The organism is Sorlinia euscelidii (genome assembly GCF_036452135.1).
GTDB lineage: Bacteria > Pseudomonadota > Alphaproteobacteria > Acetobacterales > Acetobacteraceae > Sorlinia > Sorlinia euscelidii.
The window spans coordinates 399,400-630,085 of sequence record NZ_JAWJZZ010000001.1 but is presented as its reverse complement, the minus strand read 5'-3'; the positions used below and the strand labels follow the sequence as shown (position 1 = coordinate 630,085).

The 230,686-nt window shown below is 55.7% G+C and carries 208 protein-coding genes, 2 tRNA genes, 1 other RNA gene, 1 pseudogene and 1 riboswitch (2 of these 213 running past the window's edge); of the genes and pseudogenes, 108 read left to right on the top strand and 104 right to left on the bottom strand.

Going from position 1 to position 230,686, the window contains the following annotated elements; translation table 11 throughout:
• Positions 1-125, top strand: the 3' end of a protein-coding gene (locus CGLAMM_RS02985) for a YihY/virulence factor BrkB family protein (protein ID WP_394819380.1). 931 nt of this gene lie to the left of the window's left edge; 125 of the gene's 1,056 nt are visible here — the last part of the coding sequence; its start codon lies beyond the left edge, outside the window; its stop codon occupies positions 123-125.
• A 55-nt stretch (positions 126-180) separates the two neighbouring features.
• Here CGLAMM_RS02985 and CGLAMM_RS02980 read toward each other — a convergent pair whose 3' ends face one another.
• The gene (locus CGLAMM_RS02980; protein ID WP_394819381.1) at positions 181-750 is read right to left on the bottom strand and encodes a septal ring lytic transglycosylase RlpA family protein; all 570 of its coding nucleotides are present in this window, start codon (positions 748-750) and stop codon (positions 181-183) included.
• A 297-nt stretch (positions 751-1,047) separates the two neighbouring features.
• On the opposite strand from CGLAMM_RS02980, the gene aroQ reads away from it, so the two are divergent.
• From aroQ to accC, 3 genes are read left to right on the top strand one after another with little or no spacing between them, the layout of a single operon-like run.
• Positions 1,048-1,515, top strand: coding sequence for a type II 3-dehydroquinate dehydratase (gene aroQ, locus CGLAMM_RS02975; RefSeq protein ID WP_394819382.1), 468 nt, complete (start codon positions 1,048-1,050; stop codon positions 1,513-1,515).
• Positions 1,515-1,967 carry an acetyl-CoA carboxylase biotin carboxyl carrier protein gene (accB, locus tag CGLAMM_RS02970; protein ID WP_394819383.1) on the top strand — a complete coding sequence of 151 codons (453 nt, stop codon included), beginning with the start codon at positions 1,515-1,517 and terminating at the stop codon, positions 1,965-1,967. Before aroQ ends, accB begins: the two co-directional genes overlap by 1 nt.
• Before the next feature lie 14 nt (positions 1,968-1,981).
• Complete coding sequence (gene accC, locus CGLAMM_RS02965; protein ID WP_394819384.1) at positions 1,982-3,328, top strand: acetyl-CoA carboxylase biotin carboxylase subunit; 1,347 nt, start codon at positions 1,982-1,984, stop codon at positions 3,326-3,328.
• Between the two features lie 57 nt (positions 3,329-3,385).
• Here the strand turns inward: accC and ccmB are convergent, their stop codons facing one another.
• Both ccmB and ccmA read right to left on the bottom strand, forming a co-directional pair.
• Entirely contained in the window at positions 3,386-4,057 is a 672-nt protein-coding gene (gene ccmB / locus CGLAMM_RS02960; protein WP_394819385.1) for a heme exporter protein CcmB, read from the bottom strand.
• A 4-nt stretch (positions 4,058-4,061) separates the two neighbouring features.
• Positions 4,062-4,682, bottom strand: coding sequence for a heme ABC exporter ATP-binding protein CcmA (gene ccmA, locus CGLAMM_RS02955; RefSeq protein ID WP_394819386.1), 621 nt, complete (start codon positions 4,680-4,682; stop codon positions 4,062-4,064).
• Between the two features lie 203 nt (positions 4,683-4,885).
• On the opposite strand from ccmA, the gene acnA reads away from it, so the two are divergent.
• Genes acnA through CGLAMM_RS02940 form a run of 3 tightly spaced genes read left to right on the top strand, consistent with a single transcriptional unit; the run spans position 4,886 to position 9,838 of the window.
• Entirely contained in the window at positions 4,886-7,570 is a 2,685-nt protein-coding gene (acnA, locus tag CGLAMM_RS02950; RefSeq protein WP_394819387.1) for an aconitate hydratase AcnA, read from the top strand.
• A gap of 10 nt (positions 7,571-7,580) precedes the next feature.
• Positions 7,581-8,333 (top strand): amino acid ABC transporter ATP-binding protein, encoded by a 753-nt coding sequence (locus CGLAMM_RS02945; RefSeq protein WP_394819727.1) that lies wholly within the window; start codon positions 7,581-7,583, stop codon positions 8,331-8,333.
• Positions 8,334-8,368: 35 nt separating this feature from the next.
• Complete coding sequence (locus CGLAMM_RS02940; protein ID WP_394819728.1) at positions 8,369-9,838, top strand: ABC transporter substrate-binding protein/permease; 1,470 nt, start codon at positions 8,369-8,371, stop codon at positions 9,836-9,838.
• 42 nt (positions 9,839-9,880) lie between these two features.
• Here CGLAMM_RS02940 and CGLAMM_RS02935 read toward each other — a convergent pair whose 3' ends face one another.
• The 3 genes from CGLAMM_RS02935 to CGLAMM_RS02925 all read right to left on the bottom strand — a co-directional run bounded on the left by CGLAMM_RS02935 (position 9,881) and on the right by CGLAMM_RS02925 (position 12,932).
• Complete coding sequence (locus CGLAMM_RS02935; protein ID WP_394819388.1) at positions 9,881-10,774, bottom strand: hypothetical protein; 894 nt, start codon at positions 10,772-10,774, stop codon at positions 9,881-9,883.
• 28 nt (positions 10,775-10,802) lie between these two features.
• A complete protein-coding gene (locus tag CGLAMM_RS02930) occupies positions 10,803-12,071 on the bottom strand; it encodes an AAA family ATPase (protein WP_394819389.1) in 1,269 nt (422 codons plus the stop codon).
• A 198-nt stretch (positions 12,072-12,269) separates the two neighbouring features.
• On the bottom strand, positions 12,270-12,932 hold the full coding sequence (locus CGLAMM_RS02925) for a hypothetical protein (RefSeq protein WP_418115317.1): 663 nt from the start codon (positions 12,930-12,932) through the stop codon (positions 12,270-12,272).
• A 214-nt stretch (positions 12,933-13,146) separates the two neighbouring features.
• Here CGLAMM_RS02925 and rimP point away from each other — a divergent pair, with 214 nt between their 5' ends.
• From rimP to CGLAMM_RS02880, 9 genes are all read left to right on the top strand, one after another.
• Positions 13,147-13,752 (top strand): ribosome maturation factor RimP, encoded by a 606-nt coding sequence (gene rimP / locus CGLAMM_RS02920; protein ID WP_394819391.1) that lies wholly within the window; start codon positions 13,147-13,149, stop codon positions 13,750-13,752.
• Between the two features lie 59 nt (positions 13,753-13,811).
• Complete coding sequence (gene nusA / locus CGLAMM_RS02915; protein ID WP_418115316.1) at positions 13,812-15,353, top strand: transcription termination factor NusA; 1,542 nt, start codon at positions 13,812-13,814, stop codon at positions 15,351-15,353.
• 3 nt (positions 15,354-15,356) lie between these two features.
• Positions 15,357-15,971, top strand: a complete 615-nt coding sequence (locus CGLAMM_RS02910; RefSeq protein WP_418115315.1) for an RNA-binding protein — start codon at positions 15,357-15,359, stop codon at positions 15,969-15,971.
• Positions 15,972-16,149: 178 nt separating this feature from the next.
• Positions 16,150-18,792, top strand: coding sequence for a translation initiation factor IF-2 (infB, locus tag CGLAMM_RS02905; protein ID WP_394819729.1), 2,643 nt, complete (start codon positions 16,150-16,152; stop codon positions 18,790-18,792).
• A complete protein-coding gene (gene rbfA, locus CGLAMM_RS02900) occupies positions 18,789-19,214 on the top strand; it encodes a 30S ribosome-binding factor RbfA (RefSeq protein ID WP_394819393.1) in 426 nt (141 codons plus the stop codon). Before infB ends, rbfA begins: the two co-directional genes overlap by 4 nt.
• Positions 19,215-19,231: 17 nt before the next feature.
• Positions 19,232-20,173: a tRNA pseudouridine(55) synthase TruB gene (gene truB, locus CGLAMM_RS02895; RefSeq protein ID WP_394819394.1), complete on the top strand. Its 942-nt coding sequence runs from the start codon at positions 19,232-19,234 to the stop codon at positions 20,171-20,173.
• Complete coding sequence (gene rpsO, locus CGLAMM_RS02890; RefSeq protein WP_319806250.1) at positions 20,157-20,426, top strand: 30S ribosomal protein S15; 270 nt, start codon at positions 20,157-20,159, stop codon at positions 20,424-20,426. Before truB ends, rpsO begins: the two co-directional genes overlap by 17 nt.
• A gap of 241 nt (positions 20,427-20,667) precedes the next feature.
• The gene (pnp, locus tag CGLAMM_RS02885) at positions 20,668-22,821 is read left to right on the top strand and encodes a polyribonucleotide nucleotidyltransferase (RefSeq protein ID WP_394819395.1); all 2,154 of its coding nucleotides are present in this window, start codon (positions 20,668-20,670) and stop codon (positions 22,819-22,821) included.
• 59 nt (positions 22,822-22,880) lie between these two features.
• Complete coding sequence (locus CGLAMM_RS02880; protein ID WP_394819396.1) at positions 22,881-24,311, top strand: NAD(P)H-dependent flavin oxidoreductase; 1,431 nt, start codon at positions 22,881-22,883, stop codon at positions 24,309-24,311.
• Positions 24,312-24,350: 39 nt separating this feature from the next.
• Here CGLAMM_RS02880 and CGLAMM_RS02875 read toward each other — a convergent pair whose 3' ends face one another.
• From CGLAMM_RS02875 to CGLAMM_RS02860, 4 genes are all read right to left on the bottom strand, one after another.
• Entirely contained in the window at positions 24,351-24,785 is a 435-nt protein-coding gene (locus CGLAMM_RS02875) for a DUF1489 family protein (RefSeq protein WP_418115314.1), read from the bottom strand.
• Positions 24,786-24,888: 103 nt separating this feature from the next.
• Entirely contained in the window at positions 24,889-26,112 is a 1,224-nt protein-coding gene (hemW, locus tag CGLAMM_RS02870) for a radical SAM family heme chaperone HemW (protein ID WP_394819398.1), read from the bottom strand.
• A gap of 5 nt (positions 26,113-26,117) precedes the next feature.
• The gene (locus tag CGLAMM_RS02865; RefSeq protein ID WP_394819399.1) at positions 26,118-28,118 is read right to left on the bottom strand and encodes a potassium transporter Kup; all 2,001 of its coding nucleotides are present in this window, start codon (positions 28,116-28,118) and stop codon (positions 26,118-26,120) included.
• Between the two features lie 168 nt (positions 28,119-28,286).
• Entirely contained in the window at positions 28,287-28,976 is a 690-nt protein-coding gene (locus CGLAMM_RS02860; RefSeq protein WP_394819400.1) for a YggS family pyridoxal phosphate-dependent enzyme, read from the bottom strand.
• Between the two features lie 94 nt (positions 28,977-29,070).
• Between CGLAMM_RS02860 and CGLAMM_RS02855 the strand changes: the two genes are divergently transcribed.
• From CGLAMM_RS02855 to CGLAMM_RS02840, 4 genes are all read left to right on the top strand, one after another.
• Entirely contained in the window at positions 29,071-30,414 is a 1,344-nt protein-coding gene (locus tag CGLAMM_RS02855) for an RsmB/NOP family class I SAM-dependent RNA methyltransferase (protein WP_394819401.1), read from the top strand.
• A gap of 146 nt (positions 30,415-30,560) precedes the next feature.
• Positions 30,561-31,244, top strand: a complete 684-nt coding sequence (gene rpe, locus CGLAMM_RS02850) for a ribulose-phosphate 3-epimerase (protein WP_394819402.1) — start codon at positions 30,561-30,563, stop codon at positions 31,242-31,244.
• A gap of 206 nt (positions 31,245-31,450) precedes the next feature.
• Positions 31,451-32,920 (top strand): heparinase II/III domain-containing protein, encoded by a 1,470-nt coding sequence (locus tag CGLAMM_RS02845; RefSeq protein ID WP_394819403.1) that lies wholly within the window; start codon positions 31,451-31,453, stop codon positions 32,918-32,920.
• A gap of 74 nt (positions 32,921-32,994) precedes the next feature.
• Positions 32,995-34,077 carry a glycosyltransferase family 4 protein gene (locus CGLAMM_RS02840; RefSeq protein ID WP_394819730.1) on the top strand — a complete coding sequence of 361 codons (1,083 nt, stop codon included), beginning with the start codon at positions 32,995-32,997 and terminating at the stop codon, positions 34,075-34,077.
• A 13-nt stretch (positions 34,078-34,090) separates the two neighbouring features.
• Here CGLAMM_RS02840 and tyrS read toward each other — a convergent pair whose 3' ends face one another.
• Both tyrS and CGLAMM_RS02830 read right to left on the bottom strand, forming a co-directional pair.
• Entirely contained in the window at positions 34,091-35,347 is a 1,257-nt protein-coding gene (gene tyrS, locus CGLAMM_RS02835) for a tyrosine--tRNA ligase (RefSeq protein WP_394819404.1), read from the bottom strand.
• A 105-nt stretch (positions 35,348-35,452) separates the two neighbouring features.
• The gene (locus tag CGLAMM_RS02830) at positions 35,453-36,118 is read right to left on the bottom strand and encodes an alpha/beta hydrolase (protein WP_394819405.1); all 666 of its coding nucleotides are present in this window, start codon (positions 36,116-36,118) and stop codon (positions 35,453-35,455) included.
• A gap of 371 nt (positions 36,119-36,489) precedes the next feature.
• Between CGLAMM_RS02830 and CGLAMM_RS02825 the strand changes: the two genes are divergently transcribed.
• The 7 genes from CGLAMM_RS02825 to CGLAMM_RS02795 all read left to right on the top strand — a co-directional run bounded on the left by CGLAMM_RS02825 (position 36,490) and on the right by CGLAMM_RS02795 (position 41,589).
• Positions 36,490-37,584 (top strand): cysteine desulfurase family protein, encoded by a 1,095-nt coding sequence (locus CGLAMM_RS02825; RefSeq protein ID WP_394819406.1) that lies wholly within the window; start codon positions 36,490-36,492, stop codon positions 37,582-37,584.
• A complete protein-coding gene (locus tag CGLAMM_RS02820) occupies positions 37,581-38,717 on the top strand; it encodes a cysteine desulfurase family protein (protein WP_394819407.1) in 1,137 nt (378 codons plus the stop codon). The genes CGLAMM_RS02825 and CGLAMM_RS02820 overlap by 4 nt, the downstream gene beginning before the upstream one ends.
• Positions 38,718-38,740: 23 nt before the next feature.
• Positions 38,741-39,055, top strand: a complete 315-nt coding sequence (locus CGLAMM_RS02815) for a ferredoxin family 2Fe-2S iron-sulfur cluster binding protein (protein ID WP_394819408.1) — start codon at positions 38,741-38,743, stop codon at positions 39,053-39,055.
• Between the two features lie 18 nt (positions 39,056-39,073).
• Positions 39,074-40,147, top strand: coding sequence for a tRNA 2-thiouridine(34) synthase MnmA (gene mnmA, locus CGLAMM_RS02810; RefSeq protein WP_394819409.1), 1,074 nt, complete (start codon positions 39,074-39,076; stop codon positions 40,145-40,147).
• On the top strand, positions 40,140-40,847 hold the full coding sequence (locus CGLAMM_RS02805; protein WP_394819410.1) for a glutathione S-transferase: 708 nt from the start codon (positions 40,140-40,142) through the stop codon (positions 40,845-40,847). Before mnmA ends, CGLAMM_RS02805 begins: the two co-directional genes overlap by 8 nt.
• Before the next feature lie 186 nt (positions 40,848-41,033).
• Positions 41,034-41,447 (top strand): RNA polymerase-binding protein DksA, encoded by a 414-nt coding sequence (gene dksA / locus CGLAMM_RS02800; protein ID WP_394819411.1) that lies wholly within the window; start codon positions 41,034-41,036, stop codon positions 41,445-41,447.
• 67 nt (positions 41,448-41,514) lie between these two features.
• Positions 41,515-41,589: transfer RNA gene (locus tag CGLAMM_RS02795), tRNA-Thr, on the top strand.
• Positions 41,590-41,915: 326 nt separating this feature from the next.
• On the opposite strand, the gene CGLAMM_RS02790 is transcribed toward CGLAMM_RS02795, so the two are convergent.
• The 10 genes from CGLAMM_RS02790 to CGLAMM_RS02745 all read right to left on the bottom strand — a co-directional run bounded on the left by CGLAMM_RS02790 (position 41,916) and on the right by CGLAMM_RS02745 (position 47,506).
• Positions 41,916-42,149 carry a hypothetical protein gene (locus tag CGLAMM_RS02790; RefSeq protein ID WP_394819412.1) on the bottom strand — a complete coding sequence of 78 codons (234 nt, stop codon included), beginning with the start codon at positions 42,147-42,149 and terminating at the stop codon, positions 41,916-41,918.
• Entirely contained in the window at positions 42,146-42,436 is a 291-nt protein-coding gene (locus CGLAMM_RS02785; protein WP_394819413.1) for a hypothetical protein, read from the bottom strand. Before CGLAMM_RS02785 ends, CGLAMM_RS02790 begins: the two co-directional genes overlap by 4 nt.
• 69 nt (positions 42,437-42,505) lie before the next feature.
• Positions 42,506-42,820 (bottom strand): hypothetical protein, encoded by a 315-nt coding sequence (locus tag CGLAMM_RS02780; protein ID WP_394819414.1) that lies wholly within the window; start codon positions 42,818-42,820, stop codon positions 42,506-42,508.
• A 58-nt stretch (positions 42,821-42,878) separates the two neighbouring features.
• Entirely contained in the window at positions 42,879-43,331 is a 453-nt protein-coding gene (locus CGLAMM_RS02775) for a lysozyme (RefSeq protein ID WP_394819415.1), read from the bottom strand.
• Positions 43,332-43,381: 50 nt separating this feature from the next.
• Positions 43,382-44,362, bottom strand: coding sequence for a hypothetical protein (locus tag CGLAMM_RS02770; protein WP_394819416.1), 981 nt, complete (start codon positions 44,360-44,362; stop codon positions 43,382-43,384).
• A 58-nt stretch (positions 44,363-44,420) separates the two neighbouring features.
• Complete coding sequence (locus CGLAMM_RS02765; RefSeq protein ID WP_394819417.1) at positions 44,421-44,981, bottom strand: phage fiber-tail adaptor protein; 561 nt, start codon at positions 44,979-44,981, stop codon at positions 44,421-44,423.
• Positions 44,982-45,050: 69 nt separating this feature from the next.
• Complete coding sequence (locus tag CGLAMM_RS02760; RefSeq protein WP_418115313.1) at positions 45,051-45,539, bottom strand: hypothetical protein; 489 nt, start codon at positions 45,537-45,539, stop codon at positions 45,051-45,053.
• Between the two features lie 403 nt (positions 45,540-45,942).
• Positions 45,943-46,185 (bottom strand): hypothetical protein, encoded by a 243-nt coding sequence (locus CGLAMM_RS02755; RefSeq protein ID WP_394819419.1) that lies wholly within the window; start codon positions 46,183-46,185, stop codon positions 45,943-45,945.
• Entirely contained in the window at positions 46,172-47,020 is an 849-nt protein-coding gene (locus CGLAMM_RS02750) for an ORF6N domain-containing protein (RefSeq protein ID WP_418115312.1), read from the bottom strand. Before CGLAMM_RS02750 ends, CGLAMM_RS02755 begins: the two co-directional genes overlap by 14 nt.
• A gap of 186 nt (positions 47,021-47,206) precedes the next feature.
• Positions 47,207-47,506, bottom strand: a complete 300-nt coding sequence (locus tag CGLAMM_RS02745; protein ID WP_394819421.1) for a hypothetical protein — start codon at positions 47,504-47,506, stop codon at positions 47,207-47,209.
• A 132-nt stretch (positions 47,507-47,638) separates the two neighbouring features.
• On the opposite strand from CGLAMM_RS02745, the gene CGLAMM_RS02740 reads away from it, so the two are divergent.
• Both CGLAMM_RS02740 and CGLAMM_RS02735 read left to right on the top strand, forming a co-directional pair.
• The gene (locus CGLAMM_RS02740; protein WP_394819422.1) at positions 47,639-47,797 is read left to right on the top strand and encodes a hypothetical protein; all 159 of its coding nucleotides are present in this window, start codon (positions 47,639-47,641) and stop codon (positions 47,795-47,797) included.
• A gap of 43 nt (positions 47,798-47,840) precedes the next feature.
• Entirely contained in the window at positions 47,841-48,812 is a 972-nt protein-coding gene (locus tag CGLAMM_RS02735) for a hypothetical protein (RefSeq protein ID WP_394819423.1), read from the top strand.
• Between the two features lie 65 nt (positions 48,813-48,877).
• Here the strand turns inward: CGLAMM_RS02735 and CGLAMM_RS02730 are convergent, their stop codons facing one another.
• The 9 genes from CGLAMM_RS02730 to CGLAMM_RS02690 form a co-directional block, all read right to left on the bottom strand.
• Positions 48,878-50,053: a hypothetical protein gene (locus CGLAMM_RS02730; RefSeq protein WP_418115311.1), complete on the bottom strand. Its 1,176-nt coding sequence runs from the start codon at positions 50,051-50,053 to the stop codon at positions 48,878-48,880.
• Between the two features lie 121 nt (positions 50,054-50,174).
• A complete protein-coding gene (locus CGLAMM_RS02725) occupies positions 50,175-50,528 on the bottom strand; it encodes a hypothetical protein (RefSeq protein ID WP_394819425.1) in 354 nt (117 codons plus the stop codon).
• Positions 50,529-50,593: 65 nt separating this feature from the next.
• Positions 50,594-51,082: a hypothetical protein gene (locus CGLAMM_RS02720; RefSeq protein ID WP_394819426.1), complete on the bottom strand. Its 489-nt coding sequence runs from the start codon at positions 51,080-51,082 to the stop codon at positions 50,594-50,596.
• Positions 51,083-51,239: 157 nt separating this feature from the next.
• Positions 51,240-51,572, bottom strand: a complete 333-nt coding sequence (locus tag CGLAMM_RS02715; RefSeq protein ID WP_394819427.1) for a hypothetical protein — start codon at positions 51,570-51,572, stop codon at positions 51,240-51,242.
• Positions 51,573-51,583: 11 nt separating this feature from the next.
• Positions 51,584-52,561, bottom strand: a complete 978-nt coding sequence (locus CGLAMM_RS02710) for a hypothetical protein (protein WP_418115310.1) — start codon at positions 52,559-52,561, stop codon at positions 51,584-51,586.
• On the bottom strand, positions 52,558-52,746 hold the full coding sequence (locus CGLAMM_RS02705; protein WP_418115309.1) for a hypothetical protein: 189 nt from the start codon (positions 52,744-52,746) through the stop codon (positions 52,558-52,560). The genes CGLAMM_RS02710 and CGLAMM_RS02705 overlap by 4 nt, the downstream gene beginning before the upstream one ends.
• Complete coding sequence (locus CGLAMM_RS02700; protein ID WP_394819429.1) at positions 52,743-53,336, bottom strand: baseplate wedge 1 family protein; 594 nt, start codon at positions 53,334-53,336, stop codon at positions 52,743-52,745. Before CGLAMM_RS02700 ends, CGLAMM_RS02705 begins: the two co-directional genes overlap by 4 nt.
• A 3-nt stretch (positions 53,337-53,339) precedes the next feature.
• Entirely contained in the window at positions 53,340-54,572 is a 1,233-nt protein-coding gene (locus CGLAMM_RS02695) for a baseplate J/gp47 family protein (RefSeq protein ID WP_394819430.1), read from the bottom strand.
• On the bottom strand, positions 54,559-54,912 hold the full coding sequence (locus CGLAMM_RS02690; protein ID WP_394819431.1) for a hypothetical protein: 354 nt from the start codon (positions 54,910-54,912) through the stop codon (positions 54,559-54,561). The genes CGLAMM_RS02695 and CGLAMM_RS02690 overlap by 14 nt, the downstream gene beginning before the upstream one ends.
• Positions 54,913-55,025: 113 nt before the next feature.
• Here CGLAMM_RS02690 and CGLAMM_RS02685 point away from each other — a divergent pair, with 113 nt between their 5' ends.
• Together CGLAMM_RS02685 and vapC are read left to right on the top strand one after the other, a co-directional pair.
• Positions 55,026-55,220: a type II toxin-antitoxin system VapB family antitoxin gene (locus CGLAMM_RS02685; RefSeq protein WP_394819432.1), complete on the top strand. Its 195-nt coding sequence runs from the start codon at positions 55,026-55,028 to the stop codon at positions 55,218-55,220.
• The gene (gene vapC, locus CGLAMM_RS02680) at positions 55,217-55,609 is read left to right on the top strand and encodes a type II toxin-antitoxin system VapC family toxin (protein ID WP_394819433.1); all 393 of its coding nucleotides are present in this window, start codon (positions 55,217-55,219) and stop codon (positions 55,607-55,609) included. Before CGLAMM_RS02685 ends, vapC begins: the two co-directional genes overlap by 4 nt.
• 24 nt (positions 55,610-55,633) lie before the next feature.
• Here the strand turns inward: vapC and CGLAMM_RS02675 are convergent, their stop codons facing one another.
• The 9 genes from CGLAMM_RS02675 to CGLAMM_RS02635 form a co-directional block, all read right to left on the bottom strand.
• Positions 55,634-56,263, bottom strand: a complete 630-nt coding sequence (locus CGLAMM_RS02675; protein ID WP_418115308.1) for a Gp138 family membrane-puncturing spike protein — start codon at positions 56,261-56,263, stop codon at positions 55,634-55,636.
• Positions 56,260-57,279 (bottom strand): hypothetical protein, encoded by a 1,020-nt coding sequence (locus CGLAMM_RS02670; protein ID WP_394819435.1) that lies wholly within the window; start codon positions 57,277-57,279, stop codon positions 56,260-56,262. Before CGLAMM_RS02670 ends, CGLAMM_RS02675 begins: the two co-directional genes overlap by 4 nt.
• Before the next feature lie 55 nt (positions 57,280-57,334).
• Complete coding sequence (locus CGLAMM_RS02665) at positions 57,335-57,628, bottom strand: phage baseplate plug family protein (RefSeq protein WP_394819436.1); 294 nt, start codon at positions 57,626-57,628, stop codon at positions 57,335-57,337.
• On the bottom strand, positions 57,625-58,407 hold the full coding sequence (locus CGLAMM_RS02660) for a phage baseplate protein (protein WP_394819437.1): 783 nt from the start codon (positions 58,405-58,407) through the stop codon (positions 57,625-57,627). Before CGLAMM_RS02660 ends, CGLAMM_RS02665 begins: the two co-directional genes overlap by 4 nt.
• Positions 58,407-60,245: a phage tail tip lysozyme gene (locus CGLAMM_RS02655; protein WP_418115307.1), complete on the bottom strand. Its 1,839-nt coding sequence runs from the start codon at positions 60,243-60,245 to the stop codon at positions 58,407-58,409. The genes CGLAMM_RS02660 and CGLAMM_RS02655 overlap by 1 nt, the downstream gene beginning before the upstream one ends.
• A 162-nt stretch (positions 60,246-60,407) precedes the next feature.
• On the bottom strand, positions 60,408-60,896 hold the full coding sequence (locus CGLAMM_RS02650; RefSeq protein ID WP_394819440.1) for a phage tail assembly chaperone: 489 nt from the start codon (positions 60,894-60,896) through the stop codon (positions 60,408-60,410).
• A gap of 11 nt (positions 60,897-60,907) precedes the next feature.
• Positions 60,908-61,345 (bottom strand): phage tail fiber protein, encoded by a 438-nt coding sequence (locus CGLAMM_RS02645; protein WP_394819441.1) that lies wholly within the window; start codon positions 61,343-61,345, stop codon positions 60,908-60,910.
• The gene (locus CGLAMM_RS02640; protein ID WP_394819442.1) at positions 61,346-62,515 is read right to left on the bottom strand and encodes a DUF3383 family protein; all 1,170 of its coding nucleotides are present in this window, start codon (positions 62,513-62,515) and stop codon (positions 61,346-61,348) included.
• A complete protein-coding gene (locus CGLAMM_RS02635) occupies positions 62,508-63,044 on the bottom strand; it encodes a phage neck terminator protein (protein WP_394819443.1) in 537 nt (178 codons plus the stop codon). Before CGLAMM_RS02635 ends, CGLAMM_RS02640 begins: the two co-directional genes overlap by 8 nt.
• On the opposite strand from CGLAMM_RS02635, the gene CGLAMM_RS02630 reads away from it, so the two are divergent.
• Positions 63,029-63,742: a type II toxin-antitoxin system RelE/ParE family toxin gene (locus tag CGLAMM_RS02630; protein WP_394819444.1), complete on the top strand. Its 714-nt coding sequence runs from the start codon at positions 63,029-63,031 to the stop codon at positions 63,740-63,742. The genes CGLAMM_RS02635 and CGLAMM_RS02630 overlap by 16 nt on opposite strands.
• A 12-nt stretch (positions 63,743-63,754) precedes the next feature.
• Entirely contained in the window at positions 63,755-64,039 is a 285-nt protein-coding gene (locus CGLAMM_RS02625) for a HigA family addiction module antitoxin (protein ID WP_394819445.1), read from the top strand.
• Between the two features lie 127 nt (positions 64,040-64,166).
• On the opposite strand, the gene CGLAMM_RS02620 is transcribed toward CGLAMM_RS02625, so the two are convergent.
• Together CGLAMM_RS02620 and CGLAMM_RS02615 are read right to left on the bottom strand one after the other, a co-directional pair.
• Positions 64,167-64,409 carry a hypothetical protein gene (locus CGLAMM_RS02620; RefSeq protein WP_394819446.1) on the bottom strand — a complete coding sequence of 81 codons (243 nt, stop codon included), beginning with the start codon at positions 64,407-64,409 and terminating at the stop codon, positions 64,167-64,169.
• Complete coding sequence (locus CGLAMM_RS02615) at positions 64,396-65,079, bottom strand: phage antirepressor KilAC domain-containing protein (RefSeq protein WP_418115306.1); 684 nt, start codon at positions 65,077-65,079, stop codon at positions 64,396-64,398. The genes CGLAMM_RS02620 and CGLAMM_RS02615 overlap by 14 nt, the downstream gene beginning before the upstream one ends.
• A 133-nt stretch (positions 65,080-65,212) precedes the next feature.
• Between CGLAMM_RS02615 and CGLAMM_RS02610 the strand changes: the two genes are divergently transcribed.
• Positions 65,213-65,422: a hypothetical protein gene (locus tag CGLAMM_RS02610; protein WP_394819448.1), complete on the top strand. Its 210-nt coding sequence runs from the start codon at positions 65,213-65,215 to the stop codon at positions 65,420-65,422.
• A 132-nt stretch (positions 65,423-65,554) separates the two neighbouring features.
• Here the strand turns inward: CGLAMM_RS02610 and CGLAMM_RS02605 are convergent, their stop codons facing one another.
• From CGLAMM_RS02605 to CGLAMM_RS02565, 9 genes are all read right to left on the bottom strand, one after another.
• Positions 65,555-66,136: a hypothetical protein gene (locus CGLAMM_RS02605; RefSeq protein ID WP_394819449.1), complete on the bottom strand. Its 582-nt coding sequence runs from the start codon at positions 66,134-66,136 to the stop codon at positions 65,555-65,557.
• Positions 66,137-66,139: 3 nt separating this feature from the next.
• Positions 66,140-66,577 carry a DUF4054 domain-containing protein gene (locus tag CGLAMM_RS02600; RefSeq protein WP_394819450.1) on the bottom strand — a complete coding sequence of 146 codons (438 nt, stop codon included), beginning with the start codon at positions 66,575-66,577 and terminating at the stop codon, positions 66,140-66,142.
• Positions 66,574-66,981: a hypothetical protein gene (locus CGLAMM_RS02595; RefSeq protein WP_394819451.1), complete on the bottom strand. Its 408-nt coding sequence runs from the start codon at positions 66,979-66,981 to the stop codon at positions 66,574-66,576. The genes CGLAMM_RS02600 and CGLAMM_RS02595 overlap by 4 nt, the downstream gene beginning before the upstream one ends.
• Before the next feature lie 2 nt (positions 66,982-66,983).
• The gene (locus CGLAMM_RS02590) at positions 66,984-68,039 is read right to left on the bottom strand and encodes a hypothetical protein (RefSeq protein WP_394819452.1); all 1,056 of its coding nucleotides are present in this window, start codon (positions 68,037-68,039) and stop codon (positions 66,984-66,986) included.
• 34 nt (positions 68,040-68,073) lie between these two features.
• Positions 68,074-68,568, bottom strand: a complete 495-nt coding sequence (locus CGLAMM_RS02585; protein WP_394819453.1) for a structural cement protein Gp24 — start codon at positions 68,566-68,568, stop codon at positions 68,074-68,076.
• Between the two features lie 11 nt (positions 68,569-68,579).
• Positions 68,580-69,731, bottom strand: a complete 1,152-nt coding sequence (locus tag CGLAMM_RS02580; protein WP_394819454.1) for a DUF2213 domain-containing protein — start codon at positions 69,729-69,731, stop codon at positions 68,580-68,582.
• A 13-nt stretch (positions 69,732-69,744) separates the two neighbouring features.
• Positions 69,745-70,581, bottom strand: coding sequence for a phage minor head protein (locus CGLAMM_RS02575; RefSeq protein ID WP_394819455.1), 837 nt, complete (start codon positions 70,579-70,581; stop codon positions 69,745-69,747).
• Positions 70,559-72,007, bottom strand: coding sequence for a phage portal protein (locus CGLAMM_RS02570; protein WP_418115305.1), 1,449 nt, complete (start codon positions 72,005-72,007; stop codon positions 70,559-70,561). The genes CGLAMM_RS02575 and CGLAMM_RS02570 overlap by 23 nt, the downstream gene beginning before the upstream one ends.
• A 212-nt stretch (positions 72,008-72,219) precedes the next feature.
• Positions 72,220-73,440: a PBSX family phage terminase large subunit gene (locus CGLAMM_RS02565; protein ID WP_394819457.1), complete on the bottom strand. Its 1,221-nt coding sequence runs from the start codon at positions 73,438-73,440 to the stop codon at positions 72,220-72,222.
• A 72-nt stretch (positions 73,441-73,512) separates the two neighbouring features.
• On the opposite strand from CGLAMM_RS02565, the gene CGLAMM_RS02560 reads away from it, so the two are divergent.
• Both CGLAMM_RS02560 and CGLAMM_RS02555 read left to right on the top strand, forming a co-directional pair.
• On the top strand, positions 73,513-73,809 hold the full coding sequence (locus CGLAMM_RS02560; RefSeq protein ID WP_394819458.1) for a type II toxin-antitoxin system RelE/ParE family toxin: 297 nt from the start codon (positions 73,513-73,515) through the stop codon (positions 73,807-73,809).
• Positions 73,806-74,129 (top strand): addiction module antidote protein, encoded by a 324-nt coding sequence (locus tag CGLAMM_RS02555; RefSeq protein ID WP_394819459.1) that lies wholly within the window; start codon positions 73,806-73,808, stop codon positions 74,127-74,129. The genes CGLAMM_RS02560 and CGLAMM_RS02555 overlap by 4 nt, the downstream gene beginning before the upstream one ends.
• Here the strand turns inward: CGLAMM_RS02555 and CGLAMM_RS02550 are convergent.
• The 6 genes from CGLAMM_RS02550 to CGLAMM_RS02525 all read right to left on the bottom strand — a co-directional run bounded on the left by CGLAMM_RS02550 (position 74,126) and on the right by CGLAMM_RS02525 (position 78,154).
• The gene (locus CGLAMM_RS02550; protein ID WP_394819460.1) at positions 74,126-74,449 is read right to left on the bottom strand and encodes a hypothetical protein; all 324 of its coding nucleotides are present in this window, start codon (positions 74,447-74,449) and stop codon (positions 74,126-74,128) included. The genes CGLAMM_RS02555 and CGLAMM_RS02550 overlap by 4 nt on opposite strands.
• A gap of 111 nt (positions 74,450-74,560) precedes the next feature.
• Complete coding sequence (locus CGLAMM_RS02545) at positions 74,561-75,172, bottom strand: hypothetical protein (protein ID WP_394819461.1); 612 nt, start codon at positions 75,170-75,172, stop codon at positions 74,561-74,563.
• Between the two features lie 42 nt (positions 75,173-75,214).
• Positions 75,215-76,189, bottom strand: coding sequence for a hypothetical protein (locus CGLAMM_RS02540; protein ID WP_418115304.1), 975 nt, complete (start codon positions 76,187-76,189; stop codon positions 75,215-75,217).
• Positions 76,186-76,464, bottom strand: coding sequence for a helix-turn-helix domain-containing protein (locus tag CGLAMM_RS02535; protein ID WP_394819463.1), 279 nt, complete (start codon positions 76,462-76,464; stop codon positions 76,186-76,188). The genes CGLAMM_RS02540 and CGLAMM_RS02535 overlap by 4 nt, the downstream gene beginning before the upstream one ends.
• Positions 76,461-77,963: a replicative DNA helicase gene (locus tag CGLAMM_RS02530; protein WP_394819464.1), complete on the bottom strand. Its 1,503-nt coding sequence runs from the start codon at positions 77,961-77,963 to the stop codon at positions 76,461-76,463. Before CGLAMM_RS02530 ends, CGLAMM_RS02535 begins: the two co-directional genes overlap by 4 nt.
• Entirely contained in the window at positions 77,960-78,154 is a 195-nt protein-coding gene (locus tag CGLAMM_RS02525) for a hypothetical protein (RefSeq protein ID WP_394819465.1), read from the bottom strand. The genes CGLAMM_RS02530 and CGLAMM_RS02525 overlap by 4 nt, the downstream gene beginning before the upstream one ends.
• A 42-nt stretch (positions 78,155-78,196) precedes the next feature.
• Between CGLAMM_RS02525 and CGLAMM_RS02520 the strand changes: the two genes are divergently transcribed.
• Entirely contained in the window at positions 78,197-78,328 is a 132-nt protein-coding gene (locus CGLAMM_RS02520) for a hypothetical protein (protein WP_394819466.1), read from the top strand.
• A gap of 125 nt (positions 78,329-78,453) precedes the next feature.
• On the opposite strand, the gene CGLAMM_RS02515 is transcribed toward CGLAMM_RS02520, so the two are convergent.
• From CGLAMM_RS02515 to CGLAMM_RS02505, 3 genes are all read right to left on the bottom strand, one after another.
• The gene (locus tag CGLAMM_RS02515) at positions 78,454-78,744 is read right to left on the bottom strand and encodes a DUF2312 domain-containing protein (RefSeq protein ID WP_394819467.1); all 291 of its coding nucleotides are present in this window, start codon (positions 78,742-78,744) and stop codon (positions 78,454-78,456) included.
• Between the two features lie 177 nt (positions 78,745-78,921).
• Positions 78,922-79,176, bottom strand: a complete 255-nt coding sequence (locus CGLAMM_RS02510; RefSeq protein ID WP_394819468.1) for a hypothetical protein — start codon at positions 79,174-79,176, stop codon at positions 78,922-78,924.
• 67 nt (positions 79,177-79,243) lie between these two features.
• Positions 79,244-79,618 (bottom strand): hypothetical protein, encoded by a 375-nt coding sequence (locus CGLAMM_RS02505; protein ID WP_418115303.1) that lies wholly within the window; start codon positions 79,616-79,618, stop codon positions 79,244-79,246.
• Positions 79,619-79,683: 65 nt separating this feature from the next.
• On the opposite strand from CGLAMM_RS02505, the gene CGLAMM_RS02500 reads away from it, so the two are divergent.
• Positions 79,684-79,923 (top strand): hypothetical protein, encoded by a 240-nt coding sequence (locus CGLAMM_RS02500; protein ID WP_394819470.1) that lies wholly within the window; start codon positions 79,684-79,686, stop codon positions 79,921-79,923.
• Between the two features lie 170 nt (positions 79,924-80,093).
• Here CGLAMM_RS02500 and CGLAMM_RS02495 read toward each other — a convergent pair whose 3' ends face one another.
• Complete coding sequence (locus CGLAMM_RS02495; RefSeq protein ID WP_394819471.1) at positions 80,094-80,528, bottom strand: hypothetical protein; 435 nt, start codon at positions 80,526-80,528, stop codon at positions 80,094-80,096.
• Between the two features lie 275 nt (positions 80,529-80,803).
• On the opposite strand from CGLAMM_RS02495, the gene CGLAMM_RS02490 reads away from it, so the two are divergent.
• The 9 genes from CGLAMM_RS02490 (at position 80,804) to CGLAMM_RS02450 (ending at position 86,457) form a co-directional block, all read left to right on the top strand.
• Positions 80,804-81,223: a hypothetical protein gene (locus CGLAMM_RS02490; protein ID WP_394819472.1), complete on the top strand. Its 420-nt coding sequence runs from the start codon at positions 80,804-80,806 to the stop codon at positions 81,221-81,223.
• 218 nt (positions 81,224-81,441) lie between these two features.
• The gene (locus tag CGLAMM_RS02485; RefSeq protein WP_394819473.1) at positions 81,442-81,876 is read left to right on the top strand and encodes a hypothetical protein; all 435 of its coding nucleotides are present in this window, start codon (positions 81,442-81,444) and stop codon (positions 81,874-81,876) included.
• Positions 81,873-82,388: a hypothetical protein gene (locus tag CGLAMM_RS02480; RefSeq protein WP_394819474.1), complete on the top strand. Its 516-nt coding sequence runs from the start codon at positions 81,873-81,875 to the stop codon at positions 82,386-82,388. The genes CGLAMM_RS02485 and CGLAMM_RS02480 overlap by 4 nt, the downstream gene beginning before the upstream one ends.
• Positions 82,388-83,032, top strand: a complete 645-nt coding sequence (locus CGLAMM_RS02475) for a hypothetical protein (protein WP_394819475.1) — start codon at positions 82,388-82,390, stop codon at positions 83,030-83,032. Before CGLAMM_RS02480 ends, CGLAMM_RS02475 begins: the two co-directional genes overlap by 1 nt.
• The gene (locus tag CGLAMM_RS02470) at positions 83,032-83,247 is read left to right on the top strand and encodes a hypothetical protein (protein WP_394819476.1); all 216 of its coding nucleotides are present in this window, start codon (positions 83,032-83,034) and stop codon (positions 83,245-83,247) included. The genes CGLAMM_RS02475 and CGLAMM_RS02470 overlap by 1 nt, the downstream gene beginning before the upstream one ends.
• A gap of 41 nt (positions 83,248-83,288) precedes the next feature.
• A complete protein-coding gene (locus CGLAMM_RS02465; RefSeq protein WP_394819477.1) occupies positions 83,289-84,251 on the top strand; it encodes a YqaJ viral recombinase family nuclease in 963 nt (320 codons plus the stop codon).
• Positions 84,248-85,060 (top strand): recombinase RecT, encoded by an 813-nt coding sequence (locus tag CGLAMM_RS02460; RefSeq protein ID WP_394819478.1) that lies wholly within the window; start codon positions 84,248-84,250, stop codon positions 85,058-85,060. The genes CGLAMM_RS02465 and CGLAMM_RS02460 overlap by 4 nt, the downstream gene beginning before the upstream one ends.
• The gene (locus tag CGLAMM_RS02455) at positions 85,057-85,221 is read left to right on the top strand and encodes a hypothetical protein (protein WP_394819479.1); all 165 of its coding nucleotides are present in this window, start codon (positions 85,057-85,059) and stop codon (positions 85,219-85,221) included. Before CGLAMM_RS02460 ends, CGLAMM_RS02455 begins: the two co-directional genes overlap by 4 nt.
• A 192-nt stretch (positions 85,222-85,413) precedes the next feature.
• Complete coding sequence (locus CGLAMM_RS02450) at positions 85,414-86,457, top strand: tyrosine-type recombinase/integrase (protein WP_394819480.1); 1,044 nt, start codon at positions 85,414-85,416, stop codon at positions 86,455-86,457.
• A 230-nt stretch (positions 86,458-86,687) separates the two neighbouring features.
• Here CGLAMM_RS02450 and CGLAMM_RS02445 read toward each other — a convergent pair whose 3' ends face one another.
• Positions 86,688-86,861, bottom strand: coding sequence for a hypothetical protein (locus CGLAMM_RS02445; protein ID WP_394819481.1), 174 nt, complete (start codon positions 86,859-86,861; stop codon positions 86,688-86,690).
• 273 nt (positions 86,862-87,134) lie between these two features.
• On the opposite strand from CGLAMM_RS02445, the gene CGLAMM_RS02440 reads away from it, so the two are divergent.
• Positions 87,135-87,326: a hypothetical protein gene (locus CGLAMM_RS02440; protein WP_394819482.1), complete on the top strand. Its 192-nt coding sequence runs from the start codon at positions 87,135-87,137 to the stop codon at positions 87,324-87,326.
• Between the two features lie 182 nt (positions 87,327-87,508).
• Here CGLAMM_RS02440 and CGLAMM_RS02435 read toward each other — a convergent pair whose 3' ends face one another.
• From CGLAMM_RS02435 to clpS, 4 genes are all read right to left on the bottom strand, one after another.
• Entirely contained in the window at positions 87,509-88,474 is a 966-nt protein-coding gene (locus tag CGLAMM_RS02435) for an alpha/beta hydrolase (protein WP_394819483.1), read from the bottom strand.
• A 193-nt stretch (positions 88,475-88,667) separates the two neighbouring features.
• The gene (locus CGLAMM_RS02430) at positions 88,668-90,671 is read right to left on the bottom strand and encodes a catalase (protein ID WP_418115302.1); all 2,004 of its coding nucleotides are present in this window, start codon (positions 90,669-90,671) and stop codon (positions 88,668-88,670) included.
• A gap of 326 nt (positions 90,672-90,997) precedes the next feature.
• Positions 90,998-93,358 (bottom strand): ATP-dependent Clp protease ATP-binding subunit ClpA, encoded by a 2,361-nt coding sequence (gene clpA, locus CGLAMM_RS02425; RefSeq protein WP_394819485.1) that lies wholly within the window; start codon positions 93,356-93,358, stop codon positions 90,998-91,000.
• A 163-nt stretch (positions 93,359-93,521) separates the two neighbouring features.
• Complete coding sequence (gene clpS / locus CGLAMM_RS02420; protein ID WP_394819731.1) at positions 93,522-93,863, bottom strand: ATP-dependent Clp protease adapter ClpS; 342 nt, start codon at positions 93,861-93,863, stop codon at positions 93,522-93,524.
• Between the two features lie 357 nt (positions 93,864-94,220).
• On the opposite strand from clpS, the gene CGLAMM_RS02415 reads away from it, so the two are divergent.
• The 9 genes from CGLAMM_RS02415 (at position 94,221) to CGLAMM_RS02375 (ending at position 104,364) form a co-directional block, all read left to right on the top strand.
• Positions 94,221-95,321 carry a D-alanyl-D-alanine carboxypeptidase family protein gene (locus CGLAMM_RS02415; protein WP_394819486.1) on the top strand — a complete coding sequence of 367 codons (1,101 nt, stop codon included), beginning with the start codon at positions 94,221-94,223 and terminating at the stop codon, positions 95,319-95,321.
• A 230-nt stretch (positions 95,322-95,551) separates the two neighbouring features.
• Positions 95,552-96,352, top strand: coding sequence for a type I methionyl aminopeptidase (gene map / locus CGLAMM_RS02410; protein WP_418115301.1), 801 nt, complete (start codon positions 95,552-95,554; stop codon positions 96,350-96,352).
• A gap of 19 nt (positions 96,353-96,371) precedes the next feature.
• Positions 96,372-98,186 (top strand): gamma-glutamyltransferase, encoded by a 1,815-nt coding sequence (ggt, locus tag CGLAMM_RS02405; protein WP_394819732.1) that lies wholly within the window; start codon positions 96,372-96,374, stop codon positions 98,184-98,186.
• A gap of 56 nt (positions 98,187-98,242) precedes the next feature.
• An RNA gene (gene ffs / locus CGLAMM_RS02400) (signal recognition particle sRNA small type) lies at positions 98,243-98,339 on the top strand.
• Between the two features lie 31 nt (positions 98,340-98,370).
• A complete protein-coding gene (locus CGLAMM_RS02395) occupies positions 98,371-100,590 on the top strand; it encodes a DNA polymerase III subunit gamma/tau (RefSeq protein ID WP_394819487.1) in 2,220 nt (739 codons plus the stop codon).
• A 12-nt stretch (positions 100,591-100,602) separates the two neighbouring features.
• A complete protein-coding gene (locus CGLAMM_RS02390) occupies positions 100,603-100,926 on the top strand; it encodes a YbaB/EbfC family nucleoid-associated protein (RefSeq protein ID WP_394819488.1) in 324 nt (107 codons plus the stop codon).
• Positions 100,895-101,551 carry a recombination mediator RecR gene (gene recR / locus CGLAMM_RS02385; RefSeq protein WP_418115361.1) on the top strand — a complete coding sequence of 219 codons (657 nt, stop codon included), beginning with the start codon at positions 100,895-100,897 and terminating at the stop codon, positions 101,549-101,551. Before CGLAMM_RS02390 ends, recR begins: the two co-directional genes overlap by 32 nt.
• A 115-nt stretch (positions 101,552-101,666) precedes the next feature.
• Complete coding sequence (locus CGLAMM_RS02380) at positions 101,667-102,416, top strand: SDR family oxidoreductase (protein ID WP_418115300.1); 750 nt, start codon at positions 101,667-101,669, stop codon at positions 102,414-102,416.
• 40 nt (positions 102,417-102,456) lie between these two features.
• Positions 102,457-104,364 (top strand): glycosyltransferase family 2 protein, encoded by a 1,908-nt coding sequence (locus tag CGLAMM_RS02375; RefSeq protein WP_394819490.1) that lies wholly within the window; start codon positions 102,457-102,459, stop codon positions 104,362-104,364.
• Between the two features lie 8 nt (positions 104,365-104,372).
• On the opposite strand, the gene CGLAMM_RS02370 is transcribed toward CGLAMM_RS02375, so the two are convergent.
• Together CGLAMM_RS02370 and CGLAMM_RS02365 are read right to left on the bottom strand one after the other, a co-directional pair.
• Positions 104,373-105,053 (bottom strand): hypothetical protein, encoded by a 681-nt coding sequence (locus CGLAMM_RS02370; RefSeq protein WP_418115299.1) that lies wholly within the window; start codon positions 105,051-105,053, stop codon positions 104,373-104,375.
• The gene (locus CGLAMM_RS02365) at positions 104,986-105,312 is read right to left on the bottom strand and encodes a TIGR02300 family protein (protein ID WP_394819492.1); all 327 of its coding nucleotides are present in this window, start codon (positions 105,310-105,312) and stop codon (positions 104,986-104,988) included. The genes CGLAMM_RS02370 and CGLAMM_RS02365 overlap by 68 nt, the downstream gene beginning before the upstream one ends.
• 268 nt (positions 105,313-105,580) lie before the next feature.
• Between CGLAMM_RS02365 and aroA the strand changes: the two genes are divergently transcribed.
• From aroA to CGLAMM_RS02335, 6 genes are all read left to right on the top strand, one after another.
• Entirely contained in the window at positions 105,581-106,939 is a 1,359-nt protein-coding gene (gene aroA / locus CGLAMM_RS02360) for a 3-phosphoshikimate 1-carboxyvinyltransferase (RefSeq protein ID WP_418115359.1), read from the top strand.
• Positions 106,936-107,583 carry a (d)CMP kinase gene (gene cmk, locus CGLAMM_RS02355; RefSeq protein ID WP_394819493.1) on the top strand — a complete coding sequence of 216 codons (648 nt, stop codon included), beginning with the start codon at positions 106,936-106,938 and terminating at the stop codon, positions 107,581-107,583. The genes aroA and cmk overlap by 4 nt, the downstream gene beginning before the upstream one ends.
• Before the next feature lie 180 nt (positions 107,584-107,763).
• Positions 107,764-109,491, top strand: coding sequence for a 30S ribosomal protein S1 (rpsA, locus tag CGLAMM_RS02350; RefSeq protein WP_394819494.1), 1,728 nt, complete (start codon positions 107,764-107,766; stop codon positions 109,489-109,491).
• 810 nt (positions 109,492-110,301) lie between these two features.
• Positions 110,302-113,667, top strand: coding sequence for a glycosyltransferase family protein (locus CGLAMM_RS02345; RefSeq protein WP_418115298.1), 3,366 nt, complete (start codon positions 110,302-110,304; stop codon positions 113,665-113,667).
• Positions 113,664-116,642: a glycosyltransferase gene (locus CGLAMM_RS02340; RefSeq protein ID WP_394819497.1), complete on the top strand. Its 2,979-nt coding sequence runs from the start codon at positions 113,664-113,666 to the stop codon at positions 116,640-116,642. The genes CGLAMM_RS02345 and CGLAMM_RS02340 overlap by 4 nt, the downstream gene beginning before the upstream one ends.
• 24 nt (positions 116,643-116,666) lie before the next feature.
• Positions 116,667-117,713 carry a CgeB family protein gene (locus tag CGLAMM_RS02335; RefSeq protein ID WP_394819498.1) on the top strand — a complete coding sequence of 349 codons (1,047 nt, stop codon included), beginning with the start codon at positions 116,667-116,669 and terminating at the stop codon, positions 117,711-117,713.
• Positions 117,714-117,809: 96 nt separating this feature from the next.
• Here CGLAMM_RS02335 and CGLAMM_RS02330 read toward each other — a convergent pair whose 3' ends face one another.
• From CGLAMM_RS02330 to carA, 4 genes are all read right to left on the bottom strand, one after another.
• Positions 117,810-119,009 carry a threonine ammonia-lyase gene (locus CGLAMM_RS02330; protein WP_418115297.1) on the bottom strand — a complete coding sequence of 400 codons (1,200 nt, stop codon included), beginning with the start codon at positions 119,007-119,009 and terminating at the stop codon, positions 117,810-117,812.
• Between the two features lie 32 nt (positions 119,010-119,041).
• Positions 119,042-119,515 carry a transcription elongation factor GreA gene (greA, locus tag CGLAMM_RS02325; protein ID WP_319806213.1) on the bottom strand — a complete coding sequence of 158 codons (474 nt, stop codon included), beginning with the start codon at positions 119,513-119,515 and terminating at the stop codon, positions 119,042-119,044.
• A gap of 192 nt (positions 119,516-119,707) precedes the next feature.
• Complete coding sequence (carB, locus tag CGLAMM_RS02320) at positions 119,708-122,962, bottom strand: carbamoyl-phosphate synthase large subunit (RefSeq protein ID WP_394819499.1); 3,255 nt, start codon at positions 122,960-122,962, stop codon at positions 119,708-119,710.
• Between the two features lie 2 nt (positions 122,963-122,964).
• On the bottom strand, positions 122,965-124,308 hold the full coding sequence (gene carA / locus CGLAMM_RS02315; protein ID WP_394819500.1) for a glutamine-hydrolyzing carbamoyl-phosphate synthase small subunit: 1,344 nt from the start codon (positions 124,306-124,308) through the stop codon (positions 122,965-122,967).
• 182 nt (positions 124,309-124,490) lie between these two features.
• Here carA and CGLAMM_RS02310 point away from each other — a divergent pair, with 182 nt between their 5' ends.
• The 9 genes from CGLAMM_RS02310 to CGLAMM_RS02270 all read left to right on the top strand — a co-directional run bounded on the left by CGLAMM_RS02310 (position 124,491) and on the right by CGLAMM_RS02270 (position 140,297).
• Entirely contained in the window at positions 124,491-124,943 is a 453-nt protein-coding gene (locus CGLAMM_RS02310) for a GatB/YqeY domain-containing protein (protein WP_394819501.1), read from the top strand.
• Between the two features lie 111 nt (positions 124,944-125,054).
• A complete protein-coding gene (gene dnaG, locus CGLAMM_RS02305; RefSeq protein WP_394819502.1) occupies positions 125,055-126,896 on the top strand; it encodes a DNA primase in 1,842 nt (613 codons plus the stop codon).
• A 271-nt stretch (positions 126,897-127,167) separates the two neighbouring features.
• Positions 127,168-129,135, top strand: a complete 1,968-nt coding sequence (gene rpoD / locus CGLAMM_RS02300) for an RNA polymerase sigma factor RpoD (RefSeq protein ID WP_394819503.1) — start codon at positions 127,168-127,170, stop codon at positions 129,133-129,135.
• A 1,138-nt stretch (positions 129,136-130,273) separates the two neighbouring features.
• Positions 130,274-131,683, top strand: coding sequence for a hypothetical protein (locus tag CGLAMM_RS02295; protein WP_418115296.1), 1,410 nt, complete (start codon positions 130,274-130,276; stop codon positions 131,681-131,683).
• Between the two features lie 59 nt (positions 131,684-131,742).
• Entirely contained in the window at positions 131,743-137,127 is a 5,385-nt protein-coding gene (locus CGLAMM_RS02290) for a Hint domain-containing protein (RefSeq protein WP_418115295.1), read from the top strand.
• Positions 137,128-137,370: 243 nt separating this feature from the next.
• Positions 137,371-137,838, top strand: a complete 468-nt coding sequence (gene rpsF, locus CGLAMM_RS02285) for a 30S ribosomal protein S6 (protein ID WP_394819505.1) — start codon at positions 137,371-137,373, stop codon at positions 137,836-137,838.
• Positions 137,839-137,843: 5 nt separating this feature from the next.
• Positions 137,844-138,122 carry a 30S ribosomal protein S18 gene (gene rpsR / locus CGLAMM_RS02280; RefSeq protein WP_319806205.1) on the top strand — a complete coding sequence of 93 codons (279 nt, stop codon included), beginning with the start codon at positions 137,844-137,846 and terminating at the stop codon, positions 138,120-138,122.
• 10 nt (positions 138,123-138,132) lie between these two features.
• A complete protein-coding gene (rplI, locus tag CGLAMM_RS02275; protein WP_394819506.1) occupies positions 138,133-138,729 on the top strand; it encodes a 50S ribosomal protein L9 in 597 nt (198 codons plus the stop codon).
• Between the two features lie 347 nt (positions 138,730-139,076).
• Positions 139,077-140,297, top strand: coding sequence for a class I SAM-dependent methyltransferase (locus tag CGLAMM_RS02270; protein WP_394819507.1), 1,221 nt, complete (start codon positions 139,077-139,079; stop codon positions 140,295-140,297).
• A 42-nt stretch (positions 140,298-140,339) separates the two neighbouring features.
• Here CGLAMM_RS02270 and rsmA read toward each other — a convergent pair whose 3' ends face one another.
• From rsmA to CGLAMM_RS02235, 7 genes are all read right to left on the bottom strand, one after another.
• The gene (gene rsmA, locus CGLAMM_RS02265) at positions 140,340-141,143 is read right to left on the bottom strand and encodes a 16S rRNA (adenine(1518)-N(6)/adenine(1519)-N(6))-dimethyltransferase RsmA (protein ID WP_394819733.1); all 804 of its coding nucleotides are present in this window, start codon (positions 141,141-141,143) and stop codon (positions 140,340-140,342) included.
• Between the two features lie 68 nt (positions 141,144-141,211).
• A complete protein-coding gene (locus CGLAMM_RS02260) occupies positions 141,212-142,564 on the bottom strand; it encodes a peptidylprolyl isomerase (protein WP_394819734.1) in 1,353 nt (450 codons plus the stop codon).
• 53 nt (positions 142,565-142,617) lie between these two features.
• The gene (locus CGLAMM_RS02255) at positions 142,618-144,933 is read right to left on the bottom strand and encodes an LPS-assembly protein LptD (protein ID WP_394819508.1); all 2,316 of its coding nucleotides are present in this window, start codon (positions 144,931-144,933) and stop codon (positions 142,618-142,620) included.
• A complete protein-coding gene (gene lptG / locus CGLAMM_RS02250) occupies positions 144,933-146,069 on the bottom strand; it encodes an LPS export ABC transporter permease LptG (RefSeq protein WP_394819509.1) in 1,137 nt (378 codons plus the stop codon). Before lptG ends, CGLAMM_RS02255 begins: the two co-directional genes overlap by 1 nt.
• A 1-nt stretch (position 146,070) precedes the next feature.
• Positions 146,071-147,216: an LPS export ABC transporter permease LptF gene (gene lptF / locus CGLAMM_RS02245; protein ID WP_418115294.1), complete on the bottom strand. Its 1,146-nt coding sequence runs from the start codon at positions 147,214-147,216 to the stop codon at positions 146,071-146,073.
• 232 nt (positions 147,217-147,448) lie between these two features.
• Positions 147,449-148,546 (bottom strand): glycerophosphodiester phosphodiesterase family protein, encoded by a 1,098-nt coding sequence (locus CGLAMM_RS02240; RefSeq protein ID WP_394819511.1) that lies wholly within the window; start codon positions 148,544-148,546, stop codon positions 147,449-147,451.
• An 11-nt stretch (positions 148,547-148,557) separates the two neighbouring features.
• Positions 148,558-150,963 carry a TonB-dependent receptor gene (locus CGLAMM_RS02235; RefSeq protein WP_394819512.1) on the bottom strand — a complete coding sequence of 802 codons (2,406 nt, stop codon included), beginning with the start codon at positions 150,961-150,963 and terminating at the stop codon, positions 148,558-148,560.
• Positions 150,964-151,435: 472 nt separating this feature from the next.
• On the opposite strand from CGLAMM_RS02235, the gene CGLAMM_RS02230 reads away from it, so the two are divergent.
• Complete coding sequence (locus tag CGLAMM_RS02230) at positions 151,436-153,115, top strand: glycosyltransferase family 61 protein (protein WP_394819513.1); 1,680 nt, start codon at positions 151,436-151,438, stop codon at positions 153,113-153,115.
• A gap of 170 nt (positions 153,116-153,285) precedes the next feature.
• On the opposite strand, the gene CGLAMM_RS02225 is transcribed toward CGLAMM_RS02230, so the two are convergent.
• Genes CGLAMM_RS02225 through CGLAMM_RS02190 form a run of 8 tightly spaced genes read right to left on the bottom strand, consistent with a single transcriptional unit; the run spans position 153,286 to position 159,002 of the window.
• Complete coding sequence (locus CGLAMM_RS02225; protein WP_394819514.1) at positions 153,286-153,651, bottom strand: hypothetical protein; 366 nt, start codon at positions 153,649-153,651, stop codon at positions 153,286-153,288.
• Positions 153,648-154,379, bottom strand: coding sequence for a c-type cytochrome biogenesis protein CcmI (gene ccmI, locus CGLAMM_RS02220; RefSeq protein ID WP_394819515.1), 732 nt, complete (start codon positions 154,377-154,379; stop codon positions 153,648-153,650). Before ccmI ends, CGLAMM_RS02225 begins: the two co-directional genes overlap by 4 nt.
• Complete coding sequence (locus CGLAMM_RS02215; protein WP_394819516.1) at positions 154,376-154,864, bottom strand: cytochrome c-type biogenesis protein; 489 nt, start codon at positions 154,862-154,864, stop codon at positions 154,376-154,378. The genes ccmI and CGLAMM_RS02215 overlap by 4 nt, the downstream gene beginning before the upstream one ends.
• Positions 154,861-155,421 carry a redoxin domain-containing protein gene (locus CGLAMM_RS02210; protein WP_418115293.1) on the bottom strand — a complete coding sequence of 187 codons (561 nt, stop codon included), beginning with the start codon at positions 155,419-155,421 and terminating at the stop codon, positions 154,861-154,863. The genes CGLAMM_RS02215 and CGLAMM_RS02210 overlap by 4 nt, the downstream gene beginning before the upstream one ends.
• Complete coding sequence (locus tag CGLAMM_RS02205) at positions 155,418-157,433, bottom strand: heme lyase CcmF/NrfE family subunit (protein WP_394819518.1); 2,016 nt, start codon at positions 157,431-157,433, stop codon at positions 155,418-155,420. Before CGLAMM_RS02205 ends, CGLAMM_RS02210 begins: the two co-directional genes overlap by 4 nt.
• A complete protein-coding gene (ccmE, locus tag CGLAMM_RS02200; RefSeq protein ID WP_394819519.1) occupies positions 157,420-158,010 on the bottom strand; it encodes a cytochrome c maturation protein CcmE in 591 nt (196 codons plus the stop codon). Before ccmE ends, CGLAMM_RS02205 begins: the two co-directional genes overlap by 14 nt.
• Before the next feature lie 15 nt (positions 158,011-158,025).
• A complete protein-coding gene (gene ccmD, locus CGLAMM_RS02195; protein WP_394819520.1) occupies positions 158,026-158,175 on the bottom strand; it encodes a heme exporter protein CcmD in 150 nt (49 codons plus the stop codon).
• Complete coding sequence (locus tag CGLAMM_RS02190; protein ID WP_394819521.1) at positions 158,172-159,002, bottom strand: heme ABC transporter permease; 831 nt, start codon at positions 159,000-159,002, stop codon at positions 158,172-158,174. Before CGLAMM_RS02190 ends, ccmD begins: the two co-directional genes overlap by 4 nt.
• 188 nt (positions 159,003-159,190) lie before the next feature.
• Here CGLAMM_RS02190 and CGLAMM_RS02185 point away from each other — a divergent pair, with 188 nt between their 5' ends.
• Positions 159,191-159,601, top strand: coding sequence for an EVE domain-containing protein (locus CGLAMM_RS02185; protein WP_394819735.1), 411 nt, complete (start codon positions 159,191-159,193; stop codon positions 159,599-159,601).
• A gap of 66 nt (positions 159,602-159,667) precedes the next feature.
• Here CGLAMM_RS02185 and CGLAMM_RS02180 read toward each other — a convergent pair whose 3' ends face one another.
• Positions 159,668-161,053: an NAD-dependent succinate-semialdehyde dehydrogenase gene (locus tag CGLAMM_RS02180; RefSeq protein ID WP_394819522.1), complete on the bottom strand. Its 1,386-nt coding sequence runs from the start codon at positions 161,051-161,053 to the stop codon at positions 159,668-159,670.
• A gap of 265 nt (positions 161,054-161,318) precedes the next feature.
• Between CGLAMM_RS02180 and CGLAMM_RS02175 the strand changes: the two genes are divergently transcribed.
• Positions 161,319-162,152 (top strand): EcsC family protein, encoded by an 834-nt coding sequence (locus CGLAMM_RS02175; protein ID WP_394819523.1) that lies wholly within the window; start codon positions 161,319-161,321, stop codon positions 162,150-162,152.
• Here CGLAMM_RS02175 and CGLAMM_RS02170 read toward each other — a convergent pair.
• On the bottom strand, positions 162,141-162,317 hold the full coding sequence (locus CGLAMM_RS02170; protein ID WP_394819524.1) for a hypothetical protein: 177 nt from the start codon (positions 162,315-162,317) through the stop codon (positions 162,141-162,143). The two genes, CGLAMM_RS02175 and CGLAMM_RS02170, sit on opposite strands and share 12 nt — an antisense overlap.
• 45 nt (positions 162,318-162,362) lie before the next feature.
• Here CGLAMM_RS02170 and aat point away from each other — a divergent pair, with 45 nt between their 5' ends.
• From aat to CGLAMM_RS02125, 9 genes and pseudogenes are all read left to right on the top strand, one after another.
• Positions 162,363-163,052: a leucyl/phenylalanyl-tRNA--protein transferase gene (aat, locus tag CGLAMM_RS02165; RefSeq protein WP_394819525.1), complete on the top strand. Its 690-nt coding sequence runs from the start codon at positions 162,363-162,365 to the stop codon at positions 163,050-163,052.
• 37 nt (positions 163,053-163,089) lie between these two features.
• Complete coding sequence (locus tag CGLAMM_RS02160; RefSeq protein ID WP_394819526.1) at positions 163,090-163,740, top strand: hypothetical protein; 651 nt, start codon at positions 163,090-163,092, stop codon at positions 163,738-163,740.
• 157 nt (positions 163,741-163,897) lie between these two features.
• Entirely contained in the window at positions 163,898-164,395 is a 498-nt protein-coding gene (locus CGLAMM_RS02155) for a hypothetical protein (protein ID WP_394819527.1), read from the top strand.
• A gap of 221 nt (positions 164,396-164,616) precedes the next feature.
• A complete protein-coding gene (gene bcp, locus CGLAMM_RS02150; RefSeq protein ID WP_394819528.1) occupies positions 164,617-165,078 on the top strand; it encodes a thioredoxin-dependent thiol peroxidase in 462 nt (153 codons plus the stop codon).
• Between the two features lies 1 nt (position 165,079).
• Complete coding sequence (locus tag CGLAMM_RS02145) at positions 165,080-168,370, top strand: hypothetical protein (protein ID WP_471821665.1); 3,291 nt, start codon at positions 165,080-165,082, stop codon at positions 168,368-168,370.
• 60 nt (positions 168,371-168,430) lie between these two features.
• Positions 168,431-169,785, top strand: a pseudogene (locus tag CGLAMM_RS02140) (replication-associated recombination protein A).
• A complete protein-coding gene (locus CGLAMM_RS02135; RefSeq protein WP_394819531.1) occupies positions 169,782-170,777 on the top strand; it encodes an RluA family pseudouridine synthase in 996 nt (331 codons plus the stop codon). Before CGLAMM_RS02140 ends, CGLAMM_RS02135 begins: the two are co-directional and overlap by 4 nt.
• Positions 170,774-173,299 (top strand): AsmA family protein, encoded by a 2,526-nt coding sequence (locus CGLAMM_RS02130; protein ID WP_394819532.1) that lies wholly within the window; start codon positions 170,774-170,776, stop codon positions 173,297-173,299. Before CGLAMM_RS02135 ends, CGLAMM_RS02130 begins: the two co-directional genes overlap by 4 nt.
• A complete protein-coding gene (locus CGLAMM_RS02125; RefSeq protein ID WP_394819533.1) occupies positions 173,296-174,015 on the top strand; it encodes an ATP12 family protein in 720 nt (239 codons plus the stop codon). The genes CGLAMM_RS02130 and CGLAMM_RS02125 overlap by 4 nt, the downstream gene beginning before the upstream one ends.
• 65 nt (positions 174,016-174,080) lie before the next feature.
• Here CGLAMM_RS02125 and ispF read toward each other — a convergent pair whose 3' ends face one another.
• The 4 genes from ispF to metZ all read right to left on the bottom strand — a co-directional run bounded on the left by ispF (position 174,081) and on the right by metZ (position 178,887).
• Positions 174,081-175,280 (bottom strand): 2-C-methyl-D-erythritol 2,4-cyclodiphosphate synthase, encoded by a 1,200-nt coding sequence (gene ispF / locus CGLAMM_RS02120; RefSeq protein ID WP_394819534.1) that lies wholly within the window; start codon positions 175,278-175,280, stop codon positions 174,081-174,083.
• Positions 175,281-175,434: 154 nt separating this feature from the next.
• Complete coding sequence (locus CGLAMM_RS02115; RefSeq protein WP_394819535.1) at positions 175,435-176,844, bottom strand: sugar porter family MFS transporter; 1,410 nt, start codon at positions 176,842-176,844, stop codon at positions 175,435-175,437.
• A gap of 338 nt (positions 176,845-177,182) precedes the next feature.
• The gene (gene apaG / locus CGLAMM_RS02110; RefSeq protein ID WP_394819536.1) at positions 177,183-177,656 is read right to left on the bottom strand and encodes a Co2+/Mg2+ efflux protein ApaG; all 474 of its coding nucleotides are present in this window, start codon (positions 177,654-177,656) and stop codon (positions 177,183-177,185) included.
• A 43-nt stretch (positions 177,657-177,699) separates the two neighbouring features.
• Positions 177,700-178,887 carry an O-succinylhomoserine sulfhydrylase gene (gene metZ, locus CGLAMM_RS02105; RefSeq protein WP_394819537.1) on the bottom strand — a complete coding sequence of 396 codons (1,188 nt, stop codon included), beginning with the start codon at positions 178,885-178,887 and terminating at the stop codon, positions 177,700-177,702.
• Between the two features lie 59 nt (positions 178,888-178,946).
• A riboswitch (SAM riboswitch) is annotated at positions 178,947-179,027 on the bottom strand.
• Positions 179,028-179,130: 103 nt separating this feature from the next.
• Here metZ and CGLAMM_RS02100 point away from each other — a divergent pair.
• Positions 179,131-179,204 (top strand) — tRNA-Gly (locus CGLAMM_RS02100).
• 165 nt (positions 179,205-179,369) lie between these two features.
• Here the strand turns inward: CGLAMM_RS02100 and CGLAMM_RS02095 are convergent.
• The 3 genes from CGLAMM_RS02095 to CGLAMM_RS02085 all read right to left on the bottom strand — a co-directional run bounded on the left by CGLAMM_RS02095 (position 179,370) and on the right by CGLAMM_RS02085 (position 181,452).
• Positions 179,370-179,585: a hypothetical protein gene (locus tag CGLAMM_RS02095; protein ID WP_394819538.1), complete on the bottom strand. Its 216-nt coding sequence runs from the start codon at positions 179,583-179,585 to the stop codon at positions 179,370-179,372.
• A 44-nt stretch (positions 179,586-179,629) separates the two neighbouring features.
• Positions 179,630-180,499, bottom strand: coding sequence for a hypothetical protein (locus CGLAMM_RS02090; protein WP_394819539.1), 870 nt, complete (start codon positions 180,497-180,499; stop codon positions 179,630-179,632).
• A gap of 431 nt (positions 180,500-180,930) precedes the next feature.
• Complete coding sequence (locus tag CGLAMM_RS02085; RefSeq protein WP_394819540.1) at positions 180,931-181,452, bottom strand: hypothetical protein; 522 nt, start codon at positions 181,450-181,452, stop codon at positions 180,931-180,933.
• A gap of 1,108 nt (positions 181,453-182,560) precedes the next feature.
• Here CGLAMM_RS02085 and CGLAMM_RS02080 point away from each other — a divergent pair.
• A complete protein-coding gene (locus CGLAMM_RS02080; protein WP_394819541.1) occupies positions 182,561-182,899 on the top strand; it encodes a helix-turn-helix domain-containing protein in 339 nt (112 codons plus the stop codon).
• Positions 182,900-182,954: 55 nt separating this feature from the next.
• Here CGLAMM_RS02080 and CGLAMM_RS02075 read toward each other — a convergent pair whose 3' ends face one another.
• From CGLAMM_RS02075 to CGLAMM_RS02060, 4 genes are all read right to left on the bottom strand, one after another.
• Complete coding sequence (locus CGLAMM_RS02075) at positions 182,955-183,647, bottom strand: hypothetical protein (protein WP_418115292.1); 693 nt, start codon at positions 183,645-183,647, stop codon at positions 182,955-182,957.
• A gap of 487 nt (positions 183,648-184,134) precedes the next feature.
• The gene (locus tag CGLAMM_RS02070; RefSeq protein WP_394819543.1) at positions 184,135-185,685 is read right to left on the bottom strand and encodes a hypothetical protein; all 1,551 of its coding nucleotides are present in this window, start codon (positions 185,683-185,685) and stop codon (positions 184,135-184,137) included.
• A gap of 898 nt (positions 185,686-186,583) precedes the next feature.
• Positions 186,584-187,399 (bottom strand): hypothetical protein, encoded by an 816-nt coding sequence (locus CGLAMM_RS02065; protein ID WP_394819544.1) that lies wholly within the window; start codon positions 187,397-187,399, stop codon positions 186,584-186,586.
• A gap of 159 nt (positions 187,400-187,558) precedes the next feature.
• Complete coding sequence (locus CGLAMM_RS02060) at positions 187,559-187,981, bottom strand: hypothetical protein (protein ID WP_418115291.1); 423 nt, start codon at positions 187,979-187,981, stop codon at positions 187,559-187,561.
• A gap of 383 nt (positions 187,982-188,364) precedes the next feature.
• On the opposite strand from CGLAMM_RS02060, the gene CGLAMM_RS02055 reads away from it, so the two are divergent.
• Positions 188,365-188,736: a BRO-N domain-containing protein gene (locus CGLAMM_RS02055; protein ID WP_394819546.1), complete on the top strand. Its 372-nt coding sequence runs from the start codon at positions 188,365-188,367 to the stop codon at positions 188,734-188,736.
• On the opposite strand, the gene CGLAMM_RS02050 is transcribed toward CGLAMM_RS02055, so the two are convergent.
• Positions 188,714-189,205: an Arc family DNA-binding protein gene (locus CGLAMM_RS02050; RefSeq protein WP_394819547.1), complete on the bottom strand. Its 492-nt coding sequence runs from the start codon at positions 189,203-189,205 to the stop codon at positions 188,714-188,716. The two genes, CGLAMM_RS02055 and CGLAMM_RS02050, sit on opposite strands and share 23 nt — an antisense overlap.
• A 171-nt stretch (positions 189,206-189,376) precedes the next feature.
• Between CGLAMM_RS02050 and CGLAMM_RS02045 the strand changes: the two genes are divergently transcribed.
• The 19 genes from CGLAMM_RS02045 (at position 189,377) to CGLAMM_RS01955 (ending at position 221,206) form a co-directional block, all read left to right on the top strand.
• Positions 189,377-190,147, top strand: a complete 771-nt coding sequence (locus CGLAMM_RS02045) for a BRO family protein (protein WP_418115356.1) — start codon at positions 189,377-189,379, stop codon at positions 190,145-190,147.
• Between the two features lie 67 nt (positions 190,148-190,214).
• Positions 190,215-190,508, top strand: coding sequence for a hypothetical protein (locus CGLAMM_RS02040; RefSeq protein ID WP_394819548.1), 294 nt, complete (start codon positions 190,215-190,217; stop codon positions 190,506-190,508).
• A complete protein-coding gene (locus CGLAMM_RS02035) occupies positions 190,486-191,667 on the top strand; it encodes a tyrosine-type recombinase/integrase (protein ID WP_394819549.1) in 1,182 nt (393 codons plus the stop codon). The genes CGLAMM_RS02040 and CGLAMM_RS02035 overlap by 23 nt, the downstream gene beginning before the upstream one ends.
• Positions 191,668-193,068: 1,401 nt before the next feature.
• Positions 193,069-197,538 (top strand): autotransporter domain-containing protein, encoded by a 4,470-nt coding sequence (locus CGLAMM_RS02030; protein ID WP_418115290.1) that lies wholly within the window; start codon positions 193,069-193,071, stop codon positions 197,536-197,538.
• A 765-nt stretch (positions 197,539-198,303) separates the two neighbouring features.
• The gene (locus tag CGLAMM_RS02025; protein WP_418115289.1) at positions 198,304-198,633 is read left to right on the top strand and encodes a hypothetical protein; all 330 of its coding nucleotides are present in this window, start codon (positions 198,304-198,306) and stop codon (positions 198,631-198,633) included.
• An 827-nt stretch (positions 198,634-199,460) separates the two neighbouring features.
• Positions 199,461-201,656, top strand: a complete 2,196-nt coding sequence (locus CGLAMM_RS02020) for a Hint domain-containing protein (RefSeq protein ID WP_394819552.1) — start codon at positions 199,461-199,463, stop codon at positions 201,654-201,656.
• A 475-nt stretch (positions 201,657-202,131) separates the two neighbouring features.
• Complete coding sequence (locus CGLAMM_RS02015; protein ID WP_418115288.1) at positions 202,132-202,662, top strand: beta/alpha barrel domain-containing protein; 531 nt, start codon at positions 202,132-202,134, stop codon at positions 202,660-202,662.
• Entirely contained in the window at positions 202,662-203,690 is a 1,029-nt protein-coding gene (locus tag CGLAMM_RS02010) for a PfaD family polyunsaturated fatty acid/polyketide biosynthesis protein (protein ID WP_418115287.1), read from the top strand. Before CGLAMM_RS02015 ends, CGLAMM_RS02010 begins: the two co-directional genes overlap by 1 nt.
• 38 nt (positions 203,691-203,728) lie before the next feature.
• Positions 203,729-204,124 (top strand): beta-ketoacyl synthase N-terminal-like domain-containing protein, encoded by a 396-nt coding sequence (locus tag CGLAMM_RS02005; protein WP_418115286.1) that lies wholly within the window; start codon positions 203,729-203,731, stop codon positions 204,122-204,124.
• A gap of 5 nt (positions 204,125-204,129) precedes the next feature.
• Positions 204,130-204,435, top strand: a complete 306-nt coding sequence (locus tag CGLAMM_RS02000) for a beta-ketoacyl synthase N-terminal-like domain-containing protein (protein ID WP_418115285.1) — start codon at positions 204,130-204,132, stop codon at positions 204,433-204,435.
• Between the two features lie 19 nt (positions 204,436-204,454).
• On the top strand, positions 204,455-209,860 hold the full coding sequence (locus CGLAMM_RS01995) for an SDR family NAD(P)-dependent oxidoreductase (RefSeq protein WP_418115284.1): 5,406 nt from the start codon (positions 204,455-204,457) through the stop codon (positions 209,858-209,860).
• Complete coding sequence (locus tag CGLAMM_RS01990; RefSeq protein WP_418115283.1) at positions 209,857-210,786, top strand: beta-ketoacyl [acyl carrier protein] synthase domain-containing protein; 930 nt, start codon at positions 209,857-209,859, stop codon at positions 210,784-210,786. The genes CGLAMM_RS01995 and CGLAMM_RS01990 overlap by 4 nt, the downstream gene beginning before the upstream one ends.
• A complete protein-coding gene (locus CGLAMM_RS01985; RefSeq protein ID WP_418115282.1) occupies positions 210,729-213,458 on the top strand; it encodes a beta-ketoacyl synthase N-terminal-like domain-containing protein in 2,730 nt (909 codons plus the stop codon). The genes CGLAMM_RS01990 and CGLAMM_RS01985 overlap by 58 nt, the downstream gene beginning before the upstream one ends.
• Positions 213,459-213,510: 52 nt before the next feature.
• Positions 213,511-215,970 (top strand): hotdog family protein, encoded by a 2,460-nt coding sequence (locus CGLAMM_RS01980; protein ID WP_394819558.1) that lies wholly within the window; start codon positions 213,511-213,513, stop codon positions 215,968-215,970.
• A gap of 45 nt (positions 215,971-216,015) precedes the next feature.
• Positions 216,016-216,531: an SDR family oxidoreductase gene (locus CGLAMM_RS01975; protein ID WP_394819559.1), complete on the top strand. Its 516-nt coding sequence runs from the start codon at positions 216,016-216,018 to the stop codon at positions 216,529-216,531.
• Entirely contained in the window at positions 216,432-217,073 is a 642-nt protein-coding gene (locus CGLAMM_RS01970; protein WP_394819560.1) for an SDR family oxidoreductase, read from the top strand. The genes CGLAMM_RS01975 and CGLAMM_RS01970 overlap by 100 nt, the downstream gene beginning before the upstream one ends.
• A 578-nt stretch (positions 217,074-217,651) precedes the next feature.
• Positions 217,652-218,389 (top strand): scabin-related ADP-ribosyltransferase, encoded by a 738-nt coding sequence (locus CGLAMM_RS01965; protein ID WP_394819561.1) that lies wholly within the window; start codon positions 217,652-217,654, stop codon positions 218,387-218,389.
• A 126-nt stretch (positions 218,390-218,515) separates the two neighbouring features.
• Positions 218,516-218,728 carry a hypothetical protein gene (locus CGLAMM_RS01960; protein ID WP_394819562.1) on the top strand — a complete coding sequence of 71 codons (213 nt, stop codon included), beginning with the start codon at positions 218,516-218,518 and terminating at the stop codon, positions 218,726-218,728.
• Between the two features lie 822 nt (positions 218,729-219,550).
• Positions 219,551-221,206, top strand: a complete 1,656-nt coding sequence (locus tag CGLAMM_RS01955) for a DUF2235 domain-containing protein (protein ID WP_418115281.1) — start codon at positions 219,551-219,553, stop codon at positions 221,204-221,206.
• A gap of 119 nt (positions 221,207-221,325) precedes the next feature.
• Here CGLAMM_RS01955 and CGLAMM_RS01950 read toward each other — a convergent pair whose 3' ends face one another.
• On the bottom strand, positions 221,326-221,883 hold the full coding sequence (locus CGLAMM_RS01950; protein WP_418115280.1) for a hypothetical protein: 558 nt from the start codon (positions 221,881-221,883) through the stop codon (positions 221,326-221,328).
• A 687-nt stretch (positions 221,884-222,570) separates the two neighbouring features.
• Between CGLAMM_RS01950 and CGLAMM_RS01945 the strand changes: the two genes are divergently transcribed.
• The gene (locus tag CGLAMM_RS01945) at positions 222,571-226,689 is read left to right on the top strand and encodes a Hint domain-containing protein (RefSeq protein ID WP_418115279.1); all 4,119 of its coding nucleotides are present in this window, start codon (positions 222,571-222,573) and stop codon (positions 226,687-226,689) included.
• Positions 226,690-226,963: 274 nt separating this feature from the next.
• On the top strand, positions 226,964-228,736 hold the full coding sequence (locus CGLAMM_RS01940; RefSeq protein ID WP_394819568.1) for a phospholipase effector Tle1 domain-containing protein: 1,773 nt from the start codon (positions 226,964-226,966) through the stop codon (positions 228,734-228,736).
• A gap of 171 nt (positions 228,737-228,907) precedes the next feature.
• On the opposite strand, the gene CGLAMM_RS01935 is transcribed toward CGLAMM_RS01940, so the two are convergent.
• Positions 228,908-230,065, bottom strand: a complete 1,158-nt coding sequence (locus CGLAMM_RS01935; RefSeq protein ID WP_394819569.1) for a Hint domain-containing protein — start codon at positions 230,063-230,065, stop codon at positions 228,908-228,910.
• A gap of 369 nt (positions 230,066-230,434) precedes the next feature.
• A protein-coding gene (locus CGLAMM_RS01930; RefSeq protein WP_394819570.1) for a hypothetical protein crosses the window boundary here: on the bottom strand, positions 230,435-230,686 show its 3' portion. Its footprint extends 222 nt past the window's final position; only the last 252 of its 474 coding nucleotides appear in the window; its start codon lies beyond the right edge, outside the window; it ends in the stop codon at positions 230,435-230,437.

Sequence of the window (230,686 nt, the reverse complement as noted above, 5' to 3'; positions counted from 1 at the left end):
TGGTGCTCTTCGGCGCACAACTGAATATCGGGTTGCAGGATCGTGATAAGGGGCGCGAGCCGGCTGTCCCCGGTGGGCCGCGTGAGGATGAGGTCCAGACGGCGAAGAACGCCGCAAAAGCTTGACGTTGCGGCGTTGATCGCCGCTCAGGAAGCAGCGTTATCTCAGGTCAGATCGAAATTACTCTGGTGCCTGTGCGACCTCGATTGGCGTGTCATCCTGGTCACCTGAAGGTGTCAGCAGAGCAATGCGCACATGGGCGAGGCCGCGATGCACAATGCCCAGGCGATTTGCGGCGCCGTGTGAGAGGTCGATAACCCGGTTATGGCTGTAAGGGCCACGATCATTGATCGTCACGATCACCGATCGATGGGTCTGCGTGTCCACGACCAGAACCTTGGACCCTAGAGGCAGGCGACGATGGGCTGCCGTCATGGCTTTCGGGTCAAAACGCGTGCCGCTGCTTGTGCGGCGCTTGGCGAAAGCCTCGCCATACCAGCTTGCGACCCCGCCGCGCACCCAGCGGCTGATGCGGTAGCGTTTCAGATCCGCGGCTGTAACACTCCCGACGGGGAAGCGCGTCGTTTTAGAGGAAGTCGGGACTGATTTCCGGTTCGATGTCGGTTTCGGCTTCAGCATCTGCGTGTGCGAATCAGCCGTCATAGGTGACGTGCCAAGTACAGCCCCAAGAAGCACGTAGAGTCCGGCGGCTTTCTGGCGCGATGACGGAACGGCCCGTCTCGATTTCACCTTTCTGCCGCGTATGGTTTTAGAGCGCGAAGGCTTCTTCCCCTCCATGTCCCATCCTCCCCGACGCTGTCGGTCGATCTGGCGCTGCGTGCCGCATAGATGCGGACGCTGGTCAAGCCATGTTGCTGACCTTCCTCCGCCCGGCGGTCGACGTCTGCGTGCGTAATTCCGCTTAACGGTATATCGTTGCGAAACCTCAATTGTTTCACAAAAAAAAGGCAGGAATAGGGCGAATGGAGGGCGTGCCTCTAAAAGGGATATTTCCCAAACTGCCGAGAAGTGCTAAATGCGGCCTTTATGACCTGCCTCAAGATTGCCGTTCTCAACGGCCCCAACCTCAACTTACTCGGCGTTCGGCAACCGGAAATTTACGGTCGTGAGAAGTTGGACGACGTTGAACTGCTTTGCCTGCGCACAGCGGAGGAACTCAGCGATGAGGGTCACATCGTTGAGATTGACTTCCGTCAGACAAATTATGAGGGTGAGCTCGTCTCCTGGATACATGAAATTCGGGCTGAGACGAACGGAATCATCCTTAATCCGGCCGCTCTTGGGCACTCGTCGGTTGCGTTGCTGGATGCGTTGCTGGCGGTTGACCTGCCTACCGTGGAAGTGCATATCACCAATATCCATCAGCGCGAGGCGTTCAGACATCAACTTTATACTGCACAGGCGGCGATCGGCGTCATATGCGGGTTTGGTGTGCGCGGGTATCAAATGGCGATCCGCGCTTTATATGACATGTTCCAGGATGAGGACGAATAATGAGCCGTATGCAAGTGGACGGAGATGCCATACGCGCATTGGCCGCTCTTCTCGATGAAACGGGCCTGAGCGAGATTGAAATCGCGGAGAAGGAGCATCGCATCCGTGTCGCGCGGGCGGCGGCGCCGGTGGCGCAAACCGTGCCCGCACCTGCGGCCGCCGTGAGTGGCGGCACCACCGTGGCGACGACAATGTCCCCGGCGTCGGCAGCGGACCATCCCGGCGCGGTGAAAAGCCCGATGGTGGGCGTTGTCTATCTGTCGCCGGACCCCTCCGCGCCGCCTTATGTACAAGTGGGGCAGTCCGTCACGGAGGGGCAGACCCTTCTTCTGATTGAAGCGATGAAGACTTTCAATCAGGTCAAGGCCCCGCGCGCCGGCAAAGTGACGCGCATCCTGGTTTCAAATGGTGACCCCGTTGAATTCGGTGAACCTCTGGCCATCATCGAATAAGGCGTTCCGCGCTCATGTTCTCAAAAATTCTCATCGCTAATCGAGGCGAGATTGCCCTTCGCATCCAGCGTGCCTGCCGCGAGATGGGGATCAAAACCGTTGCTGTCCATTCAACGGCCGATGCAGATGCCATGCATGTGCGCCTCGCGGATGAGGCTGTCTGCATCGGTCCGCCGACGGCGCGGGATTCCTACCTCAATGTCGCCGCGATCCTGTCTGCTGCGACAATCACGGGTGCGGAGGCCATTCATCCCGGCTATGGCTTCCTGTCTGAGAATGCTGAATTCGCGGAGACGGTCGAGGAGCATGGCATCGCCTTCATCGGCCCGACAGCACAGCATATCCGGACGATGGGTGACAAGATTTCAGCCAAAACGACCATGGCCGCGCTTGGCGTGCCGCTTGTGCCCGGCTCGGATGGTGGTCTGCCGGATATTGCGACGGCGCGTGCGGTGGCCGCCCGCGTTGGCTACCCGGTGCTGATCAAAGCTGCGGCGGGTGGCGGTGGTCGCGGCATGAAGGTCGCTGAGAGCGAAGAGGCACTTGAGGAAGCCTGGAATGTTGCCCGGACCGAGGCGCGGGCGGCTTTCGGCAATGATGAGGTATATCTCGAGAAATATCTCGACAAGCCGCGCCACATTGAATTGCAGGTCCTCGCGGATACGCATGGTCATGTCGTGCATTTCGGTGAGAGAGATTGTTCCCTCCAACGCCGCCATCAGAAGCTTCTGGAAGAGGCCGGTTCCCCGGCCCTGACGGCTGAGGAACGCAACGTGATCGGCCGAACGGTGACGGACGCCCTCAAGAAAATGGGCTATCGCGGCGTCGGCACCCTCGAATTTCTCTATCAGGACAAGCAATTCTGCTTCATCGAGATGAATACCCGCCTCCAGGTGGAGCATCCCGTGACGGAGCTGGTCTGTGATGTGGACCTCGTGCGTGAGCAGATCCGCATCGCGGCGGGGGAGAAGCTGGGCTACAAACAATCTGACATCACATTCCGAGGTCATGCGATTGAGTGCCGCATCAATGCGGAAGATCCGAAGACTTTCACGCCGGATCCCGGTCTCATCAAAGTGTTTCATCCGCCGGGCGGGCTGGGTGTCAGGACTGACAGCGCCCTTTATTCAGGTTACCGCGTGCCGCCTTACTATGACAGTATGATCGCAAAACTGATCGTCCATGCGCCGGATCGGGATGCCGCGATTGCGCGTATGCAGCGTGCTCTGGATGAATGCGTTGTGGAAGGCGTCAAAACCGTCATCCCCCTGCATCGTAAAATTCTGGCGGATCCGGAATTCCGCAAGGGCGATTACACGATCCACTGGCTCGAGGAATTCGTCGCCCGACAAGCGGGTTGAAGCCCGCTGATCAGCCCGATTGGCGGGGCCTGGAAAATTCCCGTCCCATTTCGTGATTCAATCCTGTGAAGCGGCGCGCAGCGCCGCGCCGGTCGCGAAAGCGCAGGCCGGGAGCGCCACCAGCAGAAAAGCGCCGAGCACATCCAGTTCCGGCTCGGATGGAAGGTGATATTGCGCGCGGTAAACGGCGCTTGCGCCGAAAATCAGGACAGGTGAGGCGAGAGGCAGGATAATCAGCGGCAGTAAGAGCCCGCCGCGCCTTGCGCCGAGCGCGATCGCGGCGGCCATGCCGCCAATAAGTGACAGCAGGGGCGTGCCCAGGGCGAGGCCCATCAGCAAGGCGGGCAGATCCGCCACGGTCATGCCCAGCATCAGCCCCATCGGCCCAGCTGCAATCAGGAGGGGCAAGCCGGTTGTCAGCCAATGAGAGAGGATTTTCCCAAGCCCGATATAAGGGGCGGGGAGGCCGGTGAGGCGCAGTGAGTCGAGGGACCCATCCTCAAAATCAGCGCTGAAAAGGCGCTCCAGCGGCAACATGGCGGCGAGGAGGGCGCAGACCCAGATGATGCCGGGGGCCACGCGATGCAGCAGATCGGGCGACGGCCCTAGCGCAAGCGGGAAAAGACAGCTGCACAGGATAAAAAACAGAAGCGCCGCAAGGGAGTCCGTGCCGTGGCGCCAGGCCAGGCGGACATCACGGCTGAGGATGGCGATGAAGGTTTTTATCACGATATCAACCCGCCACCCAGGAGGCGGGCCTTTCCGGCAAAGTGATAATGTGAGTGAAGGGAATGGGCAATTCCGCATGAGTGGTGATGATGGCAATGCCCCCTTCCCGGAGATGGTCCCGCGTGACGTCGCCCAGGCGCAGCAAAGCCGCCGCGTCCAGGCCCAGATGGGGTTCATCCAGCAGCCAGATCGGCGCATCTTTCATCATCAGGGCGGCCAGGGCAACGCGTCTCTTCTGGCCCGCGGATAATTGCCGCACCGGCACATCAGCACATGGCGGAAGGCCGAGGCGCGCCAGGGCCTCTGTCACATCGCAGCGCGCATGATGGCGGTGAATGGCAAGATTTTCCCGGACTGTCAGGTCAGGTTTCAGCCCGTCCCGATGGCCGAGATAAGCGACCCGAAGAGCATGCGCATGAAAGTCGAGAGCGATGTCCTCGCCCTGCCACGTCACCCGCCCCCCATCCGGCCGCTTCAGCCCGCTGATGACGCGGAGCAGGGTCGATTTACCCGCGCCATTCGGGCCGGAAACGCGCAGCGCACAGGCGGGCCCGGCAGAAAAACCGACACGGAGAAGCACCGGGAGCCCATCCCGTGTAACGGTTATTTGTTCGGCACATAACATGTGCCATAGATAACCCAAACCCTGAGCAACACCCTAAAACTTTTACATTGCCATCTCATCACGGCGACGCGGATCGAATAGAAGACGTTAATTGGACCGTACCCGCCCCTGTTTAAGCGCGTCCCCACCTTGTATAGAAACCCGGAATCGAGTCCGTGCGACCTGGAGGTGAGCGCTGACTCACGTACTTTCGGGAGGACAGTATGCGCATGACAGGGATTGACACACTCGATGTGACAAGCGAGTTGGTCGTTGACGGCAAAACCTACCGCTATTTCTCTCTGCCCGCTGCGGGGAAAAAAATCGGGGATATTTCACGCCTCCCCGTCTCTCTCAAAATCTTGCTTGAAAATGTTTTACGTTTTGAAAATGGCGGGAGCTGTCAGGTCAGGGACGCCGAGGCCTTCAGAAGCTGGGTGGCGTCCGGACATGACACGCATGAGATTCCATTTCGGCCAGCGCGGATATTGATGCAGGATTTCACCGGCGTCCCGGCGATTGTAGACCTCGCTTCCATGCGGGATGGCATCGTGGCGTTGGGTGGCGACCCGGCCAAGGTCAATCCGCTTGTCCCGGTCGACCTGGTGATTGATCATTCCGTGATCGTCGATGTGGCGGGTGATAAGGACGCGCTTGAAAAAAACATGGCGCTGGAGTTCAATCGCAATGCGGAGCGCTACGCTTTTCTGCGCTGGGGTCAAAACGCATTTGAGAATTTCCGCGTTGTGCCGCCCGGCCAGGGTATCTGCCATCAGGTCAATCTTGAATATCTCTCCCAGGTCGTCTGGACGCGTGATGAGGGCGACGGGACTTATGCCTTCCCCGACACAGTTTATGGCACGGACTCACATACAACGATGGTCAATGGCGTCGGTGTTCTCGGATGGGGCGTTGGCGGGATCGAGGCGGAAGCGGCCATGCTGGGGCAACCGATCTCCATGGTGCTGCCCGATGTGATCGGTGTGCGGCTGGAGGGCCGTTTATCCCCGATCGCGACGGCGACCGATCTGGTGCTGAAAATCACCCAGATGCTGCGTCAGGAAAATGTCGTCGGCAAGTTTGTCGAGTTTTACGGGCCGGCTCTGGATACGCTGCCCTTGGCGGACCGGGCGACAATTGCAAATATGGCGCCGGAATATGGGGCGACATGCGGGTTCTTCCCCGTTGATGACATCGCGCTAGCCTATCTGGAGCAGACAGGTCGTAACCCGCATCGCATTGCACTGACACGGGCGTACCTTAAAGCGCAGGGCATGTATCGCGATGCGGACGCGCCGGAACCGGTTTTCACAAAGTCGCTCAAGCTCGATCTGGCGGATGTGCAACCTGCTATTTCCGGGCCGAAACGGCCGCAGGATCTCGTGCCGCTATCGCAAGCCAGCGCAAATTTCAATGCGGTCCTACAAAAGGATTTCGGGGTCTCATCATCTGCGCGCGTCAAGCTTGAGGGGCGGGAATATGACCTCGGGAATGGCGATATCGTCATCGCCGCCATCACCTCCTGCACCAATACGTCCAACCCGGAGGTCATGTTCGCCGCCGGACTCCTGGCGCGCAAAGCGCATGAGCTGGGTTTGCGTCCCAAGCCATGGGTCAAGACATCTCTCGCGCCGGGGTCCCAGGTTGTGACGGATTATCTTGACCGGGCAGGTTTGACGCCGCATCTTGACGCGCTCGGCTTTGAAACAGTGGGTTACGGTTGCACGACATGTATCGGCAATTCCGGCCCGCTAGCGCCGGAAATCACCGCGGCGATTGAGGGGAACGGGTTGGTTGTCGCTTCCGTCCTGTCCGGCAATCGCAATTTTGAGGGTCGTATTTCACTCAGCGTCAAGGCAAATTACCTCGCCAGCCCGCCACTCGTCGTTGCTTACGCCCTCCTTGGCAGTATGTGTCAGGACATCACCCAGCTTGCGCTTGGGAAGGCGCAGGATGGGCGGGAAGTCTTCCTGCGGGATCTCTGGCCGAGCCGTGAGGAAATCGAGACCGTGCTCGGTAAGGCGATTTCACGCGAGGGCTATGCCTCCAGCTACAAAAATATTTTTGAGGGCACATCCCATTGGCAGAAGCTGGCGGTTGCGGCGAGCGGGCAACGTTTCGCCTGGGATGATTCGTCAACTTACATCCATCAGCCGCCCTATTTCGAAAATCTGAAACCCAGCCCGGGCGCCACAAGCGACATCAAGGACGCCCGTATCCTCGCCATATTGGGGGATAACATCACGACGGACCATATCTCACCCGCGGGGGCCATCAAGGCGTCGTCACCCGCCGGGCGTTTCCTGATGGAACGGGGCGTTGCGGAGGCGGACTTCAACTCCTACGGGTCCCGACGAGGCAATGATCTGGTAATGGTGCGGGGCGCGTTTGCCAATACGCGTATCCGTAACCGCATGATCCCGGGGGTTGAAGGGGGGATGACCCGCATCCTGCCGGATGGGGATATCGCGTCGATCTACGACGTCGCGCAGCAATATCGCGCCCAAAATATTCCTTTGATCGTGATGGGCGGTAAGGAATATGGTATGGGCTCATCGCGGGACTGGGCGGCCAAAGGCACGTTGCTCCTCGGGGTCAAAGCGGTTATTGCGGAGAGTTTCGAGCGTATCCATCGCTCGAACCTCGTCGGGATGGGGGTGCTGCCGCTGGTTTTCCCGAACAATGTCAACGTCCAGACGTTGCAGCTTGACGGTTCGGAGACGATCACGCTTTCAAACCTGACGGACATCAAACCGCGCATGACGGTCTGGGCGGATATCGTGCGCACTGACGGTCGCAGCTTGCGGGTTGAACTGATCTGCCGCATCGATACGGAAGATGAAGTGGAATATTACCGTCATGGGGGCATCCTGCCCTATGTTCTGCGGGGGATGACCAAAACTGACTGACACGGCAGAGATCGTACTCGATGCAAGCGGGGTTGCAAAAACCTATAGCGGGCAGGCTGTATTGCATGATGTCTCCCTCTCCGTCACGAAGGGGGAGCTCGTCAGCATTATCGGTCCTTCAGGGTGCGGTAAATCCACTTTTTTACGTTGCCTTAATCTTCTGGAAGTGCCGGATCGTGGCAGGATCCGCGTGCAGGGCGTTACGGTTGATCGCAACGCCGCATCCCGATGGACGCGTGAGGATGAGCGCCAGGCCCATTCTTTACGGGCGCATGTCGGGATGGTCTTTCAATCATTCAATTTATTTCCGCATCGCACGGTGCTCGATAATGTTATGCTCGCCCCGCGCGTCGTCAAGAAAATGTCTTTTCAGCATGCCAGATCCGTAGCGGAAGAACTGCTCGTTAAAGTCGGGCTTGGCCATGCTATGACACGTTATTCCTCCACTCTATCAGGTGGCCAGCAGCAGCGCGCGGCGATTGCCCGCGCCATGGCCATGAAGCCCGACGTCATCCTTTATGATGAGCCGACTTCCGCGCTTGACCCGGAACTTGCAGAGGAGGTGCTGCAAGTCATGCGCGCGCTTGATGATGAGGGGATGACCCAGATTGTGGTGACGCATGACATGCGTTTCGCGCGTGCGGCGTCGGATCGCGTCCTGTTTATGGATGGGGGACATATTATCGAGGCCGGTGACCCGGACATTATGTTCGCCCGGCCGGAAGACGCCCGCACGCGGCGCTTCCTTCGGACATTTCTGTGATGCGCTGGCTGATTACTCTCCTGACTTTCATTTTGATGATCACCCCCGCCACGGCGCGGGGCACTTTATTATGGGCTTCGGATGGGGAGGCGAATGTCCCCTATGTCTTTCATGACCCGGCTTCCCAGTCCAGAATGCAGGGATTTGAGTTCGACATTATGCGCGAGGTTGGGCATCGGCTGAATGTCACGCCCAAATTTGTGCAGAATGATTGGGATGGGCTTATCCCGGGTTTGCAACGCGGCCTCTATCGCCTCGTTGTGGACGGGATTGAGATCACGCCGGAGCATGAAGACGCCGTCCTGTTCTCCCGCCCGTATTATCAGACGGGAGAGCGCATTGTCGTGCGCAAGGGGCAGTCGGGGCTCGACAGTCTGGAAGCCCTGCGCGGCCATGTCGTGGGCACGATCCGCGGCACTTATGCGGAGCGGCTTCTTCGAGATTCCAGCGATATTGCCATTCGCACTTACATGGAGGAGACAAATGCGGTCTCCGATCTGCGGAACAAGCGGCTCGATGCGTTGCTCGTGGACGCGCCGATCGCCGTTTATTACGGTGCGCTCTCTGATGATCTGAAGCTTGTCGGCAAGCAGATCGGCACCGTCCATTACGGCATCGCCATGCGGAAAGGCGATTACGCCATGCGCGACCGGGTGGATCGCGCCCTCTCCGACATGATGGCGGACGGCACGCTGCAGCGCATTCTCAGCCGATGGAACTTATGGACGCCGCAGATGGCGGCTTTCACCGGTGATGAGACGGAGCAGAACATCGCCCCTGTTGAGTGGGACCGATACCGCCTGGCGATGGCGGATCGTGGAGGATGGATTGACCGGCTTGAGCTTTATGCCGGGTTCCTTCCTCTCATTCTGCATGGGGCGTGGCTGACGCTGGCAGTTTCCGCGGCGGCGATGCTGATTGCCGTGGCTCTGGGCGTCCTTCTGGCGCTGATGCGCCATTATGGCAGCAGCCCCCTCAAATTTTGCGCGGGTGTTTATATTGAAGTCGTGCGGGGCACGCCGCTCCTCATACAAATTCTTCTCATTTTCTACGGCTTACCGCGCTTTGGGGTCAATCTTTCACCCTTCCTGGCGGGTGTTGTGGCTTTGGGGCTCAATTACGCGGCCTATGAGGCGGAAAATTACCGTGCAGGGCTGATGTCCGTATCTCAGGGCCAGATGGAGGCGGCGATCGCGCTGAATATGACGCGGCTCGACGCTGTGCGCCTCGTTATTGTGCCACAGGCTTTCCGTACGGTTGTGCCTGTCATGACCAACGACTTCATCTCGCTGCTCAAGGACTCCTCGCTCGTCAGTGTGATCACCCTGACGGAATTGAGCCAGACCTACATTAGGCTCTCATCCACTTATTATGATTATTTCGGGATCGGTCTGCTGATCGGCGGGGCTTATCTTCTGCTGGGATTGCCCTTTGTGAGATTGGCCCGTTATGCGGAAAAGCGCCTTGGGCGTTTCATGCTGGCTAATCACAGCCATCACCACTGAAAAGGCGGCCCCCATCAACGTGACCATCAGCGACGATGGTTTTTACGCCGGATAGGCCGGATCCCTGTTCCCCTTGCGAATGGGCAGGGACGGGCCTGCCATCCCGTTTCGCATGGCGTTGCGCAGAATGGTGACCCAATTGTCGAACCAGGATTGCGTCCGCCCGATGAAGCTTCGTACCCTGCGGTCTGCCGCGAAATCCCGCACATTCCAGGATGAGAGAGGCGCGATAAGACGGAGTGATCCTGACTCATTCGGGGCGAGGAAGATCGACATCACCGTCGGGTACCACGTGCCCGTCGTACCGGGCGCTGCGTGAACCCATCGAGCCTGCACAAATAAAGCCGGGTACGGGATGCCGAGGCGATCCAGTTCATCACCGATGATGGCCGGGAAATCCTGAGGTCCTGCGCGGTGAGATGTTCTGGACGGTGCGAGGAACCAACATTCCTTCGTCCCGTCAGGAGACGTCACTTTTGACGATTGTGAAACGTAATTGCCGGTCCCGTCACAGAGATTAAACTCACTTTCAAGCGCTGGGCGGGTGAGAGGATGTGTGTCCGCACCCAGCATGATGACGCCTGTGACGATATTCTGATCAATCCGCACGAGGGAGAGAGCCTCCTGAGAGCCCTGAAGTCCTCCATTGGCCGCAACAAGCGGGTGCCATGTTCCGGCAGGAAGGGGGATGCGGTGCCCGGCGAAGGGGATACTGCCTGAAATACTGGCAAGCTCCTCCGGTGAAGCCGGCGCTGACCCCGATGGTGCCGTGGGGTGCTCTTGATGTCCCGATTTATCAGTGCCGGGTCCCCACGGGAAATCACGGTGCAGCCACGAAGCCGGGAAGATAATCGCGAGGGCAAGGCAGAAAACGAAAGCATAAATCGTCAGGCGCCATAAAAATGCGCGGCGCCAGAGGTCTTTCAGTTGTTTCACGACGTCGACCTCCGTGGGATCAGGATCTTCAATGTGAGAGGCGGCTGCGCGTGCTCTCGGACTCCGCCGTCACTTCAGCTTTGACGCCATCCTGGGAGGAGACGAGGCGCACAAGTGTGGCGCCCCCCTGGCGGGCAACAATCAGGGTTTCGCTGATCATGTCTTCAATGGAACGCACAAGGTCACGCGCCGACGCGCCGGAGCCGATTTTATGTTGCCGCTGCATGATCTGAAACAAAAGAGCAGGATCGATCCCGCCGGGCTCGACGCGCAAACCGTAACCATCAATCATGATTTCAATTTCAAGCGCTGCGACCCGGGCAAGGTTAAGCCCTTCAAGCCGCCTGAAGACAAAAATCCGGTCGAGCCGGTTCAGAATTTCCGGCGCAAAACCTGCCTTGCGCAGCGTCTCAGTCGACTCAGCGCGCATCCGGTCGGGGTCACCTTCAAAATTCTGGGCGATTTCGGTCAGTTCCTCCGTCGCGATATTCGACGTCAGGATAAAAATGGCGCGTGTCGTGGAGACTTGCTCTCCGGTGGAAGCCTCCGTCACATGGCCATCATTCCAGGCTGTGAGAAATTTTTTGAAGACATCGGGATGCGCCTTCTCAATTTCATCCAGCAAAACGACGCTATCGGGAAACTCCTTTAATCCGCCCGTCAACTTGCCGAAGGAGTCGGAGCCGACATAACCTTTAGGCGATCCGAAAAGTTGGGTCGCAGCGAAGGCGTTGGACATTTGCGTCATGTCGAAATGCAGTAATTTCCGCCCCAATTGGCGTGCCACCTGTTTGGCGAGATAGGTTTTGCCCGTCCCCGGTGGCCCGGCCAGCAGAAAAATCCCGACCGGCTTGCCGCGAATATGCAGGGCAAGGCGGCGGCGCAGTTGCTGTGCGATATCTTCACAGACAGCATCCTGGCCAATCACTCGGGCACGGAGGCCGGCGGCGAGTTCATCCGCATCGATCAGCGCCTCTTTCTGCTCCTGCGCGAGCATTTCCTCCAGCGCTTTGCGATTAGTGAGGCGGGCGAGAACATCCATGAAAAATCCCCTCTTCCGTCGCAGGCCCTTTCTGGCGCGCTTTGTGGCGTGACGGTCGAAAAAAAAGCCACTCAGGGCCGTGATGCCAAGAAGCAGCGCGATCGGGCCATAAAATGCCCGTGCACGTCCCAGGAAATGAATGATGCCGTCCAGCGAGATGTGCAATGACATTAACGCCTGAAGCGTCAGAAGGATGATCAGAATCGGCATCATCACCGGCATCAGCCGGTTGAGAAGAGGCAGGAGATTTTTCATCTTTGCGGGCGTGGCAACATGACGAATTCTGACCCTCTGTCACTTTTAAGTGACGCTTTGAATATCCCCAATTTCATCCGAAAAGCCGCCAGTTGCAAGCATTAATCTTTTTTTACCAATAGGTAAGGCGTGATGGCACGAATGTCTCACGCTGCGCTTCTCTTCCTGAGGTAAAATTTTGCATTGGGCCGCCACTTTCTATTGCACGATCACATTTAACAACGCCGTGTCACCCCGCGTAAAAAGGGGCGCAATGGGTGAAACGCCGTAGATCGTGCCAACACCTAACGTCAGCCCCGTCGGGCCCTCATCCTGCAGAAGACTGATTTTGACCTCGCCATATCGGTCAATGGGTAAAATGATCTGCCGCGCTGCCGTGCCGAGTAAAATGTTCTGGGTAAATCCGGCGCTGGAAATTGTGAGGAATGCGCCGGGTTGGCCGGCCAATATGCCCAAAGGCATGATCACGAGGCGTTTGTCATCCCTCTTCAGCGCGACACGGAGCCTGTCTTTTTCAGACAGTGAAAGGGAAATCTGCGTAAGTGCGGCGGGCACATCCCGTTCCGCGATCGCGCTGAGGGGAAGGGTCGGAACAGCGTGGTCAGACTGCGCTGCACGCTTCTGAGCGTCCGGGATAAAATTCTGAGACGGGACGGGACCTTGTCCATTATCGTGAAAATGATGCGCGCCAAACCCGATCACGATAAGGGCTCCGATCAGGCTGAAAGGGACCCATCCCCGAAAATTGAAGCCCCCCCGAGGGGCCGGGTCGCCGAACCTTTGCCGAAGTTCCTGCGGCTGCGGTTGAGGATCGCATGGTTCCGTATCATCGCGCCGATGGAATGAAGCACGTTCCACCATAATATGTCCCCGTATAAATTTCAGCCGGTGCGGGTTCCGGAGGTGTCGGGCTGAGGTCGCATCATGTGACGCAATTATCAGGGATTGATCAAGCCGGGCCGATATTTATCCGGCTTGCATTCATGACATAAATGACATAAGTAAGCGCTTATTCACACTATCATCTTCCGCTCAACGTCTCGGGGGGTGGCCTTCGCGGGCCGCCTTTTTTGTTTTGGCAAATAACATTTATATGCATAACGCCCTTGAAAGCCGCATTGCCGGGCAGATTACGCCAGCACTTGAGGAACTGGGTTTTGACCTTGTTCGTGTCGCGGTTCTGGGGCGTGAGACGCCGACGATCCAGATCATGGCGGATCGCCACGATGGCGCTCTGATTGCTGTCGATGATTGTGAGCAGATCAGTCACATTGTCGGCGCCATTCTGGATGTGGATGACCCCATCCCCGGCGCCTGGACGCTTGAAGTCTCCTCAGCGGGGATTGACCGCCCCCTGACACGGGCAAAAGACTGGACGCGTTTTGCAGGCCATATGGTTCGCGCTGAGTTGGATACGCCGATTGACGGGCGGAAACGCTTTGCCGGTGTGATTATCGGCGTTAAAGATGATGCGGCCATTATTCGGCTGGAGGGCGACCAGGATGCGGCCCTGCCGCTGACGGAGATCCGCAAAGCGCGTCTCGTCCTGACCGATGCGTTGATCGAAGCGACAGCCGCGCCGGAAGGTGACGGGGATGAGGCGACCGCCCCGCGACGTGTTCCAAAACTAAATCCGGTCAAACCGGGTAAAGGTTCCAAGCCAGGCCGTAAGGTGCAATAACCCTCACGCCTATGTGTTTTTCACCGGCGCAGCAGCGCCCTGTTTGAGGATCAGCTTTGATGGACACCTCCGTCTTACGCCCTGAGCTGCTTTTAGTCGCGGACGCTGTATCGCGCGAAAAGAACATCGACCGAGAAGAAGTCCTCGAAGCGATGGAACAGGCCATTCAAAAGGCCGGTCGCGCTAAATATGGCCATGAAAAGGACATCCGCGCGACAATCGACCGTAAAACCGGTGAGGTGCGCCTGTCCCGCTGGACCGAAGTTGTCGAGACGGTTGAAAATGAAGACACGCAGATTGCGCATCATATCGCCGTAAAATTCCGTCCCGAAATCAAATTGGGTGAGCATATTGTGGATCCGCTCCCCCCGATCGATTTCGGCCGTATTGCCGCGCAGACGGCCAAGCAGGTTATCGTACAGCGTGTGCGTGAGTATGAGCGTAAACGCCAATATGATGAGTTCAAGGACCGCGTGGGTGAAATCGTCAATGGCACCGTCAAGCGGACGGAATATGGCAATCTCATGGTTGAGATCGGCCATGCGGAAGCCCTGTTGCGCCGCGATGAACTGATCGCGCGTGAGGCTTTCCGCAATTCTGACCGGGTGCGCGCCTATATTTACGATGTGCGTGATGAGCCACGTGGGCCGCAGATCTTCCTCAGCCGGACGCATCCGGCCTTTCTGGCAAAACTTTTTGCGCAGGAAGTGCCTGAAATTTATGACGGCATCATTGAGATCAAAGCCGTCGCGCGCGACCCGGGGTCCCGTGCGAAAATGGCTGTCATTTCCAAAGATGCCTCCATTGATCCGGTCGGGGCCTGTGTCGGTATGCGGGGCTCCCGCGTTCAGGCGGTTGTCGCTGAATTACAGGGTGAGAAAATCGACATTATCCCCTGGAGCCCCCAGGCCGCGACATTTGTCGTCAATGCCCTGGCCCCGGCGGAAGTCTCAAAAGTCGTGATCGATGAGGAAGCCGGGCGTGTTGAAGTCGTCGTACCGGACGAGCAGCTTTCCCTTGCGATCGGCCGCCGCGGGCAGAATGTGCGGCTGGCAAGCCAATTGACGCGCTGGGATATTGATATCCTGACGGAGGCGGAAGAATCCGAGCGACGTCAGGAAGAGTTCCGCAAGCGCACGCAGCTTTTTGTGGATGCGCTTGATGTGGATGACGTGATTGCGGGGCTGCTTGTCACGGAGGGCTACCACTCCATTGAGGAACTGGCTTACACGGACCCTGAGGAACTCAATAACATTGAGGGCTTCGATGAGAGTGTCGCTGAGGAATTGATGCGCCGCGCTGAAGAGCATCTTTCACAGCGTGAGCAGGCACTGGAAGAGCAGCGCCGTGCCCTCGGTGTCGAGGATGCGATCGTGGCGTTGGATGTCTTCACCAACCCGATGCTGATTACGCTGGGTGAGAAAGGCGTCAAAACCCTCGATGACCTGGCGGACCTCGCCGGAGATGAGCTTATCGAAATTCTCGGCGCCGACTCCTTCAGCCTTGAAGACGCGAATGCGATTATCATGTCAGCACGCGCCCATTGGTTTGAGGATGGTACGGAAGCCGCACCTTCCGATAAAGCCGGGGATGATGCCTGATACGTGACGCACGAGTCGAAACAGGACGCGGCAAATGGTTCCACGCCGGAGGACAAGCACCTCCGACGCTGTATCGTCACGCGACACTCCCAAAAACGGGAGAAAATGTTGAGATTCGTCGTTTCGGATGCTGGCGTGGTGACGCCGGATCTGGCAGGTCGCCTGCCAGGACGGGGAATTTGGTTGAGTGCACGGCGAGATGTGCTAGAAACCGCCCGAGCGCGGCATCTTTTTTCAAAGGCTGCGCAACGGAGCGTCACCATCCCTGACGATTTGTATGAGCGAATCGTTATCGGGCTGGAAATGCGGGTCGTGCAGGTGCTTGGCCTTGCGCGGCGGGCGGGCCAGGCGCGGACCGGGTTTGTAAAATGCCGCGAGTGGATCAGCTCTGGCCATGTCGGGCTTGTCATCCATGATGAGGATGCAAGTCCTGACGAATTGAGACGTTTACTCTCGGGGGCCGCAGCGCTCCCTTGTGTAAAACTGCCGTCTGGAACGCTTGCAAAGGCCTTCGGACGGGAACACGCAGTTTATGCCGTTGTCAGTCGAGGCGCTTTGGCGCAGAAACTGGCCGACGCGCATGAGAGATTGACAGGACTGGCAGGTAAGCCGGAGTGAGAGCCGTAAAGTGGCGGTTCGGACGGGGACAGGCGGGTAGATGAGCGAAACCAACGATCGGAAGCAGGGCAAACAGGCAAAGGGCGCGCCGGAAGAAAGCAGCGCAGCCCCGGAGCAAGGCGCTCAGGCTCAAAACGAGACCGCAAAGGGGCGGCTTTCACTTCGCCCCTCTGGGCGCATGGAGCTTGGACGTACGGTTGATGCCGGTTCCATCCGTCAGAGCTTCAGCCGCGGGCGCTCAAAAGTTGTGCAGGTGGAAGTGCGCAAAAAACGCACAGGTGCGCCGGAAGGGCGTGCCGGTGGGGGTGCTGCGCGAGGTGGCCGCGGCGTTGGTTCAGGTGGCCGCGCCCTGACAGCCTCGGAGCTTGCCACGCGTCAACGCGTGCTGGAAGAGCAGCGCCAGGAGGCAACGCGTCAGGAAGAAGAGAAAATTCGCGTTCTCTCCGCAGCTGAGGAGGCGCGCCGCAAGGCCGAGGCCTCCGCCGAGGCGGAAGCCCGCAATGCGGAAGAGGCCCAGGCCCGCGCGGAGGAAGAGCTTCAACAGGCTCAGCAGGCTGAAAAAGATGCGCAGGATGAGGCCGCACGCCAGGCGCGTGAATCCCGCCGTGCGGAGGAAGAATCCCGCCGTAAGGCGCCCCTTGACCCCACATCAAGGCGTGGGACGGGCGGCGTTGAACTGGCACCGCCGGTTGAGCGTCTGCGGCCATTGGCGGAACGCGCTGTCATGGCGGCCCGCCCGACGGTTGCGCGCAAGCCTGATGGTGCGCCGACCGTACCCGGCGAGGCTGCACCGGCGCGCCATGAGACACTCCACCTCAAGCGCAATGTCTCCGATGATGATGATCGTCGGGGCGGTGGGCGTAAAGCCGGTATGGCCGCGCGGCGTACCACCACGCCCGCGCCGAAAAAAGGCGGGGACTCGCGTCGTTCCGGGCGTATTGATGTCCGTGCGGCCATTGAGGGAGATGATGACAAGACGCGGTCCCTCGCGTCGGTGCGTCGCCAGCGCGATCGTGAGCGGCGTCAGGCTGAGTTGGAGCGCCTCCGCTCAGATCAGGTGCGCGTTGTCCGCGACGTCACCTTGCCGGAATCGATCACCGTCGCCGAACTCGCCAATCGTATGGCCGCGCGTCAGGCGGAAGTTGTCAAAACCCTTATGAAAATGGGTGTCATGGCGACAGCGACTCAACTTATTGATGCGGATACGGCTGAACTGGTGATTGGTGAATTTGGTCACCGTGTCCGGCGTGTGGCGGATAGCGACGTTGAGTTGGGCATTGAGGGCGTCGAGGATCGCGACGAGGATCTGAAGCCGCGTGCCCCTGTTGTGACGGTCATGGGACATGTTGACCATGGTAAGACGTCGCTTCTGGATGCATTGCGTACGACGGATGTGGCCTCAAGCGAAGCCGGGGGAATCACCCAGCATATCGGCGCGTATCAGATCACCCTGGCATCCGGGCAGAAAATCACCTTCATCGACACGCCGGGCCATGAGGCCTTCACCTCCATGCGGGCACGAGGGGCGTCGGTTACGGATGTCGTCATACTTGTCGTCGCGGCAGATGATGGCGTCATGCCGCAGACGATTGAGGCGATCAAACACGCCAAGGCCGCGGATGCACCAATCATTGTTGCGATCAATAAAATCGACAAGCCGGGTGCCAATCCCGACCGCGTCCGGCAGGAACTGCTCAGTCGTGAAATCGTCGTCGAATCCATGGGAGGCGATGTTCAGGATGTCGAAGTTTCCGCGAAGCAACGCCAGGGGCTGGACCGGCTTCAGGAGGCCATTCTCCTTCAGGCTGAGTTGCTGGAGCTGAAAGCGAATCCTGATCGCCTCGCGGAAGGTTCCGTGGTGGAGAGCCGCCTTGATCGGGGACGTGGCCCTGTCGCGACGCTCCTCATCCAGAAGGGCACGCTCAAGCGCAGTGATATTGTTGTCGCCGGCGCTGAGTGGGGGCGTGTGCGCGCCATGCTTGATGAACGCGGTCGCCCTTTGAAGGAAGCCGGACCTTCCATGCCGGTTGAATTACTCGGTATCACAGGCGTGCCAGGTGCGGGCGAACCGTTCTTCGTGGTTGAAAACGAAAACAGGGCGCGGGAAATCTGCGCTTTCCGCCAGCGCCAGTTGCAGGACAAGGTGGCGGCGGGTCGTGCCGCAGCACGTGGCACGCTTGACCAGATGCTGGCCCGCATTCAGGCAGGTAAGCAGAAGGAAGTCGCGCTCGTCATCAAAGCGGATGTGCAGGGTTCCGCTGAGGCGCTTCAGGCTTCTGTGCAGAAACTCTCCCAGGAGGAAGTCGGCGTCCGCGTTCTGAATGCGGCTGTCGGGCAGATTACCGAGAGCGATATTCAACTGGCTAAAGCCTCACAGGCCGTTGTCATCGCCTTTAACGTGCGTGCGACAGCGCAGGCGCGTGACCTGGCCCACCGGGAAGGCGTGGATATCCGGTATTATTCGATCATCTATCAGGTGACGGATGATGTTGAGCAGCTCATTAAAGGCCAGCTCTCTCCGAAACATCGTGAGAAATTCCTCGGATATGCGGAAATCCGTCAGGTGTTCAACATCACGCGCGTCGGCAAGGTGGCGGGTTGTTACGTCACGGAAGGCGTTGTCAAACGTGGCTGTGGCGTCCGCCTGCTCCGCGATAATATCGTCATTCATGAAGGTGATCTCAGCCAGCTGAAGCGCTTCAAGGATGACGTCAAGGAAGTGGCGCGCAATTATGAGTGCGGTCTCTCCTTCGCCGGTTTCAATGACTTGCGTGAAGGCGATGTCGTTGAGTGCTATGAGATGGAAGTCGTCCCTGTATGAGTGAAGGACGTCGCCGGGCCTCCGGGCCTGGCCTTGGGCCGACCCACCCCCAGGGGCCGTCTCAGCGCCAGTTGCGCGTGGGTGAGGAAGTACGACGCCTCCTCGCTGACCAACTGACACGCACGGAGTTTCGTAACCCTGAACTTGTCGGCGTGCAAGTGACGGTTACGGAGGTGCGTGTCTCCCCCGATCTGCGTCATGCGACAGCGTTCGTCTGCCGCCTGGGACGTCAGGATGTTGAGGAAATTTTACCTGCTTTGCAGAAAGTCGCACCCCATTTCCGTACGGCCTTATCCCGGGCCATGCGCACGCGGATTGTGCCGGAAATTCATTTTCAGGCAGATACGGCTTTTGAACGGGCTATGGATGTTGAGGCCATCTTCAATTCCCCTGAGGTCAGGCGTGATCTGGGCAAAGACTAAGCTGGGCCATAACTGTTATGGGCCGTAAAAAGGGCCGGCAGGTCAATGGCTGGCTCGTGATCGACAAGCCGCTTCATATTGGCTCGACGGACGTCGTCAATAAAATGCGCCGTCTTTTCAACGCGCGTAAAGCAGGCCATGCCGGGACGCTTGACCCGCTCGCATCCGGCATTCTGCCCATCGCTTTTGGCCAGGCCACCCGCACCATTCCCTACATCATGGAAGCGACGAAACGCTATCAGTTCACGCTGGAATTCGGCGCGTCCCGCACGACGGATGACAAGGAGGGGGAGGTGCTTGAAACGTCTGACCATCGGCCCGATGACGTGGCAATCCGCGCGGTTCTTCCTCGTTTTATTGGCGAGATCATGCAAGTTCCGCCGATTTACTCGGCTCTCAAGCTGGGAGGGGCCCGCGCCTATGAGCTGGCCCGAAAGGGAGAGATACCTGAGATGCAGTCGCGCCCGGCCCGGATCGACAATATCACCCTGACGCAAAGGCTGGATGCTGATCACGCTGTTTTTAACGTCCAGTCAGGTAAAGGCGTCTATATGCGGGCTTTGGCACGGGATATTGCGCGTGCCTGCGGGACAGTCGGGCATATTGCGTCACTCAGGCGAGAAAAATGTGGCCCGTTTGATGTTTCAAACGCGATAACACTGGACAAACTGTTGCAAAATAGCGAGAAAGCTTCAACTCTGGATGGATTTCTCCTTCCGTTAGCGACCGCGCTGGACGACATCCCGGCTCTGGCCGTGACAGAAGAAGAGGCCCAGGCACTCAGATGGGGGCAGACGCTTCCGGCTCTGCATGGAAATGCGGAAACCGAGGCGGGTCTCCTCCGTGCGGAATTCCAGGGTGACGTCATTGGTTTGTGCCGCGTCTCGGAAGGGCGCCTCAGGCCGGTGAGGATTTTTGACCTGACAAACCATGGAGTTGACGATGTCGATTACAGCTGAGCGCCGCACGGCGCTGATTGATGAATATAAAACCGCCCCGAATGACACCGGGTCACCCGAAGTGCAGGTGGCGCTGCTCAGTGAGCGCATCAGCAATCTGACGGAACATTTGCAAACGCATAAAAAAGATTTTCATTCGCGCCGCGGGCTGCTTATGCTCGTTGGGCAGCGTCGTGGACTTCTTGACTATCTGAAGCGGAAAAGCACCGCACGTTATCAGACGCTGATCGGGCGTTTGGGTCTGCGCCGCTAAACAAGGCGTATTGTGACAATAGGGGCAGGGTTGCCTGCCCTTAGCGTCGCATATCACTCAACAACAAACAGGACTTGCTTATTGAAGAGATTTTCCTGGTCAAAAGGGATATTCCAGCGTTTCAGGCCACATGGTGACATGCAGCGATTGCATCTGTGCCATGCCGTCCGAAGCGCTGCTTCAGAGTTCAACTCTGCCCTGGCCCGGGCCTTTTCGGAGAAGTCCGCTATAAGGATTTTTCATGTTTAACCACCACAAAAAAACCATTGAATGGGCCGGAAGCGAGCTGACCCTCGAAACCGGCAAGATCGCCCGACAGGCGGATGGCGCGGTTCTCGTCACCTACGGTGAGACTTCCGTCCTCTGCACAGCTGTAGGGGCCAAAACGGTCAAGCCCGGGCAGGATTTCTTCCCTCTGACAGTCAATTATCAGGAGAAGAGCTACGCAGCCGGTAAAATCCCCGGCGGTTTCTTCAAGCGTGAAGGGCGGCCTTCCGAAATTGAAACCCTGACTTCCAGATTGATCGACCGCCCCATTCGTCCGCTCTTTCCTGCGAATTTCCTCAATGAGGTGCAGGTGACGGCGACAGTGCTGAGCCACGATCGCAGACATGACTCGGGCATTATCGCGTTGATCGGCTGCTCGGCTGCGCTGACATTGTCCGGCATACCTTTCCAGGGGCCGGTGGGCGCGGCCCGCGTCGGGCGCATTGATGGCGAACTGGTCATCAACCCCACCGTGGACAGGATGCCGGAGAGCACGCTTGACCTCGTCGTCGCCGGCACGAAAGACGGCGTGCTTATGGTTGAGTCAGAAGCGCAGGAACTCTCCGAGGATGAGATGCTCGCGGCGGTCATGAAAGGGCATGAGGCTTTCCAGCCGGTGCTCGACCTGATTTGCGACCTCGCTGAACTGGCTGCGCGTGAGCCCTGGAAGCTGCCGGAACCGTCCAAAGAGGCGCTGAAACTCCGTGAACGCGTTGGTAAACTCGCGACAAAGCCCATCACGGACGCCTATAAGGAAAAGCAAAAGCAGAAACGTCAGGAGAAGATTGCCGACGTCAAGGAACGCGTCATGGCGGCCCTTGAGAAAGACGGGTTGGACCTTGAAGCCGCCAAGCCGATGCTCAAGGAGGTTGAAGCGCAGGTTGTGCGCGGGTCCATCCTCAAAACCGGGCTGCGTATTGACGGGCGGGATCTCAAAACGGTCCGGCCGATCGTCTCGGAAGTCAACGCGCTGCGTCAGGTGCATGGCTCCGCCTTGTTCACACGGGGTGAAACGCAGGCACTCGTCATTGCCACCCTCGGCGGACCGCAGGATGGTCAGGTGATTGATGCGATTGAAGGTGAGCATCGCTCCAACTTCATGCTGCATTACAACTTCCCACCTTATTCAGTCGGTGAGTGCGGTCGTATGGGGAGCCCGGGCCGGCGTGAAATCGGCCATGGTAAACTGGCATGGCGCGCCATTCATCCGCTTCTGCCCAGCAAGACGGAATTCAACTTTACCATCCGTGTCGTCTCCGAAATCACGGAAAGTAATGGTTCATCCTCCATGGCGACCGTCTGCGGCACCTCTCTTGCCCTGATGGATGCGGGTGTCCCCCTGCGTAAACCTGTTGCCGGTATCGCCATGGGCCTTATTAAAGAGGATCGCGCCATGGCGGTGCTGACAGACATCCTTGGTGATGAGGATCATCTTGGCGACATGGACTTCAAGGTCGCCGGGACAAGAGACGGCGTGACCGCCTTACAGATGGATATCAAGATTACATCCATCACGAAGGATATCATGAAGACCGCTCTGGAGCAGGCGCGTGACGGGCGACTGCATATTCTGGGGGAGATGGCCAAAGCGCTTGAGTCAGGTCGTCCAACGGTTTCGGATAATGCCCCAAAAGTCACAACCCTGACGGTGCCGAAGGAGAAAATCCGGGATGTTATCGGGTCAGGTGGCAAAGTCATTCGTGATATTTCCGAAACATCCGGCGCACGTGTCGATATTGCAGATGACGGCACCGTCACCATCACAGCCCAGAATAATGATCAGGCCAAAATGGCAATCTCCCGCATCGAGGCCATTACGGCTGAGCCGGAAGTCGGTCGTATCTATGATGGCAAAGTCGTCAAGACGGCTGATTTCGGGGCGTTCGTCAATTTCCTTGGCCCGCGTGATGGCCTCGTCCATATTTCGGAATTGGCCAATAGCCGGGTTTCCCGCACGACGGACATTGTCAAGCAGGGTGACCAGGTCAAAGTCAAGGTGATTGGTTTTGATGATCGCGGCAAAGTAAAACTGTCGATGCGGGTTGTCGATCAGGAATCGGGTGCCGATATAAGCGACACAGTCGGTGATAAGCCGTCCCGCGCGCCACGCCAGCGCGACGGCGAATGATGTGAAGAAGCAGGGTGGCCGCAAAGGCGCGGCCACTCGAGTGGAGTTCTGCATAAGACATGAAGTTACTCGACACGGTCAGAATGGCTGGACGCGAGGTGCTTCCGCTCGTAGAGGGTGGTAAGGGCGTCTCTGTGTCGACTGGTATTTCGGCCGGGCACTGGGCGCTGCAAGGCGGCGTCGGCACCGTTTCCGCAGTCAATGCCGATAGTTACGATGTGGATGGTCGGCCCATTCCGCAGATTTATCATGCCAGGACGCGTCGTGAGCGCCAGGAAGAGCTCATTCGTTACGCTATTGATGGCGGTGTGACCCAGGTGAAAGCGGCGCGTGACATTGCGGGCGGCCAGGGGATGATCAACGTCAATTTCCTCTGGGAGATGGGCGCGGCGGAGCGGGTGATTGAGGGCATTCTCGACCGTATCCCGGGGATGGTCGATGGGCTGACCTGCGGTGCCGGCATGCCCTATCGCCTCGCCGATATTGCGGTGCGCCACAATGTCTGGTTTTACCCGATCGTTTCATCGGCTCGTGCTTTCAATGCCTTATGGAAGCGCTCCTACCATAAAGCGGCGGAGCGCCTGGCCGCCGTCGTATACGAGGACCCTTGGCGCGCAGGCGGCCATAATGGCCTCTCCAACAGTGAAGACCCCAATGTCCCGCAGGACCCCTATCCCCGCGTCAAAGCTTTGCGGGACACGATGCGCCAATATGGGTTGGGGGAGCTCCCCATTATCATGGCGGGCGGCGTGTGGCGTCTCGATGAGTGGCAGGATTGGATCGGCAATCCGGAACTTGGCCCCATTGTGTTTCAATTCGGCACGCGGCCTTTACTCACGATTGAAAGCCCGATCCCGGAGGCGTGGAAACGGCGCCTGCGCACCGTCAAAAAAGGCGATGTTTATCTCAACCGTTTTTCTCCCACCGGTTTTTACTCTTCCGCCGTCAATAACAGCTTCATGCAGGACCTCCGGGCACGTAGCGCGCGGCAGATCGCTTTCAGCACGGAGGCGGTTGGCCATCATGACACCATGCTCAGTATCGGGGTGCGTCGCCGTGAAGTCTTTGTTAGTCAGGAGGATTTTGAACTCGCCGAAGCCTGGCGTCAGGTTGGCTATACTGAGGCGCTGCGCACGCCGGACGCCACGCTGATTTTCGTGACGCCTGAAAATGCGCGCCAGATCCTTGCGGATCAGGCAGCATGCATGGGTTGCCTCTCCGAATGCCGATTTTCAAATTGGAGCCAGTCGCGGCCCGGCTTCACGACGGGCGTCAAGGCCGACCCGAGATCTTTCTGCATCCAGAAAAGCCTGCAGAATATTGCGCACATCCCCGATCAAATCTCTGAAATTGAGGCGGATGAAATCGCCGATCATAACCTCATGTTCGGCGGCACAAATGCCTGGCGCTTCGCGCAAGACCCTTTCTACTCCAATGGCTTCGTGCCTACCGTGAAGGAACTCGTCGAACGCATCAGATCGGGCCAGTAACGCGGCCTTGACTGCCCGTCGCTTTATTCTGATGCGTTTCTAAAGCAGGCATAACTCAGTGAGTGCTTTGCGCAGGTGGGTCGGCATAGCGTGTAGCAAATTCTCATCCCGCGCGGTGAGGTCAGGCGGTGCGTCCTCGGGCTTATAATAGCGCCATCCCTGAAAGGGCCGCATCGGTCGTGGCTGCACCGAAATAACTTCCGGCGCGACGAGTATCATCGTGCCCTCCTGCCCATCATGGCGCGTGTGTGGCTTAAAGCGGATGATGGATTGTCGGGCGGCGACGAAGCCCGCGATGACGCGATAAATCGAGCCTTTCCCGGCAATTTCATCGGCGCGTTTCGGTTGGGTGCGGGTGTAAATCACGTGCAAGCCGTCATGCCGATCGCCTTCACGCACACGTTGCGCGAGTTCCTCAACGTTCGCACAACCGGGGGTAAGTTTAATCAGGTGCAGCACAGCGGTTAATATCACTTGTTACGAGAAATGCCGGTTCAGCTTTCAAGATGAGCGTGCGGTGCATTCCGGTCAAGCGAAGTTTCGACAGTTAAGCCTGTCCCATCACGCTCGCAATCCCTTACAGCACAAGCGCAGCGAGAAGCGCTTCAAGACGGATGCGACCTGAGTCGGTTGCGGCAATATGTCCATTCTCGTAAGTGAGATAACCCTCATCCCGGGCCGCTTCCAAAATGGCGGCGTCGAGGCAATCCTGCAGGTTCTGCCCTGTTTTGCGCACAAAGCTTTCCGACGACAGGCCCTCTTGCAGGCGCAGACCCATCAGCAGGGCCTCACGCGCGCGCGCCTCGGCCCCCAGAGACGTTTCCGCCTTTGTGCCATGACCCTCCTGATTGACGTGCTCGAGCCAGAGGGAAGGGGCGCGATGCCGCCTTGCCGCCCATTTCTGCACGCCGCCAGCAGGGTCTACGCACGTTAAACGACTATGCGCCCCCGGGCCGATGCCAAGATAATCGTCATAGCGCCAATAAGCGAGATTATGGCGACTCTCCGCGCCGGGCCGCGCGTAATTGGAGACTTCATAGGCTCTGAGCCCGTGAAGCGCCGCGATTTCGCCCGTCACCTCGTAGAACCTTGCGGCTTCATCACCATCGGGCAGGATCAGCCGCCCCTGCCGGGCTTCAGCCTCAAACTTCGTCCCGGGCTCGATCGTCAATTGGTAAAGGGATAAATGATCGGATGCGAGGGTAAGCGCCTGATGAAGCTCGCCCCGCCATGCTGAAATCGTCTGGTCGGGGCGTGCATAAATCAAGTCAAATGAGACACGGTCAAAAAGATGGCGGGCCATCTCCAGCGCGCGGATGGCCTCACCCGCGTCATGCTGTCGTCCCAGCCGTTTCAAGGCCGCATCGTCAAGACTTTGCACACCGAGTGAGACGCGATTCACCCCGGCTTCCCGGATCGCGGCGAGGCGGGCTTGCTCCGTGCTCGTGGGATTAGCTTCCAACGTGACTTCCAAACAGTCGACAGGTTGGAAAAGCCGCGTCGCCTCGGTAATCAGCCGGGCAACATCTTCAGGGCGCATGAGGGACGGTGTCCCGCCACCGAAAAAGATCGATGTCAGGCGGCGCTTGCCCAGCCGCGTTGCCTCATGGGCCAATTCCCGTTGCAGCGCCTCGACATAAATTGCGTGCGGAATTTCGGGGAAAACATGGCTGTTAAAGTCGCAATAAGGGCACTTACTGAGGCAGAAGGGCCAATGAATATAAAGCGCCAGCCTGTCCTGCGGGGCGAGGCGCGCTGTCGCCCCGCCCGCGGCACCGGAAGAAATTACGTCATGCTGCATCGGACTTAAATCGAGATTCTCACCCCGAATTCAACCACTCGGTCCGGCGGGATGCGGAAGAATTCCGTTACTGAAACGGCATTACGCGCGAGGAAGAGGAAAAGCCACATACGCCAAATAGGGAGTTTGGGCAGGGAAGAGCGCACGACAATCTCGCGTGACACGAAATAAGAAGCCTGGATGGGGTCAAACTCAATCCCGGCACTGCGGAGATCCTCCAGCGCGCGGGTGACATTGGGCAGCTCCATGAAGCCATAGCGCACAATGACGCGGTGAATATGCGGCGCCAGCTCCTGCACCGTGGCGCGATGTCCCCGCTCTGCCTCTGGCTGATTAAGGTTCTGCACCGTGACGAAAAAGATATTCTGATGCAGCACCTTATTATGGCGCAGATTATGCAGCAGGCAATTGGGCACGATGTTCGGGTCTGCCGTCAGAAACACCGCCGTGCCCGGCACGCGCGGTGTGCGTGAATGGGGAAGCCGCGCGAGAAACGTGGCCATCGGAAGATTATCCGCCCGCTGGCGCTGCCGCACGAGGTTCCGCCCCCGCTGCCATGTCGTCATCATAATGGTCGCGCACAGGCCGATCGCCAGCGGCACCCATCCGCCTTCCGGGATTTTCAGCACGTTTGAGGTAAAGAATGAGGCATCGCTGAGGAAGAAAAATCCAAAAACAAGAGCGGTGAGCCATTTGCTCCATTTAAACACGCGATGAAACACAACGAGCGCCAGCAAGGTCGTGCAGACGAATGTGCCGGTCACGGCAATACCATAAGCGGCTGCGAGCGCGGAGGATGACCGGAACGCCAACACCAGCATCACCGCGCCAATCGCGAGCAACCAATTGAAGAAGGGCAGGTAGATCTGCGCCTCCTCATAAGGGTTGGTATGCTTGACGCGCATGCGCGGCAGATAACCCAGCAGCATCAGTTGCCGGAAAAGGGAGAACCCACCGGAAATACCCGCCTGACTGGCGATGACAGTGGCGAAGGTCGCCAGGATCAAAATGGGGATCTGCGCCCAATGCGGGGCCAGATGGAAAAAAGGGTTCTGCAAGGCGTCGGGAGAGCGGATCAACAAAGCGCCCTGACCGAGATAATTCAGTGCAAGGGACGGTAAAACCAGGACGCACCAGGCATATCGAATGGGCTGGCGGCCAAAATGCCCCATATCCGCATAAAGCGCTTCCGCCCCGGTGACAGAAAGCACAACGGACCCGAGTGCGATGAAGGAGAGGAAGCGGTGGTAGACGACAAATTGCGCAGCGTAATAGGGCGAGAGCGACAGGAGAATATGCGGGTTCTGCGCAATCGAGATCGCGCCCAGCGTGCCGATGACGATGAACCATATCAGCATGATCGGCCCGAAGGCGCGGCCGATTTTCCCCGTGCCGAGGGCCTGTGCGCTGAAAAGAGCGATGAGGATGATGATGGCGACGGGCACGACGACATGGGCGGCTGACGGTATGGAAACCTCAATCCCCTCAATGGCTGAAAGCACCGAGATGGCGGGCGTGATGATCCCATCGCCGAAAAAGAGGCACGCCCCGGCAATGCCAACCACACCGAGGAGCCATCGATATTGCGGTGTGTGGCAGACGCGCTGGGCAAGAGACATCAGCGCGACAATGCCCCCTTCACCATTATGGTCGGCCCGCATGATCAGCAGGACATATTTAAGCGTGACGACGATCATCAAAGCCCAGAAAGTCAGGCTCTCAAGCCCCATGATCTCCCAAGTGTGGATCGGGCGTTGGCCGCCGCCGATGATTTCGACAGAGGTCTGAAAAGCGTAAAGGGGGCTTGTGCCAATGTCACCGAAAACGACGCCGAGCACGCCCAGCAGGCCGGCGACACCGACCGGGGCGGATTTATGCCCGCCATCCCGCCCGAACTCCCGGATAAGTCCGGCTGTCACCTCATGAGGATGGGTTTCGGTTAGATGATGCCCCCCTTCATGATGGCCCTTATGGCCATGTTGAGAGCGGTCATGCGTTGAGGTCATGCAAATCGGCCTAAAATGAAAGGGCAGTATTCCAGCTGCGACCCCCAGGGACCCTTCATGCGGAACATGCGATTCTCTTCTGATACAGTGATCTCAGTCAAGCTGACAACCAGACAGCATCAACATCAAAGTCCGGGGTCCAAACCGGGTTGCATCACAAATCCGGTGTCAGGTGGCGGGAGGTTGGGACGCGCGCTGCCCGAAAATGGCAGTCCCCACGCGGATGAGCGTCGCCCCGCAATCGATCGCCGCTTCAAAGTCATTTGACATGCCCATTGAGATTTCCGGCAGATCGTGACGCGCGGCGAGAGAGGCGAGATAAGTGAAATGCGGTATCGGGTCATCTTTCTCAGGCGGGATACCCATCACCCCGACAAGCTGCGCGCCGAAGCGTTGACGGCACGATTCGATAAATGCATCCGCCGCATCACGGCCAATCCCGGATTTTTGTGGCTCACCCCCTGTATTGACCTGCACAAGCAGGCGTGGAAGGCGACCCTCCTGATCCGCCGCGCGGGCGATGGCATCGGCAAGGGCAGGGCGATCCAGCGTTTCAATGACATCGGCCATGCGGCAGGCATCCCGCGCTTTATTTGTCTGGAGCGTGCCGATCATGTGGAGTTGCAGGTCGGGAAAGCGCGACCGTAACGGGGGGAATTTCGCTCTGGCCTCCTGCACGCGGTTTTCTCCGAAGACATATTGCCCCGCCCCAAGCGCCGCCAATACTGCGTCCTGCGGATGGAATTTGCTGACCGCGACAAGCCTGACAGCGCCCTCCGGCCGCGCAGCGCGCGTACAGGCGACGCGCATCCTTTCGCGTATGGCGTTGAGACTTTCAGCAATAGCGAGGCCCGTCATTGTGGCAACTCCTTCTTCAATCCAGGGTCGTGCGCGCACCCTCCATATCGCGTCAGGGGTGGCCTCGCGGCGCGTGACATGCGATAGGCTAAGCATGCGTCAAGACAAGTCTCTTATATCCCGTTCCGATCCCACCCGCGACCTTGCTTTCGATATCCTGACCGGCATCTTCGAGCATCGACGCATGTTGGAAACGACGATGGATCGGAGCAGCATCAAAGCAGGGCGGGATCGCGCCAGCGCCCACCGCCTTGCCGCGACAGTCTTGCGGCATTATGGCAGCATGACCGAGCTTCTGCGTCCTTTGCTTAAAAAAGAGCCCCCTGTACCCGTGCTATGCGGGCTCCTTATGGGCGTGGCGCAGCTTCGTTATCTGGAGACGCCGCCACATGCCGCGGTCAGCACGGTCGTCGCTCTGCTGCGTCGACGACGCCTGACGCCTTTCGCGGGGCTGGCCAATGCGGTTCTGCGTCGCGTTGCAAGAGAGGGTGCGGAACTTGAAGCGGGACTGGATCATGAGCGCCTCGACATTCCGCCCTGGCTGTGGAGCGCCTGGGGAGACCGGGCGCGCGCCATTGCCGCTGGCCTTTATCAGGAAGCGCCCCTTGATATCCGCCTTAAGCCCGGCATCGCGCCGCCTATGGCGCTGCCGGCAGGGCGCGACATGTCGCCTGAGACAGGCGACGATACGGAGGATTCCACGCGGGATGATCTGCCCCGTATTGCACCGCGCCTGTTACCGAATGGTTCGGCGCGCTACCCTGCGGGAACGCGCGTCACCCTTCTTGACGGGTTTGAGGAAGGGCAGTTCTGGGTGCAGGATGCGGCGGCTGCAATGCCTGTGCTTCTGATGGGCGCGGTTGCGGGTAAAAATGTGATTGATCTCTGCGCGGCACCCGGGGGAAAGACAGCGCAGCTTGCCAGCCAGGGTGCGCATGTGACCGCTGTGGAGCGGGATGCGACGCGTATGCGCTTCCTCAAGGAAAATATGAAGCGTTTGGACCTTGAAGTTACCTGTGTTCAGGCGGATGCCATGACGTGGCGGCCGAAAGATAAGGCCGATATGGTGCTGTTGGATGCGCCTTGTTCCGCCACCGGGACATTTCGCCGTCATCCTGATGTTCTTTGGGTCAAGCGCCCGCGCGACATTCTTTCCCTCACGCAGCAGCAGGACAGGTTGATTGACGCGGCCCACGAAATGTTACCGCCGGGCGGCACGATGATCTATGCTGTATGTTCCCTTCAGGATGAGGAAGGGCCGGATCGCGTGCAAGCTGCCTGCGCGCGCGGATGGGCGTTGCATCCATTTACCGAAAAGGAAGCAGGCGCCATGTCCTTCGCCGTGACGGCGTCAGGCTGTTTCCGCACGCATCCGGGGATGTGGCCGGAGGAAGGCGGGCTCGACGGGTTTTTCGTGGCGCGGTTGAAGCGTATATAAAATTGTCGCGTTCTGAAATGTCGGGTTTGTTCTTCCATCATCTCATCAGGATCAATCGTCGCTTAACACGCCGGTATTGCGCGCGTCGCCCCAATATGGGAAGTCACGGCGTCCTGATGGGAAAATATTTAGGTCAGGTTAGTTGGATGCCGCAACGTAAGATACCTCTCATCGCCCCCTCCATTCTCTCCGCTGACTTCATGAGACTGGGGGAGGAAGTCACCGCGATTGATCGGGATGGCGCGGATTGGATACATGTCGATGTCATGGATGGGCATTTCGTGCCGAATATGACGTTCGGCCCCAGCATGGTCGCGGCCCTGCGCCGCCAGACGGACAAGCCTCTCGATGTCCATCTCATGATCGCCCCGGCGGACCCTTATCTCGAAAGCTTCGCCCAGGCGGGCGCCAATCACATTTATGTTCATTGTGAAGGCAACCCGCATGTGCATCGCAGCTTGCAGACCATTCGTAAATCAGGGGCCATCCCGGGCATCGCCATCTGCCCGGGCACGCCGCCTGAGGCACTGACCTATCTCATGGAGGAATTGGATCTCATCCTCGTTATGACGGTCAATCCCGGTTTCGGTGGACAGAAATTCATCGACGCGCAGATCGGCAAAATCGAGATTCTCCGCGCCATGGCAGACGCGACCGGGCGTGATATCCGCATCGGTGTTGACGGCGGAATTGATCCGACGACCGCTCCGCGTGTTGTAAAAGCAGGAGCTGACATGTTGGTCGCAGGCACGGCGGTTTATGGCCAGCCTGATTACCGAAAGGCGATCAGCGATCTGCGTGATGCCGGGATGCGCGGCCTGCAGCCCTGACACGCTGTCGAGGCGCCCCGGCACCGGCGTGGCAGGACGCTGAAACCGGGATGGTGCGGAGATGAGGAGGATGAGCGATTAAACCTGCGTTAGTCAGGCTGCAACATGCCCTGTCTGGCCTCAAAAGAGCGCCGTCAGAACCCTCTGCCGTTTTACGCGATATCTGGACAGGCAACGCTGACCGCGCGGCGAAACTTCTGGCGGGATTGATTTATGTTGAGGGGCGTGAATATCCTTTTCTCCTCAATAATATCGAGCGCCAAACCCTACCGCCACTCGTGCAGGAGGAAATCGGCAAGTTCCTCTGGCTGCGTGACCTCGCGGCCCTGGGCACGGAGGAGGCGCGTCTCCTCGCGCGTTCCAGCATTGCAGGCTGGATCCGGCAGCCGCTTCCGCAGGATAACTCTGTCCTGACCGCTGCGCGTCTCTGCGCCATAATCGGACATTTCGAATTTTACGCACGCACGGCGGATGAGCGTTTCCGTCGCAGACTCATGCGGCACCTCATTCTTGTCGGACGCCTCCTCGCAATTGCACCACCGGAACTGGAGGGGCGCTGGCAATCTCTCGTCGTCACGCGTGGCCTGATGGTTGTCGCATTTTTCCTCCCCGGATTTAAATATTTGCGGGAGCGCGCCCTGCGCCGCCTCGAAACAACGATTTTGCAGCAGATCTACCCGGATGGGACAGTGCGGCAGCGCAGTCCTGACACGCAATTTCAGGTCGTGCGGGAATTGACGGAAATGAGCGCCATTTTACGCATGGCGCAGCAGCCCGTTTCCGACATCATCATGACATCTCTGACACGCCTCTGTCCTGTCCTGCGCGCCCTGCGCCATGGGGATGGCGGCGTTTCCCTGTTTCATGGCGGCTGGGCGCATGATGGCGCTTTTGTCGAGCGTGTCATCCAATATGCAGGACGGCAGAAGATCGTCGCGCCCACCATGCCTGATGGACGTTTCATCCGCCTGACGGGCAGGAAGGCCCTCCTCCTCGCGGATGGCGGCGCGCCGCCGGAAGCGGGCTTTGACCAGACGGCACATAATGCGCCCTTCGCATTTGAATTCTCCTATGGGCGTCAACGCCTTCTCGTCAATTGCGGCAGTTCCCGCCTGCCATCATGGCAGGAAGCGTTGCGCCATCCCTCGGCGCATAACAGCCTTGTCACGGAAGGTCTTCTTCCACCTGCGCGGGGAGGGCATGCAGATGCGTCGGCCATTGAACGTCGCATCTCAACCGACTTCGTGGAAAATGATGCCGGGCTCGTCCTTGAACTTAAAATGGAGGTGGCTTCCGGCGCGGGTGCCTATGAATGGGAAAGGCGCCTGTCTCTCTCCGATGATGGTCGCGTTTTGAGGGGGGCGGAGAGCGTCAAGGCCGACGCGGATCGGAATCTCGTCTACCGCTTTCATCTCGCGCCGGATGTCCGTATTTCTGATTTCACAGAGGGGGCATTCTGCGAGCTTGAGTGTGACGGCATGATCTGGCAGTTCACCCAGCAGGGCGCGACCCTGAGCCTTGAGGAAAGCGTGTATTTCGGAAATGGTTTTTACCAGAAGACAAACCAGATTGTGCTGACGGCCAATGATCCCACCGAACGTCCGGGTGAACTCCCCTTTGACCAGTTGGGAGACGGACGTCATCGCGTGGTGCTGTGGACGTTGGAAAGGCTGTGACGTTATCCCGCCGTCCAACTGCCCGTCCGAATGGCCCGTTACGGGTTCTGGAAGTGGCCAATATTGATTTCGCGATGCGGCAATTCATCCTTCCCATCATGCAGGGCCTGCGGGATGCTGGCTGCGAGGTGACGGGCGCCTGTGCTGAAGGGCCGCACCTTGCCGCCGTGCGCAAAGCGGGTTTTGAAGTCGATGCCGTGCCAATGGTGCGCTCCCTTTCTCCCTTTGCACAGTGGCATGCGCTGAAAGCGCTTATTCGGCTTATAAGGAAGACGAAGCCAGATGTGGTGCACGCGCATATGCCGATCAGCGGCTTTATCGCGCGGGTCGCAGCGCTTTATTGCCGTGTGCCGTGCATCGCCTACACGTGTCATGGCTTCCTCTTTAATCAGCCCGGTCCGGTCTGGCGTAAGCTTCTTTCCTTCATATTGGAATGGATGGCGGGGCAATGGACCGATCTTTTCATGACAGTCTCGGAAGAAGAGGCGCAGGATGCGCGGCGGTGGCGCATCAACCGTCACGCGGTCGCCAATCTTAACGGACGTGACCCGCAGCGCTTCCGGCCTGACCCGGCGGCACGACAGGCCATACGCGCCGAACTGGGCGTTGATGACGATATGGTCGTCATCCTGGCTGTGTCACGCCTGGTGCGCCATAAAGGATATCCTGAGCTTCTTCGCGCGATGGAGGATGTCCCAAACGCGCATCTATGGATTGTCGGGGCCCGCCTGCCGACAGATCACGGCGATATGATGACGGCTGAATTTGAGCGCGGGAAGGAAAGACTTGGCGCGCGCCTGCAGATGCTGGGTTATCGGGATGATGTCCCTGCCATTATGGCGGCATCCGACATTTTTACGCTGCCCAGCCATTTTGAAGGCCTGCCCATGGCGATTGTGGAAGCCATGTTGACCGGCCTCCCCGTGGTGGCGACGAATATTCGCGGCGCGCGTGAGCAGATTCTTGATCAGGAAACGGGTTTGATCGTCCCGGTCGGTCAGGTCGACGCGCTGGCCCGGGCTTTGAACAGTCTTGTCGATGACCGCGATGTGCGCCGCGCCTATGGTGCTGCGGGGCTGGCGCGCGCATGTCGCCTCTATGTGGAAAGTGACAGTGTGGCGCGGAGCGTCCGGCTTTTGACCGCACCCACGAGCTAGTTGTGGCGCCTGGTCATTCCGGCTTGATAATGACGTGATGTTTCTTCCCTGACGATACGCGCAGGACGTCCTCTGAAAGATCGTTCAGCGTAATCATCTGATTTTCATCCGCGACCACGACGTCATTGAGTCGCGCCCCGCCGCCACGGATAAGGCGGCGCGCTTCTCCGCCGGATTTGACGAGGCCGGTTTCAACAAAAATCCGATATGCGGGCAGACCCTCTGCAAGCACCTGACGCGCGAGCGATATTGTCGGAAGGCTGGTGGAGAGGCGGCCCTGCTCAAACGTCGCCATTGCGGTTTGCGCGGCTTCCTCCGCTGCGGCGCGGCCGTGACAAATGGCGGTGGCCTCCGTCGCAAGGATTTTCTTTGCCTCATTGATTTCCGCGCCTTCAAGGGCGCCAAGACGCTCACATTCCGCTACGGGTAGATCGGTGAACATTTTGAGAAAGCGCCCGACATCGGCATCTTCCGTATTGCGCCAGAACTGCCAATATTCAAAGACGGGTAGCTTTTCTGCCAGAACCCATCGCGCCCCCTGCGCGGACTTCCCCATTTTTGCGCCGGAAGCGGTGGTGATAAGCGGCAAAGTCAGGCCAAAGACCTGTTTGCCCTCCGTACGCCTTACCAGCTCGACACCGGCAACAATATTGCCCCATTGATCGGATCCGCCAATCTGCAGCGTCACGCCCTCGGCGCGGTTGAGGGCGCGGAAATCGTAGGATTGCAATATAGAGTAATTGAATTCAAGAAACGTCAGGCCCTGTTCCCGCTCCAGTCTCTGGCGAACACTGTCGAAAGAAAGCATTCGATTGACTGAAAAATGCACGCCCACATCGCGCAGCAGGTCAAGATAGGTCAGGCGGTTCAGCCAGGCCGCATTATGCAACATGCGGGCTGACGACCCGGCATTGTCGAAATCGAGAAACTGCCGCAGACTGCGCGCGACGCCCGCACTATTTTGCGCGATGGTCTCCACCGTCATGAGGGCGCGTGCTTCTTCCCGGAAAGACGGGTCACCGATCTGGGCGGTTCCGTCGCCCACAAGCGCAATCGGCCGATGACCGTGGCGCTGCATGAGTCGGAGAACCATCAGGCAGAGCGCATGGCCGACATGCAATGAGTCCGCCGTGGGGTCAAACCCGATATAGGCACTGACTGGCCCTTCAAGAAAAGCTTGGTCGAGCGCTTCAGGATGGGTCGATTGATAGATATATCCGCGCGCCTGTGCTTCTTGCAGGAAAGGGCTCTTGTAGGTCGTGTTTTCCATGGGGCCTCCGCGCGGGGTCGATTCGGGCCCCTTTCATACGCTTCCCGGCCTCATAAAAAAAGCGCCCGTTTGATGGCGCGCTTTTTCTCCCTGCCTGTTTCGCCTTTAATCCATGGTCAGGGCAAGGGGACGCTCCGCGCGACGGGCGGAAACATGTTCCTCCAATGCTTCAGAGACGAGGTCGGCTTCATGGGCGAAAATATGGTTCGCATTATCGAAAACGCGGTAGTCAACATCGACATTTTTTTGCGTGTTCAGCTTTTCGACAAGCTTTCTGATGCCGGGCTCAGGCGCCATATCGTCTTTTCCGCCCGCAATCATCAGGCCGCCACAAGGGCAGGGGGCGAGAAATCCGAAATCATAATCATTAGCGGGCGGTGCCACACTGATCCAACCGCTGATTTCCGGCCGTCGCATAAGGAGTTGCATCCCGATAAACGCGCCAAAAGAATAACCGGCAATCCATAATTCGGAAGAATTCGGGTTGATTGACTGCATCCAGTCCAAAGCCGCGGCCGCATCGGAAATCTCGCCAATCCCACCATCATAACGCCCCTGGGAGCGCCCCACGCCGCGTGAATTGTAACGCATGACCGAGAACCCCATTTTCTCGAAACTGCGATACATGGAATATGTGATGCGGTTATTCATCGTGCCGCCATGATGCGGATGGGGATGCAATACGAGAGCCAGGGGCGCGTCTGCTTCTTCAGAATGGTGGTATCGACCTTCCAGTCGGCCGTCAGGCCCGGCAAACATGACTTCAGGCATTAAGGTGCTTCCGTTGATTTGAGTGATAGAGGGGCGCGCAGCGTCATTTAACTAACGGCGCGCCGCGGCTTCAGAACATAAAAGGAGAAGGACGTGCGTGCCGTGCAGCGATCCGGGGAAACGGGGTGCGGTTGACGATTGCAGATTAGGCATGCTCCCGAGCATTCTCCTTCCAGATTACGACAGCAGGCCCAGGCCAATGCGGGTCTCGGCTTACGGAATCAGGTACATTTTTAAGCGTGACGCTTTTTCTCGTCGACGTGTATACCGGGGCTTCAAGGCAAAATTCTACTTAAATCGTCACGTCATTTTAAAATCGTTTATCCGATACATGGCGGAATCATGCGCGACGTTGCGAAATCACGGGGGTGATGATGAACTTGTATTTCGACGCCAATGCGACGGAGAAGCCGCGGCCGCAGGCGCGTGAGGCCATGCTGGAAGCGGCCATGTCCATCGGTAACCCCGCCTCCATCCATAAGGCCGGTCGGGAAGCGCGCCGCCTGCTTGAGCGCTCAAGGACGTTGCTTGCGGAAAGCTTCGACATTATTGAGGACCAGCTCATCTTCACTTCCGGTGGTACGGAGGCCAATGCGCTGGCCCTCCATGCCTTCTCCCATGATCGCCGGATCCTGATCACCGCGACAGAGCACGATTCGGTGCGGAAGGCCGCCAGAGCGGCCAGCGTGATACCTGTGATGCCGTCAGGTGAGGTTTCGCTGGAAGATCTCGAAACCATGCTGCGGAAAGGTGGGCCCGCCCTTGTCTGCGCCATGGCCGCCAATAATGAAACCGGCGTGATTAATCCGCTTCCGGACATTGCCGCGCTTTGCCAGACATATGGCGCTTACCTGCATGTCGATGCCGTTCAATATGCCGCGCGACACGTCATGACAATGCGAGGCCTGACCAGTGTTGCGATATCCGGCCATAAAGCGGGCGGCCTCAAGGGGGCCGGTGCGCTTCTGCTGAGTGGCGACATACCGGTTAAGGCAATGATGTCCGGGGGCGGGCAGGAGAGAGGGCGGCGCGGCGGGACGCCCGCATTGCCGGGCATTGCCAGTATGGCCGCGGCAATGCGCGCCGGGCAGAAACAAGACTGGTCGCAGATTGCCGCCTGGCGGGATGAGATTGAGCGCGTGGCGCAGTCCTGCGGCGCGCTTGTGGTCGGCAAAGAGGCCACTGCCCGCCTCGCCAACACCAGCTGTCTGATATTGCCTGAGATGAGTGGACAGGCGCAGCTCATCGCCCTTGATCTGGCGGGGTGCTGCGTCTCAACCGGCTCCGCCTGTTCCTCCGGTAAAGTGACGCGCTCACACGTGCTTGAAGCCATGGGTATGGGGCAGCTTGCCGGCCACGCCATCCGCATTTCCCTGCCATGGGATGTCACGGAAGAGGATGTCGCGCAATTTTGCATGGCTTACGGGCAAATGGCGTCAACCCGTAAAAAGGGCGTCACGGCGTGATCTATCTGGATTACCTCGCCTCAACGCCTTGTGATCCCGACGTTATTGCGGAGATGCAGAGATGTTTTTCCGACCTCCATGGTAACCCGAACAGCGCGCATCACGCGCCGGGCCGCGCTGCCGCGCTGAAAATCGAGGCGGCACGCGCCGCCGTCGCCCGGTTGATCGATGCGTCGCCGCAGGAGGTGATTTTTACATCAGGCGGGACGGAGTCCAATAATCTGGCCATCAAGGGCGCTGCACATTTTTTGAAAAAACACGGTGATCCGCGGCGGCGGATCATCACGGCGGCGACGGAGCATAAATGTGTCCTCGAAGCCGTGCATGATCTGGAGCAGGAAGGGTTTGAGCCGGTTATCCTGCCCGTCCTGTCAAACGGGGCTGTCTCGCCTGACGCGTTGGCGGAAGCGTTGGCCGTGCCGACCCTGCTCGTCTCCATCATGGGCGCAAATAACGAGACCGGCGTCATGAATGATTTGCCAACACTGAGCGCGCTCGCGCGTGGAAAAGGGGCGCTCTTTCATTGCGATGCCAGCCAGATGATCGGGAAAGTGCCCTTTTCCTGCGCCGATGTGGATCTTGCCTCATTTTCAAGCCATAAAATTTACGGCCCGCAGGGCGTCGGCGCGCTTTACGTGCAGAGGCGGCCGCGCATCCGCCTTGCCCCTTTATTTTCGGGCGGCGGGCAGGAGCGTGGCCTGCGGTCCGGCACGCTGCCCGTGGCGCTCATTGCCGGGTTCGGGCTTGCCTGTGCCCTATGCCAGACCCATATGGCGTCGGAAGCCCCGCGGCTGGCGGCGCTGCGTGATGCGCTTTTCAACGGCTTAAAGGCGCTCTGGCCGCGCAGCGTCATGAATGGCCGGGGTGCTGCGAGACTGCCCGGTGCTTTGAATATCTGCCTCAAAAATGGCCCCGAAGCACAGGGTTTAATGGTATTAACGCCGGAATTAGCTTATTCAAGCGCATCCGCATGTATGTCCGGTGATGTGGCGCCATCTTACGTCTTACGCGCGATGGGGCTTTCTGAAGCAGATGCGGGACGAAGCTTGCGTCTCTCCGTCGGACGTTTTACCTCGTCATCCGATATTTCGCGGGCGCTGGATATTTTTGGCAGGGCGTTGCAGGCGAACTGAGTTGAAGAAATGGAATTTTGAGTATGCCACGTATGGTTTTCGTCGCGCAGGACGGCACACGCAGTGAGGTTGAAGCGCCGATTGGCCTCTCCGTTCTCGAAATAGCGCATAAGCATGATATTGACCTGGAGGGGGCGTGTGAAGGCTCTCTCGCCTGCGCGACATGCCACGTCGTCGTCGACTCGGCCTGGGCTGACCGCCTGGCGACACCGACGGAAGATGAGGAGGATATGCTCGACCTCGCTTTCGGCCTCCAGAAAACCTCGCGCCTTGGTTGTCAGATCGTCATCACGGAAGCGCTTGACGGACTTGTCGTGCATCTGCCGAAGACGGCCTGATTCGAGGGTGGCGTTTCCATGCGTGTAATGGTCGCAATGTCGGGCGGGGTGGATAGCTCCGTGGTGGCGGCACTCCTCAAGGCTGAGGGCCATGAGGTAATCGGGGGCACCTTGCAGCTTTATGATCATGGTCAGGTCAGCCGCAAAGGGGCTTGCTGCGCCGGGCGCGACATCATGGATGCACGCGCGGTGGCGGATCATCTGGATTTTCCCCATTACGTCATCAATGCGGAAGAACGCTTTCGTAACAGTGTGATCGATGATTTCGCCGCCAGTTATGCGCGTGGCGAGACTCCCGTGCCATGCGTTGCCTGTAATCAGGGCGTCAAATTTACGGACCTCCTGACCCTCGCGCGGGATCTGGGATGTGACGCGATGGCGACGGGCCATTATGTGCGGCGTGTTGAAGGCGCGGCCGGGCCGGAGCTGCATCGCCCCGTTGATGAAACGCGTGACCAGTCATGGTTTTTATTCGCGACGACGCGGGATCAGCTTGATTATCTGAGATTTCCGCTCGGTGCCTATGGCTCGAAGGCGGAAGTGCGTCGGAAAGCTGAATCATTCGGGCTGAAAATCGCTGATAAAGCGGATAGTCAGGATATCTGTTTCGTCACGGATGGCTCCTACGCCAAAATGGTGGAGGCGCTGAGGCCGGAGGTCAGAGGCCCCGGTGACATCACGGATGAGGCCGGGAAGGTCCTCGGCCAGCATGATGGTATCGCGCGTTACACGGTGGGGCAGAGTAAGAAGCTCGGCGACGTCCATACAAAAGATGGGACGCGTCAGATGGTGACGCGCATTGACGCCGCGCACCGGCGCATCATTGTGGGGCCGCGCGCCGGGGCCGGGCGACGCAGCTTCCGGCTGCGGGATGTGAATTGGCTGGTCGATCCGCCGCCGGAGGGGCTTGCCTGCACAGTCCAGCTCCGCGCCCGGGAAAAAACCCGGGAAGCCCGCATTTTTGCGGAAGAGGGCGCTGTAGCCCGCGTCGAGCTAGAAGAAGCGGCCATGCCCGCCCCGGGCCAGGCATGCGTCTTCTATCGTCAGTCCCATGTTTTGGGGGGCGGCTTCATCCAGGCACTTCATGACTGACGCGTCCGACCTCCTTCTCATGGGGACACGGCGCTATTCCTCATGGTCGTTACGGGCGTGGCTCGCTGTGAATCTTGCCGGGCTTGAAGTGCGTGAAGAGGTCATCCCGCTCAGAGGGGGTGGGCAGACGGAGGAGATCCATCAACGCAGTCCCAATCGATGCGTCCCCTACCTGCGATATCATGGGGCGGAAATCTGGGAGAGCCTGGCGATCTGCCAGTTCTGCGCGGGTTTCAATGCACAATTATGGCCGCAATCGCCTGAAGCTTATGGGCGGGCGCTGAGCCTCGCTGCGCAGATGCATGCGGGTTTCGGACCGCTTAGACGCGCCTGGCCGATGAATTGCGGGCGCGTCTTCCCCCGCGCTGACGTTGTTGACCCGGATGTCGCCCGTGATCTCGCCGATATCGAGACATTATTGACCGCGACGCGGGCACGTTTCGGGAAGGGCGGGGCCTATTTGTTCGGCGCGGCTTTCGGCATTGCGGATGCCATGTTTGCGCCGGTCATGTCGCGCTTTGCGACCTATCAGGTGCCCGTCTCAACGGTGCTGGCGGATTACCGCGATGCCGTGCTTGCCCACCCCCTCATGCGGGAATGGTATAGCCGCGTCATGGAAGAGCCATCATCCTGGCAACTTGATCGATTTGAATTTCCGAATGGATCTGACCCGGCTCACGAAAATTTCAACCCGGGCTGAACGCTCCGAACTTCAAGCTCGGCCTCAAAAAACCGGCTTTTCCCGTGGAAGGGCTTGGCGTTTGCCGGGAGGGGACTTATAAACCGGTCGCAACGGCAGCTCCCGACAATCGTTCAGGCATGAAACGTCAGGAAGAGGAGAGCCTGTTATGAGAGAATCTGGTCGTCTTCACGGGAACATTTGCCAATGATTACGCTGCCGCCTGATTACCAACCTTCGGAAGACGAAGAGTTCATGAACCCGCAGCAGGTCTCATTTTTTCGGGAGAAATTGATTCGTTGGCGCACGGACCTTTTGAAAGAAGCCAACCTCACTCTCGCCAGCCTGTCGGAAGGCGGCATTCTGGAACCGGATATTTCTGACCGCGCCAGCGTCGAGACCGACAGGGCGCTGGAATTGCGGACCCGCGATCGCGCGCGTAAGCTGATTGTCAAAATCAATCTTGCCCTGCAACGTATTGAAAACGGGACTTACGGGTTTTGTGAGGAAACGGGAGAACCGATCGGCCTTAAACGCCTTCAGGCGCGCCCAATTGCGACCCTTTCCATCGAGGCGCAGGAACGTCACGAGCGTATGGAAAAAGTGCATCGCGATGATTGAAAATCGCCTTGTACGTCGTGGCGAGGGCTTGCGGAATCCCCGTTTAAAAGCTAGTTAGCTGCGGCAGGCTGCTGTAGCTCAGTGGTAGAGCACTCCCTTGGTAAGGGAGAGGCCGCGAGTTCAATCCTCGCCAGCAGCACCAGAAAATGCTCGGTTTTCTGGGGTTTTCCTCTCATATCGTTAAAAGCTTATTGCCATAAAATATCGTAATTAGCCGTAGTTCTCCGTTCAAAAGTGTGCCATATGCGTGCCATCATTACCTCGCAATGCACGCATCCAAGACTTGCCGCTGCGCAGCATATAGCCGGATACTCTCCCTCGTTGCTGTTAATTCTGGATGCGCCGCGAGCTCGTCATGAGCTCGCATCTGCACGGCGGCAGGCCATTCGACTTTGGTCGCGCAAATCGGCATGTATCGTGGAGTAGCACAGCTACTTAGGGTGAGCAGGATAACGGGCAGGAGACGCCTCATGCTTCACCTCGCTTCAGAGCGTTCATCAGATCATCGTCAGAGATGTAACGGCTGGCCGCCTCTCCCATTGCCTTGAACACACGCGCACCGTCAGTGGCTGCATCCGTTTTGGCTTTTGCTGAGGAGACCTGCGCAGCGTTCCGCCCCGCCCGGTTCGCATACCAGACGAGTGCCCCCAAGCCGCCCGCGATGATCGCGAGCGTGCCCATGGCGGTGATGCCGCTGTTCATGCGGCTGCCTGGTCGGGGTTATCGTGAGACGGATGGGTCTTTGCCGCGGTTACGACGTGCGCAACGCCGTTAAGCGTGGCCGTTGCCCCGGCCAAAACGTTTTTAAGATCAAATGAGACCCGTGTCTCAAGGCTGGGAACCAGCCCGTCAACAATGTGCGTGATGCCGTCAGCGATTTTCTGTTGATTTGCAGACATTTCCGCGCCGGTGATGGACTTATAAAGGGCTTCTCCAGCAGCAACGAGATCGGTGGCTGCCGCCTGCGAGGTTACGAGTTCGTTCGTCATTTTCAGTTTCTTTCCTGTTAAAAATTCAGTGCTGAAGAAACGCCAGGCAATGCTGGCGAGGATGTTCAGTCACGTTGGGGGCTTGGCCTTGTTCAGGACCGATATGCCGTTCTGGCTTAAAACCTGAACGGCCCGATCAACATCTTCTCTCTTGACCATGAGGCCCGTGCGCTCACATTGAAGGCGATTAGCGGCGTGGCCGAGATTAAGGGCACCCCATGTCACGACGAGATAATAGATTTTCCGAAGAGCATAATTTTTCGAACCCCATGTCGGGGGCTTGAGGCCGATCGCAAGAATATTGCAAAGCCCTGATAACGTTAGAAAAACGAGGGGAGCGTAAACGCCCCAGCGGCCAGGGAGAGCCTGCGCGAGTTGATCCATGATGCTGCTGTCCAAGAAAAAACTCCAAAAAAAACCACCTGAAAAGGTGGTGTTTGCCTTACGCGCTGAGAAATAGCGCGCGCTCTTTTTCTCGTCGCTTGATCAAACCGCCGAGAATTTTCCCCTCTGCATGGACCCATCGAGGAAGTTCATCTGCGGCGCCTCCGTAATCGCCCGCATTCAGCTTCCTCAAGAGGGTCGAATTCTCGAAGGCTGTTGCGCCGATGTTATAAACAAAGGATGTCAGTGCGGCGGCTTGATCCTCGGTGAGGGGCACCTTTACCAGGCGTGATAGAGTATCCTCAACATTCATGATCTCTCGTGTCAGCATGATGTCCGCCTTCTCCCGCGTAATCGGCGGCGTGTCGCTTGTGACAGCAGAACCATCCGGTAGGCGCGTATTGCCCCAGCCAATTGTCCATTTCCCTGCCGCACAGAGATAAGGCGTGAGGGAGAGGCCTTCAAACCCGGCGATGAGCTTAAAGGATCTCGTTTTTGTGTCTTGGGTCATGTTTTTCTTTCTGAAATGTGCAAATGAGACCGTGAGAACCGTCCGAGGCATCAGTGCGTGACCTCTTCACCGCTCAATCCCGTCCATGCCGATCCATTCCACATGACAGCGACGAAGCGGTGTCCGTTGATCATGCAGTCAGAGCAAATGTGGATAGACCCCGTCGTCGGACTTTTCGTCAAAGCATCGAACGTGTAGGCAACAGGCCGTATGCCGCCGCCTCCGGCGATGCCTGTGTTGATGAGCAAGTCACCGGACGCATCAGAGGAGAAATAAGCGGCCACGGCGTTCGCGGACGTTGTCAGGATGAGATTTCCACTCGTGCCAATGCGCACATCACCTTTATCCAGCCCCAGCCCGTTTCTCGACGTTAGGCTTGCTGCTGTGACGCTGCCCCCGAATTCACCGCCAGATTTCGGCATGAGAAGCCCCTCAGCCGTCTTCGCCCGATCCGTTTCATTTGAGAGTGACGTGCCGAGCCCATCTATGAGATCGCCGAGAGCACCCTCATCACTGCCATCTGCCGAGAATAAATGCACCGCATATTGAATGCCACCCGGGAGATCGAGCATCTTTTCAAATGTCGTCGACCCCGTGACCGTGCCGCCCGCCAGGGGGAGGAGCTTTGCATCCCGCTCTTTTGATTCTTTTTCGACCGTCTCCGCGTAATCGTAAAGATCGTCAATTTGCGTGTTGGTGAATCCGTAAAAACTTCTGAACTGTCCGTAAAATTCGCGCAGCGTCATCGGATCGAAATGTATCGGCGCGGTCGTGTCAGTGTCCGTCATGAGCGTGGACATGGTGATGCCCGCACTGAACGCAGGCATTTTGTCAAAACTAACCGTGCTTTTGAAAAGAGACGCACCGCTAACAGTTAAGTCGTCGCTCAGAATATCGGTCGACGTCTTACTCAGGGTCATCATGTCGCCCGATGAATCCGAGATCCGAAGCACTGAGTCCGCGGTCTTGATCGCGTCCGTCTGGATGGATTTTGCGATAAAGGGACGTGCCTCGACGTCCGGCACAGACATAAAAAAAGCGGCCCATGCCGCGCATAAGAAATAGAAACGTAACATCATTTTACCCCACTCAGTCTGCCTCAACGATGAAAATACCGCCCGCATTGTTCCACAGCTCGCCTACGGCAGGTGGAGATGTCGGGAGCGTCTTGATGAGTGCCTTAAAGGAGTCTGCGTCCACCGGCACAGACGGAACCTCAAAGCTTCGTGGCGGCGTCGCCGGGGTATTGTCGTTAATCTGAAGCGTCAGTGGTACAGCGTAAACGAGGCCCATGCGTGTTGTTATCTCCGCCGTGAAAGTGTAGCGCTGCTTCGGCACGCCACTCGTCAGAATCAGCGTGACGGCTTGTGAACCTGAAAAGCTGGCGGCCAACGTAAGAGGCGTATCGCCGGTCTGCCCCTCCAGGCCTTTGACAGAGAAGGAAATGATGGCGTCTCCCGTGCCGTCGAACCAATCCCCTACCCGGATCGTGTAATCCAGCATGTCTGAACTCGACTTTGCTGGCAGGCATAAAGGAAGCGGGCTTGGATTAACGTCGCCGGGAGGGTAGCGAGAGGGTGGCGTCGCTGCACATGGAGATGAGACGGGCACGCTCACCGTGCGGCCGGGATTAGGGATGAATACCTGCATTTTTTCTTTCCACAAAAAAACCGCCCCGAAGGACGGCTTGGTCAGACGCGTATAAACATTAAGTGAAGGTTAAGTCGCCTTGGGTTTTCCGGCAGGAACTTCTTTCTGACGTTTGAAGTAGCCTGTGAAAAAGTCGATGATCTTTTGCGCAGCCACACTCCCCCCCATAGCGGTAATGAAAAATACTATTGGGACGACGGGACTTTTTAGTATCGTGGCGAGATAAACTGATCCAACTGTCCCAAAAATACCAAGAGTGACTTGGAAAATCTGTCCGTATCGCACAATTTTAAAATTGTATCTCACGGTCGCGTCGAGACGGTCGTGCTCACGGTTCTCTAATTTATGACGGTGTTGTTGTTCTCTATCAACGCTCTCGATAAGTTTTGCAACAATTTCTTCAAAGCCTGCGTCTCTATAGGCTTTGAGCATTTCCGGAGATGAATAGGGTGACGTCGATTGTTGAACTTGAGACATCATCCCCAAGCGAAGGTTGCTCGAAAGAGAAGTCGATGCATCTGGAGTGTGAAGAACCGTTTTTCCTGGTGTGCTCGCCACGTTACCGCGAACACGCCTCTTTTCCCTATCCGCCATTCAGGTGCTTCTCAACCTGCGAAAGGGAGAAAAGAGCTTCGACTCGTTTACGATCATTGTTTACGGCTTCGAGGTCGGTTGTCATATCGCTATGGGCGGATGACACGAACGGATCAATAGCGCTGCAAGTGTGGTCGTTGAAAACCGAAGCAGCCCCCTCAAAAAACATGGAGGCGATCCATATAAACTTCATATGCACAGAGTTGGCCCCTCCCTACGTTTTCCGAAGCTTGCTCCGAGTGCGTAGCTTAGTAATTTACGAAGCCAAAGAGAAGACAAAAATGGTTTTGTGAAAAGTCTCTCTCTTTACGTTTCACAAAAAAAACCGCCCCGAAGGACGGCTTTTCTCTTTTACGGGTTTCTGGCCTCAGAAATCGACCATGTCGGTGTCTGCCTTCTCTCGACGCGGCCGCACAGCATCGTCGCAACGGCTTTCGAAATCGAGGTGATCAAGGCGGGTGCATAGCTGCTCGACGATTTCTGCGAGACGGTCATTGATGATCGGACTCACCCCGGTCTCTGCCTGGACCGTGAGTTTCAGTATTTCGCTGACAAAAGTCAGATCGTGCAGAACCTCACCGATGCTGTCCGTTTTCTCACACTGTGGCATGTGCTGCCTCCTGGTGAGCTCCGCGCTCTAACTGAGGGACAGGACGCAATTGAGAGCCGAGGATGTCGATGATCTGGGGATACCAGCGCAGGACCGTTACGGCCCCGTCAGTATGGGCGCGAGCTGTGTCCTCGAGACGGCCATAGTGCTTGCCCAACTCCGTCAGGTGATAGACACGCTGACCCTTTCCGCCGATCGTGAACGACTGAAAGCCGAGCTTCAGCAGCTCTTGATTGACGCGCCGCGCGGAGATGTCGCCAAGCTCCTGACCGATCTGGCTTGGGGTCAGTGTGTGTTCATCACGAGGGGCGGCAAGAGACTTGACCCCCATCAGCTCAAGCGGGTTCTCACCGCATTTGGCTTTGCAATATTGCGCGGCGTGGAAGGCCAACTGTCCGCTCTCGAGACCGATGCGCTCGCCAATCTTCATCGCCGTGTTGAAGGTATGCAGGACAGAGGGGCGGCGGGAAGATTTCAGCGAGCTTGCACGAAAGTAGCAGTTTACGAGTTGTCTTTGGACCTGCCAGGCAAGATCGTCGTTAAAGGATTTGACAAGCATTAGGTAACCGCTTTCGGTGAGGAGTACCAAACCATTGGGGGCTACAAACCCCATCTCAGCAGCTTCGTCCGTATTTCGGACGAAGAAATCCTCCCCCAAAATGAAACGGGCTTTGTGGTCGTTGAAGCGTTTTCGGGCTGTTCCATCACAACGATTGTGAAGCTGATCGATCATATTGAATGTAACGACCCGCAATCTTTGATGCTCTAGGATTGAGACAGGTTTTCCTCCAATCTCGGTTACTTTGGTGCTATGTTTTTGGGATACTTTAGTCATGAGGCACTCCTCGTGAGTAAGGTTAGACCGAGTGGGAAGCCTCAATCTTTCCATTCGGTCGCTTGCACTTTCCATGCACATGCATTACGTTTGCATAGCACCTCACGTTTTGCAAGGGCAATGCAATTGCATGGCAAAAAAAAGTTTCACAACGCGATTAGATGAAGATGTCTTGGCTATCGCAGATCAGATTGCGAAGTTAGAGCGACGCTCAGTCACTGCCGTGCTGGAAATTTCCGTTTTGGAGTACGCGCGGTCGAAAGGGCTGGACATCGAAAAATAGGCTGCTTCTGGGCGACGCGCCACGGTGGCGCATCGCCCCATTTGCCTCAAATCAGCCACATATCTCTTGATAAGTTTGCGAATATCTCTCGGTCGATCAAATCCCAGCCGCGCTGCGAGGTCGGTATCCAAAATTCGCAACTCGCCGTCATGTATGGAGGGAGATATGAAACCTGTGATAGTATCGATCTCAGCCGTGGCCATGAGATAACTCCTCTGGTTGTGGTTAGAGTAGCTAAGGAGCGTCATCTCTTTAGCTACTCGCTTAATATGAGCATATTGCTCAGTCGACGTCAAGCCATTGCTAAAAGTGAGCTCGTTGAGTATGTTGCTTTTATGAGTGACGAATTGAAATCCGAGCGTGTTCAGCTCATGATGACGCCCTCAGAAGTGAAGGCGATTGATGACTGGTCATTTGAGAACAGGGTTCGCGGTCGCGCCGAAGCCATCCGTCGCCTGATTGAGGCCGGTCTGAGAGCTTTGTCGGAGGAGTAATCACAGCCGCGCTCATCACGGGCATCGAACAGAAGGCAGAAAAATGAAAAAGATTTTCCCTATTGCCGCTTTGGTTCTGGCAGGATGCAGCGCCGAAGGAAATCCATTCATGGACTTGGCTTGGGTAGATTACGCCAATCTTTTCAACAGTAAGGGCGGCGTTGGAAGGTCCGATGAATGGTGGAGTTCAGGTGTCAATACGACTGTTGCTGCTAAATGGAGTCGGTCTGGATTTGCCGTTGAAGGTTATAAAGAATGTAAACAGATCGGAATAAAGAGACCAGAAATTTTGGAGATTTTGAAAACTATATTTCGGTATGATGGTATCGTTGCGTATTGTCCGAAAGAAGTTATTGATATATCTAATGGGATTGACAATCAATTATTTAGTGAAGATGACCTTAGAACTTTTATATACTATTTAGATCAATATAGAGAGAATAAAAAAGAAAGAGAATTTTTGATCGATTACTTTGATCCAAAAGAATCTGATAGACTGTTATCTGATGTGAGCAAACTCCATAACGGCGCCTCGATCGATCAAATATTTGAAGAGGCTGTCAGTGCTTTCAAGCGCAACGAAGCTAAACAGCGTAAAGCTCAGGAAGATGCTCAACGGACATTCCAAAATAGAATTAAAAACGCGATCGGATCAGAGGGTGTCTCTCTTTGCGGTGGCATTGATACCAAGCGATGGCCTGAATTCGGATATTATTTGAATCCTTACGCACCAGTTGGAAAGTGTTATTTGACGACCATCAGATATTTTATGAATGGCGTGCAGTGGCTAAGTCGAGAGAAACTTCTTGTTATTCAACCGCTTCCACCTGGATTGGGGTATCAACAGCCTATTCTCTTCAAGGGATCTGAGCCAATTCGCGTTGGCGTTGAAGCCACTGTCTATGGTGAAGAACCAGAGACCTATGAGTCAGCTTTAGGTGCCGTCGTCAATCCAACGACCTATCGCGTGCTTGGTTATTTACCTTTACCTATTGAGGAATTTAACCGCCGTTAATTCTTGCAGGTCACGTATAAAAATGCAGTTCGCGGGGATCGGCCTATCGGTCGCCCCGTGCTTTTCTATTTATCTGACCTGCTCACCGGCCTTGGAACGTGAGCCTTGCGCATCCAGCCTGGATCAATAGGTGTCTGCCTGTAAACGTTGACGGGAGCTTGAGAGATGACGCGCTTGTAAGTCTCTTCTGATCTTCCGTCGATGATGCCGTCCAACAACTTGTCAAACATTGCGATATCGCTGAAATAATTCGGGAATGCGCGCTTGATGTTGTCGAGTTTCTTGGCTTCGATGAGCACAACGTTCTGCTGGCTGAGCTTGTTTTTGAGTAAATCCATCTCCAGCTCTCGATATTGCGTGGAGGCGGGCAGGAAACCCCGGAAAGGTCTCAGATCAAACTCCTTTCTGCCGATGTCGAAAATAAGCAGGTAGGCTTCAACATCGCGCTTCTGCTCTGGCGGGACCGTTATGCCGTCCGCCATCCTCTTAATACCGTTAAGCGTCACTCCAGCGTTCAATTCTCTATAAAGCTGTCTGATGCGTTCAATCCGGTTAGCGCGTTCAAATCCGTCCTTCACGGGAGGTTTCCCCTCCATGAGAGCCATTTCACTTGAGATGAGGCGGAGAAATTCCAGCCACTCACCATCACCTTGACTTGATTTGAGGCTCTCTGAACGATAAAGCCCAATGGCCTCAACAGCGGTGGACCATGCGTGCTGGATACGTGTCCTCAGCTGAACTTCGACCCGGTAGTCATTATACTGGGGCTGATCATCTCTGGCGAACCTGAAGATCATGTGGTGCGACCGATAGCCGGTCGCCTTCTTCGGCCTTTTAATATAATCATTTTCGCGATCAATGAGACAAGAATACTCGTTTTTAAGGTGCGCTCTCACACGGTCGAGATCGTCAGAATGCTCAAAGATGAACCGACAGCCCACGAGGTCCTGAAGGTCGTAGAGAGAAATGCCAACACGCGGGAGCTTCTCATAAATCGTCGGCATACGTTTGACGCGTGCGCCGCTGACGGCTTTTACACCCAGCTTTGAACAGACTGAGGATACAGAACCGTGAACGGACCTCATGGGAAAGATATGAGCGTCGCGCCATGAATAGGCGACGTTGAATGCTGACCGTATCAACGCGTCATTATCTTCAGTCCAGCTCGGCCGACTTGCAAGAACATCTCCTGCACCGTTTATTTCCTCTGAACTGAATTCGCATTTGGTATAGTCAGCCATGGCAAAAGACCGCTCCGACTCAAGGTGGCAACGGTCATCAGAAGACATCTGCAGGGAAGGGATATCAAGTAGCATTTTGAATTCTTTCCCTTATGCGAAATTTAGTTCTTAAAAGCCGGGCTTAGAGCTTCAAATAATCGAAACGATTGAGCATTGCCCTTATGTAGGCTCGACCTGCATCTGACCCGAGATATTTGGGATCTATGCGTCCAGTCTTTGGATCGCTAGGAGGCGTCAGTGTTACAGTTGAGTAATCCGGAGGTGGAAGAATTCCAAAGATGCGTCCCAATCCTTGGGAAAGGCTCTGGAAGAAATTTGGTCGATTAATTTTCTCGTAATAATTCATTGTCGATTGTCCTGTCCTGAGGGAGAACGCAGTCATAAGCGTTTTAAGTCGATTGGGTTTTTTTTCAAAATCGCAATGGTGGTCGGGCTCATTACAGGTTTGGGCGGCATTTTGATCCAAAAGTTCCACACGGCCTATTCCTTCAAAGTTTGACCCAATTCGCGATGGACAGCGACAGGCGAGGTCTTCAAAAATCACCGCGCAAATGAGATCGCGGCAAAGAGAACAACTGGGAAGAGCATGATCGCCAACCATGCCAGGCGTAAAGCAATCTGCAATCGGCGATGTGATTTGAGATTCTCGGCTACTGTATTTTCGATCTCGTAGGACAAACATGTTTTGAGATGTGCCTTTGAGGAAACGCCGTACTTATACACTATATCTTCAATATCAGTGGAGGAGAACCAATATGGCTTCATACCCACGGGTCTCAGGACCAAAATCGCAAGGAATGAAATAACGAAACACCAGGAGACGATTGAGAGTATCAAAGGAATATTCTCGGGGTGAGTCGCCCCAAAACCAGCCGCTGCCATCTCGATCGCGAGCATCCACCCGAAAATTGCTGATCCCCGCTCTTTGGTTTTTGCAAGGGCTTCTCGCCGTTCGGCAGCCATCATCTCTGACTGGCGTAGCATTTCATCGGCTTTAGCAATCTCGAAACTGTCATTTGCTGCTGACATGACTTCACCTTTTTATCTCACTCTCTTGCCGGAGCGCGACGAGAGTCTATCGTGACTGATAGAGCCACGCAAATCCGTTGACCCGCGGTTCGGAATAGGGCATCCGTCCTGACATTTCGCTTTATCGAAACGCCTTTCCTGAGCATTGTCCGCGGGCTTAAGCCGGATGCGATTCGTAAAATTCTCCATCAACATACTTAGCGCTCAGATGAAGCATAATCCCGTGATCATCTTGCATATAATGATAATCCCACTGCTCAATCGTCATAGGAATCATCTTATCTGCTGGCGGGATGTTTTCCACTGATGAGATTCTCCATGCGTCCACCCATCCTCTCACCTGACCTTTTATGCCTTCCCAACCAGGATCGCCGGGCGCGAAAAGCCATGCGTAATATCGTTTAGGATATTCAGGTCTCGGTATTGGGGAGGGGCCTGCTTCCTCAATTGAGGCGTAGGTGCCCTCTGATGATTTTGGCCATGATGACATTGATTTTCTCCTTAAGCAGGTCCGATGGCCTGCACGCAAATTGTTGTGCCTACTGTCTCTGGTTCAAGAACTGTACCATTCCACCGATGTAGAGACAGTCTAAACCCTGATGAAGTTAAGTCACGGAAGCCGACTGTGTGAAATGATCCGCCGTCCTGCACTGTCAAATTTAATACTATAGTGCTGCCTTTAAACGGATTTCCAAAACTGACGTATTGTTCGTCTGAGAAATTTCCGTTAAACGCCTGAACCTTCCTTCCATTCGGATTGTGCCCATCAATCTCGAAAAGGTCATTGCCACGCGGCGTTTTTACGACCCCCGTGCTGCGGAAATCCCATTCCCTGGTGATTGGCGGGTCACTGAAATCATTGACCTGAATTCTGTAGGCGTTCTGGCCGAAGCCGTAATGGTCGAAATACCCGATAAAAACATTCCCTTTGACGTCGGTGGGGGTTCCGTAGAACGGCAGATAGCGCATGCCCCACCGGAAACGATTCTCGCCTTGTTTTGGCTTATAATTTGAGAAAAAAGTCACATTACTCGTATCGTTTTGCCCGCTGATGATGACTGGCCCGGTCATCGTGCCGCCTGTCAACGGCAGGTAGTTTTTGAGCAGATAAGCCTGTATCCACGCGTCTGTCGGCACTTTATAGCCTGTGCCATCCGCGTCGTTGACCTGCACGTAGGCGCCTGTCGTATCGCCGCCTGCATTGACGTTCATGGTGACGATTTTATGATCCGACGTCAGTTTGGCGTACGTTTTTATGACGTCGGCCAGGACGGACTGCCATTGGGTGGCGTTGGCTCCGGGCGTCGAGGTGTTGTCATCGGCCATTGAGACCCAAAGCCTGTCCGGACCGCCATAACTCACGACGGCGCCTTTCGGGTATCCGCCGATCGCGTTTGCAAAATCCAGCGTCCACGGCGTGACATAACCCGCCTCACTACGCTGACAGGAGACGGAGAGCATCTTGAGAATGCCGTTCATGTCCGTGCCGTCCGGGGGTTTCCCACCCGCTGCCAGGGGGTCATGTTGGTTTTCGAGAAGCCCTTACTCAGGCTTGCGCGCCCATCGTCACTGACAGTGCTCGGGATGGGGTAAGTGAGCGTCCCGGCGTCGGGCGTATCGGCGAAGGGCGTCGGGAAAAGTGGGCTGAGATCATTGGATTTCATGAAGTTTTCCGTCGATATCGAATGGATACCCCCGTCGGGCGCGGCAGCACGCCGGATGTTTCAAGAATGGTCGCGTCAACGAGGGAAATGTCGAAGTCAAAGATTATGGTTAGCGTTCGGGTTGATGTGTCTTCCTCAACCCAGATGTGCTGCGTGTCAGAGCCGAACAGTGTCATGAGGATGGAATTGAGTGCGGTTATGGAACCGTTCGTGATATTGGCGGCGGCCTTCGCCAGGATAAGTTTACGGAAAGCATCGTCGGACAGGACGTAATTGCTCGTGAGGCCGTCGCTTGAGGAGACATTAAAGAAAGGTGCTTCGTCAAAAGGCGTGATTGTGTTGGTCGCGTCCGAGGCCCCGTTGAAGCCGAACCAGCGCCCGGATGCGACTTCAATGACTCTTGAAACACCGACGATCCGGCCCCAGACATCGAGCCCCCATCCAGTCGCCGTCTCAAGGTCAAGGACATTGAAGAAAAATGTCTCGATGAGGCTACGCGGATCAAGTGACTGATCCATGCTGCTGATGATTGTGCGGATGCGCGGGCTGTTGGCAAATTGCGCGTAAATGGTCTCAGAAACGTTCAGCACGGTTCAGCCCTCAATCGTGACGGTGATTTTTGAGGCGTCAGGCGCGAGAACCTGATTGATCGGCAGGGTGAGACTGGATTTGCCGACATCGGCATCGGTCCCAAGACTAAGATCCAGCACTTCCGCCCAATCCCCGAGTGCATTGACGACGGTTGCCAGGCGCGAGGCGTAAATTGTGGCGCCGATGCGTGGCCGGGTTTCAGAGTTCGTGAGATGGTTCATCAGCGCTTTAATCGCACGCTCGGGGGCGTCCTGCGGCACGAGTATTGAGGGGCGTGCGAGCTTGACCGAGATGTAAAGCGGAACAGCTTGAACACGGTCAAAATTCACAGTGTAGACCGGATTATTGCCATGATAGGCGGTGTTCTCATCCTTGACCTGCACGGAAATGCCGCCCTGCATGGCACATCCTGGCGACTTATGCGCAATGATGGCCCGCGCGATATTCGCGTCGACTCCGCCTTGAACGACGACGTAGAGACTATAAGGCGCAAGCGTCACGCCCTTGACTTCGCTTTCATGCCCCGCCGGATTATCCACGACGAAAGCATCATCCACGTCGCTCTGTGACAGGATCGCGCCAAGGATGGCGGCGTTCTGGCCAATTGAATTTGCCGAGACGCTTTGCTCCCGGCGCGTTTCGAACTCAGCGCGGCTTTCAGCTTCGAGACCCGTCAGCCCGACTTCGTTATTCGTGAGGCTGGTGATACCCAACCCTGCCTGATACAGCGTCAGGGCGCCGACCGGACAGATTATCGCGCCCAAGGTCTGACAGGTGAGCGAGATGTTGACCTGACCCGGCGCGCTGGGAAGCACGATGTCTGAAGATGGTGCGTAGATATTCCCATTGCGGTCAATGGCTACCGACGTCCCTGCCGCGATGGTCTGGCCGCCGCCTGTCGTCGTGAGTTGCGCGTCCACGATTGTCGCGGTCGCGGGGCGGCGCGTCAGGAAATAAATGCGCCCAATCGCCTCCTGCATCCGTCCTGAATTTGCCGCAGGGTCCATCCCGTTAAACACACCGAGTATCGAAGCATACACATCGCCGAGAATGGCTGTCAAACTGACGGCGAGCTGCCCCTGCGGCGTGTTGAGCGCGAGATTTGCTTGACCACCTAGAGCCGCATTCATGTCGGCAAGGGCTCCGGAAAGAATATCTTGCTCCGACGGCGCGACGAAACCCGCCTCCGTCAGCTCCGGGCGCGGGATCGAGGAGTCGTAATTAGAACTGGACATCAGACGTCGTTCCATCATTGAGTTGGATACGGATGACCCCTGTGAGGCGACGTTTCTGGCCAGGTCGGGTCAAGGTGCATTGCGCGGCCGTGACGCCTGCCACCTCACTGGCAATCCGCTCAACCTCGCGGGCGAGCACGACAGCGTTGCTGGCGTTTGTAAAAATGTCCGTGTCGTAGCCGATGCCAAGTCTGACATCGTAAAGCACTTCGCCGAGCCAAATCCGCACGGCAGTCGCGACATCCTGCAACACGGCATAGGGCGCGGTGCACACGGCGAGATTGCGATTGGCGTCAACCACCAGATCCCAGGTGCCATTGTCGAGAAGGAGAGATTGCACGGTTTTTCGCCCCTGAAATAAAAAAGGCGGAGCACGTAGCCCCGCCTGTTTTTAAGGTAATTGCTTGATCCGGGTGTTGTTGATGTGTATATTTCATTTAGGAGATACACATCATGCGAACCAACATCATTATTGATGATACCCTTATGACAGATGCGCTAAAGGCGTCTGGTGTCAAAACCAAGAAAGAAGCCGTCGAACTCGGGTTGCGGACGCTGATCAGGCTGAAGCAGCAGCGGGAACTGCGTTCCATGAAGGGCCGACTGGCGTGGCGGGGTGATCTCGACGCCATGCGTTCCGACGCGTGATCCTGGTCGATTCATCGGTCTGGATCGATTTTTTTCGGGGCACCGCCACGCCGCAAGTCGATATTCTGGACCGGCTATTAGGAGAAGAACTCATCTCCATCGGTGATTTAATGATGACCGAAGTTCTTCAGGGATTTGCCAGCGAGCGGGATTTCAACAAGGCACGGAGATTGCTTAGCGCTCTGGATTTAGTCGAGATCGCGGGGCGTGATGTCATGATCGAAGCGGCACGATATTTTCGTGACCTGCGCGCCGAAGGCATCACCATCAGGAAGACTATTGATACCCTGATTGCCACACGGTGCATTGTGAGCGGGTATCGACTCCTTTACAGTGACCGGGACTTTGATCCGTTTGTGATTCATCTGGGGTTGGAAAGGGTTTCCTGATTTCTGCCATTAAATTTATCCCTCTTACTGCGCCTTACCCGTCGTGCTGCCACCCGTCTGGACGCCGCCATGGACATGGTTTGTCAGGCTGATATTCCCAGATGTCACGTCACCATCGACCTTGAGCGCGCCGGTGATGTGGACGTTATCCGCTTCAATCTCGACGGGGCCCGACGCGACAATCCTGATGCCGCTCTCTGTGAACTGGATGAACTGCGTTGGCGCCGGGTTGAGGAAGCCGCCGATGAAGACGGAGTCTGACATATCGAATTGACGGAATGAGCCTGGAGGTGACTCTTTGCCTGTCGCGACAACGCCAGAATGATCGCGACCGCTTACGAGGAGAAAGCCGATATCACCGGGCTGAGGGTCCAGGATGATCGCCGATGTGCCTGCCTGGAGACGCATGTAAGGAATATCCAAGATGACGCCATGCGGGTAGACACGCCCCGCTGCGTCCTGCTGATGCACCATCGGGTGCACGTCGACGCGCCCGGGACCGCCGTTCTGACCGGGGTAAAAAGCGACCACTTCTGCAAACATGGGCGGCCCGATAAGGGAAAGATGCTGCCGGATGAGATATTCAATTGCTCCTCTATTGGAAGCAAAATCCTGCGGAAGAGTTGACGTTGGGAAAGGTATGCGTGCCATCATCTCACCACAGGAAAACGTTGCGCGAACGCTGAAACCATGCATTCAAGTTCGGTAATCCATGGCCCCCCAGGCACTTCGCACGATAGGTCGTGATTGACGGCGACAACAAGCCAATAGCCATCCCAAGGTGATTTCTGCGCATTTTCATCTTTGATCACGAATTGCCGCATCTGATTAAAGCCATTTTCGTCTAATGACGCAAACGCAGCCGGAAGATAACGGCTTTCAAGTTTGACCAAACTGTAAAACGTCAGTTCTGGTCTAAAAATCGTGATGATCTGGCATCCGACTGGAGAGTAACGGGGGTAACCAATCATCCCGTTTTCGGCTGAGATAACAGGGATTGTGTCGGGAGTTACGCCTTCACCACGCGTTGCGAAGCGGCCCCAAGCATGAAGGACAGGAATGCCCGTCGAGATTTTCCCGTTAAAATCGATTCCGCCTGCTGGCTCAAGCGTCACTTCTCCCTTAACGGGATGCACGATGCGCTTAAGCTGTGTAAGCAGGTCACCGTTAAGGTAATTGACCTTTATACGGTCATTGCTTCCCCAGCCGCCATGGTCAAAAAACTTCAGTCCGTTACGCACGCAGAGATCAGAGAGAATGGCGGCTGGCGGCATAGCCTCGCGATATCCCACCTGATCATTGACCGTTTTTGAAAACCTATTGAGATCCTGCGCTCGCACTCGGAATGTCACGTCAGGTGCAGCGCTGTAATCAACGTAGGCCTCACTGATATTGCCATCAAAAATGGTCGCCAGCGCCTCGTCGAGGACACCTGCAAAGACGCGGACTGAAGAGCGAGAAATCCCGATGATTTTTGAGCCGTCATCTGCCGCATAGCCCGCGATAAAAGAGAGTCGGTTCATAATGTCGAGAGGCAAACCTTCAATGGCAAGGTTGACTTCTCGCCCAACCGAAAGGCCAGCGTTGGAAATCGTCGCGCGGATGCGGTAACTGCCATTAATATTTATCGTCTCCTGCGTGCCATCACGTCTTTCGATATGAAAGGTCAAGACGATCTTTCGACGTTTAAAGCCGATTGGATTCAGCGTGTCGGTGACAGCCACGTCAGACCTCGTAAATGAACTGAAAGCGGTTCTTCAGCCCCGTGTAATCCGGGTCTTTCCTGCCCTGCATGTCGCGGAAATAAAGCAATCCGGTCAGAGCAGGGATGCGGCCGCGCAGGAGGTCAACACGGTCCACACAAAGGCAACCGGCCATCACAAGCGCACCATTGACGGTGAGATCGATGTAGAGACCCGTGGCAAGCTGGCGCAGCCAGAATTGAACCTGTTGTCCGTCAAGAACAACCTGGCTCTGTTGTGATGGGATGGCCGACAGGGGAATGATGAGCTTCGTCATGACGCCACCGGGATGGGCGTGGTCACCCCATTATCGACCTTCGCCGCGCCATTCGGCTTTTTTGTGGCCTTCCGGGTCTCAACGTTCGCCGAACGCACCTCCACAAACCGGACATCGACGAAGAGCATGGTGTGTGGCTGCTCGACGGAGCGTGAGATGTGATAGCCGATAATATTGACGCGGTCCCATGTCTTCTCCGGCGTGACGAGCTGATAGAGCTTCGTGTTCGATGCCATGTCCGCGAGGGTGTTGAGGAACGTTTCTTTTATGGCCTTGGGTTTGACATTTGCGTCCCAAATTGCCCGTGATTGCCCTAAAGCTTCGACGAGGAGAGAAGCCCCCGTCTGAAACCCGTCGCAAATGAGGCGCACCGCACCCGTCGTCGGCAGCTTGACCTTGTTGTAAGACGTGAAGGCACCGTCTTCCTGCGGCGCGGTGCTGATCGCGTAACTCTCCTGGAGCTCAATGCTATGCACGCTTGCTGAGGTGAGGACGGGGTTGGTTGAATTAACAACAGTCGGTTTAAGCACGTCACCGAGAGGAATTGTCCCGCTAAGTTCACCCTTTGCATATGCTGGTGGAATGGTTTCTGAAATGACTTCGAAGAATCCCCACTTCTTTTTCTCATCCTGAAGCAGCCACGCGTCGTATACCGAGGCGAGTGACGTTGAAATCACCGCCGTGATTTGGGGCGGCACGACGCGCCCGAGCACATCAGGGACACCGGCAATGTCCGGCAGGGTGAAGGCAAGAGGCAGAGGAATGACAGGAAAGGGCATCAGTAGATACCCCCTGCATTCTGTTGCACGATCGCTTTTCTGAATTCATCGAGCGTTGCCTTGAGATGGCCCGATGTCGAGGCATTCACCTCATTGGCAACGTGCGCCGGGTTGGCCGCATGACTTGTCACGTTGATATCGCCTAAAGTCACGTTGAAATGGTTGGTCTGGGCGTTGTTATTAGCCGCCGCCGACGCGTTCAGGTTCGCGCTGATCTGCTCAGCCAAGTCCGCGCGACTTTCTGCTTCACCTAATTTGTCGCGAGGGCGAACATAAAGGAGGCTCGCTTCGGCTCCCGCTTCTGCGGCTGATCTTGCGCGCTGTAGCACTTTAAACGCCGCTTTTTCTGTGTGGTGAAGTTCATGGGCAATGAATTCTGCCTGCTCTTCAAGCGTGGATTGACGAATATCATGTCCAAAGACGCGCTTGAACTCTTTTTGCCTATCGGGATGCCACTGAAGAAGACCATAAGCGTGTTCGCCATTCGGTGGCGTCAGATGCGGGTTGAACTGGCTTTCGTGCTGAATGTTCGCGAGAATACCGATGATGCTCGGAAGAGAAAGCCCCCTTTTACGCAGGATACTTGCGACGGTGTAAGCTTCTTTGCCCCAATGAAATCCTGCTTTCGCGCCTTTGACAATGCCTTCCCGGTGTTTATAGGCCTCCCACCCCACATCAACGCCGAGCGCTGTCCAGCCGATCGGGCCGCTGATCGCTTCACCTATGAGCGCGCCCCGAAGAGCGGTCCGGCCAATTCCGCGACCGATCACGCCCTTGACGCCCTCCTCATAGAACCAGGCTCCGCTCTTATCAAAAAGCCATTCCAACGGCTTGACGACAAGTTTCGATGCTTGCTTGGCCCCCCATTTCAGTCCCACGCCTTTCGCCACGCCTGAAGCTAAACCTGTCGCCGATTTTCCGACCTTCAGAAGCTGTGAGCCAAGTGCGGCCGTCCCAAGCACGACTATGGCGCCCGCCAGAACTTCCAACCCCGTTGCAATTTCTCGCGGATTTGAGCGCTCGATCGCGGTGAGGCCCTTCACAATCCAGTCGGCAACAGGCTGGATGTCGGAGTAAACTCGATTGAAGATTTTAGAACTCTCGGCCTGGAACTTAATCCAGTCCTCAAGGAGCTGTTTCGACTGCTGCACCTGCTCATCTGTTGGCGCGAGACCTTGAAATTCGGGGCTATTGACGATCGCTTTATAGCGCGGGGAATCGATCAGATTGAGTAGGTCGCTGTCACCGCCTATTTTCGAAAGTAAAAGCTGCTGATTGCCTCGATCGCGATCTCGGAAAGCTTTTGATTTGTTCAGTTGATCGAGAATGTCACTCCGCACTGAGTTATCATCATTGAGCAGTTTTACGCCAAGCTGAGGTGCATAGAGTTGAAGGTCTTGAAACCCTTTAGGGGTTCTTGCCATTGCCTGAATCGTGGCAAGCATTTTCTCATACCCACCCCCATCACTTCCAACCGCTTCCAACGCATAACGGTATTGCAGCAGGTTTTGACGTGAGATACCGAGCTGACGGCTGAGATTATCAAGAGAGACGCCGGCTTTGGTGGTGTCCCGTATAAATGAGGTCAGGCCCCGGCCACCTGTGATGATCGCGAAATAGCTCAGCGCTTCCCTGCGGACTGCGGCAAAAGCATCCGCGCCTTCTTTTCCGAACTGATTGGTCTGTGCCGCGAGTTGCTTGAAGCGACCTTGTGTTTTGCCTGTGTTTTTCTCAAGCTTATCCAGATCTTTGTTGATCGCATCAGTCGATTTGACAAGCTCGACGCCATCCATCTTCAGCTTGATTATGAGCTGGTGAAGGATTTCGTCGTAGTTCATGGCTCTATCTTCGTTTATTGAAAATCTTCAAGCATCAAGACTCATTATACCGCGCCACGGCGAGCGCTTCCCACATGATCATGACATCATGCCAATTGTAGACGGTCTTAAGCTCGTGCAGTGTGACGATGCGTGCAGCGATGAGGTCAGCGAGTGGACGCGTCAGGTTTCCGCTTTTGGCGAGCGGTCGAGGCTGAGAATTCCCCCCAGAAACATTGTCGTGGCGGCGAGCTGGGAAAGTTGGCTCACCGCTGCCTTGATAAAATTTACGTTTAAATCAAAGGCTTCTTCCCTTACGCGTTGGAGCGTGAAGGGATCGTCGAAATCCAGCTCAATCACATCTGTGGGGAGAGGTGCACCCCCACGTTTGATCTTCACACATTTCATCAATTCATCGAAAAGCTCTTCACGGATATTTTCTTCGATATGACCGAAGATAGCAATTGTGATGTCCGAAAAAGCACCTGGACCTTGAGAAATAACAGCTTCCGGAATGCGCCCTGCACTGCGTCCACAGGCAGCGCCGAGCTTTCTCGCCCAACGGTCGCCCGTATAAGCACTCATCATATTGATAACAAAGCGCTTGCCCTTGTCCGGGCCGTCCTCGATGACAATTTCTCGTTCCCTCTCGGGCGTGACGCGATCTTTCATGATGGCTCTCCTCAAATTCCAGCCGGGATGATACGGCGCCATCTCAAGTTGTAGGTCCGCGCCTCCAGCATAGACGCGCCGCCCGGCAGCGGTGTCATGCCGATGACATGCCCGTCATCGAATGTGTATTTGCGGTGGAGGCCTGGCAAACGGAGTTCCCCGCCAAGTATAACGACGGTTGTCATGGCTTTTTGATATTCCTCAATCGCCTCGAAAACCGCGTTTGATGGGCTATTTGCTTCCAACGTGAGTGACATTTCAACGGGGCGATGCTGAAAACCCTTATTGAGGTACCCGTCAATTGACATGCGGCTATCGGTCGCCGCGTATGAGCTGACTTCCCAGGCGCGGTCGGTTCCCCAGTTTTCGAGGGTGATCGGGGCAGAAAAAAGTGGCTGTATCGTCAAAGTGAAGATGGCATCAGCCGAGGTGATAAAACTCTGAGCCATTTATTGGACCTCCATGCTGGCGACAAGGAAGGATTGAACACTCTGGCCGTCCGTGTACCAGAATTTCGAAGAGGGGGAGCGCCGCGCGACGCGGACCGTGGCCGGAGCTGAAGACGCGTTTGGCTGGAAATACCAGCCTGAATACTGAATGGTATCCGCGATATCAGCCCCTGCGGCTTCTTTAATCTCAAGCTTTTGAGCTGCCGTCAGCGTCACGCCTGCGCGGATGGCCCCGAAGCTGATGGCTTGATCAATCACGTCCTTGACAGCCGCGCTGACAAGCCCGTCGCCTTGTGTGGTGTAGGGGATTTGGCCTGCCGTATTCAGCAGGTTCATGAGGGCTGACTGCATGGAGGCGTTCATCCAGATCTGATTGATATAGGAATCAGCCCAGAGAAATTGGCCCGAGACCGCGCCGTCGCGGAGAAATTCAAAGCGCCCCAATCCATTGGCGTAGGCGCCGTAGAATGAGTAGCCATTGCCCTGAAGTGCCGCCGCAGTCGTCGCATCAGTTACAGACGGCGTGACGAGGCCATTGCGCCGCTGCGCAAGCACCGTGCGTCCGTTGGCTGCGTCAAAGTTGAGGGAAGCCATCCAACCGAGGCAGAGTGCCGCGGCATTCGGGTCTTTATAAATCGCCGTCGTGCCGTCAATGTTTTGCGTTTGAAGCCATGTTCCAAACGATGTGCTGCCGGACGAGACGATTGCCTGGTCATCCGTGTCCCAGGCGACATACCAGAACCTCAAGTTCTGTGAGCCTGTCCACGTCGCAAAGGCCTGCTTCTCAGAAAGGGTTGGTTCCCATGCTGTCGTGAAGCCGCTGAAATCCTGCGTCTGGTTGACGACCGCATTCATCAAATCAGTCGGGGAGGATGCGGTCGAGCTTTCTCCAGCCGAAGCGCCGTAGAAATACAGCTTCGTCGGCAGCTTGATCGCCCCCTCATAGCCTGAGAAGTAGACCGCAGCCATTTTCGCTTCGACAGAGGTCGCCGTGAAGTCTTTCTGAACGTCAGCGGACGACGTGTAGACCTTGAGCGCACCGGAAGGAATGACAGCGCTCTGCGTCAGGATCAGCGCATTGATGAAGGTTACCCCGACACCGACACCCAGGGCCGACGGGACGACCTTGACAATCGTATCGATAGGGATTGAGCCGAGCGTATCAGCCATGAGAGTTGTCCTTGTTTACGTGAAGGAGATCGGCGGGGATGACCGCCGTGTGAAGGTCCAGAGCAGACGGTGAGGAGATCGTCGTCGAGATGCGCGCATCGATTGTCAGGTCGAGATTCCACCCATCGACATATTGGGCTGAGGCATTAATCCAGACATTCTGACGCGGGTCCGTGGTCTTGACGGCGGTGATCTCCGGTAGATGCTCGCTGAAATACGTCGTGGCGTGCCCGTCGCGCCAAAGGGTTGAGATGAGTGAGGCAATGTCACCTGCGCCCTCACGAAACACGGAGAGCTGAATCGTCATCAGCACGGGCTGCGTGACAGTGGCTGTCTGATCGGCATTCTGAACGTGGCTATTCGTCGCGTAACGGCGACGCGTCACGATGAGCATCTGGACGAAGGGCCCAGGGGGTGGCGGCGCGCGGTTGGTCTGGGCTTCGACAACCCGGACATTATCGGGAAGGATCGTCCTGAGCCATCCTTCGAGCGCGTCGTAAATCTGCGCTTCAGATGGAAAAACGTTCAAGCCGGATCGTTTTGGAGCGTCACAACGACTTTTCGCCATTCTCCATTCCCCCACTCCTCGATGAGCTGTGTGATGAGCCATTGACGGTTGTTGAAGACGAGGACGTCACCGCCGAGCTGAAGAGCTTCGCTCAGTGGGCTGATCCGGCCACGGATGTAGACAGCGCGCATTTCCGATGTCTGATTCAGGTTGTCGAGATGCTGAAGGTCACTGCCGCTCAGAGACTGAACCTCGATCTCAACCGGCACATCACGATATTTTGGCTTCTGTCGGCGCGAGCCGTCTTCCGCGTCATAAACGCGCAGCGTTGCCTGCGTGAACGGGTTGATGACCTCTGTGAGGCCACCCGCAATGCCGTAGAGATCGATCATGGTGATTTTCCGATTGTGTATTGTGGCTACACGATATACGATGCCTACATGATCTTGAGTTTCAAGCACAAGGGACTGGAGTTGTTCTGGCTCCGAGGCGTTCGTAAGGGTATCAATCCGGCGCATTCCGGAAAACTTCAGCGCCTACTGGACAGTCTCAACGTTGCTTCGTCTCCCGACGATCTTATTTATCCTGGGTCCGGCATGCATCGCTTGACTGGAATGCTGGACGGTTACTGGTCTTTAAAGGTGAACGGCAACTGGCGCGTCATCTTTCGATTTGTCGGTCACGATGTCGAATTGGTTGACTATCTGGATTATCATTAAGGAGGGCGTGTCATGACACCGCACACACATACGCATCCCGGCGAGATATTGCGGGAGGATGTTTTCCCGGAGCTGGGGCTGTCAGTTACGGAGGCGGCAACGCATTTGCGCATGACGCGCACGGCTTTGTCGCGTGTTTTAAATGGACATGCCGGTATAAGCCCCGCCTTAGCGCTCCGCCTGGAGAAGGCTGGGATCAGCAATGCTGATTTCTGGGTGCGTTTTCAGGCGAGTTATGACCTTTGGCAGGCGCGGCGTCGACCCCAGCCGGACATCCAACGGTTTGCTGCTGCTTGACCAAACGCGCCAAGGTTTGAGGTCATCGGTGCATGCGAGAGGAGACTGCATCGCGCCGCTTCATTCCACCACCTCCACAAAAAAACCGCCCCGAAGGACGGCTTTTCTCCTTTACGGGTTTTAAGCTTCAGAAATTGACCATGTCGGTGTCTTCTTTCTCACGACGCGGCCTCATCGCCTCGTCGCAACGGCTTTCGAAATCGAGGTGATCAAGGCGAATGCATAACTGCTCGACGATCTCTGCGAGACGGTCACTTATGATCGGACTCACCGAAGTCTCTGCCTGCCCCGTGAGTTTCAGTATTTCGCTGACAAAAGTCAGATCGTGCAGAACCTCACCGATGCTATCCGTTTTCTCACACTGTGGCATGTGCTGCCTCCTGTTTGTCGAAAGCAGGCGCGGGGATACCGAGCTTGAGGCACAGCTTCGTGACGCCCTGAGCCGTCACACGCGCCTGCGTTGTGATCTTCTCGGTCCCGTCATCACGTTGAACTGTCGTGTATTTGTGCTCTAGATCACCATTATCGAGGTGCTCGGCATAGCCAATCCAGGCGGGCGATCCGACGCGCCGGTATATCCAATGCTCAGCATTCAGGTAACGGATAAAAGCCTGTGGCTTCATCTGGCACATCTTGGCTGCATCCGTCAGACACACACTCCCCTGCGCTTTCGCAAGGCGGTTATATGCCGCGACGACGGGCTTCATCACCTCAATCTGCTCCGCTTGGTCCGCGGCAAGGCGGAGCGCTTCGGAAAGATTTCTCGGAACAGTGAAGGCGGATCTCTGTCCCGCACCTTCAAGCTCAATCCAGCGGTCGATGATTTTTTTCCGCAGTCTGACATTGTAGCCAGATATCAAAGTCAGGGTGAGGTCTTTGGGAAGTAGAAACTCTTCATAATTCTGGCCATTTTGCGGGTCTGTCCAGATTTGGGCATACCCCGTTTCCGACATTTCCAAATCATTGAACATCTTACTGATGTCGCGCCGCACGTGTCGGTGTTCCTTCTGCGTAAGCTCTGCAATTTCACGGCTCGACATAGTAAGGTTTGAACGTTTTGTGATATCGATATCTTTAGCGGTAGGCATAGGATCATGCTCCTTGCTTGCGGTTAGACTGGTCCCGGAACGCCTTTCCGGGACCAGTCGTTATCAGTGATAGCACTTATATATATTGCAAGTCAATATTGATATCGTGTATATGCTCGATATGGCTGTTGACACTTCCAAAATGACGCGCAAATTGATCTCTCTGCCAAACGACATGCTTGAAACCATCTCTGATTTCAGGTTTCGGGAGCGCATCGGGAGCGAGGCCGAAGCCATCCGCCGTCTTATCGAAGCTGGTCTCAAGGCATTGCAGAACGACAACTCTGGGCGATAGGCCCGGGTAGTTTTACGACTTTCTCGTAAAACTCCGTTTTCAAACAGCCGTTCTGTCGTCAAATCGATGAATTTAATCAACGAGATTCAGGTTGCAGAAGATAATTCACCATCGGGCTATCGCAAGGTTTGATCAAATTTTCACCTTGAAGGTGACGTTATTGATCATTCGGTTTGTGTCCTCGAGCGGGTTATTCCGCTTTTTCTTACGGATGGTCGAGGGTGCGTTGGGCGGCTCGGTCCAGCCACGGATGGTCGCCTGAATATCATTGACGATTTGCTCGCCTAAAGTCGTCAGGGACGTTTTCGAATCAAGGCTTGAATCTCGCAGGATTTTCGCAAAATCCGCATACCATTTCATCTGGTTTTCCGAGATCGTCGTCCTCATGAAGGGGCGGGCGGGTATGATGATTGTGTGGGCTGGCACGACGTGGTCGGTCGCGACGTTCGCCACGCGTTTTTTCACAAAGCGGCCTTGACGATTGTAGGTGACACCATCAGGGCGGAGCGAACGGTAGACGGTTGTCGTTCTCTCCGGCACATTAATGGCCGCACCGAATTCGTTTAGCGCTGCCACAGACGCGATCGGTGGGCCATTCTCATAACTCTTGCCAGCAAAGAAGCCGACATCCAGCTCAGCCTTACGCGCGCCTTTTTGGGCAATCGCCTTCAGCTTGCGCCGCAATTCAGCCATGCCGTGGATGTTTTCCGCCATGGTTCAGGGCCAGATAAAGGCTGGATGCGAACGCCCGGGGATCATGCGCATCTGGCGGTATTTAAGGGTCGCCTGCCAGAAGGTCAGGCCCCATTGGGTTTGCGCAAACCATCCCGCGCCTGCGCCCACATCAGGGGCTTCGGCGGAAACGGAGACAGAACCGCGCGTGGCTGAGGAAATCCTCCCGACAAGGCCACCGCCGGATGATCCTGAGCCGCCTGAAGGGGACGTGCTGATCTGAGCAATGTGCGCCGTCAGCATATAGAGCAGATTGCGCCGCGCATTTACGTCTCGCTCCGGTGAGCGCGGCGAGTTGTTGAAGATGAGGCAGGCCTGATCAAAAAAGAACTGACCCGCCTCCGCCGACACGTTTTGAGCAAGACCGCTATAAATTTGACGCCAGAGGTCGTAATCAAACGTGACGACGCCGGTTTCTGTCATTTGTCACTGGCTTTCTTGACGCCTGGGACTTTATTCTGATCGAGCGGTTCCATCCCTGTTGGGGTTTTCCCTTCGGAATCCAAGCGATCCAAGGCACGCTTTTCATTGACTTCGGCAAAGATGATGTTTTTCTTCACGAGATCACTGGAGGCGTTCTGCTTCAGCCATGCTTCCCAGAACTCCTTGTCAACCTGCGTTCGCCCTCCGTAACCAAGATGGACGTTTGCCTCTTTGACAAAACGCGGATCGCCCTTGATGCCGTTCAAAGTGACTGACTTCATAGGTTTGGGAGCAGTGTTACTTTGGTTTGGGCTGAGATTTCTCGCTTTCAGAACTTCCATGTCATGGACGTCAAGCCTGATGCCCGACGGTAAACGACAGATAACGGTGATTGTCTCGGCCATGTTTAGATCCCCACCATCGTCACGCAGGCCAAAGGATAGCGCCAGATCGTGCCCCAAGTGCCCTGAGATTTCTTTTGACGAGTATAAGAGGTGAAATTCTCAACCCGATGCGCGCGCAGCTTTTCTGTGAATGCCGTCGTCACCGTTTCCTGCCCTTCGACCTGTTTGACGAAAAGCTGTGCCTGAGTGACTTTTGATTGCCCCCCGGACAAACTTACTCCCGCCTCTGGGAGAGAGACAATTTCAAGATTGGGTAGATTTTCTTTTAGTAGCTCCTTAACGGTCGTTTTATACTGGTTAGCATAGAGCAAGCAAGTCTGATGGGTCGTCGGAATAACAAGCTTCATCGGCGTCTCTAATGTGAGATTACCTGCCATTTGCGTGAGGGCTGTCGTATACATTGACAGGATATCAGAATAGACCTGCAGGGGATCGCTTGTATCGAACCAGGTATTGCCTGACGCTGCACCTCCTGATGCGTTCGTTTTCGGCGTCGGCTGAATTGCGGGGGGCAGGTCAGCATCGTTGAGCGCGCCACGAAGCTGGAGGCCCGAGATGCCGTAAAGGTTAATTGCGTTCTGAGCCTTATTCAACACGGCAATCGACGCAAGGTTTTTCCGACTGATCCAATCGAGCTGCGCCGCTCCCATGAGCTCACCTTCCCGCTCGCCCCACTCAGTATAGGTCTGATAATGAAACGACTGTCTGACTTCCCAATTCACGTTGGCGCCCGTCATGCCGTCTCGACTGTAATCCTCATAGGCGGCTACGTCGCCCGAATATTCAACCATAGGAAATTGCGCAAAGCTGGTGATCCAATCGCCCTTTTTCGCAGAGCCGTAAACTTCCTCCGACTTCGTCGGCGTGACAATCGTTTCAATGATCGTCGGGTCCACCCATGTTGTAAAAAGGGAGGGGATACCGATATTTGCCTGAGTAATCGGACCGGATGCTGCGTCCATGGCAAGTTGGGCATCATGTGCAAAACGTGAGACGTGCCGCAGATCGCCGGTCACGCCCCAGTCGCGCTCGAGGGCGACGAGATCTGGGTGTCTCATGATATTTCCTTAATATATGGGGGGGGAGTGCAGCTTAACGCTGTAAAGTATGAGCGGGGCCGTTGACGATGATCAGATCCCCGGCTTTGCCGCCACGGGCGACGGTCCAGCCTGTTTCGACGGTATTGGCCGGCGCTGTGCCTTTGGCCGCCGTCGATATTGATCCATCTGCCGTCGACGCATAAACAGCCTGTCCGACCGACGATTCCGTAGAGGATTTAACCCAGAAATCGCCGCCTTCTGCGAGTGTCACGGGAAATCCGGCATTAATGGTATTCGTGTACGACTTGGTCACATCGGTGATGAAGGCCTGCTGATTTCGATAGACGAACCCCGTCGGAATTGTTGAGCCCGCGTTAGAGACGAAACCCTGATCGTCGGCCCAGGCAAAACGTCCCACGATCACGCCACTCGTTCCCGCTTTGAAACCAAGCGTCGTTGAAGGAACCGTTTTGTGGGGATTGGCGCTTGCGAAATCGCCTTCGAACCCGATCGGCCACGTGTAATTGGCATGTGTCTGAAATGACATGGCGGTGCTCCTCAATATTTACGCGGCGCAGGAACGCCGAACTTGTTGGTCGTCGCCGCATCCATCGCAACGCTCGGAGATGGCGGCCGTTTTGCGTCTAAACGCGACTTCACGATTGCGCGGAGACCAGCGAGGTTGACGCCAGCCGTATCAATGCCCTCTTCCTTCAAGGCGTAGCGATACACCGACTCGGCGCTGTCCATGGCGATCACAATCTCGCCGACGAGGGGTCTAACCTCGCGCAGTGCTGCATCCATCGCTGCACGCTTGGCGTCATGTGCCCGGAGTTTGTCCTCGACCATGCGATCGACATCCTCTTTGGAGAATCGCTTCTCTGGCTCTTCATCACGAGCAGGATCAGTTTTGGGATCGGGCGTGGAAGGATCGACGATTTTCGCAGCCTCGGCCGCGGGGTCTTCCTCCTCATCCTCGCCCTGACTTCCATCGCGATTAATCTCGCGCATGATGCGGTCGATGTCGCTGTCGGTCTTCTCGTGCTTCTCGAGCAGAGCCTTAAGCTCATCCTCGAGACTGTCCTTGGCGACATCGTCTTTCCGGTCGTCGTCTTTTGTTCCATTTTCTGCCATTTCTGGCTCCTCGTCGTTGGTTATAAGGGTAGCTGAATCGGCGACCATCACGTCAGGCCCGGCGCGGCCCTTCTCAACGAGCGCGACGTGATTTCCGCGGATGTCCTTCATGCGCCCGTCATAGGGCTCGCCATCGATCTCGCCGGGCGTCATGTCCACATCGTAGGCGTAGGCGGATGAGATTTCCCGCTGCGTTCCTGTTTTGATCCTTTCGATCATGTCGCCGTCCCAGACCACCATGCTGTTCATGAGGTAGGGTGCCTCGAACCGGGCGTTTTCCCCCGTTGAACCGATGACAAGCTCTCGACGCGGATCTGCGGCCGTGACGGATCGATGCTCCTGAAGCACCGGCACACGGTTGAAGCTGTCTGCGGCTTTCTTCAGCTCAGTGGGATCGCGATAAAGCCGGTAGCGCCGGTTGGCGTCGAGCCCCAATTCTTCACCACGAGGGATTTCACGCCCGAGATATTCGCAGATGTTAGCCTTTGAAATCGGCGTCATTTCGATGTGCAGGCGTCCGTCCTTGTCAAATGTCCGGACGCTGCCCATCCGGTCATAGGCGAGGCGAAGAGTCATCGTTTTGTTCTCGTTAGGCGGCTAGTTTTTGCAGAATAAAGGGATCAATATGCTCGAGCGACGGGATGATCGTGCTTGATGAGCAGTGGCAATTGATCTCCTCACCGGGCTGCACCCATTTTCTTTCGAGATAGGCGCCCTTTCGGATGTCGAAAATCAGACCTTTCAAACCGGCAGCAAGATGATCCGGGCGGGGCTCATGCACGCCCGCGCTGTGGTGCCACCGGGCAAAAAAGAGACCACTCTCGGCGCGACGTTCATTCGTGACCAGGGCCGTGATTTTAGCGTTCTGGTCCCGCGCGATGAGGGCGGCCCGAGATTTCGCCACGCCGAAGCGTTCACGCAGGTTTTTCGCCAGGGTGGCCGCGTCGCCACCCTTGAGGGCGGCTTGCGTGACGAGGTTCGCGACTTGATCGAGATACTGCGTTCCGATCGATTTGATGAGCGACGTGTTGTACTGCGCCGCGAAGCCAATTTTACTCGAGAGTTCGGGTGTGGGACGAAAATCGATCGCGAACCCGGCACGTTTTAACGATGCGCTGAACTGGCGATCAGCATGAGCGCTCATGCCGGTGACGGCGTTGGCCGCTATGTCCGGCGCGCGTTGAAACCAGGCGTCGATCCATTTTTTATTTAGGCGATCGAAGGTGCGTGCAATTTGCTCAAATGACAACGCGTCCATTGCGATGGAAGGCGCTTCATTTTCCGGAGAGGCAAGAGACGTGATCAGATCACGTGACATTTCCCGTAAGAGCCGGTTCAACTCACCCTGATAGCCATCTCGTTGGGCTGCGCTTGGCTTATAAGGCGGAAGAATAAGCGGGCGGCTACTCGGCGCGCGGATCGCCATTCTGAGCACTCCCGCCGATAAAATCCTGCGGCCTGAATCCGTCGGCGTTCTGATCAAGATAGGATTGAGAGGGCGCCTCGCCGTTCAGATCGACCTTCGCGTAAATCGACGTGTCACTGTGCTTTTCGCGCTCTCGCGCTTCTTCAGGAGAGATTTTCCCAGCCTGAATATTCACGAGGTCAATATCGGCGCGCATCTTCTCAACGGCGGTGAGCTTCTCCTCATCAAGCTGCCAGAGCGGATTAAATTCGAAGCTGAGGTTTTTATCGATTTCGCCCCAGAGATGAAGCTGGACGAGCCGAAACATTTTTTCGAGGACAGGCCGCACATGTGCTTCCTGAAACGCGGAGATTTCATCGTAGAAGACGCGGATTTCGCCCTCGGATGAGGCATTAAGTCCAGAGGGCTGCAATCCGAAAAGCTTGACGAGTGGGATGCCGGGGATCGACGCCATGGCCTCCATGGCGCTCGCCTGCAGATCGTTCAGGCCGCCGAGAGGAGTTGAGACGACGCGCACATCCTCGGCGTTCTTATCCGCGATGATGGTGTCCTGCCCCTCTGATACAGCTTGCATGAGGTTGGCGCGGCCTACCACGCTGTCACGCTCAACGTCGCTGAACGGCATGCCTGGATAGGAATCTCCCGACCCCACAGCGCTCTGCATGTTGCCTGCCATATCGGTCAGCAGCACGAGCTTTGAAAAATTGGAGGTAATGTTGCTGACGCTGTTCCGCGTGCGGAGGAAATTATGCACGTAGGCGCGGATTTGTTGCGTCAGGGACAGCCCGCCAAAGTTGAAGGCGGGCTTCAGCAGGTCAGAGACCTCATAGGGCACCATATCGATCAGCCGATCGGTGTGGACCTGGCGCCCGATGATGTACCACGTCTGCGGCTTGAAGAAATCGTCTCTCAGCGGATCAACGGCGTTATAAACGGACGGCGTCGCCCAGAGCGGCTCAATCGTTCGGAAACCACGCAGGCTGCCTTGTTTGACGCCCTGAGCCGTCACACGCAGTGGGAGCGATGTATCTGTGTCGCCATGCTGCGCCGCCACATCGATGAAGACGTGACCGATGCCGTAGAGAAGTGCCTGCTTGATTTGCTCGCCAACGATCCGCCGTATGTTCAGGCGCTCGAATTCCTTCTCAATGGCCGTGACTCTCTCATCGGCCGCATTGGTGCCGTCAATCTCCTCTCTAAGCCGCTCATCCTGAGAGTAACTGTCTGTATTATATCGGAACTTAATCCACTCGCGCGTGGCCTCACGTGTGATAACGATACAAGGCTTGCGGAATTCAGCGCGCTGTGCCATCTCGGCGAGGTAGGGATATCCTAGAAAAGCGAGCCCATCAGAGAGCCAGCTCCTCGCATAACCGCCTGCGCCAAGTGTGAACGGTGAAATAGCCGCCTGTGCCGCGTCAATCATCGCGTCATAGGCTTTGCGATCCCCCTCGGGGATGACGGAAACGGGCGCTCTGTAAGGCCTGAAGACCTCAGTCAGATCAGGCTCGTCGTTCTGTCCAGTGTTGCGCGCATAATTTTTAAAATTCGGCCAGGCGCGCTTACCTGCATAAGACTTCGGTTCCTGCTTTGGCCTATCAGGCTGAGCAGGAGCGGGCTTACGGCGAAAAAACAATGTCAGAGTCCGTGATGATGGGCTGGGGCTGCGTAGCGCGCGAATGACGGCATCCGGCGCTTATTCGTAATGATCCCGTCGAGCGCGTAGCGGATAGCGTCGATATAATGGTTGTAGCGATCATCGATCTTCGGAAGGATGTCGTTCGTCATTTTATCGACTTTATAAGCGTAGAGCCTGAATTCCCGTGCCGTCTCGACGCAGCGTTCATGCACGATGATGCGGGTAAATGCTTTCAGCCGCTCTACGCCGTCCTCGACGCTACCGGGCCATTTCTGTGCGGCGCTGATGCGAAACCCATGCCGGTTTGCAAGGTAACTGATTGTCTCGGGCCGAGCAGAGTCACCCTTAATCGGCCACGCGCGTGCACCCGGGATGCGCTCAAAAAGCTCTGGCAAACGATCAAGCTCAATGCCGACGCCGCCAGCCTCGTGATCAATGTAAAGGCAGTCATCCTGCACGAAGCAGCGAACGAGGGCTGTGGGGTCTTGCGAAAAACCCCAGTCGGCGCCGAAGTAATAACGCGCATCTGAAGGCGACTCAAAGGCTTCCACAGTGACGCGATGCCGGAAAATGACCGCTTCGGAAATCGTGCGGCACGCGCCTTCCCAGACATGCTCATAGGCTTCAGGATCATGCTTAAGGAGCCGTTTGCGCTCTCCTTCAAGCTCGGGTGGAAACCAGGGATTATCACGCCAGTTGATGCGGCTTACCCATGCGTCAGGGTCATCCTGAAGCATGGATGTCAGTTTATAAACGGGATCATCACTGTGCTCGGGATTATACGTGATCCAGATTTCTGAACCCGTTTTACGGATGGTGGGCACAAGGATGTCGAGAGAGGTCTGGCTAATCGTCTGACCCTCCTCGACCCAGCAGATATCGATCCCTTCCGTTGACTTGATGCCCTGTATGTTGCGCGCCAGACCCTTGAACAAGAACTCCGAACCGAAGCTTGATGTGATCGTGTGCTCTTGGATTTTGAACCATGGCGTCAATTCCATGGCGTCGATCTGGTCGGTGAGCAGCTTCTTGACTGAGTCATTTATGCTGTTCTGATATTCGCGGCAGCAAAGGATACGCAGTTTTCGCGACGCGGCCATCGCCACGAGGACACGCGCGACCGTCCATGATTTGGAAGAACCACGTCCGCCATACCAGATGCGGTAGCGATAGGGGCGAGAGAAATCTCCGAACTTATGCGAATAGGCGAGGTCAACCATATTAAGACGCTTTAATGGCACTGAGTGCAAACTAAAGTTGACATTTTAGGGTATGTAAACTATAGTTTCCTTATGGTCGATCTTCTCAAAACAGATGAGTTTGACAAATGGATGCTCGGTCTCCGGGACCGTCAGGCAAAAGCCCGCATCGCTGTCCGTCTCGATCGCATGGCTGGAGGCAACTTCGGTGACGCAAAATCGGTGGGCAAAGGTCTGATGGAGCTGCGCATCACGTACGGTCCGGGTTACCGAATCTATTATGTTTGGTCTGGAGTGGTTTGTGTAATTCTTTTGTGCGGGGGCGATAAGGGGTCTCAGGCTCGCGATATCGTAAGGGCGCAAGAGTTAAAGAAGGAGTTAGGGTTATGAATCAAAAGCTCAAAAGACTTAGCCGCTATGATTCGGCGGATTATCTCGATGGTGAAGACGATATCGCTGCCTATCTCAATGCGGCAGCCGACAGCGACGACGGGGATGGCGCGACTATTATTTCGGCTCTTGCCGCTATTGCCCGGGCGCGTGGCACGTCTGCTTTGGCGCGGGAAGTTGGGATAACGCGGCAGGGCCTTTCAAAAGCTCTGTCGCAAGGTGGCAATCCAACTCTGGCGACTGTGACGAAGATTGCGAAAGCTCTTAATGTGCGCCTTGGTGTGCGATCAGATGCCGCGCTACCATCGTCACCCGATTAATCCTCTGGCGCTTGCTTCGGATCGGGCAGCGGCCTCATATTAATTGTGACAGGCATGAGAGCAGCACCGTCCGCCCCTGTCAGCTCGTGATGCGCCGTCGCCTTGCCCAAGCCGCGATCCAGAAGCTCTTTGATCGCCGCGATCCGAGCTGAGTCTGTGTCGCTGTCACGGATCATCTCGACGAGAGTCTCAATCGCCTCTTCCGCATGCATGCGCGCCATCTCACGAATCTGCGCTGTCGTCTTGTTGGTCGAGCCTTTTTTCCGCCCGGCTCCTGGGGGACGCGGAGCGCCTTTCTGGAATTTTGTCGATTTTGCCATAAACTACCGATAACTGCCGTTATCTTTCCGTTATTTTTACGGTTTTTGAGGGAAAAGGCTGAGAGTGTTTTTACGTCCTAAACGCACTTTTCCGAGCCTGACAATTTCTTACTAAAAATCGGTACCGTTGTCAACGCCTTTGTTTTCAACGGATTCGCGGCCCGCATAATAGCCCGCGAGTTGCTCGAGCACGATCGCAGCCTGACCCCGGACAAGTCGCTTGCCCTGTTCGAAATGCTTGCAAGGATATTTCAACTTCGCGATCGCTGTAAACGACAGGCCGTCGGCCAAGAGCATCACGAGCAGCTCATGCGCTGGTTCGGTCAGCCGCGCCCTGATGCGTGAAATGCGGGCACCTGCCTGTCCGCGCTGAAATGCAAAAGTGTGCACGTCTCCTTGGAGGTATCCATCAGGCGCCAGATCGCGCAGCCAGTCGCCGTAGCCTTCTCGCGCAAACACGAAATCACTGAGCCACCACGAGGCTGCCGTGACAGCGTCTCCCGATATCTCACGCGCACTGTGCAGGCTCTGAACCGTACGCGCCCTGGCGAACAGCCCGTGATGATCCTTCTCGAAATCCGGCTTGGCGACGCGTTCAGGCGTCGGCGACATGGTTTCGATGGGCCAAAAAGCATGACGCCCTACACTACCCCTTTTTTTTGCCTGTGGTGGCGTTTTTTGTCGTTTCCGCATGACTGATACCAGAGATTGTTTAGAAGGCATTCTACGACGATCCTGTAGGCTCTGAAGAGCATGTTTATTTCGTTAATGAACGGCGATGTTGTCTCGTCGCGTCGACTGAGCATGCTTGGCAAGGAAATCCTCGAGAACCGGCATCTTCATCCCCGACTGGGTCACGCCCATGCTGATTTTCGCGATGTAGGCATCTCGAGCACGATTGAACGCTGCTACGGCTTCCCGTTGCTCGGGCGTCTCATCCGTTACCTTCAGCACGTGCCTGACGGATTCATCCAGCCAGCGCTCGTTGTTGAGCCAGGTCGCGGGGTGTGGCCGGAAATCTCCCCGATCAGAAAGCTTTTCCGCGAACGGCCAGGCAAGGACGCACCGAATGAGGAGACGCTGGCTGATCTTCCGCCGGGCTTTCTCGAAAGCTTTCCGCGCTGAGCCTTTCCCCTCCTTGCGAGGATAGGCTGCCCAAAATTCATCGAAGTCCTGCTCAGGGATGCGTTCGAGCTTCGGCTTGGACGGCGTTGCTTTTGGCTGACACGAAGGTTGCTCAGCAATGGGATCGGTGAACAGGTCTGAGGGTTTGGCTTTCTCTGTTTTCGACCCATGATCGATTTCCCCTTGGGGGGATAATAGGGGGGTATTGATAGAATAATTGTTATAATTGATATGTCCCTGCAAAGTTTGCCGGGGTCTCCTTGCAAAGTTTGCCGGGGTTACGTGCAAAGTTTGCCGGGGTCTCCTTGCAAAGTTTGCCGGGGTATTTGATTCGTTAGACAACGGCATTTGTGCGTCGAAACAGACGCGATACGTCGTCGCAACGCCGGAAGAAAATTCTCTCTCGATGAGCCCCAAGCTTTCGAGATCGGCAAACGCTTTGCGAATAGAGCGAGCCTTATAGGGCCAGTCTTTCTCAATTTTCGCGATGGAAAGTGTGCATCGCCCCGTATTCAAATCAATGTAGCTGATCAGAGCCGTTAGAATGACTTTAGGAGCCCTCTTCAACGGAAGAGACTTCGCCCAATTCATGGCGGAAAATGAGTTCGTGATCATTGGCGAGCGTCTCCCTTTTTTGAAGGCGCATTGATCTCATACCGGGTTGCGCTGCCGCTTTTAGGTGTCGCGAAAATGATCTTATTGTTGACTAAATTTTTTAACGCTCGTTGCGCTGACCTTTCGCTTATCGAGCTTCCGGAGGCAATCTCCCGAACCGTGGGGATGTGGCCTTTCTTGCTGGATTTATTTAAAGTTATCAGGATTACAAGGACCAATTTTTCGATGCGTGGCAGGTCTAGTTTTTGAACCCAAGTGAATAAATGCTTTGTCATAATTTCTCTCCCCACGCATTACTGGATGCGCGTTCAGTTTCATCACGGAACCACGTGGTGGCGGCTTCAAAACGAAGCCTGACCAAGCCTTCCGGCCCGTGTCGGTTTTTCGCAATGTGCAGCTGCCCTTGTCCCTCGCAGTCGCCTATGCGTAGGAGAAGCTCATCTGCGCGAACTTTCCATTTCTCGTCTGTCTCGTCCTTGCGACGCCCCTCTTGAAGCTCTTTGCGAAGGTAATATTCAGCGCGGTAGAGCAGTCCGATGACATCGGCATCCTGTTCAAGACCGCCGCTGTCGCGTAGGTCAGACATCATCGGCTTTTTGTCAGGACGCTCCTCGACCTTCCTGTTGAGCTGAGCAAGCGCGATGACAGGCACGTCGAGCTCTTTGGCGAGTGACTTCAGATCCTTCGAAATTTCAGTCAGAGCCGCGTAAAGACCTCCGCGCGTAGCATGAGAGCTCGCGGACATGAGGCCGACATAATCGAGAATAATGGCATCGAGACCCGTCTTCGAGCGTTTCATACGGCGCGCTCTTGATCGTAACTGCACGACGCTGATCGCGCCGCGCGTATCGAACTCAATGGGGAATTTCGTCGCCTCGTCACAGGCGGCCATAAAATGACTCCATTGCGCCTTGGAAAGTGAGCGACGACCTTCACCGTCATCCCAGTCACGCCCTGACAGAATCGAACGTAGGTTGAGCCCCGTTTTACCTGACGCCGCACGGGCACCGAGCTGCTTTGCCGTCATCTCGCCGGACCAGAAAAGAACCCTCTTCCCTGAACATGCGATGCGCATTCCCATGCCGAGCGCGATACTCGTCTTACCCATTCCTGGACGCGCACCGATGAGATATAGGTTTCCGCCAACCAAACCATTCGTGAGCACGTCAAACGACCGATAGCCCGAACTTATCCCTGCCAGCGCATCTCCTCGTCTGACAGCTTCCTGAGCATCCTCATACGCCTTGGCGATAGCCTGGAAGACCGGGACATTTTTCTCCGTGTCCAGCGCCGGGTCTGCCAAATCAAGAAGGCGAGCTTCAAGCTGATCTGATATTTCCTGAGCGGACTCTGTACCGGGCATAAGGCATAATTCGGTCGTCTCCTTACACGCGAGATACAGGGTCCGGCGGCGCCAGGAATCTCGTATCGTGAGCGCATATTCGCGGTTGATCTCATTCAGCCCGACCATCGCAGAAACGATTTTAGCGACGAATTCGCTGGGCTTTATCTGACCGGATGACGGATGTTTATCTAGAAATCGACGTATGCTGAAGGGGTCGGGTAAATGACCGTCCACGTAAAGTCTCAAGATCTCGGCGTAGATATCGCCATAAACGCTGCTCGAGAAATAAGAAGGTAAAAGAATATCCTCCACCATCGGGACAATTTTCTGAGGATTAATGATGAGCGCGCCCAGGAGAGCAATTTCTTCGTTAACAGAGACGATATCGATAATACCCGGTTCATCACCGACGCCCGAAGATAGGCTCATTTTCCTACCCCCCGATCGGCCACGATATTGACGGCCGCAGCGAAAAGCGCCTCTTTATCTTCACAGGCGCGCCATGCTTCACGCAAGGCGATCACGCGGTCGCTCTTTTCTTTCAATCGTAAGGCTTGTAAGATAAGTGCGTATGGCGACTTGACCTGAGCTGCAGGTGACTCTATTCTCTCGTAGAGCATAGCTCTCTTCCTTGTGATCAATATGACGACGTTCGAGGCGGGATGGTGGAAACGCTATCCCGCTTCGTGTTTCTGCGCCGCGCGTGCTGCTGCCTCTCGCTCAAGGTCATCGAAGACGGACATGTCGATGACGAGGCCATACGCTGCGTTATCCCCATCATCTGTGCGGATTAAAAAGTCTACAGAAGGGATATCAGCTGTGACGCGAAACCGATCCGTGCCGTCACAATCCATCCGTTCGACCTCATCCACGGCACGACTTGCTACCGAGCAGCGCTGTGTTCCTCGAAGCATCGTTTTCACATGCCCAGTGCGTGAGCATAGATGTCGAAGAGTGATCGTTGCTCTTCAACCTCGGACGGCGCCTGCTTGCGTGCGCGGAGAATTTCCTTGAGAACAGGCACGTCGAAACCCGCTGATTTTGCCTCAAAGAAAATATCCTTGATGTCGCTCGCGAGGGCCTTCTTCTCTTCTTCAAGGCGCTCGATCCGATCAATGATCGATTGAAGCCGTTTTGCCGATACTTCACCTTCTGAAGCGACTGGGCGCGGTTCATATGCCCCGCTATGCCCGTTTATCTGGACCTGCATTATTTTTTATCCTTTACTCTGAACATGCCTGCCGCGTGAAGAATGTCCGCGGGGATGTCATTATATTTTCCTGTCAGCGCGAAGCTGATGCGCCTGGGATGGATCTTGTGACGCCGGGCAAAGCGTGCCTGCGCTCCATACGCATCACCGACACGGCGCCGCAGCTCCTGAAGGGTCTCATCGCGGGTCATCGGCCAATGCCCGATCGATCTCGTTGTCTATCAAGCTGCTCTTCACCATCGACAGTGATGACACGATCACGCACATCGGGGCGATTACCGCAGCGATGAAAATGTGAGCAAATCCGCAAATCAAAAGCATGATAAGACTTGAAAAAAGCGAGACCCATGCCAGTCCTGCAAAAAATGAACGGCGCTTTCTCATTTTTGCAATGATGAATTTCTTTGCGCCATTCTGACTAATTGCGTTCATCTCTTCCTCCGCGCCAATTTCGACTCAACCTGATCACCCTTCCTCATGAGACGATATCCCTTCTCCATTAATCGCCTGGCGCGCCTCCTAAGGAGGAACAGGCGATAGGTGAGGAGCTGTCTGACCATGTTGCATCCCATTTTTCTGAAAGTTGACGGCACACTTGCGCATCATGATCGGCCCGCTCACGCATGGACTGGAGATGCCGCTCATAAGCCGCGTTAAAATTGTGATAGATGTGGGCAGGTATGACCCGCCACTCGCCGTAATAAAGGCGTTTTACCTGACTTGCCGTCAGCTCCATTTTGCGCGCAATACGCGGGAAGACGGATTTCAAGCAGTCACGCGACGGGTAGGCCTCGACGAGCTCCCGCATTTGCAACTGCATCATCTCAGCAATCGCGTCAGGCGTCATATCGCGCCTCTGAAATTCTGCGCTCACGGAACATTTTTCCGTCACGGCGGAATCCTCCTGTTTTAAGTTGCGTCCTGGGAAGGTCGACAACTGTGAAACGAGAGGAAGAAGAATTGCACGCATATGACAGGCCACTGCTGGAAGACGATCGGCGTTGGGAGGTGCACAACATGGGCACGCCCGTGCTCGTCATCGACATGATGCGGGCAGCCGAGCTTTGGGCGATCCTGCATCCGAAAGCCGGACAGGAGGAGCGCCGCATGATCGTCTCTCTGATCGCCGGTGCAGTGGGGGCCGAATGCGACATTTGCTTACCGCGGCCCAGCGGCTAAGGTGTCGTGGCACGGAGGAGTCGCAACCTCCCCCGTGCTTGCTTCACCATCTTGACCAGAGGATGAATTCTGATGGAGCCATTTCAAAGAAACGCCGAGGCCTTGCAACGCCTCTCTTGCGCAATTCAGATTGCAACAAACAACTTGCTTTCCGACCAGTCCGAACAGACTCATACGACGCTTCTCGACGCAATTTCTTTCGTAGACGACTTCGTCGACGAGAAAGGCCAGTTTGCGGAGCGCCAGGTGGACCCGAAGAAAATGCCAGATTTTACCCGTTTCGCTAAGCTCGACCCTCGCCCCTCTGACGTCCGATAGAGGGCCATGAGGATAGAAGCAATTTCCTCTTGGATGCACAGTTCCTTCTGAGAAAACATGATTTTTTCACATAAAGGATAACTTGCTTCTAAAAGCGGAATTGCTTCTATCAAAGGAACCTCGGAGAGGCTGATAGCGCGATTGAAAAATAGTAGAACGCCCTCGATCGTTTCGGAAATACTGGTCGGATCTATTCCGTCCATACCGGCTTTTATCAAATGAATGGCTAAAGCCCGTTTTCTGGTTACGGCCTCTTCGTGCGTGAGGCATGGACGAATGATGGTCATGGCTGATTCACCGGATGAGCACGCATATAGGCATCAGCTTTCTCGATCGACCGAAGGCTACTCATGCCCGCTTTGAGTCGTCGGATAAATTTCGGATTCCCCACGGCGAGAATCCCAAAAACGCGTGGAGATAAAGGTACTGCAGCGCAGTAGTCTTCAATCTCTTTTAAAATTCTTTCCCGATAAAGCATGAGAGAAAAATGTCTTATGTCGGCTTACGAATCAAGTGATTTTTCTCTCATGCAAAGATTATTTTTATAGGCCATAATTATCTCATGGATGATGAACCTAAAGACGATTTGCTTAAGACTCTGGATAAGCTCTGCGCAGAGAGGGGCGTTTCGCGTCGTCATCTAAGCTTAGCGTCAGGCATGAGTGACGGGGCAATTAAAAACATCGCGACCGGCGTGACGAGAAGCCCCAGATTAGACAGTTTAGCGCGCCTGGCTGCTGCTGCCTCTAAGAGCTTCACTGTTTTTATAGGTGACTATGCTCTTCGAGCCAAAATCGGCAGACCACACTCTTCGAACAATACACTGGGCTCTGCCCCAGTGACTTTCTCTGATTATAATGCGGAATTAGTCGAAGACGCAGATGAACTCGAGTGGCTTCAAGAGTGGCGTGATATGGAGAAATCTCAACGAAGGCGAGCCCTAAATCTCATCAAGGCTTTTCTGCAATCCGACGGGATTTAAATGAATTCTTCACCTACCATCAATTTGAAATTTAAGGGATAGTAGACCCACTTTGGGTGCGCTCGAAGCAAAACCTCGCCCAATTTTTCCCAAAAAGATTTTGGATCTGGTGACGATAGAGTACGAGCGCGCCGAAAAACTCACGCCAGTGAGATAAAAATAGCTTGACCAAATATTTTACCTGAGACATAAATAGCTCATCCTAAAGGAGATGAGCCATGCAACAGGAACCAGATTATCTCTCCGACTATGAGGCGTTTCTCAAGGGAGAGATTGAATATGATCGGATGTGCCTTCAGAAAGTGCACGCTTTTCTGATCGATATGGACTCAGGGTGCTGCGAGGGTATCAACGCTGATTTGGCGCTGCTCGGAGCCGGGAAGCTTCTCTCAACAATTAAAGATGATGGTTTTGCCGATCGTTACGACGGGTGGCAGGCCTTCTCCCGTGCGCGTCGGGCCATCATGGACGAGGAATTTGACCTCGTAAAGGTGTTCCAGGATCTGGACGCCGCGGAGGAAGCGCTGGCCGACAATGAGAATTTTCTTCTGGAGGGTGGCTTTTCCCCATCTCGCCTGAAAGCCGATGCAGAAACCGATTATCGGATGGGATTGCTGGTCGCAGACTCTTTCAGTCACGGAGTTCTGCCATGATCACGATCAGTAATGACGCGGCTGCGGCTGTTCTGAACGCTCTCGACCGCGTTGAGCGCATTCGGAATAACCTGGATAACACGCCTGAAATCAGACGCTATGCGGATCGCTGGGCAGGCCTGGACATGGAATCTGTCCGGAGCAAGCTTATGCAGGAGGCAAGGCCGAAGACATCTTGGGTGCGTCCGTCGCCTCACCAGAGAGACGGTCGTCTCAGCGTCGATCTGCTTATTCAATATGAAGATGGCGCGTTTGACATCATTCAGTCAGGTTTTCAGGTCGAATATGCACGCATCAGAGGTTACACGCTTGTGCCACGTCCTCATGATAAAAGGTGGAAGTCCACCCTCCGAGGTTTACGGCCGCGTCTGAACCATCAGTGCCTCGTCGATACGCCTCATGGCGTCGTCATTGACACATGGCGCGGCGATCATTTCGAACATAACCGCTACACATTCCCGCACCCTGATCGCTGGATTGATCTGATCGAGCTGACGAGGGAGGGCGTGTGATGAATAAGAAATATGAGTTCGTCAAGGGCGACACGCTGACACTCACGGACGGCACAGTGCTGCACCGCATCCGCGCAGTGCGGGATATTCCGCGGCGCTGGGTGAAGGCAGGCGATCTGGGCGGTTACATCAAAAAGAGAAGTAATCTATCGGAAGAAAGCGATGCCTGGGTCTCCGGCGATGCCTGGGTCTCCGGCGATGCCCAGGTCTTCGGCGATGCCTGGGTCTCCGGCGATGCCTGGGTCTCCGGCGATGCCTGGGTCTACGGCAATGCCTGGGTCTACGGCAATGCCTGGGTCTACGGCAATGCCTGGGTCTACGGCAATGCCCGGGTCTCCGGCGATGCCCTGGTCTACGGCGATGCCTGGGTCTTCGGCGATGCCTGGGTCTCCGGCGATGCCCAGATTAAAGAATGCTCTGAGGCGGGATACTTCAGTAATGTGGGCTCTCAAAAAGGAACTCTGACGTATTACAGGACAAAAAAGAGCATTGGCGTCACACGCGGCTGCTTCTCGGGCACGCTTGAAGAATTCGAAGCGGCCGTCGAAAAAACACACGGTGATAACCAGTACGGACAGGAATATCGGATACTTATCAAGTTCATAAAAAAACGCGCCTCCTCCTGGAAGAAGGAGGGCGTGTGATGGTCCCGAATGTCGAATTCACGCCGGAACTCGCGCAAATCAACATGGCGATCGATGAAGCCACGCGAGCACATGATTGGCTGAAGCGTCAGCCTCGTGACATGATTGAAGATGAGTTGAAGAGGTCGCTCATGGGCGGGTTGATTGAAAAGCATAAGAAGCTTTGCGAAGAAAAGAAGCGAATATGCTTTAGCTTGAATACTGGTTTCTACTGAAGAAACTGAAAATCCAGACTGAAATCTGAAAGGTTTTTAAAATGACTGAAGTCGTTGACGCCCAAGCTGCGTCTGAAATCAGCCTGTATAAGGGCGATGAATGGCATGAGGTGCGCGCGAAGCACATCGGTGGGTCCGAGATCGCCTCTCTATTCAATGTCCAGCCCGAATACGCGGTCGGAGCGCATGGGCTGTGGCTCATCAAAGCCGGGCGCGTGCCCGCGCCGGAGGTCGATAACCAGCGTGCACGGTGGGGCCTACAGCTTGAAGAGGCGATAGCTCAAGGCTGTGCTGAGCAGGAAGGATGGAAAATCCGAAAGGGAGGCTACTTCTCAGATCCTCACTGTCGTGGACTGGGGGCAACTCTCGATTACGTCATTGAGGAGGGTGAAGAAGGGCGGACGACCCCTGGCATTCTCGAGATCAAGAACGTCGATTATGGCGTTCATAAGAGGAGTTGGGCCGATGGCGAGCCGCCTCTTCACATCCTTCTCCAGCTGCAACATCAGCTGGCGTGCACGGGCTTTACGTGGGGCGCCATCGGAGAGCTGATTGGCGGCAACGATCTCAGGGTTTATCGGTTTGAGGCGCGCCCCAAGATCATCGCGCAGATCCGTGCGAAGGTCGCGGCCTTTTGGCAATCAATTGACGATGATATCCCGCCACCCGTCGATGATTCAAGCCAGACGGGTGCAGTCCTGCGGGCGCTGAACACGCCCATCGTCGATGAGATTGCCGATTTCAAGTTGGACAATGAGTTGCCCGACATCTGTGCTGGCCTTCTCTCATCAGCTTCGCGTCGCAAGGCGATTGAGAAGGAAGAGCAAGGCTATAAGAACCGGCTCATTGCCAAGCTCGGCACAGCGCAGAAGGCGCGATGCGCAGGCTTTTTCATCAACACAATCGTGGTGCCTGAGAAAGCCCCGAGAGCTGCGCTGCCTGGCGAAATCATCTCGGGAAGGAAAGAGGCGCGGCGATATGACGTAAAGGAGATCAGCTTATGAGCGATGACATACCAAAAACGCCTGCATACCTTCGCAAGCAGATCAATACAATGGCGGGAGAATTTAGGAACGTGCTTCCATCTCACATCGCGCCGGAGAAATTCCAGCGCGTCGTGATGACGGTTGTGCAGCAAAATCCCGATTTGCTGGGTGCCGACCGACAGACCCTTCTTGCCTCCTGCCTCAAATGCGCGGCCGATGGGCTGATCCCCGACGGACGCGAGGCTGCCCTCGTGATTTTCAGCAATAAAGTGCAGTATATGCCCATGTTCGCGGGCCTTCAAAAGCGCGTTCGGAACAGTGGCGAGATCGCTTCCGTGCAAGCCCACATCATTTATGAGAACGACCACTTCGTATGGCGTCAAGGTCTCGATGGGCATATCGAACATACGCCCCTTTTCCCTGGGCACCGGGGTAAGGCCATCGGGGCTTACGCAATCGCGAAGTTCAAGGACGGTTCAGATCCTCAATTCGAGGTGATGGACGTCGAAGCAATTGAACGCGTCCGGTCCGTTAGCCGTGGCAAGAATGGGGGGCCATGGGCTCAATGGTGGGACGAGATGGCGCGCAAAACCGTCTTCAAGCGCTTGTCAAAATGGCTCCCGATGGATGCTGAGGTCGATGAGCTTCTCAGGCGCGACGATGAAATCGAAGCTGTGCCCTACGGAAAGGAAGCAGGCCCCGATCCGGTTGTGACAGCAGTGCCTTCAAAACTCGATGCTCTGGAACATGTCGATGACGGGGTTGATCGTTTTGAGGACGAAGTGCCCGGTCCGTTATCGCCAGAGGCCAAGGAGGATTACGCATGATCTCTCCCCGGCAAGACACATCTCAAGTCATCGCACTTGAGACACTCCTCTCCCGCATTCCACGCGACCGCCCATGGTTGCGCGACCTTGATCAGGACGAAGCCGTCATGCGCCGCGTTACAGGCCGGTTCTGGATGGAGGAGACGTGTGATGAAAGGTGATCAATCGCTCTTCCAAATGCTTACTTTTGAGGAAGTGGTGAATAGCTTGCACGGCCGTATCGGCAAGACAAAGCTACGCGAGCACTTGAAGTCGTTGCCTTTATTCAAGGGGCGGCCGACCCATCGACGTATAGGCAAAAAACTTCTTTTCAGTCCTGAAGACCTCAAAGTTCTACTCGAAAGCCTTGAAAATTGCTCCGCATCATCAAACGACCAGGCCGGGAAACGTTTTACATCCGCGGCACCGTCCGCGGCCAGCGCATCTATGAGAGCTCTGGAACTTCTGACCGGGCACAAGCGGAAGAGTTCCGCGCTAAACGAGAGGCAGAGCTCTGGGCGGAAAGTCTTTACGGCAGGAAAGCAACAGTCACATTCGCGCACGCATTAACCGCGTACTTGGAGGCAGAAGAAAGAAGCGCGCCGACCAAAGCTTTTCTTCTCAAGCTTTTGAAACATTTCGGCACAACGAAAATCCGCGAGATTGATCAAGAAGCTTTGGACAAGGCGTATATTGCTGTGTTGCGAGATGGGACCGCAGCACAGCCTGCCACAAAGCTACGCAATGTTTTGACGCCTTTGCGTGCGGTGCTGGAATTTGCGGCGATCCGGGGTTGGTGCGATAGGCCTGCATTTGATCGACCGCGTGTGAAAAACAAGAGAACAAGGTTTCTGACGCCTGATGAGGCAACGAAACTTATTGAATCTGCCGCTCCACATCTGAAATCGCTATTAATTTTCCTCATTGCGACTGGCGCGCGCTTATCAGAAGCCCTTGAGCTATCTTGGGAAAACGTCGATTTGTTGAACGGTCGGGCAAGTCTTTGGCAAAAGCAAGGCAATGAGCGTTTCGCCAAGCTTCCTCCAGTAGCCATTCAGGCCCTTGTAGAGCTCAATCATCGTAGCGGACCGGTATTTCGCCCCCCACCGCGTAAAACACGCCTGACAGTAGGATACCGATACAATGGGCGCATTGGTGGAGGGCAGATCAAGCGAGCTTGGTCTACCGCGTGTAAAAAAGCCAAAATCGAAGGCGCAACGCCGCATACGCTTCGGCACACGTATGCGACATGGCACTATTGCATGCACCGAGACCTGCTTCTCCTTAAAGAGGATGGAGGATGGCAGAATGTAACGATGGTGGCGCGCTATGCAAAAATGTATCCAGGGGGCCAAGCTGACGAGATTAAAGCATGGCTTTTACACGGCGGCATTTCGGATGAAAAAAGTGCCAAATGAGTGCCAATATAAACGTTGATTATGTAAGGACATGAAATATAAGGCATATTTTCTTATGTTGACTCCCTTGGTAAGGGAGAGGCCGCGAGTTCAATCCTCGCCAGCAGCACCATTAAAGACCCGGCACTTCAACGTTATGTCGCGCGGTCCGGGTTTCATATCATCATCGAACCTTCTCTCAGCGGCTTAGTCGGTGAATTCCGCCTTGCTCACGATGTCCCGCGCGCGCGTCACCAATGCCCGAACATGAGTTTGCCCACACACAGGCAGCCGATAATATTAAGCAGGGCACAGCTGGTGATGAGAATAACCTCCAAAGCTGATGGATATTCCCGCAGGACGAGCCATTGCCCGGCCCTGAACATCGCCCCGACCCAAATGGCGAGGCTTGCGAGAAAGAGCAAGCGTAAAAGCCAGGTGAAAATGAATATTGTCGCATCTTCACTCCTTCATCCTCCACCAATAACAATGTCGTCACGATCGATGGATGCATCGTCAGCCACAGCACTTTTTGTCAGTCAGGCAATACGCCTTTCCAATCCGTGCCTGCCACAGTTCTGAGTTGCGTCATTGACTCGCGTGCATGAGCGCCTCGACACGATAACGTGACGATCGGTAAGAATGTTCACATGTCTCAGTCCCTTTTAAGAAACGCAACTGAGTAGGGAGCGTGCATAATGGCGTCGCCCGTGTCGACAAGATTATTGACGCGGGGAAGCGCTTTTACAGTATGGATCGGGGTCAAGGTCGCTATGGATCTGCGCGATGATCTGCCAGGACTGTCTGAGAATTCAATTGAGGGGCGTGAAAATTTCCCAATGGACCGGCACTTCAACGTACGCAGTTCGACCATCCTCCAACGTCGATAAAAACTTTCCATCGGAAGATAGGATGGCAAAGCGCTCCGCAATGGCGTGAAGGGTAAAGGGAACGCGTGTTAATCCGGTGGCTGACATGGAGTAAAGCGTCCCATTCATGACCACGATAAGTTCGCCGCGGCGCACACGATGCCGATCCGTCTGATGAAAAAGCTTTTCGACAGGGTCATAAGTCAGAAATTCGCCGGTCCAGTGAGAAGCTTCGAAAATATAGGTACCGCAATATCCGGGTTGTGCAGCATCTTGAGCAGGGTAAAGGCCTTTTCGCAATGGCCGAGATCAATCAACCTCGCCGCTGCTCGCCCCGGCTCTCTGTAGGACGTCAGAAATCGCTCGCGAGCGCCGGTTTCACACGCGCGACGACTATTTAACGCCTTGACGAGAAGGGTCGGTTTTTTTCCGTGACAGGCAACTAACATGTAGAGAATGTTTTCAGCGCTTCGGCTGCGGATCTTGCGGATAACCGGGGTTGAATCGCCATTCGCGAGGACAGTCTCCAACATTGCTGCAAAGTTGCGTGACCCTTTGAGGGAGAAGCCGACCATGTGGGTCGCATAAGGCACAGCTACGCATCTCACATTATGGATATTGTCGCGGATGACCTCCGCCTCGATCTTATCTTCAGCGTTGTGCGGGTCATAAAGGATGTAGCAGGGCGCAGTGACCTCGTCATTTTTTGGCGCCATGCCCTTCATGTAAGGCTGGTAGAAGCCAGAGCAGAAATTAAGCCTGCCTGTTTCCTCAAAATCGATACTATATATCGGTGCGAGGGAGATGACAGCGTCGAACTCAAGAGCGCGCGCATATTTTATGGCGGCGTAACCACCCATCGAAACGCCATATCCAACGATTCTGACATGATGTTGACATGCTGCCCGGATAGGAGCGATCAGTCTACGAACTTCAGCAATCGCCTCATTAATACCGTTTTCAAGATACCAGCTTTCAGACCGCGCAACGATACCGATAAAAGGGATGTTAAGCGCTTTAGCGACCTGCTGTCCAAAAAACGTACCGTCATAACGCTCATTCGCCCTCACACCGGTGAAACTGACGACAATAACGTCAGAAGTCTGGGCCGGAATAAAGCTTCTGACGAAGTAACCGTCATTTGCGAATTCTGTCGATATCTCTGTCATATTTGACGTGATAGATTAAAAATTGTTAAAGTCAATAATTCTCCCAAGGCCAAGAGGACGAAATTTTTCATTTTTATGATGTTAGCCTCGATATTGTCGTTTAGCCGTATCTTAGCGCGATGAGATAGGGAATGAAACAAAAAAGCCGCACATGCATCGCATGTACGGCTCTATTTGATTGTAGGGCGTGCTTTTAAATAATGTGGGTTTTCGCTTCCCGCGGCCAGAAGCGAAGGGCCCGGCATTTTTCGATAAACTGCTGCATGTCGCCGGCGGATTCGAGATGAATCAGCCCTTCATCCTCATCGCTTTCAGTGATCCCGCCTTTGCGCAGTAAAGGGACGCAATTATGGCAATATCCGATGAACTTCGCATGTGCCCAGGCATCCGCAACGAAGTCGCGCGCGGTTGCCTCATTGAGAAGCTGCTCAGCACCTTCCGCCGAAGCCAGCAGGATGATCGCATCATAAAGGACGGAAGGGCCACCATTGAGTTTCTGCTGAGCAGGCCGCTTCTTGCCGTCCGACGTTGTGACGCCCCCCACAACCGGGGCGACGAGTTCAACCAGCGCGTTCTCTTTCTTCGCGGCTTTCATCAGGGCGTCAAGGAGGCTGGCATCGGTCCCTTCCGTGATCAACACCCCGATCTTACGCCCCTCAAAGGAGGTGGGGCCGTTTTTGAGGATGCTTAATTTGTCTGACGCCGGAAGATCCATCTTCGGCGTGCGCGCTGGCGGGGCGGCGTCCGGCATTGACTCCAGTCCGATACCCTTGGCGACATTCTCTGCGAGGGTCTTATCAACATTGAGGAGTTGAGAGACGACCCGCGCGCGAATATCTTCGCGTTCAACCTTACTCAGTTCAAAAACGAACGCATCTTTGATGTGGGTCTGCTCCGTATCGGTCTGGCTGATATAGAACTGCCGCGCCTGACTGTAGTGATCGGCAAATCGCTCACCACGCTCAAAGGTTTTGACGCCTTCCACGGCTGAAGGGTAATGCCGGTAACCGCGATCCCGGTTCTCAACCGGTCCTTCCCCCCAGGAGTTCGGCTCATAATTGACGCGGCCTTTAGGGTTCTCCATCGCCATATGTCCGTCTTGCTGCAATGTATGGAACGGGCATTTCGGTGCATTAATGGGCAGATGCGTGAAGTTCGTGCTTCCAAGACGTTTAACCTGCGTATCAAGATAAGAGAAGTTGCGACCTTGCAGGAGCGGGTCATCCGTGAAGCTGATGCCGGGCACGACATTATGCGTCATGAATGCGACCTGCTCCGTCTCCGCAAAGAAATTATCAACGACGCGGTCGAGCACCATGCGTCCGATAGGTTGGACGGGGATCAGTTCCTCAGGGATCAGTTTGGTCGCGTCAAGGATGTCGAAATCAAATTTATCCGCGAAATCATCGTCGAAGAGCTGAACGCCCAATTCCCATTCCGGGAAGTTCCCGGAAGTGATGGCCTCCCACAGATCGCGTCGATGATAATCCGGGTCCGCGCCATTGATCTTGACGGCTTCATTCCAGACGACGGATTGAAGGCCGAGCTTCGGTTTCCAGTGAAATTTAACATAAGTGGATTTGCCGTCCGCATTGACGAGGCGGAAGCTATGGACGCCGAAACCCTCCATGAAACGGAAGGAGCGTGGAATGGCCCGGTCGGACATAATCCACATCAGCATATGCACGGTTTCTGGAGATAAGGACGCAAAATCCCAGAAATTATCGTGGGCGGACTGCGCCTGCGGAAAGCCGCGATCCGGCTCTTCCTTGACGGAATGCACGAGGTCCGGGAAGCGGATGGCGTCCTGAATGAAGAAGACCGGAATATTATTTCCGACAATATCCCAATTGCCTTCCTCAGTATAAAATTTGACGGCAAATCCACGCACGTCGCGTGCCAGGTCGAACGAGCCCTTCGCGCCCGCCACGGTCGAGAAACGAACGAAAACCGGTGTGCGCTGCCCTTTCCGGGTCAGGATTTTGGCTGTCGTGTAATTTGTTAACGGTGTGTCCAGCTCAAAATACCCATGGGCCCCGTATCCACGCGCATGCACAATGCGCTCCGGGATGCGCTCATGGTCGAAATGAAAGATTTTTTCCCGGAAGTGGAAGTCTTGCATCAGGGCGGGGCCGCGTTGGCCGGCCTTGAGGGTATTCTGATCATCTGCGACGGGCGTGCCCTGCTTTGTCGTCATACCGGGCTGGCTTCCGTCACCCAGGTAATGCGTCTGTCCTTGAGGACCGATCTCAACCTTTACGTCACCGATTTTTTTTGTTCTCGTTTGTAATTGTCGTTTTTCATAGGTGCCTCCGAAATAATTGCTTAAAGCTCAACGTGAGCCTGTCAGACGGGTTTCGGCTTGCGCCGCCAGGGCGCAAGAGGCGCTATAGCATTTTTACGGGTAAAGAGGGGAGGGGATTCTGTTTTGAGTGCCCGATTATTTCTTGATACTTATCTTGACAATGTGAGCACTTGGTATTTGTTAATAAAAGGTGAAACGGGTTGTCCCGCTTTTTTGGTTTAGACTTTGACGCCGTCAGGCGCCCGCCCGCTCACGCCGGCGACGGGATGGGGGCGGGCTCTTTTCCGGGGGCGGGCTTCATCCGGTTTCTCTGATGAGAAGTCGAAGGCGAGCGCATCATTTTTGAGATGGATGCTGACGAGGCCGCCGCGATTAAGCTTACCGAATAAAAGCTCTTCAGCGAGGCGTTTTTTAATCTGGTCCTGAATCAGGCGTGCCAGCGGGCGGGCACCGTAAAGCCGGTCATAACCGCGTTGCGCAAGCCAGTCACGTGCGGCCGGACTGACCTCAATCGTGACGTCCCGATCCGCAAGCTGCGCCTCAAGCTGGAAGACGAATTTATCAACCACCCGCGCAACCGCATCGGTTGAAAGCGGCTGGAAGGCAATGACCGCGTCCAGGCGGTTCCGGAATTCCGGGGAGAAGAGGCGTTTGATGGCCTCCTCATCATCACCGGTACGCTCTATGCGCCCGAACCCAATGGCTTCCTTGCTGAGATCCGCCGCGCCCGCATTCGTTGTCATGATCAATATGACATTGCGGAAATCCACAAGCTTGCCCGAGTGGTCGGTCAGTGTGCCGTGATCCATGACCTGAAGAAGAATGTTGAAAAGGTCCGGGTGGGCTTTTTCAATTTCGTCGAGCAGGAGGACACAATGCGGGTATTGATTGACGCTGTCTGTCAACAGGCCACCCTGGTCAAATCCGACATAGCCCGGCGGGGCTCCGATCAGGCGGGAAACAGAATGGCGCTCCATATATTCCGACATATCAAAACGCAGGAGTTTGATCCCGAGGAAGGAAGCAAGCTGCCGCGCCACTTCTGTTTTGCCGACACCCGTCGGGCCGGAGAACAGGTAATTGCCGATGGGCTTTCCGTGGTCGCGCAAACCGGCACGGGCGAGTTTGATGGCGGAGGTCAGGGCGTCAATCGCGTCATCCTGCGCGTAGACCATGCTTTTGAGGTCACGGCTGAGAGTGCGTAGCGTCGCTTTATCATCCGCTGAGACAGCTTTAGCGGGGACGCGCGCGATTTTGGCCACGGTGTCCTCAATATCGCGGAGCGTCACATTTTTGCGGCGCTTATTCTCTGGCAATAACATGCGCGAGGCGCCAGCCTCATCAATGACATCAATCGCCTTGTCGGGCAATTTGCGGTCATTAATGTAGCGTGCGGATAACTCGACGGCGGCGCGGATGGCTTCATCCAGATATTTGACCTTGTGATGGTCCTCATATTGTGGCTTCAGGCCACGCAATATTTTGATCGTGTCGTCGATATTCGGTTCCATCACGTCAATTTTTTGGAAGCGACGACTGAAAGCGTGGTCTTTTTCAAAAAATTGGCGGTATTCCTTGAAAGTCGTGGACCCGATGCAACGCAAACTGCCCGCCGCCAAAGCCGGTTTTAAAAGGTTTGACGCGTCCATGGCGCTGCCGGAGGTTGATCCGGCACCAATCACCGTGTGGATCTCGTCGATAAAAAGGACCGCCTTTTCATCCTGCGCCAATTCCGTCATGACGGCTTTGAGGCGCTCCTCAAAGTCACCGCGATAGCGCGTGCCGGCCAGGAGGGCGCCCATATCCAATGCGTAGATCGTGCTCTTATTCAAAACGTCCGGCACGGAGCGCTCCGCGATCCGCTTGGCCAGACCCTCCGCAATCGCTGTCTTGCCCACGCCTGGATCACCCACGAGGAGGGGGTTGTTCTTCGTGCGGCGACATAATATCTGGATCGTTCGGTCAACCTCTCGTTCTCGTCCTATCAAAGGGTCGATCTTGCCCGCGCGCGCGCGTTCATTGAGGTTCGTACAATAAGTATTGAGGGCTTCGGCGCTCTTGCCTGATCGCGAAGCTTTCTCTTCCTTCTCCGCTTCGGAATTTTCGTAAATCGGGGCGACATCCTCTGTGCGGGCGGCGCGCGCTGGTGTTTTCGCGATGCCGTGAGACAGAAAATTGACAGCGTCGAGGCGCGTCATGTCCTGCATCTGGAGGAAATAAATGGCGTGGCTTTCCCGCTCGGCAAAAAGTGCGACAAGCACGTTGGCGCCGCTGACTTCCTCTCGGCCTGTGGACTGCACATGGATGGCCGCACGCTGGATGACGCGCTGGAAGGCCGCTGTCGGTTTCGGCTCCTTCGTCTGTTCCGAGACGAGTCCGGCGAGGTCCTTATCCAGAAATTCTGACAGATCCTGACGCAATTTGCCGATATTGATTCCGCAGGCGCGGAGGACGGCGATCGCGTCCTCATCTTCCGTCAAGGCAAGGAGGAGGTGCTCAAGCGTCGCATATTCATGCCTGCGCTCAGCCGCAAAGGTGAGCGCGCGGTGCAGCGACTGCTCAAGAATACGAGATAACATGATTGACTGCTCCTCTCGCGCCCCTCGTCCGATTGGTCGGGTTCGGTCCTTTAAAAAGGGGCGGTCCAACATGCATCCCGCGACCCATAACTAAACAAACGAGAAAAAAAGAAAAAGTTTTCAGTGGGCTGGCTTCATTTTTTTAACGATATTTTCAACGTTGTCAGGCTCTCTCCACTGCGCATTGAAGGGGATGCTGGTGACTGCGGGCAAGTTCCGTCACCTGCGTTACTTTCGTTTCAGCAACTTCGAATGTGAAAATACCTGCCACGCCGATGCCCTGACGGTGGATTGTGAGCATGATATTGGTGGCCTCGTCCTGGGACTTGTTAAAAAAGGTTTCCAGAATATGCACCACAAAATCCATCGGCGTATAATCATCGTTAAGGAGCAGGACTTTGTACATGGAGGGCCGCCGCGTTGCCGTGCGCGATTGCACAGCAAAACCGAGATCCTCCCGCGCAGCGGAAATCACGGGGCCGGGCGATCCCTCTTCCCGCCGCATGACGATGACGTCATCATTCAAATGCGCTTCAAGTCCCATCAGGCTGCCTGTCTCTCCTTACAAGGTGAATAAACCGCATTAAGGGCAAAAATCATAGTCTTAATTCCCGCCTTTTCGTCGGGCCATCATCATGATATCGCAAAAAAATAATGTATCTTTTTGATATTTAAAGTGAGTCCCGACCCACCGCGTGAATTATGATGTTTACGTTAACCCAGGCTGGGTCTCAGCGTTATAAGCGCGTCAAGATATTACGAAATTATTGCGATCTGTTGAAACTTGCGCGAATCATTGTCGTAAAGATCAGCGTCTGATAGATTCACAGACAAATTTTGCGATTGAGTCGGGGAGGCGCGTTTGCGTCGAAGTTTAGTTAATGGACTGCTTTCAGCGCTGGCGTTTGCGTTGACGTTCTGCCTTCCCCATTCCGCGCGCGCGCAATATGCGGGCCATGTCAGCAGCTTCATTATCGATGCAAAAACCGGTTCCGTCCTTCTGGAAAGCGATCCGAACCTCCAGCGTTACCCGGCATCCCTTACCAAGCTGATGACATTATATCTGACGTTCAAGGCGCTGGACGCCGGCCATATCTCCTTTGACTCACTTGTGCCGGTCTCCATTCACGCCGCATCGATGGAGCCATCCAAGCTCGGCTTGCGGCCCGGGATGCGTCTCACCGTGCGGGAAGCCGTGCTCGGGCTCGTCACGAAATCGGCAAATGATGCGGCCGCCGCCTTGGGGGAACTCCTCGGCAGGGGGGATGAGGTTTACTTCGCCAATATCATGACGCGTGAGGCCCGGGCCCTTGGCATGCGTGACACGACTTTTCAGAATGCTTCCGGCCTCCCCGATCCGGAGCAGGTGACGACGGCCCATGATATTGCGTTGCTCAGTGCAAGGCTGATGCATGATTTTCCGAATTATTACCCGTTATTTTCGACAAAAAGCTTTGTTTTCCACGGTCGGGTGATCCCCAATCATAATCCCATGCTTAAGGGTTATGTCGGGGCGGATGGTCTTAAAACCGGATATACGGCGCTCGCCGGGCATAATCTTGCCGCTTCAGCGCGGCGCGGCGCGGTGCAGCTGATCGGTGTTGTGTTGGGTGCCCGCAGCAACTTGCAACGTAATCGCATAATGACCTCATTGCTTGATAAGGGCTTTGAGATGGAAGGGGTTGCGCCGGTGCCCGCCGCCTCTGAAGCGCCAATCGTGATGGCGCGCGCCGCCTCGCGCCACCGCCGGGTGCGGAGAAATCGCGCCGGGACCTATCGTAGTACGACCGTTGAAGTGGCCGAGGCCCCTTCCGGCCCGCGCCGTTACCGCCTCGTAACGCATCGCGCTACGAAAAGGCGGGTCGCGCGCAAGCCCGTCTCCGTCCGCGCCGCCAGCTCAGTGCGGCACCATACGGCGAAAATCAGCAAGACAAAGCGCCATCATACCCGCCATCAGGGCTGAGATCTTTAACAGGTCCGCGGCCGTTATCACAGCCAGAATAACCCTTCCCAGAGAGCGCCAGATCCTGTCGAACCGCGCGTCGCGGCTTTGATGTATCGCGGCTGTGGTTGGACTGGCCTTGGCTTCAGCAGTCACCGCGTGGTAAGTCTACCGCCGATCTTGATGAAGGGTTGGAATTGACTGATCTTCGTCTCGCGTTATTAATTTTTCTGAGTTGAGGCGGAGAGTAAATGGCTTCAGGTGATTCGGCCCGGCATATCGTGCGATATACGGAGGAAGACTTCGCCGGTCTGCGCGCAGCGGGTCGACTCGCGGCTGAAACTTTGGACATGATCACGCCCTACGTCGTACCTGGCGCTCTGACGGCGGATCTCGATGCGTTGATCCATCAGTTCACGCTCGACCATCAAGCTGTTCCAGCGCCTTTGAATTATCGTGGCTTCCCGAAATCCTGCTGTATTTCCGTCAATCACGTCGTCTGCCATGGCATCCCGGGGGATCGGCGGCTTAATGAGGGTGACATCGTCAATATCGATGTTACTTCCATTCTGGGAGGTTGGTATGGCGACACGTCCCGTATGTTTTACGTCGGCAAAGTGCCACGTAAAGCCGTTAACCTCGTTGAAAAAACCTATGAAGCGATGATGCGCGGCATCGAAGTCGTGCGGCCTGGCGCGACCTTGGGCGATATTGGTCACGCGATCCAGAGTTACGCGGAGGGGCATCGGCTTTCCGTCGTGCGGGACTTCTGCGGACACGGGATCGGGCGGGTCTTTCATGATGCGCCGAATGTCCTGCATTATGGTAAGCCCGGCACGGGTATGGCGCTTGATGCCGGCATGGTTTTCACGATTGAACCGATGTTGAATATCGGGAGATATGACGTCAAAATACTCGAAGATGGCTGGACAGCTGTTACGCGTGACAGGTCTCTCTCTGCACAATTCGAGCATATGATCGGCGTCAACCATAATGGTTGCGAAATATTTACCCGGTCACCCGCAGGTTTCAATCTGCCCCCTTACGCTTGAATTGTTACAGGAAATAAAAATGACGACGTCCAGAAAAACCTGTTTTCACCTGATATGCTCAGCTTCGCTTTCACTCTTTGCCGCCCTGCCTGCGACATGTCAGGCCGCCGCGGCCGACCCGCTTGGCTATCAGGCAACGCATCGCGGCGATAATCGCCATCCAGCCGCCGCCGCACCCCATGCGATGGTTGTGTCCGCACAGCATCTGGCGACGGATGCCGGGGTGGAAATCCTGAGAGCGGGCGGTAATGCGGTTGATGCGGCTGTCGCTGTTGGTTACGCCCTTGCTGTCGTTTACCCGGCGGCCGGCAATATCGGGGGCGGGGGGTTCGCGACGATCCGCCTGCCGGATGGGCAGACGCATTTCATCGATTTCCGGGAGCACGCGCCGCTGGCCGCAACGTCCACGATGTATCAGGACAAAGATGGCAATGTCGATAAAGCGGCAAGCGTTGAGGGCTGGCGCGCCGTCGGTGTTCCGGGCACGGTTGCAGGGCTGGATGCGCTGGAGCGTAAATGGGGCCGCCTCGGCCTGACCCGCGTCATGGCCCCCGCCATCCGCCTGGCAGAGGAAGGATTCCATCTGCAGGTCGATGATGTTGATCTGCTGAATTCCGCCAAAGACCGCCTTGCGCGGGACAGTTACGCTAAAAAGATCTTCCTTAATCCGAATGGTAGCGCGCTGGAGGTCGGCGATACGCTTGTGCAGAAGGACCTCGCCAATACCCTGCGACGGATTGCGCAGCTTGGTGATAAAGGTTTTTACGAGGGTGAGACAGCGCAGGAAATTGTTGCCGCCAGTCGGCGTGGGGGCGGTATCCTGTCCCTCAAGGATTTCACATCCTATAAGATCCGCGCGCTGGAACCTTTGCACTGCAATTATAAAGGTTATCGTATCGATACGGCCCCACCGCCGAGCGGGGGTGGCGTGGCTATTTGTGAAATCCTCAATATCCTCTCCGCCTATGACCTGAAAAAGATTGGCCTGCGAAGCGTTGCCGGGGTGCAGCTCCAGACGGAAGCCATGCGTCACGCTTATTCTGACCGTCGGGATCTTGGAGATCCTGCTTTCGTGAAAAATCCAGTCGCCCATTTGATCGATCCGTCTTACGCGGCGGCGATCAGAGCGGGTTTCCGGCAGGATCACGCGATCGATTCAGCTTCGCTTCGGCCTGGGGAGGCCCTGCCGCAGGGCGATGCCCCTGTCACGGAGCCCGCGCATGAAAAACATGAAACGACGCAATTCTGCGCAGCGGATCGGTCCGGGATTGCGGTCTCCGTCACCTACACATTAAATGGTTGGTACGGTGCGCATGTTGTGGGTGGCCGGACGGGCATCGTCATGAATGATGAGATGGATGATTTCTCCGTCAAGCCGGGTGTGCCAAATATGTATGGGATCGTCGGGTCACGCGCCAACGAGATCGCGCCGGGCAAGACGCCGCTTTCCTCCATGTCGCCGACGATTATTTCCAAGGATGGCAAGCTTGTCATGGCGATTGGCAGCCCGGGTGGGTCCCGCATCCCCACAATTATCCTCAATGTCGTGCTCGGCGTCATTGACGGGGGGATGGATATTCAGCAGGCCATCAACCAACCGCGTATTCATGAGCAATGGATGCCCCGCGCGCTTGAGGTGGAACCGGGTGCGCTGACCTCCCATGTCAGCACTGTCCTGCGGGGACGTGGATATCAGATCACGGAGCAGCCGCAATATTGGGGGCTCGCCCAAGGGATCCTCTTTGGCCGCCCACGTCTCGACGCACCGGTGACGGGTTTCGTTTATGGCGGCTCAGACCAGCGTCATGCCGGAGGGCTGGCACGCGGATTGTAATTTCAGGCATGATTCCCCTTGCCAGGGGGGAGGGGAATCATGCTAATCCTGCGCCGGGAGGTCGGCCGTGGACGGGCGGCTTGCAAACCCGGTCAGGTCCGGAAGGAAGCAGCCGTAGTGAGTTTTGCACGGGTCGTGTGTTCGGCCTCCCACCTTCCCGATATTTTGGTCTATAAGTGATTGCATGAGTGATCACGAATCGCATCCCGACGACGACGCCCTGCCCCTCCCTCCTGCGGCGGGGGATCACCTTTTCGGCGCGCCAGATGCCGCGCCGCAGAATATTCAGGCCGCGCCTTATCGCGTTCTGGCGCGCAAATACCGCCCCCAATCCTTTGCTGACCTGATTGGTCAGGAAAGCACCATCCGCATCCTGCGGCGGGCTTTCGCCCTTAAACGCGTCGCACATGCGTTCATGCTGACAGGGGTCCGAGGTGTCGGCAAAACGACGACAGCGCGCATCATCGCCCGCGCCCTGAACTGTATTGGGCCTGATGGCAAAGGGGAGGCAACGGCTGAGCCCTGCGGCGTCTGCGCCAATTGTACCGCTATCCTGGCGGATCGGCATCCTGACGTGCTGGAGATGGATGCGGCTTCCCGCACCGGGGTTGATGACGTCCGGGAAATCATTGAGCAGACGCGTTTTCGACCGATTCAAGGGCGCATGAAGGTCTTCATCATAGATGAGGTCCACATGCTGTCCCGCAATGCATTCAATGCTTTGCTCAAAACGCTTGAAGAACCGCCGGAGCGCGTCACTTTTATTTTCGCCACCACGGAGTTGCGGAAAGTCCCCGTTACGGTGCTCTCCCGTTGTCAGCGTTTTGACCTGAGACGCGTGCCCAATCAGATGCTGGTGGCGCATTTCGATTCGATTGCGCAGAAGGAGGGGGTCGCGTTCTCGCCGGAGGCGCTTGGTCTCATTGCGCGGGCGAGTGACGGCTCGGTACGTGATGGGCTATCACTTCTTGACCAGGCGATTGCGCGTGGATCGGAGGAGGATGCGAAGCGTATTGAGGAAAATGTCGTCAGCGCCATGCTCGGATTATCCGATCGGGAGACGGTCTATGACCTCTTTGACGCGCTTATCAAAGGTGACGTGGCGCGCGTCCTCAGCGTGACAGACAATGCCTATGCGCTGGGGGTGGAATTAGGCGGTTTACTTGGTGAACTGCTTGAACTCGTGCATTTTATTTCCCGCCTCAAAGCGGTGCCGTCCCTCGGGAAACGCCCCGATTTGACAGAGGTTGAGCGCAGCCGTGGCGTCACCTTCGCGCAGGATCTTTCCATGGCCGTTCTGGGGCGCGCCTGGCAGATCCTGGTCAACGGTTTGAAAGAGCTTGAAATCGCGCCAGACCGCCGCGGCGCGGTGGAAATGATCCTCCTGCGACTCTGTTACGCCAATTCCCTTCCCACACCGGATGATCTGATTCGACAGGCACGGGGGACGATATCGCCGCGCGATGGCGGACCGACATCTCCCGTGAAAGACCATTGTGAGACGGACGCGACGCCGACCGCCTCCATTGCCGGGCCTGCGGACGCTTCTGTCACTGCGGGTCATGACAGAATGCGCCCCGTCGCGCATCGGGACCTCCACCTCGTCGCGGATAATACGCGCCCCGCGTCGGCCGCCTCGTCGGCGCCGCACATCGAGCCGGCATCCGCCGCACATGCTGCGCGCCCACCGCGTCCGATTGATGAGGACTCCGCCAGGGAGAACGCCGCCCCGTCCGAAGGGCCGCCCGAGGCGGTCATGACGGGCACGGATGGCGCCCTGCAACATCCCGTCCAAGTGACGCGCCCGGAAATAACATCGTCCCTGCCACATGTCGCCGCGTCCGAGATCGCAGAATCTGCCTCGGACGCGTCGGTGGCGGCGCAGCCGGACGTCGCCGCCGTGCCGCCAATCCGCTCCTGGCGTGAGATGGTCGCTTACGTTAAGTGGGCGTCCAAGCCGCTTCTGCACGGTTTGCTGCGCCATGCCGCGCATTGCGTGCGGTTCGCGCCGCCGGAAATCGCGATCCGTTTGCAGAGCGGCGTCGATCCCCGCAGTCTCGCGCGACTTCAGGCTGTGCTGAATCTGCATTATCCGGATCGCTTCATGATCATGGCTTCTCATGAGGAGGGCGCGCCGACTTTGGATGAACAAGGCGCGCAGGTGACGGAATCTCACCGGCAATCCATGCAGGAAGATCCTCTCATCCAGGCGATCATCACGCATTTCCCCGGCGCGCATCTCGGCCTGCCGCGCGACCTCTCCCTAGATGATTACGGCCTGCCGCCTGAAAATCTGGATGAGGTGCTGCCATCCGCTTTCTCCGAGGCGGGGCCCGATGCTGAAGGGTTGGAGACGGATTTGCCGGAAGACGATATAAGTCAGCCCGGCTATCGATATCACTAAGGACTTGAAGACATGAAAAATCTCGCCGGCCTGATGAAACAGGCTTCCCAGATGCAAGCCAAAATGGAGGAATTGCAGGCGCGGCTCGACGCTTTGATGATTGAGGGTGAAGCGGGTGCGGGTCTCGTCAAAATCACCCTGAATGGCAAAGGCGATATGCAAAAGCTGGTCATTGACCCGAAATTACTGACGCCGACCGATGCTGAGATGGTGCAGGATCTCATCCTGGCGGCTTTCAGCAATGCGCGCAGCAAAGTTGAAGCGGCCAGCTCAGAGGAAATGCGGCGTCTGACCGGTGGGATCGATCTGCCCGCCGGCTTCAAGCTGCCCTTCTGACTTGGCCTGGCACCGCACAGGCGGGATTGAGCTTGAACGGCTCATCCAGCTTCTCTCCCGGTTACCGGGGCTGGGGCCGCGCTCTGCCCGGCGTGCGGCGCTGTCCTTACTGGCGGAGCCTGAGCGACGCCTTGTCCCCCTTGCCCAGGCCATGCAGGAGGCCGCCGCCCGCATCCAGAGTTGTGAGGTTTGCGGCACGCTGGATGTCACAAATCCGTGTATGATCTGCTCAGATCCGGATCGGGATCACAGCGTGATCTGTGTGGTCGAGCATGTCAGTGACCTTTGGGCGCTTGAACGTGCCATGGTTCATCGTGGCGTTTATCAGGTTCTCGGCGGGACGTTGTCGGCGTTACTGGGTAGAGGCCCGGAAGAGCTGAATACGCAATCCCTGTTTCGTCGCGTCGGGTCAGATGGTGTGTCGGAGGTTATTCTTGCTTTAGGCGCCACGGTCGATGGAGCCGCGACCTCACACTGGCTGGAAGACCGCCTTGCCCGATATGATGTCACTGTGACGCGCGTCGGGCGTGGTGTGCCGATGGGCGGGACGCTTGACGGGTTGGATGACGGCACATTGGTCGCGGCGCTGATGGCGCGGCGTCCCGTCGCGCGGGATGATGGCTGAGCGAAAAAATGCGAGAGCGTGATGAAGGATCGAAGTCGCAGCCATACTGATCGGGATCGCACGCCGAAAAAAAATGAAAATCCATAAACGACACGGCATTTAGCAGAGGCTGATCATGCAATTAACTATTCCGGATTCCATCCCGCGCGTTGCGCTTGTCACGGGCGGCGCGAAACGCATCGGACGCGCACTGGTCATGGCCCTTGCAGCGGAGGGGTTCAAAATCGCGATTCACCGCCATCAAAGCACCGCCGAGGCGGAGGAGCTTCTGGGGGAAATCCATCACCAGGGCTGCATCCTGACGGCCGACCTCGCTGACGAGGCGGCGGTCTCCGGGTTGGTGAATGCTGCATCGGCGCAATTAGGTCCCGTCGGCATCCTCGTCAATAATGCCTCAATTTTTGAGCGCGATGCGTGGGACACTGTCACGGATGAAAGCTGGCAGCGTCATCAGGATATTAATCTTCGCGCGCCGTTCGTACTTTCCCAATCCTTTGCGCGGGCGCTCCCGTCGTCGGCGGAGGGGGTCATTCTTAATTTATTGGATGAGCGGGTCTGGAAATTGACGCCGCATTACACCAGTTATACGGTTTCGAAGTCCGCATTATGGACCTTGACGCAGACTTTGGCCTTAGCTTTGGCGCCGCGCATCCGCGTGAATGCCATCGGGCCGGGTCCGGTTCTGCCAGCGCAAGGTCAGAGTGACGCGGAGTTTCTGCGGATGTGTCACGCCACGCCGCTTCAGCACGGTGCAACGCCGGAGGAAGTCGCCCAGACGGCGATGGCTCTGGCCGCCATGCGCGCCGTGACAGGCCAGATGGTGGCCACGGATGGCGGGCAGCATCTCGCCTGGCAAACATGTTGAGACCGGTTCACTTAGCGGGATAGAGAAGACGAGACGGCGGATGACTTCAGATCAGGAAAACGGTTTCATGCCGCCGCCACATATCGGCCTGCGCTCCTTAAAAACGGAGGTTGGCACTTACATTTTCATTTGTCCTGAGACCGATGAATTAGGGCATGTCGACCCGTCAGAACCACAATATCGCGCAACCGCCTTGATGACCTTTCCCGAGATGGAAGGGTTCGGCATCTTATCCCGTGTCAAGCTTCTGCGACGCCCGCCCGGGCGATCGGTGCTGCGCAATACGTTGCAGCATAATTTTTTACCGGTCCGGTTAGAGGCGGCCGGTTCTGAGGATCAGCTTTTCCTTAAACATGCACCCTCAGGTGATTTTTTCATCCCGATCCTTGATGGCCAGACTGAGCTTCTCACGCGTCGGCGTCAGAAGGGCGAGGCGCCCACGCCGCTTCGGTCGGTAGATTTTAAGGGTGCCGTGCCGGTAGATTTCCAGGATATGGTGACGCGATGGCGTGATCTCGCTTCAGCGCGTCACGATGCGGTGGCATTTCTGGATGTTCTGGCGGGCTTCCCGCAGGATTTCACGCATGACTGCCTCGATATCGCGCTTCTGATGATTGCTGATGATGCGCGGGCCGCATTCCTCTCATTTTTCCTGTTCAATGAGTCGGATATATTGTCCCCGCAGCAGGCGACGTGCCTGGCGTTGCTTGAACGCCTTCCTTCCGCGGAGTGGCTGAAACAGGCAATTTCACGCCTTGCGCAATGGCAGGCGGATCGTGATCTGCCCATGCCGCGGCGCTCGGACGCTACCTACGATTTTATGGGACGTGAGACGAGTTGGCGCGAAAATGCGCGCGACACGGCGGGTGTCGCCCTCCTCTCCGCATTGCGGGAGAATGTCACGCCGCGCCATAAACTGGCGGCCCTGACCAGCGCCCGGGATGAAGGCGTGTATCTTCTGGAATGGATTGCATTTCATCGCACAATTGGCGTCGAGAAGATCTTCATTTACACCAATAATCTGACGGATGGCGCAGACGTGCTGCTGCAACGCCTGCATGATGCCGGGATCGTTCATTGGGTCGATAATACGGGGGAAGGGTGCGCGGGCGTCGATAATCAGTTGAAAGCCTTCGCCCATGCCTACACATTGATGCCAGCTTTGCTGGATTATGAATGGTGTCTGACGGTCGATCTCGATGAGTGGTTCGTACCCTCAGAGGCGTTTGACCATAAATTACCGCCTCTTTTAGCGCAGGAAGCGCTCCAGGATGCCGATGCTGTCGTGGCGACATGGCGTGTCAACGGGCCTGACCACCAGCTTCACTGGTCAGAGCCATTGAGCTGTGAGCGTTTCGTCGCGCTTGAACCGCATCCTCTGGTCAAATCAGTCCATCGTCCGCGGCGCTTTCAACGGTGCTCGCATCATGTGCCGGTTTCGCCGGAGAAACGGTGTTTCAAAACGGTTGATGGCGCGCCGCACGCCATCAACACGCATTCAGTTTATGAAACCAGTTTCTACCATCAGCCGACAGTGAAGGCGGAGGTTCATCATTTCATTCTGCGCTCCTTCGAGGAATTTGTCTGGCGTTATGCGCGGGGTGAAAATGATGGCAATGCTGTCCTGCCGGTCAAACGCTTCCGCTATAATAATCACGGTATTTTTGAGCTTTTCCTCACAAGATTTCGCTTGAAGGGACCGCAACTCTCACCGGTTATCGCGGCGCGGTGTCATGAGGAGATCGCCAGATTAATGTCGATCCCCGGCGTGCGCGACGCCTATCAGGATGTGGTGCGTCATTTCGGCCAGACAGTCTCCCTCTATGTGGAACAAAGTCTCGAAGCCGTGCGTCTGGATACGAATGTCAGTGCGGAAGTACGGGAGGAGTGGGCGCAACTCGTCGAATCCTGGCAGAAGACCGACGCCCCAGTCGCGTGCGTTCATTAAGGCGCGTTTTATCGGGTCTTATAGGTACGGGTCACTTCTGAAGGGCGCTGATTATTCTCGGTGTAATTTTCCAGCACGAATGCGAAGGGCATGTGATCGCGTCCCCTCAATAACAAGGCGCGCTGCTGCAGGATCATGCCGGGGGGCGGAGTCGGCGCGAATCCATGTTCAACCCGACGCGTGAAAGCGAGACTCTTCACCGCGAGCCCGAAAGGGGTTTCAGTCGTGTCGAGCAGCTTATTCATCTCGGCGGAGAGGCGGGATGGCACATACCAGTTCCAGGCATTGGAAAGTTCAATTTCGCCACATTTTATGCTGACATGGCGCAATTTGAGGGCGTCCAGACGCGTCACTTTGAGGCGTCGCCTGATATCCAGGATCTGAGGTGGGGAGGCGGTGTCAAGGGCGACACTGCGTAATGACTGGCCAGGGGCCAGGCGCGCGCATTTTGCGTTAAGGATAATGGATGCGCTTCGACCGCTCGCGAGTTGAACGGCGAGATCGGAAGCCGGGGAGGGCTGCGCTGCAACCGGTCTCAGAATAAATAGCCCGGTAAGGAGGGTTACAACCGGTCCATGGCGGCGGTCATGCCGCCAGGAGCCCGCCCGTCCCCTTACAGGCTTAATTTTCGTGGTCGTCAGAATCCGTGTTGACCTCGATTTCCGCGCCGAGATCGTCATCATCATCATCCAGATCGGCAGCATCCTCAATGACGTCATCATCATCGTCATCCGTGTCGAGATCAACGTCGATATCCTCGCTACGATCATCTTCCGCAACGCGTTTGACCTGGTCCACCGGGGCTTCATCGACGCGCTTAGGACGCGGCATGTCTGTCGGCTGCTCCACACCACATTTGGGGCAGACCGCAGGACTGCGTGTCAGATCGTAAAATTTTGCACCGCAGGAAACGCAAACGCGTTTCAGACCCAATTCCGGTTTCGCCATGGTTACGCCTATTGATCCTGATCTCGGGATATGGACATGCGACAGACGCCGCTTCAAACGCGGCCATGCCAGCTTATGCGGGATCTGTCAAATGCGTTTGCCCCGTCACCATGCGGTTCTTAGTCCCAAAATCCCGCCTGATAAAGGGTGGCCAAGCCCTGCAGCTTAATGGAGGAATATTCCCTGCCGCAGGACGCTAATGGCGATTGCGGCGAGTGATGCGCCATTTCAAGTTGACATCACCGCAGCGGAGCGGGATGAAGCGGGAATGTCTGACCGAGCGGAGAATAATTCCATGTCTGCCCAAGTGGCTCCTCTGCGTGTTCAGCGCGCCCCCGCCCCTCTACGCGGCGACGTGGTGGTGCCGGGAGACAAATCCATCAGTCACCGCGCCTTGATGCTTGCCGCCATGGCTCAAGGCCGGTCGGAGATTTCAGGTTTGCTGGAGGGGGAGGATGTTTTGCGCACGGCGTCCGCCATGCGCGCCCTCGGCGCGGAGATCCGACAGGACGGCGCGCGTTGGGTCGTGTATGGCCATGGCGCGCAGGGTTTGCGGGAGCCTGACGATGTGCTCGATATGGGCAATTCCGGCACGGCAGCCCGTTTGATGGCGGGCATTCTCTCGACGCAGCCTTTCAACAGTTTCATGACGGGTGATGCGAGCCTTCGCGCCCGCCCGATGAAGCGCGTCACCGACCCGCTTCAGAAAAACGGTGCGTGCTTCGTGACGCGGCAAGGGGGGCGCCTCCCCATGGTGGTGGTTGGCACGGCACAGGGGACGCCCATCCATTACCGGCTGCCTGTGGCGTCCGCCCAGGTTAAATCCGCCATCCTCCTCGCCGGACTCAATGCGCAGGGTGAAACGCTGGTTGATGAGCCAACGCCGACGCGTGATCATACCGAAAATATGCTGCGCTATTTCGGGGTCGATGTTGCCGTCAATGAAACGGACTCCGGCGGTCGGCTTATTCGTTTGACGGGACCCGCGCATCTCAACGCGCAAAATGTGATTGTCCCGGGTGATCCCTCATCCGCGGCTTTTCCGATTGTTGCGGCCTTATTGATTCCGGGTTCAGATCTTATAATCCGGAATGTCGGGCTGAACCCTCTGCGGACGGGCCTTCTGACGAGTTTGCAGGAAATGGGCGCGCAAATCACAATTGAGGATATCCGCCGGGAAGGGGGTGAACGCGTTGGTGATTTGCGGGTCAAGGCCTCCACTCTCAGGGCGGTCGACGTGCCTGAAAAGCGGGCGCCCTCCATGATTGATGAATATCCCATTCTTTCCGTCGCCTGTGCTTTTGCCGAAGGCACGTCCCGCCTGCGAGGACTGGGTGAATTGCGCGTCAAGGAAAGTGATCGCCTCAATGCCACGCTCGCTCTGCTGAAGGCGAACCATGTCACCGCGCGCATTGATGGCGATGACCTCGTCATTGAGGGGCGCCCCGATGGTGACGGCCTTGGCGGCGGGCGGGTGGAGACATTGATGGATCATCGTCTCGCGATGAGTGCCATCATTTTCGGCCTCGCCGCGTCAAACCCGATTGACGTCGATGATACCGGCTTCATTAATACGAGCTTTCCCGGCTTCATTGATCTCATGAATAAAATGGGTGCCGGGCTTTGAAAGCCATCATCATCGCCATTGATGGGCCGGCAGCCGCGGGGAAAGGCACGCTGGCCGTCGCGCTGGCGCAGCATCTTGGTCTGCCGCATCTCGATACCGGGCTTCTTTATCGTGCGGTCGGGCGTCTGATGCTGGATGAAGGGCGGGATTGTGCGGGTGACGATGCCAGCGATATCGCGGCCCGGCTTGCGCCGTCAGACCTTAAGCGCACCGATCTACGCCTGCCGGAGGTGGATCGTGCAGCGAGCCTCGTGGCGGCGCAACCTGCCGTGCGCGCAGCCTTGCTGCAACGCCAAAGGGACTTCGCCGCCACCCATGGGGCTGTCATGGATGGGCGGGATATCGGCACGGCTGTTTTCCCCCATGCGGATATAAAATTATTCGTGACCGCTTCAGCGCGTGCTCGCGCCGTGCGTCGATATCAGCAATATCATGATCGTGACCCAAGCCCGGCCGCGTTAAGCCAGCTGGAGGCGGAAATTGAGGCGCGTGACCATATCGACTCCGCGCGTCATGTTTCACCTTTACAGCGGGCTGAGGATGCGATCCTGATTGAAACGGATGATTTGACGCCGGATCAGGTTCTGGCGCGCGCTTTGGATATTGTGGCCCGTCACCCCAAATTCTTAGCGGGAAACCCCTGAATTCGCCTTTTATGTTGACATGGAAGGGTCAGAGGGGCCAGAACACCCAACGGCATGCGCCGCGCCCGACTGCGGGTTTTTCATTATTGGCTTATTTCAAAAATAAGCATGTCGTGGGTCACAGGATCTGCGCAAACAACGTCCTGGCAATAAATTTCCGGGGCAGGAAATTAATACCACATGGCTTCAGCCACTACTCTTGAATCGGGCAAAAACAAAGCCCAGACCCAAGGCAATGAGGATTTCGCCGCTCTCCTTGAAGAAACTCTCGGCTCGGATAGCGGGTTCGAAGGGTCCGTCGTCACGGGGCAGGTCATTCGCCTGAATGACGAGTTCGCCATTGTTGATGTCGGTCTGAAAAGTGAAGGGCGCGTCGCGCTTAAGGAATTCGCCCCCCCAGGTGTGGCAGCGGATGTCAAGCCCGGCGATGTGATCGAACTTTATGTCGAGCGCTACGAGGATCGAGACGGATTAATCGTTCTCTCCCGTGAGAAAGCCCGCCGTGAAGAGGCATGGACCTCACTTGAGCGCGCCTTCGCCAATAATCAGCGCGTCAATGGCACGATTTACGGGCGCGTCAAAGGCGGCTTCACTGTGGATCTCGGTGGGGCGATGGCCTTCCTGCCGGGCAGCCAGGTTGATATCCGCCCCGTGCGGGATGTCGGCCCCCTGATGGGTCAGCCTCAGCCTTTCCAGATTCTGAAAATGGATCGTGCACGCGGTAATATCGTTGTTTCCCGCCGCGCCGTGCTGGAGGAAACCCGTGCCGAGCAGCGTTCCGAACTGATTCAGGGCCTGAAGGAAGGCATGATCCTTGATGGTGTTGTCAAAAACATCACGGATTACGGCGCCTTCGTTGATCTCGGCGGCGTCGATGGGCTACTGCATGTCACGGATATTGCATGGAAGCGTATTAATCACCCCGCTGAAGCTCTGCAGATCGGCCAGCCCGTGCGTGTGCAGGTCATTCGTTTCAACTCGGAGACGCAGCGTATCTCCCTGGGGATGAAGCAGCTCGAAGCTGATCCTTGGGAAAATATTGCGATCAAATACCCGCAGGGCGCGCGTTATACAGGACGTGTCACCAACATCACGGATTACGGCTCGTTTGTTGAGTTGGAAGCCGGCGTTGAAGGGCTCGTCCACGTTTCCGAAATGTCCTGGACCAAGAAAAACGTCCATCCGGGCAAACTCGTCGCCACGTCTCAGGAAGTCGATGTGGTCGTGCTTGATGTGGATAGCAGCAAGCGTCGGATCTCTCTCGGTCTGAAGCAGGTGCAGCGCAATCCGTGGGAGCATTTTGCTGAAGAGCATAAGGTCGGTTCCGTCATTGAGGGTGAAATCCGCAATATTACGGAGTTCGGTCTCTTCGTCGGGCTTTCCGCGGATATTGACGGCATGGTGCATATGTCCGACCTCTCTTGGGATGAGGCCGGTGAGGTCGCCATGGCGAAATATGAGAAAGGCCAGGTCGTTCAGGCCAAGGTACTGGATGTTGATGCGGAGAAAGAGCGTATCTCCCTCGGTATCAAGCAACTGCATGACGACCCTGCCGCGGACACACTGTCCCGCGTGCATAAAGGCGATGTCGTGACGTGCGTCGTCACCGCCATTCAAAGCAACGGGATTGAAGTCAAGGTTGATGATGTCCTTAGCGGCTTCATCCGCCGGGCGGAGCTCGCGCGCGACAAGGCTGAGCAACGGCCGGAGCGCTTCGCTGTTGGTGAGAAGGTCGATGCGAAGGTCGTCTCTGTCGACAAGGCGGCACGCAAGCTGGCGCTGACCATTCGCGGCCGTGAGGTCGAGGAGGACAAGCAGGCGATTAATGAATATGGCTCATCCGATAGTGGTGCCTCCTTGGGAGACATTCTCGGTGCGGCCATTCGTCGCCGGAGCACAGAGGCCTAACTGTCTCAAAATTCAAAGAAAGGCCATCCTTCGGGGTGGCCTTTTTTTTACACCTGTCGATAGGTCGCAGCCCCCCGATTTCGCGCGCGGCGACCATTATCCGTCAGTCATGTTCATGACGGAATGCGACGCGAGGATTTATCTCGATTATCCGCCTTGACGATTTTTATTTGAAGCGGATATGGCCTTGCGTCTCAGGCGAGAGGCTTCCCATGAAGATGAATACTTTTGGACATGGCTTCTTGACCTCAGAATCTGCCTGATCATCAGAGGTCGCGATGCGTCGGCATGCGAATCACTTTTCCGATCTGGAACACAATCTCGCGAACGCCGTCTTAAGGCTTATGTGAATTGAAAAAAAACTTATTTAATAATTGGGAAAAGAAAAGACGTTACAATGACTTCGTAAGAAAATTTAATAGCTGAAATATCCGTAAGATGCGCCAGTAACGAAAATCGGACGTCTTACTCGTGCCTTGCGATTCCTGGAGTAAATTTGGATGGCAGAGCGTAATGCTGAGGAATTTTTTTTTCACATCCGGCACATGCCGATTTACTTCGATGAAGGAAAATTGGCGCCTATTCTGGGATATAGGATGGTTAATCTCTCGCGACGCCGGGCGCACACCCAATAGGGGGCGGGAAAGGGGCGGAGACCGACTTAAAAAACGTATTTTTAGAGTTGGATTTTTCCCCGATGTGGTTAATAAACTCTTTTTGAAAATTGATGGACGAGTTTCACTGCGTCGAGCGGCTCGCGCGACTTTGTCAGGAAGTTCGGATATTGCAGTATGCGGTTGTGAGGCATGAATGACGGTAATCTACAACACGAATTTTACGCATAATCCCAATTCCTACTTGACGCTTTGCGTCGAGCGCGCCGCTCAGGCGGTCTTTGGGCATGACAATGTGGTTGTGGCGGAAAATATGTCGCTCGCGGAGATTGCGGCTTCAGGGGAGCATGATACGCTCATCTGCCTTGACGCGCAAAGGCTCAACCTACCATTGATCCGTCGGGTCCGCACTTCGTTCAAAACGCTCATTCTCTGGACGTTCGAAGATCCGTTCATGCTCGACTTCAATGTCAATAATGCAGCGATTTTTGATTACGTTTTTACAAATGATCCGTCATGCGCGGCACATTACCAGAAGAGAGGGCATTACCTTCCTTTAGCCGCGAGCGCCTCAATCCATAAACGTCCCATCAAATCGGTCAAAGACCTTGATTATGACATTTGTTTCGCGGGGACGATGTGGCCTAACCGGGTCAAGACGTTGCAAATGATCGTGGCCGCTTTCCCGGAAGCGCGCATGAAGCTGATCTGTCCGGGCAACCCCTACCTGCCACCATTGCCCGCCGACCTCGCAGCTTTGGCTATTCAACGCCCGGTAAGTCATGAGTCCTTCATTGACTTCGCCAATGCCAGTGCCGTGACCCTGACAATGTTCCGTGACTATGCCAGCCATGGTGATGTCAGCCAGGCCACAGCGCCGGGGCCGCGTTTCTATGAGCTCGGCCTCGCCGGCACCGCGCAGGTGATTGAGGCGCCGGATGCCATGGACATGCAATATTTCTCGGACGTTGAAGGTATTTCCGTCGTGCGGGATGCGCATGGTATGGTGAACGCCGTTCATGACCTGCTCGAAAATGAGACACGTCGCCAGCGTGCTGCCCGGGCAGCGCAGGAGAGCGTCCTGTCAGCCCATCTTTATGAGCATCGCTTGAAAGAAATCGCTGACCTCACAGGAGCAAACTTCAAACGTCATGTGACGCCGACGGAAATTGCCCCGAGGCGTGGCAAAATGCGGGTGCTGATGTGCACCCATTCCACTATTTTTGAGAAGGATTGGGGTGGGGTCGAGGTTTATCAGCAAACCTTGTGTGCCTCCCTCGGGCGTGAGATTGAATTTTTTTACTGGCTGCGACGCGGCACTGTGTGTCGTCTCACAACCGCGAATGGCCGGGAAATTGAGCAGCATGATGTTGAGGAAATCAACTGGACCGACGCTCTGTGTGATGCTGCGGAGGAACGCGCTTTCTCCCAGGTGATCGGGCGTCACAATATTGATATCGTGCATATCCAGCATCTGGGCCATCATGCGCTCTCCCTTCCCATCATCGCGAAGGCCTGTGGCACGGGCGTTGTCTTCTCCGCGCATGATTTCTGGCTGATTTCCTCCCGCTATAATCTCCTGAACCAGGATCTCCGCTTTGATGAGGGTCAGGTTCGGTCCGTCCTGGCCTCTGACATCATCCACAAAATCACGGATAATGTCGCCTATGGGGGTGACCAGACGCGACGCGCCTTCGTCAGTATGATGTTGCGCAGTGTGGACGCTATACTCTTCGGCACTGAGTATTCGCGCAATCTCACCCATGAGATTTATCCGGTCCTGGATGACAAGCGCAGCTGCGTTTACGGCGTGCCTTCCCCGGAAACGACCTTCCCCGTCACGCCGAAATCATATGCGCCGCTTGAGGGGAGACCTCTCGGCGTGGCGATCATCGGTAATTTCCTCCGCACCAAGGGCGCGGACGCCATCATCAACTTGCTGGAAATCGCGCATCCAGAGCATTTTGAGTTTCATATTTTCGGCTATATCCACCCCGATTATGAAGCGGTCGTTCGTGGTTTGAATCGTGACAACGTCAAATTCTACGGACGTTATAATGCGGGTGATATCAGTGCGCTGACGGTTGCGGATGTCGCGCTCAACCTCTCCATATGGCCGGAGACCTATTGCATCTCACTGTCTGAAGCATGGCAGAGCGGGCTTATCCCGGTTGTGACAGATGTTGGCGCGCTGGGTGACCGTGTCGAGGATGGCGTTAATGGCTTCAAAGTACCGATCGGTCGTCCGGATGTCGTGCTTGAACGCCTCGAACTGCTCCGCTCCTCCGAATATATGCGGAAGGACATCATGCAGAACATTACCCCGGCATTGTGGGTGACGGCTTCTGACTATGCGGAGAAGATGCGCACGCTTTATCATGACATTGCGCCCCTGAGGCCCCTCGGCACGGCGGAGCTACAGGTTGATGCGGGGCAGTTGCATATCCTGCCGCACAAATCATGGCGTCATCAGGCGCCCCCGCGGCATATTTTTGACCCACCGACCCAGCATGATTTGATGATTGAACTGCCCGAACCTGTGATGGATTGGGTCGGTATCCAGGGTGCGGAATATTATGTTGACGATGTCTGTCACCGCGTGTTGTCGCGTTCAGGACTGGAGACATTCCAGCCTGCGGATGAATTCCATATTCGCGGATGGTATGTCCTCCCGGATTGTAACTCATCGGGCGCAATTTACACGGCATTGATCAGTCAGGATGATGACACGGTTATTTTCGTTTCCTGCTCGCGGGAAGCGCGTGGGGATGTGACGGCCTTCCTGCCGAATGCACCTTTACGTTCCGGTTTTTCGGGCAAGGCCGCCCTGCGTGGCAAATGGTGTGAGGGGGCATTCCGGATCGGTCTCGTCAATATCGTCAATGGTGCGGCATCTTTCCTCCTGACGCCGATTATTATTGAAGTTAAGGGCGCGAAAGTGATCAGTCTGCGCAATCAAATCCCTGAAAATGAGGTCGTGCTCAACAGCTTCGACCGCGTTGCGGGGCGAGACGGTGTTCTGCGTGGAATCAAGCTTGATCGTCTGATGCAGCGTAAATGGTATTTTGAGTCGGCCGAATTCCTCTTCTTTATCGACGCGTTTGCGGACTTGCTCGGGCAGGAAGGGGATGCGACAGATAATCTGCCGAGTGCCCAGTTCTTCACCCGTGGGTGGGGCTTCATGCGGCGTTTCGATCGCGCGGGAGATATGTTCCTCGCCTTGGTATCGCGTGACGGTGCGCAGGTGATTTTCTTCGGGTTACAGCGCGCGCCGCGCCTTGATGTGCAAAATGAGTTTAATGAAGCGCCTTTAAGTGTCGGCTTCCAAGGACATATTGATCTTGAAGCGGGGTATTACTCTGATCTCACAGGTCTTTATGACGTTTGCCTCGTCAATACGATCGGCACATCTTACGGCCTCAAAGCGATCAGTATCGAGCTTGAGCTGAAGGAAAACAAGTTGGTGCAGTCGCGATATAGAAGCCTGACGCCTGAGGATGAAGCGCGTTTTGAGGGCGCTATCCGCCAGCGGATCGAGAAACAGGATGGCCTGACTTGGTGAGCTACTACGCCGCTTTCGGAGATCGCCTCCCCCTGTGGGCGGAGATTGATGAAGCCTGGTATTTTGAGCAGAAACCCGACTTGCGCGAGGAGATCCTTGCGCAAGGCTTTACGGATTTAAGTCTTTATCACGAGGCGGTCGGCGCCGCTGCCGGCCTGTCTCCCAACCCTTACTTCGATGAGGTCTGGTATCGCGCAAAATATCCCGAGGTGCGGGAGGCCATCAAAGAGGGCGTTTTCTCCAGCGGGTTTGAGCATTATTGTCAGGAAGGGTTCCGCGTTCGCTCTCCCCACTGGCTCTTTTCTGAAGAGCAATATCGTTGGAGCTACGCGGGTTATGACGATGCATGGCTTGAGGCGCATGGTTATCCCAATGGATATGCGCATTTCCTGAATAATAAAATCTCGCTTACGCTGACCGGCAGTCCGTTTTTTGATCCTTTCGTCACGCGTGCCTGGTTTCAGGCGCAGTCCTCCGATGATCAGGCGGGGCGGCATCCCTATCTCAACGCGCTCAATCCGTCGATGAGCCTTGAGGGTGAACCGCGTCTGTCCTGGTTTTTCGATCCTGACTGGTATCTCGCCAGATATCCTGAGGTGGCGCAGGCTGTTGCAGAAAAGCGCTTTCAATCAGCGCTTCATCATTACCTGACAAATAATACTCCTGAACATTTTGATCCCCTCCCATATTTCAGTGAGTCAGCTTATCGGCAGGCCTACCCGGATGTCGTGCCTGCTTTAGGGGGCGGCATTTTCCGAAGCGCCTATGAGCATTTTCTGCGTCATGGCGCCTATGAGGGGCGTCGTCCCGATGCGGAAATTGATCTCGGCCCCTGGATAGAGCGCTTCCGGCAACTGGGCCCGATGGCGGATCGGGAGGCGGATCACCCTTTCCGACAATGGATGCGCGCGCAATTCGCCCCGGTAGGAGAGACGCATGCCGCGGTCGAGCTTGATGAGCGTGAAACGCGCCCCCTTTTTCTGGAGGAGGCCAGGCAATGTGCTGACATTGCCTTGAGGGGACGCCTCGATTTCACCTGCCATGGAGAGCCCGACATCTCGGTCATTCTCGTCATGCGCAACCAGTTTGCGTTGACGATGCAGGCTCTGGCATCATTACGCGCAAATTACGATGGCCCGATGGAGGTCATCATCGTGGATTCCGGGTCGAGCGATCTGTCAGGGCAGATTGAGAACCACGTTGACGGTCTGCACGTCATGCGGTTTCCCTATAATATCGGTTTCCTTCTCGGCGCCAATGAGGCATTGCCGCGGGTTCGGTCCCCTTTTTGTCTTTACCTCAATAATGACATCAAGCTTTTCCCCAATGCCGTCGCCAATGCGCTTCAGAGACTGAAATCTTCCGATGATATCGGCGCTGTCGGCGCGAAAATCATCCGGTCACACATGCGTCTTCAGGAGGCCGGATCGATCATCTGGCGGGACGGGGCGAGTTACGGTTATCGCCGTCAGGATGACCCGAATATTGGAGAGGCGAATTTCGTCCGCGATGTCGATTATTGTTCTGCCGCATTTTTGATGGTGCGCACTGAAGATGCGCGACATCTGGGCGGGTTTGATCCGAAATTCGCGCCAGCCTATTTTGAGGATACGGATTTCTGTCTGCGCATGCTTAAATCAGGCAAGCGGATCGTCTATGACCCGTCCGTCGCCGTCGAGCACATGGAGAGTGGAAGCTTCGGCCTGACGGATTCCCATGATTGGATCCAGATCAATCATCGCGTCTTCTTCAACCGTCATCGGCAGCTTTTACTTGCCAAACCGCCGCCACATGTCCGTAACGCGGTGCTGGGCCGTGAGCAAAAAAGGGGGCGGGAGACTGTCCTTGTGATTGAGGATCGCCTGCCCGTGCGGCGGCTCGGCTCCGGCTATGTGCGCTCCAATGAGGTCGTTCGGGCGATGAGTGCGCTTGGCTATCAGGTCAGCGTATTTCCCATGATGGACAAGGCGAATGACCCGGCGGATCTCGTCCATGATTTTCCCGATGATGTGGAGCTGCTGACAGACTGGCACCTTGACCGGTTTACGTCATTTATTGAGGAGCGCGCGGGTTATTACGATATCCTCTGGATATGCCGCACGCATAATCTCTCTCGACTTCTTCCCATCGTGACGGAGCACGGGCGATATCTCCCCATGAAGCGCGTCATTCTTGATACGGAGGTGATCGACACGCCGCGGCGTTTCGAAAAAGCGCGCATTCTCGGTGCGCCGAAAATCAAAGAATCTATGGCGGAATTGATCGGCGAGGAACTGGCGAGTTCCCATTTCTGCCAGCAGATCGTCGCGGTTTCCGCAGATGAGGCCAAAATGGTGCGAGAGGCGGGATATGAGCATGTCTCAATCCTCGGCCATGCGCTGGAACCTGACCCGACTCAACGGCCCTACCAGGAGCGGCATCATTTCCTTTTTGTCGGGGCGCTCTACGCGGAAGACACACCGAATTACGACAGTCTCAAATGGCTCATTGAAGAGGTGTTTCCCCATCTTCACGCCATGATTGATGACCCGCCTCTCCTGACAATCGCAGGATATATCGATCCGGATCTCGACATCAAGTCATGGCGGGAATTGCCGCACGTGCGCTGTGTCGGTCCTGTCAGGGATCTTAAGGCGCTTTATGACAGTCATCGCGTTTTCGTGGCGCCGACGCGCTATGCCGGGGGACTCCCTTATAAAGTGCATGAGGCGGCGTCATTCGGCATCCCGATTGTCGCGACGGACCTCTTGGCGCGGCAGGTCAACTGGAAGAACGATGTCGCGCTCCTCTGCGCAACGGCGGGTGACCCGCGCGCTTTCGCGCGGCAGATGGTTTCTCTTTATTATGACGCGGAAATCTGGCATCGCGTGCGTCTTGAAGCACTCGCTGCCGTGACAAATGATTGTGACCCGAATGATTTCAAGGCGCGTGTTGCAGAAATTCTGACGCGAAGCCTTGCGATTTCTCAAATATAGCTTTGATAGAGGTTAGGCAGGTTGATGGCTGTTAAGACAAACGCGAAGCCCAAAGCGCGAAAGAGCAAGGAAGTGGAAAAGAGCCTTAATGCAGGCGCGGCCGTGCAGCACCGGGTATTGGTCTGTAGCGGCGGCCGCTTTGAATCTCAGGCAAATGCGCAGGTCCGTGAATCCGTCATGGATGGCTGGGCCGAATGTCTGGGAGAGGAAAATGTGGCTTCCGTGCATATCAGCGGTGCCGCCGCATCCATACAATATCTGAAACCGACGATCGTTTTTGCTATCGGGTCCTATCTGCCGGAAAGCACCTATTTTGGTGAGGTCTGCCGTGAAGCCCGCAAAATCGGGGCGGTGACCGTTTTCTGGGCGACGGAAGATCCCTATGAGCAGGATGCGCATTACCGGATCTCAAACGATTTCGACGTGGTGTTCTCCTGCGATCATTGGGGCCATAATTTTTACCAGCGTGAGCGGGTTTACCACCTCCCGCTCGCCGCCAGCCGGAAACTGCATTATGTCCCGCTGACGGAGGAGGGTGAACGCCCGATTGACGTGCTTTTCTGCGGTGTCGCTTTTACGAGCCGTAAAGATGTCGTGGCATCCCTCATGCCGGTCCTCTCCCAGCTGAATATCAAGATTATCGGCCCGGGCTGGGGCGAATTCGGGACAGGTTTCTCGGATGCCCGCATCGAGAAAGACCAGTTGATTGAGCTGTATCGGCGGTCAAAAATGGTTCTCAATCTCGGGCGCTCCCTCCATTTTGAAAATAATCGTTACGTCATTACGCCCTCAACACCAGGCCCCCGCACGTTTGAGGCTGCGGCTGCCGGTGCGTTTCAGGTGTTCCATGAGGACACGTATGAAATGCGGCGCTATTTTACGACGGAGGAAATCCCGCCTTTCTCAAATCTGGTTGATTTTGAACGCGTCGTTGCGACCTATATCAAGGATGATGCGGCCCGTTACCGCGCCTCACGCCTTGCGCAGGAGCGCACGCTGGCTGAGCATACTTATGGTAATCGCATCCGTACAGTGATTGAGAAGCTCCAATCAGAGGGTTTGCTCGCCTGAGCCCGCTTCAGTGGCGTCGCGAAGCGGCCGACAGGCGCGCAGGCTGACGCCACGCTTCGGGCGCTCTCACTGTGCGGCATGTTGTCGCCATCGTGATTAACGGCGCGTGAGTTTATATTCCTGCGCCAGGGAATGTTGGATGATCTCGGCATGGGCACCATCGCGCGCCTCAATCATCACCTCCAATTCCGCTGACTGCACGGAGGGCTCGGCGAAGAGCCGCTGATGCGACACTTCAATGATATTCCCGCCTGCTTCGCTGATGCGTCGGGCGATATCGGCCAGCAGGCCGGGACGGTCAGGGATTTGCATATTGAGGAAAAGAATCCGTCCGTCGCGGCGTAAAGCCCTCAGGAGCGTATTTGCAAAAACACGCGTGCTGATATTGCCGCCTGTCACAGGCAACCCGACGCGTTTCCCCTTAAAGATTTCAGCATATTTCACGACGGCCGCCAACGCGGCGGCGCCCGCACCTTCAGAAACGACACGTGCCTGTTCGGCGAGGGTCGCCACGGCGGCTTCAACCTCCAGCTCTGAAACAATCAGCACACGGTCAAGTAGGGGCTGCACCGTTTCCAGACACCGCGCACCCAGCTTCAGGACGGCCATGCCTTCAGCAATCGTTGAGCCGCCCATTGCCGGCGTTTCTTCGGGGAAGCTGGCGAGGGAGGCATAACTTTCCACCTGCACGCCGATGATCCGCGTTTGAGGACTCATGGCCTTCGTCACAATGGCGGAACCACTCAGCAGCCCGCCTCCGCCAATCGGCAGGACAATGTAATCGAGGGGTGGGGCGTCCTCCAGCAATTCAATGGCGAACGTTCCCTGACCCGCCATCACCGCCAGGTCATTAAAGGGATGGACAAGCACACGTCCCTCCCGTTCAAGAATCTTTTCGGCAATCAGGGAGGCTTCAGCGAAATCCTCCCCTTCCGCGACGATCTTCGCCCCCCATTTCCGGGTGCGTTCAATTTTCGCCGAGGGTGTGTGACGGGGCATGACAATGGTGGCGTCAATGCCGAGGAGATGCGCATGGCGAGCGACACCTTGCGCATGATTGCCCGCGGAAACGGCAATAACCCCCCGCGCGCGTTCAGCTTCCGACAGGAGCGCCAATTTGTTGGCGGCTCCACGTTCCTTGAAAGATGAGATGGCCTGCAGATTCTCAAGCTTCAGCCAGATTTCCGTGCCGAGCCGTTTCGAAAGTGCCTCACACGGCACTGTCGGTGAGCGCAGAATACGACGCTGGATGCGCTCATGGGCCGCGCGAACGTCATCAAACGTCAGATTCGTCATGTAACTTTCTCAGGTCCGATCAGCGGATCGTCTTATTTATAAGTGACGGAAAGAACCTCATAAGTGCGGTCACCACCCGGCGCGGGGACGCTGACGCTGTCACCGACGGATTTGCCGATCAATGCCTTGGCAAGCGGGGAGGAAATTGAAATACGCGCCTGTTTGATATCCGCCTCATGCGCGCCGACAATCTGATACAGGCTTTCTTTTTCAGTCTCTTCATCGACAAGCTGGACGTGCGCACCGAATTTTACGGTGTCACCGGAGAGGGAGGCCGGGTCAATGACCTCTGCGGAGGAAATAAGGTCCTCCAGTTCCAGGATGCGGCCTTCGATGAAAGATTGACGTTCCCGCGCAGCGTGATATTCCGCGTTTTCGGAAAGGTCACCATGCGAGCGTGCTTCAGCAATCGCACGGATGACGGCGGGTCGATCTTCACTTTTAAGGCGGCGAAGCTCATCTTCAAGACGTGTCAGCCCGCCGGCCGTCATCGGAATTTTCTGCACGTTGTTTCCCCAAGTCTTTCCTGCGCACAAGATGCCGTGCGTGCGCCTCGTCTAAAAACGCGAAGTTTAAACCCCTTTTATCACCTCTGCAATCATGTCGCCAGAGATAGGGGACAAGCGGGGATTGCCGGATGAAGAGGGCCGGGCCTCACGGACCCGGCCCCAAATGGCGGCATCCCCTCAAAATTTCGTTCAAAAGGATCGCCGGAAATAAGATTGCAGCGGCGATACTTCCAGCGCGCCATCCCGCATGGCGGAGATGGCGTAAATCGCGGCGCGCGCTCCGGCGAGGGTGGTGAAATGCGGCACACCGCCCAGCAGGGAGGAGCGGCGAATGTCGAAACTATCCCGCACAGCCTGTGCACCCGTCACCGTATTGATCACCATCTGGACCTCACCGGAGCGAATCGCGTCGACGCAATGAGGGCGGCCTTCAAGCACCTTGTTAACGCGCCGGACCGTGATACCGGATTCCTCAAGCCGATCCGCCGTGCCCCGCGTCGCCATGATCTGAAAGCCCATATCAATCAATTTGCGACCCAAAGCTTGAATCTGAGGTTTGTGACCGTCCCGCACGGAAAGAAACACCGTGCCTTCCTTCGGGAGGACAACCCCCGCCGCAAGCTGGGCTTTGGCAAAGGCGCGCTCAAAGCTGCTATCCAGCCCGATGACCTCACCGGTGGAACGCATTTCCGGCCCCAGGATCGTGTCCGTATCGGCAAAACGATGGAAGGGAAACACCGCCTCCTTAACCGCCACATGTGGTGCGATGGCGTCACCATCCAGCTTGAATTCGGAAAGCTTCCGGCCAGCCATGACCAGCGCACCAATTTTCGCAATCGGCACACCTGTCGCTTTGGCGACGAAGGGGGCCGTCCGGGAGGCGCGGGGATTCACCTCCAGAACGAAAACTTCATTATCCTTGATGGCATATTGCACGTTCATCAGGCCAATAATGCCCAATTCACGCGCCATGGCCTCCGTCTGGCTGCGCAATTCCGTCACGATGGAGGGGGGCAGGGTGTAAGGGGGGATTGAACAAGCGGAGTCACCTGAATGGATTCCTGCCTCCTCAATATGTTCCATCACCCCGGCAACATAAACGTCATGACCGTCTGAGATGCAGTCTACATCCGCTTCAATCGCGTCATTGAGGTAATGATCCAGCAGGATCGGCCCGGAGGAGACTTCCCGGCCGGCAAGCATGAGCGTGCTGAGGAGGTAACGTTGCAGGCCATTCGGGTCATGCACGATTTCCATGGCGCGCCCGCCCAGAACATAGGAAGGGCGCACGACGACGGGATAACCGACTTTCTCAGCGATAGCCTCCGCCTCACCCGGGTTGCGGGCAATGCCGTTTTCCGGCTGGCGCAGACCCAGTTTGCGTAGAAGCGCCTGGAAGCGCTCACGATCCTCCGCGCGGTCAATGGCATCGGCCGGTGTGCCGAGGAGGGGAATGCCCGCTTTTTCCAACGCGGCGGAAAGTTTGAGCGGAGTCTGGCCACCATATTGGACGATACAGCCCAGAACCTCGCCCTTTTCCTGCTCACGGCGGATCAGGGCGATGACGTCTTCATCGGTCAGAGGCTCAAAATAAAGGCGATCTGACGTGTCATAATCCGTGGAGACCGTCTCCGGGTTACAATTGACCATGATGGTCTCAAACCCGGCCTCACGCAACGCATAGGCGGCATGGACGCAGCAATAATCAAATTCGATGCCTTGGCCGATCCGGTTCGGTCCGCCGCCCAATATGACGATTTTCCGACTCTCTGTCGGCGCGCTTTCACAGATTGGCGTGCCGAACCCACCTTCATAACTGCTGTAAAGATAGGGGGTGGAGGAGGCGAATTCTCCCGCGCATGTATCGATGCGGCGATAAGCAGGTTGCACATCCAGCCGCGCCCGCAGATCGGCGACGGCTTCGGGCGTCATATCGCTCAGCTGGGCGAGCTGCCGATCCGAAAACCCCATCGCTTTAATCTGACGCAGGGCAAGGGGGGAACGGGGCAGGCCAGTTTCACGAATATGCTGCTCGGCCTCGATAATGGTTTGCAATTGCTCCAGAAACCACGGCTCAAACCGACAGGCATGATGGATGTCGCTGATGGACAGGCCCGCACGCAAAGCCTGCGCGGCCATGAGGATGCGTTCCGGTCGCGGTTCGGAAAGGGCCGCGCGATAGGCATCGTGGGAGCCATCGCCGGGCGGCTCAATCGGGTCGAGACCGGTCAGCCCGGTTTCCATCGACCGCAGACCTTTCTGCAGGGCCTCGGTAAAGCAGCGCCCGACGGACATGGCCTCCCCCACTGACTTCATGGAGGTGGAAAGCAGGGCCGGGGCGCCGGGGAATTTTTCAAAAGTGAAACGCGGGATTTTGACAACGACGTAATCAATCGTCGGCTCGAAACTTGCCGGGGTCGTGCCGGTAATGTCGTTCCTTAATTCGTCGAGCGTGTAGCCGATCGCGAGTTTAGCGGCGATTTTCGCAATCGGGAAACCGGTCGCTTTGGAGGCGAGAGCGGAAGAACGTGAGACGCGTGGGTTCATCTCAATGACGACCATGCGCCCATCCACCGGGTTGACGCCGAACTGCACGTTGGACCCGCCCGTTTCCACGCCAATTTTGCGCAGACAGGCGATGGAAGCATCCCGCATTCGCTGGAATTCTTTGTCCGTCAGCGTCAAAGCGGGGGCGACGGTGATGGAGTCGCCTGTATGGACACCCATCGGGTCGATATTTTCGATGGAACAGACGATGATGCAGTTATCCGCTTTGTCGCGGACCACCTCCATCTCAAATTCCTTCCAGCCAAGGACGGACTCTTCAATCAGGACTTCCGTCGTGGGGGAGGCATCCAGCCCGCCCGAGACAATATGGTCAAATTCCTCACGATTATAGGCAATCCCACCGCCTGCGCCGCCCATGGTGAAAGAGGGGCGGATGATCGCGGGCAGGCCGACAATATCCAGCGCCGAGCGTGCTTCCTCCAGCGTGTGCGCGATGGCGCTGCGCGGGCTCTCCACGCCGATTTCATTCATGGCCTCACGGAATTTCTGGCGGTCTTCCGCGCGGTCAATGACATCCGCATCCGCGCCGATCAAAGCGACGCCGTGTTTTTTCAGAAAACCTGACCGGTCGAGGGCCATGGCGACATTCAGCGCCGTTTGCCCACCCATGGTCGGCAGAAGCGCATCGGGTTTTTCCTTGAGAATGATGCGCTCGACAAATTCCGGTGTGATCGGCTCCACATAGGTCGCATTGGCGAGGCCCGGATCGGTCATGATCGTCGCGGGGTTGGAGTTGATCAGAATGACGCGATAACCCTCCTCACGCAGCGCCTTACAAGCCTGCGTGCCGGAATAATCGAACTCACAGGCCTGCCCGATCACAATAGGGCCGGCGCCGATGATGAGGATGGACGCGATATCAGTTCTTTTCGGCATAATCAGGCGGCCTTCTTATTCATCAGCGCAACAAAGCGTTCAAAAAGGTAGAAGCTATCAGAGGGGCCGGGGCTGGCCTCAGGGTGATACTGGACGGAAAAAGCAGGGTAGGTCCGGCTTTCAATCCCTTCATTCGAGCCGTCAAAGAGGCTCGTATGCGTCACGATGACATCCTCCGGCAGGCTTTGCTCATCAACCGCAAAACCGTGATTCTGGCTCGTAATTTCGACTTTACCTGTGGTCAGCTCCTTGACAGGCTGGTTGGCGCCGCGATGGCCCTGCTCCAGCTTATAAGTCCGCGCACCGAGGGCCTGGGCCAGAAGCTGATGCCCCAGGCAGATCCCGAAGATCGGCACGGCTGATTTAAGGAGCGCCTTGATGACCGGCACCGCATACGTCCCGGTGGCCGCCGGGTCCCCCGGACCATTGGACAGGAAAATACCTTCTGGATTATACATCATGATCTCTTCGGCTGAGCTGGTCGCCGGCACAACCGTGACCTCACAACCTGCCGAGACGAGGCAGCGCAGAATATTCAGCTTGGCCCCATAATCAATCGCGACGACCCTTTTCAGCGGGCCGGAGGGCGGCGCGCCCCCCCAGACGGGCTCCGTCCACTTATGAGCCTGCGCGCAGGTCACCGCTTTGGCAAGGTCCATCCCTTCGAGGCCCGGCCATGAGCGCACCTCCGCCAAAAGCGACTCTATCGGAAATATGCCATCCTGAGGGTAGAAGATACCAGCAGATTGCGGGCCTTTCTCGCGCAGAAGGTGCGTGATGAAGCGTGTATCGATTCCGGAAAGCCCGGTCAGGCCCTGGGCCTGCATCCAATCCGCAAGGGGGGCGGTCGCGCGCCAGTTGGCCGGGCTGGTAATGTCCTGCTTGACGATGACACCGCGTGCAGCCACGCGCCGTGCTTCGTCATCCTCTGCATTCGTCCCGACATTGCCGATATGCGGGAAGGTGAAGGTGACGAGTTGGCCCGCATAAGACGGGTCCGTCAATGTCTCCTGATAGCCGGACATGCCGGTGCAGAAGCAGATTTCCCCGATGGCCGCCTGCGTCGTGTGGGCGCCAAAGCCCCGACCCCACAGGATCGTGCCGTCGGCAAGCAGAAGCACAGCCGTTGCGCCATGGGGGCGGCCTGTTTCATCGAGAGATGCTGAGGGACTGGCATCGGTGAGATCTTCCATGGAAATACCGGGAAGTTGCAGAAGTGCAGGCCAGTGCTTGGCTGGAATGGTGCGGGATTGACGCCATTTACGCACCGCTTCCGGCCCGACATTCGTCAACTCGGCCAATTGATCTGCCCCGCCAAGTTTTTTGATCAGGAGGTCGACATCCATGGCGCATTCCCTTTTTACATCTGCATCCGCACCCCTTTATATAATGAGGTGGAACGGGATTGGGAAGTTTTTTCCCATCCGGTGCGGGCTGCAAAAACATGGGAAATTTATTCCCTCGACGATGCTTCTGGGTTATGCCCATGGAGAATATGTAAAAGAATGGCTGGATGGGAGGCCGAAATATGTCGCTACGAGACCGGATTAATGAGGACCTTAAAACCGCCATGAAGGCGCGAGACATGACGCGGGTTGCGCAGCTTCGTGCCATAACCAGCCGGTTCAAGGATCTCGATATCGAATTGCGGGCCAAAGACGCGGAATTGGATGAGGGGACGATGCTGTCGGCGCTGCGCTCCATGATCAAATCCCGGCGTGAATCGGCTGCGCTTTATCGGCAGGGTGACCGGCCCGAACTGGCGGAGAAGGAAGAGGCGGAGATTACGGCAATTGAGCATTATCTGCCGCCGCCGCTGAGCGATGCTGAACTTGACGTTATTGTGCAGAAAGCGCTGGCGGAGACGGGCGCAGATTCCGTTAGGGACCTTAAAAACGTCATGAGCTGGTTGCGGTCACATTACGGTGCACAGCTCGATATGGGGAAAATGAGCGGCATAGTGAAGGCGAAGCTGGGGTGAGCGCGTTATGCCATGAGGCAAATTGAGTCAGCGTGATGCCGCGTTACCTCGCAGGAAGGTATGCACGGCGTGACGTTGCGGGGGAAAATTCATGTCAGGCTCTGAGACATAATGGCGCTCGTTTTCGAGCCTAAATTTCTTGATGATATCAGGGACGCCATCCCGTTGCGCAGCGTCATCGGGCGTCGCACGAAACTGGAGCGCTCCGGCAATCAATGGAAAGCGTGCTGCCCTTTCCATGGGGAAAAGACACCTTCCTTCCATATTTATGATGATCACTTCCATTGTTATGGCTGTGGCGTGCATGGTGATGTTTTCAGTTTCGTCATGCAGAGTGAGGGGCTTTCCTTCCCCGAAGCGGTCGCAGCCCTGGCGGCGGAGGCTGGGCTCGACATGCCGAAACCAGATGCGGGTGCGATTGAAAGATCAGAGGAATCCACCCGCCTAAGGGATATTCTGTCCGAGGCCGCGCAATTTTACCGCAAGGCTTTGACGGGCCATTCAGCGCATCATGCGCGGGCCTATCTGCAGGCGCGCAGTTTAACGCCGGCCACGATCGATTATTTTGGGTTGGGCTGGGCGGATGCGGATCATGGCGCACTCATCCGTCATCTCAAGAAAGCGGGTCATACCGAAAAGGACATTTTCAAAGCCGGGCTTTTAAGGACGGAGAAGGGCGGGGCCGCTTTTTTCTCCCGCATCATCTTCCCGATCCATGACCGGCGCGGCGCGGTGATTTCGTTCGGCGGCCGCGCGATGGGGGAGGCGCAGCCGAAATATGTGAATGGGGCGGAAACGCCACTTTTCTCCAAAAAACGCACTTTATATAATCTTCATAATGCGCGTCAGGCGGTCCTGAAGGACAAGAAGGACCTTCTGGTCGTCGAAGGCTATATGGATGTGATCGCCCTGTCCCAGGCTGGTTTCACGGCGGGCGTCGCGCCGCTGGGGACGGCTGTGACCGCCGAGCAGATTGAACTGATGTGGCGGGAGTCGTCGTCGCCGATCATCTGTCTGGATGGCGATGCGGCGGGCAGCCGGGCTTCCCTGCGCGTGGCTGAACTCGCCCTTCCCATGCTGCGCGCCGACAGGACGCTTCGTTTCTGCCGATTGCCTCAGGGGGAGGATCCGGACAGTCTGATCAAAAATCACGGGCCGGACGCGATGCGGGAAGTGCTTGCCCGGTCTCATTCCCTTCACGATGAGATTTTCATGCTGCTGCGACAGGGATGTGATGGCCGGGTGCCGGAGCAACGGGCTGCGCTGCGACAGCGTCTCGATGCCGCGGCGGAGAAGATTTCTGATAAGACGCTGGGTTATGAATATCGTCGGTCATGGCGTGATAAGGTTTTCGAAAGTTTTCGCAGGGCGCCGACTTCAGGCCACGCCCGGACAAAAAATCTCGCCGCCAGGACGATTGATCTGCCGGTCAATTTTGCTGTGCGGCAAGGTAATGCGGCGCGTCTCGATATTTTGACGGAGATACTCCTTCGTCACCCCGCATTGCTGGACGATGTTGAGCAGGCTTACAGCGCATTGGATTTGCCGCCGGACCTTGCCCTCCTGAGGGAAGGGCTCCTCGAGTTCCATGCTGAGCGGCGTCATCTGACGGGCGAAGCATCGACCTCCCCGATTGCCTGGTTTGAAGCTGAGAGCGAAACGCATGAGGCGATGGCTCGATGTGCCCGGCTTGGACATGCATTACTGGATAAATATGATGCCCGTGCCCTCTCACGCCATGAAAATGACGACTCCCTGCTTACCATCAACGCGCCGGAGCGATGGTGGCACTTTTATGGGCTTGTCAATTTCCCCGCTTTCAGTCAGGAAGTGTCACGGGATGTGGCGGCAGCCCTGAACGACACAACGCTGGAAACCTTTCCCGATGCGCTCAAAGCGCGGCTTTCCGTGCTAGAGCGTCTCAAAGCGGGGGAGCCCCCGGATGATGTCTGACCGCCAATGTCAAACCAACTCTCTTTGATCATCAAAGAGGTTTCGCCGCGTTTTATTTAAACTTATAATGCGGAACATTCCTCGTAGCCCTTGACTTCAAGGCTCGGATAGCCCACCTGCACGCTGCCAAGGTTGCGGGTGAATCGCATATCACGGAGAAAAGACTGGACCTGCCGCACGTGTCGCATTGCGCTGTGCGGCGGGCGTAGCGCTTTTTCTAAGGTTTGGGGACCGCGGATCTGATGGCGAAGGCGGGATATGGGAGTATCGAATGGCGACGAAAACAGCCAGCACGGCCGAGAGAGTTCAGGATCAGGACAACGATAATAACGTTCTTGATACTCTGCCTGCGTCTGTCAAGAGGCTGATCGCCAAAGGGCGCGAGCGTGGGCACATCACGTTTGATGAACTCAACACCGTCCTCCCGCAAGAGCAGATGTCGTCCGAGCAGATTGAGGACGTCATGGCCAACCTGTCGGAAATGGGCATTCAGGTCGTCGATAATGAAGAAAGCGACGATTCTGAGGAAGCCGAAACCCAGGTTGAAGAGCAGGACGAGTCTGAGGAAGCTGAAGAAGCACAGACGGGCAATGTCAGTGAAAGTGCGGGCCGCACGGATGACCCGGTGCGGATGTATCTGCGCGAGATGGGGGCGGTGGAGCTCCTCTCCCGCGAGGGGGAGATCGCCATTGCCAAACGTATTGAGGCGGGTCGGGATGAAATGATTGGCGGGCTGTGTGAAAGCCCCCTGACATTCCGCGCTATCATCTCATGGCATGACCGCCTCAAAGCGGGCGAAATGCTTCTCCGTGAAATTGTTGATCTGGAAGCAAGCCAGACGGATGACGGACCAACAGAGGAAACGGGCGCCGAAGATAAAGAGAGCGGCGCTGACGATGAGGACGATACGGAAGAGGCGCTCGATGAAAATGGCGGCGGCGAGGAAACGGGCGAGGGGGACGGCGCTGGCCTGTCCCTTTCCGCCCTTGAGGAAAAGCTGAAGCCGGAGATCCTCGCGACATTTGAGGCGATTGAGCCGCTTTATCATCATCTGCGCAGCCTCCAGGTTGACCGCATTGAGAACATGACCCGGGGTGAGGCGATTTCCTCCAAGCAGGAAAAAGAATATGAGGAAGTCCGCCACAGGCTCGTGTCAATGGTTGAGCAGATCAGACTTCATAATAATGGCATTGAGGAACTGGTGACGCATCTGAAGTCGCAATTCCAGCGCCTCAATAGCCTTGAGGGGCAGATGCTGCGCCTTGCGGAAAGCTGTCGCGTGACGCGCGACGATTTCCTCGCCAAATATCGCGGGCGGGAGCTTGACCCGAACTGGCTTGACACCGTCTCCGCCCTCTCCTCGAAAGCTTGGAAAAACCTGACCACGCGCCATTATGCACGCATTGCCGAACTGCGCGCGCAGGTGGCGGAGCTGTCGCATCATACCGGCCTGCCCGTCAGTGAGTTCCGCCGGGTTTACGCTGTTGTTTCACGCGGGGAGCGCGACACGACGCGCGCCAAGAAAGAAATGATCGAGGCTAATTTGCGCCTCGTCATTTCAATCGCGAAGAAATACACCAATCGCGGGCTGCAATTTCTGGATCTTATCCAGGAAGGCAATATCGGCCTGATGAAGGCCGTCGATAAATTTGAATATCGCCGCGGCTATAAATTTTCCACCTACGCGACCTGGTGGATCCGTCAGGCCATCACGCGTTCGATCGCGGACCAGGCGCGGACGATCCGCATCCCGGTCCATATGATTGAAACAATCAATAAGCTCGTCCGCACGTCACGCCAGATGCTGCATGAAATCGGGCGTGAGCCAGCCCCGGAGGAACTTGCCGAAAAACTGGGTATGCCGCTTGAGAAGGTGCGGAAAGTCCTTAAAATCGCGAAAGAGCCGATTTCCCTCGAAACGCCTATTGGTGATGAGGAGGACAGCCATCTCGGCGATTTCATTGAGGATAAGACAGCGGTCATCCCGCTGGATGCGGCCATCCAGACCAACCTGCGCGAGGCGACCACGCGCGTGCTCGCATCTCTTACCCCGCGTGAGGAGCGTGTCCTGCGGATGCGCTTCGGTATCGGGATGAATACGGACCACACGCTTGAAGAAGTGGGGCAGCAATTTAACGTGACACGTGAGCGCATTCGACAGATTGAGGCGAAAGCGTTGCGCAAATTGAAGCATCCCAGCCGCAGCCGAAAGTTGCGGTCTTTCCTCGAAGATAATTGACTTCACGGTTAGGCAGAAAGCGCGACATTCCATTCATGGAAGTCGCGTTTTTTTTTGTCTTTTTGTGACAATGTGGCGGGCATTCTTCCGCCGGTCGGTCGAGAGTGCCGCAATTGTGATTGAGCTATCGCGACAATCAACGCCGATCATGGCGGCATCGTTGGATGCTGGTCCGTTCACGATGCGTCGAAACCCTCAAATTTAATGAAACTTTAAAAGCTTTAACGGCTTCAAGTTTTATTAACGATGGGTCTCTGCAGGCAGGGCCTCGTCAGCCGTCGAAGCTGCGTTTCCGATGACAATGACGAACGTGCGCCGAGGTGACGCGTGCTCCTTTTCTGAGAGGGGGGCAAACATTGTTCGGACGGGCTCTGATGAAATGAAGATTAAGCTTCACAGGGGGATCTCGGCAATCTCGGGCAGAGCTGAGATGCTAAGCGCGCCCGCCGCACCGCCTGCCGTCAAAATGCGCCCCTCCTTACCGCGATGGGCGACCTCTTCAAGTCGCTTACCGAAGCGCGTCTCCCCAAGTGGAGGGGGCGGGGCGTCTCAAGTAAAGCCAGGGAGACTAAAATAGAATTCAATAAAAAAAATATTAATAACCTCGGTAATAGGAGGTCGTGAATTGTGGGTTTACTGGCAGAGCAACCGTGTAAACCTTATTTTAAATAATTTGTCTCTCACATTAACCTAACGGGATAGTAGAATAACGCAGAATATCGGTGATGCGACACTAATGTGGAGCGGGCGATGGCGGCAAGGTCGCTTCGTTCCCGCTATTTCAGATGACAATGAAATTGATCTGAATATCTACACCCACAAATGGTGGCGCTTTGGTTCTGAAGGATCTTAAAGTGGCGCAGAAAGATACAGGGAAGTCGAAAAAAACGGTTGGTGCGCGCGCGCAGGACGCGTCAGCGTTCCCGCCTGGCCGTACGCCGGATAAGACGACTTCTGATAGCGCGCCCTCCTCAGTGGATCGATCCATGGATGACGGCACGAAATTGCCGCAGATCCCCCGGGCGCCGCGCCGAACGACGTGGCCGCGTCGTCAGGGGAACAGACACAGCGCACTGATGATGGAATTTCAGAAAATCGCGATGCAGAGCCGGACCATGTTAAGGAGGTCGATGACGCGTTGACGGTTTCTCGTCGGCTCAATGCGGTCAATATGTCTTTGACAGCGCGGAATGCCGATCCGCTGCCCGCCGGCAAAATGACGTGGGACGGCGTGAAAAAGTGGTATTCCAATACGGGCGTGCTGACGGTTGGTTTGAGCGGGCGCATTGATCAGGCTTGTCTCGATTCTGACTCCGGGATCAATAAAATGACCTGGTCGTTTTGGCCATTCACATTTTCGGCGAAAGCGCAGGCGTGGAAGTGGATCAATAAAGCGCTGGGCTCGGACGTTCCTGAAGACACGAATTTTACTTTTATCCCCGCTATTGTCGACACCAAAGCTGAGTTTAAAAGCGACACTATAGTATCTGTCCCGGTATTACTCGCCAATAAGGCTGGCAAGGATGATCCCAGGGTCGATATTCTCACCGGCGATCAAGGCTCGGTTGAACTCAGCGGACAGATCATTTTCGGAAGTGGCTTCCTCAACGTTTATATTACGTCCGGCACGCTGACGATTGATCGTGCTTTTGTCATCACGGGTGATTTCTATATCCAGCCAAAAGGCTCCTATAATTTCAAAGGGCAGGAACCTGACACGACGGCTTCAGCTGCGGGGCGAAGCGTTAAGGAAGCTGACGTTCATTACGATAATGGCAATGCGGACGGGCACAAGCTTTGGGCGCAGGTGCTGAATGGTTCCACCGTTTATCTTGAGGGTGGTTCAGCCACAACGAGTGATACGGGCGTCGTTGTGCTCAATTCCGGTGCGCGTCTCAAAATTGACGTCGAGAGCGTCATGTCCGGCAATTATATTATCGGGTGGGATAATAATTCGGTTGATGCCAATGCCCGGTTTGTCCTGTCGAGCGGCGCCAAGGTTGTGGCCTCCACCAATGTTGACCTTGGAAAATTCGGTTACTCGGGCGATGGAAATCTGGTCATCACCGGTAATTATTGGAATGGCTCGTCGTGGCAGACATCCGCCGTTAAATTCTCAGACGGCGCCACCATTGGCAATCTGACGATTGGCTATAATCCCTTTTTCGACCAGGGTATCGGCAGCGCGCAGACGGTTTTGGGTGATGCGTCTCTCAAAAACCTCCATGCACGTTACGGTGCCACGGCGGCGCTTTCCGGAACCGTCAAGCTCAGCGGTAGCTTTTTGATTGGTGGCGGTGACAAGTCAACCGGCGAAGTTGATCTGGCAAAAGACGCGACGATCTCGAGGCCCGACAAAAATGAAAAGGGGAATGTCGAGATCGTTAACAGTCTCGGCGTCCTGAAGCTCGAAGACTCGGTCAAGATGAACGTCCCGTTGAAAATGGATGACGGGACCGTCACATGTGGCGACAGCGACTATTTCAGCGATGTTGATATGCTCGGGGGCACTTTACCTGCGGCAAAAATGACAGTTTCGGCTCCCTGACCATTTCCGGCGGTACATTTGACGGAACACCGAGCGCCGCCGCCGATAACATCCTTACCGTGGATAAGCTCAGTCTGACAGGTGGGCTGCTCAAAGCCGGATACGCTCATTTTACGGGCAAAACCGCCATCAGTGGCGGCACATTATCGGCGACGTCCCTGAAGTGCGACAGCGCATTGGATGTGTCGGGCAAAGGCGCCGTCAAGCTTTCAGGTGGCACGCTGGCTGGCGTTACTATCAATAGTAGCGGCGATAACACCATCGGGGCCAGCTTCACCTCGCTGCAACTTTCTTCCGACAATTCCGGCACGACGACCCTTACCGGCACAAAACTCCCGACCGTCACCGTCGCTGGCGGGACGCTGAAATTCTCGGCGCAGGATGTTGCCGTCACAACGCTGACAGTTTCAGGGGGGCATGTCGCCAGTGACCATAATGTGACTGTCGATAAGCTCGCCGTCACGAACGGTGATGTCAAATGCGCCACCCTGAAAGTGAGTCAGAGCTTTAGCATCAGCAGCGGTACTGTCACGGCTGACACAATCAATTACACGGCGGACACGCTCGCGATCACGGGTTCCGGCGCGGTTAATCTTTCAGGTGGCGTCCTTAAAGCGGTGACGGTCAACAGCTCCGCTGACAGCACGCTCGGCGCGGATATTACCAACCTCACGCTGCAAACTGGAGATACGGGCACAGTCACGCTGACGGGCGGAATGATTTCGACAATCACGCAGCAGGATGGCAATTTAAACGTGACTAAAACGGTCACGGTCAGGACGCTCGATCTCTCCGGCGGTAAAACGACGATTTCCGGCACGCTCGCCCTGAGTGAGTCCACCGTGACGATTGGGAAGGACGCGAATGTCACGTTGGATGGCGGCACGCTGACCTTCAGTCATGCCGGCACATATGACATGGATGGCGCGTTCAACGTGTCCAAAAATGGCGGCAAGATTGATCTGGGCGGGTCACTTGCCGAGTTCAACATCAAGAATGGCTTTGATGTCAAAGGCGCCCTCGATATCGAGGGCAGCGGTGTCGTCAGCTTATATGGCAATGTCACCGGTTCTGATGATGCGGATATCATTACCGTTCATGCTGGCACGACATTGAAGATCATGAAGGATGCGGTCATCACGCCGAAAATCCATCTGGAAGCTGGCGGCCACGTTTCAGTTGAAGATACCGCCAGCGCAACGGCGACAGTGGTCTGCAGTGACGATGCGTCGCAGAAGGGCGGCGTCCTTCACTTTGCGGATGACGGTTCGTCGGGTCTGATCAAACACATCAATGTCACGATTGAAAATTTCAAGGACGGTGTGCAGCTGGATTTCGACGCGCTGCATGAAAATGGCGCTACTTTCGAGAGAGCTTATTTCCTCGATGGCAAAATTCACGTTCTCTACAAAGAAAAAAATCAGACGACGAGCGAAGTCGAGGAGCATGAGATCATCCTCGAGCATGTCTCAGGGAAAAATCTTTACAATAATGAAGCTTTGAATGCGAGCGTGCTCCCCGATGGGACAATGACGTGGGATAACGCGCGTAAATGGTATATCCATTGGAGCGCTCTCACGATCAAATTGAGTGGACGTATCGATCAAAAGTGCCTTGACTCCGACCAAAATGGAGATAGTGGCGGCATCAATAAAATGTATTGGAGCACGTTTGGCTGGCATGCCTACGCAAAGATTCAGGCGTGGGAAGAGGTCAATAAGGTGCTTGGGACATCTTACGATACATCGACCAATTTCGATTTCCTGCCCATCGTCAGGCAAATTGACGTTAGTTATTCCAATCAGATGAGCACGGATATGATCGTGCCCATCCTGGTGGCGTCAGGATCAGCCTCAGTTAACCCGATTATTAATATCGACGTTTCCAGCGCATATTCAGTTACGTTGAGCGGGCAGATTATTTACGGCGCAGGCTTCCTGAATGTTTACATCACCTCGGGCACGCTTTCCATCAGTCATGCTTTTTCCATCAAAGGTGATTTTTATATCAAAAAGGACGGCGTCTACCATTTTTCCGGCGGCAAGCCCGACACGTCATTCTCGGCTGCCGGGTGCTCTGTCAAAGAGGCAGACGTCCAATATTACAATGATAATGCCGGTGAGAACAAACTCTGGGCGCAGGTCCTCGACGGTTCAACCGTTTACATGCAAGGTGGACGCGCTGAGACGGGTGAATCCGGCGTTATTGTTCTCAATTCGCAGGCCCGTCTGGAAATTGATGTTGAGAGCACGTTATCCGGCAATTATGTGATCGGCTGGGATTACAACACGGTCAAAGTCGCGGCAAAATTCATATTGGACAGCGATGCGAAAGTTGTGGCGTCCGCAGCGATCGACCTGGGTAAGTATGGTTTTTCCGGCGATGGACATGTGGCCGTCTCTGGTAATTATTGGGATGGCGGCTCAAGTAGCTGGAAAACCTCTACGATCTCATTCTCTGATGGGGCATCAATCGGGAATCTCACAGTCGGGTATAACCCGTATTATGATCAGGGTCTCGGTAGCTCTAAAACCACCTTCGGAAATACCACACGCACAAATGACCAGCCGCGTTTCGGCGGGCTTGGCACCCTCGCGGGGTCGATTACGCTGACAGGTGTCATTTCCATCGGTGGGGGTGACGACGTCACTGGCGAGGTTGATCTAGCGAAGGGCGCCAAGATCTCGAGGCCCGACGGTAATGAGACGGGGAGCTTTGACGTCGCTAACAGTCTGGGCATCCTGAAACTCGCCGACTCTGTGACGCTCAACGTCCCGCTTATCGTGGAAGATGGGAAGGTCACTTGCGGGGTCAGCGATATCATTTCATCCCTGACCCTCTCAGGTGGCACGTTCACGGCAACATCCGGCACCTCCGAACTCACGCAGTTAGTGGTCGCTTCCCTGACGCAATCCGGCGGCTCTTTCGATGGCTCATGGGTAAAAATTTCTGGCGATGCGACGGTCAGTGGTGGAAATTTCTCAGTTTCACACCTGACAATTGGCGGCGCCCTGGCCGTCTCCGGCAGTGGTGCGATCAAGATTCTGGACGGTAGTCTGGGCGATGTGACCATTTCCAGCTCCGGCGATAGCAGCATCAGTGCGCCTTTCACATCGCTCGCGCTGCTCAAAGATAATGCCGGCACGACGACGCTGGATAAGAGCTCACTCTCGACGATATCAGTTGCCGGCGGCACGCTGAAACTGACGGCGGATAGCGTGAAGGTGACAAGTTTGACTGTCTCCGGCGGTGATGTCGTTGATATCAAAAAGTCAATCACCGTCGACACGCTTAATGTTTCCGGCGGGACACTCACTTTTGACGGGCTGACGGTGACAACCAAATTTACCGTCTCGGGTGGTTCCGTCACCGTCAATACCATCAGCTACACAAAAGATGTTCTGGCAATCTCCGGTTCAGGCCACGTCGACCTGAAGAAAGGGACGCTGGGGGCCGTCACGGTCAACAGCTCCGCCGATAGCACCTTTGGCACGGATATGACGAGCCTGACGCTGCTTAAGGGTGACACAGGCACGGTCACGCTGAATGGCGGCACGATTGACAAAGTGACGCAGGCAGATGGCACGATCAGTGTCACAGATTCGGTGACCGTCAAAGCGCTTGACCTGACTGGCGGCACAACTGAAATCTCCGGCACGCTGACATTTGATGGCACATCGCTGACGGCGGATACCGGCGCGTCCATCGCGTTCGATGGTGGTTCGCTCATCCTGAAACAAAGTGGCAGTTTCGACATTGAGAGCAGTGTCTCCGTTTCAGCTAACGGCGGCACGATTGATTTCGGCAAATCAAATGCGGAATTGGACTTTAATAACGGCATGTCCGTGAAGGGTGTGCTGAATCTGAAAGGTGACGGCGTCGTCAAATTGTCCGGGACGATTACGGGTGGCCTTGCAAGCAACGTGATTAATGTCGGCGCGGGCACGACATTGATGGTCATGAAAGACGCTGATATCTCGCCCGTCATCAAAGTTGGTGCGCTTGGGGTCGTGAAGTTTGAAGATGGCTCTCAATGTTCCGCCACGGTTGAAATCAGCGATGAAGCCGCCAAAATGGGCTGCACCATCAGCTTTGAAGAAGCGTTCGACGCGACGCAGATGGACACGCACATCAAGGTCGGGATCAAGAATTTCGGCGACGGCGTCAAGCTCGACCTTAAGGGCCTGACTCTCAAGGGCGTGACGATCACGGAGGCTTATTACAAGGCCGGTAAAATTCACTTCATCTATGATTATGTCGCACCGCCTGAAAATCGCGGCGTTCCCCGGCATCATGAACTTATTCTCGACCAGGTCTCCGGCCCCACCCTCAAAGATGATGAGGTCTTGACGATCAGCGCTGACCCGGATGGCGGGACGGAGATTGAGACGTGCTTTTTAAGTGGCACGCGGATTTACACGCCTGAAGGCTGGCGTCTGGTTGAGGATCTGTTACCTGGCGACGCTGTGATCACGTATGAGGATGGCGCGGAAGTTGCGACGGCTGTTCGCTGGGTGGGTTCGGGCGATGTGACGTGCCGGATGGATGTTCCTGGCGACCTTGCGGGCTACGCTGTGCGTATTGTCAAGGATGCTTTTGGGCCTGGTGCGCCTTTTGAGGATGTTCTGGTGACGTCGGAACATTGTGTTTTTGTGGATGGCGGGCTGATCCCTGTGCGTATGCTGGTCAATGGGGGCAGCATTGCCTATGAGCGTGAGATGCCGACATATCGTTTTCATCATATTGAGACGGAGAAGCACGCGATCATCAGTGCGGCGGGGCTGCATATGGAGACCTATCTGGATACGGGCAACCGGGCGCGTTTCAGCGCGGGGCGTGGCGTTGTGGGCTTGCGGCCGAAGACGGTGTCTGAGCTTGCGGCCCCGTTATATGTGACGCGTGGGCAGGTGGAGCCTGTGAGTACGCGCCTTGCCGGGCTTGAGGTGTGCCGTGAGCGGCTTCTGGCATTGCCTGAGGGGGCGCGGTCTGAGGCCTGTGTGACGATGGATGCGGGACTTCACCTTTTAATGCCCGATGGTGGGGCGCTGTGGCCTGTTTCGCATCGTGAGGGGGGGTATGTCTTCAACCTGCCGAAGGGTGTGGATGCGGTGTGCCTTGTCAGCCGGGCGAGCCGGCCTTGTGATGTGATTGGTCCTTATGTGGATGACCGGCGGATGCTGGGCGTGCTGGTGGGGGCGGTGCATCTGATCGGGCCGCAGCACATCACCGAACTCACGCATCATTTCACCGATGATGCCCCAGGGTGGCATGGTGTCGAGCATCCCGCCGCAAGGTGGACAGATGGTTGCGCCGTCTTGAAATTGCCTGCCTCTGAGGAACGTGGCAACTTCGATTTTTCCCTGCATATTCAGTTATTGCAGGAGGGACCTTACTTGATTGTCCCTAAGGCGGATGTGACCCGGCAGGAAATCGCTGCGGCCTGACATCAGCCAAAGAGATCGAGAAAAATGAGCGGCCCCGTGCGGAAAGCATTGGGGCCGTTTTTTCATGAACAGGGTGCAACCGGGCCAACCATGATTTACCTTGCTTTATCGGTCTGAATGTGGTTTACGCAACCTCTTCCCTGCCGGGCGACGGCATCGCAGCGGCTATACCCATAATCCTGGGGAAAGGATGTCACCGCCATCACGGCGTGATCGGGTTGAAGCAATCCAAAGGGAGTTACAATGCCATTATATGAAAGCGTGCTGATTGCACGTAACGATATTTCTCAGGCGCAGGTCGAGGGAATTGTTGAACAGATCGAGAAGCTGCTGACTGAAGGCGGTGGGTCGATCGAAAAACGCGAATTCTGGGGCCTGCGCAGCCTCGCTTACCGCATCAAGAAAAACCGTAAGGGGCATTATGTCCTGCTCGGCCTCAATGCACAGCCCGAACTGATTCGGGAACTGGAGCGTCAGCTGAGCCTCAATGAGGACGTATTGCGCGTCCTGACCCTGCGTGTCGATGCGATTGACCCGGCCCCATCGCCGATCCTGTCGCGCAAAAGTGAGGATCGCGGGGGTGATCGTGGCGGCTTCCGTGCCGGTGGCAACAAGCCGTCAGGGCGCTTTGAAAGCGGACGCGGCGGCCGTCGCGGCGATGACCGTGAAGAATATCGCGCGCGTGAAAACGCCGACATGGATGCGGAGTAAGCCTCATGACAGACACAACAAATGAAGTGAATCCCGCAGCGCGTCGTATGGCCGTCGGGGCGCGTCGTCCTTTTTACCGGCGTCGCAAATCCTGTCCGTTCTCCGGCAAAAATGCGCCGAAGATCGACTATAAGGATGTGCGCCTGTTGAGCCGCTATCTTTCCGAGCGCGGCAAAATTGTGCCGAGCCGCATCACGGCGGTTTCCGCCAAGAAGCAGCGTGAACTCGCCCAGGCGATCAAGCGCGCGCGCTTTCTGGCGCTTCTGCCTTATGTCATGAGCTGAGGGGCACATCATGTCACAAATTGAATTGATCCTCCTCGAGCGTGTTGCGCATCTCGGCCAGATGGGCGATGTCGTGCGCGTCAAGCCTGGTTATGCACGCAATTTCCTGCTGCCGAAGGGCAAGGCCCTGCGCGCGAATGAGACAAACCGCAAGCGTTTTGAAACGGACCGCGCGCAGCTTGAGGCGCTGAACCTCAAAAAGCGTGAAGAGGCGGAACGTCTCGCTGAGCGTATGGACGGTTTGGCGGTCGTCATCATCCGCCAGGCTGGTGACAGTGGCAGCCTTTACGGTTCGGTCACCTCGCGCGATATTGCGGAGGCGATTACCGTGTCTGGTCTGACGGTTGAGCGTACGCAGGTTGTGCTGCCGCATCCGATCAAATTGCTGGGACTCGTGGCTGTGCAGGTTGTGCTCCATCCGGAAGTCACGATTTCCGTCACGGTCAATGTTGCGCGGTCTGAGGAAGAGGCTGAGCGTCAGGCGAAAGGCGAAGTCATCGGGCCTGACCATGATGACGTTGAAGAGCCGGAAGTGCACGCGGAAGAAGGTGAAGTGGTTGCCGAGGCGGAAGCCACGGAAGAGGTCAGCGACGTTTCTGAAAGCTGATCACATCACTATTATGACTTTATGGAAAACCCGGCGATCTCTTTCGCCGGGTTTTTTTTTTCGTTATGAAGGGGGACTGCGCGCATGGGGCCGCCCCACGTGATATCATGGATGAATGACGATGATTTTCTGGCCCATTTCCATGTCCGCCCGCCTTTATGCCTAAATTGCACAAAAATGGCATGATGAGATGCGAGTATGATGACATGCCCTATTAACGAATATTTGTCCAAAACATGAAACCGCGTCAGTCATCAATAGCGCGAAAATTTTTTCCATAAGCATTGACGGGGATTTCGCTTCGGTTTCTCATAAGGGCAACCAAGCTGACAGGAATTGGGGCGACGATGACGTTTCTTTTGGAAAAAATTCTCAAAGCGTTTATTCGGGCGGGCGCGCTGACGGTTATCCTACCGGACGGCACCGCCAGATCTTTTAAAGGCGCGGAGAACGGGCGCGCCGCCACGATACGCATCAATGCCGACTCCGCCCTTCGTGGCCTTCTGCTCAATTCCGAGTTGGCTTTTGGTGAAAGCTGGATGAATGGCGATATCGAAGCCGTTGATTGCAGCCTTGAAGATGTCCTGACGGTGTTGATGGATAATATGCGGTCCTCCAATCACCTCCTGAACCGTCTCGAAGCTTACGGGCGTTACATGACCCGCCGCGTGCGCCAACTTAACGGGCTTGTCCGCGCGCGGAAGAATATCGCGCAGCATTATGACCTGAACCGCGCCCTTTATGCGCTGTTTCTTGATGACGACATGCAATATTCCTGCGCTTATTTTGAGCGCGACGATATGACTCTGGAGGAAGCGCAGGCCGCAAAAAAGCGGCACATCGCCGCGAAATTGCGACTGGATCGCCCGGGTTTGCAGGTGCTGGATATCGGTTGCGGCTGGGGCGGCATGGCATTGACCCTGGCGAAGGATTATGGCGCCCATGTGACGGGCATCACCCTCTCACGGGAGCAGTTGGAGGTCTCACGGCAACGCGCGCAGGAGGCCGGGCTTGATAAGCAGGTGACGTTCGAGCTCCGCGATTATCGCAAATCCCAGCAAACTTATGATCGCATCGTTTCGGTCGGCATGTTTGAGCATGTTGGGATCAATCATTACGACGCGTTTTTTCAAACCGTCGCGCGCAGCCTCAATCCTGACGGGGTAGCGCTTATCCATGCGATCGGGCGGTCGGATGGGCCGGGCTCAACCAATCCGTGGATCAATAAATATATTTTCCCCGGCGGCTATTCCCCGGCATTAAGTGAGGTGCTGCCCAGCGTGGAGCGGTCCGGCCTTTGGCTGACGGATTGTGAGATTTTGCGCCTTCATTACGCCAAGACACTTTCCGCCTGGCGGGAGCGCTTCAGAAAAAATCGCGATCAGATCCGCACACTTTACGATGAGCGTTTCTGTCGGATGTTTGAGTTTTATCTCACCGGTGCGGAGCTGGCTTTTCGTCTTCAAGGCCACATGAATTTCCAGTTGCAACTGACGAAAGATATCAACGCCGTGCCTCTGACCAGAGATTACATGATACAGGATGCGCGTCGGCCGAAGGAAAAATAAGCGGGAGCATGGTATGCAAAGGCCGGGGGCAGCGACCGCGTCTTACGCCGACTTACCTTCGAAGCCGCTTAATAAAGTGGCGAGTTGCGTAAACTCTGCGACGCTCAATGTCTCGGCCCTGCGCGAGGGGTCAATGCCGGCGCGGTCCAGAAGCGTCTCACCATGGAGGGTTTTCAGCGCGCTGCGCAACATTTTGCGCCTTTGGCCGAAGGCGGCGGCGGTCACTCGCCCCATAGCACGGAATAATGCCGCTGGAGGCTGCTCGGCATGGGGTCGGATATCCACCACGGCTGAATCGATTTTGGGTGGGGGCGTGAAGGCACCGGCGGGCACATGCATGACGATGCTGCACGACGCGCAGAACTGGGCCAACACGCTCAGCCGCCCATAAGCGGCCGACCCGGGTTGCGCGCAGATGCGGTCCGCCACCTCCCGTTGAAACATTAGCGTCATACGACGCCACATCGCTGCCTGTGCCAGCCAGTTGACCAGAAGCCTGGTGCCAACATTATAAGGCAGGTTTGCGACGAGCTGCCTCGGCGCGGTCCCGAATGCGGTCATGTCCTGCTTCAGCGCATCCGCCTGGATGATGTGCAGGCGATCCGGGTCGTGCGCCTTGAGATCTTCAAGGATCGGGATGGCGCGTGGGTCAATCTCCACAGCGAAAATCTGAGCGGCTTCCGTCTGAAGCAGCGCGCGCGTCAAGCCGCCGGGGCCTGGCCCGACTTCAACCACCGTCACACCGTCGAGCTGGCCCGCCAACTGCGCGATGCGCGCGACAATGGACGGGTCGAGAAGAAAATGCTGCCCCAGGCTTTTCCGGGGGGAGAGACCGTGCTGCTCCATCGCCTGGCGCAGCGGCGGGAAAGTCGCAGCGTTCGTCACGGACGGTTCAGACCTCACAAAAGCCGAGATTACTGCGCGGATGCATGGGCGTTAGGGCGCAATTTGATGACAGAACGGCGTTCCAGATCGCGCTCAAGCTGACGGGAGGCTTGTTCAACGCGTTCATTCAACAGATTATCCGCGATTTCGCTGGGTGACTGCTGCGCAACGTTTTTTTGCTCACGGGCGCAAACCATAATCAGCGCAATCCCATCCGGGGAGACAAGCGGTTTGCTGGGGACACCGATACCGAGATGACTGATGACGGATTTCATCTGATCGTTCATGCGGTCAAGGACAAGGCTGGACCCATTCCCCGGGTCAGAGGGGCGCTTCTCCCCCAGAGACTTATTGAGCTGCTCCATGGCGCCGCAGCCTCGTACGCGTTTGACAGCGGCTGTGGCCCTGTCAAGTGCCTGTTTCTGCTGTTCCGTCGGGTTCCGCGGGTTTAATGCTGAGGTGAAAGGGAAGAAAGCCTGACGCAACGTCACCAGATTTGCCAGCTGATGCCCGACCGTGCGCCTTGCATGGACGGTCACGATATCATACCCGCCCGCCACCTGAATGGGGTTGGAGATCGCGCCGATCGGCATGGCGCGCACAATGGCGACGACAGGCGGGTCAAGACTATCTTCCTGGACCCACCCGAGAGCGCCCCCATCCAAAGCCGTCTGCGCGCGGGAGAACTGGGCCGCGACAATCGGGAAGGGCGCGCCTTTCCGAAGTTCCGATATGATCGTTTTGGTAAATTCAAGTTCCGGCTCCGGGTGGCGCGGGTCAGCGACCGGGACGAAAATCTCACTGACATTATATTGCGGGCGGCCTTCCTCGGCTTTAAGCGCCGCTTCACGCTGCTCAATTTCCCGTGCGGTAATGCGTGCCCGCCCACCTACTTCCTGACGTAAAATCGTCATCCAACCAAGCTGGACGCGGATCTGGTCGATCAGCGTTGAGAGGGAGACGCCATCATTGCGCAGGCGGCTGCGCAGCGCGTCGGTCGGCATCCCGTTGCGGGCTTCAATATTGCGGATGGTGTCGGCGATCTGCTGCGGCGGGATGTTGATGTGCCGTTTCAGCAGTTCCTGCGTTTTGATGCGTTCATCCACCAATTGCCGGATGATCTGGGGACGCAGGCGCTTCATCAGTTCGGGGCTGATCGATAATCCGGTTGAGAGGGCAAAGAGGCGGCCGCGATTTTCAACGTCACGTTCGGTCAGAACCTGGCCATTGATGGTGCCGATGATCTGCGCTTCCGGGGGGAGGGCGGCGTCAGGCTTTTTTACGGCGTGATGCTTGGCCGCGGTGTGCCGGCCATGCGCGGCGTCAGCAGGTGTGCCATGGCCGAGGCTCAGCAGACTGGCCGCGATCAAACTGTAAGACATGCCCCTCAGGGAGCGACGACGGAAATTATAGAGTGTGAAGGTCACGTTCAATATCAGCCATTTATCCCGAAGGTTCCGATGGTTTTCAGAGTGAAGTTGAAGAGCACCGTTGTATTGCGTTGCTGCCCTCCAATGAAAGTATATTGTTTGATAAACATAACGTCCAAGCCAAAGCAATCATTGGCGTAACCGACATCGCCGCCGATGCTGACGAACTCTTTGCGTGATAACGAGCGACGCCCGTAAACGGATGCGTGATAATGACCATAATCGCCACTGACCCCGGCGGTAATTTCACTGATGGGGGTGGAGTAGGCGCGTGAGACCTGGTTGAAGCGGTAATTCTGTTGATAGAGGTAATAAGGTGTGATGGGCTCATAAATATAGCCCGCATTGACATGGAAGTGATTGACCCCCGTATTCACCAGAGCCTCACCGTAATCGAAAGGCTTTCCGTAAGGGTTGTAACGACCACGCACCGTCAGATCGACAAAGCGGTTGGGGCTCAGCCGGATGCGGCCGACCGGGCTCGATAAGTGATGCCCCAGCCCATCGTAAGGTGAGCGATAAGGGTCAATCGATCTCTGAATGCTCTCCCCGACGAGGAAATCGATCACGTGCCCGCGCCATGTCCAGTTGCCATGCAGCCCGATATTGCCGCGCACGCCACTATCGAGTCGATCTGTACCGTTATAACGGTTGAGGGAAAAGAGCGTGCTGTCCGTAAACTCATATTGGAAGCTATCCTCATTCGGGATGAGGCTGGTGGGCTTATAGAACCGCGTCGGGGAAGCGATGATCTGCGCAATCGGCTCGATAATCTGCACCCCGGCGCCATGTGCGAAACTGCGCATGAAAGGCCAGCTGACTTTCAGCGCTGCGGTGGGGAGAAACTGGCCTGACGTGTGCGTGCCGCCGATCGGTGCGTAGAGGGGCTGCTGACGGTAATGGCTGGCCTGATACCCTGCCGCATCGAGACGCAATGTAAACAGCCATTCCTGTCCGAGCGCGTTATGGAAAGGCCGATCCCAGTTGAGGCGGATCTGCGCCCGATCGGTGTTGACACCTTCAGGGCGGTAAACGACGAAATCCGTCGTATTCAGCGAGAAGACACCCCCGAGCGGATCACGCTGCGCCTGAAAGCCATAGCTGAAACGTGGCAGAACAAAAGGCAATTGCGAGTTCTGAATGACGCCCTGATTCAGCCCTTGATAAAGCTGCGCATCCAGCCGCGCCCAGGACCCAACGCCAAACCCTTCGACAAACCCGTCAGAAGCAAGCACTTCGTTACCGTAACCGGTGATGCGGTAATCGCGCATATAATTTGCCGAAGAGGCAACATTGACATTGGCCCCGGCGCGCCAATTGCGGTTGATGACGAAATCGACCTTGCCGCGCGCATAACCCTGTATGCCCGTGGTGCTTGTGCTTTCCGTCCGATTATCGAGGAAGTTCAGGAAAGACGTGTTGTGACGCGTGGCGTCAGCAACGCCACCCGTGAAGCGGATCTTCCCGAAGCGGAGATTATTCCGATATTGCGCGCTTATCTGCGGGCCGGTGCGCGTGGAGACGAGGGCCTGGACCGTCATATCCTGTGAATCATTAATGACCCAGTAATAAGGGATGGTGGCGTACGTGCCGAGATAGCGGTCATGCGGGCTGATGCCGGGCATGAGGAAGCCGCTTTGCCGTTTCACCGTCGGGTCCGTCATTGAAAATAACGGGAAATAAAAGACAGGCACCCCGAAAAACTGAAGGTAAGCGTGGGAGAATTCTATCCTTTTATGCTCCGAATCCTGTTTGGCGTCATAAGCCCGGATTTGCCAGAAAGGCGGTTTATCGGGATTTTTCTCACAGGTTTTGCACGCCGTATAAATGACCTTGCTGAGATCGTTGATCCGGCTCTCCGTCCGTCTCATCCCATTCGCGGCGATTTTGGCGTTATCCTGCATGCGGATGTAAATGCCGCGCGCAATGGCATTATGCATACCATTGCTCAATTCCAGCGTATTGGTAAAAATCGTGCTGTTGTCAGGCTCGATCATGGCGATGTGGCCCATCGCGCGCATAATGCCGGAATTGCGGTCATAAACGATCTTATCGGCGCGCATAGCCTGATCACCCTGCCAGATCTGCACATTGCCGGACCAGGTGGCGACGCCATCTTTCGTGTAGGATTCGTGATCAGCGAGGTAAGTGACAGGCTCACTTGAGGAGGAGGTTTTGCCGATATTGACTTTCGGCCCCGGCTCCCGACGCATCCCGCCTGCTTTGGCGCTGTCATGTGTTGTCAGCCCGACGCCGCCCAACAGGGCCACAGCGGCGAGATTCCGCCGCCGGTGCCCGTTTCTGCGCCGCTTACCCGCCATTAACCATCCTCCAAATGTAGCAATAGCGCCACAGCGAGACACAAACCGGCAATCGTCGGCGCCCACGCGGCAAGAAGTGGCGGCAGCGCCCCCGATTCGCCAAACTGGGCCGCGATCTTGGAAACGCTGAACAAGGCAAACCCGGCCGCGACGCCGGAGCCCAGCATCCGCGCGACACCGCCGCGCCGCGTCGGGCGCATTGAAAACCCGGCAGAGACGAGGGCCATCGTCCCACAAAGTATCGGCAACGCCAAGAGCGTCTGAAAATGTAATCTGTGACGGATCGTTGAAAATCCGGAAGCCTGAAGCAGCCGGATAAACCGGGGGAGCGCCCAGATCGACAGCGTGTCAGGCGAAGCGAAACTCTGCTCAACCCGGCCCAGTGTCAGGCTGGTCTGGATTTTTGTGTTGCCAATCTGATCCGGCAGATGGTTCGGCCGCACCATCGATACGCCTTCAAGTTCCCAGAAACCTTCATTAAGACGGCCGGAACGGGCGGTAAGGCGCTCGATCAGGTGGTCTCGATCATTCAGACGAAAAATCGAGACCGTCCCGAGGCGCAGTGACACGCCTTCCCGGTGGACATTCTCAGCATGGATGATGGCGACGCCCTTATCTGGTTCCGCCTCTCGTAGCCATAGGTTGGTGCCATTGAATGTCAGGGGGCCGCCGCCGGTCTGAAGATAAGTCTGGTCCAGAAGTTCAGCCTGGCGGAACATGAAGGATGAGAGGGGTGAAATCGCAGTCGTCCCCAGCCCGCCGATCAGCAGGGCCGAGGCAAGGGGCGCCGTCAGAAATTGCCAGGCGGAAATGCCCGCCGCCCGCGCGACGATCAATTCCGAGGAACGTGTCAGCCGCCAGAAACAGACAATTCCGCCCAGCAAAATCCCGAAAGGCATGATGAGTATCATGAAATAGGGGATGTGCAGCCCCGCAATCTCAAAAACGAGGGTGGTGGGCACGTCGGGTTTCGTGGAGACACGCCGCAGCAGGTCAATGAAATCGAAAAGTGAGACCAGCCCGGTCAGGGCCAGGACCATGGCGATGACGACCCAGGTGAAGGAGCGCCCGACATAAAGGGCAAGCGTGACGGAGACACCGACGCGGTGCGGGGAAGGGGGTGAAGCTGCCGCCATGTCAGGAGAGACGGGGCCGCAGACGCTGCCGGAGTTCAGGCCCGAATAACAGCCCGGCGCATAGTGCGGCGGGCAGCCCGGCGACGAGCCACATCAGAGGGACAAGCTGCAAATTCCGGCTCGTCAGATTTTGCAGCAGCAGGTTGAGCGCGATCAACGCCACGACTGACAGGATCGCGATGAAGGGCCGTTTAATATTTCCGTGACGGGAAAAGGCACCGCTCAGGACGGTGAAAAGCGCGACCATCCCGTAAGAAAGCGCGGTCAGGGGGGATGTCAGGCGCTTCCAGGCTTCGACCGCGAATTTTCCGCGGTCCCGGGGGCTGACACTGGCATTTTCAGGGTTCAATAATTCGGAGATCGACATTTCCCCCGCATCACGGGGTTGCCGCGCCGGATGATTTTTGGAGGTGAGGTCAATGAGATTCCGCTTAAAGGTCAAGACATCCAGCCTTCCATTATGCTTGTCGATTTCCTGTCGCGAGCCGTTATAAAGCACAACATGTGGCACATCGTCGACGACGATCATGGAGCCATATTCCGCCAGAATGGTGGCATGGCTTTGCGGCAGGCGGTCATCTTCGACAAAAATGCCCCTCAACTGGCCATTACGGTCCTTACTGCGCACATAGACGGTCATATCCTTTGAAAGCGGCGTAAAAACGCCTTCCTGGATAAGGTAGGCAGCAAGGCGATTCCGTATTTCAAACTGATATTTTTTGAAGGAATGGTAGGATGTCGGGACAATCCAAAGATTGAGCAGATAGCAAAGCACAGTCGCAATGGTGGCGCAGATCACGCCGGGCCGGGCCATCTGGGAAGCAGAGAGCCCCGCCGCCTGCATCACGGTGGTTTCCCGGTCACTCGTCATGCGTTGATAACCGAAGAGAATGACGAGGAACGTGGTGATAGGCAGGATGACAGCGAGGAATGACGGAATCATCAGGCCGGTCAACTCAAGGAAAACACGCAATGAAAGTCCGCGATCCACGACGAGGGAGACGAAGCGCAGAGACTGCATGAGCCAGATCAAAGCGATCGCGCCTGTCGTGATGCCCGTTAACCCTAGCGCCAGTTGCTTGAGGACGTAGCGATCAAGCAGCGTCGTCGGGAAGAGGCGCTGGAAAAGGGTTGGCGACGCGGACATAGTTTTCTCATACCTGCTCCCAAGCCAAGCTCAAAGGGGCAAAGCAGATCCTGAACGTTATTTTGCATTGCCGCTTTTGCGGGCGCGTATTGCCGCCCGAAGGGACGGGGGCCGTCGCACGTCACCTTTCATGATGAGAGGCGGGGTGCTGCGAGCGGGGAAGGGGCTGATGGCGTATTGACATACTGTGCAGGACACGTGGCCCTGCATGGCGATGTTGCGTGGGGCGGGTTCAACCGGGCCGGTCGACGGCACGGCGCCCTAAAGCCGGGTCATCCGTAAAGAAGCCGTCCAGCCCCATATCAAGATAGCGCCTGACCTCGGTGATCATGGCCGCCGGATTACGGGCCTCCGGCGCGGCGCCATTGCGCAATTCTCGGGGAAGAAAAAGATTCTCCGGTCGAGCCGTATAAGAATGCACGAGAAGTCCCGCCTCATGCGCATCGGCGATCAATGATGTCGGCCTGCCCCACGACCCATCTTTTCTGCGTGGGATGAGGTCGGCATTGGAAGGGCCGATAACGTTGGCAAAGCGGCTTACTTTCCGCAGGCCCGCGGGCGTCATGAAGGCGCCGAAATTCGGGGCATGCCGATTTCCCATCAGGTCAGGCGGTATCTCATCCGGCGCCCCCATCAGAAACATCACGCGGGCCTGCGGGTTGATGGCGCGCAATTTGCCGCCGATGGCTTTAAGATTGCTGGTTTCAAAGGATTGAAGTTCAAGCGGGGCGTGGCGCGTATATTGATGGGCGGCGATGGTTTCAAGAAAGATCGTTTCAGGGTCAAGGCCGAGACGATGGAAATGCGTCGAATTCTTGATCTCCGGGATCAGCCCAAATGTCTTCCCGCGCGCCGCGGATTCGGCAGCGACAAAATCAATCACCTCTTCAAAGGTGGGTATATCAAATTGCCCGTCATAGCGCGTATTATGCGGACGGATCTGCGGCAGGCGTTCCTTTGCGCGGAGAGTCTTGATTTCCTTGAGGGTGAAATCTGTGGTGAACCAGCCTGTCTCCGTTACGCCGTCAATGACGAGACTGCGCTTGCGTGCGGCGAATTCGGGTCGCGCAGCGACATCAGTCGTGTCGGTAATATTACTTTCATGGCGCACAACGAGCACGCCATCTTTGGTCATGACAAGGTCAGGTTCGATATAGTCGGCGCCATCTTCCATCGCTTTCGCGTAAGACGCCAATGTATGCTCCGGCCGCAAGGCGGATGCCCCACGATGCGCGAAAACCAATGGGCGTGGGGCGAGGGCGGGCGTGGCGAAAGCCGGTGCACACATCCCGGCAATGCCGAGGAGAAGGGCATGACGACGTGTCAGCATTTTATTATTCCTTACCAGAGAGCGCTGAGTGTCAGAAAATACATGCGCGGGGCGATGGGATAGGCGGTAAACTGACGGGAAACCTGATCGACATTGACCGTCGACCATCCCCGCGTGCCCGTCAGGTTGGTGATGTTGCCCTGGACGCGCAGTGACGACACATGCGGGATGCCCCGAAGGGTGTAACCGGCATTCATGCTGAACTGCGTATTTGGCGCGGCCCAGAGATCATTCATGTAGGTCGTATAACGTTTGCCCATGACATCACCGATCAGTTGGCCGTAAAAACGGCCCCAATTTGTGGTGACCACAAATTTCTCGGTCCAGTCCGGCTGCCCTGCGACGTTGCGTCCCGCGATGCGGATCGTGGAATGGCCGGACGTGTAATCGTCATTATACACTGATTTATTGTAAGAGAGACCATTATAGATGGAGAAATGCTGTCCAAGTTGCGCGGTGAAGGAAAAATCCGTCCCGTTGGTCGAGACGGAGCCAACATTCGCCAGTGTCGTCGCAGCACCGATGATGGAGGATAGGCTCCGGGTTGAGGCGATGGCCACCAAGCGGTTTGAGAAATGCACGTGATAATATTCAAGCTGCGCGGAGATATCCGTCAAAGGGCCGGTATGCAGGCGATGATGGGTGCGCAGGCCGGTCTCGTAGGTCCATGAGGTTTCGACCTTGCCATTCTGACGAAAATTTTCGAAGGCGGCCTGGCTCGTTGATCCCCAGGGCGTGGCATTACCATAACCTGCCGCCTGAAAAGCACGCATATTCTCCTGAATATTTGCAAAGAGTTGCTCATGTGGCGTGATATTCCACAGCGCGCCGAAAGAGGGGAGGAAGGGTTTGACCGCCGCAATCCGGCCCCCAGGCACAGTGATGGATGTTGCCGGGGAAAGTGAGCCCGGCCGGGCCGCGACAGGTAACGTCCCTTTCGTATAGACCAGTTCAGATTTAAACCCCGCCAGAAGAGTCAATTGATCTGAGACTTTCCAGCGATCCTGAAGGTGGGTCATCCAGCTATTTGTACAGAAATAATTTGTGTATTGATGGATCAGCGCATTTTGCTGACGCACATAAGGTGATGTCGGGTTGTCGGCCTGAAGCGGATACCAGCGCCGCGCCTGCGTATTATGATTTCGCTCATACCATCCCCCTAATTCGATAGCATGACGACCGAGATGGTAGCGCAAGGTCGACATCACGCCGCCACGATTATCCCAATATTCCGTTGTTCGCGTGGCGTAACCGGACCCGCCAAACACATTGCTGAGTTGATTGGCACTCTGATCCGGGAAATACGCACTGAATAATGTCGGCAGACCGGCGGCACTGATCGGGCCTGCGACGACACCTTCGCCAAGATTATGATGGTAATAAAAGCTGTTGTCCCAATGCAGGTGGCGGCTGAAGTCATGCTGCCATTTAAAATAGGTCAGGAAATCCTGCCGTTGCGCGGCGGAGTAATAATTGCGGTAATTCAGACCAGCCTGCCGGTAGGCGGGCGTGTTAAGATAGGATTTCGCAGAATTGAAATCCGGGTAGGTGAAAGGCCGCACATACGTGCCGTAACCGCTCGGGAGCACGATCCCATCCTCATTCGGCTCAATCTTGTCAGACCAGTCGAAGAAATAGGTGAATCGGTCGAGCTGGCCCTTATGCACAAATTTCAGATTGACCTGATGGCCCCCCTGATGTCCGGCAAAATCCCAGGCGCGGGCATCCTGGCGCGCCCAGGCAATATAAGCCGCATTTCCATGCCCGAATGCGCCGGTATCCAACCGCGCATAAGTGCGGAATGTTGAGAAACTGCCGAAACTCTGGTCGAGTTGGGCGCCATGATGTGTTTTCGGGTCAAGCGACGTGAAAAGCAGCGTGCCGCCAAGATTGGAAGTTGACGCCGTGCCAAGCGCGCCGGCGCCGGTGGCGACGGTCGCGCTTTTCACATTCTCACTGATGATGGCGCGTTGCGGGGACAGGCCATTAAAATTTCCGTACGCCTGATCACCCAGGGGGATGCCATCCATCGTATAGCCAAGTTGGTTCTTATTGAAGCCGTGGACGAAGAGCGCGGCATTCTGCTCATAATTTCCCCAGGGGTCGGCATTCGTGAAGACCACGCCTGGCAGGATCTGCAGCGCCTTGAGAGGGCTGATCCCGGGCAGAATGCGCTGTGCCTGCGTATGGCCAATCGTCTGCTCGGAGCGCACGCGACGCGCGGTTGCGACGATCTGTTCCGGCGCGGCAGGCGCAGTGACGGATCCTATCTTCTTCGTCGCGTGAGGTCTGGCGGGGTGTTGCCATGAGTCGGGTCGAAGTTTTTTACCAGCGGCATCGGCGCTTTCATACATCAGGGCGAGAGGTGAACAGAAAAGGGGCAAGGTGAGGACGCGGTGCCGCTTGCGAGGCTTCATCTCCGGAAATTCCTTTAGGAGGTCGTGAACGCCCCTCAACTTATTCAGCGTCGACGTGACGGTGTGTGAAGCTTTGATGAAATGAAATTCATGATTTTGGGATGAGTACGTCGCCCGTCCGCGGGAAGCCGGGACGGTCGGGTTTATGGATGAGAATCTGGATAGGGTCGTACAAAGTAAAACTCATCGCGACGCCGCATTATCAGTGACGAAGCTGGGAGGGCGCTGTACCTACTCAGCTTTATGTTGCGCACGAGATCCTGAGACATCAACATGTTGTTGTGAAGGTTATTTGCACAATGTAAAATTCACATGGCGTTAAATACCACAATCATCTGTTGTGAACGCCTCGACAGTATTGTAAAAAAACCTGAATCAGAATTTTGCGAATTTTCTATCTTGCTGCGTCGAAGGAAGAGAGGAAGTTCCGAGCAAATGCAAAGATGTGATATATCTAAGGAATGAGACGCGCATGACGGCGATCAAAAAAGCGAAATTCCCAGAGCACATTGGAATTAACTTTTATTCCGATCCAGAAGTCTTCACCTTTGCCGACGCCATCTATGTATGCGGTTACAATCATTTCGACAATCTCATGGGGGTCTTCACGCGGGAGGGATATCTCATCCCGCAGGCTGCTTTCCATCATCAATCTCCATCAATTCCTAAAGGTCATCCGAACTGGACCGACCCGGCAATCGCGGCTTCCTACCCTGCCATTGATGCGGCTGTTTTTGCAGGTCATGTCCATGATCAATACGGTCACTTCATCACTGAATTCATATCCCGCCTCTGGGCCATCAAAGAAGTAAGAACCAATGAAAAAATCCTCGTGCGATGCGCCCGGGGCCTCGATGAGGTTTTCACGTTCAAATGGGCGATTGAGCTTTTCGACCTTCTAGGACTTACGAAAGATGACTTTATCTGTCCCGATCATCCCATTCGGATCCGTAAACTGATTGTCCCTGCGCCGGCCTTTACTGAACAAGGCTATTGCTACAGGCGCATGGCGGAATATTGTCACACAATTGGGGATCGGGCCATGGAGCGCCTTGATGAGCAAAAGCTTCTCAAAGACAAGGATATTTACGTTTCCCGGTCACAATTGATCTGCGGAACTGTTAAAATTGACAATGAAATCGAGCTGGAACGTCACCTGAGGGATTTGGATTTTGAGATCATTTACCCGGAACAACTCTCCATAAACGAGCAGATTTCGCTGTTCAGGAACAATAATATCGTCGTCGGTCCGGTCGGCTCAGCTCTCCATACGTCGATTTTCACCCCAGCGCCCTGCGGCATTGCTTTGAATGTAAAAAGTGCCGTCGATAGCAATTTTCTGATGATGGATGGCGTTAATGAGGCCCAGATTGACTACATTCAGTCAGACAATATCGTCGAGGCTGAAGAAAAAGACGTCAATTACTATGAAACAAAGACAATCAGAGACGTCGAAAGTTTTGCGCAAACCATTTCTGACTCGGTTAGAGAAAAAAGGAATAATTTCTACATCCCTAATATGGGACGTTTCCCACTCTCATCCCATGTGGATGTGAAATTTTATGACCTTTTAACTCATGAAGGCGCCATCGTAAAATTGGATCCTAGAACGGGATATCTTTCATCATTGGATGACCGGTTTTTCAAAAACCTTGTCCTTGCCACATTTATCGACGGCGATCGAGAGAGAGCTTTCCTCGTTTCCGGCGAGGAGAAAATGGTCAATATCGTCATCCACGACACTTCCCTAACCGGTTTGGCAATACCTGTCGATATAATTGAGAATGAAGGCGGAACCTACGCCTTTTTCATGCCGGAAAACCAACGTTATCTCCAAGCTATACCGATTTCTCAGGGCGGTTGGGTGCAAAACAAAGCTTTGAAAATTCTCGAATGGGAAAGATTTAATCTCAAAGAAAAAACGGCCTTTTCACCAAAGCCAGGGTCAGAAATCGCCCGGCTTTTGAGTGTGATGGCCGGGCTGATGCTGCCTGACAAGCCTTTTCATCTCGATTTTTACCTCAATCAAATCCCGGAAGTTGTCTCCCATATCGTCAATGTCAAAAACAAAATGGAATATTTGCGGGGCGATGACACATTGATTGTCAACCACGCGAGGACGGCGCGTGAAGTTGAGACGGCTCTCCCCTGACATCGAGGGGATCCTCCCATGCGCGTCGTTCTATTCCATCCGGGCATGATGAGGGCCACGCCTTTTCAGGTGCCTGACTCAAAAACGGCCTGAGCAGCTTCATCCGGCCTGACAGACGTGAAGCACGACCCGAATTTCAATGCGGAAACGCGTTGTTGATCAAGCTTCTGTCATCGACCCGAAGTTCTTCGCCACCGGTCACCGTCGAAACGTATCTGTGCCACATAGAATCCGACCAGGGCTCCGAGGGCCGCGCATGGAAACACCCATGAGACGCGATCAAGAATTACCAGGCTGTAAAAAAGACCTGCCGCCACGCCAATCCCAATCGCGATAAGACTTTCCCAATATGTCGGGCCGAAGATGCGTCGACTGCGGCAATGCGGACAGATCTCCGCTGATTGCCGGATCTCCTCATGGCAGACAGGGCAGAGGAAAACGCGGGCCTCCACAACATTATTTTGAGCGCGCGGCCTGAAGCGGTTTTTGAAGAGGACGGCACCACGGTTTTTCCCGCTGGTTTCAGAGCGCGTCATGGTGTGGGCTGCGTGTCATGCTCGCCCTGGGCGATGCGTTTCTGCACTTCCAGGCGCCAGGGCGCATCTTTCGGGGCGGCATCCAAGGCGCGCTCATATAGATGCAAGCTTTGCTCATTGATGCGATTATCCAATTGCGACTGCAGGTCAGCAACATGAATGGCGAGAAGCGGTGTAAACTGAACTCTGAGTGCCGCACGATACAGGGCCAAAGCCTCCAGCGGTCGGTTCTGCTTTTCACGCACGGCGGCCAGAAGAAGGTGCAGTTTGACGTAAGCAGGGTCATCCGGTTGAATGATTGCCACTTGCTTTTCAAGCCGCGTGATGACGGGGCGCAGCTGCGGGTCAATCTCGTTTTGAGGGTTTGAAGCTGATTGTGGGCCGTAACCTGGCTCGCCTTTATATAAATACAGAGCAGTGCCGAAGGTGGGGAGGAGGAGGGTGATCGCGGCGATCACCCGCCAGGAGACGGGACGGGACGGCGCATGCGCCGTAAAGTCGGCGCGCAAGAGACGCCGCGCGATTTCCATTTGCATATCCCTGGCCTCGACGTCATTGAGGTGTCGTGCGCGTTTCTCCTCCTCAAGGGCGTCCAGTTGCGCGGCATAAAATGCCCGTTCTGAGTCCGCGGCGGCGGGGACCGCTTCAAGTCCTCGGCGTTTCAGCAATCCCACAATCAAGGGTGAGATGCACAAAAGCGTCAGGATGATGTAAAGCGCAATCGTCATGTGCCGGCCTTGCCTCCGCCATCATCAGTTGGTGCGCGGCTTTGCAGCAGGATTTCCAGGCGGGCGCGTTCTTCATCCGTCAGAGGCGCTGTTTCCTCACGATGGCGGAAGGTGCGGCGGGCGAGGAGAAGTCCCGAGGCAAGGGCTATGAGAGGCGTTAACCAAAGGAGCGCCGTAGCTGCGGTCAGGCGCGGCTTCAGGCGCACGAAATCCCCGTAGCGGCTTGTCATCCAGGCCATGATGTCGTCCCGACTTTTCCCCTGCGCTACTTGCTGACGCACGACACGACGCAGGTCACGCGCTAAAGAGGCAGAGCTGTCCTCGATCGACTCATTCTGGCAGACAAGGCATCGCAACTCCGCGTCTATCCTTTCAGCCATCTTTTCCTGCGCGGGGTTGGGTAGGAGTTCACGCGGATCATCGACCGCGAAAGCCGGGGAGAGCGTGATCATGAGGAGGCCGATTAACCGGAGACATCGCGTCATGGCGCAGCTTTCAGTAAAGGGCGTATCACCTTTCTGATTGTTTCGGCCGTGATGGGCGCGGGATCATGCCAGACGATGCGCCCATCGGGCATGACCAGAAAACTCTCCGGCACACCATTGATCCCCATCTGGATACCGAAATTCCCATCCACATCCTGTGCTGTCATTTCGTAAGGCTTGTTATTACGCAGTACAAGGGCGCGGGCATTTCCAGGCCGGTCTTTATAGGCAATGCCCCAGATTGTAACCTCATGACTCAAGCTCTGAAGTTCAGGCAGTTCCGTGATGCAGGGGATGCACCAGGAGGCGAAGAAATTAATCAGGACGGGTTTGGACCGTGTCGCCAAAATGGCGTGGCTCAGATGGGGTTCGTCCGGCATCAGTCCCGGAAGGTTGAATTCGGGCATCCGCCTTTTCGTCGCGGGCGTCTCAATCGCGCGCGGGTCAAAGCGCCCCTCACGCATGCCCGATAGCATCGCCCAGAACCCGCCACCCACTGCGACAGCGATCAGGATGGGGAGCGACAAGACAAGACGCCGTTTTTGAACGGGCGTCATATCGTCACCGCTGCATCACCGTTCAAACGCCGTCGGGGCGCGCCGAGCCTGCGGCGTCGATCACAAAGAGACAGCGCACCGCCCGTCGCCATGACCAACCCACCCAGCCAGATCCACGGCGCAAGGGGGTTGACGTGCAGGCGCAATATAAAATGCATCTGCCCATCTTTTTCCCGCCGCGCATCACCCAAAACGCAGTAAAGATCCTGAAGCATATTTGTATGAATGGCCACATCCGTCACCATTTGTCGCTGACGCGCAAAGACGTGCCGGGCCGGATGAAGCACCGTCACAACATGCCCGTGACGTGTGACGACGACATCCGCAATCAATGCATCAAAATTCTTCTCTTTCCGCTGATGAATATTGCCGAGCGTCCATTCATAGCCGTTAAAAGCAACATGCGCGCCCTCCGCCATTTCCGTGATTTTCTGCTGTGATTGCGACATGCCGGTAATGCCGAGCACCGTGATGGCGACACCGATATGCGCCAAAGCCGTGCCCCAGCTGGAGAGGGGGAGGTGGCGCAGGCGCTGCCATCGACCCGGCCAGGATGTACCGAGCGCCACGCGACTTCCGATATCGGTGAGGCTGCCGAGAATCAGCCACACGGCAAATATCGCACAGATCGTCGGCAGGAGGCCGGTTATGACGCACGATGCCAGCACGGCACTGAGGATGAGCGGCACAAACGTCCAGCGTAATCGCCTGAAAATGGGGCGAAGCCAGCCGCGCTTCCAGGAGAGGAGCGGCCCGGTCACCATCACGGCCATGAGGGGAAGCATCAAAGGAATCGTGGTCGCGTCAAAAAACGGTTTGCCGACGGATAACGTCCTGCCTGTAAGGATTTGCATAAAAGGCGGGTACATCGTCCCGACAAGGACAATGGCGCAGATGGTGCAGAGCAGGATATTGTTCAGGATCAACGCTCCCTCCCGCGAAACTGGCATGAAATGCCCCTCATCCACGAGATTTGGGGCGCGCCAGGCAAATAGGGCGAGGGCGGTGCCAATAACGAGGGCCAGGAGGAGAAGGATAAACACCCCCCGCGCCGGGTCATTGGCAAAGGCATGGACGGAGTTGAGAATGCCTGAGCGGACGAGGAACGTTCCGGAAAGTGAAAATGAAAATGTCGCAATGGCGAGGAGGATCGTCCAGACTTTCAACGCCTCACGTTTCTCAACCACAATGGCGGAATGGACCAGCGCTGTTCCGGCCAGCCATGGAATGAGCGAGGCATTTTCGACCGGGTCCCAGAACCAGTATCCGCCCCAGCCCAAAACGTAATAAGACCACCAGGAGCCCATGGCGATGCCGCAGGTCAGGAAGCACCAGGCCCCCAGCGCCCAGGGCCGCACCCATCGCCCCCAGGCCGCATCAACGCGCCCACCGAGCAGCGCCGCGACCGCAAAGGCAAAAGGCACGGCAAACCCGACATAACCGGCATAGAGAACAGGCGGATGGAAAGCGAGACCGGGATCTTGCAAAAGCGGATTCATCCCGAACCCGTCTAATGGTGGCGTGGTGTTAACGCGGTCAAACGGGTTGGATGTCGTCACACAGAAAAGCAGAAAGCCGGTCGAGACGCCGCCCAATATGGCGATGACGCGGGATTTGAGACGGCGCGGCAAATGACGCCCGAAGGCAATGACGGACATGCCGCAAAAGGCCAATATAAGCGCCCAGAGGAGAATAGACCCCTCATGATTGCCCCAGACTCCGGTGATTTTATAAAGGAGCGGTTTATCACGCGCCGAATTCTCAACGATATTGCGGACTGAGAAATCATCTGTGACGGCGCTAAATATCAGAGCCAGAAAAGCAAGCAGGAGGGCGACGAGTTGCGCCGTTGCGAGAAGCGAGGTGAAACGCATCAGGCGCGCATCGCTGCGCCCTGCACCCCAGAGACCTGTAATGCATTGCAGGAAGGCTGCGATACAGGCAAGCGCCAGACTATAATGCCCGGCCTCAGCGCTAAAGCTGAGACGATGCAGAAAATCAGTGAGATGCATGTTCAGCCTGTGCAATCGACTTTCGGGCCTGGGATTTTGTCATCATGTCCCATTCTTCCGCACGCGGTGGTTTACCGAAGCGCGGGTCCCATTTGCCGCTTTTGCGCAGGGCTTCGGCGACTTCCTTCGACATGTAGGTTTCATCATGTTTCGCGAGGACTTCAGAGGCTTGGAGGGTCTTATCCGCCGTCATCACGCCCATGGCGATGACGCTCTGCCCCTCACGGAACAGGTCAGGCAGAACGCCGCGATAAGTAACCGTGACGGCTTTCTGCCCATCTGTCACGTCAAACTGATTTTCCGGCGTGGCGTCCGGCCCCACATTCCGCTTGAGACTGCCTGCGACCACCATGCCCCCCAGGCGGATGGATTGGTCAGGCCGAGGCGGGTGCTCAAGTGCCTGAGATGGCGCCATGAAGAATACGATGCTGGATGAGAAAGCCCGCAGCACGAGTGCCGAGGCCGCGGCGAGGCAGATCAGGCAAAGCAGCATGATCCAGAGGCGATGGGACTTACGGGCATATCGACGCCGCTGACGGGGCGTCCGCCCTTGATACGGGGCATTATGTTCAGACATAGCGGCGCTCCAGCCTCACGATGGGTGCGGCTGATGGGACTCACGCATCCGCAACCGTCTTTGGACGCGGCGCAGCCGTCGCCAACATAAAAGCGCCTGCGTGGCCAGCGTTCCGATCGTCAGCCCGTACGCGGCGATGATGAAGGAGATGTGCGCGCTGATCATCCTTCCTCCCGCGTCACAGCTTGCGCCGTTATGGCTGGCGCATTCACCTCATCGAAGAAAGCCTCATATCTGTCTGAGAAGCGCGTGCGCCGCCATTTTATTTCAAGGAGAGCGGCCCTGACCTGCCCTGTCACCAGCGCTGCGAAACCAAGAAAAAACCCGACCATACAGACGGCGAGTGGCAGCAACATGGAAAGGGACATGGCGGGGGCATGTGTCAGGGTGATGCTGTCAGGCTGGTGAAGTGTGTTCCACCAATTGACGCTGAATTTGATGATTGGCAGATCAACCACCCCGGCCAGCGCCAGGATGGAAGCGGCGCGATAGCCACGTTGCGCATCATCAAAACCTCGAATCAGCGCAATATGACCGATATAGAGGAAAAACAGCAGCAGGACAGAGGTCAGCCGCGCATCCCAGACCCACCACGTGCCCCACATCGGTTTACCCCAGAGCGAGCCGGTGATCAGGCAGAGGGCGGTCACCGTCGCACCAATCGGCCCGATTTCCCGCGCGGCGATATTGGCGATCGGGTGTCGCCAGACGAGGGAGGACGCGCCGCAGATTGCCAGAAGGAAATAGCCGGTCGAGGCCAGTATCGCCATGGGGACATGGATATACATAATGCGCACCGTTTCACCCTGCTGCCAGTCAGCTGGCGCGAAGATCAGCGCCCAGACAAGTCCGACGGCAAGCGTGATGAAGCCCGCAATGGTCAGGAGGGGGAGGAGCCATTGCGTCACCCGGATGAACCGGCCCGGATTGGCGAAGCGCTCCATAAGTTTGGGGCTTTGGGCGGGCCATCCGTCGGGAGATATGTTCGGCATGGTTTTCAAACGAAACTCACGATATAAACGTACAGAATATCGCATACATGATTCACCCCCTGATTGGCCACATAAAGCGGTCATGGTGGCGCAGATCCGCGCCAATGAGATCGGACTATGTCCCGGGAGGGGGCGTTATCGACGCACAAGTAACAAAGCGCGGTCCGGGCCGCGTTGTCAGGGAGCGCATGAAATACTGGTTGATTAAGTCCGAGCCTGCTGCATTTTCCTGGGACATGCAATGTCACAATAATGTCGAGCCCTGGACCGGCGTACGGAATTTTCAGGCGCGTAATAATCTGGCTGCGATGGAAAAAGGTGATCGGGCCTTTTTTTATCATTCCGTGACGGAAAAAGCGATTCGCGGCATCGTTGAGATCGTGCGCACCGCTTACCCGGACCCCACCTCTGATGACCCAAAATGGGTGTGCGTTGACGTGCGCACGGTGAAACCCATGGCGCGGCCCGTTACCCTTGCCCAGATAAAAGCCACGCCGGCACTTTCCGAAATGGCCCTTCTACGGCAATCCCGCCTCTCTGTCGCGTCGATAACGGCGGAAGAATGGGGCGTTATCTGCAAAATGGGCGGCATCACGTGACATGGCGCGGGTCCGCGCCTGATCTGGCCCATAAAGTGGCCGATCCTTTGCGTCGCCGTAAACCGGTTAAGTTGCGGCCCAGACAGGTTTGATGTTCATAAATTCCAGCAGGCCGAACTCGGTCAGCTCCCGCCCGTAACCACTCGCCTTGATTCCGCCGATCGGGAGGTTCGGGTCGGAGCTTGACCCCTTATTGATATTGACAGCCCCGGCTTCAATTTCGCCCGCCAGTCGCTCGGCTTTTGCCAGATCCTTCGTCCAGAGGCTGGATGAAAGGCCGAAATCACTGTCATTCGCCAATCTGATGGCGTCATCCGTATCTTTCGCGACAATGACACAGGCAACAGGGCCGAAGAGCTCCTCCCGGAAACACGCCATTTCCGGCGTCACGTCCGTCAGGAGGGTCGGCGCATACCAGGCGCCAGGTTGACGCGGTTTTGACCCTCCCACAACAAGTTTCGCCCCTTCCTTAACCGCCATCTGCACCTGTTTGTGCAGGGCATCACGCAGGTCAATGCGTGACATCGGGCCGAGAAAGGTCTCTCTATCGAGCGGGTCGCCCGGTTGAATGGCGGCAATACGTTCGGCAAAACGATCGGAGAAGTCTTCCGCAATCGACTCATCGATGATGAATCGCTTCGCCGCAATGCATACCTGACCAGCATTTCCGAAGCGGGACGCGACAGCGCCATCAACGGCTTTTTCAAGGTCGGCATCGGCAAGAATGATGAAAGGGTCAGATCCGCCCAGTTCCATCACCGTCTTTTTACCCGCCTCACCGGCAAGCTGACTGATGGCACGGCCTGCGGCGACACTGCCCGTCAAAGCAACGCCCGCAATGCGTTTGTCCTGGATGATCTGACGGGACTGTTCTCGCCGGAAGTTCGCGGCAATGAAAACATCACCCATCCCGACGGACGCGGCGATATCATTCAACATTAAGCCGCATTGCATGGTGCATTCCGCGGGTTTGACGAGATAGCCGTTACCGCCCGCCATGATCGGCACGGCGGCGCGGATAATCTGATAGAAAGGGAAATTCCAGGGCGTGATGCCAAAAACAGTGCCGACCGGATCGAAACGGAGCCAGGCGCGCCCGGTGGGGATGTTCACTTCGCGCGGCGTCAGGATTCTGGGTGTATTTTCGACGATCCAGCGTGTCAATTGCACGCAACGGTCAATCTCCGCCAAAGATTGGGTGATAGGCTTGCCCATTTCAATGCTGGCCTGCCGGGCAAGATTTTCCTTGGCACTCTCAATCGCGGCGCCAAATTGTTTCAGAAGCTCAAGCCGGGCCGCCATGCCCATATCCCGCCACGTCTCAAAGCCCAGGGCCGCCCGCTGAAGCACGCCATCCACCGCATTATCTTCGATGAAGGGGTGGAAGGCGAGATCCGCGCCTGTTGCCGGGTTCACGGTTTGGATGCCCCAGCTTTTGATGTCTCGATTCATGTTTTGGCGGCCTTTTCACGTCATTTCTTGTTAAACACGTTGGTGCGAGTCGAAGAGAGGCGTCGATTGGCTGAAAATTGGGGTGCAGGACAAGCCCGCCCATCAATCCATGTATCGACCGGGACTTCGACAACTGAGACATAAAACATCGTCGCTTTTCACGATGATGCAAGGTCGCGTCATTTATTCTTTCACCATCGTGGCGTGTGCAACCGGCTGAGCACCGTGCTACTATCGAAACATATTTACTGAGGAGGGTCGCGCCATGACGTCATCTGATGCGTCGTCACCAGGTTTTGCAGTCATCCGGTCGAAACTCGATGCCGATTCATTGCAGCAATTACAGGGCGCTCTTGCCGATGTCGAGAAAGGCCGCGGTCTACTCGTCCGGCTGGCTGATCTCATGGGCGGCGCGATCGGGCAGGCCGCGCGGCTGAGCCTTCAGGGGATCGGGCTGGCGCCATCTCTTCAGGCCAAGTTTCAGGGCATCGCGGAGGTTGCCATCACCCGTGCTTTTGATGTCGCTGTCATGGGCATGTCGAAACCCGTGGCCCGTCCGCGTCATCGCCTCAGAGAGGGGGGTGCTCAGGTTGCGGTGGCGATATCGGGCGCGGTCGGAGGTTTTAGCGGGGCGCTCGGCCTTTTGCCCGATGTGGGCTTCACCACCCTCACTATTATGCGTGAAATCGCCGATATCGCCCGGCAGGAGGGGGAGGATCTGTCCGACCCGGACACGCGCCGGGCTTGTCTGGAAGTCTTTGCTCTGCGAAGCTTCGCCTCGACGGCGCAGGGTGAGGAGAGTGAACTTGGGTTTTTCTCCGCACGCGCGCTGATGCGGGGGCGTCCAATCGTCATGCTGATCGGGGAGGTCGCGTCACATTACGGAATGGGCCTGTCGCGCAAATTTGCCCTCCAAATGATGCCGGTTGCGGGCGCGCTTTGCGGGGCGTCGCTCAATGCGGCATTTCTGGCACATTATCGCTCTCTCGCGCGGGCGCATTTCACAATCCGCCGTCTGGAGCGCACCCACGGCATGAGCGTGCGGGAAACGGCCGACCATATGGCCGAAGCTGCACGTGAAGGTCGCTCAACGACGTGATGGATTTTTACCGAGTGTGAGGATGCCTTCAAAGATACAGCCCGCTAACGCACCAAGAAGACTCACCGTCGATATAATGAACCATAATCCTGCAAGGCGCGGGTAAAAAATATAGATCATCTGCATGATGAAGAAAGAGACGAGAAAGGCTTTTGTCAGTTCCAAAATGCTCTCCATAGCGACCCAGGCCCTGTGCCAGCATAACATTATATGACAGGCGGCAAAACGTCCCGTCGGCGGACGCGCCCTTTTACCATGCAGGATATGCTTGAGGGTTATCACCGAGGGCGTTTCCTAATGGCGGACAATGCGGATGATGAGATTTTGCACTGGTTCCAGCCGTTGCAACGCGGCGTGATGCCACTGAATGACCGGTTTCACCTCCCTCGACGCCTGCGCCGCACGGTTCTGGCCGGTCGTTATGACGTGACCTCTGACCGCGATTTCATGCGCATGCTGGACCTTTGCGCCGCGCAACATCCGACCCGCACGGAGACATGGATCAACCAACCTCTCAGAAAACTCTATCTGGCGCTGTTTGACGCCGGTTACGCGCATTCCATTGAAGTCTGGGCGGGGCGTGAGCTCGTGGGCGGTTTATTCGGCGTCCATATTGGTGGCGCGTTTTTTGGTGAAACGATGGTCTCCCGCGCCAGAGATGCTTCAAAGATTGCGCTGGTTCATCTGGTCGCGACGCTTCGCCGGCAGGGTTTCACCTTGCTTGACACGCAATATCCAACGTCGCACCTTGCGCAATTCGGCTGTCTCATCTGGGACGCATCGCAATATCAGGACGCCCTTTCCGAGGCACTTCAACGCGACGTGGTCTGGTGTGCAGATGTCAGGCTGGATGCTTTAATGTCGGAGATTCAGTCTTTGAAGGTCCGCGATGCGGCCTGACGAGGAATTTAAATTTTTCGGAAAGGATTTTCCGCTCATGTCCTTAAAAACACGTCTCGCTGCCTGCAGTGCCGCCATGATCGCCGGTGTCATGATGCCGGGCGTGCCGTTAACGGCCTTTGCGCAAGTCAAACCCGCGATCGGGAAGGAAAGCGGAACCGCCTCCCAGCATCCCCCCCTGACGCCCATGCGCGATGCAGAAGTCACCTACGCGGTGCAGCCCAAAAAATTCCCGAAACCTCTGGATGTGACCGTATCCTTTAAGGCGGGCGGCGATTTTATGCGGGTCGACGGACCGCAACATATCGCGACCACAATTTTCAATCGCAAAGACCATTTTGTCACGCTGATCCTGCATCAGCAGAAACTTTATAATCGCTTCTCCCCTAAAGTGGGTTTAAGGAACCCCTTCATGCTTGATCTGTCGATGGCTTTCACGCCGCAGGGCCAGGCAAATGTCGCGGGGCTGACCTGCACGCGCTGGGCGATCACCAGTCGGTACGGCGCCGCGACCGCATGTGTGACAGATGACGGCATTATCCTGTCAGAAGAGGGGGTCGATGCTGATGGCGTGAATGGTAAGCTTGTCGCCAAACAGGTCAGTTACCGCGAATTGCCCGGTTCGGTTTTTGACGTGCCTGCGGGTTACAGCGCCCTCCCTGTCAAAAGTGACAAAGAGAAACATTGAAGATATCAGGGACGATGCCGGGGCGGGCGCCGCGCCCATCCATTACGGGGTGCGCTGATATGGGTCTGACTCATTTTGTTACAAAACAAGCGGCTCTCCGCCGTTTTCCCGGCATGTTTCCGCGCCAGTCTGCATGCAGATCCGGCGCGCTGCAAAAATGCCGCACGTCACAATCGCATTTCAGGAGCGTATGATGCGGGGCATTTTCGTCAAAACATTGTTATCGGCAGTGCTGGGCCTTTCAATCTACTTGTCCCCGCCTCTCATGGCGCACCCTTATGGGCACGGATTCCATCGCGGTGGGCCGCATTTTGGCCCCGGCGGTCACCATCGGTTCCGCCCGATGCGCAGGCCCTATTTCGGTCCGCGCGGGCCCTATTGGGGGCCGCGCTTCGGGCCGCCCCTCCCGCCGCCCGTCTTCAATGATGGTTGGGGTTGGGGCTGGGGGCCGGGTTACTGGTATGGCGGCAATGGCCTGGGCACGGGGCTTGTCGTTGGTGGGCTGATTGGCGGGGCCGTGGGCATGGAGGTCGCTTCAAGCGCGCAACAGGTCGTTTATCCGCCAGCGCAGATCAACATCGTCAACGCCCCCATTTATCCGCCCCCGCCGCCTGAATTGCCGCCCGCGCCCCCGTGGTTTCAGCCTGCGCCTTGAGGTTCAGCGCCCTCTTCGGAGCGCGACAGGGGTCTGCACACGCCACACAGGACGAAATAAAATCGAACCTTAAATAACTTGACCTGTTTGCAGGGTGGGCGTTCGACGTGGTTTACGCTATGAGGGTCGTCCATGCCAATTGCCCAAGGGTCGCCTCGATATCTGCGCGGCATCGTGCTGCGCCAGGGATAACGGGCACTCATCAGGACGGAGAAGCGCGTATGATCGACGTTGGAGACAAAGCGCCGAAATTTTCCCTCCAGGCATCGGGGGGACGCACGGTGCAGGACACGGATTATCAGGGGCAGCCCTACCTTCTTTATTTCTATCCCAAGGCCGATACGCCAGGTTGTACCACGCAGGCCTGTGACCTGCAGAGTGATCTGCCACAATTACAAAGGCTTGGCCTTCAGGTGATCGGTGTCAGCCCCGATCCGGTGCCCAAACTTGATAAATTTGCTGAAAAATTCGGACTGACCTTCCCTCTGGCAAGTGATGCGGATCACGCTTTGTCAAAGATTTACGATGTCTGGGTTGAGAAAAAGAATTACGGCAAAACCTATCTTGGTATTCAGCGAAGCTCCTTCCTGATTGATCGCGATGGCAAAATCCGCTGCGTGTGGCGAAACGTCAAAGCTGCGGAACATGCCCGCCTCGTCAAGGAAGCCGCCGCCGAGCTATAGATTGGTGGAACGTGGCACACCGGCATCGGTGAAAGCTGGAACATCCTCTTTCTGGCGAAGGGCGCTTTATGGCGGCCTTGTGATTGCCGCGCTGTCCGCGTTGGGCCTCATTTATCTGGTCATCCAGTTTCGATCAGGCCCGGTGGATGTCACCCCGATCATCTCGCGCTTCTTCCCGATATCGATTGAACGAAGCCTTTTGCGCGGCCCTCCTGCGGGCCGCCTCTCTGCGGCGCGGTTCAGGATCGGCTGGCGCAGTCCGGCGCACGGCCTGCCCTCCGGCTTCGGCGTCTGGGCGGATGATCTCAAAATTATCGGACGGGATGGGGATGTTCTCGTATCGGCGCAGCACGCTTATATGCGCCTCCTGCCGCGCTATCTTCTGCATAAGCGATTCAGACCGGTCACACTAATGGCCGACCATGGTTTTGTGAAATTGCGGTTTTTTGAGGATGGTGATCTTGACCTGGATTGGCCGGATGCGCGTCGCCACATGTATCCGATCCCACCCTTTTCGCTTCGCCTCCTGCATGAGCTGAAAATCGACCATGTGTCGGTCAGCCTTCTTGACAGTGCCTCCGGCAAACTTCTCAGCCTCGACGCGGCGCAGGGCGCTTTGTCACGTGCTTATACCGGGCATTACACTTTATCCTGGGATGGCGCTCTGGAAGGCGGCGTGCGTGCCGGTCCTCAAAACCTGGGACATGTTGCGGTCACGACCCATTCATTGCCGGACGGGTCGGTCTGGCAGGGTGTCCTGCCGATGCAAAACCTTGCAGACCTGCAAAATTTTCTACCGCCCGCCGCAAGCTGGCAGGTGCCTGCGACTTTGACAGGCACCGTCACACTGCGCACGCATGGGCCAGCATTGATGGTGCTTCCGGACTCTCAAATCCATCTCACGCAACTTGATGGGGATGCGAAACTGGGTTCGGGGCATATTCGGCAAAAAAAGGGGCCGGAACTCGCTTTGGGGGATGGTATGGCTGCCATTACGGCTACCCCGCCGGATGCAGCGTCGAATGCGGAGCGACCCATCCTCAGAATGCTGCATCGCACAACCGGGGCAAATGATGCGGCGCGCCTCACACTTTCTCACCTTTCCCTACGGATGCGCGGTGCTGACGGAAAGTTGCATGATGTCACGGCCCGAGGTCAGCTCAATCTCGACCATTTTGCTGCACCGAAAAATATATCGGGTAACATCCATGCCGCTTTGCCCGGGCCTATCCAGATCCCCCAATTGATGACGATATGGCCGATGCAGTTCATCCCGCCGGTCCGGCTCTGGGTTGGGCAGAATTTGACGCAGGGCAGGGCGGAGGGTCTCGATGTCACAGCGCAACTCGCCAGCCCGAACGGGTTCGATAAACTCGATATTGCGGGCCTTCAAGGGAAATGGCATGTGCGGGACGCGACGCTTTTCTGGCGACGTCCCATCCCGCCGGGCATTCACCTTGATGCGGATCTGTCGATCACGCAAAAGGATGCGCTCGATATCGCCTTCCTGCGCGGGTGGCAGACGTCACGCCTGGCATCATCCGGCAAAGCCCCCGGTGGGCAGAATGGCCACTCCCTGCGGTTGAAGGGCGGGCACATGCGCATCAACGGGTTGTTCGACGCCGCCCAGATGGCGGATCTCAAACTCAATCTGGTGGGTGATCTGTCCGGCTTCATCAATGTGCTGTCGGAGCCGGAACTGAAATTACTGAAAGGCAAAAAATTACCGTTCACGAAGCCGTCCGGCCAGGTCGATGCGCAGCTTGCCCTGCAGTTTCCGCTGCATAGCGATGCCCCGCCCGAGACTTTCCGGGCGAATATCAAAGCCGCCTTTCAGAAGGTTGAACTCCAGAACCTCGTGCTGGGGCAATCTGTTTCCGACGTGTCCGGTCATCTGGTGGCAACCCAGTCCCGGATGGCCCTGGATGCGAAAGGCGCTTTCGGGCCATTACCGACACAGGTCCATGTCAATCTCCTCTTCATGCCGAAAGGCGCGTCGGATCAGGCGGAGTCCTTCGATGCGCAATCTGTCGTAACGCCTGGTGATCTTCGCAAAATCCTGCCGGATGCCGAATTCTGGTTCCGGGGTCATGCGCTTCTAAAATCGCATTACGCGGCGACGGAAGATGGTCACGCATCACTTCAGACATCGCTTGACATGCAAGATGCCGGGATTTCGATCCCCTTATGGCAAAAGCCGCCCGGCATGGCCGCCAAGGCGATGGCGGAGGTCAAATTCCATAATCGCATCATTACGGATCTGCCGCGTTTCGCCGTCACCGGGGACAATATTGATGTGTCAGGTTGGGGGCAAACTGATCATGGTAAGATCTCCATTCTGACACTCAATAAAATGTGCCTCGCTGGCAGTTCAGGGACGGGACGTGTGGTGTTTCCGGCGCGTCGCGAGACGCCTGTGGATGCGCGCCTCAGCCTTTCGAGGCTCGACATCACGCCATGGCTGCAAAAGCCGGGAAATGCTGCATCGTCCAAAGCCGGGCACGAAACGCCGAAGGCGCATCCCGTGTCTCCGGAGGCCGCGCATTGGCAGGCCTCATTGCGGGCTGATGACGTGGTTTACCGTGGGCGGGCGATATACAAGGATTTGCAGTTCACGTCGGCGGGGCAGGGGATACGTGTCAGGCGCGGGACTTTATATGCGGGCGGTGTTTCCCCCCTCAGCGCGGAACTCACACCTAAGGGGCAGCGCGCGCATCTGCAAATTCACGTGCAAAATCTGGGAGGAAGTCTCGAAAATCTCGCCATTTATGATCGGCTCGAGGGCGGACATCTTGCCTTTGATGGTGTGACGGAAGGGGATTGCTGCCAGGCCCTTCCGCGGATGCGCGGCCAGCTGGATGTCGGTGCTTTCAACTTTCGTAAGCCGCCACGCCTGTTGCAGACATTGGCCCATGCTGCGTTAGTGGATTGGTCAAAAACAAATCCGCAGCGTTTCGCGTTGGATCGCCTCCATGCCAAACTGACGATTGACCCCTCTCAGATACTGATCGAAGACGGGTATTTCGGCAATCGCGCCCTCGGGGCGACGCTGCGCGGCCTCGTCAATTTGCGCCAGAAGAAGCTTGACCTGCATGGGACGGTCATTCCCGCCTTCGGGTTTAATGCGATATTGGGACGCTTCCCGAAACTCGGCCATCTCTTCTCCCCTGAAAAAGAGGGGGGCGTTTTTGCCGCGACTTATGTGATCACGGGTGATTTCAAAGATCCGCATCTTGAAGCCAATCCGTTTTCCGTTTTTCTGCCTGGCGTGATACGATCCTTCAACGAATAGAATGTGATGTGAAGGGCCTTGACGCGGACTGAAGTTGCGTCAGGGCTGGGGGAGGGTTCGATGGGCGCAGCAGCCGAAGATGATTTGTTTGGCACCGCGTCACCGCCGGAATCAGATCCCCGACGCACCCAAACCAACGTGTCACTGAAAACCCAGCCCCTTGCGGATCGCCTCCGCCCGACGCGGCTGCGTGACGTGGTGGGGCAGGCGCATCTTCTCGGCGAGGCGGGGCGCATCACGCGCATGCTGACGCAATCCAGCCTTTCGAGCCTCATTTTGTGGGGCGGGCCGGGTTGCGGTAAAACCACGATGGCGCGCCTTCTGGCGGGTGAGGCTGGGCTGCGTTTCGCGCCGATATCCGCCGTGTTCTCCGGTGTGGCGGAGCTCAAGAAGGAATTTGACGCGGCGCAACGCTACCAGGCTGCATCCGGGCGGGGCACCCTGTTATTCGTGGATGAGATCCATCGTTTCAACCGTGCCCAGCAGGATAGTTTCCTCCCCTTTGTGGAGAAGGGGACGGTTGTGCTGGTCGGCGCCACGACGGAAAATCCGTCCTTTTCCCTGAATAGTGCACTCCTCTCACGCTGTCAGGTTCTCATTCTTAACCGATTGGATGATGCCGCCCTTGAAGCACTGCTTCAGCGCGCTGAAGATGATGCAGGGCGGGCGCTCCCGTTGACACCGGATGCGCGCGCCAGTCTGCGCGCCATGGCGGATGGGGATGGGCGCTACCTGCTGAACCTTGCGGAGCAGCTCCTCTCCCTCAAAGCGGAGGCTCCCCTTGATTCAACGGCTTTATCCGCCATCCTCACACGTCGCGCCGCCTTATATGATCGGGATCGGGAAGAGCATTATAATCTCATCTCCGCCCTGCATAAAGCACTGCGCGGCTCTGACCCCGATGCGGCGCTCTACTGGTTTGCCCGCATGTTGGAAGGGGGGAGGACCCGCGTTACATTGCCCGCCGGCTGAATCGTTTTGCTGCGGAAGATATTGGTATGGCTGACCCAACCGCCCTGCCGCTTTCCATCGCGGCATGGCAGAGTTATGAGCGCCTCGGCAGCCCGGAAGGCGAGTTGGCTTTAGCGCAACTTATCGTGCATCTGGCCACGGCCCCGAAGTCAAATGCTGTCTACACCGCCTATAAAATGGCGCGGGCCACGGCGCGTGAGACGGGTAGCCTCGGCCCGCCTTTGCATATCCGTAATGCGCCCACCCAATTGATGCGGGAAATCGGTTACGGCAAAGGTTATGAATATGATCACGACGCTGAAGACGGGTTTTCAGGTCAGAATTTCTTCCCCGATGACATGGCGCGTGTGACATTTTACCGCCCGACGCCGCGCGGCCACGAGGCTGAAATCACGAAAGTTCTGGACAATTACGCACGACTCCGGGCAAGGCGTGGGTCATGAGTGTCATGACACGTGTTATCGACCAGGATGAGGCCGAGATGAGGGTCGATCGCTGGTTCCGCCGGCATTATCCTTCTCTCACCCAAGGGGCCCTGCAGAAATTATGTCGAACCGGGCAGATCCGCCTCGACGGAAAGCGCGTCACAGCATCAACGCGCGTCATTGCCGGGCAGAATCTTCGTATCCCTCCATTACCCGAAGGGGCGCGTGCGCCGCTCGGTGGGCAGAAGCGCCCCCTTGACCCCAGCCTGATCCGTGACATCCAACGTATGGTTGTCTATCAGGATAAAGCGTTAATCGTGCTCAATAAGCCGTCCGGCCTGGCGACGCAGGGCGGGCCCGGGATCACAACGCATATTGACATGATGCTTGATGGGCTGCGGGAGGGGGAGGCGGAGCGTCCCCGCCTTGTTCACCGCATTGATCGTGACACGTCGGGGCTCCTCCTGGTGGCGCGCACGCCGGGCGTGGCAGCAAAACTGGCGGCGGCTTTTCGCGGGCGACATGTCAAAAAAACCTATTGGGCGGTCGTGGTCGGGCGTCCCTCCCCGCAATCCGGCACGATTGATCAACCCCTCGTGAAATTGGGGGCCGGGCAGGGCGCACTGATGATGGCGGCGGATCGGAAGGATGCCGATGCCCAGCGGGCCTTGACGGATTATGAGGTTGTCGATGCGGCGGGGCGCAAACTGACCTGGCTGCAACTCAACCCCCTGACAGGGCGGACGCACCAATTGCGCGTGCATTGTGAAAGCCTCGGGACACCGATATTAGGTGACCCGAAATATGGCGGGGATAAAACCCATATTGAGGGTTTCGAAGATCGCCTGCATCTCCATGCACGGCATCTTGAAATTCCGCATCCTGAGGGCGGTATGTTAAGCGTTGCCGCGCCATTGCCGCCCCATATGAATGAAACGTTCCGCCGCCTTGGATTTGCGGCGGGCGAGACCCCGAAGGCGAAACGTTTAAAAAACAAGGCGGGCTCATGATGAAACGCATATTGGCGGGTTTAGTCGTCATTCTCAGTCTGGCCGCGATCGGCATCGTTGCGACACAGATCATCCTCAGCCGTTTGATTGACCGGCAGCATCTCATTGCGCTGGTCAAAGCGCATACGGGCGATGATCTTCAATTTGGCGGGGTCCGTGTTTCCGCCTTTCCGCAAATCGGCCTGACTCTGGAACATGTCACGCTTCGCGACCCGGATTTCGTGGAAGGCGCGCCGATGGCACAGGTGGGTTCCGTCCGCGTGGCGGTCGATATCCTGCCCCTTCTGCATCATAATCTCCGCATCAAGCGGATCGACCTTGAAAATGGCCAGATCAACATGCGCCGCGATGCGTCCGGTAAGGCGAACTGGATGCTTCACCCGGTGCAAGAGGCCCGCTCGGATTCAGCCGATGGGCATGTTGTGTCGGGCCGGAAGCAGAAATACCGCGTGCATCTCGCGGGGATCAGGCTGCGTAACGTTATTTGCAGCCTTGATGATCAGCTTACCCATCGTTCCGGCCAGGTTCTGATTGAAAATGCGACGTTTGACGGGCTGCGCTCCAACGCGCCGGCGATTGAAGTGCATGCGCGTCATGGTGAGACACCTTTCAGCCTGAGTGGTCATGTCGGTTCATTCGCGGACTTCGAGAATCCGCGCAAACCCTGGCATATCGGGTTGGGCCTGATCCTCGGCTCCGGCGATCGTGAGGATGGCTGGGTGAATTACTCAGGCGCCTTGCGGGATGTCACGCATTTGCGGGGCTGGTCAGGGGAAATCAAAGCGCGGATGCGTCGGACACAACAACTGCAGGCAATCTTCAGTCATGTCCGCCTGCCGGATATAGAGGGGCTTTCCGGGCGGGTCGTCTTCAGTGATCATCCGCTTTCGGAGGATCCCGCCCGCCAGGACAATGATAAACGCCCCTGGTATCAGTCCCTGACGCTGGAGATGGCGGACCTCGATATTGGCTACTTACATGTGCCTGGTTTTTTTGAAGGGCGAAATATCAGCGTGTCCGCCCGGAACACGCGGGATGCATTGAAATTTTCGACCGTCATTCCGTCCCCCGGGAAGGATTGGGCCATTCAGGCAACCGTCCCGGCTTTGTCTGACCTTAATGACTCTCTGCATAGCCGTTTTGAAAAAACCTTTCCTTTCTCAGCGCGTCTGGCGCCGAACACGCACCGGATCGCTTTTTTTGACCGGGATGGCGTGATTCACGTCAACGGGCATGCGGGACGATCTGAGGCGTCATTTGACATGGATGGGCGCGCGCAATATCTCCCTGTCGGGCCAATCCTCCTCGAAGACGCGATTTTTGACGCCCGCGCGGAGGCGCATTTCGGCACATCCCTCGACGTTAAGAGCCTGAAACTCAGAAGTCGCGCTTTAAGCCTCAATGGGCAGGGCCATGTGACCTTCCCTCCTGATGCGACATCGCGGGGCAAGGTTAAGGCGCAGTTTGATGTGACGCATGTCGACTTCCTGAACCTCAAGCAGGTGGCGCCCCCACCTGTCATCGCGCCGAAGCCGGAAGCACGTTCGGAAACGACGCCTTCCCCTGCCGTACCGCCACCGACGGACGCCGGCGCGACGGCGGAGGCTGCGCCGTCTTCAGATGAAGCGGCCATCAAAAGTTATTGGGTGCAGGATAGCTGGCGGCGACTCTCTGACGGCGTGGCCGATAAATTTGACTGGTCCATCATCGCGAACGGAAAGAACCTCAAATTTGGTGACCAGCTTTATGATGCTGTGAAACTCAGTGCAGATTATGCCGCTCAGGTCTGGCGTCTGAACCTTTCTGAAAACAGCGCCAAAACCGGTATGATGGTGGGCAGTGTCGTCTATAATGGTGAGACGTCCTCCCCATCCCTCGTACTCCATGCGTCGCCCGTGACGGTTCCGGCGGAATTGCTGCTTGGCGCGCTGGATATGGCCCCCTTTCTGAAGGGACCGGTTGAAATTGTGGGTGATCTCCAAGGGCCAGCAACCTCACGTGCTGCGTTTCAACGTCATATGACGGGCCATCTCGGCCTTTCCATGGTGGGCGGGCGCATCCGGACGGCGCCCTTCCGGCCCTATCTGAAAGGTGGGATCGGGGCTTTTCTGGATGGGAGTGAACTTCCCGTGCGGTGCTTCGGTCTGCATATGAATGTGGCGCCGACGCAACTTGATGTCGATCTGATCGGGCTCGATGCGGCACCTGTGGAAATGTCGGGTCACGGGACCTTTAACCGGGAGAGTGAAACACTCGATTTCAGCATCGAGCCGGTCATTTCCGTCGCCGGGGCAGGTGCGTCAAAGCGCCTGCGCGTGCAAGGATTGCTGGAAAATCCACATGTGACCGCGGCGCAGGGTGAAGATGGCCGAACCGGCTTTACAATCAATGAGCAGAAAACTGATCGCTGTCCCGCATGGCTGCATACAGCGCGTGAAGGCCGGGCCGGCGTGAATGCGGCAATGGTGAAAAAGAGCAAGGGCGCGGCAGATCTGTTGAAAAGCCTCGGCTTGTTCCGGTGAGGGGCGGCCGGGTTTTCTGGTCTGAGGTCACGATTGAACGCGCGGCGGATGGTTGGGGCATCATGCTTGACGGGAAACCGATCACGCTCCCAGCCGGGTCACGCTTGGTTGTGTCCGCTGCCGCCCTCGCTGGCGGAATCGCCGATGAATGGCGATCCTGCCGCAAAAATACGATGTTCAAGCCGGACTGCATGCCGCTTACGCAACTAGCGGCCACGCAATTGGAACGCGTTGCGCCGCGTCGGCATGAGGTCGTGGGGCAGTTGATCCGTATCTTCCGCGCTGACGCGCTTTTATATCGCCATGGTGATGACTCGCTGGGGCGGGCGCAGACGCGGGTTTTCGCGTCACCGCGTGCGAAGTTTGAGGCGATGTTTGGATGTGATCTGCCCTGGGCTGAAGAGATCACACCGACTGACATCGCGGATGGGGTTATCGAAGCTGTTGAAGCGCGATTATCAAGCTATGACGATGTCACCCTGACCGGCCTCTCCGTCCTTTCATCCATGACGGCGAGCCTCATCCTCGCCCATGCCATTTTTTCCGGTGCCGTCACGATTGATGAGGGGATTGCCTGCGCCTTTATCGAAGAGAACGCACAGATGGCGCGCTGGGGGCGCGACAGTGAACGTGAGGCGGGACAGGCATCCTGCTGCCGTGAGATGGCGCACGTGCTGCGCTATGCTGCCTTGAGTGCGGCAGGCCATGCGGTGTGACGGGTTTCAGCGCCATATTCGCAGCGAGGGAGCGCCACGCGCCGAAGTCAAACCGTGCCGCGTGATCAGGGAAGCAGGATGGTCGCGACGGCCGTCGCCGCAATCCCTTCTTCCCGCCCTGTAAAGCCGAGGCGCTCAGACGTCGTTGCCTTGACGGAAATCCGCTCCATATCGACCTCGAGTAAGGATGCAAGCCGTGCGCGCATCGCCGCGACATGCGGCCCGATTTTAGGGCGCTCACAGATAATGGTGATGTCGGCATTAATGAGGCGGCCGCCGCGCTCACGGATGCGCTGCCCCGCATGGATGAGGAAACGGGCCGAGTCCATATCCTTCCATTCATCCTTCGAAGGCGGGAAGTGATAGCCGATATCACCTTCAGATAAAGCGCCGTAAATCGCGTCGCATAAAGTGTGAATCCCCACATCGGCGTCAGAATGCCCGGCAAGGCCGCGTTCATGCGGGATTTTAACGCCGCAAATGATCAGATCACGGTCATCCGCGAAAGCATGAACATCGTAACCAAGTCCTGTGCGCGGGCAGGGGGGCGTGCCCAGTAATCTCTCCAATCGCACCAGGTCCTCCGCTTGGGTGAGTTTGATATTATCTTCATCGCCCGGGACGATGGCCACCGCTTCACCTGCTGCCTCAAATAAGGCGGCGTCGTCGGTTTCCGACCGCTCATGCTGCCTGTGATGGGCCAGAAGAGCCGCGAAGTGAAAACCCTGAGGGGTTTGCGCGCGGTGAAGATTCGCCCGGTCAATTGTGCCTTGGATAATGTCGCCTTCAACACGTTTGAGGGTGTCGGCGAGTTTGACGGCCGGGATGGCGGCTTTAAAACGCTGGAGGGCATCGAGAACGCCCTGGGTCACGTCATGCGGCACGTAGGGGCGTGCACCATCATGGACAAGCACATAGTCGGGAGGGGTTTCAAGCGCCGCCAGGGCCTCCAGCCCGGCGCGGACACTATCCTGCCTTTCTGCCCCGCCTGGTACAGGCGGGAGGGTCGGTAAACCGTCAAGAACCTGGGAGAGCGCCGCCGCGTCACCAATAGGCTGGATCACATCGGCAAAAGGCAGAAGCGCCTCAGCGGCATGGCGGATGACCGGCTTGCCATCGAACAGCCAATATTGCTTCGGGAGATCCGCGGCATTTCTGGCCGCGCCATCGAAGGCCGACATGCCGCCTTTTGAAACGAGGCGTTCCAGCCCGGAGGCAAAGCGACGACCGGTACCGGCCGCAAGAAGAATGACGGCTACTCGCATGGCTCATGCAATGCTTGTTTGTCCCGCATTCGTCAAGAGGTGAAGCATGATGCCCTGTCCTCACGACATCGGGGCGAAGTTTCTTTGCTTTTCGTAAAAAAGGCCGGTGCAGCTCTCGCCACACCGGCCCGCCTGGCCTCAATGGGAGGTCAGTTTACTGCCCGATATCGCGCAGCCGGATACCGCGGCGCAATTTCGATTCAATGCTTTCGAGCGAGACATCCTTCGTTTCAGGCACGAAGCTCTGTGTAAAGATGATAAAGGCCGCATTGAGCGCGGCGAAAAGCCACATCGTATTCCCCGCGCCCAGCATGGAGAGTAAAGGCAGGAAGGTCAGCCCGATGACAAAATTGGTCGACCAGTTGGAGAATGTCGAGCATGTCACGCCGAAATCCCGGCCTTTGAGAGGTTGGATCTCAGAGCACAGCACCCAGATCATCGGGCCGGCAGAGGAGGCGAACCCGACGATGAAGAGCAGCAGGAAGCCGACAGAGAGGTAAGGCAGAATCGGCGACGTATCCACCCCGATTGTCAGAAGGACAGCAAGTCCACCCATGCCCAGCGCCATCGCGAAAAACCCGACCGTGAGGAGTCTGCGGCGGCCGAAATTATCCGCGTAACCAATGGCGATAAAGGTTGCAAGGCAGTTGACGAGCCCAACAATCGCGGTGCTCCATAAAGCCCCATCCTGACCGAAGCCTGAGCTTTCAAAAATGGTGGGTGCGAAATACATGACCGCGTTGATACCTGTCAGCTGCTGCACAAGCTGCAACACAATGCCGAGGAAGACGGCGCGACGGAAATTCCCGTCCTGCAAAAACATACCGAAACCACGCTGGCTTTTTTTGATCTCAAGCTGTTCCTTGATGTCCTCAACTTCACGCGAAACTTCAGACTGGGATTCGCGCAGGTCATGCAGCACGGCGAGGGCTTCCTTTTCCCGTCCGCGCAGCATCAGCCAACGCGGGCTGTCGGGCAGGAAGAATGCACCGATGAAGAAAAGTATTCCGGGGACCGCGACAATCCCGAGCATCATCCGCCAGGCGCCCCAATAGGCGAGGATCGCGTCCGAGACGAAAGCGAGGAGGATGCCGATCGTGACCATGAGCTGGTAGGTTGAGATCAACCCGCCACGGCGACGCTCATCAGCGACTTCCGAAATGTAAAGCGGGGCGACAAAGCTCGCGACGCCGACGGCGAGGCCCAGCACTGCCCGCGCCACCATAAGGAAAATGGCGGAGGGGGCGAAGGCACAGAGTAGTGAACCGAGAACGAATAGAAAAGCGCTGATGATGAGCGCCATGCGTCGCCCCAGATGAAGCGAGATCGGGTTGGCGCCAAGGGCGCCGGCCATCGCGCCGAACATCATGAAGCTGACGATGAGCCCTTGTTCCGTGTTCGAGGCATTGAATTCATGCGCTATGAATTGACGTGCACCAGAGATGACGCCGATATCGAGCCCAAACATCAAGCCTGCAATTGATGCGAGAAGTGCTGCGAATAGCATCCGCCCGGCGAGCGGACGGTGCGAAGGTTCGGCTGCCGCCTGGTCTATATCACTCAAAACGAATATCCTTATTTTTCAAGGGAAGTGGTCGGCCCGGTCAGGCACGTCCCACACGGCGCAATAATCAACAACCAATGATGCCTATAACACATAATTCACACGGAAAACATGACTTTCACGTGATGAGCGCGTCAGGGAGGGGGATGGTTGCAACGTGGCGTCTTTTAACGCTTTTTAAGAAGTTCAAGGGTCTGGACGGGTCGCATCATGATCATTCCATACCTAAAATTTAACATTTAAATGTTTTATTTTATCACGTCGCCGGACGTCACGTCGGTTATGTTGTGATTCCGCCTGAGGGGCGCGTGCTCCCGGGGCAGGGCAGCCCTTGCAACCTAATGGATTGTCGCTTTGTAATGCGGGCTGTCGAGACTGAAAGTCGGGACGAGCACGTCAAATCGTTGCCCGGTCGAGGGAATAATGACGTGATAAGTGCCCTGCATAATGCCTGATGGCGTATGCAGGGCGGCGCCGGATGTATATTCAAAGACGGCGCCGCTTGCGATAATCGGCTGCTCACCAATGATCCCTTCGCCATGAACATGATCAGATCGGCCACTCCCATCTGTGATGCACCAATGACGACTTAGAATCTGGATGGTTTGAGCGCCGTTATTTTCAACCTGAATGGTGTAGGCCCAGACATAGCGATGCTCATCCGGCGCGGATTGATCATCCAGCCAGAAAGGACGCACGGTAACGACGATATCGCCGGTGCGCGCTTCGAACGCGGGGTGAGCGTCGAGAATATCCGAAAACTCACCACTGGTTTGCGGGAGAAGCCCCGAGCTGGAGTCACGATCTGCCATAAGCGCGTTTTAGCTTCTGAGTTCGATGGAATGCAACGAATCTTTAATGATCCATTTCATCCAGCGCCTGAGCGAGATCCGCGATCAGATCGTCACTCTCCTCCAACCCGATAGACAGGCGTAGCACGGCCTCGGTAATCCCGAGCCGGGCGCGATCTTCCGCTGGCACGCGCATATGGGTTGTCGAGGCCGGATGTGTGATCAGACTACGGGAGTCGCCCAGATTATTTGAGATGGCGATAAGCTTGAGCGCATTCATGAATCGAAAGGCCTTTTCTTGATCACCCCGCAGTTCAAACGCGATGAGGCTGCCGCCGTGACTCATCTGCTGACGGATGAGGGACGCGGCGGGGTGATCCGCGCGCCCGGGGTAATGCAACGCTTGGATCGCTTTATGCCCGGCGAGGAATTCCGCCACGCGGGCCGCGCTTGACGCCATGGCGCGGTCACGAAGGGGAAGGGTCTCAAGCCCTTTCAGCAGGACCCACGCGTTGAAGGGCGACAGGCTGTTGCCCGTATTCCGTGTAAAAGGCTGCACGACATCTTTGATCCAATCCGCTTTTCCCAAAATGGCGCCGCCAAGGACGCGACCCTGGCCGTCAATATGCTTCGTGCAGGAATAGAGAACGACATCCGCGCCAAGTGACAATGGTTTCTGCCCGATGGGCGACGCAAAAACATTATCTACCATCAGAAGCGCCCCCGCACGATTCGACAGGTCAGCAATTTTTCGGATATCGATGATATCGAGCATCGGGTTGGACGGGGTTTCGATCAACACGGCTGATGTTGGCACGGATAAGGCGTCTTCCCAACCTGCCGCATCATGGACGTCGACAAAGACAGTCTCGATCCCGTAACGCGGAAGCAGCGTCGCGATGATCCAGTGGCAGGACCCGAACAGGGCGCGTGAAGCGACGACCCGGTCACCCGATTTGGCATGCGCTAAAAGCGCGGAAGAGATAGCCCCCATCCCCGTTGAGGTGACGATACAGGCCTCAGCGCCTTCAAGCCGCGCAAGGCGATCCTGTAAAGCATCCGTTGTCGGGTTACCGAAACGGGAATATTGGAAATGATTTTCCTCCCCTCTGAAAGTTGCGGCGGCCTGCTCCGCACTATCGTAAACGAAGCCGGAAGTCAGGAAGATGGCTTCACTCGTCTCACCATGCGGTGTGCGGTCAAGATCCGCATGGAGGAGGGATGTTGTCAGGCCGAATTGATGGGATTTCATAGCAGGAAACACTCCAAAATGGGCGTCAGACGCCATTCTGGCCGTGGAAAGCCGAGATCACTTGCGTGATACGGGCCTCTTTAGCGCAATTTATTTTACCTCGCTGCAAGCCGGCCTTCCAAATGACGAGGGTCATCGCATTAGCTGCGTGACACGGCCATATGAGCAAGCTTCGCGGGCGACGTCAATGCACGTTGCGCCGCGCTTGTGCGGATGAGGCGTTTCATGTAGGTAAATGCCCATGCGGGTGTAGTTCAATGGTAGAACGGCAGCTTCCCAAGCTGCATACGAGGGTTCGATTCCCTTCGCCCGCTCCATATTTCCCGGGAAAATTTGTGTTGAAAAGCTATATGCCGCAAGGGATTCGGGTTAAGATGTAAATCTGTTATATTACAAACCTAAAAAAGCAAAGGATTTCAGCCGTGGAGCCCTATTTGAGCCCTAGTTCAGCCCTACAAGGCTTCAGAACAGACGTCGGAAAATCACAGGAAACAGCCCCTCACCCAGCGCAACTTTATCGTCAGGTTGAATGGGAAATGATCGGCGTCCGCCGTGCTGCAAAAATCTTCAACGAGGATGTTCAGACCGCCACCGAACAAGGGCGCTTGCATGAGATCGGCGCGGGGAGGGTGCTCTTCAAACGCCTCGCGCACCGCCTGATCCCAATGCTCGAAGGGGATGTCAGGGGCAATTTGCAAGACGTGGCAGCGATGAGGGGGCGTTCAGGGATTCGCCCTAAACTTCACGCCGCGCCTCTCGCATCTTTTGCGGATGATGTGGAGAACTCGGCGCGCGTTGGGCGGTCATTGAGCAGATTCCGGATATTTAAGAGGTCTTGCCCGTCATTGAGGAAGCGCCCATTCGGGGAGTAACAATGGCCGTCATTTCGGAACTCAAAATGATGCCTGCCTCCGTTATAATCAATGTGCGCGATGAGTGTGCCCGAATATTCGCCCGCGATATCAAAGTTGTAGATCTCGGTGCGCTCTTGGGCATAGGGGCCATTCGTGGCGAGGCAGCCGCTTGAATAGGCGCTGCCGGGCGTCGTTGATCCGGTGTAAAGCTTGTTGAGGACGAGGTCGCCGTCACTGCCAATATTGCCGTGGACATTGATGGCCCCCGTGAAGGTGTCGCCCGCTTTCTTAGCGAAAAGCCCGTTTGCCCAGCTTTGGAGTGCGCTCATCTTTTCACTGAGCAGGCGTGTGACCTGACTCAAGGGCGTGGCCTGATTGTCAGATTGCGCCTCTTTAAGGTCTTTCAGCGCGTGTCCCCCGGCGCTCTTATCGTCGCCCCAGGCGGCACCATTGGCGTCCTTGACGGCTTTGACCAGCCCCTCGGCGAGTTGCTCGACATTGACAGCGTCCGTATTGGCTTCCCCCTTGACAATGCCGGTAAGCTTATGCCCGGTAAAGTCAGAAGCACCAAATTTGCCCGAGGCAAGCTTATCGAGCGTTTCTGAGGAGGCGGCGAGGGGCGTCGTAAAGTTGGGGAAGGTCTTTTTGAGGATCGCTTTAATGAGGCGGATGTGATCACCCGACTGCGAGACGAGATCGGTGGTTTTAGGGTTGGACTCATCCAATTGCCCGATGTTCTGGGCGGTCTCTAAAGGCAAGGCACCTCACTTGAACTGAAAATCTTGGGAGCGGACATGTTGGAAAAAGCCGGGAAATATCAACACCAACAACAACAGCTTTAACCGATTTTTTGAAAGGATTTTTAAAAACCCCCCAGGGGTCCCCGGAAACCGACGAAAGGACGTCGGCAAGCGCGTCAGTCGAGCCCTAAACGAGCCTCAAAATCTCAGCGATGCGGGAGAAAACGAGGCTGGATAAGGGTTTTGTGGGGGAGGCAGGAGCTTTCAAAGCTTCTGAGGGGGTTGGAAAGGGCGGTTTTGAGCGTGTCTTGAGAGGTATACGCAAAATCGCCAAGTCAGGGCGGGATGCATGTCTTTGAAAAAGAAAAATCGGACGTTGCCCCGGCCACGTAACTGCGAGAGTCATAGGTGATACCGGGGCTTTCCAGGCAATGGTGGGCGACGAAAAGTTAACGTTGCTTCTCATCCTCAGATGAAAGTAATTTCCTCAAACTGATTGCCGCTGCTGGAGCGCTCACCGAAGCAGTTGCGATCGTTCCGCACAGAAAAGGATTCACGTGGAGGAGGGCAAGCACGCCTGCGGAAATGAGACCAGTCAACGACACAGCTAGAGTCACCAACACCGACGCCTTCTGAACCCAGCAAAACTCTTTAACTAGATGGTCTTCGCGAGCTGATCGCGCATTGTCCATGGTGAACCGATGCTCCTGCTCACGATTAATCCGATCAATTATTTGATAAGGGAGTTCTTTGAAGCCTGCATCGACATAATCTTTCAACATGTCGGCCGAGGGATATGGCGACGAGGATATTTGCCTCACTGAAGCTTCAGCCTGAAAGCTCATCCCATAATCGGACTTTGCAGACTCTTTGGCGATAGCGGGGCCTACTAGGTTGGGATCAAGATGTCCCGACACCGTGTATCGAGGTGCATCCGACTTAACGGCGGAAGGTTTGGACTGAGGCTCCATTTAAGAATCCTGCCGATAAAGATGGGCGAAGCGAAGCTACAACTCTCTCCTTATCTGCTTGAAGATTCACTTGGTCAACAGACGGGTCTTGATAGATTGGTCTGGGTGGGAGCACTTGCTGCCTGACCGGAAAAAGATCGAACGCTGAGCTGACTCCGAAAAGAATGCTCGAAAAAAGATTCGATCCGATAGCGCGATCATATAAACTCATAACACTTCCCCCTAGGCCTTGTTTTTGTTTGTTAGGGTTTGGCTGCCCGACATCGGCTCTGGCATTGTAACCCTTTTAGCAAACAACTCCAAGAAAGACCTATCTCATGGAACCGATCTCGATTTGACGTCCCATTCATCCGATTAATTGTCAACCTTACTTGCAACATTTTTTCTCAGATGCGGGTTCCAGAAGCTGTAGTAAATTTGGGTAAATCCTTATTCCTCCCGCGTAAGACGTGATCGCTCAGTCAAGCCCTTGACCAGCCTCTTAAGCTGTTATCTAGATGACGAAGGTCAGCGGTGCCGACGCGAAAAACTGCTTGGCCTCCCCAGCCATCATAGGGCAACCATTTACTCGCACGGCCCTCAAGCTTCTTCGAATAGCCCTGAAAACGACCGCTAATCAGACGAGAGCCACGTCGAGCCGACCAATCCCGACTCGGAGAGGTCCGCGCGACGACGACGACGTTGGTGGCACCGACCACGCTCGACCCATTCGACCACAAGAAAACCAAGACGAATCAATCAGTTAGGGGAGCGTGCAAGTAAATGGTTGCCCTGTGAAGCAAAGCCAAGCCAAAAAAAAAAGAAAAAAACATACTCAATATACTTACCACCTCTGAGAGCCTCTCAACACCTCTCACCATCTCAAAGAGCCTCTAAAAACCTCTGAGAGTTTCTCAAGCCTCCTCCTCCATGGTGGCTATCCTTCCCCCTCATGAGTTTATGTTTCTTAATTATGTCTCTAGGGGGGGGGGATGTCGTGTTCCCAACCTCCATGGTCACGTGAGTGACCCTCCTAACCTCTTCATTCCTCATTAAGCTTGCAGTAAGTCGTTATATAACATACTGTGCGTTTATTCTTTAATGCGGTAAAGTCTGGGAGGCTGACGAGATGCCCATCTACAAGATGTATGTTGAGAAAGAAGATCGTCAGAATGGCGGTGCTTACCTGAAGAGCCTGCGTGAGACGGCTGGCATTGCCATTCGGGATGTTGCGGATGCGCTGAGGCTTAACCGTGTCTATCTTTACTCGATTGAGAGGGGAGATGCGCCTTTGCGGCCTGAATATCTGCCGAAGGTGGCGTGGCTCTATGGGGTGGATTTGGCGGAGATGTCGAAGCGCTATCTCCGCTATCGTGACCCTTTGATCTATGCGTTCATTTTTGGAGATGAGGGTGATCCGGGGTTGAGAGAGATGCGTCAGGAGTTTGTGGAGGGGGAGAAGGGGTGAGGTGGGGCGCTGTCGGCTTCGAGAGATTTCGACACCTCAACGCCAGTCTGGCTCATTAATTTGTGCTGGCGAAATGTTTGTCGACCTCTTTATGCGAAATGATGTTGTCGCGTCGCAATTCGGCCTCAAACCGGTCAATTTCATTCAACCAGATGCTGACGGGTTCCGACATTTTTGTTAAAACATCTCTGATCTTGCGATATCGCATCTCAAGTGATTGGTCGACAATCGGTTCGTGGTGGGCAATCCTGTTACGAAGGTCATTTGCTTCATTCAATATGTTGAGGAACGCCCGACGATTTGAGTCTCTTCGGGTCTCCTGAGGTAAAATGCGATGGAGCGTCAAATCCCAGAGCTCGTTATGATGTCTGTTAAAAAGCTGCTTCCACCACCCAAAAGTGAGATTGGGTAAGAGGTCACCCCGCCCATGCTTATCGACCGTTTTCTTGAGCTGGTTGAGATAATTTTGCCTGGGAGTTTCTTTGATCCCAGATCTGACAACGTCATCTAAACCAGCCAGAATTGCCTCAGACCAAAACCAATCTGGCCCGAATTTCTGAGTTAAGATCACGTTCATCCTATTGCGCAGAAGCAGCTCGAAGGTTTGCAACAAAGGGTAGAGGCTTGTTGATAGACGAATGTTGCGGGTGTAAAGTCGAGCCGCTTCATCGCGGCGGCCCTCCGATAAACGGAGAAAAGTACTTAGCCTCTCCTTCGAAAACGCTTCCTCAAGGACATCGAACAGCATCAAACCAATCCTCCTTGACAGAGAGCAACATCTGCATTATAGTTCATCTTGTATGCCCCGGTACCGTCTATGTCTCTAGCAGTTATGCGGCCGGGGTTTTTATCTCCAAGTTTCGATATCCCTAGCAAATGCGGCACCAGACGGCCATAGTCGTCATATCTTTTTGTTATCCTACCCAAAAAACGCACGTCAGCTGCTCTCCAGGCCTCAGCCGGATCAGCATTTGAGACCTCGTGCGGCGAGGCTGCTGCGCCTGCATGCTGGGCCACGTGCCCGCGGTGCAGCGCAACGAAAATAGGCGGGGCTATGAGCTCCGCCTATCTCTTTGAGGCGCAACTGACGACGTCAGGGGGCGGCCATGGCAATGTAAAGTTGTGGCCAGGCTGGCATTTAATCCCGATGCCGCTCTCTTGAACGAAGTCAATAATTTATAACTCTGAGAATGACAAAGTAGCTTCATCGGAGGATTTTCGTAAACTCGACGACATCAACTGATACGAATGGCGGATGCGTCGAGATTTGTGACACCGAGGAAGGTCACCTGCATGTTATTGTCGAGATGTAACGTTGTATTGCCGCCGGAGACTGTAGCCGTCGCGAGTAAGTCTTGAACCGCCTGCGATGCACTGGCCGGATTATAAAAATATTGGAAGAAAAAATCCCCTTTGGAGGCATCAAAATCTGTAATAGTGATGTTGCCGCCATTATGTCCAGATAGCACACCGAAGGAATTTGCACCTGCCCCACCCGTTATCGTTACAATGGAGTCACCTGACGTACCTGCAAATGCTGTCCCAAATACAAAATGGTCATCGCCCGACCCACTAGTGAAACTGGACGTGCCGGGTCCTGACCAATACTCGATATTGCCCGACGACGCAGAAGCGTCATAAGTTTGATCGCCGGTGGCATCGGGCTGATTGGCGGTGAAGATCGTGTATCCCGACATGTTCGCAACCGCATTCAGACCTTGCGCACCCCAGACCGTGCTATTTGCTCCGCCCGCCAGGGTCGAATTGCCTGTTCCGTTGAGGAACCTCAATGCTCCCTCAACGCTGATGGATTGATTCTGTCCTTGCAGAACGGAAAGATTACCAGACGCCGATATCGTATCACCGGCCGCGCCTGAAATTGTTCCCTCTCCGCCCGCATTATCGAACGTGACTGTAGAACCGGCCCCACCGGAAACTGAGCTATTGGACTGGACCTTAATCGTGCTACCAACGGTTGCGTTGTCGAAGACTGAGGCACTTTGCCCTAAATCATATAATCCGCGACCCCCATTGATCGTCACATAATCTCTGCCGTAAGAGGTGCCGAGATTGAAAGTGGCTTCCCCTTTCGTTGTGTCCGCCAAAGCGTTAGTCGTAATTCCTTGTCCAAATACGGTATCTTGCCCCTGGGAGACGATGTGATTTGTACCTGCCCCCAAACCGATGAGGTTTTGTGCGCCTGACACCGATACGTGATTTTCTCCACTCGATGTGCTTATAACGTTACCGCCGCTGAGGAGAACCCCCTTGACTTTGGGATCCAGTCCAAATTGATCGTTCGGCGTCTGACTTTCTTGCCATGCAATGCCCGAGTTGACGGCAATCGACCAATCTCCTTGAGATTCGCTCATATCCACGATACGAGCCGCCTGTAAGACAGATAGGCTCCCACTTATCGCTCCGCTTAAATCATAATCGCCCATCTGTGAGCCGCCATCGAGAATGGCCAGTCGGCGGGGCTGGTCTACGGATAGTGAGAAGTTCGCGACGGCAGTTTGGCTCACGTCATGTACGAGCAGGTGAGTCGCACCGTCGGGTAAAGAGTCGACGTTGTTACCGTCTGAAGCGACGTTCCAGTCAACCTGGCAGATAGGTTTATCCGATGCGGGCGTGCCGTCCGGGGGAATGACTTGAAAAGTATTACTGGAGATAGCGTCGTTTATGGCGTCTACATATTGCTGAGCAAGTTGAGTCGAAAGCTCTTCGGGCGCGTCAAAATTATATGAAGCGCCACCGATTCCCCCGTTTACGGTGAGTGTTGCCATTCGAAGTTCCTTTAAAGTCGTGAAGAAATGCCGTTCAATGAAAAGAGCTTTCGAGTTAGCATTATTAGATTTAATTTAGGTGAAAATCCCTTTCGTTGAAACTAGGTGCAAGTGCGTGCCGTCGGCGCGTCTGACAAATCTCGGTGGCTTCCCACCTCTCGGACCCTACCAGCATTGGGAGCCCATGATGTGAACGCTTGAAAAGAAGTAATTTCTTCACGCAGGAGCCCGTTGAGCGGCTGATATGAGCTGGGCCAGGCGTGAGCTGGCCACCATTGCGTCCCGACGCCAACCTTTGTAGTCTCATTCGGTGCGATTGTGGCTGACGCCGAATGCAGGAACCATACTTCTCAAATATCCTTCGTGAAGGCATGAAGAAACTCGCTGATTTACTTTGAGAGAACGGATCAACTTACGACTGATTCATGGGCAGGAGCTTTTGGAAAAGGAGTTAACCGACGAATGCCCGGCAGCTTAAGAGCGCGCGGGGAGATAGTTCTCTGCACGTCGCCAATCATCCACACTTCGTCGGCTCGGACGCTCTTAGTGAACACAGAGAGTGGCAAGGTTTAGGGGAATTTGAAAGGTGATCAGGGGGATTGAGAGGGATTTGAGTAAACTTAAGGGCGCCTAAATTCACTCAAATGATTTTGTGACAACTGCAGTTTACTCAAAGGGGTGGATAGTTTCTAAGATCATTGCTGCACTTCAAGCGACAAGCCCGTGTTTAAGGTCGTAGATTAAGGTCTGCATTGTCGTTGCCAACACCACAAAATTGTTTCTATAAGCGCGGATGCTGACAACGCCGTCATCGTCAAAACAAGGGTTAGACCTTAGCTAGAGCCAGAGCGGCCCCCGCAGGGTTGGCGGCGTAAGTCGGTGGGTGACATTGGTGACTTTACTTCGACTGCCGTCGGTAAACATCCATGTAGTTTTTTAGTCTTTGCTCAAAAACTTCAAGTCTTATTCGAGTTATCAGAGAGTCGTCCTCTTCGTGAAGCTTTTTAGTCGTTTCTTTAAACAAGTTATATGCTGAAATTCCCCGGGAAGGGTCAAATCCCAAATAAACGTCGGCTTTTACACCGGCATCTACACCGCACAAATACTCTCCCAAAGCGTCGGGAGGGGTGAAGCTTATCGGGCTGGCTTCGGACAATTTCTGTGAGGAGTGTTGGAACGCGTTTTTACAGCGGAATTTCGCGCCTTGTACAGCATCCTCCAAGAGTTCTTCTCGCTCATCAATTGTAAGATTTTTATATCCGACGCTTCCATCAAAACCTGTAATTGCTCGTTCCTCAAAGTTGGCCTTCTGAGAATCAGCGATACGTTGATAATCGCGACTGAGCTGCTCTATAGCTTTCGCGAAACTCAATTGACCTTTATCCGCCCGAACCATTTCTATGACGAGACAATCGGCTCGTTCAGTGTCGTAGGGGACGCCGGACGGTAAAAAAAGAGACAATCTTTTGAAAGTCCGTCCAAAACACTTGGCCCACTGGCCTCGAGTCTTATCCTCAAATTTGAATTTCCCTAAGCACCGGATGGCCGCGCCACGCTCAGCGTCCAAAAAGACAACCATTTCGTCTGGCGATTGCGCCACCTCTTCCGAGGTCAAATCATCCGGGATGGGTAAAGGGAATACTCTTCCATAAACGGTGTCATTCACAAATATGAATGCCGCGAGAACAGAAAGTATACAGAAATTTTTTTTCATTGAAACCCTCGGTCGCTTCTTTCCGGCGCTGATATTCCTTGAGCTTCTGACTAATCCAGTTGAGGAACTTGCAGTCAAGTTCGTCTAGACACTACTTTTTCCAAAAAATTTTATTTATAAAAGCTTTGATTTCAGATTGGCGATTTTCATCGGCCTCCCTCACTCTGTCTTAAATCCTGAGATTTGCGTAGGTGAAACGGCTGTCCCTACAAAATTTGACGGACTTTGTTGCGACGCTACGGTTTCCAAAATTTCCGTTAAAAGCTTTTGCAGTTCCAGCTTATTCTCTCGATTAAAGCTTTCCAACCTATCCAGAGCGAACACGACAGATCGCGCAGCAGTTTCAATTGAGGCCGAGCTGTCCTTGATTTCAGCCAAGATAGCATTAGTTCGCTTCGTCACGGATTCGATGTCACTCCCGGCAAAGCTGAGAGTGGTTTTGAAGGACGACACTTCATCACAGGTTTTTACGATACTTCCTTTGATTTCAGAAAGCTGTTCACACACATACCCGAGGGGTGCGATCAAACAGATAAATAAGAAGATTAAGTCAACGTAAGTTAATGATGCGAGCAAGTGCATGAGCTTCCCCAAACATCCCCTTCACCTCGCGAAAACCAAGAAGGGTCGTCACATGGGCGAATATATCATCGGCCGGTCGGCAAAATCAAATTTCACCTTCAGGAGGCGTCACCCAAGCGTAGCAGAGCCTTTTCCAATAGACGCCTGACGGCTTCAGGGCGCGTGGGAAGATCGCTCTCCTCGCGTCGCCAATCATCCAATTGACTCAGTAGACCGCGCTCCATCCTGACATTGACGGCCTCGCTGTCAATCGTTGGACGACCTCTCGTCGGTTTTTTAGCGCTTTCGTTTGACATGAACGTTTTATAGCGTTAAAAAAGGCGAGAGGCAAGCGGTCTTGACCACTGCTTGCCCCTCTGACAGCAAGCAAGGAGAACAGTCCTATGCCTACCGCTACCGTTTTATCTAACACAGACGTATCACTATCTGCATTCTCTTTCGAGGGTACGGACGTGCGTTTCCTCACCAAATCCGACGAACCTTGGTGGGTTCTCGCGGATGTATGTAAAGTCTTGGAGATTCGTAACAGCTCGGATGCGGCTAACCGGCTGGATGAAGACGAAAGGTCCACTATCGCTATTACCGATAGTGGGAATCTCAATGCCTCACGGACCATTATCAACGAGTCCGGCCTTTACTCCCTGATCCTCACCTCCCGCAAGCCCGCGGCAAAACGGTTCAAGAAGTGGGTCACCGCGGAGGTCCTCCCCACCAACCTTTCAATTTGCTACTTCAATCGTCGCTCAACGAGCTAAGCTTCTGCAAAATGGACTCGACCTTATCTTCCAATTTTTGTAGGCGCCTATCAGATAATCCTTCCCTGATTTGAAACGATTGCCGTCTACTCGAACGCTCAGTGGATAAACCGACTAGGTCCAAATAAGCATTTTGGATCGTCTTAAAGGTTGGATTCTCGTCTAAATTAGAATGAGGGTCTGACGAGGCTTTGAGCATGTCTAAAGCTTCGTTTAAATGCCGCAAAACCACACTTAACCTATCGTCGCTAATACCACTTCCGCTTGGTGACGCAGCATCGAATTGGTGGGTATCGCTCCCTACTACCTGAGTCGCACTTGTCGGCTTAGCGACATCAAGCGAGCGTTCCAAGCGCCTTTGAATCTCTGAATTTAATGAGCGCCCCTCTTGTTCGGCGATATTTTCGAGCCGCTCTTTCAAATCCCAAGGAAGGCGAATGCGGAATTGTGGATCATCTCTCGTGGCCACGACAAACCTTCTATTTGACATCCGTCACACGGTATGACAACATTGTCACACGGTATGACACCTTACCGGAAGCGATTAACTTTTGTCCACAAATAGGCACTGAAGCGCCGGCAAGCTGACTTCAGTACCCCCATCACAAGGATCGAGTTCGTGACTAACACGCAACCTAACATAACGATCTGTCACACTCCAGCATCACATGAATCGACAGGTTTTTTCGAGGGCCAACCTATTCGCATCGTTATCGCGAAAGGGGAGCCGCGATGGGCTCTAAGCGACGTTTGCAGGGCATTGTCGATTACCAATGCCAGGAATGTTGCGGCCAAATTGGATGATGACGAAAAGGATGTCCATCTTGTGGACACCCTTGGCGGACCTCAGGCAACCACCTTCATCAACGAGTCCGGCCTTTACGCCCTGATCCTCACCTCTCGCAAACCCGCTGCAAAACGGTTCAAGAAGTGGGTCACCGCGGAGGTTCTCCCCACCATCCGCAAAACCGGCGGCTACATGGTCGCCGCGCCCAACGAGACCCCTGAGGAACTCGCGCACCGTGCGCTGACGGTTCTCAACGACACGCTCCGCCGTAAAGACGCGGAGATCGCCACCCTTGAACCCAAAGCGCTCGCATTCGACTCCCTCATCAATAACGGTGAGCTTCCCTCACTCCGCACCTTCTTTAAGCAATTTCACGAGCTCAATCTCAACGCCATCTCAGAAACACTCGGTGAGCTCGGCTATTTGCGGCGTTCGGATCGATATGCGGGGCAGTGGGAGGTGCGGCGGAGTCATCCGCGCGCGGCAGCGCTTTTCCGGCAGCGGATCAATCAGGGCCTGAAGTGGAATTACGTCACCGTCCTTCTGACCCCTCTAGGGCAGGAAGAAATGGCGCGGCTCTACCGCCAGGGTGCCTTCCCTAAGCTCGTCCGATTCTCCCATTGAGTTCTGTTAACGTTCCGTTTATGTTCTTATCGGACTCCGCGGAACGTTCCTCTTAGGAAATTTGAAAATGCAATCAGTTGCTGATCTCAAAAGCGTGTGCACGCTGCTGCTCCATGACAAATTTGGCCCCATCGCCATCGTCGATAACGAGGTCGGAACAATCTTCACGCCTTACGCATGTGACGACCGATTTTTCGCGGCAGTCTCCCGACTTGATGATGGGTGGGCGTCGACCTTCGCGGTGGAGCGCGAAGACGTTGAATGGCGTCGCTGTTCAACCTGTGAGGAAGCTTTCGCCGCGCTCTCCCTTTCCGTCGCGAAGTTCAATTGGAGGAGCTATGCACCTCTTCAAACAGTCTAATAGTGACTTCTGGTTCGTCTCATTCGTGCATGCGCTCTCCGGTAAAAGGGTAAGGCGCAGCACGAAGGAAAAAACCCAAGGAGCGGCCCGCAAGGCCGCTCTGAGGATCGTTCAGGAATTTGAGGAGGGTCCAAGAAAACGCAGAACCAGGCTGAATGAGGGTCTGACATTGCGCCAGGCACTGACGCAATATCTCAGATGGCTCAAAGCGGAAGGGAAGCCGTCGTTGAGGATGGCAGAGGGGCTCGCGCGTAAAACCCTTGGGGAGCTCAAGCCCGCCCGTTTCGCGCTCAAAGCCGCGCTGCCAATCGTGCAACTCTCCCCCGCGCACATTGAAGAACTCGTCATGGCGCGGCGGGAGGAGGGCAATGCACCGCAAACAATTGCGCATGAGATCAAAATGATCCGGGCGGCGGTCAATTACGCGGCGGCTTTGGGGCACGTCTACCCGCCCAAAATGGATTTGCGGGGCCGCGCCGGAAACGCTTGGCGCATGCCTTCGGTCAAGCCAAAGACGCGTTACCTCAGTCGGGAGGAGTGGATGCAGGTTTACGACCATCTCAACCCACTCCGTCCCGTCCATGTGACGCGTCAATGTGGTTACGCTTACGAACTGCCCCTCGAAATGCGGACGATTATCGCGCGTCAGATGGTGCAGGATTTGTTCGTCGTCATCACCCTTACCGGAGGACGTTGGTCGGAGGTGGCACGATTGACCTGGGACCGGGTCGATACGGCAGGGTTTGCCTGGGTGCGGCTCTGGGGGTCGAAGACCGATAAAGAGCGCATCCTGCCTCTGCCTGAGATGGCCCGAAAGGTGCTTCAGAGGCGCTTTGAGGCGCGTCAGAGCATCATGGTCTTCCCGGGTCGGAATGAAACGGACTTCTGTTCCGCCGTCCCAGCCCGCGCGATCATCCAGGCAATGGAGGCAGTGGGGTTGAACCGCCCCGACATTGTCGAGATGCACGGCAAGGCCACGGTGCACTCACTCCGGCACACCTTTGCATCGTGGCTTTTGCAGGGTGGGGCGGATTTGTCAGAGGTTCAGGAGGGGCTCGGCCATACCACTTTGGATATGACCCGACGCTATGCGCATTTGTCGAAAAGCAGGAGCGCAGAGCGGATTGCCTCCGCATTGAATGCTGTGATCCCCCTTTGAAGCTTTTAGGGCTCGATGCTGAAAAATCACAGATATTGAGCCCTAAAATAGCCCTAGTAAGACGATTTTTGAACGTGGAATAGGTGAAACATCATGAATTTCAATGGATTAGCCAACGTCTCATTTCACGATTCTGTGCTTCCCAAGCTGCATACGAGGGTTCGATTCCCTTCACCCGCTCCATTATCTCCGTGAAAATCTGTGTCGAAAAGCTTCATGCCGCAAGGGTTTTGGCCTGTGGAGTGAATTCGTTATATCACAAACAAAAAAGACAAAGCTTTCCGCCAGATCGCAAGGAAAATGACCGTTGCCTGGCGTGCCCGTCGAGATTGGAGCGGGCGCGCGTTCTCTGGCGGGCAGATATCAGTCCTTTGCCACGCGTTTCATTGCAGACGACATGGTTGAGGTGAAAACCCGAGGTTGGACGGCTTAACGGAAAACTTTTGTTTCAAGCGAAACGTTTCAGAAACTCGCGTGAGAAGCAAGGAATGCGTTCCCTCCGCATGATCAGGAACGTCTCAGCCTTGCTTGGTAACAAGATGTGGCAAGCTGAGATGAGTTTGACTGATAGAACCAAATATTTTTCCTGTCTGACGATATGTTTGTCTCTGACCCTTCTTTTTCTGCCACGCGAAGCGTTTGCAGCATGTGATGGGTCAACGGGCACAGTGACATGTACGGGGTCGATCACCTCGACCATCGGCACAGGCCCCAACAGCTCAATCACGACCCTCAACATCGCCTCCGGTGCATCGGTAAACACCTCGGGATTGAGTGTGAGTACGGGCTCAGGGGCGTCCGCGGACAATCGAAATGTCATCAACGTCAATGGATCATTGCAGAGTGCCGGTAACAATAGGGGGCCGTGGAACGAGGGAAGAAACGTCGTCGAATTTAAAGACTATACGGTCGTGAATATTTCATCGACGGGAAGTATTGTGCAAACAAACACGGCTACGAATACGGGGGGATCAGCGCGATTGGCGGTGGCAACATCGTCAATAATTACGGCACGCTCAGGACCGGCGGCGGGGCGATTTTCTACGCCGAAACAAATAACTCATCTACGAATACAGTTGCCAACACGATCAATAATTACGGCACAATGACATCAGGTGCACAGGGGACAGGTGTCGTCATCGGCACCGGTGTTGCGAACCCAATCAATTTTACAAATTTCGAAGGTGGCGTCGTTAACGGGAATATTTCTCTCAGACCTTCATCGACAGTCGTAAATATCGTGACCCTGTATAATGGATCGACGTTTAACGGCAGCATACTCGGCGGCGGGGACCCCTCGATTTTAAACCTGACCGGTTCCAGCGGATCCAATACACTTTCAAACGCGACCAGTCTCTTCGGAACACTCAATAAAAGCGGGCGGGAACCTGGGTCGTCAATGTGCCATCCACCCTTTCAAGCCTGAGTTCAAACCTTGCGGTCAACGTCAATGGTGGGACGCTGATTTTCGCCGCCAATGAATCGTCAAGCCAGACACATGTCACAATTAATGAAGGGGGCACGCTTCAGCTCGGTCAGGGCGGCACGACAGGTTGGATTGATAATGTAAACGTCAATAATGGTACGCTCGCTTTTAACAGATCAGACAATAATAGTTATACAAACAATATTTCAGGCTCCGGCGCCGTTACGCAAAGCGGCACAGGCACAACAACGCTTACGGCCAATAACAGCTATACGGGTGCCACCTCCATCAGCGACGGCACTTTGGCGCTCAGCGGCGCGGGCGCGGTCGCTGCATCAAGCGGCGTGCATAATAAGGGGACGTTTGACGTCTCCGGCACTTCGAGTTCAACGCCCTCTATCCAGTCCCTTGACGGCAATGGCGGCACGATCCTCGGACAGAACACATTGACGATCACCAACGCCAACACCGCCTTTGGCAATGATTATGCGGGGGTGATGTCGGGCACGGGTGGCCTGACCATCTCCGGCGGGACACAGGGCCTCTCCGGCCAAAATACCTATACCGGCGCGACAACCGTCAATAGCGGCGCAGGTCTGACATTGTCTGGCGCCATTGCCGGTGCGCTCACGAATGGGGGCACGACGGATGTCAATGGCGGCATTGTCAACGGCGCGACAACAAATACAGGCACTTTGACAGGCGAAAATGCAAGCTTCCAGGCCATCAGCAATAATGGCGGCTCCGTCGATCTCAGCAATTCTCAGGCCGGTGCCATTACAAATGCGCTGAACGCGACTTTTACAGCGCGTGGCGGCACGATTGCTTCCGCTTCCAATGCCGGGACAATGACGCTCGGCGATGGTCAGAATGTCACCGGCAATGTCACGAATGATGGAACGCTCACCCTCGACCGCGCCGCGATCGGCGGAACTTTAGCTGCAGAGTCCGGCCAATTCACCGTCACTTCCAATAATGCTTCTGCCAACTCCCTGAGCGGTGACAGCGATGCCACGCTTGACGGTATTCTGACCCTGAACAACGCGCAGGATACGTATGCGGGTGTCATGTCAGGCGCAGGCGGGCTGACAATCGCAGGAGGTGCGGAAACCCTGACGGGCAACAACACCTATTCCGGCCAGACATCCATCGGCAGTGGGGCGAGCCTGACCCTCGGAACCGGCGGCACATCCGGTATGTTCGGGAGCGACTCCAATGTCGTTGATAACGGCACGCTCACGGTCAATCGAAGCAATGATGTGACGATGAATGGTGTCATTTCCGGCGCCGGCGTCTTTAATCAGACAGGCACGGGAACGACGATTCTCAACGGAAATAACACATATACCGGCACGACAACCGTCTCCGCCGGTGAGCTGCAAGTCAATGGCGACCAGTCCGCCGCGACGGGCGATACCATCGTCCAATCCGGCGCCCAACTCACCGGTAGCGGAACAATCGGCGGCAATGTCTCGATTGCCGACAACGCGATTGTTGCGCCGGGTAAAACCCAGCCGGACGCTGCAACGCTCACCATCAACGGAAATTTCAATCTCAGCTATAATGCGATTCAAAATTGGGATCTCGGTCAGGCCAATGTTGTCGGAGGTCAATATAATGATCTCGCCATCGTTAAAGGTGACCTCGTCTTTAGTGGGACCGTGAATGTGAGAGGCACGAATGTCGACGACACCGACACGCCCATCTCCGTCTCCAATGGTCTCGGTCGCGGCATCTACCGTATTTACACTTATGACGGCGCCCTTTCCGGCGCCAATGGATCATCCACGCCCAATGCCCGCCTCGGTACGGTGGATACGGCGCCGGATACGCAGCTCCTTCTGCAAACGAGCATCGACCACGAAATCAATCTCGTCGTCATCGACAATGTTCTGCCTTTCTGGGACGGCGGGAGCACGGTGTCACCGGGAGGTGGCGGTTTGCCGGGAAATGGCACCGTCAATGGTGGCGATGGCACGTGGACAACCGACAATGCCAATTGGACGGATGCAACGGGCAGCATCGATAATATCTGGTCGTCCGGCACCTTCGCGATCTTCGCCGCGCAAGCCGGCACGGTGACCGTGCGTGACACGACCGCGAACGGCACCCCGTCCAACGTCACCGCCGAGGGTATGCAGTTCGCAAATCGTGATGGCGGCATTTATCGTTTGACCGGCGACGATATTTACGCGGCTTCAGGTACAATGATCATGCGCGTCGGCGATGGGACACAACAGGGATCCTCAATCACGGCGAACCTTGATACGGTTATCAATGATCGTCTCGTGGAGGGTGGGACATCTTTACAGAAGGTTGATGCAGGCACGCTCATCATCTCACAGGACCAGACTTACCGCGGCAACACCGTCATTAACGGCGGTACATTGCAACTCGGCAATGGTGGCACGACGGGGCGTCTGATCGCGAGCCCTGCCATCGTCAATGATGGCAATCTGACCATCAATTTCAGCAATGATAACGTCATTTCGCAGCCCATCAGTGGGCAGGGAAGCGTGACCCACGCAGGTACAGGCACAACGACACTGAGAGATAGTAATAGTTACAGCGGGGGGACGTCTGTTGCCAATGGCACCCTGAAGGGGACCGCTTCAAGCTTCGGCGCTGGCGGGATCAATATCGGCGGGAACGGAAGTCTCATCATAGATCAGGCAAGCAACACCTCGATGAGCAACAGCTTCTCAGGCAGCGGCGCCATGTCGAAAATCGGATCGGGAAATGTGACGCTGAACAATGATAGTCCTGACTTCAGCGGTCAGGTCGACGTCCTCGCCGGTGGATTAGGGATTGACGGAAACATATCTAATGCCCGTTTCAACGCGCAGGATAGTGGCACAATTTACGGAACAGGCAGCATCGGGCCAACAACCGTCGGAAATGGGGGCACCCTGGCACCGGGCGGGCCGGGCGCCGTTGGCGCATTATCGGTAAATGGCGAACTGAGCATGGGCGCTGGATCTATATTCTCTGCCACGGGCACCGGGCAGGAAGTCGGCACGTCCATCAATGTCAACGGATCCAGCCGCAATATCCTTGCAAGCAGCTTCGTCAATGTAAGCGGCAATGTCAGTCTCGCCGGAGGGACGGCAGCCCTTAACGTCGCGCCAGGCTCCATACTTCGGGTTAATCAGGTCTACAGGCTCATTGAAGCAACCGGCAACATCTCCGGTCAATTTGACCAGTTATCGACCAATCTTGGCAGCCAGTATGTTTTTCTCGATCCGAGCTTATTTTACACTGGTAAGCTCGTCGGCGTGGCACTTAACCGAAATAATACGAGCTTCACGATTTTAAGTCGGTCGCGCAATGAATATGCGTCAGGCGCGGCGCTCGACCGTCTGCCTTCCGGCAACCCGTTATCACTGGCGATCGCGGGGCGTGATAGCAACGATGCGCGCAGCGCCTTGAATGCTGTATCAGGTGAGATCCATGCTTCCGCTGTTACGGCGCTGATTGAAGATGCCTTCATGCTGCGTGAAACCGTCGCAGAACGTCTCAGCAGCGCCGATTGTGACGGGCCTGACTCTTCCGGGTCGATCCAGACCGCAATTCTTTCCGAAAAATCCCCTTCAAATCGCTGTCATGCTGACCGTCTCGTCCTTTGGCACCAGGCCTATGGCAGTCTCGGCCGAAACTTCGGTGACGGAAACGCCGCGACGATGAACCATACATCTGCCGGTTTCCTTATGGGGGCCGATGTGCCGGTTTTCAGCACAGCCCGCATCGGCGCCATGATCGGTTACAGCAATGACGCCTTCCATGTTTCAAGCGGGCGAGATTCTTCGGGCCATAGTAACAATGTCACATTCGGCGCCTATGGCGGCAATCACTGGGGCCGGGTCAATCTCCGCCTCGGTGCAAATTATACGTGGAATATGATGCGCATGAACCGCGCCGTGAACTTTAACGGGTATAATGGCGCGAAACTCAACGCCGATTACCTCTCCGGAACGGCTCAGGGCTTTGGCGAAATCGGTTACCGAATGCGCGGCCGCAAAACCGTGTTTGAGCCTTTTGCCGGGTTATCCTATGTCAGCGTCCATAGTGGAAGTTTTCAGGAGAGGGGAAGTATAGAGGCCCTCAATGGTCGGTCATTCACGAAGGGCGTGACTTTTTCAACTTTCGGATTGCGGACATCGGCATCTTACCAGATGGGCAAGTCCATGCTCATGCCGCGTCTCATGATCGGCTACCGCCATAGTTTTGGCTCTCTCGCGCCCAAAGCTCCCATGAGTTTTGCTGCATCCGACGACGCGGCAATGCGCATCGCTGGCACGCCGCTCGCATCAGATGTCGCCGTGCTTGATGCCGGCTTCAATCTGAGGGTCACGGATCGGATAGATGTCGGATTATTTTATCTCGGACAATATGGCGTTAAGGCGATCGACAGCGGATTGAAAGGAAATATGCGCGTCACGTTCTGAAGGACAGAGTGCATTTCATTCGAAAAATGAAGTGAAAATTCGCCGAAGGCATGAAATCGCCACCCGGGTCATAGCTGATCAATAATCGAAATTTTGATATCACATATCCTTGTCGGTCCATCGGGTAACAGGTGACGATGGCGGCGCGGTGCCACGATATTCGTGGTGACATCGCTCAGATCCGGTTGATTTCTGATGGGCGGTGTTCGCCTTCTCCCGTCCCCGGCGACGCTGGAAAGACCTAAATGAAAGGCGTCTCGCAGGAAGGGACCGACCATTCGGACAGTCTCGGTAACCACAGTTTCAACGCGCCTGATCTCCAACGCCACCTGTTTGGAGGACCAGAAAAGGCAGATTCGAATTTGCAACGTCAGATTGTGACAGGTGCAAAAAATTGTTCGATAGGTCCTTTGTCGAGGCGATAGAGGCGCAAAAAATCATTCAGAAGTTGGGTGAGGGATTCAAAGGTCAATCCCGACAAAATATAACGAATTTCAAATCCGATTTAATTGTTGAGAAATTTTTAAAGATTTTGACACCACCAGAAAATCACCGCATGAATATCTTCATAAGGAAGAGGTGATAAGAAATTACAGTGGCGGGAAAAAAGTGAGAGCACCAAGCGGGCCTATCGGCAGGAAGGCGGAGATGTTTCAGAAATTGATCAATTTGACCTTCTTCCATGGGGTTGTTACCGGCTTGTCCCTGATGGCGCTCTGCTTCATATCGACACGCTTATTCCGGTCCCTTCAGCGTCAGGCAAAAATGCGGGAGACGGCGCAGATTGCGCGGAGATGCCTTGAGGAGATTGAAAGCCAGGTCGGCGAATTGCGAAATCTCAAACGCGAAATGATTTCTGAAAAAGAGTCTCATATGTCTCAGATGATGGCGTGGGATGAGGAGAAAAAGAACTTCGTGACGACGCGTCTGAGCGCTCTATTGAAAGAAATCCGACTGGAAAGTGATCGCGCAGCGGTTCGCGACCAATGCTTGAGATTTATGGAATTCATGACGTCATCCTCGGTTCCGGTTCAGGACGGCAATCGCCACGCCCCGGCTCCCGATCATCAATACGAATCTGAAATTTTGTGCTGAGTGTGGCAATGTTTGTCGCAGCGCCGCTGCTAACGTCTGAATAATCAAAAAAAACGTTCGTTTGAAAGCTTTGGAAATTCTCGGCTGTTCTTCCGCGGCCCGCCCGTTTGATGGCGCGATGCATATTACTCGATTTGCTCCCGCAATGACCCGTTCCGCGCGGCCTCATTTCAGTGGGCAGGTCCTGGCAAGCTTGCTTCCAGATCAGGAACGACCTGATTTAACAGTAAAAACTGCAACCCGTGCGTCCTCTCATCCCCAGGTCCGAGGAGAGTAGAAATTCGAGTTCGTGAGAATCCAAGTCGGTCAAAAGGCGGTTTCACGAACTACATTATTGCATAAAGATAATAAGAGACTAAACGACATTTAATGTCTATTCATTAGCGACGGTTGAAATTGCTATAATTTCATCTTGTTACATTGATATAAACCAGGTTTTAACAAAACTTACTGTCACATTAACAGCCCCGGCCTTAAAGCTGAGCTTGATTTGAGTGACGCGGCGCCGGGTGGGGTGTGTTAATACGGTGTTCTCCCGCCGTCATTGCCCGTCTCCACCCAATGTTTTTCGTATGAACTCATGACAATCATCGAATGGCGTCGCGCTGATTCCGGGGGATCATTAAGTGACGCAGCATGAGACTGAGAATAATTTAAAGACGGGTCTTGGATATATGAAGGAAAGATCGCGAAGGCTCTATTCCGCGCATTCTTCACGCGCCCCTCTATCTCGGCATTCGGGTGAGACGTCGCTCACCGAGCGTTCTTTACCTGAAACAACCATTATTGACGGCACCCTCGACTTAACCGCGCCACATGTGAGCGTGATGAATTTGCAGTTTGCGCGTGGCTATTTGCAGGTCGGGAGCACTGTCACGCTGGACTACCTCAATGTGACAGGAGGTACGGTAAATTTTGACACACTGATCGTCCGAAAGAAACTCACCGTCAGTGGCGGCACGCTGACGGTCAAAACCATTACTTATACAAATGATGTCCTTGCAATCTCCGGTTCAGGTGCCGTCAAGCTTTCGGCAGGCACGCTGGGCGCGGTTACGGTTGCAAGCAGTTCTGACAACACGTTCGGCACGGATATGACAAGCCTGACCGTGCAGGCTGGCGATACAGGCACCGTCAAACTGTCAGGTGGGACGCTGGGTAAATTGTCACAGCAGGCCGGCACCCTCAACGTCACGGGTGATGTGACTGTCCAGGCGATGGACCTCTCCGCCGGTACGATGACGATCTCCGGCACGCTGCATTTCAGCGGATCGTCGATGAGCGTCTCGAAAAATGCCGCGCTCGAACTGGATGGGGGGACACTCATCATTGAGCAAGCCGGCACTTACAGTGTCGATGGCCGTTTCACGATGTCGCATGAGAGTGGCAGCACGATCGATTTCGCCGATTCCGGCGGTGAAATCATTGTCAAGAACGGTATGAGTGTTGGCCCGCTGACCGTAAAGGGCGTTGGCACTCTGGCGCTTAATGGTTTCATCACCGGATGGCATGACGAAGACCGCATCAATGTCATCGCCGGGGCAACCCTCAGTCTTGCCGATGATGAGCATGTGGAGCCGCCCATTATCCTGGGGGCCGGTGGCTGTGTGTCTTTCGGGAATACATTTTGCGCCGTGGCTACCGTCAAAGTTGATGAGAGTGTTTCGAAGGGTGGTGCCACCATCGCCTTCCGACAGTCACTGCTGGATGATGATCGGGTGGTGTGGGTCAATGTCGCGATTGAGGGCTACCAGGATGGTGTGAAGCTGGACTTCAAAGCCCTCAAATATGCCGATGTCACGGTGCAGGACGCGCATTACGACAATCGCGAAATGACCATCGTCTATAAGGTCAAGGGTGAAGATTTCACCCGCGAAATCATTATCTTCAACTTCTCAGGGCCTGACCTGAAGGATGGTGAAAAATTCACGGTCATTTCTGACGGCGCCGGGGGTACGGAGTTCGAAACGTGCTTCCTCAGCGGCACGAAGATTTTGACGCCCGATGGCTGGCGCGCGGTTGAGGCGCTGATGCCCGGTGATCTTGTCATCACACTCAAGAATGGTGACGAAGTCGCGACACCGATTCGCTGGGTGGGGCAGGGGGAAGCTGCGTGCCGTCCCGACCTTCCTGACGATTTATCGGGTTACGCCGTGCGCATTGCACGTGGTGCTTTCGGCGAAGATATCCCGTTTGAAGATGTTCTGCTGACGTCGGAACATTGTGTCTTCGTGGATGGAGGTCTCATTCCTGTCCGCATGTTGGTGAATGGGGAAAGTATCACGTACGAGCGCGCGCTGTCATTTTATCGGTTTCATCATATCGAGACTGCGCAACACGCGATTATCAGCGCGGCAGGTTTGTTAACGGAGACCTATCTCGATACGGGCAACCGCGCACGCTTCAGGGAGGGCATGGGCGTGGTGCCTTTAAAACCGAAGCGGGCTGATGATCTCGCTGCGCCGCTACGTGTGAAGCGTGCGGAAGTTGAGCCTGTTTACCATCGTCTCTCGAAAAATCGCTTATGCATCGAGCCTCCGCTGGCACGGCCGCGTCCGGCCAACCTGGCGCGGCCTTTGACGATGGATGCCGCGTTGCGCCTCATTTTGCCGGGAGGCAAGGAGATCCTCCCATTATCGCGCCGCCAGGATGGTTATGTGTTCAAAGTGCCGCGTCATGTTGAAAAATTTCATATAGTGAGTCGGGCGAGCCGTCCATGTGATGTTGTCGGGCCCTATATGGATGATCGCCGTATGCTTGGAGTGCTCGTCGGCGAGATTCATTTGATCGAAGCGCAGCGCATGACGCGGCTAACCCGACACCTCACTGATCACGGTGAAGGGTGGCACGATATTGAGCATCCCGCTGCGCGGTGGACAAATGGGCGGGCTGTTCTGACATTGTCTGAATGCCTCACTGACCTGAAGTCAGATGCTCTCCTGTTTATACAGATTTTGCAGCAAGGGCCTTACCTGACATTGACCGCCCAGGACCCGTCCGGGCACATTATCGCTGCGGCTTAAAAGGCGGTTTTACAGATTGGCAAGATTTATCCTCGCGCCCGGATGTTCATCCGGGGCGAGAAATGAACGGTGTCGGCAAATCCGGGCGGTCACACGCACCCTCGTCGCGACGCGATGCGGCTTCATGCGTCCAATCCTCATGATGCGCCCCGTTAACGACCCTGTCGGATGCGAACAGGCGAAATGACCACCTCACGCGAGCGTGAACGTCCAAATAAAAAGGTTTTAAAAAAAAAATAACAACCATTCGGAACATGCTCCGTTAACAAAATCCAGGCTGATCGCTCAGGTTCGTTCTGGATCGATTTGGTGACAAAATTTTTGCCAATCGAACAAATTTTTGTGAAGTCCAAATTAATCACCACATTATTTACGATTTCGAAACCCATCGAATGAATATGATCACTCGAGGCGGAATATTGCCGTCGTAATAATATTTCAATTTGTAAGTCATTAGCATGGTTTGGATTAAATCATGACTTTTTTTGATTATGATATTTTAAAAGATATATGGCTACTTGATTCGGCGGGTAACACCTTTTACATCAACGAAAAACTGGTTACGCCCGCGCGTTTAGAGAACAGTAAGGTCGTCGCTGTCCTCCCCGATGTTCGTAACCGAACACTCGGCGCGGCCGCTTTCTGTAACGCGCATCATATTCGCCACCCCTATATTGGCGGCGAAATGGCGAATGGGATTGCGTCGGAGGCGATGGTGAAGAGCCTCGCCCAGGCGGGGCTGCTCGGGTTTTTCGGCGCAGCGGGCCTGGCGCCCGGAAATGTTGAGAAAGCCATCATCAACTTCAAGGAAGCATTGGGGGCTGAAAAGTCATGGGGCGTTAATCTCATCCATGCGCCAGGTGATCAAAGCCTTGAGAGGGCCCTTGTCGCGCTTTTTCTGAAGCATGGCGTCCGACGTGTTTCGGCCTCAGCTTTCATGTCCGTTACAGCAGCCGTGGTGCAATATGCGGCATCGGGGCTGGAGGAGGGCCGGATGGCGCGGTGATGAGGAAAAACTTCGTCTTCGCGAAAGTCTCGCGACCTGAGATCGCGAGGATCTTCCTTTCACCCGCCCCTCAGGAGATCCTTGATGCGCTTGTCGCGGAAGGCGCCTTGACATCAGATGAGGCACGCCTCGCCCGGCGGGTGCCGATAGCGGAAAATATCACGGTGGAGGCCGACTCAGGCGGTCACACGGATAACCGTCCCCTCTCGGTCATCCTGCCCCTGGTCCTCGGCTTGCGGGAGGAATTACGGACCGAATTTGCTTACAGTAACCCGGTCTATGTCGGTGCGGCGGGTGGCCTCGGTACGCCGGAAGCGATTGCAGCCTCTTTTGCGATGGGGGCGGATTACGTCCTGACCGGCTCCGTCAATCAGTCAGCCATTGAGGCGGGGATCAGCACCGGCGTTAAATCATTACTCGCCAAAGCGAAGGCGACGGATATGGTTATGGCCCCGTCTGCCGATATGTTTGAGATCGGGGCCAAAGTGCAGGTCCTCAAATCGGGCACGATGTTTGCCATTCGGGCTCAGAAACTCTTCGACCTTTATCAGCGTCACACCGCCTTCTCCGACATCCCGGAAGATCAGCGCAAACGCGTCGAGAAAGAGATTTTCAATGCGTCTCTGACGGAGATCTGGGATAAAACACGTCAATTCTGGGAAAAGCGCAACGCGAAAGAAGTCGAGCGCGCGCTGAAAAATCCCCGTTATCAAATGGCTCTGACCTTCAGATGGTATCTTGGCCTTGCCAGCCATTGGGCAATCCAGGGTGAGACGTCGCGCGCGCTGGATTATCAGATCTGGTGCGGCCCGGCGATGGGCGCCTTCAATGAATGGGTAAAGGGCTCCTTTCTCGAAGACGTCTCACAGCGAAACGTCGCGCAGATCGGGCGCAATCTGATGCTCGGTGCGATGCTCACGGAAAGACTGAATCAACTCCGCCTGTATGGCGTGCACATACCGCCGGATCAATCCCGCTTCCGGCCCGTCCCTCTTGACGAAAATCTGCGGCCAACCCCGCCGCAATAACATCTCCCCTGAGATTCGCTCCGCGCAGGTAATCCAACATGTCATATTCGTATCAAATCGCTATTGTGGGCGTCGCGGCCCTGTTCCCCGGATCTGGAGACCGACATGGTTTCTGGAAGGATATTCTGGCAGGTCGAGACCTTATCACCGAGATACCTTCCACCCATTGGTCCATTGCCGATTATTACGATCCCGACCCGAAATCCCCGGATAAAATCTACGCAAAAAGAGGGGCTTTCCTCAATGAGGTTGCGTTTGACCCCTTGAAAAACGGCATGCCGCCAAAAATCATGCCGGTCACCGACACGTCGCAAATTCTGGGCCTCGTTGTGGCTCAGGCGGTTCTCGATGACGCGCTCAAAGGGCAGTTTTCAGAAATGGACCGCGAGCGCGCAAGTGTCATATTGGGCGTGACGTCGGGCAGGAGCTTCTGACAACTTTGGCGAGCCGCCTTCAAAGGCCCGTCTGGCGCGATGCATTGCGGAAAAATGGCGTGGATGACGCGCTGGCGGAAAAGATCTGTCAGGATATTTCCGACCGTTATCCGCCGTGGGAGGAGTCCAGCTTCCCCGGCCTGCTGGGCAATGTCATTGCGGGCCGGATTGCTAATCGGTTCGATCTGCGTGGCACAAACTGCATTACGGACGCTGCATGCGCCAGCAGTCTCTCCGCGCTTTCCATGTCCATTAATGAGCTGGTTTCCCACCAGTCCGATCTTGTCATTACCGGGGCGTCGACACGATGAACGACGTCTGCATGTATACTTGTTTCAGCAAAACCCCGGCGCTCTCCCGCACGGGGATTGCCGCCCATTTTCGTCGGAAGCCGATGGCACCCTGCTGGGTGAAGGGTTGGGCATGTTTGCATTGAAGCGCCTGGAGGATGCGGAGGCGCATGGTGATCATATTTATGCGGTCATTCGCGGTTTAGGCAGTTCGTCAGACGGTAAAAGTAAAAGTATTTACGCGCCGCGCGCCGAGGGGCAAATGAAGGCCTTGCGCCGCGCTTACGACGTTGCCGGTTATGGCCCTGAAACCGTCGAACTTGTCGAAGCCCATGGGACCGGCACAATCGCGGGTGATGCTGCCGAATTCACGGCGTTGGATGCTGTCTTCTCTGAAGCCGGGGCGGGACGCCATCAATGGTGCGCTCTTGGGTCCGTCAAGTCGCAGATCGGGCATACGAAAGCCGCGGCGGGCGCAGCGGGTCTCTTCAAGGCGGTTATGGCGTTGCATCATAAAATCCTGCCGCCTTCGATCAAAATCAGCCAACCTAATCCCGCACTTCATATCGAAGAGAGTCCGTTCTACCTCAATACGCAGGCACGCCCCTGGATGACGTCCGGTGACCATCCGCGCCGTGCGGCAGTCAGTTCATTCGGGTTCGGGGGCTCCAACTTCCATGTGACGTTGGAGGAATATCAAGGCGCATCACCGCCGCCGCCCAAAACACGTTACGCGCAAAGTGAACTCTTCGTTATTTCAGCGGCCGATGGATCGCAACTTGTGGAAAAAATGCGCGCCTTGCAAAGCGCTTCCGGCGATTTTGATGAGATGGCGCGCGCATCGCACAAAGCCTATTCACGGCAGGATTGTCGCGTCGCAATTATTGCCGCCGACCTTCCCGATCTCAAGAAAAAGCTCGCTTTTGCTATTGAGAAAATTGAAGCGGCGCCGGGCCAGGGCTGGGCGCTGCCTCAGAAAATCTTTTACGGTACCGGCGGGACGGAAGGTCATTTGGGTTTTGTCTTCCCCGGACAGGGAAGCCAATACACCCAGATGGGCGCGGATATCGCCATGAATTTCGATGTCGCGCGGGAGGTCTGGGACGCGGCTTCAAAGATCAATCCGGAACTGCGGGAGACTGTCTTCCCCCGCCCCGGTTTCGGGGAGGAGGCGGCGCGATCAAAATTCGTTCCGTTCAAGAGTACTTCCGTCGTGCAACCCGCGATTGCCGCCATGTCCGCCGCCTTACTCGCCCTGCTGAAAGAACTCGGCATCGCACCTTTTGCCGTGGCGGGGCACAGTCTTGGGGAGCTTTCGGCCCTTTATAGCGCCGATGCCATTGATTTTACGGATTTGCTCCGCGTCTGCAAGGCGCGCGGCAAGGCGATGGAAAAAGCGGGAAAGGATCATGCAGGTGCAATGCTTGCTGCCTTTGCTTCCGAAGAGGCGCTGGCGGAACTCATCAACGCGGGACGGGAAGATCTGGTCGGGGCCAACTTTAATCATCCACAGCAAACTGTTCTGTCTGGCTCGGTCGCCGCGATGGAGTCCGCCGCATCCTGGCTCAGCGAGCGGGGCATCGCGTTTAAGGTTCTTCCCGTTTCCGGCGCCTTTCATTCTCCTTTAATGCAAACCGCTTCACAGGATTTTTCAGCATTTTTGCAGTCCATCACGTTTCGTAAGCCGCGGGTCGAGATATTCAACAGTGCGGGCGCCGCATCCACATCGACGGATGCGGTTGATTACCGGGAATATCTCGCGGCCCAAATCCTCATGCCTGTCCGTTTCATCGACCAGATCAAGGCCATGTATCAAGCCGGTGTGAGAACTTTCATTGAGGTTGGGCCGGGAAATATCCTGCAAAGTTTCATCACGCAAATTCTCGGTCATATGCCGCACCAGGTCATCGCGCTGGATAAACGCGGCGCGAATGGGTTGGACTCACTTTGGGAGGCATTGGCGCGGCTGATTGTCGCCGGTATCGACGTGGATCTGGCGGCTCTCTGGAATAACGTGGCGACGTCCGAGGGGCAGGCCGCAAAACGCGAAGGCCGGATGACCATCCCCGTCATTGGCGCGAACCCGAAATTCCCGCGTCAGAACAATCCTGTCACTAGGGCGGCGTCACAGCCTGCGCCGAGGCCCGACGACCCCATGCACAAGCCCATTGAAAAGGTGCCGCCTTCAGCCGCTGCAGCCATGGCTGCGATGCCGCAACGTGAAGCAGCGCCTAACGGAGTTGATAAGATTATGCATCAAGATCCTCATTCGAACTCACCCATTGAGACGAACTCACCCGACATAGCGAAACCTCAGGTCGCACAAAGTGACTTTTCGGATCGCGCAGTGCCTCCAGCAGAGGCGGCACCGGATGCGGTCGCGGCGCGACGCACTTCGTTGCTCGCCGCCAGCCGCGCCATCTCCCATGATGACGCCCCCGTCGCGGCTTCACCCCAGTCGGCCCCCGCCGCGGCCCCGAGCATGGCGGCTCCCGCTGCAGGAGAGATCTCCGGCATTTTGATGGAAATTATTGCGGAGATGACGGGTTACCCGGTGGAAATGCTGGAGACGCATATGGAGCTTGAGGCGGATCTCGGGGTGGATTCCATCAAACGTATCGAGATCTTCTCCGCCCTGCGTCAGCGCGTGCCGTCATTGCCGGAGGTGGATGCGGCAGAACTCAGCGCTTTACGAAGCCTCGACCAGATCATCGCGCGGCTGGGAGACGTGTCGCAAGCGCCCGCCTCGGCGTCCACGAAGGACCATGCTGAGACTTTGCAAGCGGATCAACAGTGTTCCGGGGATAGCATTGCGCCTCCGTCGATTTCGCCTTCCGCCGGAATGCAAGCGGCGTCTGCCACAGTCCCCGATCAGCCCTCGCCGCCATCCCCGCTGTCACCACCCATGGCACTGCCGACTGAACAAAATCGTGAGGATTCCAGGCCCGCTTTGGCTGAAGCGGCTTCACCCCAGTCGGCCCCCGCCGCGGCCCCGAGCATGGCGGCTCCCGCTGCGGGAGAGATCTCCGGCATTTTGATGGAAATTATTGCGGAGATGACGGGTTACCCGGTGGAAATGCTGGAGACGCATATGGAGCTTGAGGCGGATCTCGGGGTGGATTCAATCAAACGCATTGAGATCTTCTCCGCCCTGCGTCAACGCGTGCCGTCACTGCCGGAAGTGGATGCGGCGGAACTTGGCGCGTTACGCAGCCTCGACCAGATCATCGCGCGGCTGGGAGACGTGTCGCAAGCGCCCGCCTCGGCGTCCACGAAGGACCATGCTGAGACTTTGCAAGCGGATCAACAGGGTTCCGGGGATAGCATTGCGCCTCCGTCGATTTCGCCTTCCGCCGGAATGCAAGCGGCGTCTGCCACAGTCCCCGATCAGCCCTCGCCGCCATCACCGCTGTCACCACCCAGGGCACTGCCGACTGAACAAAATCGTGAGGATTCCAGGCCCGCTCTGGCTGAAGCGGCTTCACCCCAGTCGACCCCCGCCGCGGCCCCGAGCATGGCGGCCCCCGCTGCGGGAGAGATCTCCGGCATTTTGATGGAAATTATTGCGGAGATGACGGGTTACCCGGTGGAAATGCTGGAGACGCATATGGAGCTTGAAGCGGATCTCGGGGTGGATTCAATCAAACGCATTGAGATCTTCTCTGCCCTGCGTCAACGCGTGCCGTCACTGCCGGAGGTGGATGCGGCGGAACTCAGCGCGTTACGAAGCCTCGACCAGATCATCGCACGTCTCAGCACCGTTATGTCCCCGCACGGGCCTGAAGGGCGGGATGGCGGCGACGTCGCGCCGGGGTCAACGCTGGACGGCGCTGAAACCGCGCCCCGGAGGCCCCTGGACGATCAGACGTCACCAACGCTTATGAAGGCAGGTTCTGCGCCTGATGCTGGAGAGAACGCCCCTGCAAGTGGACAACCCGTTGCGAATGGTCATGCGAAAACCTCAAATGATGTCGAACTGAATGGCCATGATCGGCATCATGCGCTGACGAGATCCGTGCGATCCGTCACAGCCGCGCCTCTCATGCGCTTCTCCAGCGTGTCATTCGGCCGCAGGGTCTTCCTCGCGGGGGATCATAATGACGTGAATGAGGCGCTCGCCCAGCACCTGGCCGCGCGTGGGATGAATGTCGATATCGGGCATACACCGCCGGAGGATGCAGAGACGGTGATTTTCTCTTTCGGGCTGCATGAAAATCCGGAATTTGCCGACACGGTTGAAGCGGCGCGTCGCCTTTTTGACATCGCGCACAAGGTCGCGCCCCGTTTTGAGCAGTCCGGCGGTGTCTTCGTGACGCTTCAGGATACAGGGGGTGATTTCGGGCTTTCAGGCCAGACGGATCATCCCTGGGTGTCAGGCTTCACGGCCTTTGCCAGTAGCGCCGCGAAGGAATGGCCGAAAGCCCATGTCAAAGCCATTGACATCGAATGTGGCGACCGCCAGCCGGAGGATATCGCGGCGGCTCTGGAACTGGAACTGCTTTGCGGTTGGGACACGAATTGGGTGGGTCTGCGTGAGGATGGACAGCGTTCCACCATTACAAAAAAGGATACGAACCCTGTTGCCCACCGGTCACGCCACTTGCGGGCCATGGATGTCATACTCGTGACCGGCGGGGCACGCGGGATTACAAATGCCGTGCTGCAATCCCTGACGGCGGAGACAAAGCTGCGCATCGCGCTTCTCGGCCGGCAGGCGCTGATTGATGAAGAGCCGGCCACGCAGGGTGCGATGTCGGAGAAAGATCTCAAAGCGGCGCTCATCAAAGATATGACGCAGAGAGGCGACGGGCCCACTCCGGCCCTCGTCAATAAAAAACTCTCGGCCATCCTGAAGAACAGGGAGATCCATGAAAACCTCAAGAAACTGACCGATGCGGGAAATGAGGTGCGCTACTTTTCCGTCAATATTCAGGATGAGGCGGCGGTTGATCAGATCGTGCAAAAAGTCCGCACCGATTGGGGCCTGATCAGTGGCCTCATCCATGGTGCGGGAGAACTCGTCGATAAAAAGATTTCAGCCCTGACAAGGGAGGAGTTTGAGCGTGTCTACCGCACGAAGGTTATCGGGTTGCGCAACCTGCTGAAATCGACTGAGGGTGAACCGCTGCGATTCATCTCCCTCTTTTCCTCGATTGTCGCGAGCAGCGGTAATCCCGGGCAGCTTGCTTACGGCATGGCCAATAGTGTGCTGAACGGCGTCGCCGCCTGGGAGAACAGGCGGCGCGGGCAGGATTGCAATGTCCGCTCCATCATGTGGGGGCCCTGGCATGGTGGAATGGTGACGCCGGACTTGCAGGAACGCTTCAAGACTCATGGGATTCACTGCATTCCCCTCAATGATGGCGCGCTCGCGGCGACGGATGAGGTTTTCGATGCGGATGCGAGCACGGCGGAAGTGATCATCACGGCAAACGGTTTTGCGTGAAGCATATCGCGATGCAGGCTCATCACTTTCCCCCTATCGCCATCATCGGGCGAGGCTGTGTTCTTCCGGGGGCATTGACGGCGGAAGCGCTGTGGCGCCTCGTGCAGGAAGGTGGCAGCGCCATCAGCCCCGCCCCGGAGACATTATGGGCGACGCTTAAGCAGGATCGCCTGAGCACGGCGCAACCGCGTGATCCGGACACGTGCTGGACGGATCGCGGCGGGTATATTGACGGGTTTGACGATGTGTTCAACCCCGCCGATTATCATCTTGGCCCGGACCAGCTGGCACAGACGGAGCGCTCCACGCGCTGGCTTCTTCACGCGGCACGCGACGCCCTCGCGCCTTTGCGGCAAAGCGGGAATTTCAATGGGGATCGATGCGGCGCGATCGTTGGTAATCTCTTTCTGCCGACAAGTGAGGCGGCTGATTTTGCGGCGTCTGTCTGGTCCGGGCAGTCGGCGCGGCATGCTGCGCGAGCATTTTCATCGGGCCTGCCCGTAGAATTTGTGGCGGCTGCTTTCGGGTTGAAAGGTGCGCATTTCGCGATTGACTCCGCCTGCGCCTCGTCCCTCTACGCCATCAAGCTTGCCTGTGATCGCCTCCATGATGGAGAGGCGGATCAGATGATAGCTGGCGGTTTAAGCGGCGCGGATGATCTGTTTCTGCATGTGGGTTTTGCGGCTCTTAACGCGTTGAGCCGGTCGGGTGATTCCCTCCCATTCCACCAGGCGGCGGATGGGCTCGTGCCCGCGCATGGTTGCGCCATCTTCACGCTTGAGCGTCTTGAGGACGCCATCCGGGCGGATCGCGAAATACTGGGTGTGATCCGGGGATTGGCCTGTCCAATGATGGGCGGCAGAAGACATTGGTCGCGCCATCCATTGAGGGGCAGGTCAGGGCGATGCGCGCAGCCTATGACGTGAGCGGACTCAGTCCTGACGATGTTGACCTTATCGAATGCCATGCGACAGGTACTTTGACAGGGGATGCTGCAGAACTTGCAAGCATGTCGCAGGTTTTCACAAATCGCCAAGGCCTGGTGATCGGGTCTCTCAAATCCAATATTGGTCACGCCATGACAGCGGCGGGCGCTGCGGGCCTGATGAAGCTTCTCGGTGCCATCGCGCATAAAACGCTGCCGCCCGCGCGCCTGACGGGCGCGCTTATTCCCGATCTCTCAAGGGCGCGTTTCAGTCTGTTGGAAAAGCCTGAGAAATGGGTTGCGGACGGGCCGCGTCGGGCAGGTATCAATGCTTTCGGGTTTGGCGGCAATAACGCGCATCTCATTATTGAGGAGTGGCAGGGTCAGCCCATTGCGGAAGCACACGCCAATGAGGCGCGGGGCGACCTCGTCGTCGTCGGTGTCGATCTGCGACGCGCTGCGCCGGTCACAGAAGCCACGCCATCGGAAATTGCGGAAAAAGGTAGAATCCCGGAGGTCGGGATCGCACTGAAAGGGCTCAAATTTCCGCCGAAAGACCTGCAATCCGCTCTACCGCAACAGGCGATGATGTTTACTTCGGCGCGGACGGCGTTTCCGGAAGGGTTACATCAGGATAAAGTGGATATCGGGGTCTATATAGGCATGAGCGCCGACGCCAATATCAGTCGATATATTGCACGCCTCCGCCTTCCGGCAGGGCGCGGCGAGGCGGAGAAAACCGGCATCGTCCCACCCCTCGATGCGGCGCGTACAATTGGCGTGCTCGGCAATGTGGTGGCCAATCGCATCAATAGTCAGATGGATCTTTCCGGCCCCGGTATCGCGATCGCGGCTGAGGAGGCTTCCGGCCTTGTGGCGCTGAAACTGGCCGTGCGCGCGTTGTCGGCCGGGGAAATTTCAAGTGCGATTATCGGCGCGGTTGACCTCTCCTGCGATCCTGTTCATCGCGCGGCGTTGCGGGCCATGGGTCTGGAAAGGACAGCTGGTGACGGCGTCGTTTCCCTGGTCCTGACATCGAGGGAAAATGCGATGGCGTCAGGCTGCGACATTCTTGCCGCTTTCAAACCGCATGACGTGAATCGCGCCTTTCAAGCCGTCCCACAGGACGATAAAATTCATGGCGTTTCCCACGCGGCGCAGGGCTTAATGCAAATAGTTATGCGGATATTCGATGAGCGCCCGGAAAAGAGCGCCACGATGGCGCCACCCTCTCTGAAAACCGTGTCGGATGCGGTGTTTGGCCTGTCACCCGATATGCGGGGGGCGGCAAATTCGGGGGACGATGTCTTTGATCGATGGAACCATGAACCTGACTCCGATGCGCCCGGTTTTGAAGTGCCGATGCATTGGCCGGAGGTCAGATGGAACAGATGCTCGTCATCGGTGGCCGACACGCTGACCAGACAGAATGAAATCTGTGACGGGGATACGACGCCGACAGCGCCCACATCCGCGGAAACTTCAAAGCGGCCAGGGCCGAAATTTGATCGGCAAGACCTCTTGAAACTGGCGACCGGGAGGATCTCAGAATTTTTCGGTGAAAGTTTCAAAGCGCAGGATGACGTCCCGAAACAGACGCGCATGCCGGGACCGCCCCTCCTGCTGGTGGACCGGATCACTGGGATTGACGCGCCGCAGGGTGAGATCGGCGCCGGGTCCATCTGGAGTGAGACGGACGTCTCCGGCGATGGCTGGTACATGCATCATGGGCGCATGGCGTCCGGCGTATTGGTGGAGACGGGCCAGGCCGATCTGCTGCTTATTTCCTGGATGGGGGTGGATAAGTTCAATGAGGGGCAACGCGTTTATCGGTTGCTCGGATGTGAAATCACATTTCATGATGCGCTCCCGAAAGCGGGCGAGATTTTGTCCCACGACATCCATATCGACCGTCATGTCAGCGCGGGTTCCACGCGGCTTTTCTTCTTCCACTCAACCTGCAGGGTGGATGGAGAAAAACGCCTTTCCATCACAAATGGCCAGGCCGGGTTCTTCACGGAAGAGGAATTAAACGGGTCGCGCGGTCTCTTCCTCCCCCCAACGCCGCCTGCACCGCCGAAAGGGCATCATGTTCTCCCGGAGGTCATCAGCGCGCAGACCCGCTTTTCGGATGATCAGATTGAGGCTTTCGCGGCCGGGCATGTCAGTCGTTGCTTCGGCCCGGCATTTGAGGCGGCGGATCGCCACGTCAACACGCCCCGTCTGCCATCGAACGCGTTGCGGTTTCTGCAGCGTGTATCGGCTTTCGACGTCAAAGGTGGTTTCTGGCAACGCGGTTATATGAAGGCGGAACGCGATATCACCGCAGAAAGCTGGTTTTTCCGCGGTCACTTCCACAATGACCCCTGTATGCCTGGGACGCTGATCCTTGAAGGTGGTTTGCAGCTCATGATGTTCTATCTCGCCGCAATCGGCCAGAGTCTGCATCGTGACGGCTATCGGTTTCAACCCGCTTTCGAAGAAAAAATTCTTGTCAAATGCCGGGGGCAGGTCACGCCGCGGAACCGGCAACTTACTTATGAATGCCATGTCTCCAGCTTGACGCTGGAAGGAGATACACCCCGCCTGACGGGGACGCTTCTCTGCACTGTCGATGGCCTTCTGTCCTTTCAGGCCGAGCACGTCAGCTTATGCCTGACTCCTGCGGCATGAAATGACGCCTGACACGATGTAGTGGGCGCGCAGATTGAGAATGGTTCAAGTCATGATAAACATTATTGAGACGACAGATGCAGCGCGTCACCTCGACCGTGAGGATCTTCAGCGCTTCACGGAGGGTGAGCATCGGGATATCGTGCTGCCCGTCTTCAACATCCCGGCCCGTTACCTGAAGCTGCCCCAACCGCCACTCCTTTTTATGGATGAGGTGACGGAAATCATTTTTATTGATCAGTCGGCGAAAAAAGGCGTCATCCAAACGCATGTCTGCCTTGAAGACAGCCCGCTGGGCGGTGTTGCCGGGCGTGTATCACCGGGCATCATGGTTGAGTCGCTGCAAAGCTGCCTCATCCTCGCCGCCTGCCTGAATCTCGACATTGAACATGTGGGCGCTTACCGATATCGCCTGTTGGAAGGGGAGGTCAGATGGTTGGCGTCGCTCCCGATGCTGACAGACCAGCTGACCTGCAAAGTGACGCTGTCAGGCCGGTTCAACGTCGGATCGATTTATATTTATCATGTTGCGGCTGAATGCTGGTGTGCTGACACCATGCTGATGACCGCGCGCGCCGGCCGTTTGATGTTTGACATTGATCCTGACAAGTCCCGATCAATGGCGCCGTCAAATTTTGTCGTGGCTGCGGCAAGTCCATCGACAAAACCCCTGGCCCATTCGGGGACAATGTCGCAGCGCCAGCAATTTTCCGCTGAGGATGTCGCGGCCTTCTCGGAGGGACATACTTATCGGTGTTTCGGAAAGGGGTTTGAGCAAACGCGATGGCATCAGCGCGCCCCGCGGATCCCGGCCGGGATGATGCGCATGATTGACGCTGTCGAGGCTTTTGACCCGAAAGGCGGCCCGTGGAAGCGCGGTTATCTGCGGGGCATCATGGCGGCGACGCGGGATAAATGGTTCTTCGCCCGCCATTTCGAGGGTGATCCCTGTATGCCTTCAAGCCTGATGCTGGATGGCGGTTTTCAGCTCATGTCGTTTTATCTCGCCGCCTGCGGCTTTACGATTGATCGGGATGGGTGGATTTTTGAGCCAAGTACCGCGAATTTCTTCAAATATAAATCGAAGGATGAAATCACCCCTGATTGTGAGGATGTGCATTTCGAAATCTTCGTGCACGATCTTTTGATCATTGAAAATACACCCACCTTGCGGGCTGACTTCAGTTGTTCCGCCTCTGGGCGGCGCGTTTTTTATGCGTGGGATATGGAGATCAGATTAACAGACGACCCTCTCTTCAAACCCGTTTCCCGCGATGCAGCGCCTTCAGACGACTTCGCGGCGGTCCTGCCTCTGACAAATCGACCGTTGGCAGACATTGAAGATGACATGATTATTGATATCAAAGAGGCAAACTGGCTTTATGATCACCGACCAGTATATGGCGTCCCCACTTTTCCGCTCGCTTACACTCTAGACCTCATCGCGTCCGCCGCGCGCAGCGTTTCCGGTGGACAAAAGATTGTCGGGCTGCAGAATGTTCATGCGATGAAGTGGATTATCGCAGCCCCTGACCCTGTCAAACTTCGAACGCGCGTGACAAGGCTTGATCACGCAACGGCGCGGGTCAGGCTCGCTGTCTGGCGTGAGGCGCGCAACCCGAAATTATCGCGCTATGAGGACGCGGCGAGCGCCACCGTAAGTTTCGCGCCCGAATATCCGGAGGCGCCTCAGCCGATCACGCCGCCGCCAGACCTTAAACCGGTCCGCGATCCTTACACGGCGGAGTGGGCCTTCCACGGTCCCGCCTTTCAGAAGGTGCGGCAGATGAACATGTCCCGAAGCGGAAGCCTGACAATATGTGATGCGTCGGAGGGCGCTGTTCCTATCGGGGGCCTGGCTCCCGCCCTGATTGATGCCGCGTTACATGGCCTCCCTAACCATAGGCCGCGCTTATGGTGCCACGATATTGGCGAAAATTTCGTCTCATTCCCGTCAAATTTCGATGAGGTCCAGATTTTCGGCCCCACGCCCGACTCAGGCGAGGTCACCTGTATCGCGCGATTTGGCGGGTACGATGGTGACCGATTGATCACGCAACATGTCGATATTGTGCGGGCAGGGACGTTATGGATGCGGTTTCGCTTGACCATGCGGCTGTTCGATCTGGGCCCCTTGGGTAAAACGCCGTCGGATAAACGTCGGTTATTTCTACAGCGGCAGCATGTTCCCGGTGTGGGGCTGAGCCGGATGGATGGGGAAACGACGCGGTTGCGCATTCAGGATATGCAGAGTCTCGCCTTCCTGCCTGGGACGATTGAGGACGTTTATGCCATCCCCTCGACGGAGAAACACCCGGAATGGCAGATCGCGATTAAGGAGCATGTCGGAACGCGCACGGGTGTCCACCCCTCAGAAGTTGATTGCCGCGTGGCCGCCAGTTCCGAGGCGTCGATATCGACGCTTGAACAACTCTGCCGCAGGTTCAGGATTGATGTGCAGGATGATGGCAAGGTGATTTCGATCACAGATCATCCCGCGCACGCTTCGTGACATCCTGCCTTACGTGAAAAGAATGTTTCCGCTGGAGGGTCTAAGATGAAGACAATCTCGATGACGGGTGTAACCGGCTTCCTCGGCGCGTCACTGGCGGCCAGATTATTATGTGCAGGCTGGCGCGTCATTGCCCTGTCGCGACGCGACCCTGATGGGGCCCGGACGCGCGGCGCGATTGAAGAGGCACTCAACGGGTTTGATATAATGCTTCCCGACTCTCACTGGGCGCATCTCGTTGTTATCGACGCCGCCCAACGGCCGCTTCATACGTGCCTGGAGGATCCGCTTGTCGCGGAAAGCGATGTTTTCTGGCATGGCGCGGCTGAAATGGCTTTCCTCAACAGCAACCTGCCGATAGCTTTCCGCTCCAATGTGTGTTTTACCTCTGAGATGTATCAGACGATCCGACGGGTCGCGCCGAATTGCCAGCGTTTCTATTACGTCTCAACAGCCTATACATGCGGTATGGGGGGCGCACTGTTCTGGAGGAGCTTCACACAACCTATCCCTGCATCAATGCCTACCAGACATCCAAATGGTGTGCTGAACATGCTCTGAACCATCTGCATCAGTCCCACGGCCTGCCCGTCACCATATTTCGGCCGACAATGATTGTCGGACATTCAAAAACGGCGTGGACGCGTAAAAATGGTCTCGGCATTTATCGTTTCGTGGATGCCATCGTGATGATCAAGCGATTGGGCGGCTCTGCCATCCGCATGAACCTTTCCGCGACCGGTCGGCCGGATATGGTCCCGATCGACCAGGTGATAGAGGAGGCTTACGGGCTCCTCTCCGATCGGCGGGCGGAAAGCGGCTTTGAAATTTTTCACGCCGCGGCGGGCTGTCCGTTTACGACGCAGCAACTCACCACGATGGGTGGGCAGATCCTCGGCGTGAACGTCACATACGGGCCGCCTGAAACGGACCTGGACCGTGAGGCCCATAATCTGACGAAATGGCTTCTGCCATTTGGCAGTGAAACCTGGCAGTTTGATCGCTCCCAGCTTGAAAAAACCCTGGCGCGAAACGTCGCACCGATTACGCCTTCGGCTGAGGATCTCCTCAAACTCGTGCGATGGTATTGCGCCAGCGAATGACTTTATCGATACGAAGTGGCTTTATGTAACGCTTTAAACGTTTGAAGTCTGGCATGAGGTTGGCGCGCGCATGACGATAATCAGCGGCTTTGTTCGTTACATGGATTTAATTTGCTCCTTATTGGTAAAAAGGGGCATAATGTAAGTGTAGATACGGGAGTGAATAAAGACAAAAATATTTACAACATTTTCAAAAGAAATATCACCCAAATTTATTTTAGATTTACATTATTCTCACCTGGTCTGAATCGGGCCAGATGCTGCCGTGAGGTAAATGGCCAATCACGTTGACAAGCTGGCTTGGATTTCATCCTCGTCACCTCCTGCGATCGTCATGTTTCGCTGAGGGTTGATCGACCGTGCATGAGTTATTGGACCGAATTGCTGTGTTCTGGCCCGATTCGGAAGTTACAAGCCGCGCATCGCTGCCTGTTGGCGATAACAAACTATTTGGATAAGGGTGCCCTGAGCTTTGTTTGCGACGATGATACGCATCTCGCGGCATATAAAAATAGAGAATTTCCGGCGAAAATGACGATGGATGACGTCCATTGTTATAAAAATAACAGGATACTCTCATGCGTTTATTATTGTCATTAATTTTCATCTTTTCGATATTTTCAGTCCAGAATATTTATGCAGTCGCTAATGATGTGCCTAATAAGGGCACGGTATTCAGGGTGGATACGCGTCCACCGGACGAAATTTTCAGGGATGGCTTTCGATCATGGGGTGACGACGACAATGTCCGGGATCACTCCACGGGTGCAAGCTGTTATAATCACCGCCGTGAGAGCGCCTTCGTCGCTGTCACGACGGACCCCGAATATGCGGGCCAATATGCCCGGCGACTTGCTGAGCAGATGGAGGGGACCGCCTATGTTTACATCATCACATCTCGCGACAATATGTATAATTTTTTTGAAACGCTTCGTCTGGCCGGTTATCAGACGGGTCTCGGCATGGCGGAAAGGCAATCGGAATGGATTGCCGTGGGCTCAATCGCTGCAAATACAATTTCCGGTGTGAGAGCTTATGTTCACGGCGTCGCGCCAACACCGCCCGTAATACATAATCCAAATTTCAACCCCAGTCTTCAACCACAAATCAACACGCAGTCTTATCGTCAGAGAACGGCAGACGCCTTGCCCGGTGAAGTTGTCTGGGAAGCCAGGCGCAATCCCGTCATCGGGGCCTGTATGGCGGCCACACTCTGGTGCTCTCATAGCAGCGCGCGATCAAATAATGTCGCATGTCGTTTCCGGGAACAAATCGGACCGGTGACCTGGGCCGCCCTAGAAGATAACAAATGGTGAAACATGAAAAAAACAATGATAATGGCATTTCTCTGTGCAACATTTATCGCCTCCCCCGTATTTGCGCGACCCTATTTGCGGGAATACTGCCACAATATTAATGGACGCTTTTTAGAAGACTCTCACGTGAGAAACTTCGCCATATTCGTGACGGAGAGCACGCTCAACATCATGACGTCGAGCGCAGGCGACCCCTTTTTCATCAATACAAAAGATCCCAACTTTGACTCGATCTACAGCACTGTCCGCACGGCGGAACTCGTCGGCACGACGATCGATTTCTGCTACCTGCCGCAAGATCACAGTATTGTCGGAATGAGTCTCAACAGGTTGTCCTGATGGCGGGAATTGGATGCCGTTTTTAGGAATTGAGACGGCATTCTCGTCTCATCAACAACGAAAAAAGTTTGGGTTTCATAGGAAGGATTGAGACTGGGCGGAGCAGCATGCTCCGCCTTTTCTTCTTCTGGTCTTGACGGCCGATTCCGCTAAGAGCTCGGTAAGGTGGGTGGCGCCGATGATGCGCCATCGGCGCAGGCTCAGCGCGTATGGCGATGGCCGGACCTGCGGCAACGATCTCGTCAGGGGCGCGCCGCGGCCAATGCTTCGCGCCTGTCGCAACATGATGCCCGGAAGGTATGCACCCAAAAAAAAAGTAAAACCCATCGGCAGGATGTGGCGCGATAAATGATCGCTGAAGTGACGGAATTCATGACGGGGGCACCTGACATTGCGCGCTCGAACGACCATTGTTGCAAAGTCTCGCGCGTCAAACATTGTATAGAGGCAAATTGAACCGGATAAAAGGAAATGAAGTCGCGTTATTCACTCTGGCGATGAGGGAGATTTGCCACGAATAAACCCGGACCCGACGATGGGTTACCGCGCAAGATCATTGAGAATTTTCAGATATCCTTGACAATACAGCGGATCAAATTTTGTTTAATGAAAATCTTATCGACAGTCACCATGAAAGATAGGCGTTGCGATTGTTGAAAAGAAACTATATAATAATTTATATATAATAATAAAAAAGATAGTGAAATGTCTGAAATCAGAAAAATAAGAGAATTTACGTCAACTGTACTCAAAACAAAAATAACGGGACTTTCTGATGAAATCGCTCGCGATTATCAGGAGTGTTCCGTCAAGATCACCGGCTTGAATGCGAAGCAAACGGTTGATCTGAAAATCGAGGCCATTGACGCCGGTGAGTCAACGACGATCTTTGCACAGAAAATCACCTTGGGTAAGGAGGTGCATCTCGTCGGGCCATTAAAAATTGACCGTCGATGCCAGCTTGTAATCAGCGGTGATGTGTCCGGGCAATTGATCAATCCTGCGGATTGTAAGATTGAGTCGGTTATTTCTTACGATGATTCTTCGATGAAAACTTTGAGATTAGGTGTTTTCTTCGACGGTACGGGCTGTAATGCCCATAATAGCGAGAAATACTTCAACTCCTTCACCTCGATCGGTGACTATCTTGAAAGTTTGATCGAGAGAGTAAATGACAGTATCGTCCCGAAATCATATCGGTATTCGCCCCAGCTCAGTTACGTATCCGGTCTATCAAATATCTGGAACCTTTATAGAAGTTTCACTGAAGGTCGTATCGATAAAAAGACCTACCAGGCGAAAACGTACATTGAAGGCGCTGGCACAAAAAAAGACGCGCTCGACTCAATGTTTACGATGGGCACAGGGTGGTCACCGCCCGGGGGGCCTCAGACAGGGGTCATCGCCAAAACGGATGATGCCGTGAAGCAGATCAAAAAGCTGCTCGCCAAACTCGGAAATGATTTCGATCGCGTCGAATTATATATTTTCGGCTTCAGTCGGGGTTCAACTTCTGCGCGCCACTTCGCGAACAGGATTGAAAAACAGGATCGCACACTTCTTTCCGCGTTTAACACGGCAAAATACGGCGCGCCGGAAGTCAGGTTTATCGGATTATATGACACGGTCGCGTCCATCCTGGCGCTCTCTCAAGGGGATATTGATGTCGGTGACAGCAAAACCGGCGATGTCGATATTTCAATGGATGATGCCATTGCCGGAGACGTATTCCACATCACGGCTGGTCACGAAGTGCGGGAAAATTACTCGTCAAATCACGTCACGCCTGTCTTCAAAAAGGAGCTGAAGCTTCCCGGTGTCCATGAGGATATTGGCGGCCAGTTTCATGAGAAGGTGGAAGAGCGCATGTATCTCACACAGGTACTCTACAGTTCTTCACGGCAAAAAATCGATAATGAGGACACATCCTCTTACAAAAAATCCAAGGAGGATCTGCAGAGGCTCCTCAACGTCGTGCATTGGGGAAAAATATACGAGGCGAGCGGGATCTCCATCGCATCGGAGGTGCGGGACAGGCCGCTCCTCCCCACGCTTTACGCAAATGCTGTCCAGTTACGGCGCGAGGCTGTTTATCCGGGGCTCAATTTCGTGGCCTTTCAGGCCATGCGCTATTACGCCGGGAATATCGGGCTCGCTTTTTCCGAGCTTCCGGGAGAGGATGTCGAGACTATTCCTGACGATCTGCAGGATCTTCATGATCAGGCCCTGCAGCAGATTGATCATCTCCTGGCTGGCGGCACGGCGACAAGTCTCGTGGATTATCTTTCACCCGCTCTGGGCGCGAAATATGTCCATAACTCCGCTTTCTGGGATGAAGCCCCTAATGACCTGGTTGTCGATGAAACGGGGATCATTGATGACGCGACCTTCAATCTGCTGCTGATCAATCGCCCGCATGAGGGGAATGTGCGTCGCGAATTCAATGCGGATGGCAGCGTCTATACTGATCCCGCCTGATGATGACAGGACCGCATCGCAAATGCGGTCCGATTGAAGCGGCTTGAACCTAACCCGAACGATGGCATGCGGGCGCCACTTCCGTCCGCAGCGCCTACGTTCGGGTTGATCGATCGCTGTCAATGAGGTTCGGGCAAAGAAGTCGGCGTGGATGGGGTGGCACGACTCATCATCCCGCGTCCCGACAGGATATAACCCGTCGAAAGATAAAAGCGGACATCAAAATTTACGATTTCTTGGCAAATGCAACGTATCTTTTTCCCAAGAGCGATGCTGTAGAAATTCACTGCGGTAAAAAGAAAAACCTGTCTCTGCGCCTCAAATTTTTTACAGGATGACCACCATGCGCAGCAGCGTTTCGACAAGAGAACTCTGCGGGAAAATATAAAAAGACGGGGGTGTTTGTGAATTCCATGGGACCGAATCAAATTTACCTGATGATCACCTTTGCGACCGCTTTCGCGTTCATCTTTATATCCCTGCGCATATTGCGCGTTTTCAGACAACGCGGCGAAATAAGGAAGGCTGTTCGGCTTACCCGGGAATGTCTCAGGGACATTGGAAGCCACGCGGATCATCTGCGAACGCGCAGGGGACAGACATTGCGCGGAAATCTCCCTTATCCGACCGCCGCCACCGGGTGGGAAAGTGAGAAAAAAACGTTCATCTCCGTCCATTTAAGACCCATATTGAAACAGATCCGGTCCGAAAGTGACCGCGCGACCGCCGCGACACAATGTTCAAAATTCATTGAACTCATTGCGTCGTCACCGAATGTGGATCAGGACGTGGCGGGCTCAGAAATAACGGCCGCCACGGTGCGCGCACCCTTTTGACCTGAAGCTGCTCAGAGCCGAGGCGTCACCTGCTGTCATGCCCCTGGATGCGCATTGCGGCATTTTTTGACGAGATTCTCTGCAGCAATGAACCGTCTCATTTATCCTTATGATCTGACCAACGTGCCATGAATGCTATTTGCGGTGAGGGTAATCGTCTTCAGAAGGTCGCTTATATTTGCGGTCACGGCGGTGAACAGGTCTCGGTGACACGCGAAGCGCGACCTCTCGCAAATTCAGGGTTTTTCGTCCAATGGCTGGTTGACAGTGCCTAATCGGCTCAAACAAACCATAAAATCTTGATATTGTTGCGCATGACACGCGCTAAAACCGTATAAGTTAACGGTATCACGCGCCAATAATAAAAGTAAAACAGTTTTCAAATTCGGGAAATTTCGAAAACTATCTGTTAATATCAATCACAAAGCGCAAAGATGTCATTTCGTTACCGAAAACTGAATCAGTTTTTAACAAAAATTACTGTAATCTTTCTTACCATGAATCTAACAGGCCCAAGGAATTTGGGTGATGCGACGCCAGGTGAGGCGCGCAATTGCGATCTTCTCCCTTCGCAATTGTCCGAACCGGCCATGTGAATTCTGTCCGGGCGCTTCACACCATGCGGTCGGCGTCGCGCTGATTCAGGGAGATCGTGAAGTGACGCAGAACAAGACTGAAAACACACCGGCAACAGCACGAAAATATCTGAGAGACAGGGAGCAGAAACGTCTCGACCCATCCGCAGCAATGGATGAGCAGCTTAAGAAATACCGCTTGAGCGCTGCCGGTTTTGCGGCTGAAAGCTCGGAAATAGAGACGAAATGGACCTGGAATTACAATACGGGCGGGCACGTCGCGTCAATCGACATGCAAGGTTCTGTTGGTCAGTTCATCATTTATTATTGGCTCAACTTTGCATTTCAGAATAATGAGCTGATGTGGGACGAAATCGGCAGGATGCTGCCCACCGAGCATGATCCACATCAAAATTTCTACTGTCTGCCTATTCCTGGCTCGGTCCAATGGAATGCTTATGACGGCGTCGATATCACGACTCCCGTTCTGGCGATGGGCACCGGTGGCGTGTCTGGTATAAATTTTCATCGATCCGGAAGGATTAGTGGTCAGATCATCAATCCGGCGGGAAGACTGGACCTGAGAACCGATGAAAACGTCACTCTTACAGTAACAAATGCTTTTGCGGCCAATACATATTTAGGCATGGAAGCCCACTCGACCTACTGCTACAAGGGAGAAGCCGCTAATGTGATCATTACTTCTGCAGGTTACCGCGTCAATCTTGTCGACGTTACTTACAGAAACGGATATTCCCTAACAACTTATCGTTGGGCGCAGGTTTTTACGAACGGTCAAATTAACTGCGGTGACGACACCACCATTAAAACGGAAGGTTCGGGGATCATCGTCCTCGACTCCTATACAGGGCTCAGTGTGGGTGAGCGGACGACTTTTACCGGTGATTTCGTCATCGGGTGGAATGTCTGCTCCCTCAATGCCGCTTATCACAGCTTCATCCTCTCTGCCGGGACACACATGGCTGTCTCAAACTACCTCAATTTCGGGGGTCACGGCTTCACGGGGACGGGTGAAATGGCCGTCTTCGGAAATTATAGGGATTATGACTGGCACACATCGGAAGTCCAATGTTCCGACGGTGCGACGATTGGTAATCTGACGCTCGGTTACAATCCTTTTTACAGTCTCGGCATCGGTGGTAAATCGACCGCGGTCGGCAATAAAACCGTGGTGAATAAGCAGCCATTATACGGCGTTAAAGCAAAGTTCAGTGGGACAATCAGCCTGAATGGCACGCTCAATCTGGGTGGCGGGGACGGCGTCTCTGGCACGCTTACCCTGGCCGACAATGCAAAGATCACAGATCCGAAGAATCTTGGGAAAATCAAGCTTGTCAATCGTGACGGTGTGCTGGAACTCGGCAAGTCTGTTACGCTCGATGCGCCTCTGACAATGGATGATGGCACGGTCACGTGCGACACAGGCGATCACTTGAAATCCCTCACGATCAATGGCGGCACGTTCAAGGCGACATCCGGCACCTCCTACGCCACTGAGCTTTTAATCGATCAATTCACCCAGAATGGTGGAACATTCAGTGCGTCATGGCTGAAGATTTCCGGGGACGCATCGATCAGCGCCGGGTCTTTCAAAGCTGAAACACTTCAATGCGGTGGTGCATTGAAAATTTCGGGAAAGGGTGCTGCGCAGATCGATAGCGGTGACCTCGGGGACGTCACCATATCGAGCACGTCAGACAATATCATCGGCGCATCTTTCACGACGCTCGCCCTGACGACAGGGAATTCAGGCGTCACCACCCTGACAGACGCCTATTTGACGACCATCACGGTCTCGGCCGGCACACTCAAATTCACAGCAAAAAAAGCCTCCGTGACAAGCCTCACCGTAAATGGCGGCACCGTCAGCGGTCGCAATACGATCACGATCTCGACACTCGAGGTTAAAGGCGGTTCGCTGAACTTCGACAGCTTGATCATCAAGAAAAAACTCACCGTCAGCGGCGGCTCCCTCACCGTCAAGACCATCACGTACACAAATGATGTGCTGGCCATCTCAGGCGCAGGTAAGGTCAATCTCGCAGGTGGCACGCTTGGCGCGGTGACGGTCAATAGTTCTGCCGATAGTTCATTTGGCGCGGATATGTCAGGCCTGACCCTGCAAAGCGGTAATTCCGGCACGGTCAGCTTGACAGGCGGCACGCTCGACAAGCTGACGCAGCAGGCCGGCACGCTGAAAGTCACGGATAACGTCACCATAAAAGCGCTCAACCTCACCGGCGGCACGACGGAGATTTCCGGCACACTTAACTTTGACGGCACGTCTTTTTCCGTCGGGCCGGATGTGACAGTAAGGCTGGATGGCGGCAAGCTGATCATCAATCAGGCCGGGTCGTTCAATCCCAAGGGAAATTGGGAAGTCACCAGTAAAGGTGGCACGATTGACTTCGGCACATCCTCAGCCGAGTTGACGTTTGGAAAGGGGCTGAAGCTGGCTGGCGCCCTGACCTTCACAGGCAAAGGTGTCGTCACACTCACTGCAGATGTTCAAGGGGATGCCGAGAGTGACGTGATTCACGTTAAATCGGGCGTCACATTGCGGGTCTCGAAAAACGTTACGATTGCGCCGAAAATTCAACTTCATGGTTCAGCGGAGATCTCTTTCGAAGATGGCGCGCATACCTCTGCAACTGTGACCGTCAGCGACGAGGTTTCAGAGTCCGGTTGCACGATCAGCTTTAAGCAGGACCTCCCCTCTGATCCGGCCGTCACCCACATCACGGTCAAAATTGAAAATTTTGGCGATGGGGTCAAGCTCGATATTGAGGGTCTCAAGCAGCAAAATATGACGGTCAAGCGGGCTTATTATGAAGCGGGTAAAATCCATATTCTGTATGAAATCGCCTCAGAATCCGCGAATACCAGATCGAGCAAGCTGCATGAACTTATATTTGACAATGTCTCGGGGAAGAACCTCAAGGATGGACAGGATCTCACGGTTAATCCGGACGGTCATGGCGGGACGGAGATCGAGACGTGCTTTTTAAGTGGCACGCGGATTTACACGCCTGAAGGCTGGCGTCTGGTTGAGGATCTGCTACCTGGCGACGCTGTGATCACGTATGAGGATGGCGCGGAAGTTGCGACGGCTGTTCGCTGGGTGGGTTCGGGCGATGTGACGTGCCGGATGGATGTTCCTGGCGACCTTGCGGGCTACGCTGTGCGCATCGTCAAGGATGCTTTCGGCCCGGGTGCGCCGTTTGAGGATGTTCTGGTGACGTCGGAACATTGTGTTTTTGTGGATGGCGGGCTGATCCCTGTGCGTATGCTGGTCAATGGGGGCAGCATTGCCTATGAGCGTGAGATGCCGACATATCGTTTTCATCATATTGAGACGGAGAAGCACGCGATCATCAGTGCGGCGGGGCTGCATATGGAGACCTATCTGGACACGGGCAACCGGGCGCGTTTCAGCGCGGGGCGTGGCGTTGTGGGCTTGCGGCCGAAGACGGTGTCTGAGCTTGCGGCCCCGTTATATGTGACGCGTGGGCAGGTGGAGCCTGTGAGTGCGCGCCTTGCCGGGCTTGAGGTGTGCCGTGAGCGGCTTCTGGCATTGCCTGAGGGGGCGCGGTCTGAGGCCTGTGTGACGATGGATGCGGGACTTCACCTTTTAATGCCCGATGGTGGGGCGCTGTGGCCTGTTTCGCATCGTGAGGGGGGGTATGTCTTCAACCTGCCGAAGGGTGTGGATGCGGTGTGCCTTGTCAGCCGGGCGAGCCGGCCTTGTGATGTGATTGGTCCTTATGTGGATGACCGGCGGATGCTGGGCGTGCTGGTGGGGGCGGTGCATCTGATCGGGCCGCAGCACATCACCGAACTCACGCATCATTTCACCGATGATGCCCCAGGGTGGCATGGTGTCGAGCATCCCGCCGCAAGGTGGACAGATGGTTGCGCCGTCTTGAAATTGCCTGACCAATCCGCGCAATCATGCGCCTCAATATTGCTGCATGTCAGAATATTAAGTTGCGGCCCTTATCTGACCGATTTGAAAAAAAACGCGAACAAAGCTGAAGCCGTCGCGGCCTGATGTCGACAGCGGGATGTTAAAACGGCTTACACCGGATTCAGTCGTGAACGCCGTGTTGAGGACACGGCGTTACGCGTGGATGCAGCGCAATAAGAGGCGCGTGAAAAGAGAAGGTCAGAAAAGAATAGCTGACACTACGGATATTTTAACTCTTTACATTTTTGCGACGTAAAGCATCGAAACGAAAATCCTAAACGTGAAAATTCTTGAAAGAACTGGCAGGGAAAGCTATAATAAATCTTAATAACAACAATAATAATAAAGAGATTTTTAAATGGCGAAACTAAAGAAAATCAAAGAATTTTCTGCTGGTGTTTATGATGCGGAAATTACGAACTTATCTGATGACATCACCCGCTTTTACACGGAATGTTCGATAAAAATACAGGGGATTTACGCGCAGCAAACCATCGATCTCAAAATCAAGACTGTCACGGATGGTCATGAGGACATCATCTTTACGCAGAAATTTTCGCTGGGGGAAGAAACGCGCACTATCGGACCGTTCAAGATCGATCGCAAATGCAAGCTCTCCATCGGTGGGAAAGTCATCGGGCACTGGAATCACTGGGCCGACTGCAAAATTGAATCGATTATGTCCTATGATGAAAGCGCCATGAAAACTCTTCGGATCGGCGTGTTTTTCGATGGGACTGGATGTAACGCCTATAATAGCTTAAAGCATCAGGCCTCTTTTTCTTCCGGTTTGCAATTCCGGCAGAGTTTATACGCGTCAATCGGCGATTGCGTCATCCCTAAAGCGTATTTCTACAATAAAGAAACCAGTAAAGTCAGTTGCACGACAAATATCTGGAAACTTTATCAAAGCTTTCAGGAAGGCCAGATCGATAGCCGTATCTATCAGGTCAAAACCTATGTCGAGGGTTCAGGCACGAAGGCGGGCGAGACTGATTCCGTCTTCACCATGGCGACGGGCTGGTCAGCGCCGCTCACCACTCAGACGGGCGTTATTGCCAAGACAGATGATGCGGTGCAACAGATCAAAAACCTGCTTGCAGGCTTGGACGCCGATTTTGAACGGGTCGAACTCTGTCTTTTCGGCTTCAGCCGCGGGGCGACCTCGGCACGTCATTTTGCGAACAGGGTGGAAAATCAGGACCGGAACCTTCTTGCCGTTTTCGACACGCAGAAATATGGCGTGCCGGAGATCCGTTTCATCGGATTGTTTGACAGTGTCGCGTCAATTCTTGCGCTCTCACAATGGGATGTGGATGTGGGTGACAGCAAGACAGGTGACGTCAATATCGCTCTGGATGACGCCACGGCGGCCGACATCTTCCATATCACCGCGGCGCATGAGGCGCGTGAGAACTACTCCCTGAACCATGTCACGCCCAATTATGCCAAGGAGCTGCAACTGCCGGGTGTCCACGCCGATATTGGTGGATTTTATCATGACATGCTGCAGGAGAAATTATATCTCACGCAAATTCTTTACAGCTCATCCTGGAGTAAAATGCGCATCGAAGACACGTCATCTTATAAACTGACATCGGCGGCGCGTGATAAATTACTCAGCCATGCACGTTGGGGCAAAATCTTTCAGATCTGCGATGTCAACGTGTCATCGGACGTGCTGGATCGTCCTTTCCTGTCGACGCTTTACGCGAATGCCGTTCAGCTTAAACGTGACGCCGTCTATAACGGGCTTGAACGCGTTTCATTTCAGGCGATGCGCCATTATTGTGAGCAGATCGGCCTTTCCTTCACTAAACTTCCGGATGAGCCTGTCGAGATGATCCCTGATGACCTTCAAGACCTTCATCAGAAGGCCGTTCAAGAGGTTGATCGCATTCTTAATGGGCAGGAAGCAAGAAGTCTTGCCGATGCGCTCCCCCCGGAAGTGGCGGCGAAATATATTCATAATTCGTCTTTCTGGGATGAAATGCCAACAAGTTGGGTTGTCTCCGATCACGGCATCATCGACGAAGTGACCTTCAACCTCCTCCTCACCAACCGGCCGCATGATAGTTATTCACGACGGGAATATCACGCTGACGGCACTGTGTTTCTACCCGGGAAATAACGCTTTCCACATTGAAAGGCGGATCTGCGTCCGTCAGGCCTGTGAGGCGGAACGCATCGTCAGGAGGTCTCGATAGGAAGCAATTTGGACGTCGATTGATTTCTTAGAACTGTCCGCAATACGCGTCAGGGTGCCATATGAAGATCGGTTCGCACAAAAACGGAACGGTCTTCAGCACTTCGCGATTATTCGGTCACGATCGTCCGCATTGTCATTGGCCTCTTTCAGAAAGTCGCAATCCTCCGGCATTAAATTGCGGGCGCGCGCGTCGAGCCTATGAAATACAGGCTCGACGACGCGCCGCGCTGTGACCAAAGGTGCACATGCGTCGAATTCCCAGCTTTTCGATGAAGATATCAGCGCGTTGACCGGTTCAAGCGTTTCCAGATGACGTGCACCATGCGTGTCGAGAAAGCTTTCAGTCTGCACGCCGTTGGCCCGAATAACGGCATGCTCCTCTAAAGCCAGGTGGTAATAAGCATAGCTTCGGATCGAATGGTCATAGAAAATTGATTTTCCATTCACAAGCATGCGCACGGGTATGAAGCCGCCATCAATGAAAAGACAATGCTCGTTGGTCAGCAACAGGTCCTGATGCGGCGCGAGGTCCGCAATCGCGTCCTTCCGAATGCGCACCGGCCATCCCGCCTCATCATCATGAGGGGAGTCCGAGGCGAAACCATAACCCTGGCCGACCCACGTGACGGCTTTGACAGTCCGCCTGCCTGTTTTTACATCATAGGCGTAGACATCATCTCCAACGCGAAGCGTCTCGACGGCTTTTTCTCCTCGCGGTGTTTCGATCATGCTCCCTTCGAGGAAACAAGTAACTAACGCATTGAGCGTAAAGGGATAATTCGGCGAGACGACTTTAGAGATATAATCATTGCGCCCAAGTTTATAAATATCTCCGGGCAATCTGAAGTATAGATTGCCTCTACCCTGAGAATTCGCCAGAATGATGGTTCTGTCTAAAGATTGATCATATCGGACGAGGACAGAAAAAGGTTCAGTCCCCGGATTAACACCGAAGGAAATCTGGATTGATTTAGGTGACGACGATTTCACATCAAAAACGTAACTATAGCCCGGAGGCACGCCGCGTGACCGACCTGGAGTGATTTGATCAAAGGCGGCGGCATATCTTATCTCCCCGCCTGATGTGGTAACATCAATTTCAAAGTGATATTCCCCAGCGGGGCTTTTCGCATCGGGGTAAAGTGTGGGATTTGATGCCGAACCGTAAAGATTCGGGTAGATCAATAGAAAATCGTTGCCCGACTTCAGTTGATAGGTTTTCTTGTCCCAACTCCAGTTGATCGTGGCCATCGAACCTCTGACTGCGAGCGAAAGAATTTAAGGATTAGTTAAATAAATTAGCACAAGGTTAATGCCCTCAATCATAAAAAACACTTTATAGCCGAGGGAATTTGGCTCCCGATGGTTTGGGCACGATCAAAGTGTGACTTTGGGGAGGTGGCGGACCATCTCATACAAATATAAATGAGAAGTTCGCCCTCTTTACCCTTGCGGGAAAAGGTAATTCGCCGGTGCATCAAGGGCGGCACGGACTTTTCAAATACTCGGAAAGGAGACTTTGATGCTGCTCAAGCCAGTTTTCAGTGAGCGCGAGGCATCACCTTACGCCCCTCGAACGGGGTGATTTCAGAAAATATGGGGTGATTTTCCTGTCTCGTTTCAATCCAGCGGGTCGATGTAATCTGTTCCATTCCAGATCCGTTTGCGCCCTTTACTGAGGCCGAGATCATACAGCCCGTGATGGGCGGTGGGCAGGATGGTGATGTCGCCAGTTACGTCATTATAGACTTCGGTCCAATGACCTTTTTCACTAAGGAAGATCGACGTTGCGCATCCGATGGCGCCGCATAGACGCGCAGACTGCAACTGCGTGAAAAGCGCCTGCTGACGCTTTGACCGGCCCAGATCCGC

Coding starts and splice junctions, on each gene's coding strand:
- CGLAMM_RS02605 (WP_394819449.1), bottom strand. CDS start 66,136: ATGGCGGAAAACATCCACGGCATGGCTGAATTGCGGCGCAAGCTGAAG.
- CGLAMM_RS02160 (WP_394819526.1), top strand. CDS start 163,090: ATGTCCTTAAAAACACGTCTCGCTGCCTGCAGTGCCGCCATGATCGCC.
- CGLAMM_RS02215 (WP_394819516.1), bottom strand. CDS start 154,864: ATGACGCGATGTCTCCGGTTAATCGGCCTCCTCATGATCACGCTCTCC.
- CGLAMM_RS02470 (WP_394819476.1), top strand. CDS start 83,032: ATGGTCCCGAATGTCGAATTCACGCCGGAACTCGCGCAAATCAACATG.
- CGLAMM_RS01965 (WP_394819561.1), top strand. CDS start 217,652: ATGCGTTTATTATTGTCATTAATTTTCATCTTTTCGATATTTTCAGTC.
- CGLAMM_RS02520 (WP_394819466.1), top strand. CDS start 78,197: ATGGTGGAAACGCTATCCCGCTTCGTGTTTCTGCGCCGCGCGTGCTGC.
- CGLAMM_RS02465 (WP_394819477.1), top strand. CDS start 83,289: ATGACTGAAGTCGTTGACGCCCAAGCTGCGTCTGAAATCAGCCTGTAT.
- CGLAMM_RS02755 (WP_394819419.1), bottom strand. CDS start 46,185: ATGCCACAGTGTGAGAAAACGGACAGCATCGGTGAGGTTCTGCACGAT.
- CGLAMM_RS02830 (WP_394819405.1), bottom strand. CDS start 36,118: ATGCCTGAAGTCATGTTTGCCGGGCCTGACGGCCGACTGGAAGGTCGA.
- CGLAMM_RS02475 (WP_394819475.1), top strand. CDS start 82,388: ATGAATAAGAAATATGAGTTCGTCAAGGGCGACACGCTGACACTCACG.
- CGLAMM_RS02590 (WP_394819452.1), bottom strand. CDS start 68,039: ATGAGACACCCAGATCTCGTCGCCCTCGAGCGCGACTGGGGCGTGACC.
- CGLAMM_RS02070 (WP_394819543.1), bottom strand. CDS start 185,685: ATGGCAACACTCACCGTAAACGGGGGAATCGGTGGCGCTTCATATAAT.
- ccmI (WP_394819515.1), bottom strand. CDS start 154,379: ATGACGATTGCGCTTTACATCATCCTGACGCTTTTGTGCATCTCACCC.
- CGLAMM_RS02940 (WP_394819728.1), top strand. CDS start 8,369: ATGATCACCCCCGCCACGGCGCGGGGCACTTTATTATGGGCTTCGGAT.
- CGLAMM_RS02815 (WP_394819408.1), top strand. CDS start 38,741: ATGCCACGTATGGTTTTCGTCGCGCAGGACGGCACACGCAGTGAGGTT.
- aroQ (WP_394819382.1), top strand. CDS start 1,048: ATGACCTGCCTCAAGATTGCCGTTCTCAACGGCCCCAACCTCAACTTA.
- CGLAMM_RS02005 (WP_418115286.1), top strand. CDS start 203,729: ATGTCATATTCGTATCAAATCGCTATTGTGGGCGTCGCGGCCCTGTTC.
- CGLAMM_RS01945 (WP_418115279.1), top strand. CDS start 222,571: ATGCGACGCCAGGTGAGGCGCGCAATTGCGATCTTCTCCCTTCGCAAT.
- aroA (WP_418115359.1), top strand. CDS start 105,581: ATGTCTGACCGAGCGGAGAATAATTCCATGTCTGCCCAAGTGGCTCCT.
- CGLAMM_RS02055 (WP_394819546.1), top strand. CDS start 188,365: ATGCCTACCGCTACCGTTTTATCTAACACAGACGTATCACTATCTGCA.
- CGLAMM_RS02495 (WP_394819471.1), bottom strand. CDS start 80,528: ATGACCATCATTCGTCCATGCCTCACGCACGAAGAGGCCGTAACCAGA.
- CGLAMM_RS02435 (WP_394819483.1), bottom strand. CDS start 88,474: ATGACAGAGATATCGACAGAATTCGCAAATGACGGTTACTTCGTCAGA.
- CGLAMM_RS02860 (WP_394819400.1), bottom strand. CDS start 28,976: ATGACGGGCCTCGCTATTGCTGAAAGTCTCAACGCCATACGCGAAAGG.
- rbfA (WP_394819393.1), top strand. CDS start 18,789: ATGAGTGAAGGACGTCGCCGGGCCTCCGGGCCTGGCCTTGGGCCGACC.
- rplI (WP_394819506.1), top strand. CDS start 138,133: ATGTCACAAATTGAATTGATCCTCCTCGAGCGTGTTGCGCATCTCGGC.
- rpe (WP_394819402.1), top strand. CDS start 30,561: ATGCCGCAACGTAAGATACCTCTCATCGCCCCCTCCATTCTCTCCGCT.
- carA (WP_394819500.1), bottom strand. CDS start 124,308: ATGGATGTCGACCTCCTGATCAAAAAACTTGGCGGGGCAGATCAATTG.
- CGLAMM_RS02720 (WP_394819426.1), bottom strand. CDS start 51,082: ATGTCAGCAGCAAATGACAGTTTCGAGATTGCTAAAGCCGATGAAATG.
- CGLAMM_RS01970 (WP_394819560.1), top strand. CDS start 216,432: ATGCGGTATGGGGGGCGCACTGTTCTGGAGGAGCTTCACACAACCTAT.
- CGLAMM_RS02490 (WP_394819472.1), top strand. CDS start 80,804: ATGGATGATGAACCTAAAGACGATTTGCTTAAGACTCTGGATAAGCTC.
- CGLAMM_RS02925 (WP_418115317.1), bottom strand. CDS start 12,932: ATGGTGGAACGTGCTTCATTCCATCGGCGCGATGATACGGAACCATGC.
- CGLAMM_RS02650 (WP_394819440.1), bottom strand. CDS start 60,896: ATGAAAGATCGCGTCACGCCCGAGAGGGAACGAGAAATTGTCATCGAG.
- CGLAMM_RS02555 (WP_394819459.1), top strand. CDS start 73,806: ATGAATCAAAAGCTCAAAAGACTTAGCCGCTATGATTCGGCGGATTAT.
- CGLAMM_RS02190 (WP_394819521.1), bottom strand. CDS start 159,002: ATGCCGAACATATCTCCCGACGGATGGCCCGCCCAAAGCCCCAAACTT.
- CGLAMM_RS02515 (WP_394819467.1), bottom strand. CDS start 78,744: ATGCAGGTCCAGATAAACGGGCATAGCGGGGCATATGAACCGCGCCCA.
- CGLAMM_RS02730 (WP_418115311.1), bottom strand. CDS start 50,053: ATGGCTGACTATACCAAATGCGAATTCAGTTCAGAGGAAATAAACGGT.
- CGLAMM_RS02695 (WP_394819430.1), bottom strand. CDS start 54,572: ATGTCCAGTTCTAATTACGACTCCTCGATCCCGCGCCCGGAGCTGACG.
- CGLAMM_RS02930 (WP_394819389.1), bottom strand. CDS start 12,071: ATGAAAAATCTCCTGCCTCTTCTCAACCGGCTGATGCCGGTGATGATG.
- ccmA (WP_394819386.1), bottom strand. CDS start 4,682: ATGTTATGTGCCGAACAAATAACCGTTACACGGGATGGGCTCCCGGTG.
- CGLAMM_RS02485 (WP_394819473.1), top strand. CDS start 81,442: ATGCAACAGGAACCAGATTATCTCTCCGACTATGAGGCGTTTCTCAAG.
- pnp (WP_394819395.1), top strand. CDS start 20,668: ATGTTTAACCACCACAAAAAAACCATTGAATGGGCCGGAAGCGAGCTG.
- CGLAMM_RS02640 (WP_394819442.1), bottom strand. CDS start 62,515: ATGGCTGATACGCTCGGCTCAATCCCTATCGATACGATTGTCAAGGTC.
- CGLAMM_RS02595 (WP_394819451.1), bottom strand. CDS start 66,981: ATGGCCGAGACAATCACCGTTATCTGTCGTTTACCGTCGGGCATCAGG.
- CGLAMM_RS02530 (WP_394819464.1), bottom strand. CDS start 77,963: ATGAGCCTATCTTCGGGCGTCGGTGATGAACCGGGTATTATCGATATC.
- CGLAMM_RS02440 (WP_394819482.1), top strand. CDS start 87,135: ATGGCGTCGCCCGTGTCGACAAGATTATTGACGCGGGGAAGCGCTTTT.
- CGLAMM_RS02010 (WP_418115287.1), top strand. CDS start 202,662: ATGAGGAAAAACTTCGTCTTCGCGAAAGTCTCGCGACCTGAGATCGCG.
- CGLAMM_RS02040 (WP_394819548.1), top strand. CDS start 190,215: ATGCAATCAGTTGCTGATCTCAAAAGCGTGTGCACGCTGCTGCTCCAT.
- CGLAMM_RS02525 (WP_394819465.1), bottom strand. CDS start 78,154: ATGCTCTACGAGAGAATAGAGTCACCTGCAGCTCAGGTCAAGTCGCCA.
- rpoD (WP_394819503.1), top strand. CDS start 127,168: ATGGCGACGAAAACAGCCAGCACGGCCGAGAGAGTTCAGGATCAGGAC.
- CGLAMM_RS02335 (WP_394819498.1), top strand. CDS start 116,667: ATGGCTGTTAAGACAAACGCGAAGCCCAAAGCGCGAAAGAGCAAGGAA.
- CGLAMM_RS02710 (WP_418115310.1), bottom strand. CDS start 52,561: ATGAACGGCATTCTCAAGATGCTCTCCGTCTCCTGTCAGCGTAGTGAG.
- CGLAMM_RS02155 (WP_394819527.1), top strand. CDS start 163,898: ATGCCGCACGTCACAATCGCATTTCAGGAGCGTATGATGCGGGGCATT.
- map (WP_418115301.1), top strand. CDS start 95,552: ATGGCTTCAGGTGATTCGGCCCGGCATATCGTGCGATATACGGAGGAA.
- CGLAMM_RS02790 (WP_394819412.1), bottom strand. CDS start 42,149: ATGAACAGCGGCATCACCGCCATGGGCACGCTCGCGATCATCGCGGGC.
- CGLAMM_RS02205 (WP_394819518.1), bottom strand. CDS start 157,433: ATGCATCTCACTGATTTTCTGCATCGTCTCAGCTTTAGCGCTGAGGCC.
- CGLAMM_RS02240 (WP_394819511.1), bottom strand. CDS start 148,546: ATGCTGACACGTCGTCATGCCCTTCTCCTCGGCATTGCCGGGATGTGT.
- acnA (WP_394819387.1), top strand. CDS start 4,886: ATGCGCATGACAGGGATTGACACACTCGATGTGACAAGCGAGTTGGTC.
- CGLAMM_RS02630 (WP_394819444.1), top strand. CDS start 63,029: ATGGAAAAACGTTCAAGCCGGATCGTTTTGGAGCGTCACAACGACTTT.
- CGLAMM_RS02480 (WP_394819474.1), top strand. CDS start 81,873: ATGATCACGATCAGTAATGACGCGGCTGCGGCTGTTCTGAACGCTCTC.
- CGLAMM_RS02225 (WP_394819514.1), bottom strand. CDS start 153,651: ATGACGCGCTCTGAAACCAGCGGGAAAAACCGTGGTGCCGTCCTCTTC.
- CGLAMM_RS02585 (WP_394819453.1), bottom strand. CDS start 68,568: ATGTCATTTCAGACACATGCCAATTACACGTGGCCGATCGGGTTCGAA.
- CGLAMM_RS02035 (WP_394819549.1), top strand. CDS start 190,486: ATGCACCTCTTCAAACAGTCTAATAGTGACTTCTGGTTCGTCTCATTC.
- dnaG (WP_394819502.1), top strand. CDS start 125,055: ATGGCGCTCGTTTTCGAGCCTAAATTTCTTGATGATATCAGGGACGCC.
- CGLAMM_RS02735 (WP_394819423.1), top strand. CDS start 47,841: ATGAAAAAGATTTTCCCTATTGCCGCTTTGGTTCTGGCAGGATGCAGC.
- CGLAMM_RS02330 (WP_418115297.1), bottom strand. CDS start 119,009: ATGACGAATCTGACGTTTGATGACGTTCGCGCGGCCCATGAGCGCATC.
- infB (WP_394819729.1), top strand. CDS start 16,150: ATGGAGCTTGGACGTACGGTTGATGCCGGTTCCATCCGTCAGAGCTTC.
- CGLAMM_RS02025 (WP_418115289.1), top strand. CDS start 198,304: ATGCGGGAGACGGCGCAGATTGCGCGGAGATGCCTTGAGGAGATTGAA.
- ccmD (WP_394819520.1), bottom strand. CDS start 158,175: ATGATCAGCGCGCACATCTCCTTCATCATCGCCGCGTACGGGCTGACG.
- CGLAMM_RS02615 (WP_418115306.1), bottom strand. CDS start 65,079: ATGTCGAGCCGTGAAATTGCAGAGCTTACGCAGAAGGAACACCGACAC.
- CGLAMM_RS02365 (WP_394819492.1), bottom strand. CDS start 105,312: ATGGCGAAACCGGAATTGGGTCTGAAACGCGTTTGCGTTTCCTGCGGT.
- CGLAMM_RS02805 (WP_394819410.1), top strand. CDS start 40,140: ATGACTGACGCGTCCGACCTCCTTCTCATGGGGACACGGCGCTATTCC.
- CGLAMM_RS02565 (WP_394819457.1), bottom strand. CDS start 73,440: ATGGTTGACCTCGCCTATTCGCATAAGTTCGGAGATTTCTCTCGCCCC.
- CGLAMM_RS02575 (WP_394819455.1), bottom strand. CDS start 70,581: ATGGCGATCCGCGCGCCGAGTAGCCGCCCGCTTATTCTTCCGCCTTAT.
- CGLAMM_RS02270 (WP_394819507.1), top strand. CDS start 139,077: ATGACGTTTCTTTTGGAAAAAATTCTCAAAGCGTTTATTCGGGCGGGC.
- CGLAMM_RS02075 (WP_418115292.1), bottom strand. CDS start 183,647: ATGCTGTTCGATGTCCTTGAGGAAGCGTTTTCGAAGGAGAGGCTAAGT.
- CGLAMM_RS02645 (WP_394819441.1), bottom strand. CDS start 61,345: ATGGCTCAGAGTTTTATCACCTCGGCTGATGCCATCTTCACTTTGACG.
- nusA (WP_418115316.1), top strand. CDS start 13,812: ATGGACACCTCCGTCTTACGCCCTGAGCTGCTTTTAGTCGCGGACGCT.
- CGLAMM_RS02785 (WP_394819413.1), bottom strand. CDS start 42,436: ATGACGAACGAACTCGTAACCTCGCAGGCGGCAGCCACCGATCTCGTT.
- CGLAMM_RS02740 (WP_394819422.1), top strand. CDS start 47,639: ATGAGTGACGAATTGAAATCCGAGCGTGTTCAGCTCATGATGACGCCC.
- CGLAMM_RS02065 (WP_394819544.1), bottom strand. CDS start 187,399: ATGAAAAAAAATTTCTGTATACTTTCTGTTCTCGCGGCATTCATATTT.
- dksA (WP_394819411.1), top strand. CDS start 41,034: ATGATTACGCTGCCGCCTGATTACCAACCTTCGGAAGACGAAGAGTTC.
- CGLAMM_RS02135 (WP_394819531.1), top strand. CDS start 169,782: ATGAGTGTCATGACACGTGTTATCGACCAGGATGAGGCCGAGATGAGG.
- clpS (WP_394819731.1), bottom strand. CDS start 93,863: ATGCGGCGGGAAGAGGGATCGCCCGGCCCCGTGATTTCCGCTGCGCGG.
- CGLAMM_RS02550 (WP_394819460.1), bottom strand. CDS start 74,449: ATGGCAAAATCGACAAAATTCCAGAAAGGCGCTCCGCGTCCCCCAGGA.
- CGLAMM_RS02375 (WP_394819490.1), top strand. CDS start 102,457: ATGACTTCAGATCAGGAAAACGGTTTCATGCCGCCGCCACATATCGGC.
- CGLAMM_RS02855 (WP_394819401.1), top strand. CDS start 29,071: ATGCGTCAAGACAAGTCTCTTATATCCCGTTCCGATCCCACCCGCGAC.
- metZ (WP_394819537.1), bottom strand. CDS start 178,887: ATGAAATCCCATCAATTCGGCCTGACAACATCCCTCCTCCATGCGGAT.
- CGLAMM_RS02880 (WP_394819396.1), top strand. CDS start 22,881: ATGAAGTTACTCGACACGGTCAGAATGGCTGGACGCGAGGTGCTTCCG.
- CGLAMM_RS02345 (WP_418115298.1), top strand. CDS start 110,302: ATGACGGTAATCTACAACACGAATTTTACGCATAATCCCAATTCCTAC.
- CGLAMM_RS02625 (WP_394819445.1), top strand. CDS start 63,755: ATGACACCGCACACACATACGCATCCCGGCGAGATATTGCGGGAGGAT.
- CGLAMM_RS02455 (WP_394819479.1), top strand. CDS start 85,057: ATGATCTCTCCCCGGCAAGACACATCTCAAGTCATCGCACTTGAGACA.
- CGLAMM_RS02620 (WP_394819446.1), bottom strand. CDS start 64,409: ATGCCACAGTGTGAGAAAACGGATAGCATCGGTGAGGTTCTGCACGAT.
- CGLAMM_RS02460 (WP_394819478.1), top strand. CDS start 84,248: ATGAGCGATGACATACCAAAAACGCCTGCATACCTTCGCAAGCAGATC.
- CGLAMM_RS02655 (WP_418115307.1), bottom strand. CDS start 60,245: ATGAACTACGACGAAATCCTTCACCAGCTCATAATCAAGCTGAAGATG.
- rsmA (WP_394819733.1), bottom strand. CDS start 141,143: ATGGAGCAGCACGGTCTCTCCCCCCGGAAAAGCCTGGGGCAGCATTTT.
- CGLAMM_RS02085 (WP_394819540.1), bottom strand. CDS start 181,452: ATGGAGCCTCAGTCCAAACCTTCCGCCGTTAAGTCGGATGCACCTCGA.
- truB (WP_394819394.1), top strand. CDS start 19,232: ATGGGCCGTAAAAAGGGCCGGCAGGTCAATGGCTGGCTCGTGATCGAC.
- CGLAMM_RS02865 (WP_394819399.1), bottom strand. CDS start 28,118: ATGACCTCAACGCATGACCGCTCTCAACATGGCCATAAGGGCCATCAT.
- CGLAMM_RS02600 (WP_394819450.1), bottom strand. CDS start 66,577: ATGACAGAAACCGGCGTCGTCACGTTTGATTACGACCTCTGGCGTCAA.
- CGLAMM_RS02535 (WP_394819463.1), bottom strand. CDS start 76,464: ATGACAAAGCATTTATTCACTTGGGTTCAAAAACTAGACCTGCCACGC.
- lptF (WP_418115294.1), bottom strand. CDS start 147,216: ATGTCCGCGTCGCCAACCCTTTTCCAGCGCCTCTTCCCGACGACGCTG.
- CGLAMM_RS02540 (WP_418115304.1), bottom strand. CDS start 76,189: ATGATCACGAACTCATTTTCCGCCATGAATTGGGCGAAGTCTCTTCCG.
- CGLAMM_RS02380 (WP_418115300.1), top strand. CDS start 101,667: ATGCAATTAACTATTCCGGATTCCATCCCGCGCGTTGCGCTTGTCACG.
- CGLAMM_RS02775 (WP_394819415.1), bottom strand. CDS start 43,331: ATGACCCAAGACACAAAAACGAGATCCTTTAAGCTCATCGCCGGGTTT.
- clpA (WP_394819485.1), bottom strand. CDS start 93,358: ATGTTATCTCGTATTCTTGAGCAGTCGCTGCACCGCGCGCTCACCTTT.
- CGLAMM_RS02660 (WP_394819437.1), bottom strand. CDS start 58,407: ATGCCCTTTCCTGTCATTCCTCTGCCTCTTGCCTTCACCCTGCCGGAC.
- CGLAMM_RS02770 (WP_394819416.1), bottom strand. CDS start 44,362: ATGTCTGTGCCGGACGTCGAGGCACGTCCCTTTATCGCAAAATCCATC.
- accB (WP_394819383.1), top strand. CDS start 1,515: ATGAGCCGTATGCAAGTGGACGGAGATGCCATACGCGCATTGGCCGCT.
- CGLAMM_RS02230 (WP_394819513.1), top strand. CDS start 151,436: ATGACGGCGATCAAAAAAGCGAAATTCCCAGAGCACATTGGAATTAAC.
- CGLAMM_RS02510 (WP_394819468.1), bottom strand. CDS start 79,176: ATGAACGCAATTAGTCAGAATGGCGCAAAGAAATTCATCATTGCAAAA.
- CGLAMM_RS02080 (WP_394819541.1), top strand. CDS start 182,561: ATGCCCATCTACAAGATGTATGTTGAGAAAGAAGATCGTCAGAATGGC.
- CGLAMM_RS02235 (WP_394819512.1), bottom strand. CDS start 150,963: ATGAAGCCTCGCAAGCGGCACCGCGTCCTCACCTTGCCCCTTTTCTGT.
- CGLAMM_RS02780 (WP_394819414.1), bottom strand. CDS start 42,820: ATGGATCAACTCGCGCAGGCTCTCCCTGGCCGCTGGGGCGTTTACGCT.
- lptG (WP_394819509.1), bottom strand. CDS start 146,069: ATGGCGGCAGCTTCACCCCCTTCCCCGCACCGCGTCGGTGTCTCCGTC.
- CGLAMM_RS02745 (WP_394819421.1), bottom strand. CDS start 47,506: ATGGCCACGGCTGAGATCGATACTATCACAGGTTTCATATCTCCCTCC.
- CGLAMM_RS01940 (WP_394819568.1), top strand. CDS start 226,964: ATGGCGAAACTAAAGAAAATCAAAGAATTTTCTGCTGGTGTTTATGAT.
- CGLAMM_RS02060 (WP_418115291.1), bottom strand. CDS start 187,981: ATGCACTTGCTCGCATCATTAACTTACGTTGACTTAATCTTCTTATTT.
- CGLAMM_RS01950 (WP_418115280.1), bottom strand. CDS start 221,883: ATGGACGGAGATGAACGTTTTTTTCTCACTTTCCCACCCGGTGGCGGC.
- CGLAMM_RS02560 (WP_394819458.1), top strand. CDS start 73,513: ATGGTCGATCTTCTCAAAACAGATGAGTTTGACAAATGGATGCTCGGT.
- ggt (WP_394819732.1), top strand. CDS start 96,372: ATGACGACGTCCAGAAAAACCTGTTTTCACCTGATATGCTCAGCTTCG.
- CGLAMM_RS02675 (WP_418115308.1), bottom strand. CDS start 56,263: ATGATGGCACGCATACCTTTCCCAACGTCAACTCTTCCGCAGGATTTT.
- CGLAMM_RS02395 (WP_394819487.1), top strand. CDS start 98,371: ATGAGTGATCACGAATCGCATCCCGACGACGACGCCCTGCCCCTCCCT.
- CGLAMM_RS02175 (WP_394819523.1), top strand. CDS start 161,319: ATGACGTCATCTGATGCGTCGTCACCAGGTTTTGCAGTCATCCGGTCG.
- CGLAMM_RS02185 (WP_394819735.1), top strand. CDS start 159,191: ATGAAATACTGGTTGATTAAGTCCGAGCCTGCTGCATTTTCCTGGGAC.
- CGLAMM_RS02825 (WP_394819406.1), top strand. CDS start 36,490: ATGATGAACTTGTATTTCGACGCCAATGCGACGGAGAAGCCGCGGCCG.
- bcp (WP_394819528.1), top strand. CDS start 164,617: ATGATCGACGTTGGAGACAAAGCGCCGAAATTTTCCCTCCAGGCATCG.
- ispF (WP_394819534.1), bottom strand. CDS start 175,280: ATGCGAGTAGCCGTCATTCTTCTTGCGGCCGGTACCGGTCGTCGCTTT.
- apaG (WP_394819536.1), bottom strand. CDS start 177,656: ATGGCAGATCGTGACTCCAGCTCGGGGCTTCTCCCGCAAACCAGTGGT.
- CGLAMM_RS02255 (WP_394819508.1), bottom strand. CDS start 144,933: ATGGCGGGTAAGCGGCGCAGAAACGGGCACCGGCGGCGGAATCTCGCC.
- CGLAMM_RS02310 (WP_394819501.1), top strand. CDS start 124,491: ATGTCGCTACGAGACCGGATTAATGAGGACCTTAAAACCGCCATGAAG.
- accC (WP_394819384.1), top strand. CDS start 1,982: ATGTTCTCAAAAATTCTCATCGCTAATCGAGGCGAGATTGCCCTTCGC.
- tyrS (WP_394819404.1), bottom strand. CDS start 35,347: ATGGAAAACACGACCTACAAGAGCCCTTTCCTGCAAGAAGCACAGGCG.
- rpsR (WP_319806205.1), top strand. CDS start 137,844: ATGACAGACACAACAAATGAAGTGAATCCCGCAGCGCGTCGTATGGCC.
- CGLAMM_RS02210 (WP_418115293.1), bottom strand. CDS start 155,421: ATGACGCCCGTTCAAAAACGGCGTCTTGTCTTGTCGCTCCCCATCCTG.
- CGLAMM_RS02545 (WP_394819461.1), bottom strand. CDS start 75,172: ATGCCTTCTAAACAATCTCTGGTATCAGTCATGCGGAAACGACAAAAA.
- CGLAMM_RS01935 (WP_394819569.1), bottom strand. CDS start 230,065: ATGGCCACGATCAACTGGAGTTGGGACAAGAAAACCTATCAACTGAAG.
- hemW (WP_394819398.1), bottom strand. CDS start 26,112: ATGCAGCATGACGTAATTTCTTCCGGTGCCGCGGGCGGGGCGACAGCG.
- CGLAMM_RS02430 (WP_418115302.1), bottom strand. CDS start 90,671: ATGACGACAAAGCAGGGCACGCCCGTCGCAGATGATCAGAATACCCTC.
- mnmA (WP_394819409.1), top strand. CDS start 39,074: ATGCGTGTAATGGTCGCAATGTCGGGCGGGGTGGATAGCTCCGTGGTG.
- CGLAMM_RS02130 (WP_394819532.1), top strand. CDS start 170,774: ATGATGAAACGCATATTGGCGGGTTTAGTCGTCATTCTCAGTCTGGCC.
- rpsA (WP_394819494.1), top strand. CDS start 107,764: ATGGCTTCAGCCACTACTCTTGAATCGGGCAAAAACAAAGCCCAGACC.
- CGLAMM_RS02020 (WP_394819552.1), top strand. CDS start 199,461: ATGAATTTGCAGTTTGCGCGTGGCTATTTGCAGGTCGGGAGCACTGTC.
- CGLAMM_RS02570 (WP_418115305.1), bottom strand. CDS start 72,007: ATGATTGACGCGGCACAGGCGGCTATTTCACCGTTCACACTTGGCGCA.
- CGLAMM_RS01980 (WP_394819558.1), top strand. CDS start 213,511: ATGATAAACATTATTGAGACGACAGATGCAGCGCGTCACCTCGACCGT.
- CGLAMM_RS02260 (WP_394819734.1), bottom strand. CDS start 142,564: ATGTCTTACAGTTTGATCGCGGCCAGTCTGCTGAGCCTCGGCCATGGC.
- CGLAMM_RS02180 (WP_394819522.1), bottom strand. CDS start 161,053: ATGAATCGAGACATCAAAAGCTGGGGCATCCAAACCGTGAACCCGGCA.
- rpsF (WP_394819505.1), top strand. CDS start 137,371: ATGCCATTATATGAAAGCGTGCTGATTGCACGTAACGATATTTCTCAG.
- CGLAMM_RS02705 (WP_418115309.1), bottom strand. CDS start 52,746: ATGAAATCCAATGATCTCAGCCCACTTTTCCCGACGCCCTTCGCCGAT.
- rpsO (WP_319806250.1), top strand. CDS start 20,157: ATGTCGATTACAGCTGAGCGCCGCACGGCGCTGATTGATGAATATAAA.
- CGLAMM_RS02765 (WP_394819417.1), bottom strand. CDS start 44,981: ATGCAGGTATTCATCCCTAATCCCGGCCGCACGGTGAGCGTGCCCGTC.
- CGLAMM_RS02840 (WP_394819730.1), top strand. CDS start 32,995: ATGCGGCAATTCATCCTTCCCATCATGCAGGGCCTGCGGGATGCTGGC.
- CGLAMM_RS02715 (WP_394819427.1), bottom strand. CDS start 51,572: ATGTCATCATGGCCAAAATCATCAGAGGGCACCTACGCCTCAATTGAG.
- CGLAMM_RS02750 (WP_418115312.1), bottom strand. CDS start 47,020: ATGACTAAAGTATCCCAAAAACATAGCACCAAAGTAACCGAGATTGGA.
- aat (WP_394819525.1), top strand. CDS start 162,363: ATGACAGGCGGCAAAACGTCCCGTCGGCGGACGCGCCCTTTTACCATG.
- CGLAMM_RS02390 (WP_394819488.1), top strand. CDS start 100,603: ATGAAAAATCTCGCCGGCCTGATGAAACAGGCTTCCCAGATGCAAGCC.
- CGLAMM_RS01975 (WP_394819559.1), top strand. CDS start 216,016: ATGAAGACAATCTCGATGACGGGTGTAACCGGCTTCCTCGGCGCGTCA.
- ccmE (WP_394819519.1), bottom strand. CDS start 158,010: ATGTCTGAACATAATGCCCCGTATCAAGGGCGGACGCCCCGTCAGCGG.
- CGLAMM_RS02370 (WP_418115299.1), bottom strand. CDS start 105,053: ATGATGATGATGACGATCTCGGCGCGGAAATCGAGGTCAACACGGATT.
- CGLAMM_RS02665 (WP_394819436.1), bottom strand. CDS start 57,628: ATGACGAAGCTCATCATTCCCCTGTCGGCCATCCCATCACAACAGAGC.
- CGLAMM_RS02015 (WP_418115288.1), top strand. CDS start 202,132: ATGACTTTTTTTGATTATGATATTTTAAAAGATATATGGCTACTTGAT.
- CGLAMM_RS02685 (WP_394819432.1), top strand. CDS start 55,026: ATGCGAACCAACATCATTATTGATGATACCCTTATGACAGATGCGCTA.
- carB (WP_394819499.1), bottom strand. CDS start 122,962: ATGCCGAAAAGAACTGATATCGCGTCCATCCTCATCATCGGCGCCGGC.
- CGLAMM_RS02580 (WP_394819454.1), bottom strand. CDS start 69,731: ATGACTCTTCGCCTCGCCTATGACCGGATGGGCAGCGTCCGGACATTT.